A 225,515-nucleotide genomic window follows, 5' to 3' on the forward strand; every position below is an offset into this window, starting at 1 on the left:
ATGCGTCGTCTCCGCGCCATCCTCTGAGCGTCTGCCCATTCCTTATGGCGTCACCCCGGGCTTGACCCGGGGTCCCATTTTCTTTGGCGCATCCACAAAAATGGGATGCCGGGTCAAGCCCGGCATGACGAATGAAAGACTTGGGCCGAGATGCGGCTCAGCCCCGGCTGTCCAGCAGATCGAACGCCCAGCTCAAGTCCGCTTCCAGGGCACGGCGCACAGCCGCTACATCGCCCTTGCGCAGGGCCGCTACGATCTTGGTATGGAAACTGCCGCGCGTGCCGCGCTGGCTCGGCTTGTGACGGTCGGAATGGCGCTCCACGGCGGTGCGGATATACGGACCGGACTGCAGCCACAGCGAGCGGATGATCGCCAGCAGGCTGGGCGAGCCGCAGGCGTCATACAGGGTGAAATGGAAACGCTGGTTGCACAGCAGTTCGGCATCGGCATCGCCGGTTTCGGCAGCAGTGGTATAGGCGGCATCGGCCGCCGTGAGCGCCGCCAGCAAAGCAGGGGTGACATGCGCGGCCGCCAGTTCGGCCGCATGGCCTTCGATCAGAAGCCGGGTGCGGCGCAGATCGGCCAGACGTTCCGGCGTCATTGCCGGCACGCGCACCGAGCGTTGCGCCTGGCCTTCCAGCGCCTTCTCGGCGATCAGGCGGCGCAGCGCCTCGCGCACCGGCATCACGCTGGTATCGAAAGCGGCGGCAAGATCGCGAATGGTCAAAGGCTGACCGGGCTGCAGCCGGCCGCAGATCAGCGCATCGCCCAGTTCGGCATAGACCCGGTCCTGTACGGTGTCGCGGGCGACCGGCGCGACGGCGCGGCGTACAGCGGAGGCGCGGTCGCTCAAAACACGATCCGGTTGCCCGCGTATTGGGCGGGAAACGACAGGTTTGTGCTTTGCGCGTCCAGGCAGGCGTTTGCTCGGCATGGACTCAGCTTGACAGAATTTCCCTCGCCTCTCTACTGTGATCACATATCAAATCCGGGGGTGGCGAAGCCGCCAGATGTCAGACCGCCAGAGTGCCAGTCCTTCTTCGGCCAGATCGCTGGTCGGCCGCCTCGACATGGCTTTCGCCATCGCCGCGGGCCTGGCGTTGCTGGCGATGGCCATCGTCGCCTTCCTCGATGTGGTGTTCCGCAGCTTCAACCGCCCGGTCACCGGCGCCTATGAACTCACCGCCATCCTGGTGGCGCTGACCGTCTTCGCCGCCTTGCCGGGCGTCACCCGCCGCGACGAACATGTGCGCGCCGGCATGCTGAGCATGCTGGCCCGGCGCAAGCCCGTGCTGGACTCAGGCATGCGCTGGCTGCGCCGCCTGTTGCTCGTCGCGTTATTCGCCTATCTCGCCGTCACGCTGGTCCGCATGGGGCAGACCTTTCATCGCGCCGGCGATCTGGCGCCCTTCATTGATTTGCCGCTGAGCTGGGTGGCCTGGTTCGGCGCCGCCAGCAGTGTGGCCAGCGCGATCTGCGCCTGCTTCAGCCAGCGCGGCGCGGGAGCCGAACTCGGATGACGGCTGCCATCGTCGCACTCGTCGCCATGCTGGCGCTGATCGTGGTCGAAGTGCCGATCGCGGTGGCGATGGCGCTGCCCGGCATCGCCGGCTTCCTGTGGATGCTGGGCTGGGACCCGACTGCCTATATGGTGGCGGAAACCACCTTCAGCACCGTGAACTCCTACGCCCTGTCGGTGATTCCGCTGTTCATCCTGATGGGCAACCTGATCAACGAGGCCGATGTCTCGCGCGAGCTGTATGACGCCGCCTACAAGTTTGTCGGTCATCTGAAAGGCGGCCTGGCGATTGCCACCGTCATTGCCTGCGCGGCTTTCGCCGCCGTCTGCGGTTCCAGCCTGGCCACGGCGGCGGCGATGTCGAAAGTCGCCTATCCCTCCATGAAGCGCTACGGCTATGCCGATGGCCTCGCCGCCGGCAGCATCGCCTCGGCGGGAACGCTGGGCATCATGATCCCGCCCAGCGTCGCCTTCATGGTCTACGGCATCATGACGCAGACCGATATCGGCAAGCTGTTCATGGCCGGCGTGCTGCCTGGCCTGCTCGGCGCGCTGCTCTATATCGGCGCCGTGCTGGTCGCCGTCACGCTGCGGCCGCAGGATGGTCCGGCGGGCGAACGCAGCAGCTGGCGCGAGCGTTTTCTGGCCTTGCGCGGCACCGCCACGGTGCTGGGCCTGTTCCTGCTGGTGATCGGCGGCATGTATGGCGGCGTGTTCACGCCCACCGAAGCCGCCGGTATCGGCGCGGTCGGCGCCTTCGTCATCGCGCTGGCGCGCCGCAAGCTCAGCTGGCGCCGGCTGTTCGCCATCCTGGCCGATACCGCGGCCACCACCACGATGCTGTTCTTCGTGCTGGTCGGCGCGCTGATCTTCTCCAAGTTCATCACCATCGCCGGTTTCACCCAGGCGCTGACCGGCTGGTTCACCGGGCTGGAGATCGGCCCGCTCGGCCTGATCCTGATCATCTGCGCGCTGTATCTGGTGCTCGGCTGCTTCCTTGAAAGCATGTCGATGATCCTGCTCACCCTGCCGATCATCTTCCCCATCGTGAGCGCCGCCGGCTTCGACCCGGTCTGGTTCGGCGTCATCATGATCACGTTGATCGAGGTCGCGCTGATCACGCCGCCGGTCGGCATGAATGTCTACATGATGCACACGCTGCTGCCGCATATCCCGATGAAGACCATCTTCGCCGGCGTCGGCACCTTCGTTGCCGCCGATGTCGTCCGCATTATCCTGCTGATTGCGTTTCCTGCCATTGCCACCTTCCTGCCATCACTCATGTAAGAGGCCCATCATGACCGCATGCCGTACCCTCATCCTCGCCGCCGTGGCGGCCACGACCGTCTCTGCTTCAGCACAGGCTCAGACCGTGCTGCGATTCTCCAACTGGCTGCCGCCGACGCATCATGTCGTCACCGAGATGGTCACGCCCTGGGCCGCGGATGTCGAAAAGGCCACCGAAGGCCGCGTCAAGCTGCAGATCCTGCCGGCACTGGGCGCACCGCCGGCGCATTTCGATCTGGTCAAGAACGGCGTGGCCGATGTCGCCTTCGGCGTGCATGCCTATACGCCGAACCGCTTCAAGCTGACCGAGATGGGCGAACTGCCGTTCACTGCCGATCATTCGGTGGTGAATTCGCTGGCCTACTGGCGCACCTACTCGAAGCATTTCGCCAAGCATAACGAGCATGAAGGCACGCATCTGCTCGGCCTGTGGACCAACGGCCCGTACCAGCTGTTCACCAAGGCCAATGCGCTGACCAGCCTGGATGCCGTCAACGGCATCAAGATCCGCATCCCGGGCGTCACCGTCGAGCGCATCACCAAGGCGCTCGGCATGACGCCGATTTCCTCGCCGCTCAGCGAAGCCTATGAGCAGATTTCGCGCGGCGTGATCCAGGGCATGTTCCAGCAGAAGGAAACCGTGATCGCCTTCAACATGACCCAGCATATGCCGGTCGCCAGCTTCGTGCCCGGCGGCTTCGCCCATTCGAGCCAGTTCATGGTGATCAACGAGGCCAAGTGGAAGGGGCTGGACGCCAAGGACCGCGACGCGATCACCAAACTGTCGGGTGAGGCGATGGCGAAGCGTTTCGCCACGGTGTGGGAAGCCAAGGAAGCCGCCGCGCTGGCCAAGTTCGCCGAAACCGGCGTGAAGGTGACCAACGTGGACGGCAAGCTGCTCGAGGAACTGCGCGGCAAGCTGCAGTTCGTCACCGACGAATGGCTGGCCGAAGCCGGCAAGAAGGCGCCGGAAGCCAAGGCCGCGCTGGCCGAATACAGGGCGGCGATCCCGGCGGTCGCCAAAGAGCTGAACGTCAAGCCGTAATGGCCGACGACAGTTTCAGTCTCTACGACCTGCGCATCGAGTGGGTGCCGGGCGACGGCGGGCGCTGCTTCTGCGCCGCCAAACCCGGCGACCATTTCGAACTGCATGGCGAGCAGCTGCATCTCCCGCCCGGCCAGTCCTGGTCGATCTACACGCTGGCGGCGTTGCTGCCGCTGCTGCCGGCCAAGCAGCGCGAGACGCATCCGAATGACTGGATGAGCACCGACGCGCTGGTCGCCTGCCCGGACCCGAACTGCACGGCACGGTTCCGCATCCGGCGGGTGGCCAAGCGCGACTTCCGCCATTCCGAAACCACCGCAGTCCCTTTGAGCGGCAACGACGACAGCAAGGCGTAAGGATCATGGTCGAGCGGTATGAACTGGTGCCGGGCTATACGATGTCGCGGCTGCTGAAGGGCGGCTGGCATCTGGCCGGCGGCCATGGCGAAGTCGATCGCCAACAGGCCATCGACGACATGGCCGCGTTTGTCGAGGCCGGGATTACCAGCTTCGACTGCGCCGACCATTACACCGGCGTCGAGGAACTGATCGGCGATTTCAGCGCCGCCTATCCCGAACTCGGGAAACGCATCGAGATCCATACCAAGTTCGTCCCGGACTATGACCGCCTGACCAGTTGCGACCGTGCCTATGTCGAAAGCATCATCGACCGCTCATTGCAGCGCCTGCGCGTCGGACGGCTCGATCTGGTGCAGTTCCACTGGTGGAATTATGCCGTGCCCGGCTATGTCGAGGCGATGCAGGTGCTGGACGAACTGCGCAGGGCCGGCAAGATCCGCCTGCTGGGTTTGACCAATTTCAACACCGCCACCACGCGTGAGATCGTCAATGCCGGTGTGCCGGTGGCGGCGACACAGGTGCAGTATTCCGTGCTGGACTCGCGGCCCGAGCGCGGCCTGGCCGAATTCTGCCGGCAGCATAAAATCGGGCTGCTCTGCTACGGGACACTGGCTGGCGGATTCCTGAGTGAGGCCTGGCTCGGTGTGCCTGAGCCGCAGGAACCGCTCGAAAATCGGTCTCTCACCAAATACAAGCTGATCATCGAGGATTTCGGCGGCTGGGCGCTGTTCCAGGAATTGCTCGCCACCCTGCAGGAGATCGGTCGCGCGCATGAGGCCGGCATCGGCCAGGTGGCGACGCGCTATGTGCTCGACCGCCCGGGTGTGGCCGGCGCCATCGTCGGCGCGACCTCGACGAAGCATCTCGCCGGCAACCTGCGCATCAATGCGATGCGGCTCAGCGACGCCGAACGCGCGCGCCTGGACGCCGTGCTGGCGAAACGCTCAGGACCGCCGGGCGACTGCTACGATATCGAGCGCGACAAGACCGGCCGCCACGGCCGCATCATGCGCTACAACCAGAATGACGGCCGGCACTGACGCTGAGAAGCGGGGGCTTACGCCGCCTCGATCAGCACATGCTGCTTCTTGCCGAAGCTGAGACGCAGGCGGCCGTCGCTGCCGAGATCGGCCGCTGAAATCCGCTGCGTCTCTTCGGTCACCACCGCGTCGTTGAGCTTGATCGCATTGCCGCGGATGTGACGCCGTGCCTCGCCGCCGGATTTGGCGAGACCCGCTTCCAGCACCAGCGCGAAGGCTTCGATGCCGGCCTCAAGCCGGACGCGCTCGACTTTCACCACCGGGAGCGCACCGCCGAAGCTGCCCTGCTCGAAGGCCTTCTTCGCGGTGTCGGCGGCGATCTCGGCAGCCTCGCGGCCACGGCACAGCGCGGTCGCCTCGGTGGCGAGCACCTTCTTGGCGTCGTTCAGCCCGGCGCCCTGCAGGTTTTCGAGCTTTGAAATCTCGTCCAGCGGCAGGTCGGTGAACAGCCGCAGGAAGCGGCCGACATCGGCGTCTTCGCAGTTGCGCCAGTACTGCCAGTAGTCATAGGTCGGCAGCAGGTCCTCGTTGAGCCACACCGCGCCTGACGCCGTCTTGCCCATCTTCTGGCCCGAAGCGGTCATCAGCAGCGGGCAGGTCAGGCCGTACAGGCTCATGTCGGCCGAGCGGCGGCCGAGTTCGACGCCGTTGACGATGTTGCCCCACTGGTCCGAACCGCCCATCTGCAGATTGCACTTGTAGCGGCGGCCGAGTTCTACGAAGTCGTAGGCCTGCAGGATCATGTAGTTGAATTCGAGGAAGCTGAGTGGCTGCTCGCGCTCCAGCCGCAGCTTCACGCTGTCGAATGACAGCATGCGGTTGACCGAGAAGTGCCGGCCGTAGTCACGCAGGAAATCGATATACTGCAGCTGATCCAGCCATTCGGCATTGTTGGCCATGATGGCATCCGACGGCCCGTCACCGAAGGTCACAAAACGCGAGAACGCCGTCTTGATGCTCGCCATGTTGGCGGCGATGTCATCATTGGTCAGCAGTTTGCGCGCCTCGTCCTTGCCCGACGGGTCGCCGACTTTCGTGGTGCCGCCGCCCATCAGCACGATCGGCTTGTGGCCGGCCTGCTGCAGGCGGCGCAGCATCATGATCGAGAGCAGATGGCCGACATGCAGGCTCGGCCCGGTGCAGTCATAGCCGACATAGCAGGTGATGCCGGCCGGCCGGCTCGCCAGGGCATCCAGAGCTTCCGGATCGGTGCACTGGTGCAGATAGCCGCGCTGCGAGATGGTGCGCAGGAAATCGGATTTGAACTCGGTCATCTGGGCTGCTCGGTATGATGGGCTTTAATGGCCCGATGGTCTAACATATGGCCCCAGACTCGCCTAGTTCCGGAAAGCCCCGGTTTGCCACAGAATCCCTGGTTTATCGGCCTGATGAGCGGCACCTCGATGGACGGCATCGACGCCGCCCTGCTGCGCACGGATGGCGTCGGGATTTCCGGCTTCGGCCCGGCGCTGACGCTGCCCTATGAGCCTGCCTTGCGCGCCCGTATCCGCGCCTGCCTCAACGACGGCCCCGGCCATCCTTTAAGCTTAAGCCGCGACCTGGCGGTGGCGCATGCTGCTGCCGTGCAGGCGTTGCTGGACAAGGCGGGCATGACGGCGCGTGACATCGCCTGGCTCGGCTTCCATGGCCATACCCTGCTGCACAGGCCGGGCGAGAGACGGACATGGCAGGCCGGTGACGGCGCGCTGCTGGCCCGACTCACCGGCATCGGCACGGTGAGCGACTTCCGCAGCATGGATGTGGCGATGGGCGGGCAGGGCGCGCCGCTGGTGCCATTGTATCATCTGGCGCTCGCCCGGCATGCGCAGCTCGCGCCGCCCTTGCTGGTGCTCAATCTCGGCGGCGTCGGCAATGTCACCTATATCGGCAGTGAGAGCGAGAGCGACCTGATCGCCTTCGACACCGGCCCGGGCAATGCCCTCATTGATGACTGGATGCTGCGGCATGCCAATGTCGCGCATGATGAAAGCGGAACAACGGCGGCAGCGGGTGCAGCGAATGCAGATCGCCTCGCGCGCCTGCTCGACCATCCGTATTTCAATACACGCCCGCCGAAATCGCTCGACCGCAACGACTTCACGTCAGCCGCCGTGGAAGGACTTTCGGTGGAAGACGGCGCGGCGACGCTCGCGGCCTTCACGGCAGCATCGGTGGCGCGCGGCTTAAGCCATCTGCCGCAGCGGCCGCTGCGCTGCCTCGTCTGTGGCGGCGGACGCCACAATGCGACGCTGATGAAGCTGCTGACCCAGCATCTCAACATGCCGGTCGAAGCCGTCGAGGCGGTCGGCTGGAATGGCGATCATCTCGAAGCCGAAGCCTTCGCCTTCCTCGCCGCGCGCGCCGTGCGTGGGTTGCCGCTCAGTCTGCCGGGCACCACGGGGGTGAGTGTGCCCGTGAGTGGTGGAAGAGTGTACAAGCTTTAGCTCTTATTTAAATCTTGCATACATGTGCATTGCGGCTCACTAAAATCACATACGTCCGTATGTATTTCTGAAGTTTTTTCAAAATTAAATTCGCATCGATTATTGCTGGGCCTATTGTCACCCAGTCTGAACACTGGACAAAAGGGGGCGTTCATGAAAATGCGAGTGCTACTCTTATTCGCGATGCTCTTTTGCTTTGCGTTTGGAACGACGTCGTATGCCTCTAATGAGGTTGCGAGTATCACCATCCTCGATGATTCCGCTGCGGTGCAAAAACTAAAGCAGCTCGGTAAGTCTCAACTTTCTCAGGGGGCATGTACTCCATCGGGTCCTGCTCCAGGGCACTCCTGTAGTTGTAGCAACGGAACGACCAGAATGGCTTCCTGCTCTCAAAAAACAGATAGTTTTGGAAAGCCATGTGGCGTTGTCTGCGCGCCATGCTGTAGCGCATGTGGACAGTGTTAATGATTGACCGCCACTCGCTCTGTTGCGAGTGGCGGTTTCCTTCGTGAGTATAGGGTGCCCTACAGCCCCTTCACCATAGCATAGGTCGTGCCGGTCCGATGCGGGGGCCTTCCAGTCCCTAAGCCACCACCATCCGCTGCGGGATATGGTCGGCGCGCAAAGCCTGGCGGTGGCCCGGCGTGGCGATCTGCGGCGCAACCGCATCGCCGCACAGGAAGCCGAAGCCGGCATTGACGCCGAGTTCCAGCCCGGTGGCATCATTCACATTCCACAGGATCGATTCCATCTTGTGCCAGGCGGCCCGCTTGGTGAAAGCCGACAGCGCCTGGAACCGCGCCGCCGGATCGGCGATCTCGGTCGGCAGGCCGGTCGAGAAGGCATGGCAGCCGGTCTGGGCATAGAGGTCGATCAGGCGCGGGTCGGGTGCGAGATTCAGCGTGCGCACGGCGCAGTAACGCTGGACGTAATTGAAGGCATCGGCGATGCGGCTGCCCGGCGTGCCGTTCGGGATGTTGGTCATCACGATCGACAGGCTGCGGAACAGGCCGGCCGGCAGGTCCTTGAAACGTTCGAGATAGATATTGCGTGTGCGCGAGGTCGCCAGCGTGGCGAACGTCACCGGAATGGTGATGAAGCCCTTGTGGCCGCCAGTCACCATGCGGTGCAGGCCGAGCAAAGCGGTGGTCAGCCGGTAGCGGTCGAGCAGGAATTCCAGCTCCTCGGGGTCTTCCAGCATCGGGTCACTGGCATCGGCGGTGCGGCCGGTCGGCATATGCGTGACATGCACGGTGTAGAAGGAGAAGGCGCGGCGCTTGACGCTGAAATTCGGATAGAAGGACGCTTGGCATTCCTTCAGGAAGGATGCGCTCTTCTTTTTCTGGAACAGCATGTCGAGCGACTGGTCGAGATCGGTCAGGTCCGGTCCGGCGCCCATCATCGGCGCGGGCCGCTGCTGCGCGGTCTCGGCAAAACCGTCATGCACCGGCTCGTCGCCGAACATCAGCACGTCGCCGCTGGCAGTCGTCGCACCGTTCGTTTCGACGCCGCCGGCCTTCACATGCTGCAGCAGTTCGTCCATCGAGTTCACCTTGCTGGCCAGGAAGCTGCTGTCGACTTCGGCAACGGTGGAGGCGATGTGGATGTGGTGTTCCGGCAGCTCGCCCAGGATCAGGCGCTCGGCCTCCTGCGCGATGGCGGCGGCCTTGGCCTTCGCCTGCGCATGATTCAGTTGCAGGAACAGCACCAGATAGTCGTCGTTTTCAAGATGGTAATGGGTGTCGCCGGCATCGAGCCGCTCGCGGATCACGCCTTCGACGATGCTGTGGATGGTCTCGCGACGTTTGGCCCAGTCATCGCCGAGCGCGTCGCGCACGGCCTGCAGGCCGATCATCTGAAGATTGCCGGCCTGGATTTTGCGCGGCAGCGGGGCGGCGCCGGCAACTACCCGCAGATGCGGTGCGCCGGCAGTGCGACGGGGCGCGGGGGCGTCCGCTGCATCATCGCTGAACAGGAAAGCTTTCATCCGATTGAAGACAGACATGGCCTATTTCCTCCGTGATCCCAGTATGGAGCGGCCATATCGAAACGCGAGTTACTTGCCGGTTACGCTGCAACCGGAGGACATTACTTTTTGGAAAGGCCGGGATTTGAAATTGCCTGTTTTCCGTGGGCGGCCACGGATGCAGTCAGTCCAGCGCCTTCACCATTGCATAGGTCGCGCCGCTACGATGCGTCAGCGCGCGGATGCGGTGATAGCCGAGCCGTTCATAGAATTCGACGCCGGTGAGCGAGGCTGACAGCGCCAGTTGCGCATCGCCGCGCTGGCGTGCATGCGCCTCGATATGCGCGACCAGCATGCTGCCCAGTCCCAGCCGCTGTCGCTCGGGCACGACGAACAGCGCCCAGAGTTCTCCGCCGGCATAGCCCACCGTGGCGACGATCTCGCCGTCGATCTCGGCGACGAACACATCCTGGCGCTGGATGCGCTCCAGCATGCCGCCGGCCGAAAAGCTGGCGAACAGGCGGCTGATCTCGGCCACGGAATAGTCGGCCGCATTGCTGACCCGCAGCGTGCGCTGGATCAGGGCGGCGATAACCTTGGCATCGCTGTCGATGGCGGGGCGGATCGGAATGGCGAACATGCATCCATCAGATAAGGCGGAGAAGGCGAAACCCCAATCGTCGTTCCCGCGAAAGCGGGAACCCAGTCGTGCGGTCGCGTGGATGCCCGCCCGTCGCGCTTTGCGTGACAGCATATATAAGGCGGCAAAGCCGCCGGGCGCGGGCATGACAAAAAGAAGCGGTATAAGAATAATATCCTATCAATGTTCTTTTTTTGTTTACATAGAGCCAGTGCCGCGTTATCCTGATCCGCCTCTACAGTTTCATGCTCTGGAGGCCACCATGGCTCTGAACGACACTCATCCCGCGCGCCCTGTTGGCAGTGCGGGCCGCAAACGCGTGCGGATCGACTGGAAACGCGGCGCAGCGCTGCTGATCGATGGCGAAACGCCGACGGCGGTCTGTGCCGCGCTCGGCATCGACGAAGACCGGCTCTGGCGTCATCTGCGCGGCAGCCTGCGTTTCCAGTATCTGCTGCGGCAGGCGCGCGAACGGCGCCGGCTGCTCGGCCAGCTCAAACTCGAAACCGTCAGCCGTGAAGCCGTGGTGCGTCTCGCGCGCAGCGCCGACAGGCCTGACGCCATGCTGATCGCGCAGCTTGTGCAAACCGCCCAGGGCCAGGATTGGGGCGAGGGCATCACGGAAAACAGCGACGTGATCGCGCGGCTGGCCGACAGCGGTCGCCGGCCGCCGAACCAGGCCTTTCGCAAACGGCTTGCCGTCGAACGCAAACAGATGGATGCCGAATTCGAGTCCTACTGCCGCGCGGATGCTGCGCGTGCAGCGGCGCAGGCGGTAACGCAAGCTGCTGATGCGGCAGCGAAACCGGAGAATAAGACTCAGTTAAGCGAAAATAAGCCCGTGCTAAGCGCGGTGGAGAGTGCCGCGAGTGCGGAGACGCCCGCAGAACCGCCGCGGCTGCCGCCGCGTCGCGTGCCCCTGCCGCTATCAGCGCGGAGTGAGAGCACCATCGTCGATCTCACCGATATCTACGGCAATCCGCTGCCGGTAAATGGGACCCCGGCTTGCGCTGACGCTTGGCCTGGGTGACGGGAATACATAAGAGCGTCACCCCGGGCTTGACCCGGGGTCCCATTTTTTTTGCGATGTCGCGGAGAAGACGCTTACGACTGCGGCGTGTTGTTGCTGGCTGCCTGCGCGCCCTTCCCGGCGCGGGCCGAGGTCGGCGTGAAGCTGGTCTTCACATACTTGTCGGCCGCCGCCGTCAGTTCGTCGAGCTTGCCCTCGAAGAAATGGTCGGCGCCCTGCACCTTCTTGTAGTCGATCTTGATGCCCTTCTGCAGCGCGAGGCGCTGCGCCAGCTTGGCGACTTCGGGCTCGGCCACGATCTTGTCCTCGGTGCCCTGGATGATCAGCCCCGAGGAGGGGCAGGGCGCGAGGAAGCCGAAATCGAACATGCCGGCCGGCGGCGCCACCGAGATGAAGCCGTCGATTTCCGGGCGGCGCATCAGCAGCTGCATCGAGATCCAGGCGCCGAACGAGAAGCCGGCGATCCAGACGGCCGAGGCATTGGCATTCACGCCCTGCAGCCAGTCAAGCGCCGAGGCGGCATCCGAAAGCTCGCCCTGGCCGTTATCAAAGGTGCCCTGGCTGCGGCCCACGCCACGGAAGTTGAAGCGCAGCACGGAAAAACCGCGCTTGGCGAAAACGTGGAACAGGTTATAGGTGACCTTGTTATTCATCGTCCCGCCATACAGCGGGTGGGGATGCAGGATCAGCGCGATCGGCGCATTGACCTCCGGCCCGTGGGTATAACGGCCTTCGAGCCGTCCGTCAGGGCCGGGGAATATGATGTCAGGCATCTCGGTTCGTCACTTTGGCGCCTCTGGGGAGGGGCGGCGCTGAAAATCAGTTGAAGCAGGATCACTTTTACCATACTCGGCAGAGCGAAATTCAAGCTTAAAAGCAGGAAATGAACTCCAGCTACCTTGACTATAACGCAACCGCGCCGCTGCGGCCGGAGGCCCGGACCGCCCTGCTGGCGGCGCTGGAGGCACCCGCCAACCCGTCGTCGGTGCACCGTTTTGGCCGCAACGCGCGCGGAATCGCCGATATCGCGCGCGGCCAGGTCGCCGATCTGGTCCGTGCCGAGGCCCGCCGTGTGGTCTTCACCTCGGGCGGGACGGAGGCAAATAATCTGGCGCTGCGGCTGGCCCTTGAGGGCGCCGGGGTCAAAAGCCTGGTCATTACCGGGATTGAGCACGACTCGGTGCTGCGTCCGGCACGCCATGCCGGCCTGCCGACCTATGAGGTGGTGGCGGGAGCCGATGGCGTGGTTTCCCTGGGGGCACTCGAGGCGACGCTCGGCGCGGCGCAGGCGGCCCATCCTGGTCCGGCGCTGGTCGCGCTCATGCTCGCCAACAACGAGACCGGTGCGATCCAGCCGGTGGCCGAGGCCGCCCGGCTGGCCCATGCGCACCAGTCGCTGCTGCTCTGCGACGCCGTGCAGGCGGCGGGCAAGATCCAGGTCAACCTCAGCCAGCTCGATGCCGACTTCCTCACCCTGTCCGCCCACAAGCTGGGCGGGCCCACCGGGGTCGGCGCGCTGATCACCCGCGACGACTGGACCCCGGCCCCCCTCCTGCGCGGCGGCGGGCAGGAGAAGGGCATGCGGGCCGGCACCGAGAATCTCGGCGGCATCGCCGGCTTCGGGGCGGCGGCGGCGGCGGCCCAGCAGGGTATGTACGGCATGAAGACCGTGGCCGCTTTGCGCGACCGGCTGCAGGCCGGATTGCTGGCGGTCTGCCCGGAAGCCCCGGTTTACGGGACTGGTCTTCGGTTGCCCAATACGCTGTGCATCGGCATGCCCGGGGTGCCGGCCGAGACCCAGGTGATGGCGCTCGACCTGGCCGGTGTCGCCGTGTCGGCCGGCTCGGCCTGTTCGTCGGGCAAGGTGACGCCGAGCCATGTGCTGACCGCCATGGGCCTGCCCGAGGCGGCGGCGCGCGAGGCGATCCGCTTCAGCCTGGGCTGGGCCAGCCGGCCTGAGGACGTCGACCGGGCGATCGAGGCCTGGTGCAAGCTCTGGCAGCGCAAGCGAAAGTGATGTTTCGGATTATATATAAATCATAAGTATGTGAAAAATATTGATTATTATATAAAACTTAAAGTGAAATCCTGTCGGTTGCTGAGCGGCGCTGCAGGCGATATATCCACCCCGTCCGCGCCGTGCGGGCTGAAGCCCCGGAGCCCCTGAGCGATGCCGAAAATGACCTTCATCCAGCCGGACGGGAAGCGCGTCGAGGTCGATGCGTCCAACGGCCTCTCGGTGCTGGAGATCGCCCACAAGCACGGCATCGACATCGAGGGCGCCTGCGAGGGCTCGCTGGCCTGCTCGACCTGCCATGTCATCATCGACCCCGACTGGTACGGCAAACTGACGGCTGCCAAGCCCGACGAGGAAGACATGCTCGACCTCGCCTTCGGCCTGACCAAGACCTCGCGGCTCGGCTGCCAGCTCATCATGTCCGACGCGCTGGACGGCCTGGTGGTCAGTCTGCCGACCGCCACCCGGAACATGATGTAAGTCCGACCCAGGCAGTCCGGTGGATCCGCTGTTTCTCGTCGTCGCCCTCGGGGCGGCGCTGGCCGGTTTCGTCCAGGGCCTGTCCGGTTTCGCCTTCGCCATGGTGGCGTCGGCGGTCTGGGCCTGGTGGATCGACCCGCAGCTGGTCGCCGCCATGGCGGTGTTCGGCGGCTTCAGCGGCCAGCTGCTGGCGGCGCTCACGGTGCGGCGCGGTTTCGATCTCGGGCTGCTGCTGCCCTTCGTGGCCGGCGGCCTGGCCGGCATTCCGGTCGGCGTCGGCATCCTGCCGCTGCTGAACGTCGACCTGTTCAAGCTGGCGCTGGGCGGTCTGCTGGTGGTGATCTGCCCGGTCATGCTGCTGGCCCACCGGCTGCCCCGGGTGCGTGGGGGCGGACGCCTTGCCGATGCTGCGGCGGGCTTCGCCGGCGGCGTGCTGGGCGGGATCGGCGGCGTCTCGGGCGCCATCCCCACCCTGTGGTGCACCCTGCGCGGCATGCCCAAGGATACCCAGCGCGCGGTGATCCAGAATTTCAATCTCGGCATGCTGGGCGTCACGCTCGCCAGCTATATCGGCACCGGCGTGATCACCACCGCCACCCTGCCGATGCTGGCCATCGTGCTGCCGGCCATGCTGATCCCCACGCTGCTGGGGGCGCGGCTCTATATCGGCATCAGCGAGGCGGCTTTCCGCCGCATCGTGCTCGGGCTGCTGACGGCCTCGGGCGTTGCGATGCTGGCGGCGGCGGTGCCGAAGCTGGTCTGATCAGTCGCGGAAGTAGCCAGCCGGGTATTGCGCCCGGATGCCGGACACGAAGGCGAGCGACCGCGAAAGATGGTCGCGCACCTCCTGCGCGGCCCGGACCGGATCGCCAGCCGCGATGGCATCCACGATGGCGCTGTGGTCGCGCATGATCTGATGCACCTTGCCGGTCATCGGCAGATGCAGACGGCGCAGGCGGTCGATATGGCCGCTATGCCGGCGGGCCAGGATCCACAGGTCGGGAACGCCGGCGGCGTCATACATCTGTCTGTGGAACAGCCGGTCCTGCGCATCGAACTGCGTCAGGTCGCCGCTCTCGCCAAAGGCCTGCTGCAGGCGCAGCGTCTGGCGCAGCTGCTCGATCAGCCTGGGATCGGACTGGCTGGCCAGGGTATGCACCATCTCGATCTCGATCGAGCGGCGCAGGAAGGCGGCCTGCTGTGCATGGTCCAGGTCGATCGGGCTGACCCTGGTGGCATGCTGCGGAAAGATCTCGACCAGGGCTTCCTCGGCCAGCTTCATCAGCGCGTCGCGGATCGGGGTGGAGCTCAGTCCGAACTGCAGCTGCAACTCGGTGCGCGACAGCACCGTGCCCGGCACCAGCTCCAGATTGATGATCGCATCGCGCAGATGGTCGAATACCTGCGGCGCCGCCAGCCGCGAACGGTCGCGCAGCGGGGTCAGGGCGAGGCGGGTCAGGGTCACAGTCATGGACCCGTCTATAGCATGGCATCCGGTTTGACGCACTAATGCATTAGTGCTTTAATCCCGGCCATAAGAATCAAGGAGGAGGAAACCTGATGACGCAATCCCACACGCGGCGCTTTGTCGGCGCTGCCGCGCTCGGCCTGCTGGCCAGCGCAGCCCTGTTCGGCTCCGCCCAAGTGAATCAAGCCCAGGCCCAGACCTATCCCGACCGCAATGTCACGATGATCGTGCCGTTCCCGGCCGGCGGCGCCTCGGATATCACGGCGCGCAACGTCGCCGCCAAGCTGACCGACAGCCTCGGCAAGACCGTGGTGATCGACAACCGCGCCGGCGCCAATGGCTCGCTGGGCGCCACGCTGCTGAAGCAGGCTGCGCCCGACGGCTACACCATCCTGGTCGGCTCGATCGGTGTGTTTGCCATCAATCCGGCGCTGTTCCCCGACCTGAAATACGATCCGATGAAGGATTTCGATCTCCTCACGGTCGCCGTGCGCACGCCGAACGTGCTGGTGGCGCATCCGGGCTTCCCGGCGAATAACGTGAAGGAACTGATCGAGTATCTGAAGAAGAACCCGGACAAGGTGTCGTTCGCCTCGTCGGGCACCGGCTCGTCGGACCATCTGACGGCCGCGCTGTTCATGCAGAAGACCGGCACGGTGGGCGTGCATGTTCCCTATAAGGGCGGCGGGCCGGCCATCGGCGACCTGATCGGCGGCCATGCCAACGTGTCCTTCCAGAATCTCGGCGCCATCGCCAACCATGTGCGCGGCGGCAAGCTGAAGGCGCTCGCCGTCACCGCCGACAAGCGCAATGCGGCGCTGCCGGACGTGCCGACGCTCGCCGAAGCCGGCGTCAAGGACGTGGAAGTGTATTCCTGGCAGGCCGCCGCTGCGCCCAAGGGCCTGCCGCCGGCTGTTCGCGCCCGGCTGGAAAAGGACATGATCGCCGGCCTGAAATCGGCTGATATGACGGCAAAGTTCAACGATATCGGCTTCGATGTCGTGGCCAATAGCAGCAAGGAATTCGAAACCTTCCTGGCTGCCGAGATTGCCCGCTGGAAAACCGTGATCGAGGTCGGCAAGATCAAGCCGGAATAACTGTTCGCATGACGGGGCGGGCAGCGATGCCCGCCCCATTCATTTTCAAGAGTCCCCCCGATGACCAGCAAAAAGAAAACCCCAGACCAGCTCCGCAGCGCCCGCTGGTTCGCGCCAGATGATCTGCGCAGCTTCGGCCACCGGTCGCGCATCATGCAGATGGGCTATGCCGCCACCGAATGGACCGGCAAGCCGCTGATCGCCATCGTCAACACCTGGTCCGACATCAATCCCTGCCACGCGCATTTCAAGCATCGCGTGGAAGACGTGAAGCGCGGCGTGCTGCAGGCCGGCGGCCTGCCGATCGAACTGCCAGCAATCTCCGTGTCCGAAAGTTTCGTCAAGCCCACCACCATGCTTTATCGCAACATGCTGGCGATGGAGACCGAGGAGCTGATCCGCAGCCATCCGGTCGACGGCGTGGTGCTGATGGGCGGCTGCGACAAGTCCACGCCCGGCCTGATGATGGGCGCCACCAGCGCCGGCCTGCCGATGATCTACCTGCCGGCCGGCCCGATGCTGCGCGGCAACTGGAAAGGCAAGATCCTCGGCTCGGGCTCGGATGCCTGGAAATTCTGGGACGAGCGCCGCGCCGGCAATATCTCGAACCAGGAATGGAACGACATCGAAGCCGGCATCGCGCGCTCTTACGGCACCTGCATGACCATGGGCACGGCCGCCACGATGATGGCGATCACTGAATCCATCGGCATGACCCTGCCGGGCGCATCCTCCATTCCCGCCGCGGATGCCGGTCATATCCGCATGAGCAGCGAATGCGGCCGTCGCATCGTGGACATGGTGTGGGAAGACCTGACGCCGCAGAAGATCCAGACCCGCAAGGCCTATGAGAATTCCATTGCCGTCGCCATGGCGATGGGCTGCTCGACGAATGCCATTATTCACCTCATTGCAATGGCACGCCGCGCCGGGCAGGACATCTCGCTGGAGGATTTCGAGATCGCCAGCCGCAAGGTGCCGGTGATCGCCAATATCCGTCCGTCAGGCGAAGAGTATCTGATGGAAGACTTCTTCTATGCCGGCGGTCTGCCGGCGCTGATGACCCGCATCAGGGATCACCTGCATCTCGATGTCGTCACCGTCAGCGGCCAGACGCTGGGCGAGAATATCGCCCATGCCCAGGTGCATAACGACGATGTCATCCGCAGCACCGAGACGGCCATCTATGCCGAGGGCGCGCTGGCCGTGCTGAAGGGCAACCTCGCGCCGGATGGCTGCGTGATCAAGCCGAGCGCCTGCGAACCGCGCTTCCTCAAGCATTCCGGCCCGGCGCTGGTGTTCGACGATTATCCTTCGATGAAGAAGGCGACGGATGACGAAAACCTGGATGTCACTGCCGACCACGTGCTGATCCTGCGCAATGCCGGTCCTCTCGGTGGGCCCGGCATGCCGGAATGGGGCATGCTGCCGATTCCGAAGAAACTGGTGAAGCAGGGCGTGCGCGACATGGTGCGTCTGTCGGATGCGCGCATGAGCGGCACCTCCTACGGCGCCTGCATCCTGCATGTGGCGCCGGAATCCTATATCGGCGGGCCGCTGGCGCTGGTGCAGAATGGCGACATCATCTCGCTCGATGTCGACAAGCGCACCATCACGCTGGATGTGTCGGACGCCGAACTGGCCAAACGCAAGGCGGCCTGGAAGCAGCCCGAGGTGCGCTACGAGCGCGGCTATGGCTGGATGTTCTCCAAGCATATCAAGCAGGCCGACCAGGGCTGCGACTTCGACTTCCTCGAAACCGATTTTGGCGCCCCCGTGCGCGAACCGGATATCTTCTGATGTGGACCGGCTCGTCTCGCTACCCCGATCCGGCCGTGCAGGTGCTGGACGACAGTTTCGCCAAACTGCGGCTGCGCACGGCTGCCGTGGAAAAGCTCGCCACCGGCTTCCGCTGGGCCGAAGGACCGGTCTGGTTCGGCGACCAGCGCTGCCTGATCTGGAGCGACATCCCGAACAACCGGATGCTGCGCTGGGACGAGCAGACCAATGCTGTCACCACCTTCCGCCAGCCGTCCAATCATGCCAACGGCAATACGCGCGACCGGCAGGGACGGCTGGTGACCTGCGAGCATGAGACGCGGCGCATCACCCGCACCGAATACGACGGCAGCATCACCGTGCTGGCTGACCGGTTCGAGGGTAAGCGTTTCAATTCGCCGAACGACATCGTGGTGAAATCCGATGACAGCGTCTGGTTCACCGACCCGGTCTTCGGCGTGAACAGCAATTACGAAAGCCGCAAGGGCACGTCGGAACTGCCGCAGTATGTCTATCGCCTCGACCCCGAGAGCGGCGAGCTCAGCGTCGCGGCCGAAGGCCTGAACGGCCCGAATGGTCTCGCGTTTTCGCCGGACGAGAGCAAACTCTATGTCGTGGAGTCGCTCGCGGCACCCAACCGCCTGATCCATGTCTATGACGTCATCAACGGCGGCAAGACGCTCAGCAACAAAAAGCTGTTCATCGATTGCGGCGCCGGGACATCCGATGGTTTCCGCGTCGATACTGCCGGCAATCTGTGGTGCGGCTGGGGCATGGGCAGCGACGATCTGGATGGCGTGATGGTGTTCAACGCCGATGGCCGCGCGATTGGGCGCATCGCCCTGCCGGAACGTTGCGCCAATCTGTGTTTCGGCGGGGCGATGCGCAACCGCCTGTTCATGGCCTCAAGCCAGTCGCTCTATGCCCTCTATGTCGACGCGCAAGGCGCGACACTTTCATAAGTCAGGAAGGACTTCCCTGTGGCTGTCAAACCCGAAACCATCGCCAAGCTCAAGACCGTCAGCACGCCGACGCTGGCCACGGCGCTGTACAAGCGCGGCCTGCGCAACCAGTTCATCCAGGATGTGATGCCGCTCAATCCCTCGCTGCCGACCATGGTGGGCGAGGCTTTCACCCTGCGCTACATGCCGGCGCGCGAAGACCGCAATCCGATCACCGTGTTCCAGAACCCCGAGCACCCGCAGCGCAAGGCGGTGGAAATCTGCCCGCCCGGCGCGGTGCTGGTGATGGACAGCCGCAAGGATGCGCGCGCGGCCTCGGCCGGCTCGATCCTGATCTCGCGGCTGATGGTGCGCGGCGTGGCCGGCGTGGTCACCGATGGCGGCTTCCGTGACTCAGGCGAGATCGCAGCGCTGAAGATTCCGGCGTTCCACAGCCGTCCGTCTGCGCCGACCAACCTGACCTTGCATGAAGCGATCGACATCAATGTGCCGATCGGCTGCGGCGATGCGGCTGTTTTTCCGGGCGACGTGATCGTGGGCGATGCCGATGGTGTGATGGTGATCCCGCATGAGATCGCCGACGACATCGCCACCGAGGCGGTCGAGATGACGGCGTTCGAGGATTTCGTCACCGAACAGGTGCTGGGCGGCCGTTCGATCAAGGGGCTGTATCCGGCCACCGATCCGCAGACCAAGGTGGATTTCGATGCCTGGCGCAAGCAGAAGGGCCGCTAAGCGGCCGCCGGCCTGACACCGTCATGGCCGGACTTGACCCGGCCATCTCAACAGGATGGCGTGAGGGGTGTCTCACAACCCGCTTGCGCGCGCAAAAAAGTATTTTATACTTAAAATAATTCCGGCGCCGCTGGCTGCGGCGTAGCGGAGTCATTTAAACACCGCTTTCTTGTGTATTCCGTCTAAACCTTGATTTCGTCCGTGGAATGCGAAATATGCGCTGTTCAAAGGGCCGGAATCATATTATATGTGTACATATGATTTAGGCCGTGAGTTCCGGTCAGCCCCATCTTCGTCCCGTGCTGTCCCTAAACGGATTCAAGCCCATGTCCTCCCAAGCCGCCGCCGCCACTGTCGCTCCCACGCCGTCGCATCCGCTGCTGAAACCCGGCGGCAATCTGCGCGAGGAAGAAGTGACCTTCGTCCATCACTGGACCGACAGCCTCTTCACCTTCCGCACCACGCGCGATCCGAGCTTCCGCTTCATCAATGGCCAGTTCGCCATGATCGGCTTGATCGTCGACAACAAGCCGCTGCTGCGCGCCTATTCGATGGCGAGCGCCAATTACGAAGAGCATCTCGAATTCTTCTCGATCAAGGTGCAGGACGGCCCGCTCACCTCAAAGCTGCAGCACCTGAAAGTGGGCGACAAGATCATCGTCGGGCGCAAGGCGACCGGCACGCTGCTGCAGGACAACCTGCATCCGGGCAAGACGCTCTACCTGCTCGGCACCGGCACCGGCCTGGCGCCCTTCATGTCGATCATCAAGGACCATGAGGCCTACGAGCGCTACGACCGCGTCGTGCTGGTGCATGGCGTGCGCACCGTGGGCGAGCTGGCCTACCAGGATTACATCACCCGCGAGCTGCCGGAGAACGAGTTCTTCGGCGAGGATGTGAAGCAGAAGCTGCTCTATTATCCGACGGTGACGCGCGAGGATTTCCGCAACCAGGGTCGCATCACCGACCTGATCCGCTCGGGCAAGCTGTTCGCCGATCTCGGCCTGCCGCCGCTCAACATCGAGACCGACCGCCTGATGCTCTGCGGCAGCCCGCAGATGCTGGGCGAGATGCGCGAAATGCTGGATGCCATGCACTGGGTGGAAGGTTCCACCACCGGCGCCGGCCATTACGTCATCGAAAAGGCGTTTGTGGAGCAGTAAACACTAGATGGGATCCCGGCTCGCGCTGCGCTTGGCCGGGATGACGATAGGTCTTGCAACATCATAAGCCATCGCCCCGGCCTTGAGCCGGGGTCCCATTTTTGCCTCATCACCGGAAATTTTGCCGCAGGGTGCAAAGCCCACTTGGCCGGCCCCACCGGCTTGGCTATCTTTTCCGCGCCATGACCGCGAGTCGCGATTTCACCGCCTTTGTGCAGGAACTCTTCGCCCCCCTGGGCGGGGTGAGCGTGCGCCCGATGTTCGGCGGGGCCGGAGTCTATTCGCGCGGCGTGATGTTCGCCCTGATCGATGACGACACGCTCTATCTCAAGGCCGATGCCGAAAGCAAAAAGGCCTTCGAGGCGCGCGGCTGCGAGGCCTTCGTCTATGACAGCAAGGGCAAGCCGGTGCAGATGAGCTACTGGAAGCTGCCGGCCGAACTGATCGACGATGCCGACGAAGCGGTGAAATGGGCGCAGACCGCGTTGGCGATTGCCAAGGCCCAGAAGGCCGCGACCCCGCCGCCCTCGCGCCGCATTACGCTGGGTGCCGCACGGCGGCACCGCTGATCAAGCAGCCTTCCCCCGCGCGATCTTCATCGCCTCAATGAGCACGTCCTGGTCGCCGATATGGTTGGCGAGCAGCAGCACCAGCTTCGCCATCGCCTTCTGCGCGGTCGCGTCATCCAGCCCTTCGGTCATCTTCACCAGCGCGGCATAGGTGGCATCGCCATCGGCGAGATTCATCTCGGTGTTGAGCTTGCCCATAGCTATGTCCCCAGACCCGGAATGATCTCGCCGCCAATTTCCCGCGACAGGCCGCGAAACAGCGCCACAGTCTCACCGGTCGCTTCATTGCGTATCGTCATATCGTAGACGCTGCTGCGCCCCGCCGTTTCGCGCAGTTCGGCTGTGGCCGTGAGAACCGTGCCGACCGCGACCGGTTTCAGATAGGTGATGTCGCATTGCTGCGCCACGGCAGCACGGTTGAAGCTGTTGCAGGCATAGCCAAACGCAGAGTCGGCCAGGGTGAAAATCACGCCGCCATGGCAGGTGCCGCCGCTGTTGACCATATCGGGCTGCACCGTCATGCGTAGCACGCAGCCGCCCGGCATCACCGAGGCAAGCTGCACACCGAGCCTGCGTCCAGCCATATCGCGTTCGGCGACCAGCTTGCCGACGGTTTCTGCGATCTGCTGTGGCGTCATTACTTGCCGCTGAACTTCGCCGCGCGCTTCTGCAGGAAGGCCGTCACGCCCTCGATGAAATCGCGGGTGCGGCCGGCGATCACCTGGCTTTCACGCTCGGCTTCCAGCTGCGCATCCAGGCCGTTGGTGGCCGACTGGCGGATCAGCTTGCGGATTTGCGCAAGGCCTACCGTGGGCCCGCTGGCAAACTTGGTCGCAACTTTCATAGCGGCCGGCATCAGCTCGGCATCGTCCACGCATTGCCAGATCAGGCCCCATTCAGCGGCGGTTTCGGCCGGCAGTTTTTCGGCCAGCATGGTAAGGCCGAGCGCGCGCGCCGTGCCGGCCAGGCGCGGCAGGAAGAAGGTGCTGCCGGCATCGGGCACCAGGCCGAGATTGCCAAAGGCCTGCAGGAAGGTGGCGGACTTCGCCGCGATCACGATATCGCCGCACAGCGCGAGGCTCATGCCGGCACCGGCGGCCGGACCGTTCACGGCGCAGACCACCGGCATGCGGAAGGCGGCCAGCTTGCGGATCACCGGATGGTAGCGATCGTGCAGAGCCTTGCCGAGATCGGGCATGCCGCCATCGGCGCTCAGATCGCCCGAGGCGAGGTCGGCGCCGGAGCAGAAGCCACGACCGGCGCCCGTGATCAGCAGGCAGCGGATCGACGCGTCCTGGTCGATATCCTCCAGCGCCTTGAGCAGTTCGCTCATCAGTTCGAGGCTGAGCGCATTGAGTCGCTCGGGGCGGTTCAGGGTGACAGTGGCGATGCCATCCGTCTTGTCGACGATCAGGGTCTTCCAGGCCATGCGTTTCTCTCCCGTTATGGGAGGAACGCTAGCTGATTTGTCAGGAGCGGAGAACCGTTTCCGTGAGCGTCGAAGTGCCTTCCGTTGCGGCAACCACGCGGTTGCGGCCTTCGCGTTTGGCGCCATAGAGCGCGGCATCGGCGCGCTGCACGAAACTGCTGAGCGCTTCGCCGACCCGGTATTCGGCGACGCCGGCGGAAATGGTGATGCGGCCGAGCGTCTCGCCCGACTGGCGTTTGACCAGCTTGCGGGTGGCAATGAGCGCGCGGATGTTGTCGCCCAGCTTCACGGCCTGGTCGGCGCGGGTGCGCGGCAGCAGCAGGGCGAATTCCTCGCCGCCATAGCGCGCAGCCAGATCCTGGCCCTTCACATTGTCGCTGAGCGTGCGGGCGACCAGCTGCAGCACGGTGTCGCCGGTCTGATGGCCGTGGCGGTCGTTGAACAGCTTGAAATGGTCGATGTCGAGCAGCATCAGTGTCAACGGCTCGGCGCTGTCCTGTGCGGCCTTGGTCAGCAGCGACAGCGTCTGTTCGAAGTTCTTGCGGTTGGCCAGGCCGGTGAGGGAGTCGGACAGCGACTCACGGCGAGCCTGCTCGAAATGCTCGCGCAGCTGCTGCACTTCCGCCGTGGTCTCGGCCAGGCGATCTTCCAGCGACTGGTTGCGCTCCTGCATGCTGCGGGTTTCCTGCAGCATCGCGCCGACCAGCGAGCCGAAGGCGGGGGCATGGCCCTGCTTGTCGAGGCTGTCGGAGAAATCCTCCAGCTTGTCGCCGTAGGTGCGCGTTTCCTGTTCGGCGGCGCCGACGAAGTTGCGCAACTCGTCCATCGCTTCCTGCAGCTTCTCGGTGGTCTCGCGCGAGGCCCGCAGCATGCGCGCGGGATTGAGGTATTCCTCGTAGAGCTGCAGTGTGGTGTCGGGCGTGAACGATGTGCCGGCGGCCAGCAGCGCATCGATGGCGCGGCTGAGCGCCGGATCGCGGCCGGCATGGTATTCGTACCAGATGGTGAAATTGATCGGGGTTGGCGGGATCGAAAACCGCGTCATGCTGGCCACCGCCGCGTGGGCGTATTCAGCCGCCTGATGCAGGTCGTCGTGGTACATAACCGGGCTCCCCCTCGGCGCAGAGCGGTCTCCCCCGATCCCAAGCCTTGCGCGCGCCTACTTTGCGGCGGCGCCGGGTCGTCTGTCCACGATTTTACTGATGAAATTTCAGATGCCGAGGTAACGGTGCTGGATGTCGGGCGCGGCCTGCAGATCGGCCGAACTGCCCTGCCAGACGACGCGGCCTTTCTCGATCACGAAATGCCGGTTGGCCAGCTTGGTCAGCGCGCCGATATTCTTATCCACAACCAGGATCGACTGCCCGGCCTGCTTGAGTTGCTCCAGGCAATGCCAGATTTCCAAGCGAATCAAGGGGGCAAGCCCTTCGGTCGCCTCGTCCAGGATCAGCAGATGCGGATTGGTCATCAAGGCGCGGCCGACCGCGAGCATCTGCTGCTCGCCGCCAGACAGCTGGCTGCCCATATTGCCGGCCCGCTCGGCCAGGCGCGGGAACAGCGCGATCACCCGTTCATAGGTCCAGGGTTGCGCCGACCCGTTACGATTGGCGGCGGTGGCAATCAGGTTTTCTTTCACCGAGAGGTTGGGGAAAATCTGACGGCCTTCAGGCACCAGGCCGACGCCGACCTTGGCGACCCGGTAGGAGGGCAGGCCGCGGATCTCGGCATCGCGGAAGCGGATATGGCCGCGCGCCGCCGGGGTCAGGCCCATGATCGAGCGGATCGTGGTGGTCTTGCCCATGCCGTTGCGGCCCATGAGCGTGACGACTTCGCCGGCTTTGATGTTCAGCGACATGCCGAACAGCACCTGGCTACGGCCGTAGAAGGTGTCGATGGCGTCGACGGTCAGAAGATCAGTCATATCATTCACTCCGCCGCCGCCTCGTCGCCGAGATAGGCCTGGCGGACCTGCGCGTTGCGGCGAATGTCGTCGGGCAGGCCGGTGGCGATGGCATGGCCGTAGACCAGCACGGTGATGCGGTCGGCCAGCGCGAAAACGGCATCCATGTCGTGTTCGATCAAAAGAATAGTGACGCTGCCCTTGATGCCGCGCAGCATGGTGACCATGCGGGCGGAATCTTCCGGACCCATGCCGGCCATCGGCTCATCGAGCAGCAGCAGCTTGGGTTTGGTGGCAAGTGCCATGGCGATCTCGAGCTGGCGATGTTCGCCATGGCTCAGCGCGCTGGCGATGACGTCGGCGCGATGGGCGAGGCCGACCTGTTCCAGCGCCTGCATGGCCGGATCGCGTAAAGACCGATCCTTGCGGGCGGGCGCCCAGAAGCGGAAGGAATGGCCGTCATGCGCCTGCACGGCGAAGGCGACATTGTCCAGCGCGGTGAAGTTCTGGAAGATCGAAGTGATCTGGAACGAGCGCGCAATGCCGCTGGCCGACCGCAGATGCACCGGCATCGCGGTGATGTCCTGGCCCATGAAATGGATGCTGCCGGCATCGGGACGCAGTTCGCCGATCAGCTGGCCGATCATCGTGGTCTTGCCGGCGCCGTTCGGGCCGATCACGGCATGGATCTCGCCCGCGCGCAGATCGAGCGACAGATTGTCGGTGGCGGTGAGACCGCCGAACCGCTTCACCAGATTGGAAACCTTGAGCACTTCAGTCATGGCGGGCCCCCTTGCGGTCGATGGCCCACTTCGCCACCCAGGCCAGGGCGCAGGCGGCAACCAGAATCAAAGTCGGGATCAGCCATTCGTCCTCATAGGCTGAGTGAACGCCATAAAGCAGGAAGAAGGCGGCGAGGCCGGCCAGCAGCGCGCCGGCCTGACCGCGCACCATCGCGCCATCGATACCGCCGCGCGCGAACAGCACCACCAGCACCAGGATCGGGCCGAACACGATCTTCCAGTATTCGGTCCAGCTGGACAGCACCTCTTCCAGCAGCAGGAAAGCGACGGTGCCGAAGACCGGTCCGAACAGGCTGCCCATGCCGCCCAGCACGACCATGACGATGAGGTCGCCGGAGCGCGACCAGTGCATCATCGCCGGGCTGATGAAGCCGGTGAAGGTGGCGGTCAGCACGCCGGCCAGGCCGCAGATCATGCCGGCCAGAACGAAAGCCGTGAGCTGATAGCGATGAACCGGGAAGCCGATCGTGGCCATGCGGCGGTCGTTCGACTTCGCGCCCTGCAGCACCATGCCGAAACGCGAATTCACCGTGCGATGGACGAAGTAGACCGTCGCCAGCAGGATCACCCAGCACAGGTAATAGAAGGTCGGGCGGTTATCGAGATTGAGCAGGCCGCCGAAATCCGAGCGCTTCATGATGTTGAGGCCGTCGTCGCCGCCGTAAGCGAAGGCACCGTTGCCGAGATAGTAGACCAGCTGTGACAGCGCCAGCGTGATCATGATGAAGAAGATGCCCTTGGTGCGCAGCGACAGCAGGCCGATCAGCGCCGCGACAATGCCGGAGATGATCACCGCCAGCGGCCACTGGATCCAGGCGGCATGCACGCCATGGAAGGCGAGGATGCCGACGGTATAGCCGCCGACGCCGATATAGGCCGCATGGCCGAAGCTGACCATGCCGCCATAGCCGAGGATCAGATTCAGGCTGACTGCGGCAATCGCCATGATGACGATGCGGGTGAACAGCGTGAGCAGGAACGGGTCCTCGAAGGCAACCGACAGAACCGGGATCAGGCCGAGGAAGCCGAGCAGCACGAGGCCGACAATGAAGCTGAGACGCCCAGAAATACCATTCTGGGAGTCAGCAGTGGACGCGGCGGCGGAGGTGGAAGCTGACGACACGAAACAGACTCCTCAGCGGCCGGGTGCGGGGAACAGGCCCGCGGGACGAAGCACCAGCACGGCGGCCATCAGGATATAGATCAGCATCGACGACAGCGCGGTGGCCAGCGTGCTGGCTTCCGACGGCGACAGGAAGCTGCCGAGGATGTTGGGCAGGAACGCGCGCCCCATGGTGTCGATGATGCCGATGGCCAGCGCGGCGATGAAGGCGCCGGGCAGCGAGCCGATGCCGCCGATCACGATCACGACGAGCGCCAGGATCAGGATGTTGTCGCCCATGCCGATTTGTACGGTGGTGACCGGTCCGGCCATCAGGCCGGCCAGGGCCGCCAGCGCCGAGCCGAGGCCGAAGACCAGCGTGAACAGCTGCTTGATGTTGATGCCGAGCGCGCCGACCATTTCGCGGTTCGACGCACCGGCGCGGATCAGCATGCCGAGCCGCGTGCGCTGCACCAGCACATAGAGGAAGGCGGCACACAGAAGCCCGACAAGGATGATCAGGAAGCGATACGACGGATAGGGCAGGCCGGGCAGGATCAGGATCTGGCCCTGCAGCCAGTCCGGCGTCTGGATGGTCATGCCGCCGGCGCCGAACATCAGGCGCGCGAGTTCATTGAAGAACAGGATCAGGCCGAAGGTGGCCAGCACCTGGTCGAGATGGTCGCGGGTATAGAGCGTGCGCAGCGCGATCATTTCCACGGCGATGCCGAGCAGTGCGCCGGCCGGCAGCGCCAGTGCCGCACCGAGGAAGAAGCTGCCGGTCCATTCGGTGAAAACGGCGGCGAAATAGGCGCCCATCATATAGAGCGAGCCATGCGCCAGATTGACCATGTCCATGATGCCGAAGACCAGCGTCAGGCCGGCTGCCAGCAGGAACAGCAACAGGCCGATCTGCAGGCCGTTCAGGAATTGCTCGAAAATCAGCAGCATGGTGTTAAGGGGCGCTCATTGGTCGAAGGGTGCGCCCCGCTGTAATAAGCGGGACGCACCGGTTTACATCACATCTTGCACTTGGCGGCATGCGGATCCGTATGCGCCGTCAGCACGGTGCTGACCGTGCGCAGGTCGTATTCGGTATCCGACACCTTGTAGGCTTCCTGCTGGTAGACGTTCTGGATCGGGAAGTTGTTGTTGCCGAATTTGAACGGGCCACGCACGCTATCGAACTTCGCCGCCTTCAGCGCCGCGCCGACCGCCTTCTTGTCCTTCAGGTTGCCCTTGGTGGCGGCAACGGCCGAAGCAATCAGGTTGGCGGCGTCGTAGCTCTGCGCGCCATAGAAGGCCGGCGTCTCGTTATACTTCTTCTTGTAGTCGGTGACGAACTTGGTGTTCGCGGCATAGGGCAGGTCGGTGCCCCAGGTCGAGGTCAGATAGGTGTCGAGCACCAGGTCCTTCTGCAGCTTCAGGGTCACCGCGTCGATGGTGAAAGCCGAATAGACCGGGATGTCCTTCTTCAGGCCGGCCTGGCTGTACTGCTGGAAGAACTGCACGCCGGCGCGGCCGGGGAAGAAGACATAGACCGCTTCGGGCTTGGCCGCGCGGATCTTGGAAATCTCGCCCGAGAAGTCGAGCTGGTCGGGCCACTTGGTCATGTCCTGGCCGATCACCTGGCCCTTGAACAGCGACTTCACGCCATTGGTGCCGTCCACGCCGGCGGCATAGTTCGGCGCCACCATGTAGAGCTTCTTGATGCCCTTCTGGTTCAGCAGCTCGCCGACCGCCATGTGGTTCTGGTCGTTCTGCCACGAGGCAGCAAAGAAATACGGGCTGCAGCCTTCACCAGCCAGTTGCGATGGGCCGGCATTGGTGCTGATCAGGAACGTATCCGCGTCCAGCACCGGCTTGTAGGAGGCCAGCAGCACGTTCGACCAGATATAGCCGGCGACGAAATCGACCTTGTCGCGCTGCAGCAGCTTTTCGGTTTTCTGCTTGCCCACTTCGGGCTTCTGTTCGTCGTCTTCGTAGATCACCTCGACCGGCACGCCGCCCATCTTCTTGCCGAGATGGTCGAGCGCCAAGTTGAAGGCGTTCTGCATGTCGCGCCCGTAGGCCGCATTGGGCCCGGACAGCGTGGTGACAAAGCCGATCTTGATCTTCTTCGCGGCCTGGGCTGCGGCATCGCCGGCCATGAACGGCACGGCCATAAGCGCGGTAGAGAGCAGGGCGAAAGTTTTGAAAGCGGAACGCATCGTTCGTGTCTCCTTCAGTGACATGCCATCTGCACGGCGCATCGGATGATGCCCCGCAATACGCAGTTTCTTATGCAAGCCCTTGGGAGTCCCCCGTTGAGATATTTTAAGCATGAAATACTTAGCGAGGCAATCGAAGTGTGACGCGTTCAGCCCAGATATGGATGGGGCGCCAGCCGCAGCCGGCGCCCCGCCATTTGATCGGTCAAATGCCGATTATTTCATCGCGCACTTGGACGCATACGGGTCAACCAGGTCCTTGTAGACCGTGCTGACCGTGCGGATGTCGTACTCGGTGTCCGACACCTTGTAGACTTCCTGCTGATACACGTTGTGGATCGGGAAGTGGTTGTTGCCGAACTTCATCGGGCCGCGCACCGAGTCGAACTTGGCGGCCTTCAGAGCGGTACGCACCGCGTCCTTGTCCTTCATGTTGCCCTTGGTGGCGATCACGGCCGAGTTGATCAGGTTGATCGTGTCGTACGACTGCGCGCCATAGAAAGACGGCGTGTCCTTATGCTTCTTCTTGAACTCGCCGACGAACTTCTGGTTGGCGGCATACGGCAGATCCGGCGCCCACCACAGCGTCTGGTAGGTGTCCAGCGTCAGGTCTTTCTGCAGCTTCAGCGTGATCGCGTCGACGGTGAAGGTCGTGTAGAGCGGGACGTCCTTCTTCAGGCCAGCCTGGCTGTACTGCTGGAAGAACTGCACGCCGGCGCGGCCCGGGAAGAACACGAAGACGGCGCCCGGCTTGGCGGCGCGGATCTTCGAGATTTCCGCCGAGAAGTCGAGCTGGTCAGGCCACTTGGTCATGTCCTGGCCGACGACCTGGCCCTTGAAGGTGGACTTCACGCCGTTGGCCATGTCCTGGCCGGCAGCGTAATTCGGCGCCACGATGTAGAGCGACTTGATGCCCTTCTGGTTCAGCAGTTCGCCGGCGGCCATGGTGTTCTGGTCGTTCTGCCACGACGCCGCGAAGAAGTAGGGATTGCACTGTTCGCCAGCGAGCGGCGAGGGACCGGCATTGGCGCTGATCAGGAAGGTCTTGTCGTCGGTGACCGTCTTGTAGGAGGCGAGCAACACGTTCGACCAGATGTAGCCGGCAACGAAGTCGACCTTGTCGCGCTGCATCAGCTTTTCGGTCTTCTGCTTGCCGACTTCAGGCTTCTGCTCGTCGTCTTCGTAGATCACCTCGATCGGGATGCCACCCATCTTCTTGCCGAGATGCTCGACCGCCAGTTCGACGGAATTCTTCATGTCCACGCCGATCGCGGCATTCGGGCCCGACAGGGTGGTGACGAAGCCGATCTTGATCTTCTTGTTCGCCTGGGCGGCGGCATCGCCGGCCACGAAGGGCACAGACGCGAGCGCCAGTGCGCTGGTCAGGCTGAGCAACGTCGAAAATTTCATGGATGGTCTCCTCTCCCTGCACGGTGCCGGACTGCTCCGGCCCACTGCTTCTCCTGTTATGGCCCCTGCCGCCGCCCTGAAGGAGACGGCGCATGCCCCGGTACGCAACTGTACTCTACGCCTGCACGATACGTCCAAACCGACCTTCGCCTGATTGCAGCGGCGAGCGGTGTGACGGCGGATTTATGCTGCTGGTCAAAGGCCTTGCGGCCTGGCCCGGTCGCTGAAAAAGCGACTCTGCGGCATTTCCTCCGTTTCGTATCGAGTAGGTACTATAGTGCCGGTTCCGGACCCCGCAAGCATTATTATGCATGTCGGAGCTCGCTCTGGCGCAAGTTCCTGCCTCGCAACACCTTAGCCCTTCCCTCACGGCAGCCAATGGACGCAGGGGAGGGAAACTTGCACTTTTGCGCGCCTGGCTGATCAGCCCCGTTGCTCGTTCTCGGCCGCCTTCTTGCGCAACACGAAACGCTGCACCTTGCCGCTCTCGGTGCGCGGCAGCGCATCGATGAATTCGACCTGGCGCGGATATTTGTAAGGCGCGATCTCGGCTTTGACGAAGTCCTGCAGCGCCTTCACGGTGGCTGGCGTGTTCAGCGCCTTGTCGCGCAGCACCACATAGGCCTTCACCACCTGGCCGCGTTCGGAGCAGGGGGCGCTGACCACGGCGCAGTCCTGCACCTGCGGATGCAGCAGCAGCACGGATTCCACTTCGGGGCCGGAAATGTTGTAGCCGGCGGAGACGATCATGTCGTCGGCGCGCGCCTGGTACCAGTAGTAGCCGTCCTCGTCGCACATGTAGGCGTCGCCGGTGAAGTTCCAGCCGTTCTGCACATAGGCCTTCTGGCGTTCCGGGTTGTCGAGATAGCGGCAGCCGACCGGCCCGCGGATGGCGAGGCGGCCGACGGTGCCGGGCGGCACCGGCTTGCCGTCGGCATCGAAGATCGCGGCCTCGTAGCCGGGGATCGGCTTGCCGGTGGCGCCGGGGCGGATACCGTCGCCTTCAGACGTGATGAAGATATGCAGGATCTCGGTGCCGCCCAGGCCGTCGATCAGTTTCACGCCCGAGACCTTGTGCCAGCCCTCATAGGTCGCGAGCGGCAGGGTCTCGCCGGCCGAGACGCCTTTCTTCAGCGAGGAGATGTCGTAGTCCTTCGCCATGTCGATCATCGCGCGATACGCGGTCGGCGCGGTGAACAGCACCGTCACCTTCTTGGCCTGGATCGTCTCCAGCATCTTCTGCGGATTGTACTGTTCGACCAGCACCGTGCTCGCGCCGACATGCATCGGGAATGTGACCAGCGCGCCGAGACCGAAGGTGAAGGCGAGCGGCGGCGAACCGGTGAAGACATCGTCCTTGGTCGGCCGCAGCACATAGCGGTTGAAGGTGTCGCAGATCGCCAGCACGTCGCGATGGAAATGCATGCAGCCCTTGGCCGGGCCGGTGGTGCCTGACGTAAAGGCGATCAGGCAGACATCGTCCCAGGCCGTATCCAGGGTATCGAATGTCGCCGGCTTGGTGGCCATGCGGGCTTCGAGCGAGTCCTCGATGCCTTCGCCATAGAAGTAACTGACGCGCTGAAGGTGCTTCGACTCTTTCAGGGTCGTTTCCATCTCGTCGCGCAGGCGCCAGTCGCAGATCGCCAGTTCGATCTCGGCCTTCTCGGTCATGAAGGTGAGTTCGCGCCAGCGGTACAGCGGCATGGTGGCAACTGCGATGGCGCCGACCTTCATCACCGCGAACCAGCAGGCGACATACATCGGATTGTTGGGTGAGCGCAGCATCACGCGGTTGCCCGGTTTGATGCCGTAATCCTGCACCAGGACATGCGCGATGCGGTTGGCGGTCTCCAGCAGCTTGCTGTAAGTCCAGACCTCGTCGTTGTAATGGATCACCGGCCGGTCGCCGTGAATGGCAGCCTGCTTGTCGAGCAGTTCGCGGGCGCAGTTCATGCGCTTCGGATAGGCTTTCAGCTCGGGCAGCGTGTCCCAGAGCATGACCGGCCACTGCTCCTGTGGCGGCAGATGGTCGCGGGCGAAAGTGTCGGTGTGGGCGGACGGCTCGAAAACGTGATCAGTGCGGGACATGACGAACCTCAGAGGACGACGACGCAGGTTCGGCGAACGGCAAGGGCATTTCGATACGCACCGCATCTGACGGCGGTGTTGCACGGCCGGCGGCATCATGGCCGCGGACGTAATAGGTGTAGCGCAGGCCGCCCAGCACCACCTTGTCGGCATGCTTGGTCGACTTCACCGCTTCGGTGACATGGGCATCGCCGTCATCCTCTGCGCGGTAAACATTGTAGCCGGCGATCTCGGTGCTGCCGGCCACGGCCTTGTTCCAGGCCAGTTTGACCTGGCCCTTTTCGACAGTGGCGGTGAGCCCGGCGCCGGCCTCGGGCCAGCGCGGCGCATCGCCGTCGGTGACATCGGCGGGTGCCTGGCTGAGGCCCTTGGGCCAGAGGAAGCAGGTCACTTCCTTGAACTTCTCATCCAGCTGCTTGCAGACGTTGCAGTAGATGCAGCGCACGATCTGGCCGCTGCGCTGGTCTTCCACCTTCTTGACCCAGTCGGGATCGGCCAGCAGCTGGCGCGCCATGCCGATCATGTCGGCCTGACCGCTCTGCAGCAGCTGCTCGGCATCCAGCGGATCGCTGATCTTGCCGACCGAGATCACCGGCACGGTATAGCCCTTGGTATTGATATACTGCTTGATGGCCGCCGCCATATGGGCGTGCGGCAGGGGCGGATACCAGTCGCCCGGCATGCAGCGGTCGCCGGAATAGCCCGTGTAAGGGTAGAGCGGCTGGCCCTCGCGATGCACGGCATCCTCAAACTTGCCGCCGACCGAGAGCGAGATGTAGTCCACGCCGAGCTGCGCCATGCGCAGCGCGATCAGCTTGGCGTCCTCGACCGTATAGCCTTCCTTGATCGCCTCTTCGGCGAGGAAACGCACGCCGACGGTCCAGTCATGGCCGACATGCTTGCGCACGCTCTGCATGACGCGGCCGAACATGGTGAGGCGGCCTTCCAGCGTGCGGCCATCGTAGCCGTCGCGGCGCGGATTGCGGCGCGACAGGAAGGACGACAGCGTATAGGCATGCGCCGAGTGCAACTCGACGCCATCATAGCCGGCCGCGCGGACACGCGCCGCGGCCTGGCCGAATTCCTCGATGATGCGTTCGATATCTTCTTCCGACAGGCTGTCGATGGTCTGCCGCCAGCCCGAGCGCGCCACTTTCAGGAAATGGATGATCTGCGGCACGACCTTGCTGTCGGAGGTGTCATGCACCTGGCGGGTCAGTTCGCGATGGCCGGGAATGAATTCGTCGTCTGAGATGCGCAGCAGCGGCCCGGACTTGTTGGAATGGACGGCGGTGGCCTCGACCACGATCAGCCCGACATGGCCTTGCGCATAGCGCACATAGCGGTCGATGATCGGCTGATTGACGAAGCCGTCCTCGCCTGACAGCCGCGTCACCATCGCCGGCACCGCGATGCGGTTCGGCAGGATCACGCCATTGAGCTTGAGCGGTTCGAGGATTTTCATACCTGCCCCTTTTGCTCCGCTGCATAAGCTGCATAGGTCTGGCCGGCGATCACCAGTTTGTTGACCTCGGTGGTGCCTTCATAGATTCGCAGCGCACGCACTTCGCGATAGAGGCTCTCCACCATCACGCCACGGGTGACGCCAAGGCCGCCCCAGAGCTGCACGGCGGCATCGATCACACGCTGGGCCGCTTCGGTGGCATACATCTTGGCCATCGAGGCTTCGCGTGTCACACGCGCCGCGCCCTGGTCCTTGGTCCAGGCGGCGCGATAGATCAGCAGGGCCGAGGCGTCGATCTCGGTCGCCATGTCGGCGATCTTGGCCTGGGTCAGCTGGTAATCGGCGAGCTTCTGGTCGAACACCTTTCGCTCATGCACGCGCTTCAGCGCTTCATCCAGCGCGCGCCTTGCAAAGCCGAGCGCGGCAGCACCAACGGTGGAGCGGAAGACATCGAGATTGCTCATGGCGATCTTGAAGCCTTCGCCGGGCTGGCCGATCAGGTTGCCGGCCGGAATGAGGCAATCCCTGAATTCCAGTTTGCCCAGCGGATGCGGCGCGATCACATCGATGCGTTCGGCCACGCGGAAGCCCGGCGTACCGGCTTCGACCACGAAGATCGCAAGCCCCTTCGCGCCCGGTGCATCGCCGAGGCGGGCGACAACGGTATACTGGTCGGCGATGCCGCCATTCGAGATCCAGGTCTTCACGCCATTCAGGCGATAGCCCTGACCGTCCGGGACAGCCACGGTGCTGACGGCGCCGACATCGGACCCGGCATCGGGCTCGGACATGGCAAGAGCCGCAATCCGCGTGCCTTCGGCCACGCCGGGCAGCCAGCGCTTTTTCTGCTCCGGAGTACCGAACAGGCTGATCGGGCCGGAGCCGAGCCCCTGCATCACGAAGGAGAAGTCGGCCAAACCATGGTGGTAGGCAAGGATTTCTCGGGCGAGCGCGAGTGAGCGCACGTCCAGCCTGTCATACTTACCGCCGCCATCCTTCGGCACGGTGAGGCCAAGGAAGCCGGCCGCGCCCAGCCGCGCGACGAAGCCGCGGCAGACCGCGTCGACATCTTCGCTCTCGTCATGGTGGCTGGCGTATTTCTTCGCCCAGATTTCCAGTTCAGCGGCGAGCGCGCGATGGCGTTCCTCGAAAAACGGCCAGCCGAGATAGCTTTTGTCCGCCATCTCAGTTGCCCTCGAAGACGGGTTTCTGCTTGGCGACAAAGGCGTGGTAGGCGCGGGCGAAATCCTGCGTCTGCATGCAGATCGCCTGCGCCTGCGCCTCGGCCTCGATGGCGGCATCCAGATCCATAGACCACTCCTGGTGCAGGCAGGTCTTGGTGATGCCATGCGCAAACGTCGGCCCGTCGGAGAGTTCCTTGGCGAGTGCCTGCGCATCGCCGAGCACCTGCTCAGGCGCAACAAGCCGGTTGTAGAAGCCCCAGCGTTCGCCTTCCTCGGCGCTCATGCTGCGGCCGGTATAAAGCAGTTCGGCGGCCCGACCCGAGCCAATGATGCGCGGCAGGATGTTGCAGGCGCCCATATCGGCGCCGGCGAGGCCGACGCGCACGAACAGGAAAGCCGTCCTGGTGCGCGGCGTGCCGATACGCAGATCAGACGCCATGGCGAGGATCGCGCCAGCACCGGCGCAGATGCCGTCGACGGCGGCAATCACCGGCTGCGGGCAATGCTGGATCGCTTTCACCAGATCGCCGGTCATGCGGGTGAAAGCGAGCAACCCGGCCATATCGCCGGCCTCTTTCATCTTCACCAGCGGCCCGATGATCTCATGCACATCGCCGCCGGAGCAGAAATTGCCGCCTTCGCCGGTGATCACGACGGTTTTCACGTCCTCGACATAATTCAGCGCGCGGAAGGTATCGCGCAGCTCGGCGTAGGATTCGAAGGTAAGGGGATTCTTGCGCTCGGGGCGATTGAGCGTGACGGTCGCGACCTTGCCCTCGACCGACCAGCCGAAATGCTTCGGTTTGAAATCCTTCGCGAACTTGCTCACTTCGTCTCTCCCTGGTCCGCGTCGACGGCGTTCTGGTGCACCGACTGCTTCAGTTTTCCCAGCAGCTGAAACAGCTGCTGCATGTCCTGGCGGCTCAAGCCTGCCATCATCCGGTCGACCCAGCCTTCATGCACCGGCGTCATGGCGTCGAAGGCCTTCTTGCCGGCCGGGGTCAGGCTGATATGGCTGGAGCGGCGGTCGCGCTGCGACGGCGTGCGCTTGACCAGGCCTTCCTCGACCAGACGGTCGGCCAGACCGGTGATATTGCCGTTCGACACCATCATGCGCGCCGAAAGTTCGCTCATCGTCAGCCCATCGGGCGCGCGGTCGAGTTGTGCCATCAGGTCAAAGCGCGGCAGCGTCGTATCGAACTGCAGGCGCAGCGCGCCGCGCACATTCTGTTCGATCAGGCTGGAACAGGTGAGCAGCCGCAGCCACAGCCGCAGTTCCAGCTTGTCGTCGCGGTGCGTCGAGGTTTCGCGGTCATTCGCCGGTGCAGGCTGGCGCACTTCACTCATGACATTACTTCTCCCCCGGCAATAGCGATGGCCTGGCCGGTGATCGAGGCCGCGTTGGCGCCGGCGAGCCACAGCACGGCATCGGCCACTTCCTCGGGCTGGATCAGGCGCCCCTGCGGGTTGCCCTTGGCCAGTTCGGCGCGGGCGTCTTCGGCCGAGCGTCCGGTTTTCTTCACGATGGTCTCGATGGTGCCAGCCGTCATGTCGGTATCGACATAGCCGGGGCAAACCGCATTCACGGTGATACCGGCCGTGGCGTATTCGCGCGCCAGCGCCCTGGTCAGGCCGACCACGCCATGCTTGGCCGCGACATAGGCGGCGACATAGGCATAGCCGGTCAGGCCGGCGGTGGAGGCGACATTGATGATGCGCCCCTGTTTGCGCGGCAGCATGTCGTCGATGGCGGCGCGGGTGACGTGGAACACGCTGGAGAGATTGACGGCCAGCATCTGGTTCCAGTGCTCGGCGGTCATCTTCGCAAAGGGCTGGCTGACGCCGGTACCCGCATTGTTGACCAGGATATCGACCGGACCATGCGCGGCGACGGCGTGGCGCACCATGGCGGTGGCGGCGTCTGCATCACTGAGGTCGGCGGAAAAGGCGGTGTGGTCCGGTCCGCCCAGCGAGTTCAGCGTTGCGCGCCGCTGTTCCAGCAGGGCGGCATCGCGGCCGGCGAGGCTGAGGCGCGCGCCGCGCGCGGCGAAAGCCTGCGCAATCGCCCAGCCGATACCGCGGCTGGCGCCGGTCACCAGCACATGCCGGTTGGCGAAATCGCCTGTGGAGGCCCGGCTGGCTGTCATGGATCCCCTGGACTGCTGGTTCACGAACGCTCCTTTGCCCTGGAAGCGTGGCCCACGATAATTGTTTTAAGTATAAAATAAATTCCGGGTCGCGACAAGATGGAGTCTCGTCATTCGATCATGACGGGCACGGCGCACGAGTGCGGGACAACGCAAAGGCGACTTGCCCGGGCATTTATGGTAAACAAAAGACTTACCGATTCGCCGGGGGGATGACGCGCGCTGATGACCTTTGTAAGCCAAGGATATGGCCCGTTTACGAGGGTTCTCGTGCTCGCGGTGGCGTTGATGGGCCTGGCGGGGTGCTCCTCCGTTTGGAACAGCAGCGCCAACCAGACGTCAGACCAGAACAAGGCCGGCAGCGGCCCGCCGACGCAGATCGCCGGTGTGGCGCTTCCCGAAGGCTATTCGCTCGATGCCAACCGCACCATCGTGCTGGGCGAGGGCGATCGCTGGATCGGCCGCCTGTCCTACAGCGTCAATTCGTCATCGGATGCGATGTTCGATTTCGTGCGCCGGGAAATGGCCAATTACGGCTGGACCGAAGTGGCTGTCGTGCGCGCTGAAACCAGCCAGCTGACCTTTTTGTCGTCTGGTGGCGACCGTGTCGCCTCGGTGCTGATCACCCGTTCGACGCTGTATGGCTCGAAGGTCGATATGACCGTGGCGCCCTCGACCGGCAGCACCATCGGTTCGGCACCGCGCCAGGTCGCGCCGCGGCCCGCGCGCTGAAGACTGGCCGCGCCGATCAGTCGTTTATTAGTTGAAGGCCTTGAAGGTGATCATCGTGAAGGTGTCCTTCACGCCGGTGATGGTCTGCAGCTTGTTGACCACGAAATGGCCGATGTCCTGCCCGTCGGGCAGGTAGCATTTCATCATCAGGTCATACTGGCCGGAAATGGAATGCACTTCAGAGACCTGCTCGACCTCTTCCACGGCCTTCACCGCCACGTCATAGGCGTGGCCGAGTTCGCATTTCATCATCACGAAAATCGTCTGCATCGCCGGCTCCGTTGGCATTCCTTTGGCGGACTGTAAACGACGTGGCCGGGCGCAGCCAAGGCTTCAGCAGACTTAACGAGCCTTTAGGAGGCGCGGCGGCTCGGACGCAGCATGAACTCGGGGACGTGATCGCCCATGCCGATCACCGGCGGCTCGCGATCCTCGCGATGGTCGCGACGACCCCCACGATCATTGCGGTCCCGATCACTGCGGTCGCGGGTTTCATTGCGCTCGCGACGGGCTTCGCGCGGCTGCTCAGACTGTTCGGGGCGGTCCTGACGCGGGCGATCCTGAGCCGGACGATCCTGCGACGGGCGATCGCGGCGTGACCGGTCGCGGCGCGGCTTGCGCTCTTCGCGGCTGACGGCTTCAACCACCGGCTGCTCGGCCGGGCTCTGCTCGGCGACAACCGGAGCAATTGTCGTGGCATCCGCCAGGACGGCCGCCGTCGGCTCCATCGATGCATCGCTGGCGCGCGGTTCACGGCTGCGATTCTGCGCACGGGTACGATCGCCATCGCGATCTCGACCACGGCCGCCTCGGCCACGACCGCGGCCTTCCTTGCGATCACCGCGTTCGGCACGCTCATCGGCGGCGGTCGCGGCGGCATCGCCCTCTTCATGGGCAAAGCCCTGCAGTTCCATCACCGGGATGTCGCGCTGGATCAGGCGGGTGATCTGCGAGAGATACTTGCCATCCTCGCCGGCCACCAGCGTGAAGGCGCGGCCGGTCATGCCGGCGCGGCCGGTGCGGCCGATGCGATGCACGTAATCTTCCGGATGGGTCGGCACGTCGAAATTGAACACATGCGTCAGGCCCTGAACGTCCAGGCCGCGCGCGGCGACGTCGGAGGCGACCAGGATGCCGATCTCGTTCCGCTTGAACTTCTCCAGCGTCGCCGTGCGCGCCGACTGGTCCATGTCGCCATGCAGGGCGGCGGCATCGAAGCCGTGGCGGATCAGCGATTTCGCCAGGATATCCACGTCGCGCTTACGATTGCAGAAGATGATGGCGTTCTTGACGTCTTCATTGCGGATCAGGGTGCGCAGCGCTTCACGCTTCAGGCGCTGCGAGACCTGGATCTGGAACTGGGCGATGGATTCCGCCGTCGTCGCCTGGCGGGCAACCTCGATTTCCTTCGGGTTGCTGAGGAACTTGTCGGCCAGCTTGCGCATGTCGGCCGCCATGGTGGCCGAGAAGAACAGTGTCTGGCGCAGCGGCGGCAGCATTTTGCCGATCCGCTCAATATCGGGCATGAAGCCCATGTCCAGCATGCGGTCGGCTTCGTCGATGACGAAGATCTGCACACCGGTCAGCATGACCTTGCCGCGCTCGAAATGGTCGATCAGGCGGCCAGGAGTGGCGATCAGCACGTCAACGCCGCGATCCAGCAGCTTTTCCTGTTCCGTGTAGTTCACGCCACCAATCAGCAGCGCCATCGAAAGCGGGGAATTCTTGCCGTATTTGTCGAAGCTCTGTGCGACCTGGTCGGCCAGTTCGCGGGTGGGCTCCAGGATCAGGGCGCGCGGCATGCGGGCGCGGGCGCGGCCACCAGCCAGGATGTCGATCAGCGGCAGGGTGAAGCCAGCGGTCTTGCCGGTGCCGGTCTGAGCCGTGCCGAGCACGTCTCGGCCCATCAGCACGATGGGGATGGCCTGTGCCTGGATCGGGGTAGGCGTGGTATAACCGGCATCGGAGACGGCCTTGAGGACCGGCTCGCTCAAGCCCAAACTTTCAAAATCCATGGATTTCCGCGTTCTTAGAACAGCCGGCGCAATATGCCCGGCGTCCGCGGCCGGACAAGACCACATGCATTCCCTTGAGTCAATGCCCCCTTCTGCAGGTGGTAAGAGCAAAATCAATCGGTTATCGTCGCATTTCTGCCTTTTTACCCTGCTGTATCCGTAGTCGGAGCGCCCCAGATGAAACTGATCCCGGAGATCGTCGCCAATAAGTCCCTGCTGACCGAGTGGCGGCATGATCTGCATATGCATCCCGAAACCGCGTTCGAGGAGCATCGCACTTCCGAGTTCGTCGCCAAGACGCTCGAATCCTTCGGCATGCCGGTGCATCGCGGCCTGGCCAAGACCGGCGTCGTCGGCACGCTGAAGGCAGGCAAGGGCAACCGCGCCATCGGCCTGCGCGCCGACATGGATGCGCTCGACCTGATCGAGATGAACGAGTTCGGCCACAAGTCGAAGCACGAAGGCAAGATGCATGGCTGCGGCCATGACGGCCACACCATCATGCTGCTAGGCGCGGCGCAGTATCTGGCCAAGTCGAAGAATTTCGACGGCACCGTGCATTTCATCTTCCAGCCGGCCGAGGAGAATGTCGCCGGCGGCAAGGTGATGGTGGATGAAGGCCTCTTCACCAAATTCCCCTGCGAGTCCGTCTTCGGCATGCACAACATGCCCGGCATCGATGTCGGCAAGTTCGCCGTGCGCACCGGCCCGATGATGGCTTCGGCCGACATGTTCTGGATCAAGATCAAGGGCGTGGGCGCGCATGGCGCCTATCCGCATCGCGGCGTCGATCCGGTGGTGATCGCCGCCGAGATGGTGCTGGCGCTGCAGAATATCGTCGCGCGCAACGTCGATCCGCTGCAATGCGCGGTGGTCAGCTGCTGCCAGATCCAGGGCGGCCATACCACCAACGTGATTCCGGAAGAGGTGATGATCGCCGGCACCACGCGCGCCTTCCTGCCGGAAGTGCAGGACCTGATCGAGGCGCGCATGAACCAGATCGTCACCGGCATCGCCGCCAGCCATGGCGCGACCGCGAAGCTGGACTACCAGCGCCGTTATCCGCCGACCATCAATACCGCCGATGAAACCGAAATGGCCGCCGCGGCTGCTGCTGCCGTGGTGGGCGGCACCAACGTGCTGCGCAATGTCAATCCCAGCATGGGTGCTGAGGACTTCGCCTGGATGCTGCGCGAGAAGCCGGGCAGCTATGTCTGGATCGGCAACGGCGCCGGCGAGGAAAGCTGCATGGTCCATAACCCGCGTTATGACTTCAACGACGACGTCCTGCCGATCGGCGCTTCCTACTGGTCGCGTCTGGTCGAGCAGACCCTGCCGGCCGGCTGACGCGAAAGGCGGATGCAGCATGAGCTTCAAGGTGAAGTTCTGGGGTGTCCGCGGCAGCATTGCCACGCCATCGCCACGTCATATCGGCTTTGGCGGCAATACGTCCTGCGTCGAGCTGAAGATCGGCAATCGCGTGGTGATTCTGGATGCTGGCACCGGCATCCGGAATCTCGGCCACTGGCTGCTGCGCCGTAACGCGATGAAGGGGGACCTGTTCCTCTCGCATACGCATTGGGATCACATCAACGGCTTCCCGTTCTTCTCGCCGGCGTTCAAGAAGGACCGGCATTTCACCATCCATGCCGGCCATCTCGCCGACAAGGGCGGCATCGCCAAGGTGCTGGCCTCGCAGATGGCGCAGCCTTTCTTCCCGGTACCGCTGGAAAAGATGGGCGCGCAGATGGATTCGGTGGATTTCCGTGCCGGCGACAGCTTCAGCCTGGGCGACAAGATCCGTGTGCGAACAGCGCCGCTCAATCATCCCGACGGCGCCACCGGCTATCGCTTCGAATACGGCGGCAAGGCCCTGTGCTATGTCACCGATACCGAGCATACGCCGGGCAAACCGGACCAGAATATCCTCGGCCTGATCGAGGGCGCCGACCTGGTGATCTACGACAGCACCTATACCGACAAGGAATTCGAGGCGCATGTCGGTTGGGGGCATTCCACCTGGCAGGAGGGCGTGCGCCTTTGTCAGGCGGCCGGCGCCAAGGCGCTTGCGATTTTCCACCATGATCCCGATCATGAGGACCAGTTCATGGAGGAGCTGGAAGCCGAAGCGCGCCAGCTCTGGTCCGGAGCCATGGTGGCGCGGGAAAACATGCGCGTGAATCTGCTCTAGGGGAGGGCGCGGGAAATGTCCCGGATATATCTGGTGCGCCATGCCAAGGCCGCGGCGCGGTTCGACGAGGATCCCGATCCGGGCCTGTCGGACGATGGCAAGGAAGCCGCTGTCGATCTGGCACTGGAGATCGAGAAGCTCGGCCCCATGCCGATCTACACCTCGCCGATGGAACGCGCGCGCGAAACCGCATTGCCGCTGGCCAACCGCTGGGGCCTTGTGCCGGAAGTGAGCGCCGCGTTTTCGGAAATCCCGACGCCACCCGAAATCGCCGAACAGGGCATCAAGGCGCGCGGCCCCTGGCTGCAGCAGGTTGCCGGCCAGCGTTACGGCACGCAGCCGCCGATCATCCGCGCTTGGCGCGAAGGCCTGATCGGCATGCTGAAATCCTGCCGCAGCGATACGGTGATCTTCACCCATTTCATGGTGATCAACGCGGCGATGAGCGCAGCGATGAACGATGACCGCATGGTAGTGATCCAGCCTGACTACTGTTCCTGCACCGTGGTCGAGACCACAATGCGCGGCCTGGCAGTGGTTTCGCGCGGCAAGGAAGCCTCCACCAAGGTTTTGTAGGTTCGGGTGTTTCGGGGGCAGCAGCGTATGCATTGTCGTCGCATAACCTCTGTATGCCTTCTTGCGGGAACCGCTTGGCCGGAGCCGGGCGGCCCGGTAGATTGGGCAAGCCTGACGGCCTGAGCAGCAAAAGAGCGGCGAATGAATGTGAAACCGGAGATCAAGGCTGAACCCAGCACCATGCCGGATGGCTATGTGCTGGAAGACCAGGTCGGCCATCTGATCCGCCGCGCGCATCAGCGCCACACAGCTTTGTTCGTCGCCATGATCGGCGACGAGCAGATCACCACCACGCAATACGCGGCACTGGTGAAGCTGTATCAGATGGGTGAGCTGTCGCAGAATCATCTCGGCCGCCTCACCGCGATGGATCCGGCCACCATCCAGGGCGTGATCCGTCGCCTCACGCTGCGCAAGTTGATCTCGCATCGCCCCGACAAGAATGACAAGCGCCGCCGCTGCCTCAGCCTCACCTCTGGCGGTCGCGATCTGGTCGGACGCCTGCTGGGCAATGGCCCAAAAGTGAGCAAGGCCACGCTCGACCCGCTCAGCCCGGCGGAACAGCAGCAGTTCGTCGCGCTGCTCAAGCGCCTGACCTGAGCCTTTTCGCGCACTGACACCACTCATATTGCGCTGCCGCATTCCTGCGCAGCGGATGCCTACATTTTGACGTTGACTCTTTTGGGTCAGCGACGCAGCATCATATGCGTACAAACGATATCGGCCTGCGGGGGTGGGCGTGGCGTTTGTGCCGACCGGAGGCCCCAATCCGATGGCGTCGTATCTGCGTCCCAGCAGTCTGGCCGAAGCGCTCGCGTCCCTGAGCGCCGCCAATCAGAACGCACCCGGCCCGGTCATCCTGGCCGGCGGTACCGATTTCTTTCCCGCCCGCGTCGGCCGTGCGGTCGACGACGACATCCTCGACCTCACCGGCATCGCCGATCTGCGCGGAATCACTGAGTCCGGCGATGGCTGGCGCATCGGCGCCACTACCACCTGGAGCGACGTGGCCAATGCCGATCTGCCGCCGTTTTTCGATGCGCTGCGCGCGGCAGCGCGCGTCGTCGGCGGCATGCAGATCCAGAATTCCGGCACGGTTGCCGGCAATCTCTGCAACGCCTCGCCGGCTGCCGACAGCGTGCCGCCGCTGCTGGCGATGCGCGCGCGAGTCGAACTCGCCTCCATCAAGGGCAAACGCGAACTCGGCTTGGGCGATTTCATCACCGGCAATCGCCGCACCACGCTCAAAGCCGGTGAACTGGTATCCGCCATTCTGATTCCGAAGCCGCGCAAAGAGGCGCACAGCGTCTTCCTGAAACTCGGCGCGCGCGAATACCTGGTGATCTCGATTGCCATGGTCGCCATCGTGCTGGAAGTCGAAAACAACGTGATTTCCGCCGCCAGCGTGGCAGTCGGCGCCTGTTCGGCGGTGGCGCAGCGCCTGCCATATCTGGAGGCCGAACTGATCGGCCGCCGGCTCAATTCCGCCCTGGCCAATCGCGTGGAAGCTGCGCAATTCGAGACCTTGCAGCCGATCGACGACATCCGCGCCAGTGCCACGTATCGCCGTGAGGCCGCCGTCGTTCTGGTGCGCCGGGCATTGACCCAACTCGGCAAGAAGGGAGCCTGAAGGATGCGGCTGATCGTCAACGGCAAACCGCACACGTATCAGGGCTCGCCGGCCAAACGCCTGAGCGACGTGTTGCGCGACGATCTCGGCCTGACCGGCACCAAGGTCGGCTGCAATGCCGGCGATTGCGGCGCCTGTACGGTGATGATCGATGGTCATCAGGTCTGCGCCTGTCTCACCGCCGTCGGCCAGGCCGCCGGCCGGCCGGTGGTCACGGTCGAAGGCCTGCAGGCGCATGGTACGCTCAGCCGCCTGCAGACGGCGTTCCTCAAGCATGGCGCGGCGCAATGCGGCATCTGCACGCCCGGCATGCTGATGGCCGCCACCGACCTGCTGGCCGAGGTCTCAAAACCCGACGAGCAGCAGGTGATGGATGCCATCGGCGGCGTGCTCTGTCGCTGCACCGGCTATCGCAAGATCGTCGAAGCCGTGCTGGATGCCACCCGTACGCCCGATCTGCCTGAAGTGCCCGAGGTTGGCGCAGCGGTCGGCGCGCGCAGCCTGAAGGTGGACGGCCTGCCGAAGGTGGAAGGTACCGAGAAATACGGCGCCGATTATATTCCGGCCGATGCGCTGTGGCTGCGCGTGGTCCGAAGCCCGCATGCCCGCGCCAGCTTCACGCTGGGCGATTTCTCCGAGGTGATGCGCAAATACGGCCTTGAGCGCGTGTTCACCGCCGCCGATGTGCCGCGCAACGGCTTTGCGATTTTCGACATGAAGGACCAGCCGGTGCTGGCCGACGGCATCGTGCGCTATCGCGGCGAGGCGGTGGTGGCGCTGCTCGGTCCGCGCGAGGCGGTTGAAGCCGTGAAGCCGGATGAGTTGCCGATCCAGTATGCGGCGGAAGAGGCCGTCAGCGGCGTGATCATGGCGGCAGCACCGGGCGCGAAGCTGGTGCAGGCCGACAAACCGGAAAACGTGCTGATCCGTGGCAATGTCGCCAAGGGCGATATCGCGACAGGTTTCGCGCAGGCCGCCGTCACCGCCGAAGGCCTGTTCCAGACCAGTTTTGTCGAACATGCCTATATCGAGCCCGAAGCTGGCTGGGGCGTGCGCATCGGTGACCGCATCGAAATCCATGCCTCGACCCAGGCGCCCTATATGGACCGCGACGAAGTGGCTGGCGTGATGCAGTTGCCGCCGGATCGCGTGCGCATCGTGCCGACCGCCTGCGGCGGCGGCTTTGGCGGCAAGCTGGATGTTTCCGTCCAGCCGCTGATCGCGCTGGCGGCCTGGCACAGCGACCGCCCGGTGGCGCTGGTCTATACGCGGCCCGAAAGCATGGCTTCCAGCACCAAGCGGCATCCGGCGCGCATCAAGGCGAAATTCGGCGCGGCCAATGACGGCAGGCTGGTGGCGGTCGAAACCGATGCCGATTTCGACACCGGCGCCTATGCCAGCTGGGGGCCGACCGTGGCCAACCGCGTGCCGGTGCATGCGAGTGGTCCCTATCATGTGCCGCATGTGCGCAATCGCAGCCGCGCGCTGTTCACCAACGCGCCGCCGTCCGGCGCGTTTCGCGGCTTCGGCGTGCCGCAGGCGGCGATCGCGCATGAAACCCTGATGGACGACCTGGCTGGCAAGCTGGGCATCGACCGGCTGGAGATGCGCTACATCAACGCTATCCGCGCCGGCGACCTCACCGCCACCAGCCAGAAGCTGGAACATTCCGCCGGTCTGGCCGAGTGCATCGCCGCGCTGCGACCGCAATGGCAGGCGCTGAATGCTGAAGTCGAAGCCTTCAATGCGCGGCGCAAGAGCCTGCGGCGCGGCATCGGCATCGGCTGCATGTGGTATGGGCTGGGTAATACCTCGATCTCCAATCCCTCCACCATGCGGATCGGCCTGCGCGGCGATGGCCGGGTGTTTTTCTACAACGGCGCCGTCGATATCGGGCAGGGCTCGAACACCATCTTCGTGCAGATCGTCGCGGATGCGCTCGGCGTGTCGATGGATCGCATCGACTATGTGATGGGCGATACCGACCGCACGGAGGATGCTGGCAAGACCTCGGCTTCGCGCCAGACCTTCGTCTCGGGCAAGGCGACGCAGCTTGCGGCGCAGGACCTGCGCGCGCAAATTCTGCGGCTGGCCAATGCGGGTGAGGACGCGAAACTCAATTTTGATGGCGCGATGCTCACTGTTGAAGATGGTGGCTCGGTGCGCCGTCTCGATCTCGCCACGCTGTCGCGACTGAATGACGATGGTGACGTTTTGCTCGGCTCGGGCCGCTTCGATCCGCCCACCACCATGCTGGACGCCAACGGCCAGGGCGTGCCTTACGCCACCTATGGTTTCGCCGCGCAGATGGCATTGGTTGAAGTCGATACGGAGCTTGGGACGGTCAAGGTGAAGAAGATCATCGCCGCGCATGACGTGGGCAAGGCGGTGAATCCGACCCAGGTGGAAGGCCAGATTCATGGCGGCATCGCGCAGGGCCTCGGCCTCGCGCTAATGGAGGAATACCTGCCGGGCCGCACCGAAAATCTACACGACTACCTGATCCCGACCGTAGGCGATGTACCCGAGATCGACGTGATCATGATCGAGGATGCCGAGCCGCTCGGTCCCTTCGGCGCCAAGGGCGTCGGCGAGCCGGGCCTGGTGCCGACTGCGCCGGCCATCCTCGGCGCGATCCGCCATGCCACCGGCGTGCGCGTCGCCGAAGTGCCGGTCTTGCCGCATCGCCTGCACGCTGCACTCAAGCAGCTGCCGCAGGCAGCCGAGTAGGGAGGAAGGCCAGCATGAGCCACGCCGTCGCCCCCGTTTCGCAAAATCCGGCCTCAAAAGACGATGTCGTCCGCTGCGATGCCTGCCCGGTGCTCTGTCGCATCCGGCCCGGCAAGGCCGGCGCCTGCGACCGCTATGCCAATGTCGAGGGCGTGCTGACCCGCGTCGATCCACTGGTGATCACCGAGCGCGCCGCCAGCGAAGGCAGTGTCGTGCCGTTTCTCTCTGGGAGTGAAGGCTGGAACGGCAGTGTGGCTGCGCCGCCGCCTGCAGCCAGCTTCGTCACCGGCATCGGCGCCGGCACAACCTATCCTGACTACAAGCCGGCGCCTTTCATCGTGTCGTCGCAGCATGACGGCGTCGATATGGTCACCGTCGTGACCGAGGGCATCTTCAGCTATTGCGGCGTGAAGGTGAAAATTGACACCGACCGCTATCTCGGCCCCGAACAGGCCGCCGTGCGCGTCAATGGCGAAGCCGTGGGTCATGTCACCACGGCCGAATACGGCTCGCAGATGCTGTCGCTCGGCGGCGTGCATCATCTCACCGGCGGCAGCAAGAAGGAAGGCAACGTCACCTGCGATACGCTGCTGGCGCTCTGTAACAAGCAGGCTGTCACCCTGCAGATCGATGGCGGTTCCGAACTGATCGTGCAGGCTGGCAAGCCACCGGTCGTCAACGGCACGCCAGAAGCGCGCATGCGTGTCGGCTGCGGTTCGGCCACCATCGGCATTTTTGCCAAGCAGTGGCTCGGCCATGCCGACGAGGTGATCGTGGTCGACGACCACATCACCGGCGTGCTGACCGAACACCAGGCCGGCCGTTTCCTCGATATGCCGCTCTCTGGAATCAGAGTGCGCGGCCGCAAGTCTACGCCGGGCCGCTATTTCCAGGTTGCTGATCCCGGCCTGGGCTGGGGCGGCACCAACATTTCCGATCCGCTTGAGATCGTCGAAAGCATCGATGCCAAGGCCGCCTGGCCCGGCATGAAGCTGCTGATGGTCTCGACCACCGGCGAGCATAGCGCCTGGTATGTGCTGGACGACCAGCTGAAGCCGCAGCCGGCCGAGATGCCGGCCCCGATCAGGGTGGTGGTGGATCGCATCGCCGAGAATTGCGAACCTTCGCTTTGCACCGTGCTGTTCATGGCTGGCGCGGGTGGCAGCCTGCGCGCTGGTGTCACGGAGAATCCCGTACGGCTGACCCTGTCGGTGAAAGATCGCCTGACCCGTGTCACCTCGGGCGGCGCACCGGTCTATGTCTGGCCCGGCGGCGGCATCACCTACATGGTGGATGTGGCCCGCATGCCGGATAACTCTTTCGGCTACGTGCCGACACCGGCGCTGGTCGCGCCCATCGAGTTCACCTTGCAGCGCGACGACTATGCCGCGCTCGGCGGTCATATGGATTATGTCGTGCAGCTGGAGGACGTGCTGCAGGCCGGCCGTCTGAGCAAGCTGGCGCAGCGTGCCGACAATCCCTGGCCGATCTCGCGGCCCACGGCGGAGGAGCAGCCATGACCGCAGCTTCCGCCAACTGGCTGCTTGGCCGCGACGGCATCTCGCGCCGCCTGCATCTGCAGCATGGCCCGATCGATCTGGTGATCGAGGCCTTCGGAGTCGATGCCGCGCGGGCCTATGAGCAGGCCGTGGCGCGTTTCCAGGATATTCTGTCCGTGCTGGTCGCCGAACTGGTCGAGTTGCGCCAGCCGCTCGGCGCGGCGCATCCGCTGTTCCGTGGCCCGGTGGCGCGACGCATGGCAGTGGCCTGCTGGCCGTATCGCGATGTGTTCATCACGCCGATGGCAGCCGTCGCCGGTTCGGTGGCCGATGAAATCCTCGCCGCCATGCTGGAGGACACGCAGCTGACCAGGGCTTACGTCAACAATGGTGGCGATATCGCCTTCCATGTCGCCCCGGGTGAATCCTTGCGTGCGGCTGTCGTCTGTAATCCGGATCTGCCGCATCTGGATGCCATCGCCATGCTGACCGCAGCGCAGCCGTCGCGTGGCATCGCGACATCGGGCTGGCGCGGACGGTCTTTCTCGCTTGGCATCGCCGATGCAGTCACCGTGCTGGCGGAAACTGCCGCGCAGGCCGATGCGGCTGCCACCATCATCGCCAATGCGGTGACTGTGGACCATGACGCGGTGGAGCGGCGCCCGGCACACGCATTGCGCGACGACAGCGACCTTGGTGCGATTCCCGTCACGGTTTCCGTAGGTACACTGCCGATTTTTGCGATCAACGAAGCCTTGTCGGCCGGTGTGGCGCGCGCGCAAGATTTGCGCCGCAGCGGCCTGATTCAGGCCGCGTTTTTGTCACTGCAGACCGAGAACAGGGTCGTCGGCGGCGAAATGCTGCTCGGCCATGACATGAAAGCGTTAGGGTAGGAACCATGAGCCTGGTGGAAGTGCGCAAGATCGTCTGCATCACCGAGGATACGTTCCACGATGGCGGCCCCGTCGCGACGAAACGCCCGGTGAAAGGCGTGATCGGTGCCTTCGTGAAGAATCCCTATGCCGGCAAGTATGTGCAGGACATCACGCCGATGATGGATGCGCTCAAGCCGCTTGGCCTTGAACTGACCAAACGCCTGGTCGCCGCGCTCGGCAACGATCCGAAGGCGATCGAGGCCTATGGCAAGGGCGCCCTGATCGGCGCCGGGGGCGAACTGGAGCATGGCGCGCTGTGGCATGTGCCGGGCGGTTATTCGATGCGCGAGATCCTTGGCAATGCCAAAGCGATCGTGCCATCGGCGACCAAGGTCGGCGGCCCGGGTGCGCGGATCGACATTCCGCTGCATCATGTGAACGCCGCCTATGTGCGCAGCCATTTCGACGCCATCGAATTCGGCGTGGCCGATGGGCCGCGCGACAACGAGATCGCCTTCATCCTGGCGATGAGCACCGGTGGGCGCGTACATGCCCGCGTCGGCGGCCTGCAGGTCCACGAGATCAAGGGCGAGGATGGGCAGCGGTAAAGCGTAAAACAAGAAAACGAGAGTTTGCGTTCGCGTTCACGGGAATCATGGGATCAACAGGAGGCAGACTAAAATGAATCGCAGAAGCTGGTTGAAACTGAGTGCCGCGTTCGGTGCGGCGATGTTCGCGATGTCGGGCGCCCAGGCGCAGGACACGATCAAGATCGGCGAAATGAATTCCTACAAGAATTTCGCCGCTTTCCTCGAGCCCTACAAGAAGGGCTGGGAACTGGCTGTCGAGCAGGTGAATGCCAGCGGCGGCCTACTGGGCAAGAAGCTGGAAATCGTCAGCCGCGACGACAACGGTAATCCGGGCGACGCCGTGCGCATCGCCGAGGAACTGGTGACGCGCGAGAAGGTCTCCTTCCTGATCGGCACCTTCCCGTCCAACGTGGGGCTGGCGGTCGCCAGCTTCGCCAAGGAGAAGAAGGTCCTCTTCATCGCTGCCGAACCGCTGACCGACAAGATCGTCTGGGACCAGGGCAACAAATACACCTTCCGTCTGCGCGCCTCGACCTATATGCAGACCGCCATGCTGGTGCCGGAAGCGGCCAAGCTGAAGAAGAAGCGCTGGGCCATCGTCTATCCGAACTATGAATACGGCCAGTCGGCCACCGCCGCCTTCAAGCAGCTGATCAAGGCGGCGCAGCCGGATGTCGAATTCGTCATCGAGCAGGCGCCGCCGCTCGGCAAGATCGAGGCCGGCGCCGTTGCCGACGCGATCGCTGCCGCCAAGCCGGATGCGATCTTCTCGTCGCTGTTCGGTGCCGATCTCGCCAAGTTCGTGCGTGAAGGCCAGACCCGTGACCTGTTCAAGGGCGTGGAGGTGTTCAACCTGCTCGCCGGCGAGCCGGAATATCTCGACCCGCTGAAGGATGAATCGCCGGTTGGCTGGTGGGTGACGGGCTATCCCTGGTACGCCATCACCACGCCGGAGCATAAGGCTTTCGCCGAAGCCTATCAGAAGCGGTTCAACGACTATCCGCGTCTGGGCTCGATTGTCGGCTATGCCACTGTGCAGTCTGCTGCGGCCGTGATCAAGAAGGCCGGTACGCTCGACACCGAGAAGCTGGTGACGGCGATGAAGGGCCTGACCCACTCCACGCCACTCGGCAACATCACCTATCGTCCGCAGGACAACCAGTCCACGATGGGTGCCTATGTCGGCAAGATCGGCCTGAAGGATGGCAAGGGCGTGATGACCGACTGGTACTACGCCGATGGCGCGAAGTTCCTGCCGTCGGATGCCGATGTCGCCAAGATGCGCCCTGCTGAGTAAGGCGACCGAGTAAAGCCTGACGCCATGATCTCCCGCCCTGCCGCGCAAGCGGGGCGGGAGTCTTCTTCCCACTTCCCTCCAGCCTGACCGGAACCGGCCTTGCTCGCGAATATCGTTATCCAATTCATGAACGGCCTTGCCGGCGCCTCGTCGCTGTTCCTGGTTGCCGCCGGCCTCTCGATCATTTTCGGTGTCAGCCGCATCGTGAATTTCGCCCATGGCTCGCTCTACATGCTGGGTGTCTATCTGGCCTATACACTGGTCGAGCTCTTCGGCCGCAGCAGCATCTTCGGTTTCTGGGGTGGCGTGCTGATGGCGGCGCTTTGCGTTGGCCTGATTGGCGTGGTGATCGAAATCGTCGTACTGCGCCGCATCTATCGCGCACCCGAACTGTTCCAGCTGCTCGCCACCTTCGCGCTCGTCCTCGTGATCAAGGATGCCGCCCTGTATATCTGGGGCGCGGAAGACCTGGTCGGCCCGCGTGCCGCCGGCCTGCGTGGCGCCGTGGAAATTCTCGGCAAACGCTTCCCGCAATATGACCTGGTGCTGATCGCCATCGGCCCGGTCGTGCTCGGCCTGCTCTGGCTGCTCATGAACCGCACGCGCTGGGGCACGCTGGTGCGCGCCGCCACGCAGGACCGCGAGATGGTCGGCGCGCTTGGCGTCAACCAGAGCGGTTTGTTCACCGGCGTGTTTTTTCTCGGTGCTTTCCTTGCCGGCCTCGGCGGTGCCGTCCAGCTGCCACGCGAACCCGCCCAGCTGATGCTTGATATTACCGTGATCTCCGACGCCTTTGTTGTCGTCGTGGTCGGCGGCATGGGCTCGATTGGCGGCGCTTTCCTGGCGGCGCTTCTCATTGCGCAGGCCAAGGCCTTCTGCATCGGCATCGGCGATGTCAGCATCTTCGGTACGGTCTTTTCTTTCAGCAAATTCACCCTGGTGGTCGAATTCGTCATTATGGCCGTCGTGCTGGTGGTGCGGCCCTGGGGCCTGCTCGGCAAGCAGCAGGGCGTGCAGCGCGGCGCCTTCATGGTCGAACCGCCGCTTTATCCGCTCAACCAGACCTTCTGGATCGTCGTGCTCGCCATCGTCGTGCTGCTCGGCCTGATCCCGTTCGGCGGCGACAACTATCTTCTGGTGCTGCTGATCGACATCGCGGTGTTCGCGCTGTTTGCTGTCACGCTGCATTTCTTGATGGGCCCGTCGGGCATGGTCAGCTTCGGCCATGCGGCTTACTTCGGCCTCGGCTGCTACGGCGCGGCGCTGGCTTTGCTCAAGCTCAAGCTCCCGATGGAACTGGCGCTGTTCGCGGCGCCGCTCGCCGGTGGTCTCGGCGCGCTGGTGTTCGGCTGGTTCTGCGTGCGGCTCAGTGGCGTCTATCTCGCCATGCTGACCCTGGCCTTCGCACAAATCGCCTGGTCTGTGATTTACCAGTGGGATGCCTTCACCGGCGGCTCGAATGGCCTGATCGGCCTGTGGCCCAGCGAATGGCTGAAGAGCCGCGCGGTCTTCTATGCCTTCGCTCTGGTACTCTGTGTCGGCAGCATCCTGTTCCTCTGGCGCGTGGTGCATGCACCCTTTGGCTATGCGTTGCGGGCGGGACGTGACTCTGCACTGCGGGCCGACGCGATCGGTATTAATGTCCGCCGCTTCCAGTGGTTCGGCTTCACGCTGTCTGGCGCCTTCGCGGGCCTGGCCGGTGGTCTGTTCGCCTTCTCCAAGGGCAGTATCTCGCCCGAGACACTCGCCGTGCCGCGCTCGGTCGACGGCCTCGTCATGGTGCTGCTCGGGGGTGTGCAGACGCTGACCGGGCCTGTAGCAGGCGCGGCGCTGTTCACCTGGCTTCAGGATTCGATTGCGCGCAACACCGAATACTGGCGCGCCATCCTCGGCCTCACCATTCTCGTCATCGTGCTCGCCTTCCCGCAGGGCATTGCCGGCTTCCTGAAGCAGATGTCGGCACGCACAGGCCTGATGCGCAGGGAGGCCGTGTGATGACCGTTCTCTCTGTCAGCAATCTCTCGAAAGCCTTCGGCGGTGTGAAAGCCGTACAGGATGTGGCCTTCAGCGTCGCTGCCGGCGAACTGCTCGCCCTGATCGGCCCGAATGGTGCCGGCAAAAGCACCTGCTTCAACATGCTGAACGGCCAGCTCAAACCCGACAGTGGCATCGTCAATCTGCTGGGCCGCAGCCTGGTCGGCATGAAGCCGCGCGATATCTGGCGGCTTGGCGTCGGCCGCACCTTCCAGATCACGGCCACCTTCAACTCGATGACCGTGCGCGAGAATATCCAGATGGCGCTGCTGTCGCACCACAATGCGCTGATGTCCTTGTGGAAGCCGGCCAACGGGATGTATCGCGACGAAGCGATGGTCCTGCTCGACCGCGTCAGCATGGCCGACCAGAGCGAGCGGCCCTGCGGTATTCTGGCTTATGGCGATATCAAGCGGGTGGAACTGGCGATTGCGCTGGCCAATCAGCCGAAACTGCTGCTGATGGACGAGCCGACGGCGGGCATGGCGCCGAACGAGCGTATCGCACTGATGGCGCTGACGGCGAAGCTGGCGCGGCAGGACAATATCGCCGTGCTGTTCACCGAGCATGACATGGACGTGGTCTTTGCCCAGGCGGATCGCATCATCGTGCTCAACCGCGGCAAACTGATCGCGGAGGGTAACCCTGTGGAAGTGCGCGCCAATCCGGAGGTGCAGGCAGTCTATCTCGGCAGTGGCGCCACCTATGCAGGGGAGGGCCACTGACATGCTGACCGTCGAGGGCCTCAACACCTATTACGGCCGTGCGCATATCCTGTCTGATCTGGCGCTCAAGGCGCAGGCTGGCGAAGTGGTCGTGCTGCTGGGCCGCAATGGCGCCGGCAAGTCCACCACGATGAAGTCGGTGATCGGCCTGGTGCCAGCCGAAAGCGGTACGATCAGCTTCGATGGTGCGCGCATCGACCATCTGTCGCCACATCGCATCGCACGGCTGGGCCTGGGCTATGTGCCGGAAGATCGCCGCATCTTCACGGATCTTAACGTGATGGAGAATCTGGAAGTCGGCCGGCAGAAGCCGCGCGACGGTGCGCCAACCTGGACGCCGGAACGCCTGTTCGAGCTGTTTCCCAATCTCGGCAGGATGAAGGATCGTCCCGGCGGCAGGATGTCCGGCGGCGAGCAGCAGATGCTGACCATTGCCCGCAGCCTGATGGGCAATCCGCGCCTGATCCTGCTGGACGAACCCTCGGAAGGCCTGGCCCCGGTGATCGTCGAGCAAATGGCGCGCACGATCCTCCAGTTGAAGGCCGAAGGGCTTTGCGTGCTGCTGTCGGAGCAGAACCTGCATTTCGCCCAGATGGTGGCCGATCGCGCTTACATCATTGAGAAGGGCCGTATCCGCTATTCGGGCACGATGGCCGAACTCGCCGCCGATGCAGCGGTGCGCGAACAGTATCTGTCGGTTTGAGGAGTCTCGCAGTATGGGCTGGATTGTCGGAATCGACGTCGGCGGCACGTTCACCGACCTGATCGGCATCGAACCGCAGTTGGGCAAGGTGGCACTGGCGAAGGTGCCGACCACGCTGGACAACCAGGCCTTCGGCGTGCTCGCCGCGCTGGAGAAGGGCGGCATCGCCCTGGCCGAGACCGATACCATCGTGCATGGCACGACGACGACGACCAACGCCCTGCTCGAGCGCAAGGTGGCCAAGATTGGTCTGATCACCACGAAAGGCTTCCGCGACAGCCTGGAACTCGGCCGCCGCACCCGGCCGACACCTTATGGCCTGACCGGGCGGTTCGAGCCGCTGGTGCCGCGCCAGTGGCGGCTGGAAGTGCCCGAGCGCATGGATGCCGATGGCGATGTGGTCATCGCGCTGGACGAGGCCGCCGTGCGCGCCGCTGCCGAGCAGCTGAAGGCCGCCGGCTGCGAAGCACTGGTGATCCATTTCCTGCACAGCTACATCAATCCGAGTCACGAAAAGCGCGCGCTGGAAATCGCCGCCGAAGTCTGGCCGAACCGCTATATCACTGCCGGACATCAGCTGCTGTCGGAATACCGAGAATACGAACGCGGTACGACCGCCTGCGTGAATGCCAGCGTGCAGCCGGTGCTGCATCGCTATATCGAACGGCTGAACGGCGAGCTGAAGAGCAAGGGCTTTGGACGGGATCTTCTCGTCATGCAGGGCAATGGCGGAACCATCGCTGCCGGAATCGTTGCCGAGACTGCCGTGAATACCGTGATGTCGGGTCCGGCTTCGGGCGTGATGGCGGCGGCCTATACCGCGCGCGCCGCCGGGCTGCCCAACGTAATCACCTACGACATGGGCGGCACGTCCTCGGATGTCGGGCTGATCCAGGATGGTGTGCCGCAGGTCTCGTCGGAACTGGAACTCGAATATGCCATGCCGATCCATGTGCCGATGGTGGATGTGCATACCATCGGTGCGGGCGGTGGTTCGATCGCCTTCATCAACGAGGCCGGCATGCTGCAGGTCGGCCCGGAAAGCGCCGGCGCGCGGCCGGGCCCGATCTGCTACGGCCGTGGCGGCACGCGCCCCACGATCACCGATGCCAATCTGGTGCTCGGCCGGCTCAATCCTGATGGCTTGCTCGCGGTCGACAGCAAAGTGTCGCTGCAGGATGTGAAGGACGCGATTGATCGCGACGTCGGCAAGCCGCTCGGCCTCAAGACCGACGAGGCCGCTGCCGCCATCCTGCGCATCGCCAATGACAAGATGGCCGGTGCGATCCGCATGGTGAGCTTAAGCCGTGGCCATGATCCGCGCGATTTCGCATTGTTCGCCTTCGGCGGCGCTGGGCCACTGCACTCTGCCGCTCTGGCGCGTGAGTTGGGCATTCCCAAGCTGCTGATCCCGGCACGGCCCGGTATCACCAATGCGCTCGGCTGCGTGGTTGCCGATCTGCGGCATGACTATGTGAAGACCGTCAACAAGCCGCTGTCGGTGCTGGAAGACGGCCTGGTAGAAACAGTGCTGGCCGAGCAGGTGGCCGAGGGCCGGGCGACGGTGGAGCGCGACGGTGTCGCGGTCGAGGAAATCCAGGTGCTGCACACCGCCGACATGCAGTTCCAGGGCCAGAGCCATCTGCTGACCGTGGCAGTGAGTGATCCGAAGATTTCCCGCGACGCGCTGCAGAAGGCCTTTGAGGAGGCCTACTGGCAACGCTTCGAGGTTGAACTGCCCGAGATCCGCGCCGTGCTGGTCAATCTTCATACTGCCGTGATCGGCCGCCGGCCGCGTCTGTCGCTGGACCGTCTGCTCTCTGCCGAACCGGCCAGGGATGTCGCTGACGCAAAGAAGGGCAGCCGGCAGGTCTGGTATGAAGCCGGCGGCTGGCAGGAGACGCCGGTCTATGACCGCGAACGGCTGCCGCGCGATGTCAGCTTTGCCGGCCCTGCCATCCTCGAACAGCTCGACACCACGGTTGTTATCGACCCGGGCAATAGCGTGACTGTGGACAAGCTCGGCAACCTGATCGTATCCGTGAGCGCGGAGTAGGGACCATGGCGAAAAAACCGATCGATCCCGTCACACTTGTTGTGATCCAGAACGGCCTGCAGCAGGTCTGCAACGAGATGGATCTGGCATTTTGCCGCGCGGCGTTTTCGCCGGTGATCTCGGAAGCACTCGACCGCTCTGATGGCATCTATCATGGCGAGACCGGAGAACTGATCGCGCAGGGCGAACTCGGCCTGCCGGTTTTCGTAGGCACCATGCAGTTTTCCACCCAGGCCGTGATCGAGCGCGCGCGCAAGACACCGGTGCTCGCGCCCAAGCCGGGCGATGTCTATATCGTCAACGATCCCTATCTGGGCGGCACGCATCTGATGGATGTGCGTTTCGTGAAACCCTTCTTCTACAAGGGCAGGCTGTTTTCCTGGCTCTCCAATACCGGGCACTGGCCTGATATCGGCGGCATGGTGCCGGGCGGTTTCTCGGCCAATGCCACCGAAGTGGAGCAGGAAGGCCTGCGCCTGCCGCCGGTCAAGCTCTACAAGGAAGGCAAGCTGGACGAGGAAATCCTCTCCATCATCCTCAGCAACATCCGCATCGCCGACCAGCGGATCGGCGACATCAAGGCGCAGGCGGCAGCGCTCACCATCGGCGAGAAGCGCCTGACCGCCTTGCTGGATCGCTACGGCGCCGAGGTTGTCGAGCAGGCCATCGAGGAACTGAAGCAGCGCGCCAGCCAGCAGATGCGCGCCCGCATTCGCACCATTCCCGACGGCGTCTATCATGGCGAAGCCATGGTCGATTCCGACGGCGTGGTCGACGAGCCGCTGGTGATCAAGATGAAGGTCACCAAAGCGGACGAGGAAATGCATTTCGACATGACAGGCTCCAGTCCGCCCTGTCGTGGCCCGATGAACAGCGTGATCGCGACGACCTATTCGTCGATCTATCTCGCCGTAAAGCACATCTTCCCCGATGTGCCGATCAATGCGGGTACCTTCGAGCCGCTGAAAGTGCTCGATCCGCATGACACGTTCCTTTATGCCAAATATCCGCGCTCGGTTTCGGGCTGCGCGGCCGAAGTGAGCCAGCGCATCGCCGAAGCGGTGTTCAACGCGCTGGTGCAGGCGATGCCCGACCGGCTGTTCGCCGCGCCCGCCGGCACCTCGGGCAATCTGGCGCTCGGCGGCTACGACCCCAAGCGCGATCGCTCCTATGTGATGTATGTGATCTCAGGTGGCGGTTATGGCGGCTGGCATGGCGGCGACGGCATCAGCAACGGCTGCTCGACCATCGGCATTTCCAAGACCACGCCGATCGAGGTGATGGAGCAGTATTATCCTGTGCTGTTCGAGGAATATTCGCTGCATGAAGGCTCCGGCGGCGCTGGCGAGCACCGCGGCGGCTTCGGCGTCAACTACACCATTCGTTTGCGCCGTGGCGAGGCCCGCGCCTCCATGGTGATGGACCATGGCCGCAGCGGGCCGCGCGGCGTGCTAGGCGGTGAAGACGGCGGCCTCAACACCGTACGGGTCGAGACCGCGAAGGGCTCTTACGTGCCGCCGCATCTGTCCAAGGACCAGGATATCGAGATCGCAGTGGGCGACCGCCTGCATGTCTCCACCCCGGGCGGCGGCGGCTACGGTAATCCGGCCAAACGCGATCCGGCCGATCTGGCCCGCGACCTTGAGCGCGGTTACTACACGGCGGATCAGATCAAGGCGCGCTTCGGCCAGGCAGTGAAATCCGCCGCCGAATAGCGCTACACTCCGTCCATGTTGGCCGAGATGCTGGTGTGGACGGGAACGCAGGCGACCAAGCCGGCACGGCAGCTGGGCTATGCCCGCGCCGCCGTCAGCCTGTGGTCGCGCCGCCGCCGCTGGACCCGCGACTGGGCCGAGCATGAAAGCAACACCCGCGACTTTGCGCTGAAGACGGTCGCGGCCTGCCGCCGTCGCGACACCGTCTGGCTGCTCGGCGGCGGCACGCTGTCCGACCTGCCGCTGACTGAGCTGAGCGCTCTGTTCAAACGCGTGGTGGTTTACGATATCGCCTGGCTGCCGCAGGCGCGTGTCGCCGCCCGGCGCTGGCCCAATGTGGAACTGAAGCTGGCCGATGTCACCGGCGTGGTGCGGCCGCTCTCAGAATGGCGGCTCGGCATGCCGCTGCCGATTCCGCAGGCTGATGCCATGGCCGATCTCGATCCGGTGCCGCCCGATTGCGTGCTGTCGCTCAACCTGTTGTCGCAGCTGCCGCTGCTGCCGATGGAATATGTGCAGCGCCAGGGCATGACGCTGCAGTCGGCCGAAACATTTGGCCGCGCCATCCTGCAGGCGCATCTGCGCGGGCTTGAGGCCTTTACCTGTCCAGTCGGGCTGATCGCCGATGCGCGCCGCATCTGGCGCAGCCGGGCAGGCGAGGTGGTGTTGAGCGAAAGTGCGGTGCTGGGCGTGAAGTTGCCGGCACCGGAGAAAAGCTGGCACTGGCCGGTGGCGCCACGCGGCGAGATCGACAATGAAACCGGTCTGGAGATTCTGGTGGAAGCGTCGCGGCTGAATACAGAGAGTCCGGACTAGCCGGTCTTCTTCACCATCTGCACGGATTCAATCACGAAGCCGCGCTCGGGCGGGAATTTGCGCATGATGACGCGCCGCACTTCATCTTCGCTGGTGCCGTTCAGTTCGACGTAATTGATATCGCCCCATTTGTCGTCGAGCTGGCGATGCTTCTCGCCCATCATATGGGCGCGGCGGACTTCCGAATTGAAGATGCCGATGCTGAAGGTCTTGGTATTGGTTTCCTGCGCCACAGCTTCGCTGGCCAGCTTCTCCAGCTTGGCAATCTGGGCTTCCAGTTCGAACTTCTGCTTGGTCAGTTCGGTGATTTTGCTCTGCGCCGTCTTGCTCAGCTTTTCCAGCTCGTCCATGCGCTGGCCGCGGCGCACGACTTCCGCCGAGCTCCACTCATAGGCCATGACCTGCTTTTTGTGCTGCGCGATGAGATGCAGCACAATAAACGTCGCGCCGGGCACGCCAATCAGCAATGCCGCCATGATCAGCCAGAAGCTACTCATAAGCTTGTCTTAGCGAACCCCCGATTTTCCCGCAAGATACTGAAATGGCGGCCAAAGTCTGAGGCCTGGGAAACCCTGACGGGTGTCGCGGCGGCGTTACAATGGCTTGACCCCGCCGGGCAGGGCGGTTAAGAAGCGGCTTCCTGTGGCGGGGGTAGCTCAGTTGGTTAGAGCACCAGATTGTGGCTCTGGGGGTCGCGGGTTCAAGTCCCGTTCCTCGCCCCAAATTCTGAAGGCCGGTCAATAGCTTAGCTGTTGGCCGGCCTTTTTCTTTTCCGGGCCGCGTTTAAGCGGCCGGCAGCCGCTCGCGCAGCACCCGTTTCAGCAGCTTGCCGTTGGCATTCCGGGGCAGCGGCTCGTCCAGCAGGGTGAAGGTCTCCGGTACCTTGTAGTCGGCCAGCCGGCTGGCGCAGAAGCTCTTGAGATCCGACTCGCTCAGCGTACCCTCCTTGCGGGTGACAAAGGCATGCACGCGCTCGCCCAGCACCGGACAGGGTTTGGCGATGATGGCGCTTTCCAGCACGCCCGCGTGGTGGCTCAGCACATTTTCCACCTCGACGGAGAAGATCTTGTAGCCGCCACGGTTGATCATGTCCTTCACGCGGTCGAAGACGCGCACGAAGCCCTCGGCATCGATCGAGCCGATATCGCCCGAATGCCAGAACCCGTCGGTGAATTCGCGCGCCGTGGCAGCGGCATTGTCCCAGTAGCCTGGCACCACCATCGGGCCGCGAATCCAGATCTCACCGGTTTCGCCGCGCGGCATTTCGCGGCCTTCCGGATCCACCACGATCACCTCGGCGCAGGGCGCTTCCAGTCCCACGCTGTCGGAATGCGTGGCGCTTTTTTCCGGCTGCATCATCGTGGTGGGTGAGGTGGTCTCGGTGGCGCCATAGGCATTCATCAGGCCGAGCTGCGGCAGCTTCTGCGCCAGGGCCGCAATCGTGGCCTGCGGCATCGGTGCACCGCCATAGCCGCCGACGCGCCAGCTGGAGAGATCATGCTGGTCGAAATCCGGCTGCAGCAGGCAAAGGTTGTACATCGCCGGCACCATGATGGTGTGCGTCAGCTTCTCTTTTGCCGCCAGCGGCAGAAACTCGCGCGCCTTGAAGTCCGGCACCATGATCACTGCGCCGCCGCCCTGCCAGGCGGTGACGATGATCGCGATCAGCCCGGTGACATGGCTGGCCGGCACCGCCAGCAGCGAGCGATCGGCCGGCGTCAGCCCCATGCAATACTGAAAATGCAGGGCGGAATGCACGATGTTGACATGCGCGAGCATCGCGCCTTTCGGCCGGCCGGTGGTGCCGGAGGTATAGAGAATCACGGCGATGTCCTCTTCGGCCGGATCAGTGGCCGCAGGGACCGCATCCTGCTTCGGCAAACCGGAAAAAGGCTCCGAGCCGGCGCAGTCGCCGCCGGCCGAGAAACGACGCCGCAGTTTGGGCAGCTCGGTTGGCGGCGGCAGGCGCTCGGCGAGGTCGGCTTCATGTACCAGCAGGGCCGCGCCGGCATGGTCGAGGATATAGGCGATCTCGGGTGTCTGCAGCCGGGTGCCAAGCGGCACGCAGATCGCGCCGATGCGCAGGCAGGCCAGTAGCGTGGTGACGAACTCGACACGGTTGCCAAGCAGCATGCCGACGCGGTCGCCAGCTTTAATGCCGGCAGCCACCAGCCCTGCGGCAACGCGATCAGACTCGGCGGCCAGCTGGCGATAGGTCAGGCGGGTGTCGCCGGCGACCAGGGCTTCGTTGTCGGGATGGCGCGAGAGCGTCGCGGTGAAGATCGCATAGGTGTGTGGCGCGCGCTCGGTGAAACAGCGCACCACCCGGTCGCCGAAATGCGCCTCGTTGCGGATCGCAATCGATGGGCCAAGATCCCAGGCCATGTCCGGCTTTTCCTCCCTGTCTGCTGCCAATACTCAAGTCGTTCTCTATGAATATCAAGGCTTTAATATTGGTTGCGCCTCACCTGTTGACTGGGTTGCGCCTTTTGGGAATGCTGGCTGTCAGCCGGTTGCGCCTTTGCGCCGGAGTCGCAGGAGTCCCTGGCATGGCCGTTACCACCATCGGCGTGAAGATCGACGAAGACCTGAAGGCGCGGCTGAAACGCGCCGCCGATGGCATCGGCCGCTCGCCGCACTGGCTGATCAAGCAGGGCATCTTCTCGGTACTCGACCGCGTCGAGCGGGGCGAGGCACTGAACGAATTGCTGGCCCCGGCCGTCGATATCACGGATACGCCGGTGGCGGCCGAGACTGCGCTGCCGCCATTCCTCGAGTTTGCCCAGACGGTGCAGCCGCAGAGCGTGCTGCGCGCCAGGATCACTGCCGCCTATCGCCGGCCCGAAACCGAATGCCTGCCGCTGCTGATCGCCGATGCCACGCTGCCCAAGCCGGTCACGACTGCGGCCCGTGATCTCGCGCGGAAACTCGTGGAAGCATTGCGTGAGAAAAGCCAGTCCGGCGGCGTCGAGGGCCTGATCCACGAATATTCGCTGTCCAGCCAGGAAGGCGTGGCGCTGATGTGCCTGGCCGAGGCGCTGCTGCGTATCCCGGATCGCGCCACGCGCGATGCGCTGATCCGCGACAAGATCGGCCATGGCGACTGGGAGGCGCATCTCGGCCACAGCCCGTCGCTATTTGTGAATGCCGCCACCTGGGGACTTCTCATCACCGGACGGCTGACTGGCACCAGCAGCGGCAGGTCGCTGTCGACCGCGCTGACCAAACTGATTGCCAAAGGCGGTGAGCCGCTGATCCGCAAGGGCGTCGATATCGCCATGCGGATGATGGGCGAACAGTTCGTCACCGGCCAGACCATTGCCGAGGCGCTGGCCAACAGCCGGCCATGGGAAGCGCAGGGCTTCCGCTATTCCTACGACATGCTCGGCGAGGCGGCGGCGACCGCGGCCGATGCGCGGCGTTACTTTGCCGATTACGAACAGGCGATCCACGCCATCGGCAAGGCGGCGGCGAAGCGCGGCATCTATGATGGGCCGGGAATTTCCGTGAAGCTGTCGGCGCTGCATCCGCGTTACAACCGCGCCAATCTCGAACGTGTGAAGGCCGAACTGCTGCCGCGGTTGAAGGCACTCACCCTGCTGGCGCGGCGCTACGATATCGGGCTGAACATCGACGCCGAGGAAGCCGACCGCCTCGACATCTCGCTCGACCTGCTGGAAAGCCTCTGTTTCGACAGCGAACTCGTGGGATGGAACGGCATCGGCTTCGTGGTGCAGGCCTATCAGAAGCGTGCGCCTTTCGTGATCGAATGGCTGATCGACCTGGCGCGGCGCAGCGGGCATCGCGTGATGGTGCGGCTGGTGAAGGGCGCTTACTGGGACAGCGAGATCAAGCGCGCACAGGTCGATGGCCTCGAAGGCTTCCCGGTCTATACGCGCAAGATCCACACCGACGTGTCGTATCTCGCCTGCGCTCGCAAACTGCTGGCCGCACCCGATGCGGTCTTTCCGCAATTCGCCACGCATAACGCGCAGACGCTGGCCACCATCCATGCCATGGCCGGCGCGAACTATTATCCCGGCCAGTATGAATTCCAGTGCCTGCATGGCATGGGCGAGCCGCTGTATGAAGAGGTGGTCGGCCGCGAGAAACTCAATCGACCGTGTCGCATCTATGCCCCGGTCGGCACGCATGAAACCCTGCTGGCCTATCTGGTGCGCCGCCTGCTGGAAAACGGCGCCAATACCTCCTTCGTCAACCAGATTGCCGACAAGGAGATTTCGCTCGACCGCCTGATCGCCGATCCCATCGAGGCCGCCAAGGCAATCCAGCCGCTTGGTGCGTCGCATTCCAAGATCGCCCAGCCGCAGGACATCCTCGGCGCGCGCCGCAACTCGGCCGGACTTGATCTGTCCAACGAGCAGCAGTTGGCCTCGTTGTCAGCCGCCCTGCTGTCCAGCGCCGACCGCTCGTGGCGCGCCGTGCCGCTGCTGGCCGACGGCCCGGCCGACAGCGGCGAGGGCGTGGCGTTGCGCAATCCAGCCAACCGCGCCGACATCGTCGGACAGGTGATCGAGGCGACACCGGCACAGGCTGTGCGCGCCGTCGATCACGCCACGGCCGCTGCGCCGATCTGGCAGTCGACACCACCGGCCGAACGCGCGCAGTGCCTGCTGCGTGCCGCCGACCTGCTGGAAAGCCGCATGCCGCTGCTGCTCGGCCTGATCGTGCGCGAGGCTGGTAAATCGCTGCCCAATGCCATCGGCGAGGTGCGCGAGGCGGTCGATTTCCTGCGTTACTATGCGGCTCAGGTTGCGGAAACTTTCTCCGCCGATACGCATCGCCCGCTCGGGCCGGTGGTCTGTATCAGTCCGTGGAATTTCCCGCTGGCGATTTTCACTGGTCAGGTCGCGGCGGCTCTCGCGGCCGGAAATGTCGCGCTGGCCAAGCCGGCGGAAGAAACCCCGTTGATCGCCGCGCAGGCCGTGCAGATCCTGCACGAGGCCGGCGTGCCGATGGGTGCCGTGCAGTTGCTGCCCGGCGATAGCCGCATCGGCGCTGCGCTGGTGGGAGACGCGCGCATTCGCGGCGTGATGTTCACCGGCTCAACCGAGGTGGCGCGCCTGATCCAGAAACAGCTCGCCAATCGTTTGCTGCCCGATGGCCATCCGGTGCCGCTGATCGCGGAGACCGGCGGGCTGAATGCGATGATCGTCGATTCATCCGCACTGCCCGAACAGGTCGTCGCAGATGTGCTGGCCTCGGCGTTTGACTCGGCTGGGCAGCGCTGCTCGGCCTTGCGCGTGCTCTGTCTCCAGGAAGATGTCGCCGACCGCATGCTCACCATGCTCAAGGGCGGACTGGCCGAACTCTCAATGGGCTCACCGGATCGCCTGTCGGTTGATGTCGGGCCTGTCATCACGCCGGCGGCACAGCAGAACATTCTCACGCATATCGAGGCGATGCGCGCCATGAAATGCCGCATCGAACAGCTGCCGCTGCCCGCCTCGGCGCGGCATGGTACGTTCGTGCCGCCGACCATCATCGAACTGGCCAGGCTGTCCGACCTTAAGGCGGAAGTCTTCGGTCCGGTCCTGCATGTGGTGCGTTACCAGCGGCAGGACCTCGACAAGCTGGTTGATGCGATCAATGCTTCCGGTTATGGGCTCACCTTCGGCCTGCACAGCCGCATCGACGAGACCATCGCCCATGTCGCGCAGCGTATCGAGGCCGGCAATCTCTACATTAATCGCAACATCATCGGTGCGGTGGTGGGCGTGCAGCCCTTCGGCGGCCATGGCCTGTCCGGCACCGGGCCCAAGGCCGGCGGGCCGCTCTATCTGCGTCGCCTGCTCTCGGCTTTACCCGCGGTGGACCTGAAGGGCAGCAGCAATAAAGTGGCGGAGGCATACGTGGCCTGGCTGGAGAGCCGGGGCTTTACCGGCGAGGCCGAGCGCTGCCGCAGCTATACCGCACGAAGCCCGCTCGGTTTCAGCCGCGAGCTGCCGGGTCCCGTGGGTGAGCGCAATGCCTATGCCCTGTTGCCGCGCGGCACACTGCGCTGCATGGCGCGGAGTGTCTCCGGTCTGCTGCTGCAGGTCGGTGCAGCCTTCGCCACCGGCAATCCTGTGGTTCTGCCGACCGGTGCGGCCCATGCCGATGTGTTCGATACACTGCCGGCCGATCTGCGTGCGCTGATCGGCCACGAGGCGCCCGGCAAGCGTATCTCTGCCGTGCTGTATGAGGGTGATGGCGATGCGCTGGCGGGTATTGCCACCGCGCTGGCTGAGAGCCAGCCGCAGGTGGTGCCGGTCTACGCCGTGATGTCCCCGGCAGAAGACTATCCGCTCGAATGGCTGGTGATCGAGCGGTCGGTCAGCACCAATACCGCTGCCGCTGGCGGCAATGCCAGCCTGATGAGCATAGGTTAGGCATTGCCTTCGCCGCGTCTTGCGCCACAATGGTGTGAGTAGGCGGAGGCAGCGCAATGACCAGAGACCTCGGACAAGTGCCGGTACACGGCCTGGACCAGCTTGCGGCGCAGATTCCCAATGGCGCCAAGATCGCCGTGCCGCCGGATTACTCCGGCGTCGCCATGGCGCTGACCCGCGCGATGATCCGCTGCGGTTTGCGCGACCTGCACGTGGTCTGCGTGCCGGTCTCCGGTCTGCAGGTCGAGATGCTGGCCGGTGCGGGCTGCCTCGGCGCGGTGGAAACTTCGGCGATCACGCTGGGCGAATACGGCACGGCCTATCGTTTCCAGGCTGCACTCAAGGCTGGCGCGTTCCGTATGATGGACGCCACCTGTCCGGCAGTGCATGCCGCGATCCAGGCCGGCGGCAAGGGCATTCCCTTCATGCCGCTGCGTGGTCTGCTCGGCACCGACCTGCTGAAGAACCGCCCCGACTGGACGGTGATCGACAATCCCTTCTCGAAAGATGAAGACCCGGTCGTGCTGCTGCCGGCGATACGCCCCGATTTTGCGATCTTCCATGCGCCGTTTGCCGACCGCAACGGCAATATCTTCATCGGTCGCCGCCGCGAACTGGTGGCGATGGCGCATGCCGCGACGCAGTCGCTGGTGACGGTCGAGGAAATTCGCGACGTCGATCTTCTGGCCAGCGAGGAATCTGCGGCCGGCACGCTGACCGCGGCCTATATAGGCGGCATTGCCGAAGCGCCGCGCGGGGCCTGGCCGATCAAGCTGTGGGATATCTACGAGTATGACGAAGACCATCTGAAGCTCTATGGCGAGATGGCGCGCACCGCCGAAGGTTTCGCCGGCTACTGCGACCGTTTCGTGCAGGACCAGAAAGCCGCCGAATGACCAGCTTCAGCCGCCAGGAACTGCTGATCACCACGATTGCCCGCCTGCTGCAGGGCTGCCGTCTGGTCGCCACCGGCGCCTCCTCGCCGATTCCCGGCGCTGGCGCGCTGCTGGCCCGCGCGCAATCGAACGGCCGCATGCGCGTCAATGTGCTCGGCAGCGTGCGCAACGATTTCCTCTGCGATGGCGGTGTCGAGTTGTTCGATCTCGCCGGGCAGGGACGCCTCGACGCCTTTTTCCTCGGTGGCGGCCAGATCGACGGCGAGGCCAATATCAATCTGGTCGGTGCCGGTGGTGAATATCCGCAGACTGCCGTACGCTGGCCCGGCTCGTTCGGTTCAGGCTACCTCTATTATCTGGTGCCGCGCGTGATCCTGTTCCGCGAGGAACATACGCGCCGCGTACTGGTGCAGACGGTGGATTTCATTTCCTCGGCCGGGCCGAAGAATGACGGCACCTATCGTCCCGGCGGGCCGATCGGACTGCTCACCAATCTCTGCTGGTTTGCCTTCGACCGCGACAAGCGCCGCTTCCGGCTCGACAGCGTGCATCCCGGCCATACCGTGGAAGAAGTGCGCGACAATACCGGCTTCGAGTTTGACTGTGCGGATGAGGTCCCGAGCACGGCAGTTCCCGATGCGGCCACGCTCACACTGCTCCGTACGCGCATTGCGGCGGAGATCGCGGAAACCTATCCGCGTTTCGTCGCGCAGGTCTTTCCTGATCTGGCTGCTGCCGGCGAATAGGCCAACCGCCGCTTTCCCAAGCAGGCAAGTCAATTCCGCCCAAATCTTGATCACAGTCCGGCCCGACCGCCGCAGCTGGAGACAATTCTGCACGGTTAATGCCAGTTATGGCCGCAACCGGCGGCTGGCATCTGCCTTGCATCGACAACCCGCAACCAGCGGGAAGTCGAAAGGGAGCGATGGCGGAGAAGGGCGATATCGAACTTGCGGCCGTGCTCAAACGCTATGGCGGCGCGGTTGCGGTCGACTCGATCAGCCTGAAAATCCCTGCCGGCACCTATTGCTGCCTGCTCGGTCCCAGCGGCTGCGGCAAGAGCAGCACGCTACGCATGATTGCCGGCCACGAGGATGTCAGCGACGGCGACATCCTGCTGGGCAATACCGTGGTCAACGACCTGCCGCCGGCCAGGCGCGGCACGGCGATGATGTTCCAGAATTATGCATTGTTCCCGCATCTTGATTGTGTCGACAATGTTGCCTTCAGCCTGAAAATGAAGGGCGTGGCAAAGCCGGAGCGTCGCAGCCGTGCGATGGAAATGCTCCGGCTGGTTGACATGCAGGACTATGCGGCCCGCCTGCCGGCGCAACTGTCCGGTGGCCAGCAGCAGCGCATCGCGCTGGCGCGCGCGCTGATCACCGGTCCCAGCGTGCTGCTGCTCGACGAACCGCTGTCGGCGCTCGATCCCTTCCTGCGCGCGAAAATGCGCGAGGAGCTCAAGCGCCTGCAGAAGGAGCTTGGCATCAGCTTCATCCATGTCACGCACAGCCAGGAAGAGGCCATGGCGCTGGCCGATCTGGTGGTGGTGATGAACAAGGGACGCATCGAGCAGGCGGATTCGGCCCGTGCGGTCTTCAACCACCCGCGCACGGCCTTTGTCGCCCGCTTCATCGGCGGCCACAACATCGTCAGCGAGGGTGCGCGGAAGATTTCGGTGCGTGCCGACCGTGCAGTGCTGGCGCCGGCAGCGGCCGGCGAGACCGGTTTCAGCGGCACTGTCCGCGCCGTGGAATATCTCGGCAGCGTCGTGCATGTCGGCATCAGCCCGGCCGGCGCCACCGATTACGCCGTCGATCAGAATGAATTCCTCGTCGCTGTCGGCGAGAACAGGTTCTTTGCCGCACCGGTCGCGCTCGGCGACACGGTCGCGGTGTCTTGGAAACTCGGGGACATCCACGTCCTTGAGGGGTAACGAGCGGCGTTAGCCGCATCAACCAGAGCGGAGGCTGACATGGGTAAGGACAAGATGGCGGGCAAGACGCGCGGCGTGAATCGTCGCACCGTGCTGAAGGGTGCCGCGGCAGGTTTCGGTCTTGCCGCCGGCAGTGGCGCGATCACCGGTTTCCCTACGATCTGGGCGCAGAACATCAAGAATGTCACTTTGCGCCAGTTCGGCACCGGCGTGTCAAACCTCAATGCCATTGCCGAGAAGTGCAAGGCCGACACCGGTATCACCCTGCAGATGACCGCGCTGGACTCGGATGCGGTGGCGCAGCGCGCGGTCACGCAGCCGAAATCCTTCGATATCGCCGATATCGAATACTGGATCTGCAAGAAGGTGTTCCCGGCCGGCGTGATGCAGCCGATGGACACCAAGAAGATCAAGAATGTCGACAAGATCGTGCCGCTGTTCCTGAGCGGCAAGCTCAAACCCGACAGCGTGATCGCGCAAGGAACAGCGCCGCACAGCGTCGGCTTCGTCGAGGGCAAGGATTCCACCAAGTTCGCCAAGTCGCAGACCCAGTGGATGACCATGATCCCGACCATCTACAACGCCGATACGCTCGGCATCCGTCCGGATCTGGTTGGCCGGCCGATCGCCAACTGGAAGGACATCATGGACCCCAAGTTCAAGGGCAAGGCATCCATCCTGAACATTCCGTCGATTGGCATCATGGACGCGGCGATGATCTGCGAGTCGATGGGCGAGATCAAATACGGCGACAAGGGCAACATGACCAAGGCCGAGATCGACAAGACGATCGCGATCATGACGGCCGCCAAGAAGAGCGGCCAGTTCCGCGCCTTCTGGAAGACCTTCGACGAGTCCGTCAACCTGATGGCCTCGGGCGAGGTGATCATCCAGTCGATGTGGTCGCCTGCTGTCACCGCCGTGAAGTCGAAAGGCATCCCCTGCGTCTACCAGCCGCTGGCCGAAGGCTACCGCGCCTGGGGTGGTGGCCTTGGCATCGCCAAGCATCTGAGCGGCCTCGAACTCGATGCGGCGTATGAATACATCAACTGGTATCTCTCGGGCTGGGTCGGCGCTTATCTCAATCGTCAGGGCTATTATTCGGCCGTGCTGGACACCGCCAAGCAGCATATGAGCGCCGAGGAATGGGGCTTCTGGATGGAAGGCAAACCGGCCGCCGCCGACATCATGAGCCCGGATGGCAAGCTGCTGGAAAAGGCCGGCGCCGTGCGCGACGGCGGTTCCTTCGAGAACCGCATGGGCAAGGTGGCCTGCTGGAATGCCGTGATGGACGAGGACCGCTACATGGTCCAGAAGTGGAACGAGTTCATCGCCGCGTAAAATGGAGCCTGGCCGCGCAGGTTCGCTGCGCGGCCACCTTCCGATGCAGGCCAAGAGCTACATACCCTATCTGCAGGTCGCGCCGCTGGCCTTCGTCTTTGGCGCCTTCCTGGTGATTCCGATCCTGACCATCGTGGTGGTCAGTTTCTGGGACTATGACTTTGCCCGCATCATCCCTGATTTCGTGCTGACCAATTATCGGGAACTGCTCGGCAGCCCGGTCACGCTGCGCACCTATCTGAATACATTACGCTACGCCGCCATCGTTTGGGTGGCGACCCTGGCAATCGGCTTCACGGTCGCATACTTCCTGGCCTTCCATGTACGCAGTGATACTTGGCAGACCGCCTGCTTCCTGATCTGCACCGTGCCGTTCCTGACCTCCAACATCATCCGGATGATTTCCTGGATTCCTTTCCTCGGGCGCAACGGCCTGCTCAATTCCGCCCTGGTCGGCGCAGGCATCGTCGACCACCCGCTGGAATTCCTGCTGTTCTCCGATTTCGCCGTGGTGCTGGCCTTCGTGCATCTCTACACGCTGTTCATGATCGTACCGATCTTCAACTCGATGATGCGCATCGACCGCTCGCTGATCGAGGCCGCCTATGACGGCGGTGCTAACGGACTGCAGGTGCTGACCAATGTCATCATCCCGCTGTGCAAGCCGGGCATCGCCATCGGGTCGATCTTCGTCGTAACCCTGGTAATGGGCGATTTCGTCACCGTGCGCTTCATGAGTGGCGGGCAGAGCGCCTCCGTCGGCCTGATGATGGCCAATGCCATTTCGCTGCTGCAGTATCCGGCGGCGGCGGCCAATGCGGTGATCCTGCTGATCGTCGTGCTGCTGATGGTGGGCGCGATGATGCGGATCGTCGATATCCGCAAGGAGCTCTGAGCGATGCACGGTCGCTCGCGTCCGAAAAGCTTCTATGTGCTGGGGGCCTTTTTCATCCTGTTCGTGCTGTTTCTCTACGGCCCGATGTCGACCATCTTCATCCTGTCCTTCCAGGGGCCGGAAGGCGGATTGACGTTTCCGATGCGGGGCGTGTCGCTCAACTGGTTCCGCAATCTGACCGAGAAGCAGATGGTCGGCGACTTCGCCGGCAGCTTCGCGCGCAGCTTCGCGCTCGGCGTCATCGTCATGCTGTGCACCGTGGCGATCTCGCTGGCTGGCGGACTGGCCTTCCGCCACCGTTTCCGCGGCTCTGGCGTGATCTTCTACCTGGCCATCGCCAGCCTGATCGTGCCCTCGATCCTGGTCAGTCTCGGCATCGGACTGCAGTTCCGCATCATCGGCTGGGACACCACCTGGTATGGGTCAGGTCTCGGCGCGCATCTGACCTGGACGCTGCCATTCGGCCTGCTGATCATGTTCGCCATTTTCAACCGCTTCAACAAATCATACGAGGAAGCAGCGCGTGATCTTGGCGCCTCGCCATGGCAGGTGATCCAGCATGTGGTGATCCCGATCATCCTGCCCAGCCTGATCGGCATCGCGCTGTTCGGTCTCACGCTGTCGTATGACGAGTTCGCCCGCACGCTGATGACGGCCGGCACCGACAATACCCTGCCGCTGGAAATCTATGCCATGACCACCAATGTGACGACGCCGGTGCTCTACGCGCTCGGCTCCGTCACCAGCGCCTTTTCCTTCGTCATCATCGTGCTGGCGCTCGGCGCCGTCACCTTTGTGCGCTGGCGCCGGGCGCGGCATGGCTCCGATGCCGGCCGGGGCGTATAATCGCTTCCATGACCGACGGTTTCACGATTCAGGTGATGAACCGCGCCCAGCTCGACATCGCCGTCGACTGGGCCGCTGCCGAGGGCTGGAATCCCGGACTGCAGGATGCCGGGCTGTTCCATGCCGCCGACCCGCAGGGCTTTCTCGTCGGACTGCAGGGTGGCGAGCCCGTCGCCTGCATCTCGGTGGTGCGCTACGGCCATCGTTACGGCTTTCTCGGTTTTTACATCGTGGCGCCGGGCTGGCGCGGCAAGGGCAGGGGCTTTGCCGTCTGGGAAGCCGGGCTGCAGCATTTGAGAGGACGTACCGTCGGCCTCGATGGCGTGCTGGCGCAGCAGGACAATTACCGCAAATCGGGTTTCAAACTGGCGCATCGCAACATCCGGTATGGCGGCGCGGCGGATTTCGGCGCGCCGGCTGCCGGCCTTGTCGATGCACGCGAGATCGCTTTCGACAGGCTGCTGGAGTATGACCGCCGTTTCTTTCCGGCACCTCGCGACGGCTTCGTGTCCGGCTGGCTCACCGCTCCGGGCCATCGCGCGCTGGCGGCGCTCGCCGATGGTGAACTGGCCGGGCTCGGCGTGATCCGGCCTTGCCGCCAGGGGCACAAGATCGGCCCGCTCTATGCCGCGACATCGACGCAGGCGCGGGCGCTGCTGGCCGGATTATGCGCCAGTATCACCGGGCCGGTCTGGCTCGATGTGCCTGAAACCAACGCGGCTGCCGTGACACTGGCCGAAAGCCTTGGCATGAAACCCGATTTCGAAACTGCCCGCATGTACAAGGGCGTCGCGCCTCAGGTCGAGATGGCGCGGCTCTACGGTATCACCACATTCGAGCTCGGTTGATGAAGCTGTTGCTGATCAATCCCAACACGACGGTTGCGGTGACCGAGAAGGTACTCGGCGTCGCCCGCCAGATGGTTGAACCCGACACCGAAATTGTTGGCGCGACCGGCCGTTTCGGCGCGGCCTATGTCGCCACGCGCAGCGCCTATGCGATTGCCGCCCATGCGGCGCTGGATGCCTGGGCCCAGGCAATCGACCAGCACGGCGATTTCGATGCCGTGCTGCTGGCATGCTTCGGGGATCCCGGCCTCGATGGCCTGCGTGAACTTTGCGATGTGCCAGTGGTTGGCATGGCCGATGCCTCGATCCAGCTTGCGGCCAGCCTGGGGAAGCACTTCGGCATCGTCACCGGCGGCGAACGCTGGGGCCCGATGCTGCGTGAATTCGTCGCCAGCCGCGGTCTGCTGGATCGCCTTGCTTCGATACAGACCGTGGCGCCGACCGGCGGCGACATCGCGCGCGATCCAGAAGGCTCTCTGGCGCTGCTGGCCCAGGCCTGTCGCGCGGCAGCGGACGCGGGCGCCGATACAGTGATCCTGGGTGGCGCGGGACTGGCAGGACTGGGCGCCGCGATTCGCGACCAGGTGCCGGTGCCGCTGATCGACAGCACCGAGGCCAGCGTGCGCATGACCGAAGCCGTCGCACGGACGAAGCCTGCGGCGCCGGCACATGACGCGCCGCCGGCTGTTTCCTGCATCGGACTCTCGCCTGCGCTGGCGAGAAAAATCTCAGGCCTTTAGGGCTCGCGCAGCCAGATCTGCGTGCGGCCCAGGATCGGCGTGCCGATGAAGCCGCGCAGGCGCAGTTTCTGCCCCGCTTCGGTCAGCGTAGCCTTGGCGTTGTAGATTTTGCCGTTCTTCGGATCGAGCACGCTGCCGCTGGCCCATTCATTGCTGCCGTCGGGTTTCAGGCCCCAGAGGAAGGTCATGCCGATCACCGGCCTGTCCTTGCGTTCGCCCTCGCAGGCCTCGCAGACCGGATCGGGTTTTTCATCGGGCCGATAGAAAATCTGCAGGATGCGGCCCTGCAACTCGCCGTTCGCTTCGGTGATCTCGACAATACTGCGCGGTGCGTTGGTTTCGTCGTCAATGGTCTTCCACTTGCCGACGAGGCTGTCGGCCGTCTGGGCCATCGCTGCGATCGGGCCAAGCGTGAGGATCAGAAACGCAATAATAATATTGCGCAGTTTGCGGGTCATGGGCGTCTCCCGGAAGAATCTCCTTGGGCGGAACAATGGCATAATTTCATGGTTTGGCGAATTCTCAGGCCATGGCGAAGTGTTATAGAGTGACGGGAAGCACAGGAGGTGCGGCATGAGTGAACAAACGACCGGCTCCCGCTTCCGTCTCGGCGTTGGCGCCGCGGAAGACTGGCGCATGGCTGTCGATGGCAGCCTGCTGCAGCTCATGCCGCTGGCCGACAGCGCCAATGTCGGCTTCGTGTATGTCAGCGACCGCATGGCCGACCGCATGCCGCAGATCATGAAGCGGCTGAGCGAGGCCACTGGCATTTCCAACATGATTGGCGCCTGCGGCTACAGCATCGCCGCCGGTGACAAGGAATATTGTGACGAGCCTGTGGTGGCCTGTCTGGTTGGCACCGTGCCCGAAGGCAGCGCCACCGTCTTCACGCGACCCACGGAACGTCCGCAGGGCTGGCTCGGCGTGGTGCATGCCGATCCGCAGGTGCCGGCCTTGCCCGAACTGATCGAGGATTTCGCCGAGGCGGCCGGGGCCTATCTGGTCGGCGGCCTGTTGGCGGCGCGCGGGCCGCGTCCGCAATGGGCGCGCGGCAGCATCGAAGGCGGCATGTCGGGCATCATGTTCAGCGAAGCGCAGCCGATGATGACCAGCCTGACGCAGGGCTGCAGCCAGGTCGGCGGCGTGCATGAGATCACGGCGGCAGATGGCAACGTGATCCTCGAACTCGACACCAAGCCGGCCTATGACGTGCTGCGCGACAGCTTCGCCGTGCAGTCGCTCACCGACCTGCGCAAGCTCAGCAGCGGTCTGATGGTGGGGCTGCCGATCAGCGGCACGGATCGCCCGGACTATCTGGTGCGCAACATCATCGGCATCGATCCGCAGGCGGGCGGCATTGCCATTGGCGCGATGGTGGAAGAGGGCGACCAGATATTCTTCTGCCGCCGCGACATTGAATCCGCCGGCCGCGACATGGACCGCATGCTGGCCGAACTGAAACGCCGCTGCGGCGACCGCGTGCCGCGCGGCGCCCTTTGGTATTCCTGCATGGCACGCTGCCAGGACCAGTTCGTGCAGTCGCCCAGCGAACTTGCGCGCATCCAGGCCGTGTTCCCTGACCTGCCGGTGGTCGGCATGTATTGCGGCGGCGAGATCGCCCAGTCGCGGCTCTACGGCTATACCGGCGTGCTGTCGCTGTTTCTGTAGGTCATGCCGGCGGATAGGGTTTGGGCGGCGTCGCCAGCGTGAACAGGTTGCCGTCAGGATCGCGCAGTTGCGCCAGCGTCGAATAGTCACCCTGAAAGTCTGGTCCCAGCGCGATCCCCAGAGTCTGCAGCCGGTTCCGCTCGGCGGCGATATCCTCGACGACAACGAACATCACGCCGGTACCGGAAATCTCCTCGTCGGTGGAGAGCGCCAGTCCGCCCCGATCGGAGAGTTCCCATTGCACCCATGTGTCCATCGGCCGGAAATCCGGGCCGCGGCCAAGCAGCTTGGTGTACCAGTCTTCGGCCGCGGCAAGGTCGGCGACAAGCAAGGCAGTGTAAGTTTTCTGCAGCTTCATGGTTTCCTCCGGGCCAGGTCCCGGAAGGAACACCTGCGCGGCCGGAGGGTTCCCGGTCAGGCCTCCAGCACGATCCGTCCCACTACCTGGCCGGCCTTCAGCTTCACCAGCGACTCATAAGCCGCGCCCAGCGGTGCCGCCGTGATCGGCAATGGCGGCAGCGCGGTCTGCTGCGCCAGCGCCAGCAGTTCCTTCAGCTCGACCAGGCTGCCGACATAACTGCCACTGACCCGCACGCTTTTCATCACATGCAGGCCGATGGGCAAGGTCGCCGTGCCGCCCAGCAGCCCGACCGTCACCAGATGCCCCGCCTTGCGTAAGGCCCCATAGGCGAAGTCGAAGCTGGAATTCGAGCCGGCGAAGTCGATGGCCGCCATCACGCCATCGGTGGCTTTCAGCAATGTCTTGAGCGCACCATCGGCGCGCGGATCGATGGCCTCCTTCGCGCCGAGCTGCAGCGCCATCTCGCGCTTGGCCGGATCGAGATCGGCCACGATGGGTGCGATGCCGGTCATGGCTTTGGCCAGCGCCACGCCATTCAGCCCGACGCCGCCGGCGCCGACGATGAGCAGGCTGTGGTCGGGTTTGAGCGGGCCGATTTTCCTGAGCGCCGAGTAGGCGGTCAGGCCGGAACAGGCATAGGTGGCCGCCAGCGCCGGGTCGAGACTGCCGATATCGAGCAGGTAACTCTCATCCGGTACCAGCACATGGCTGGCATAGCCGCCGTCGATGAAGATGCCGAGCGATTTCTGCGCACCGCCGCACAGATGCTCGTTGCCGTCGCGGCAGGGCGGGCAGGTGCCGCAGCCGATCCAGGGAAATACCAGCTTGCGCTGCCCGGCTTTCACGGTGGTCGCGTCAGGGCCGGTGGCCGCCACCGTGCCGGTGATCTCATGGCCCAGCGTCAGCGGCAGCGCGGCGCCGCCATTGGCTGCCACCACGCGCTTGCCGCCCCCTAAGTCGAAGAAGCCCTCCCAGATATGCAGGTCGCTGTGGCAAACGCCACATTTCTCGACGCGAACCAGAACCTCGCGGCCTTTCGGCTGCGGCAGCGGCTTTTCGCTCAAGGCGAGCGGCTTGCCGAACTCGGCCACCTGATAGCAGCGCAGCATGGGTGTCCTCCCTTAAGTCGAACCAAATGGTAGGAAGCGCGGCGGGCTGGTGTCCAGCCCTCAAACCGGTAAACTCTTCGGCGAGAGACAGAGAATCGCCGGGAGGACCAATGCTCAAGCAGATGTTCGATTTGACTGGCCGGGTGGCGCTGATCACCGGTGCCTCGCGCGGCTTCGGTGTGGAATTCGCCAAGCTGTTCGCCGAGGCCGGCGCGCTGGTGATCCTGAACGGCCGTCATATGGAAACGCTGCAGGCCGCCGCCGATGTGGTGCGCAGGCACGGCCTGGTCGATGTCGCGGCGTTTGATGTGGCTGACATTCCGGCCGGCCTTGCCGCCATCGAGGCGATCCAGAAGACTCATGGCAGCCTGGATATCCTGGTCAACAATGCCGGTATGAATATCCGCAAACCGCTGACCGAGTATCAGCTGGAAGAATGGCGTCAGGTGCTGGAAGTCGATCTCACCGCGCCCTTCGCGCTGGCGCAGGCCGCCGGCCTTGGGATGGCCAAGCGCGGTTATGGCCGGATCATCAATATCGGCTCGGTGATGTCGGTCTGGGGTCGCGCCAATATTCCGGCTTACTCCGCCGCCAAGCACGGCATCCTCGGCCTCACCAAGTCGCTGGCTGCTGAACTGGGCGCCAAGGGTGTCACCTGCAACGCCATTGCGCCCGGCTATTTCGAGACCGAGCTGAATGCCGAGCTGATGAAGAACGCCGAGTTCGTGAAATACGTCAACGACCGCACACCGCTGCGCCGTTGGGGCAAGCCGGACGAGCTGGCCGGTGCGGCCCTGTTCCTCGCCTCGCCGGCAGCAAGCTATGTGAATGGCCATCTGCTCACCGTCGATGGCGGCATGACCACGACGATGTAAACGCATGACGGCAGCAGCCAGCGACAATCTCGGTTTTATCCCGGCCTTTCCGGCGCGGCACGAACGCCGCCTGCCGCTGCTGCAACTGCTGAAGACGCTGCGCGAGAATGCCATCGGCACCTATACGCAGGATGCCTTCGAGCGCGACATCATTATCTATCGCCTCGGCTTCAAGCCGATGATCCTGGCCAACCACCCGGATCTGATCCGCCATGTCATGCTCGACAACGCGGCCAACTACGAACGCGATCCGGTCGGCAAGCGGTTGCTGGAGCCCGGACTGGGCAAAGGGCTGCTCACCAGCGAGGGCGCCGAGTGGAAGCGTCAGCGCCGCATGATGGCGCCGATCTTCCAGCCGCGCCGGCTTGCCGGCTTCGCCGCGATCATGACGGATTATTCCGAACGGTTGGCGAGGAAGCTGGCCGCGCTGCCGCCGACCTGCCATGTCGACATGGCCGAGCAGATGATGCTGCTGACCCTGGATGTCATCGCGCGCACCATGTTCGGTTCCGATGATGGCACGGATGTCTCGGCGGTGGGTGAGGCGATGGATCGCTATCAGGCCACGGTGCGGCCCAATATCCCCGACCTGATCGGTCTACCGCGCTGGGTGCCGCGTCCGGCTGCTGCCGAAGGCCAGCGCGCGCTGGCCGAGATGGATGCGATCATCAACGGCCTGATCCAGCGCAGGCGCGAGCGCGCAGAACTCGGCAATGACCTGCTTGGCCTGCTGCTGGCGGCCCGTGATGATGAGACCGGTGCTGCACTGGACGACCGCGAAGTGCGCGACCAGATGGCGACCTTCTTCCTCGCTGGCCATGAAACCACCGCCACCACGTTGGCCTGGACCTGGTATCTGCTCAGCCATGCGCCGCAAGTCGAGGCGAAGCTGCATGCCGAACTCGATACTGTGTTGGGCGGTCGCGCGGCCACCAACGCCGATTACGACAAGCTGATCTATACACGCATGGTGCTGGAAGAGGCGATGCGGCTGTATCCGCCGGCGCATACCACGGCGCGGCAGGCGATGGCCGAGGATCGTTTCGGCGACATCGCCATCCCGCCCGGCACCATGGTGATCATCTCGCCCTATATCATGCATCGCCATCGGCTCTACTGGCAGAATCCTGATGCCTTCGATCCGGAGAATTTCGCGCCCGAGAAGGCTGCGCAGCGCCGGCGCTATACCTATCTGCCGTTCGGCGCCGGCCCGCGCATCTGCATCGGGCAGGGCTTTGCCATGATCGAGGCGGTACTGATCCTCGCCACGCTGGCGCAGAAGCTGCGCGCCCGTCTGGTGCCCGGCGCGAAGGTGGCGCCGGTGGCCAAGATCACGCTGCGGCCATCGCCCGGCCTGCCAATGACCATCCAGCCGCGCTGAATAAGGACACAGGATGAGCGAAGACCTTTGCTACATGCCGGCGGCTGATCTGGTGGCCGCCTATCGCGCCGGCAAGCTGTCGCCGGTCGATGTCACGCAGGCCTTGCTCCAGCGCATCGCGACGATCAACCCGAAGGTCAACGCCTATAACCTGGTCGATGAAGCTTCCGCCCTGCGCGACGCGAAAGCCTCCGAGGCGCGCTGGAAAGCCGGCAAGCCGTTCGGGCCGATCGATGGCGTGCCGGCCTCGATCAAGGACATCATCCTGACCAAAGGCTGGCCGACCTTGCGCGGATCGAAGACTGTCGATCCCAACCAGGACTGGAATGAAGATGCGCCGGTGACGGCGCGGCTGCGCGAGGCCGGCTGTGTCATTCTCGGCAAGACCACCTCGCCGGAATTTGGCTGGAAGGGCGTCACCGACTCACCACTCACCGGCATCACGCGCAATCCGTGGAACACCGATCTCACGCCGGGCGGCTCGTCGGGCGGTGCCTCGGCGCAGGTGGCGGCGGGACTGGGCCAACTCGCGGTCGGCACCGATGGCGGCGGCTCGATCCGCATTCCGGCCGGCTTCACCGGTATCGCCGGCCTGAAACCCAGCTTCGGCCGCGTGCCGGCAGCACCCTTGAGCCCATTCGGCACGGTGGCGCATCTTGGGCCCATGACCAGGACCGTGCGCGATGCGGCGCTGATGCTGCGCGAGATGGCAAAGCCGGACGCGCGCGACTGGTTTTCGCTGCCGTATCAGGATGTCGATTACACGGCCAACCTGAACGATGGCGTGAAGGGACTGAAGATCGCCTACAGCCCGACACTCGGCTTCGCCAAAGTCGATCCGGAGATTCTCGCCGCCGTCGATGTCGCGGCGAAGCAGTTCGCCGCATTGGGTGCGACGGTTGAGCAGGTCGATCCGGGTTTTTCCGACCCGCTTGAGGTCTTTCACGCCCACTGGTTCATGGGCGCCTTCAATGCGCTGATGGCGCTGCCGAAAGAAAAATTCGCGCTGATCGACCCGGGCCTGCAGCGCACATTTGAGCGCGGCGCGGCGATCACCACCCGGCAGTATATGGAAGCGGTGAATGCGCGCGGCAAGCTCGGCGTACAGATGCGGCAGTTCCACGAAACATATGACCTGCTGCTGACACCCAGCCTCGCCGTGCTGCCCTTCACCGCCGGCCGTGTCGCGCCTGAATCGATGGGCGATGCGTATTGGACCGAATGGACGCCGTTCACCTATCCCTTCAACCTGACGCAGCAACCGGGGCTTTCGATTCCCTGCGGTTTCTCGAAATCCGGCCTGCCGATCAGCTTACAACTGGTCGGCCCGATGCATGGCGATGCGCTGGTGCTGCGCGCCGGCGCGGCTTACGAGGCCGCCACCGAATGGCACAAGGCGAGACCAAACCTGTGACACGCAACGCCGCACTCCTGACCGTTGGCGAGATGGCCGCCGCTGATCGCGCGGCGATCAGGTGCGGCGTGCCCGGTCTCGACCTGATGGAAGCGGCGGGCGCGGCGGTCGCGCGCATGGTGCAGCGGCATCATGCCAAAGGCGCTGTGCTGGTGCTCTGCGGTCCAGGCAACAATGGCGGCGACGGTTTCGTGGCGGCACGGCTTCTGAAGGCGGCCGGCCGTGAGGTCACGCTGGCCTTGTATGGCGCGCGTGACGCCGTGAAGGGAGATGCCGCCGCGATGGCGCAACGCTGGGATGGCGCGATACTGCCGGCCACGCCGCTGCTGGTGATGCAGGCCGATGTGATTGTCGATGCGCTGTTTGGTGCAGGGCTCAGCCGGGCACTGGAAGGCGCGGCGCTGGCGCTGGTCGATGCGGTGAACGAGTCCGGTGCCGCTGTGGTCGCAGTCGATCTGCCCAGCGGGCTGCATGGCGACGACGGCCAGCCGCGCGGCGCGGCCGCCATCCGCGCCACGCGCACGGTGACTTTCTTTAGGCCCAAGCCGGGCCATCTGCTGCTGCCCGGTCGTCTGCATTGCGGCGAGCTGCATGTCGCCAATATCGGTATTGCCGATGCGGTGCTGGCCGAGATCAATCCGCAGCAATGGCGCAACGATCCCGCCCTGTGGAAAGCCGAGCTGCCGCGCCTGCGTATTGATGGCCATAAATACCAGCGCGGCCATGCGCTGCTGCGCGGCGGCGACCGGCCCGGTGCTGCCATGCTCGCCGGTCATGCCGCTTTGCGCATCGGTGCCGGCCTCGCGACACTGGCGCTGCCGAATGACGCGATGACCCTGCCCGGCGGACCCGATGCGCTGATGCGGCAGCGTTGCGATGGCGCGCCGGATTGGCGCACGGCGCTGAAAGACGCGCGCCGCAATGCACTGCTGCTCGGCCCGGGCAACGGGATGGGCGCAGCGACACGCCAGATGGTGCTGGAGGCGCTGGCGACCAAGCGACCGACCGTGCTGGATGCCGATGCGCTCACCGCCTTTACCGACAATCCCAAGGCATTGTTCGCGGCGATCAAAGGCCCGGTGGTACTGACGCCGCATGACGGTGAATTCGCCCGGCTGTTTCCCGATCTCGGCCTGCTGCCCAAGCTCGCGCGCACGCGTGCCGCGGCGAAGATGAGTAACGCGGTGATCCTGTTGAAGGGCGCCGATACGGTGATCGCGGACGCAGATGGCCGCGCCGCGATCAACACGAATGCTCCTCCAGATCTGGCAACTGCAGGGGCAGGCGATGTGCTGGCGGGATTTGTGGTCGGTCTTCTTGCTCAGGGCATGCCGGCCTTCGAGGGGACCTGTGCCGCCGTGTGGTTGCATGGTGAAGCGGCCAGAGCAGGCGGGGCAGGGCTGATCGCCGACGATCTACCGCTGCTGGTCAGAGCGCCTCTCGCCGCCTTGCGCGGCTAGCCCGCGCTTTCAGCAACAGCGCCAGCGCCATGCCGGCGATCAGCGCCGTGGTGATGTCGGCCAGCACCGTCAATCCAAACGTCAGCGCCAGCACCGCCTGATCGCCGCGCGACGCATGGCGGAAGTCTTTCAGCTTGTCGGCCTCGCTCATGCCCCAGGCGACCACCACCAGCATGCCGGCCAGCGCGGCCAGCGGCACCATGCCGGCCAGCGGCGCGAGCAGCCACATGAACAGCAGCAGGAAGGCGGCATGCAGGATGCCCGACATCGGCGTCAGCGCGCCGGCGCGGATGTTGGTGGCGGTACGCGCCAGCGCGCCGGTGGCGGGCAGGCCGCCGAACAAGGCCGAGGCGATATTGGCGATGCCCTGACCGATCAGTTCGATATTCGAGCGATGCTGCCGCCCGGTCATGCGGTCGGCGATCACGCAGCTGAGCAGGCTTTCGATTCCGGCCAGCAAAGCAATGGCGATCGCGCTGGGCAGCAGTTCATACAGGCGCGCGATGGTGATCCCGCGCGGCAGTTCGGGCATCGGCAGCATATGCGGAATCTCGCCGAAGCGGCTGCGGATGGTTTCGACCGGCAGGGTGAAGACCTGCACCAGCGCGGTGGCGATCACGATGGCGATCAGCATCGCCGGCCAGGTCGGTTTCCAGCGGCGCAGCAGCAGGATGATGCCCAGTGTGATGAGCGCAATGGAGGTCGTCAGCAGGTCGAGGCTGGGCCAGGCATGCGCATACTCCGACCAGCGGTCGATGAAGTCGGCCGGCACATGCTGCATCTGCAGGCCGAAGAAATCCTTCACCTGGGTCGAGAAGATGGTGAGCGCGATACCCGCCGTGAAGCCGATCACCACGGGATGCGGGATATGCCGGATCAGCGTGCCGAGTTTGAAGGCGCCCAGCAGCACCAGCATCGCGCCGGCCATCAGCGTGGCGATCACCAGCCCATCATAGCCATGCTGCTGGATCACGCCATAGACGACGATGACGAAGGCGGCGGTCGGCCCGCCGATCTGGTGCCGGCTGCCGCTGAGTGCAGAGATGACGAAGCCGGCGACGATGGCCGTGAAGAGGCCTTTGTCCGGCGTGGTACCCGAGGCAATTGCGATCGCCATGGCCAATGGCAGCGCAACGATGGCGACGGTAAGTCCGGCGAGCGCATCGCGGCGCAGGCTGCCGATGCTGTAGCCCTCGCGCAGGCAGGTGATCAATTTGGGTACGAACATCGCGGCCACTCCGCCACCACGGCTCTGGTATTATAATACCGCGAAACCGTCTTGGCTATGGCCTGTTTGCCGGGCCGGTGCTGCGCTGGCTCTATGTCAGCGGTTCGGCGCTCCGCTGAACACGCAACTGCATGCCTGTGTTGCAAAGCGGGTACAGGCCTTGAATTTCATTATGTTCAGCATATGTTCTGATATCGCATGAGTAACTTTACGCGCTGGACAGGCGGAAGGCGGGATGGACGCGGTTAGACCCCTCAGCACCAACTGAACCTTGAACCAGCTCTAAATAGACCTGACTTGGCTTGCGCTGGATCAGGGCCGCGTTAACCATTGGAGTGTAAGCAGAGTCTGCCCCTATCGTGTCCGGGCCAGGAGTTTTTCGATGATTCGCGTTTTCATCGGCTACAGCCGCTCGGCCCCGGTGGCCTCCAGCGTCGCCGCCCTCAGCATCAACCGCCGCGCCTCGCGGCCGGTGGCGATCACGCATCTGGCGCTGAACCAGCTGGCCGACATCTACACCCGCCCGCATCACGAGCTGCAGTCGACCGACTTTTCCTTCTCGCGCTTCCTGACGCCGTATCTGGCCGGTTTCGATGGCTGGGCGATCTTCATGGACGACGACATGCTCGTTCTGGACGACATCGCGAAGCTGTGGGAGCTGCGCGACGAGCGCTATGCCGTGCAGGTGGTCAAGCACAACCATGTGCCCAAGGAAGACGTGAAATTCCTCGGCAAGGCGCAGACAAGGTACGAGAAGAAGAACTGGTCCAGCGTCATGCTGTTCAACTGCGCCAGATGCACTGCGCTGACCCCGGATTACGTCAATTCCGCCACCGGGCTGGAGTTGCACCAGTTCAAATGGCTCGGAAACGACGAGCTGATCGGCGAAATACCGCATCGCTGGAACCACCTGGCCGACTACGACCCTCACCAGACCGACGTCGCCATCGTGCATTACACGATCGGCGGGCCTTTCTATGACGACTTCAAGGATTGCAGCTACAGCGCAGAGTGGCTGGCCGAGCGCGCCGAGATGCTGCATTGCGACCAGAGTAAGGCGAAAAGGCCCGCTAAGACGGGCACTTAAGTATCGCTGGGAGGCGGGCTGGAAAACCGGCCAAAAGCCTCGCGCGGCCCAAATCTCCGTGCTATAGACTGCGCCTTCGCGCCGGCCCCGGTGCGGGCAAGCGGGCGTGGTGGAACTGGTAGACACGCAGGATTTAGGTTCCTGTGCCGCAAGGCGTGTGGGTTCAAGTCCCTCCGCCCGCACCAGTCCTCCCGGCGGCGAATTGCGATAGCAGATTCTTAGAAGAGACAGGTAATTCGGTCATGCAGATCACGGAAATCAGCGCCTCGGGCCTGAAGCGCGAATACAAGGTCGTCATCAACGCCGCCGCGCTGGAAAGCACCGTCAACGAGAAGCTTGAAGCGGTCCGCGGTCAGGTGAACATGCCGGGCTTCCGCCCGGGTAAGGCGCCGGCGGCCCTGATCAAGAAGCAGTATGGTCGCGCGCTGCTCGGCGAGGCGATGGAAGAGTCGGTGAACTCGGCCCTGCAGAAGACGCTGGAAGATAACAAGCTGCGTCCCGCGATGCAGCCCAAGGTCGATATCCAGACCTTCGAGGAGGGCAAGGATTTCGAATGCACCATCGCGGTCGAAGTGCTGCCGGAAATCGTTCCGGGCGACTTCAAGCAGATCAAGCTGGAGCGTCTGGTCGTTGAGCCGAATGACACCGAGGTCGAAGAGTTCATGACCCGTCTGTCGGACCAGCAGAAGACCTACGAGAAGGCCGACAAGGTTGCCGAAAAGGGCGACCAGGTCGTGATCGACTTCTCGGGCAGCGTCGATGGCGTGAAGTTCGATGGCGGCACCGCCACCGATTATCCGCTGGTGCTGGGCTCGAACAGCTTCATCCCCGGTTTCGAGGACCAGCTGGTCGGCATGAAGGTCGGTGAACAGAAAATCGTCAAGGTCACCTTCCCGGAGGCCTACGGCAACAGCGATCTGGCCGGCAAGCCTGCTGACTTCGACTGCACCCTCAAGGAAGTGCGCGCCGCTGCCGCCGTCACCATCGATGACGAATTCGCCAAGCGTTTCGGCCTGCAGTCGCTGCAGGAGCTGAAAGACAACGTCAAGCGCGACCTCGGCTCGGAGTACAAGAGCCTCGCCCGCATGAAGATGAAGCGCGGCCTGCTCGACCAGTTGGCCGACCAGCACAGCTTCGACGTGCCGCCAGGCATGGTCGAAATGGAGTTCGGCCAGATCTGGAACGAGATTTCGAGCGACAAGTCGCGTCTCGAAGCCGAGATGGCCGAAGAGAAGAAGTCTGAGGACGAGCTCAAGGCGGAATACCAGAAGATCGCCGAACGTCGCATCCGCCTCGGCCTGCTGCTGTCGGAAATCGGTCGCATCAACAACATCGAAGTGAAGTCGGAAGAAATCACCCGCGCCATGATCGAGCAGGCGCGCCGCTTCCCCGGTCAGGAGCGTCAGGTGATGGAATACTTCCAGAAGAACCCGGAAGCCGCGCAGAGCCTGCGCGCGCCGATCTTCGAGGACAAGGTGATCGACTTCATCGTCGAGATGGCCACCGTCACCGACAAGACCGTGACCAAGGAAGAGCTGCAGAAGGAAGTCGAAGCAGTTTCGTAATCGTGCGCTTTTTTCTCGACTGAATCGACGCCGGGGTTCACGCCCCGGCGTTTTTTCATTTTTAAGCTCAGGCCGCCATGCGCCACAGTTCAGGATACAGGCTGGCGAAGCCGTTCGGCGCGATCTCCAGCACGGCTTCATAGGGGCCCTGCGGCGAGGCATAGCGGTAGGCCTCGCCATCCAGGCAGGCATAATGCTGCGGCAGTTCGATCAGGCTGGTCTGCTTGAGGTCGAACCATACCACCGGGATATCGGCGGCCTGGCCCGGCTGGAGCGCCACGCGGCGCAGTTGCTGCATATTGGTGGCCGGCGTGAAGCCGAAGTCGAGATCGACCAGATGGGCGAGGCCGTGGGTGTGTCCGTCGAGGTACCAGCCATCGTCGCGCCGCTCGATCACATGATCGAACCGCTGCCCGGCCAGCCAGCCCCGCACGCTGCCGCGCCGGCTCTGCCAGCCGGCATCGATCTCCACGGCGTAGTTCACGCAGGCGGGCCCGTCATCGTGACGGAAAACCGCCGTACCGTGCAGCAGCCAGCCACTATCCTGTCGCTGGAGGGCGGCGGCGTCGTGGCCTGCGGTGTACAGACATTCCCAGAAGGCGAGCTCCGTCATGGGGCATGCTCCGTGCTCATATCTGACGGTAAACCCGCCACTGTCCGGACAGGTTCCAGTCCCCCGCCCATTGAAGGAACCACAGGTCTGCGCCACATTAGGACAACAACATTCCTCGTATTTCAGGGCGCCCCATGGAAAAGATGGTCGATACATACATGAACATGCTGGTTCCGATGGTGGTCGAGCAGACCAACCGGGGCGAGCGCTCGTATGACATCTATTCGAGGCTGCTGAAGGAGCGGATCATCTTCATGGTCGGCCCGGTGAACGACACCATGGCCAGCCTGGTGACCGCCCAGTTGCTGTTTCTCGAAGCCGAAAACCCGAACAAGGAAATCTCATTCTATATCAACAGCCCCGGCGGGCTGGTGACGGCCGGCATGGCGATCTACGACACCATGCAGTACATCCGTCCCAAGATTTCCACGCTGTGCATCGGCCAGGCCGCCTCGATGGGGTCGCTGCTGCTCGCCGCCGGCGAGAAGGGCATGCGTTACGTGCTGCCGAATGCGCGAATCATGGTCCATCAGCCGTCCGGCGGCTTCCAGGGCCAAGCCGCCGATATCGAGATCCATGCCAAGGAAATCCTCGATATGCGCGCCCGGCTGAACGCCCTTTATGCCAAGCATACCGGCCAGGATGTCGACCGGATCGAACTGGCCATGGAGCGCGACCGCTTCCTGACTCCCACCGAGGCCAAGGAATTCGGCCTGGTCGACGAGGTGGTCGACCGCCGCCCGGAACCGGTGGCCAAGAAGTAAGTTCGGTAAATAAAGCCGGAATGCCGGCTCCAAACGCGGGGCCGGCGCCGGCCTCTCCCAGTCGCCGGGGTGGGCCGGCCGGCGCACTTGTCAGACCACCCTTAAGCGTTAAATCATGGTTATGTGACCTGATTCCGGGGCCTTAGGTGAAATCGGCGGGGGGTATCTCCGTTGTGCAGGCCGTCATGGTTCCTTATTATGATGATTCGATGGATTAGGGCCCCGCGTCGCCCGGCGCCGGCCCGCTCAGCGGAGTAGGCATGACCAAATTGAGCGGCAGTGACTCCAAGAATACGCTGTACTGCTCGTTCTGCGGTAAGAGCCAGCACGAGGTGCGTAAGCTGATCGCCGGTCCGACGGTGTTCATCTGCGACGAGTGCGTCGAGCTCTGCATGGATATCATCCGCGAGGAGCACAAGTCGGCCCTGGTGAAGACCCGGGACGGTGTGCCGACCCCGCAGGAGATCTGCCGCGTACTGGACGACTATGTGATTGGGCAGTACCACGCCAAGAAGGTGCTGTCGGTCGCGGTACACAATCACTACAAGCGCATCGGCCAGGGCGGCAAGAACAACGAAGTCGAACTCGCCAAGTCGAACATCCTGCTGATCGGCCCGACCGGCTGCGGCAAGACTCTTCTGGCGCAGACGCTGGCCCGCATCCTCGAAGTGCCCTTCACGATGGCTGACGCCACCACACTGACCGAAGCCGGTTACGTGGGCGAGGATGTCGAGAACATCATCCTCAAGCTGTTGCAGTCGGCAGATTACAATGTCGAGCGCGCGCAGCGCGGCATCGTTTATATCGACGAAGTCGACAAGATCAGCCGCAAGTCCGACAACCCGTCCATCACCCGCGACGTGTCGGGCGAGGGCGTGCAGCAGGCCTTGCTGAAGATCATGGAAGGCACGGTTGCCAGCGTTCCGCCACAGGGCGGCCGCAAGCATCCGCAGCAGGAATTCCTGCAGGTCGACACCACCAATATCCTGTTTATCTGCGGCGGCGCCTTTGCCGGCCTCGAGAAGATCATTGCCGGTCGTGGCAAGGGCAGCTCGATGGGCTTCGGCGCCGAAGTGCGTGGTCCCGATGAGCGTCGTGCGGGCGAAATCCTGTCGGAAGTCGAACCGGACGACCTGCTGAAATTCGGCCTGATCCCGGAGTTCATCGGCCGCCTGCCGGTGATCGCGACGCTGAACGATCTGGACGAACCGGCCCTGGTCGACATTCTGACCAAGCCGAAGAATGCGCTGATCAAGCAGTATCAGCGCCTGTTCGAGATGGAAGACGTCAAGCTGACCTTCGCCGACGAGGCGGTGGCTGGCGTCGCCCGCAAGGCGATCGCACGCAAGACCGGTGCGCGTGGCCTGCGCTCGATCCTGGAAGCCATCCTGCTCGATCCGATGTTCGATCTGCCGAACATGAACGGTGTCGAGGAAGTGGTGATCTCGACCGACGTGGTCGAAGGACGCGCCAAGCCGCTGCTGATCTACGCCGATCGCAAGCAGGAAGACGTCAGCGCCTGATCACACCACAGGCCTCATGGCAGTGCGACTTTCGCGGGCCGCCCTTTCAAAGGGGCGGCCCGTAGTGTTCTACCAGCGGAAAAGGCTCGTAAAATCCGTGCAGTAGGGCGCGCCAGCGGCGGTAATCGTCGGAGCGGCGAAAACCTTCCTCATGGGCGGCCACGTCGGCCCAGTTAACCACCAGCAGATACCGCTGCGGATTTTCCAGGCAGGGCCGGACCTCGGCGCTATGGCAGCCCGGCTGGCGTCGGATCAACGGCATCGCTTCGCTGAGCGCGGCCTCGAATGCCGGTGCATGCCTGCCGCGAAGGTCAAGCACCGCCACCTCCAGTATGCCATGCCGCGCCGGACCCTGAGCGTAGCCTGTGGACGACTCGGTCCCTGTCATCGTGATGTTCCTTCAGGGTGTGGAAAAACCGCCCATCCCTTGACGGACGTTGTTGGAATTCCCATCTTAATCGCAGTCAGGCGGCGCAAAAAGGATGCCTTCATGGCCCCTTGGGCCGGCCGCCCTCCAGGAAGAAACCTCGCATGTTCACATCGCCCCGCGCCCAAGTTTTCCCGGTCCTGCCGCTGCGGGACATCGTCGTATTCCCGCACATGATCGTGCCGCTGTTTGTCGGTCGCGAGAAATCGGTGCGGGCGCTCGAAGATGTCATGAAGGACGATAAGCAGATTCTGCTGGTCGCCCAGAAAAATGCCGGTCAGGACAACCCGAATCCGGAAGATATCCATGCCGTAGGCACCATCGCCTCGGTGCTGCAGCTGCTGCGTCTGCCGGACGGCACCGTGAAGGTGCTGGTCGAGGGCAGCCAGCGCGCCAAGATCGTCAAGTTCAACGAAAACGCCGAGTTCTTCCAGGTTCAGGCTGAAGTCATTTCGGATGACTCCGGTGAAGGCCGCGAGACCGAGGCGCTGTCGCGTTCGGTGATCAACCAGTTCGAACAGTATGTGAAGCTGAATCGCAAGATTCCGCCCGAGGTGCTGGTTTCGCTCAACCAGATCGACGATGCGTCCAAGCTGGCCGATACGGTCGCGTCGCATCTGACCATCAAGATCAGCGACAAGCAGGAACTGCTGGAGATTGCCAGCGTGGTGGAACGCCTCGAGCGCGTTTATGCCATGATGGAAGGCGAGATCGGCGTGCTGCAGGTCGAGAAGAAAATCCGCTCGCGCGTGAAGCGCCAGATGGAGAAGACCCAGCGCGAGTATTACCTCAACGAACAGCTCAAGGCGATTCAGAAGGAGCTGGGTGAGGGCGAGGACGGCCGCGACGAAGTGGCCGAGATCGAGCTGCGCATCAAGAAGACCCGCCTCAGCAAGGAAGCCCGTGAAAAGGCGATGGCCGAGGTGAAGAAGCTGCGCTCGATGAGCCCGATGTCGGCCGAAGCGACCGTCATCCGCAACTACCTCGACTGGATGCTGTCGATCCCGTGGGGCAAGCGCAGCAAGATCAAGAAGGACATCAAGAATTCCGAAAAGGTGCTGAACGACGACCATTATGGTCTGGAGAAGGTCAAGGAGCGTATCCTTGAGTATCTCGCCGTGCAGCAGCGCTCGGGCAAGCTGAAGGGGCCGATCCTCTGCCTCGTCGGTCCGCCCGGCGTGGGCAAGACCTCGCTCGGCAAGTCGATCGCCAAGTCGACCGGTCGCAACTTCGTGCGCGTGTCGCTTGGCGGCGTGCGCGACGAAGCCGAAATCCGCGGTCACCGCCGCACTTACATCGGCTCCATGCCCGGCAAGGTCGTGCAGTCGATGAAGAAGGCGAAGACCAACAATCCGCTCTTCCTGTTCGACGAAATCGACAAGATGGGTCAGGACTTCCGCGGCGATCCGTCTTCGGCGCTGCTCGAAGTGCTCGACCCCGAGCAGAACAGCACCTTCAGCGATCACTATCTCGAGGTCGATTACGATCTCTCGGACGTGATGTTCATCTGCACCGCCAACAGCCTGCGCATGCCGCAGCCGCTGCTGGACCGCATGGAGATCATCCGTATCCCCGGCTACACCGAGGATGAGAAGATCGAAATCTGCAAGCGTCACCTGATCGAAAAGCAGATCGAAGCTGCCGGCCTGAAGAAGGGCGAGTGGTCGATCACCGACGAAGCTTTGCGCGACCTGGTTCGCTACTACACCCGCGAAGCCGGCGTGCGTTCGCTGGAGCGCGAACTGGCCAACCTGACCCGCAAGGCGGTGAAGGAAATCCTGTCGAAGGGCGTGAAGTCGATCAAGGTCACGCCGAAGAACCTCGACAAGTATGCCGGCGTGCGCCGCCATCGCTACGGCGAGGCCGAACTGGAAGATCTGGTCGGCACCGTCACCGGCCTGGCCTGGACCGAGGTGGGCGGCGAGTTGCTGACCATCGAGTCCGTCATGCTGCCCGGCAAGGGCCGCATGACCATCACCGGCAAGCTGGGTGAGGTGATGCAGGAATCGGTGCAGGCCGCCCGCTCGTTCGTCCGTGCCCGCGCGGTTGCCTTTGGGGTGAAGCCGCCGATCTTCGACAAGCGCGACATCCACGTCCACGTGCCCGAGGGCGCCACCCCGAAGGACGGCCCCTCGGCCGGCATCGCGATGGTCACCTCGATCGTCTCGGTACTGACGGGCATTCCGGTCCGCAAGGACGTGGCGATGACCGGCGAGGTCACCCTGCGTGGCCGCGTGCTGCCGATCGGCGGCCTGAAGGAGAAGCTGCTGGCCGCCCACCGGGGTGGTATCAAGACGGTGCTGATCCCGAAGGAGAACGAGAAGGACCTGGTCGAGATCCCGGATAACGTGAAGAAGGGGCTCGAAATCATCCCGGTTTCTACCTGCGAGGAGGTGCTGAAGCATGCTCTGGTCGCGGAATTGAAACCAATTGAGTGGAGCGACGTTGACGATCTGAGTAAACCCGCCGTGGTCGAGCCTGAAAAGGAAGGCGACCGCGAGGGTGTGGTCAAACACTGACCGTGATTAGAGCAGTGCGGAGGGCTCCAGCGTGAACAAGCAGGACCTGATGGCCCAGGTGCGCGACACCTCGGGTCTCAGCAAGGAACAGGCAGAGCGGGCCGTAGAGTCGGTCTTCGAACTCATCACCGAGGCGTTGCGCCGCGGTGAGGAGGTCAGGATCGTCGGCTTCGGCAGCTTCTTCGTCGGTACCCGGGCCGCCAGCCCGGGCCGCAATCCCCGTACGGGTGAGCGGATCGACCTGCCGCCGACCAAACAGCCGAAATTCCGCGCCGGCAAGACGCTGAAGGAAGCGGTCGGCTGACGCAGGTATTTTCCTGCAGCAAATTTCAGCGGCCGGCAGTCTCTGCCGGCCGTTTGCTGTTTGTGGCGCATGTGGGCGCCGCCTGCCATGATGACAGCGTTAGCAGCAGGGCGGGTGATGACTGAGAAGACCGGAACGATCGGTGAGCGCGCCATGCTTGACCCGGCCGAGGGTGACCTGCTGGTCGAGATCGATGGCCCGCGCCATCCGGGCGCGGTGGCGCTGTACCGGCTGTGGCAGGAGTTAAGGCCGGCGGGCAATGGTGTGCCCCAGCGCGACGATCTCAGCTTCGAGCGGCTGACCGAACTCGGCATCGTCAGCAACTGCTTCGTGATCGAGCCGCTGGAGGGCGGCCGCGACTGGCGCTACCGGCTACTGGGTACGGCGATAACCTGGCTGTTCGGCGGCGATGCCACCAACATTCCCTTTTCGAAGCATTTCATGCCCGAAGAGGCCGAGCTGTGCATCCGGCTGTCGAACCGCGTGGCGCAGTCGCGCCAGCCGGTTTTCCTGTTCGGCCGTTTCCAGCCCGGCGATTTCAGTGGCACGCTGGAAACCATGTCGTTGCCGGTGCTGGCGCGCGATGGCGAAACGGTCTGGCTGATCGGGGCGAGCTTCCCGGTTGAAACCAAGGACTAAGGTCGCTGGGCCGCCTTGCCGGGCGATGGCGGCATCTGGTATGAAGGCCGCCTTCGCTGCCCGGTTCCGGGAGCAGAGCGGGCGATTAGCTCAGCGGTAGAGCGCCTCGTTTACACCGAGGATGTCGGCGGTTCAATCCCGTCATCGCCCACCATTTTTCCCCGATCACGGCATGAACTGCCCGCCATTGACGTCGATGATCTGTCCGGTGACGTAACCCGACAGCATCGGCGAGGCGAGGAAGACGATCGGCCAGCAGCAGTCTTCCGCGCGCCCGAGCCGGCCCATCGGGATCGTGCGACAGACAGAGTCCAGGAACTCGGCGGATGTCGTCGCGTGGAATGGCGTTTCGATCACGCCGGGCGCGATGGCATTGACGCGAATGCCGGCCGGTGCAAATTCCTTGGCCATCGAGCGCGTCAGGCTGTGCACCGCAGCCTTGGTCGCGGCGTACACCCCGGAGCCCGGTGCGCCACCATTCCGGCCTGCAATAGATCCGGTGTTGATGATCGAAGCCATGGCGGACTTCGCCAGGTATGGATGCGCGGCACGCGCAAGCTCGGCCACTGCCCGTACATTCAGTGCCATGACCTCGTCGTAGATCGCGTCGTCAAAGTCATGCAGCGGCGTGCGTCCGACAATAGCGCCGGCATTGCTGACCAGCGTATCGAGCCCGCCAAGTTTTTCAGCCGCGGCTGCGACGATGTCGGCGGCCGAGCCGCGCTGTCTCAGGTCGCCGGAGACCACATCAGTAGCGCCGATCTCGGCGGCCAGTGCGGAGGCCGCCTCGGCGCTGCTGCCGGAATGGATCGCGACCCTGGCGCCACAGCTGGCAAAAACGCGAGCGGTGGCGGCGCCGATGCCGGTGCTGGCGCCAGTGATCAGCACGCGCAGGCCTGTCACGCCCAGATCCAGTTTCATGGCACTCTCCCTCAACGCACGCTCACCATGGCAGCGGACGACAGCGCCAGGCGCACCGCCTCGCCAGTCTCGAACAGGTCCTCGGGCGGGCGGGAGACGCGCAGTGGCGCGGCCAGGCCGGGTACGGCGACCTCATATTCCCAGGTCTCGCCCAGGAAGACGCGGCTGCGCAGCGTGCCATCGATCTCGAAAGCCTGTTTCGCTGCGGAGTGCGACCGGCCCATGCCGATGCGATGCGGCCGCACGGACAAAGCCGTGGCCTGCTCGACCGGCGCGGGGAAGGGCAGGCTTATGCTGCCGGCGCTGAAACTGCCATTGGTGAAGCTGCCGTCGATCAGGTTGGTGCGGCCGATGAAGCCGGCGACGAAGCGCGTCTGCGGATTGTCGTAGACCTGCTTCGGGCTATCGACCTGTTCGATGCGACCACGATTCATCACCACGATGCGGTCGGCCGTCACCATCGCCTCGGTCTGGTCATGCGTGACATAGACGCTGGTGATGCCGAATTCATCATGCAGGCGGCGGATCTCAAAGCGCATCTCCTCGCGCAGGTTGGCATCGAGATTCGACAGCGGCTCATCCAGAAGCAGAACTTTTGGCTCGACCACGATGGCGCGCGCCAGGGCGACGCGCTGCTGCTGGCCGCCGGACAACTCGGCCGGCAGGCGTTCGGCCAGCTGATCCAGATGCACGACTTCCAGGATGCGGCGGGTGCGGCGTTCGATCTCGTCGCGGCCGAGCTTACGCAAACGGAGCCCGAAGGCGACGTTCTCGAACACCGTCATATGCGGCCAGATCGCATAGCTCTGGAAGATCATCGACATCTGCCGTTGCTCTGGCGGCAGGTTTTCATGCGGGCCGAACAGCGTACGGCCGCCCAGCCGGATGCTGCCCGACGAGGGCGTGACGAAGCCGGCAATCGCCCGCAAGGTGGTGGTCTTGCCGCAACCGGACGGACCGAGCAGGGCAATGAACTCGCCCTCGGCAAAATCCAGCGACAGGTTCTCGACCGCAGTGAATTCACCGAAGCGGCATTCGAGGTTGGCAAGGCTGAGATAGGGCATCACGGTCTCCGCAGCATGAAGTCGCGGCCAGCGACACGCTGGCCAACCCAGACAACGATCCAGGCCGTTGCCAGCAGCAGCACGCCAAGTGCCGACAGGACTTCGAAATTGCCTTCTTCACTCAGATCGAGCATCACGATGGACATCACTTTGGTTTTTGGCCCGGTGAGAAAGATCGCCGTGCTGAGTTCGCGCGTGGCGGCGATAAAGACCAGCAGCCAGGAGCCGATCAGGCCGCCCTTGGTGAGCGGCACCACGACTTTGCGCATGACCGTGGCACGCGACCCGCCAAGGATGCGCACGGCATCCTCCATCTCCGGGTTGAGGGATTTCACCGTGGCAGCCGCATTGATAAACGCGACCGGCAGGCTGCGGATCATGAAAGCCAGGATCAGCATGGCCGCGGTGCCATAGAGCGCAAATGGCGGCGGCGCAAAAGTGGCGTAGAAGGCGACCGCCAGCACGATGCCGGGAATGGCGATCGGTACCATGCAGAGGAACTGCAGCAGACCGGTGCCGGGCAGCAGCCGACGCGCCTGCGCATAAGCCACGATCAGCGCAATCGCCACGGCAGCAGTGGCGGCCACGGCGGAGAACCAGAAGGTGTTCCAGATCGAGCCGATGGCCGAACTGTTCTTGAACAGAAGGTAGTCGAAATTCGCCAAGGTAAGATTACTGAACGAGAAACCACGGCTCCACGCTTTGGCGAAGGCGGCCTGCAGCAGCACGATCAGCGGCAGAAACACCGCCATGGCAGCCACCGTCATACAGGCCGCGAAGGCGGGCCAGCGCCAGCGGCCGAGATCGACAGGCCGCCGCTCGCCGCCCTTGCCGGTCATGGCGGTGAAGGATTTGCGGCGCAGGAACCAGCGCTGCATCCACAGCAGCAGCACGGTGACAGCGATCAGTGCCATGGAATAGGCGGCCGCAGCATCGAGCCGTGGCGGAAACTCGAAGAACTGCCAGAGTTGCGTGGTGGCGACGGTGATCCCGGCCGGGATGCCGAGCAAGGCGGGCGTGCCGAACAGTGTGATCGATTCCAGCAGGGCGATAATCGCGCCACCCAGGATGGCCGGCCAGATCATCGGCAGGGTGATTTTGATCGTGGTAACGAAACGGCTGGCGCCGAGGATCGAGGCAGCGTCTTCCAGTTCACTGGAGACGACGTCGAGTGCAGAGCGCGCGAAAATGAAGTTGAACGGAATGGAGTAGAGCGCGATCAGGAAGATGATGCCTTCCATCGAATAGATGTTCAGAAGCTTGGTTTCGGCGCCGAGAAATTCCCAGGCCCGGTTGATCCAGCCGGCATTCGGCCCGCCCAGCAGCATCCAGGCCACGGCGCCGAGATAGGGCGGCATGACGAAAGTGGCGACAACGGTGAGCGTGACGAAGTTGCGTCCCGGCATGTTGCTGCGCGAGACCAGCCAGGCCATCGGCACGCCCACCATTGTGCTGATGATCGCCACCGCCACGCCGATATACAGCGACCGTCCCAGCGCCTCGAGATGGCGCAGGCGGCCGAAGGCGGTCATCAGGGGATCATGCGTGAGGCCGTTCGGCCCCAGCACGGACAGGCTCAGCAGCTTGAACAACGGCAGGCCGACCAGCAGGATCAGCGCCGAGGCCAGTACCAGCAGCACCAGTGTGCTGGGGTCCAGCAGCCGGCGCCAGCGTCGCAGCCCGGCCAGGCTGTTCGTTTGCGTCATGCTCAGCCGCCGAAGGTGGAGCGCCAGCGCTCGTTCAGCGCGGGCAGGCCCTTCAGGTCGTCGTCGGTGACCGGAATGGTGTTTACCTCATTGGGCATCTTGCCGCCCCGCACATTCTTCACCTCGGGTCGCAATGGCATGCCCATATCCATGTCGACGCGGATCTGCTGCGGCTCGACATCGAGCAGGAAGTCCATGAACAGCTTGGCGGCATTCGGACGCTTGGACGTCTTCAGGATGCCAGAGCCGGCCAGGATGACGACGGATCCGTCTTCCGGGAAAACCGTGCGATAGGGTGCGCCTTCGATTTCTTTCTTGCGGAAGGGACCGTCGCCTGCATGGCCGACCGAACGCTCGCCGGCGTCCAGCATGGTGATCACATCGTTGATCGAACGGCCGACCTGGGGATTGTTGGCGCGCAGCTTCTCGAAATAGCTCCAGCCGTATTTCTTCTCCAGCGCGATGGCCCAGGCCCCGACGAAGCCGGAATAAGCGGGATGGCCGAAGGAGAGCTTGCCCTTGAAACGCGGATCGAGCAGGTCGGTCCAGCTTTTCGGCGCATCGGCCGCACTGATCTTGTCGGAGCGGTAGGCGATCACGATGATGGCGCCCGAGGTGGCGTGATACTGGTTGTCCGGATCCATGTTCTGGAAAATCGGCAGCACCTTGTCGGCATTTTCGGGCCGGTAGGACAGCAGGCGGCCATCGGCCTTCAGGCGCACGAAGTGCGCGTTGTCGGTCGAGGAATAGACATCGGCGACCTGCGTGTTGGCCAGGATATCCTGATTGAGGCGCTGGTAGATCACCTGCGCAGTAGCGCGCACGACATTGACCTTGATGCCGGGATATTTCTTGTAGAAGGCCTGTTCGACCGCTGTGGCATTGTCGAGGCCAAAATGGCTGACATACCAGGTCAACTCGCCGTCCTTCTTCGCAGCCTGATACAGCGCCTTTGTGGTATCCGACATGGTCTGGGCAAAGACCGCGACGGTGCCGCCAAGCCACAGAACTGCTGCCAGCGGGGTCAGGGTTTTCCATTTTGTCATATCATCCTCCCGTTTGTCGTTTGTGCCGTTGCCGGATTCGCTCTTATGGCGGTGGCAGGCCTGCTGCGATGGCGCGGTTCCACGCCGCGTAGCCCACGTCATTCAGGTGTCGCAGGTCCTCGGCGTAGAAGCGTGGATCGGCTTGGTCGGTGGTATTCACGAAGGCGGCATAGATGTCGATCAGTGTCACGGCGCTGCAGGCCGGCAGATGTTCTGCCAGCAGGGCATTCGCGGCGCGGATGGCCGGCATCCGCTCGCCATGAAAGGGAGCGGGCTTCAGCGTAAGTACGACAACCGGCAGGGCTGGCTGCTTGCGTCGAGCCTTTCCGATCAGTGTCTCGACCAGTGCCAGGATTTCTGCAGGACCTGCATTCCGCTTCTCGATGTCGTTGGTGCCTGCGGCGACCACCAGTAGCCGTGGCGCAAGAGGCCTCACAAGCAGGTCGTAGAACTCGATGCAATCCTGCAGCGTTGCGCCGCCGAAGCCGACCGGGATGACATCCTGCCGGCCCAGGCTAGCCGGGACATCGGGCCAGAGTCGCACAGTGGACGAGCCATAGACGACGATCGGGTTTTTCGGCAGCGTGGCGCGGCCAAGGCGCGCGGCCAGTGCCGCAGCCTGCTCCGCGATGCCGATCGTCGGCGCGGCGCTCACGCGCGTACCTTTGCCTGTCGCAGCAGATCGAGCAGCGCCATCGTGCTGGCGGCTTCCGCGAGGCCAAGCACTTCTTTGGCGATACGGTCGGTCAGCACGGGATCGATCTTGCTGACGCAGCCGTCGTATTTTTCGCGCAGGTCGGCATCGGTCAGTGGCCAGGAGGGGCCGCCGCGATAGCGTGTATCGGCCTCTGCTTTCAGCACCTTGCCGTCTTTCAGCGTGATTTCGACGCGCGAGCGGATCAGGTCGAAGCCCAGCGCATTGATCGCCGGGTCGGCGTGGGTATGCACGCGTTCCTGCATGTCCTGGAAGGCCGGAGCGGCGATCACGTCATCCTCGAATTGGCTGAGGCCGGCATCGCGATGCAGCACCAGCATGGAGATCAGCGCCGCCATCGAGAATTTCGCCTGCAGTTCGTTCTTCGCCACACGATAACGGATCGGGCGCAGGATGTTGTCGCCGGCGAAGAAATCGATGCGCTCGACCGTCATGGGATCGATATTCTCGCGCAGCACCAGGTTCTTCACCATGTCCATCGACTGGTGGGTCAGGATGCCGCTCGGATAGGGCTTAATGCTGACGCCGGGATCGACGATGCTCCAGGTTTTGCCAAAGCCCTCTGTGACCTTCTCGGGCGAGAAGCCGCCGCCCAGCACGGCCGGGAAGCCCCAGGATCCGTCCAGCACGGTGGGGTCTGCAGTGTAGCCGCGCACCGCCAGCATCGCGGCCAGCACGCCGTTCTCGGCGGCACGTCCGACATGCAGAGGTTTGGTCATGGTGCCGAAATTGCAGCGGATGCCAGCGGCGAAGCTGCCGGCGATGCCGAGCGCGCGTGCCGTTGCTGTCGCGTCGAGATCGAGCAGCAGGCAGGCCGCCGCGCAGGCGCTGAAGGTGCCGACAGTGCCAGAGGTGTGGTGGCCGCGCAGATAATGGTCGGGCTGCATCCATTCCGAAATCTTGCAGCCCAGTTCAAAACCATAATTGAAAGCCGTGACGAATTTCTGGCCGCTGACGCCGCCCAGCATGTCGGACACCGCCAGCGCTGCGCTGAAGGGCGGGATTGAGGGGTGGGTGAGGAGCCCATAGACATGCGCGGGGTCGTGGCTGACCTGCGTGTCGTCGAAATCATGCACATGTCCGGCAGTGCCCAGCACGCGGGCGGCCACCTGCACCGGCACGCGCAAAGCGCCTTCACCGAGCAGCAGCGCCTGGCCCGCACCGCCCTGTTCGCGGGCAAAGCCGGCCAGGATGCCGATTGCCGGCACACCGAGCCCGGACAGGATCAGTCCGGCGGAATCGAGCAGGCAGCGGCGTGAAATCTCCAGTACTTCGGGCGACAGCGCCTCGAAGCGGGCCTGGGTCAGGAAGGTGACGGCGGCCCCGGTGATGTCGGAGACCGCTTGGGTTTTGGGGGCTAGCAGGGTCATGGACTCGTCCAAAAATTACTAAGTGTTGACAGTGTGCGGTTGACATTTGAGAGGAGTCAAGCCGATAATAGCGGCATGGACCCGCTGGTGCTTCGGCGTGAAACCACGCTTTCCAGTCTTGCCGCCGAGCGGCTGGAGAAAATGATCGTCACCCGGCATCTGGTGCCGGGGCAGCGCATCAATGAGGCGGTGCTGGCACGCGACCTCGGCATCAGCCGTGGGCCGGTACGTGAGGGCTTGCGTCATCTGGCCTCGCGCGGCCTGGTCGAGTTCATCGCCAACAAGGGCGCCTATGTGCGGGATGTCGATGCCCGCGAGATGCTGGAAATCTACGACCTGCGCTCGGTTCTGACCGGCCATGCCTGCCGCCGCGCTGCCGAACAGCGCTCGCTGGAGGAACTGGAAGAACTCGAACGGCGTGTCCAAGAGATGGATGACTGCGTGAAGGCGGGCGATGCCGCGCGCTATTACGACCTCAACCTCGCTTTCCATGACTGCCTGCTGAATGTGGCCGGTGGCACGCGGCTTGCGACCTTCAGCGACTCTCTCGCCAAGGAGGCGGCCCTGTTCCGTCGCGTCTCGCTGGCGAATGCGCGGGAGATGGCGCAGTCGAATGCCGAACATGCGGAAATCGTTGCCGCCATCCGTCAATCCGACGGCGCGCGGGCGCGCGAACTGGGCGAGGCGCATGTTCTGGCCGGCAAAAGCCGGTTCGAGAAGAAATTCGGCAATGATGACGTTGCCGAATTTGAGGCTGTGCCGAACTAGGCGCCTAGTCGGGCCAGTTCATAACGGTACCAGCTGGCGCTTGCGCCGTTCCGCCAGCGATGACGGCTCGAGCCGGTTGCGCTTGAGCGCCTCGTCCAGGATCTGCACCAGTCGGTCGCCGACGCGTCGATACCTGTGAATACAGGAAGCGAGTCAGCGGAGTGCGCTGAACGGAAGCAGTGGATGGCGTCGGCGGACGCGGGCGAGTTCCGCGGCCAGCAGCGCTACATTGTCGCGCCGATTTGCCAGGGCACGAATTCGGCATCGCCGAAGCCGAGCTCTTCACTCTTCGACGGATTGCCTGAGGCGACATCAATGATCTTGTCGAAGATGCGCTGGCCCATCTCGGGCACGCTCACGCCTTCATCCAGCACGGCGCCGCAGTTGATGTCCATATCCTCTTCCATGCGACGATACATGGCCGAGTTGGTCGCCAGCTTGATCGAGGGTACCGGCTTGGCGCCGAAGACCGAGCCGCGCCCGGTGGTGAAGCAGATGATGTTGCCGCCGCCGGCGATCTGGCCGGTGGCCGAGCAGGGGTCGTAGCCGGGCGTGTCCATGAAGACGAAGCCCTTGGTGTCGACCGGCTCGGCGTATTTGTAAACGCCGCGCAGGTTGGTGGTGCCTCCTTTGGCAGCCGCACCCAGTGACTTTTCCAGAATGGTGGTCAGGCCACCCTTCTTGTTGCCGGGCGAGGGGTTATTGTCCATCGAGCCGCCGTTGCGCTCGCAATAGCCTTCCCACCAGCGGATGCGCTCGATCAGCTTCTCGCCGATGGCGCGGTTTTCCGCCCGCCGCGTCAGCAGATGTTCGGCGCCATAGATTTCCGGCGTCTCACTCAGAATCGCCGTGCCGCCATGGCGCACCAGCAGATCGGCGGCCGCGCCCAAAGCCGGATTGGCGGTGATGCCGGAATACCCATCCGAGCCGCCGCATTGCAGGCAGAGCGTCAGATGCGAGGCCGGCACGGTGGTGCGCCGCATCGCATTGGCGGCTGGCAGCATTTCCTTCAGCTGTGCGATCCCGCGCTCGACTGTTTTGCGGGTGCCGCCGGTATCCTGGATAGTCATGCTCTGCAGGCGCGGGTTGTGCTTCAGGCCCTGCGCCTCCATCATGAAATCGATCTGCGCCACTTCGCAGCCGAGCCCCAGCATCATCACGCCGGCAAAATTCACATGCTGGGCGTAGCCCCACAGCGTGCGCTGGAGGTTGCCGAAGCCTTCGCCGGTATCAGCCATGCCGCAGCCGGTGCCATGCACGATGGCAACCACACCATCCACATTGGGATAATCCTTCAGCGCATCGCCCTTGAAAGCATCGGCGATATAGCGTGCCACCGTGGCCGAGCAGTTCACGCTGGTGATCACACCGAGATAGTTGCGCGTGCCGGCCTTGCCATTTTCGCGCATGTAGCCCTGGAACGTCGCGCGTTCGGCTTCAGGGATGAACAGCGTTGGCCGCATGTCGGCACCGAAGGCGTAGTCGCGCTCGAAGTCGCCGATGGCCAGGTTATGGCTGTGCACGTGCTGGCCCGGTTCGATGGACTGCGACGCGAAGCCGATGATCTGGTTATATTTTCGCACCGGCTCGCCCTGTGCGATCGGCGCGGTTGCCACCTTGTGGCCGGCTGGAATGGCCGAGCGGGCGGTGACATTGCCGCCCTCGATGCTGGCGCCGGGCAACAGCTCGGCACGTGCCACCACCACGTTGTCATTTTCATTCAGGCGGATCACCGCCGAAACCCGGTCGAGCATTGGGGCCTCCCTCGATTGGCTCAGTCTAGCTCAGCAGGCCGCCTAGCGCAGCAGTCCACGCTGGGCGAGGTTGCGCATCAGCGCAGCCGTGCCGAACTGCCAGGGCGGCAGCTTATGGCAGAACTCCACCCGGTTGATCAGAGCGCCCAGTTTCGGTGAGCGGATGGTAACCACGTCGCCGGGCTTGTGGGTAAAGCCCATGCCCGGTGCGTCGCGGTCCTGGATCGGCGCGAACATCGTGCCGGTATAAAGCATGGCACCATCGGGATACTGGTGCGACGAACCAAACGTCTGCGCGGCGAGTTCGAGCGGATCGCGGCTGATCTTTGACAGATGCGACGCGGCTTCGAGGCGGAAATTGTCGGTGCCGGCAATGGTCAGGCTGACCTCGGTTTTGCGCAGGTCGTCGAGGCTGAAATGCGCGTCGAACAGCCGGATGAACGGCCCGATAGCGCTGGAGGCGTTGTTGTCTTTGGCGCGCCCGAGCAGCAGCGCGCTGCGGCCTTCCACGTCGCGCAGGTTGACGTCGTTGCCCAACGCCGCCCCCACGATCTGGCCGCGGCTGTCGAGCGCCAGCACCACCTCGGGCTCGGGGTTGTTCCAAGTCGAGTCAGAATGGATGCCGACGCCCATACCGGTGCCGACCGAAGCCATCGGCTGGCATTTGGTGAAAACCTCGGCATCCGGGCCGATGCCGACTTCCAGGTACTGCGACCAGGCGCCGCGCTTCATCAGCGTCTCGCGCAGGCGCATCGCTTCGGGCGAGCCGGGTTTGATACGGGAAATCTCGCCGCCCAGCGCTGCCGCGATCTCGGCACGCACGGCCTCGGCGCGGCTGGCATCGCCACGGATCTGCTCCTCGATCACGCGCTCGATCAGGCTGTCGGCAAAGGTGACACCAGCGGCTTTCACCGCCTGCAGATCGCAGGGCGCCAGCAGATACGGGGCCTGCAGCTTGAGCGTATTGGCCAGCACATCCTGCAGGCTGCCGACCACCGGTGCCTTGCCCAGCGCTGCCTGAACGGCCGCGGCCGCATCGGGCCGATCCAGCAGTTCGCTCATCGTGGCAGCCAACGCGCTGAGATCGACCAGATTTTCCCCGTGCATGGCCACAATGACGGGGCCTGCCGGGCTGCCGGCGACCCAGGCGCGGCCGACCAGCGTGGCGCGGTCGTGATCTTGCGGCAGGGTCTGAGCAATCAGGCTCTCAAGCATAGTGCGGGCTCCAGGCGGGTGCAGGGCGGGTGGGGTCGTCAACATACAATATCGCCAGCAGAAAGCGGCTGTGTACTGACGGGATGGCAGCGGGTTGGCCCATTTAAAGAAAAATGACTATCTAAGGTTACATTGATGGCGCACACGCACAAAGGAGGTTGCCGATGCGCCGTAAAATGTCTGTCGACAAGTATATCAACCTGATTCTGGCTTCGCTGGATGCCAGGGGCTTTTTTATCGAACAGGATCCGGATCTTAACCGCTGGCGCCGCTGCCTTGAAGGCATGCCCGGCATTGTCGGGATCAATCCGAGCTTCGACCCGGCACACCATGACTTCGAGATGGGCGGGCCGCAATACTGGCTGCGGCTGTCGACCATTCCGAATCACCCGGCGCACCAGATGCGCAAAACGAGCGAGGTAGCGGCGGTGATTGCCTTCCGGCTGATTGATGCCGGCAAGGAGGGATGGACCGAGCTGCTGCGCAGCGGAAGGCTGTTCTCGTCGCGCTTCCAGCCGCTTGGCACGCCGAAAATCCTGCAGCCGCGCGACTGCAACTGGACCGGAAAGATCGGCCATCATGGCGGTCTGGTCGTCGGCGAAGCCTATCGTCGCCAGCGGCTTGCCTATCTGCTGACGCATCTGATCCGCGCGATCAGCATCAAGCGCTACGACGTCGATCATCACTGCGGGCTGGTCTACGAGAATCTCTATCGCAGCGGCATTCCGCTGCGGGCAGATGGCTACGGCTATGCGCGGGCCGATCTGGCGATGGATGGTTTCATCGGCGCGGTCGGCCGCTCGGCCCGCATGTACACGACACAAATCGATCGTGCCGGCATGCTGGCGCAGATTGAAGAGGGTCCGCTGATGGAACTGCTCGAACCTGAAGTCGAGATGGCCGCCTAAGCAGCCATCAGTGCGAAACGGCCGCGAGCGCCACACCCGGCGTGAGCGGCCGTATCAGCGTCACCACGCGCGAGACATGGCCATCCTCATCGAAGAAGGGGAACATGGCGCGCTGATAGACACGGATGCTCATCGCCACCTGGAAACAGGCCGGCATCCGTTCGGCGACCACAGCGGCATAGGTCTGTTCCGCCGCGATACGCGCCGGCGCCTGGCGGATGGCACCAAGGCAGAGATTGCTCACATCCTCGCCGTCCAGCACAAAGGGATGGTTGTCAAAATCGATGATGCGCCAGGCCAGCACATGCTTGGCTGTCGTGTCGATCACATGGGCGGGATCGGGATCGAACAGGCGGCGCATGGCGGTAACGAAGGGCAGGGTTGCGGGTTCGCCGTTATCGCGGCCCCAGACCGCTTCGGCCAGGCTGAACTTGCCGTCACGGGCATGCACTTGAGTGAGCGGGATGCGGTCGATCCGCACCAGGGCGTGCTCGCTGGGAATGAACAGAGGTTCAGCAGACATGCAGCCAGTTTGCGAGTGATTTTTCTAAAAGACAACCCGCAATATGTTGCACTGCGGGTCAGCTAGCGCTTCCGGCGCATCCGTTCGGCCAGAATCCGGGCCCGTGCCAGGGCGGCCTCGCTGCTCGATCCCCCTGTCGGCGCTGCCGCCTCGTCGGAGGGCTGACGCTCCACATAATACTGTATGAGCGTGTTGCGCTGGCGTGCCGTCAGTTTGATGCCCAGTCGTTCGGCTTCGTTCAGCGCAAAAAGATCGGCTTCGGCAAAACGGACGGCCTGCTCGTCGCGCTGCTGCAGGCCGCGTGCGATCAGCGCGAGATAGCGGTTTTCATCGAGCGACAGCGGCGCTGCCGCATCTTCGGGTTTTGTCAGGGCATCAAGACAGGCGCTGCGATCTTCGGGCACCACCGCCAGGAAGAGTTCAAGCAGCTGAACCGCCTGTTCCAGCAACAGGGCGTCCTGCGGCAGGCTCAGCACCAGCTGGCCATCCTGAACCTGCGCTTTCACCGGCGGCATACGTTTCATCCTGGATCCAGATCAACCCGATGTCGCAAGGTGCGGGACGCGAGCATGGCCAGTCAACGTATTTTGACAACGCATTTGATAATGCGCTTGGGACTTAGTCGCGCAGATCGACCCGCTTGAGGAAACGATGAATGCGGATTTCCGCCCAAATCCCGGCCTGTCGGAACGGATCGGCGGCATTGAAAGAGTCTACCGCCGCCCTGGTCTCGGCGTCGATCAGGAACAGGCTGCCGATCATCGTCTCACCGTCATCCGACATCAGCGGGCCGGAAACAAGGATGCGCACCGGCGCCGTGCCCAGATAGGCCTTATGCGCGTCGTAATGCTCCAGACGGCGCGGCAGCGCGTCCGGAGCATCGAGGCAGTGGACGATGAAATGCGGCATTACAGAAGCGTGCAGGCGCGCTCGAAGGCGTGGCGCGGCTGGCGGCCCATCAGCTTGGACGTATCGCCATAGCCGATATTGCACAGGAAATCGGTCTGGCAGCGGCCATCGGGGAAGAACTCGGCATTCACCTTGGCGATATCGAAACCACTCATCGGGCCGCAATCCAGCCCGATGGCGCGGGCGGCGATCATCAGATAAGCCCCCTGAAGAGTCGCATTGCGTACGGCGGTGGCCTGCGCCATCGGCGCATTATTGGCGAAGGTGTCGCGGGCTGTCGGGTTATGCCAGATCTCGGGCATGTATTCGTAGAACTGCATGTCGCGCGCCACGATGGCGGTGACCGGCGCGGCCATGGTCTTGTCCAGATTGCCCGGCGACAGGGCAGGGGCCAGGCGCTGCTTGGCTTCCTTGGTGCGCAGGAACAGCACGCGCATCGGCTGCGTGTTCATCGAGGTCGCGCCCATCTTGGCGATGTCGTAAAGCTCGCGCAGCTGTTCGTCGGAGACGGGCCTATCCAGAAAGCCGTTCTGTGTGCGGGCATCGAGGAAGAGTTGCTTGAGTGCGTCAGCGGAAATCTTGGTCATGTTTTGGCTTTTTGCTCGAGAGGGACGTTAGAGGGCCACGGAAGTGCGCACGATGGTGGCTGTCTTGCGCAGATGGTTTTCAAGGGCAGCGACGGCGCGTTCGACATCGCGCTCCATTACAGCGTCGAAGATCGCCTTGTGTTCGGCCGGAACGTCGCGCGTCGCGTTCGGTTGCGGCACCGAAACCGACATGCGGCGATAGCGTTCGCTCTGTTCATACAACATGGCGCGCATACGCAGCAGCCAGTCGTTGCCGCAGGCGCCGACCAGTTCGGCGTGGAAATCGGCATGGGCGTGTGACCAGGTCTCGCTCAGATGCAGGTCCTTGCCGGCCTCGGTCTGGCTGAGCCGCGACAGCCTGTGCCAGCTCGCCACCAGCCGGCTTTCCCAGGCGAGGTCGCCGCGCTCGATCGAGGTGCGCAGGCACATCGCCTCAATGGCGATGCGGGCTTCGGTGATATCCGCCAGTTCCTTCGGTGAAACCGGGCTTACCGTGTAACCGCGTTGCGGTTCGGAAACCACCAGCGCTTCGGACTGTAGCATCGACAGCGCCTCGCGCACCGCGCCCAGACTCACATCGAGATCGGCCGCCAGTGCCGCAATATTCAGTTTCATCCCAGGCAGATGGGTGCAGGACAGGATGTCGGCGCGAATCTGGGTGTAGGCACGATGCGACTTCGTCCCCGGGCTCTCAGCCAGGGCGGGGGGGATGGTATCGGTGGGGCTGTGGATTATTTTCATCCGAAAAATATATTGCGGTGACAGAAATCTATGTGTAAGACGAAAATATAGAAAAAAACGGACCCTTACAAGGGCGGTTTTGGAGGAAACAAGATGGCAGATCCCCGGCGTCCCGGCGTGACCGCAATTCATTCCCTGGATCGCTTTGTCTTCAGCGTGCCAGATCTCGGCGTCGCGAAGCAGTATTTCACCGACTTCGGCCTTGATGTGCGCGCAGTCGGTAATCGCCTCGATCTCTACACCTTCGGCCATCCGCATCGCTGGGGTTCGATTTTCGAAAGCGGCAAGCCGAAGAAGCTCGAATACCTTGCGCTTGGCGTCTATGCCGAGGATTACGAGCCGCTGCGCAAGCATCTGGAAAAGACCGGCGTGAAGCTGATCGACCCGCATCCGCTGGTGGACGAGCAGGGCTTCTGGCTGCGGGATCCCGATGGCATCACGCTGCAGGTCGTGGTGGCCGAGAAGTCGTCGCCCAACCAGAAGGGCGAGACCTTCGGTCCGATGAACATGAAGAACCCCGCCGGCACCGAGATCGGCTTCAACCGCCGCTCGATGCAGCCGGTGAAGCCCGTGCGCCTGACCCATGCGCTGCTGTTCTGCTCGGATGTGCCGCGTTCGCTGAAATTCTACCGCGAAGCCATGGGCATGAACCTGTCGGACCAGTCCGGCGACGGCATCGCCTTCATGCATGGCGTGCATTCCAGCGATCATCATCTGCTGGCGTTTGCCAAGTCCGACGGGCCGGGCCTGCATCACACCAGCTGGGTCGTGCGCGGCATCGACGAAGTCGGCCTCGGCATGGAGCAGATGCTGAACAAGGGTCACAAATACGGCTGGGGTCTGGGTCGCCATGTGCTGGGCTCGAACTACTTCTATTACCAGCGCGATCCCTGGGGCAGCTTCACCGAATATTCCTACGACATCGACTTCGTCGGCCTCGATGGCTGGCCGGCCCAGGATCATCCACCGGAGGATTCGTTCTACCTCTGGGGCCCGGCCGTGCCGGAAGACTTCATCACCAATCACGAAACCCAGGCCCATAAGGCCTGAACAGAAAAATCTGTTGTAAAAGAGGACTGTCTCTCCATGCGTCTGCTCAATTATCTGAACAACGGCAAGCGTTCGCTCGGTGCACGCAACGGCGACAACATCATCGACCTTACCTCCGCCGGCCTGCCTGACAACGTCGATGCGCTGCTCGCCCAGGGCGCCAGCGGTCTCGCCAAGGCCAAGGAGGCCGCCGCGAAGGGCGGTGCCACCACGCCGTTCAAGGGCGCCAAGCTGTTGCCGCCAGTGCTCAACCCGTCCAAGGCAATCGCGGTCGGCCTGAACTACATCGACCATGCTGCCGAAAGCCCCTACAAGGACGCGCCGAAATATCCGGTGCTGTTCCATCGCTTCCCGTCGTCCTGGGTCGCCCACGACGAAGCCCTGATCAAGCCGAAGGTGTCGGACCAGTTCGACTACGAGGCCGAGCTTGCCGTGATCATCGGCAAGGCCGGCCGCTACATCTCCAAGGACAAGGCGCTGGAGCATGTCGCCGGCTATTCGCTGTTCAATGACGGCTCGATCCGCGACTACCAGTTCAAGTCGCACCAGTGGATGATCGGCAAGAATTTCGACAAGACCGCATCCTTCGGCCCGGAACTCGTCACCGCTGACGAACTGCCGGCCGGCGCGGTTGGCCTGCGTATCCAGTGCCGCCTGAACGGCGAAGTGCTGCAGGATTCCAACACCGAGCACATGATTTTCGATGTGGCCACGCTGGTCAGCACCTGCTCCGAGATTTTCGAGCTGGTGCCGGGCGACGTGATCATCTCGGGCACGCCGGCCGGCGTCGGCTTCGCGCGCAAGCCGCAGCTCTTCATGAAGCAGGGCGACGTGGTTGAAGTGGAAGTCGAGAAGGTGGGCATTCTGCGCAACGGCATTAAGAACGAGTAAGGCGTCGATAAGACACACACCAGGGAGGAAACAATGAAAAGCTTGAAACGGATTGTCGCCATGGCGGCAGTCGCGGCGGGCTGTTTAAGCCTTGCCGCTTCACCGGTACTGGCGCAGGGCGCGCCGGTCCGCGTCGGCAGCACGCTGGCGCTGACCGGTCCGCTCTCGGCCACCGCACTGGTCCATAAGCTGGTCGGCGAGATCTATGTAGAGGACCTCAACAGCCGCGGCGGCCTGCTGGGCCGCAAGGTAGAGTGGATCGTCAAGGACGACCAGTCCAAACCGGACGTGGCGCGCACGCTCTATGAGCAGCTCGTCACCTCCGACAAGGTCGACCTGCTGATGGGTCCGTATGCCACCGGCGCGATCCTGTCGGCCATCGGCGTGGCGCAGCGTTACAACAAGATGCTGATCCATCACACCATGGGCGTGCCGTCGCTGGCGAAGTACGACATGCACTTCCCGGCCTGGTCGCTCGGCCCGGATCCGGGCACCACGGTTCCCAACACGCTGTTCGATGCTCTGGCTGCTTCGCCGAAGCCGCCGAAGACCATCGCCATCGTCACCTCGAAGTTCCCCTCGCTGCATTTCCTCAGCCTGGGTGCGCGTGAAGTGGCCAAGAAGCGTGGCCTGCAGGAAGTGCTGTTCCTCGAGTGGGAATTCGGCAACCGTGACTTCGGGCCGATTGCTGCCCGCGTGAAGGATGCCAAGCCCGATCTCGTCTTCGTCGGCGATATCGGCCTGGAAGGCAACATGCTGCTCGAAGCGATGAAGAAACTCGACTACGAGCCGCCGCTGCATTTCCATCTCTACCCGGCCCCGGGTCCGATGGCGACTTCGCCGGAAACCAAGAATGCGCTCTCGGTTACCATCTTCGAAGAGCATGCACCGTTCACCAACGATCCGGTGGCCGCGAAGTTCGTGAAGACTTACAACGAGCGGGCGAAGGCAGCCGGCTTCCCCTACACCAAGGTGGAAGTGCAGGCGGCGGCGAGCTTCACGGCCTGGCAGTTGCTGGAAGCCTCGGTGGTTGCCACCAAGAGCCTGGATGACAAGAAGATGGCTGACTGGCTCAAGGCCAATCAGGTCAAGACCATCCAGGGCACGCTGCGCTTCGACAAGGGTAATAACTTCGGTGATGACCTGATGCGTATCAAGCAGGTGCAAAACGGCAACTGGGTTACGGTCTGGCCCAAGGAATGGGCCGCTCCGGGTGCCACGCTCAAGCAGTAATGTAAAAGAGTAGAATCCTGATGACCTTCCCAAGCCTGAACCTTCTGCTGCAATCCATCCTGTCTGGCGTCTTCATCGGCGGGATGTACAGTATGATCGGTCTGGGCTTGGGATTGTCCTGGGGCCTGCTTCGCCAGATCAACCTGGCGCATTTCGGCTTCGTCTTTCTTTCCGCCTATCTCAGCTATCACATGGTGTCGGTCTGGGGCATTGATCCGCTGCTCACGCTGTTGATCCTGCCGCCATTCTTCTTCGCCATCGGCGTGGCGCAGCAATGGCTGCTGTCGCGTTTCAGGATTTCGCCCTTCAACTCGCTGCTCGTCACCTTCGGCTTCACGGTGATGATCGAAAGCCTGATCCAGTATGTCTGGACCGCCGACTTCCGCAAATTGCAGTCGGCCTATGGCGAGGAGAAGTTCAAGGTCGGCGGCCTGTTCATTCCGGTGCCCGAGCTGCTGACATTAGTGCTCGCCATCCTGTTCGCCTTCGGCGTCTGGGCTGCGATGCGTTTCACCGACATTGGCAAGGCGATGCGCGCCATGGCCGAAGACGGACCCATTGCGGCCGCCTTCGGCATCAACCAGCGCTGGCTGTCGCTGATGCTGTCGGGCACCTGCGTCGCGCTGGCCTCGATTGCCGGCGTCTGTTTCGCGCTGACCTTCACTCTGACACCCACGCAGATTTTCTCCTGGGTTGGCGTTGTCTTTGCCGTGGTGATGCTGGGTGGCCTGGGCAGCGCACTGGGCCCGCTGGTTGCCGGCATCATTATCGGGGTCAGCGAAGCCATCGCCATGGCGATCTTCGCGCCATCCTGGGCGCCTATCGTGTCATTCTCGCTGCTGATCCTCATGCTGCTGTTCCGTCCGGGTAGGGCCTGATCATGAACAAGGCCATTGTCTCCGGCATCCTGGCGGCCGGCATCGCTTTAGCGACACTGCCCTGGCTCGGCGCGCCGGCCTTCTGGGAATCCTTCCTCTATCTGCTGTTCCACTGGATCATCCTCGCGGTGTCGTGGAACATCCTGTCCGGCTATACCGGCTACTTCTCCTTTGGCCATGGCGCGTTCTTCGGCGCCGGTATCTACGGCACGGCCTATCTGGCCGGCACCATCGGCTGGCCTTTCCTCGCGACGCTGCCCGCCGCGGTGCTGGTGGCTGCAGCACTTGGCGTGGCGCTGGGCGCTGTCGTGTTCCGTGTCGCCAGCGTGCGCGGCGAGCTGTTCGCGTTGCTGACGCTCGCCGTCACCTTCGTGCTGGCCACCATCATCCTCAACACCAAGATCGATGGCGGCCCCGGTATCTACCTGCTTGGCGTCGATATCCCCAGGCTCGGCCCGTCGCCGTCAGCCTCGCTCTACATGCTGGGACTGGTGGCCGCGATGGTCACGCTGCTGATCTCCTACTGGATCTATGCCTCCAAATTCGGCTCGGGACTCTTCGCGATCCATGACGACGAGGACGTCGCCGAGGTGATGGGCGTACCGACCTATCGCTTCAAGCTCTACGCGCTGGCGATTTCCTGCGGTCTGGCCGGTCTGGCCGGCGGTATCCATGCGGTGTTCATCTCTTATGTCACCGTCTCGGAAACCTTCTCGATCACGGTGCCGCTGTCGGTGGTGCTGATGAGCATCCTGGGCGGCAGCCGGCACTGGATCGGCCCTGCCGTTGGCGCGGTCTTCATCACCTGCCTGCTGTATTTCTTCACCTCGGGTGATTATGCCGTCTTCGGCCGCGCCATGGTCGGTCTGATCCTGGTGGTGGTGATCCTGTTCATGCCGACCGGCGTGCTGGGCGTGTTCACCAACTGGCGCCATGCCCGGCGCAAGCAGCAGGTTACGGTCGAACCGCCTCAGGAGCATCACTCGGCGCATGACGGCGTGGGGGGGCAGGCGGCACCAGTGGTGCGGCTGGCCTCCAGGCCGGTGATCTCGTCCGAGCCACTGCTGCAGGTACGCGGCCTGACCAAGGCCTTCGGTGGCATGAAAGCGCTCAACGATGTGACGCTGGAGGTCCGCAAGGGCGAGATCCTCGGCCTGATCGGGCCGAACGGTTCGGGCAAGTCCACCTTCATCAATGTGGTCAGCGGGCATTTCAAATCGACTGCCGGCGAGATCGTCTTCGATGGCAGGACGCTGACCGGGATGGATGCGCATCGCTTCGCCCAGGCTGGCATCGCGCGCACGTACCAGATTCCGCGCCCCTTTGGCCAGATGACCGTGCTGGAGAATGTTGCGATGGTCGGCATGTTCGGCGGTGAAGGCCTGAGCCGCGCCGAGGCGACGAAGCAGGCCGAGGAATTCATCGCCTTTGCCGGGCTGTCGCATCGGGCGCATGTCTTGCCCGAAGACCTCAACCTGCACCAGCGCAAGTTCCTCGAACTGGCGCGTGCGCTGGCGGCGCGGCCCAAGCTGCTGATGCTGGACGAGGTGCTGTCGGGCCTGACGCCCAGCGAGATCAACGAAGCCATCGAGATGATCCAGCGTATCCGTGATCGCGGCACCACCATCATCTTCGTCGAGCATGTGATGCGCGCGGTGATGGCCTTGACCGACCGGATCGTGGTGCTGAATTACGGCAGCATGATCGCGCAAGGCAACGCGGTGGATGTGATGAACGACGACCAGGTCAAGGCGGCCTATCTGGGGAAAGCCCATGCTTGAGGTCAACAACCTGAAAGTCGCCTATGGCGCGGCCCCCGCGCTGTGGGATGTCAGCATCAAGGTGCAGACCGGTGAGCTGGTCTGCGTCGTCGGCCCCAATGGCGCCGGCAAGACCACGCTGATCAACACGCTGGCCGGTCTGAACCGGGCCTCGCAGGGCAGCATCGTATTCCACGGCAACGATGTGACGCGGATTGCCCCGCATAAATTCTGCCAGGCCGGCATCGCCATCGTGCCGGAAAGCCGCCGGCTGTTTGCCGGTATGACGGTGCTGGAGAATCTGGAGCTCGGCAGCTACCTGCCTGAAGCGAAGGCGCGCCGGAAGGACACGCTGGAGCAGGTCTGCGAGTTGTTTCCCGCCGTGCGCCAGAAACTGCCGATGCCGGCAGGGTCGTTGTCGGGCGGCCAGCAGCAGATGGTCGCCATCGGGCGCGCGCTGATGGCGCGACCGAAGCTGCTATTGCTCGATGAACCCTCGCTTGGTCTGGCACCGTCTATCGTCATGGACATGTTCGATGCGATCCGCCGCATCAATGCCGACGGCCTGTCGGTGCTGCTGGTCGAGCAGAATGTCAGCATGGCGATGGAAATCGCCAAACGCGTCTATGTGCTGGAAGAGGGGCGCATCGTGATGGAAGGCCCGGCTGACGACCTGATGCGCCGGCCTGAAATCCGCAAGGCCTATCTCGGCCTCGACTAGCGCTGACCGAGCCCAGCCTTTTCGATAGTCCCTGCGAGTTCCCCTGCCGCAGCCCGCAGGCGCTGGCGGATCGCGGCGGCACTCGACTTGGTGAAGCGCACGCTGGGTACCGCCAGGTTTATGCTGCCGATCAACTCGCCCTGTACCAGTACGCCCGCGGCAACGCCGGTGATGCCAACGGTGAATTCCTCGCGCGCATAGGCGAAGCCTTCCTCGCGCGCCTGCCGGATCTGATCCCAGACCTGTTTGGCGCTGGTCAGCGTCTGCGGCGTAAAGCGCTCGAACTGCACATTCGCCAGATAGGCTTTGATGTCGCGGTCGCTCATATGGCTCAGCGCTATCTTGCCTGAGGAAATCGCATAGAGTGGGGCCATCTCGCCGACGCGCATGGTATAGGCCAGCGCCTGTCCGCCGGTTTGCGTGGCAATCGCCGTCACATGCTCGCCGTCGCGGATGTAGAAGCCGGTGGTTTCGTTGGTCTCCTGGCTCAGCTTCTGCAGCATCGGCAGCACCAGTGTCTGCAGCGGCGGGGCAGGGCGGCCGCGCGCCAGTTCGGCGATCCTGTCGCCCAGCCGATAGCGTGCGGTGGCGTCGTCCTGCTGCAGATAGCCGCGCGCCACCAGATTGCCCAGCAACTGGAACAGGCTGCTGCGCGGAATGCCCAGCACGGTCATCAGCGTAGAGAAGGATGCATGGCCCTTCGCGACCGCCTCGAGGATGTCGAGAACGCGGTCGGCGGACTTGACAGTCGTGCCGGCAGGCTGTTTCATAATATGAACCAGTTTATATATGTGAACCTGCGAAATCAAGCAGGATGGAGGAAAAGAATGACCACCGAGCGCGAAGACCGTCTCGCCATTGCCGACCTGCTGCAGAACTGGGCGATGTGGCGCGATGCCGGCGACTGGGAGCGCTTCCGCACGGTCTGGCATGACGATGGCTGGATGATGGCCACCTGGTTCCAGGGCCCGGCCGCCGATTTCATCCGCGTCAGCCAGGAAGGCTGGGCCAAGGGCGTCAGCATCCTGCATTTCCTCGGCGGCATTTCCGTCGACCTCGCCGGCAACCGCGCCATCAGCCAGACCAAAATGACCATCTCGCAGCGCGCCAATGTGCATGGCGTGATCTGCGACGTGGTCTGCACCGGCCGCTTTTACGATTTCCTCGAGAAGCGCGACGGCCGCTGGGGCGTGGTGCTGCGCCAGCCGATCTACGAGAAGGACCGCATCGATCCGGTCGATACCGCCATCGTGCCGAAGATCAACGCCGGCAAGCTCGCGGCGCTGCCGGGAGGCTATCGCCATCTCGCCTATATCCAGGAAGAGATTGGCTACAAGGTGAAGCGCGACATGCCGGGCCTGAAAGGGCCGGAGGTGGAGGCGCTGTATCGCCGCGGCGCCACCTGGCTGCGTGGTGAAGTCGTCACCCCGCAGATGCTGATGCAGCCACTCGCGGCCTGAACAAAGGCATAAACGCCACGGATATAAATCCGGGCATCGGAGGAGGAAACCATGAAGAAGATTGCGTCCACGTCGTTTGCCCTGGCCATCACGGCCACGGCTCTGTTGGCTGGCTCGGCCTTCGCACAAGCCTGGCCCGACAAACCGGTCCGTATGGTGGTCGGCTTCGGCGCCGGCGGTGGTACCGACATCATCGCGCGCATCGTCGCCCAGCCGCTGGCCGAAATCCTTGGCCAGCCGGTGGTGGTTGATAACAAGCCGGGTGCTGGCGGCACCATCGGTGCCGATTTCGTCGCCAAGGCGCCGAAGGACGGCTCGACCATCTTCATGATGAATAACGGCCATGCCGTGTCGGCTACGCTGTACAAGACGCTGCCGTATGACTCCGAGAAGTCGTTCGCGCCGGTCTCGATGGTGGCGACCATGCCGCTGCTGATCGTCGCCAACAAGGATATTGCCGCCAATGACGGCAAGGGCCTGATCGACCTGATCAAGGCGCAGCCAGGCAAGGTTCGTTTCGCCAGTGTAGGTGTCGGCAGCACGCAGCATTTCGCCGGTCTGGTCTTCCGCAGCATGAGCGGTGGCGAAATCCGCCATATTCCCTATCGTGGCACGCCCGCCGCCATCGCCGCGGTACGCGGCGGCGAAGTCGAGCTGCTGTTCGAAGTGGCGGCACCCGTCGTCGGCCAGATCAAGGGCGGCGAACTCAAGGCGCTGGCGGTCACCTCGGCCAAGCGCTTTCCCGGTCTGCCCAACGTGCCCACCGTCGCCGAGGCTGGCCTGAAGGGATATGACGTCACCACCTGGTACGGCCTGGCTTTCCCGGCCGGTACGCCGGACGCCATCATCTCCAAGATGAATGCTGCTGTGAAGACCGCACTCGACAGGCCCGAAGTGCGCAAGCAGGTCGAGGAAGCCAGCTTCCTGCCCGAGACCAGCACGGTGCAGGCTTTCAGCACGCATCTCGGCGCCGAGATCAAGCGCTGGGGCAAGGTGATGCAGGACGATGGCATCCAGCAGCAGTAATCTGGCGGCATGGCGCAGCAGCAGCTTTCAACGGATGTGATCACGGGCGGCCTCCTGCTCTTGGCAGGAGGCGGCCTGCTCGCCCTGACCTGGCAGTATCCCAGCGGCACGCTGTCGGATATCGGGCCGGGCATGATCCTGCAGCTGGCTGGCACCAGTCTCGCTGTGCTGGGTGTCCTCATGCTGCTGCGCGGATGGCGGCAGATCACACCTCAGAGAGTAGAGACAATACCGCGCCGCCTCGTGCTGCGGCCCTTCGTGGTGCCTGCGGCGATGGCGGCCTTCGGCCTGCTGCTGCCTTGGCTCGGGCTGGCGCTGACGGCGGCGTTCACGGCTTTCGCTGCCAGCTTCGGCTCAGCCGGTCTGCGCCTGCGTGAACGGCTCATTACGGCATTTGCGCTGGCGGCCTTCGTTACGCTGCTGTTCGGCTATGGCCTGCGCCTGCCGGTCTCGGTTTGGCCAGGATTTGCCGCATGATGCAGTCGCTGCAGCATTTCGTATCCGGCCTGGGTATCGCCTTGCAGCCGGAAAACCTGCTGTTCTGTTTTCTCGGCGCGCTCTGCGGCACGCTGATCGGCGTGCTCCCCGGTATCGGCCCGGTCGCCACCATTGCCATGCTGCTGCCGGTTACCTTCTACCTGTCGCCGGTGGCCGCCCTGATCATGCTGGCCGGCATCTACTATGGCTCGCAGTATGGCGGCTCGACCACATCGATCCTGATGAAGGTGCCCGGCGAGTCCGCGTCGGTGGTCACCTGCCTCGACGGTTACCAGATGGCGCTGCGCGGTCGTGCCGGCTCGGCACTGGCGATCGCAGCACTGGGTTCGTTCTTTGCCGGCATCGTCGGTACCATGCTGAATGTGCTTTTCGGACCGGAATTCGCCCGTATCGCGCTGGCCTTCGGTTCGGCGGAATATTTCGGCCTGATGCTGCTCGGGCTGTCGATCTCGATCGCCATGTCGTCGGGCGGCATGCTCGGCTCGATTGCCATGGTCATCGTCGGCCTCGTGCTGGGCAGCATCGGGCGCGACATCAACACCGGCTATGGCCGGCTCACCTTCGATATTCCCGAACTGTCCGACGGCGTCGGCTTCGTGCCGCTTGCGGTCGGCTTGTTCGGCATCGCCGAAGTGATGCGCAATCTGGCCGGCGGCGAAGGCAGCGGCAACATGGTCAAGGCGGTTGGCCGCCTGTGGCCGTCGCGCGAAGAAGCGCGCCGTGCCGTGCCTGCCGTGCTGCGTGGCACGCTGCTCGGCACCATCCTCGGCATCCTGCCGGGTGGTGGTTCGATCCTCGCGGCCTTCACGTCTTACGGACTGGAACGTCGCCTGTCGCGCCGGCCGGAGGAATTCGGCCACGGTGCCGTTGAAGGCCTGGCCGGACCTGAATCGGCCAACAATGCCGCCGCACAGGCCTCGTTCATTCCGCTGCTCACGCTCGGCATTCCGCCCAATGCGGTGCTGGCCCTGCTGGTCGGCGGCATGATGATCCACGGCATCACGCCGGGCCCCACCGTGATGACCGAACGGCCCGACCTGTTCTGGGGCCTGATCGCCAGCATGCTGCTGGGCAATATCATGCTGGTGATCATCAACCTGCCGCTGGTCGGCATCTGGGTGCAGTTCCTGAAGGTGCCATATCGTCTCATGTTCCCGGCGATTTTCCTGTTCTGCTGCATCGGCGTCTATGGCGTGAACGGAAGCGTCTTCGAGGTCTATCTCGCGGTCGGCTTCGGCCTGCTTGGCTATGCGATGTCAAAACTCGACCTCGAACCAGCGCCGCTGGTGCTCGGCTTCGTGCTTGGTCCGCTGATCGAGGAACACCTGCGCCGTGCGCTCAGCCTGTCGGATGGCGACCTCACGGTATTTGCCACCCGTCCGCTGGCTGCCACGCTGATCGTGCTGGCGCTGCTGGTGCCCTGCCTGGTGCTGTTGCCGCAGTTGGGCTCGCGCCGGCGCGAGATTTTCCAGGAAAACTGAAGCCGCGTGTCAGCCGTGGGCGGGCCGTCAGTCCCGTCGGCCGTGACGGATCATGCGCTTGTCACCGGACGCCTGCCGGGCAGGCTTTATCCTCCCCGGTTGAGCGAGGAGACACACATGCTGACAGAAAATCCCACCACTGTATCGTCCAAGGCTGGTTTTCCCGGCGCAGCCCTGCTGCGCGACGGCAAACGCACCCTGCGGTCGCTCTGCCCGCAATCCGTGCTGAACTGGCGCGAGGAACAGTTCTACCTGCGCTATGGCGAAGTCGAACTGCACCTGTTGGGCCTGCTGTGCGATCCTCAGCGCGACGCCATTGATGTCGGCGCCAATGACGGCTGCTACGTCCACTTCATGCGCAAATATTCCCGCATGGTGCATGCCTTCGAGCCGATACCGTCGCTCGCCGACGCACTGCGCGAGAAATTCGAGAGCAAGGTGACCGTACATCCGGTGGCGCTGTCGCACGAAGCCGGCGAAACCGAGTTGCGCATTCCGGTGGTGGACGGCGTGGCGGTGACCGGCTGTTCCACCATTTCGGACGGGGCCTCCGCCACCTATCCCGGCTTCACCACGATCCGCGTACCGCTGGATCGCCTTGATGCGGTCTATCAGGGCGATGTCGGCTTCATCAAGATCGACGTCGAAGGACATGAGCAGGCCGTGCTGGATGGCGCTGTCGGCACCATCCGCCGCTGCCAGCCGCGCATGCTGGTCGAGGTGGATGAACGGCTGGCGCCGGGCGGGCTGGCGCGGGCGCGCGGTTATTTCGATGAATTGGGCTATCGCGGCTATTTCATCGCCGATGGCGGGTTGCATCTGGCCAAGACCTTCTCGCCGGCGAAATACCAGCGGCCGGAAAACCTGCCGGATCTCACCGCGCCGCTGACCGAGCGCCAGCGTTTCGGGCGCTATGTCTACAACTTCATTTTTCTGCCGGAGAATGAAGCACCGGACCTGCCGCACCGGATCGCGGAAAAGCTCAAGCGCCTCTAGTTGGCGCCTGTAGTCGACAGCGGTAAGGGCGGCGGCCCGGCCAGTATGCCGGCATCTCTCCGGCTCCCGCGTCGGCGCTGTGCATCGCGCAGCACATGCAGCAGGAAACTGCCGATCTCGCTCCAGTCGAATACGCGATCGCAGGCTGCATAGGCGGCTGCCTGCTGTGCATTCAGGGCAGGGATGTCGTCGACTGCATCGGCAACGCCCTGCGCCAGCGCGGTATGGCTGGCGTAGTCCTGGATTGAAACACCGTTTACCAGCGGCGTGCCGGGCACCGCGCCCTGCATGGCGAAGATCGGCACGCGATGGAAGACGTAGTCCAGCGTCTTGAGCTTGAAGCCACCGAGCAGATCCGGCACCAGCGCGATGCGTGCTCCGGCCAGATAAGGCCGGATATCTGACACGCCGCCGGTGAAATCGACAGCGGGATACTGCGCGGCGAGGCGGGCGAGATAACCTGCTTCCGTCTGTCCCACGATCTGCAGGTCGATCTTCTCCTGCTCGAAGATCGGCACGGCAGCGGCAAGGAAAGCTTCCAGGCTGATCCGCTTTGGCAGCCAGTCGAAGCTGCCGACGATGACGGCGCGGCGCGGCAGGGATGCGTCGATCTCGCGCTGGCTACGGCTGCCACCATAACCCGGCCGCAGCAGCGCCACGGAGGGCGCACGCGGGTCGGAGGCGAATTTCTCCACGTCCTCTGGGGTATTCGCCGTGGCGAGATCGGCATGGCGCAGCAGGCGGCGTTCCAGCCGGTTGACCTTCACGGCATCCAGTCCGCGCAGCAGGCGGCGCGGCAGGCTGCTGTCCTCATGGGCAGCGATATGCCGGGCGACGCTCTGTTCGTGGTTATGCGATAGATAGACGAGTGCAGTTTCCGGATTGCGCTGCTGGTAGCGCAACACGTCATCAAGCGCCCAGCCGATAGCGATGCTGTCGAACACGATGGCATCCCAGCTTTCCGCAAGGCATGCGGCCAGCGTCCGGCGCAGACCCGGGCTGCGGCTGCGCGAGGATACCTGCGGCCAGGGCGACAGCAGCATGCCGACGGAAGCTCGCGGCGTCTGTTGAGCCAACCGCCACACGATCTGCGGTGTCGTCGGGCGCGTGGCCGTCTCGCGCGCCAGTGCAGCGACAGTGAGTGTCGCGCCGGCTGCTGCCAGTGCGGCAATGAGGCCGCCTGAATAGATGTATTGCCCGTTGGTGCGGGGCTCAGGGTCGGCAAGGGTGAGCCACAGGCATTTCATATGGCCTCCTGACGATTCGGTGTGGTCGGGGGATGACCACGGCCAGAAGATTGGCCCCGAGACGTAATGGCGGCCAGTGATCAAAAAGGGTCGGCGGCAGCCCGGGCGCTATTAAATTTCCTAGGAGGACGAGCCTGCTTTGCATCGCAATACGCATAACGCCTGCGCTGACACCGGCTAGTCACTGGTTGCAATAGGGATTCCGGCGGATCGTCGGTGGGCAAGAGCAGTGAAACCGTCGAAACGCTTCTCGGGAGGATAACGCCGGTGCTGGCTACGGAAGAAGAGCAGGATTTCTTGTCCTACACGTGCGAGCGGTCGGACAGCGTGCTCGCCGCCATCGAGAAATGCCTCGACAATGGCGTCGGGGCCTGCGTGGTGGTTGACGAGGGCAAGCCGGTAGGAAATGTCTCGCTGGATGATATCAGGCGCGCCATCCTGGATGGCAGCGCAATCCGCGAGCCGCGGCTGGAACCGCTGGTCAGTCGCATGGCAGATCCGCTGGCCAATGGCCAGCTGCGTAACGATGTGAATGTCGATAACAGGATTCTCAGTCCGATCGTTACCGAAAACGGCTATCTCAGCGGCATCAAACTGGATCGCGGCGAGCAGTATGTCCAGATCGCGCATCCCGACCTGACGCGGCATGAATTCCGCGCCGTGCTGGACGCTTTCATCTCTTCATGGGTGTCGAGCAAGGGTACCTATATCGGGAAATTCGAGGAAGAGTTTTCCGCCTTTGTCGGACTTCCGCATGGTGTGGCGGTGTCGAACGGCACCACCGCGCTGCATCTGGCGCTGGTCGCGCTTGGCGTCGGCCCGGGCGACGAGGTGATCGTGCCAGACCTGACCTTTGCCGCGACCATCAACGCGGTGCTCTATTGCGGCGCCACGCCGGTGATCGTGGATATCGATCCGCAGAGCTGGACCATGACCGCGGCGGGCTTCGCGGCTGCCTGCACGCCAAATACCAAAGCGGTGATCCCGGTGCATCTGCATGGCCGCCCGGCCGAGATCGGTCCTATTGCCGAACTGGCGCACAGTCGCGGCATCTTCGTCATTGAAGATTGTGCCGAGGCTCATGGTGCCACCTATGAAGGTACCAAGGTCGGCAGCTTCAGCGACATCGCCTGCTTCTCGTTCTTTGCCAACAAGATTGTCACCACCGGCGAAGGCGGCATGTGCCTGACCGCCTCCGACAGCCATGCGCGAATGCTGCGTGAGCTGCGCGACCATGGCATGATGCCGGGCAAGTCCTACTGGCACGAGCGGGTCGGTTACAACTACCGCATGACCAACCTGCAGGCGGCGATCGGCCAGTCACAGATCTGGCGCATCGACCGTATTCTCGACCGCAATCGCAGCATCGCCGAACGCTATCGCCGTGCACTCGACGGCATTCCAGGTATTGCCTTCCCGCCGACGCTGCCCGACGCCTGTGGCAGCGTGGTCTGGCTGACCTGCCTGCAGGTGCCGGCGCATCTGCGCAGCCATCTGATCGCTGCGGCCCATATGGCGGAAATTGAAATGCGGCCGTTCTTCCATTCACTGTCGGCCATGCCGCTTTACGAGAAATACGCCGGCGATTGCCCGCATAGCCGCGCCTTGTCGGAAACCGGTATCAACCTGCCGACCTCGCGCTCAGTGGACGAGCAGGTAATCGAGCGCGTTGCCACCCTGATCCGGAAAGTGATGGAGGCTGTGTGACTCTGCCATCGACCATCATCCTGGGCGGCGGGCCCGGCGGTACCGGCCCGCTGGTCTGGGCCGCGCAAACAGGTCTTCTCGATGCCTGGCTCGATCAGGGCATCGTGCTGGTGGACAGTCAGCCGAAACTCGGCGGCATGCTGGGCCGCTACGCGATCAATTCCGATACCCTGGGCGCTGCCTATCTCGAATGCCTGGAGGCCGGCGGCGCGCATGCTGTCCTGCGCGAGATGCGCGCCGATCCGGTGGTGCAGGAGATGCAGGCCTACCGCAAGGGCTTTCCGCCGCTGTCGCTGGTCGGGCGTTTCATGGCCCGCCTTGGTGCCGGGCTGCATGACGTGCTGGCGCGGCATCCGCGTTGCGCGGTACTGAGCAGCACCACGGCGCGATCGGTGACCATGCTGCCGGATGGCAGCGTGAAAGTGAAGGCGACCGGTAAGGTCGCGCGCGGGCACAGGCTGCAGGGCCGTTCGGTGGTTGTGGCGCTGGGCGGCACGCATCCCGTGCCGTTTCCAACCTACAGAGGTGCCCTGCCTGCATTGCCATCCGACACCATCCTGACGCCGGCCGGTCTGTACCGGGCCGCCGAAATACTGCGGCAGGCAAAGCAGCCGCGCGTGGTGGTTCTGGGCGGATCGCACAGTGCCTATTCGGTGGCCTGGGCGCTGACGCATCTCCTGGGCGAGGAAGCAGTGCCCGGTCTTGAGATCGTGCTGCTGTCGCGCCGCGAGCCGCCGGTTTTCTATGCCAGCGCGGCCGCAGCCGCAGCCGATGGTTACGTCTTTGTTGACGGTGATATCTGTCCGCGCACCGGCCGGGTCAACCGTCTCGGCGGCTTGCGTGGCAACGGCCGGGAAATCTGGCGACAGATGCGGCATCACCCGGGCAGCCTGCGGGTCCGCAGCCAGAATGAAATGGAATTGTCGGCCACGGAGCTGCGCGCGCTGCTGACTGAAGCCGCCCTGCTGGTGCCGGCTTTCGGCTACCGCTCGCGGCAATTGCCGGTTCTCGATCATGCCGGTGCTCGTGTTGCGCTGCAGACCGATCCGACGCTGCCGGTGGTGGACACCGAGTGCCGGCTCTGTTGCGCCGACGGCAGTGTGCTGCCGAATCTGTTCGGCATCGGCCTGGGCACGGGCTTCCGTCCAACCGAGGCGATGGGCGGCGAGCCGAATTTCACCGGACAGGCCAACAGCCTCTGGCTTTACCAGAATGACATCGGCGCTACGGTGTTCAGGGGTGTACAGCAGGCCATGCTGGAGCGGCGGCCAGCGCCAACGCGTTCGACAGCCGCGACGGCCCTGGGCGAGGCGCTGGCCTTCGGCTAGATCATCTCCCTAGATCATCTCGAGGGGCTGCGCGCGGTTCGGCGGCGGAAACATGCGATCGAGCGCGACAAGGTCCTCGGTGCTGAGCTTCAGCCTGAGCGCGGCATGGTTGTCGCGTACATGCTGCTCGGCGGTGGCCTTGGGGATCGAAATCACGTTGTCCTGCCGCAGCAGCCAGGCCAGCGCCACCTGCGCCGGCGTGGCATTCAGTCGCCCGGCAATCTCCTTCAACTCCTTGTGCCTAGCCAGCCGGCCCTGCTCGATAGGTGAATAGGCCATGATGGGCTGTTGCTGTTTACGCTGCCAGGGCAGCAGGTCGAATTCGATGCCGCGTCGGGTCAGATTGTAGAGCACCTGATTGGTCGCGCAGGCGTTGCCGCGTGGGTCGCGTGTCAGTTCCTGCATGTCGTTGATATCGAGATTGCTGACACCCCAGTGGCGGATCTTGCCGGCCTGCTGCAGTTCCTCGAAGGCATCCAGCGTTTCCGACAGTGGCGGGCTGCCGCGCCAGTGCAGCAGATAGAGATCGATGCGGTCGGTGCGCAGGCGCTTCAGGCTGCGCTCGCAGGATGCCAGCGTCCCCTTGCGGCTGGAATTGCTCGGCAGCACCTTGCTGACCAGGAAGAGGCCGTCGCGCCGGCCGGCAATCGCTTCGCCGGTCAGCTCCTCGGCGCCGCCGCTGGCATACATCTCGGCCGTGTCGATCAGTGTCATGCCGAGTTCGATGCCCAGCCGCAGCGCGGCGATCTCGGCCTTGCGCAGGGCAGGTGTCTCGGCCATCTGCCATGTGCCCTGGCCCAGCCGCGGTACGACCTCGCCATTCGGTAAGCGAACGGTAATTATCGCGGTCATGGAGCCTCCGGTGCAGAGGCCGTCAGACTAGCGCCATTGCGGTCGCGTGGCTATTGCGCACCCGACGCTTCGGTTGCCACCGCCTGTGTCACGCTCAGGTGATGTACCAGGCCAATGCCATCGACGGTGAGCTGGCGCACATCCTGGAACAGCACGGCGAGCTGAAGGCTGGCGACAAAGGCCGCGCAGTAGAATGACATCGCATGCGCCTTCTCCCAGCGCAGCAGTGGCTGGGCCAGCAGGCGCGGCCGCAACACCAGGAAGGACGCCTGCATGATGACGATACCGACCACCGCGCCAACCAGGATGTCGGTGGCATAGTGATAGCCGAGGAAGATGCGCGGCAGACAGATGCCGATGCTGGCCCACAGGAAGGCGAAGACGCCCAGCGCGCGATGCAGACGCCACACTGCCAGAGCCAATGCAAAGAACAGCACCGCATGGTCGCTCGGGAAGGAGCTCCAGCCGTCCAGCGTATCGGGATTGACCACGGTTGGCGGAGTCAGGCTCAGCGCATCGTTATGCAATGGCCGTTCGCGGAATGGCAGCATGAGCTGCAGCACGCGGGCGACGCCGATGGCGATGATCGCGCCGGCCAGTGCGGTCAGGATGGTCTGACGACGCGGTGTGGTTTCCTCGTCGCGCTTGAACCACAGCCACCAGAAAAAGGCCATGAACAGGCCGCCCTTCAGCATGGCAGAATCGGCGAGATTGTAGATGAAACGGTCGAGCGCCGGTGTGTGGCCTGCATAGCTGTTGAGCCACAGGCTGACGGCATGATCCCAGCTGATGACCGGGGCGAGGGTGGCGGCAAAGTCGTGTAGCATGGCGGACACCGTACTGTAATTTTTCTGACATTAATGTTTCACGATTTCTCGTGCCGCGCCTCCGACAAGCAGCCGCGCTGCGATGACCAAATGGTGACCGCAACTGCGCCGCAATATGGCTAACGGGAATTAATGCTTGTTTTGTAATTTGTTACGTAGCGTTGCACGGCGCAGATTGCTGCATCGCAGTCGCTTGGCTCGCGCTAGACCATGGCCGCACTTCAAAGGAGAAGCAGCCATGGTCACCGGTGTCAGCAACGTCAATACGAATCAGGCTTCAGCCGCGAATAACTCTGCCAGCGCACTGGCCGGCAATTTCGAGATGTTCCTGCATCTGCTGACCACGCAGCTGAAGAACCAGGATCCGACCTCGCCGATGGATCCGAGCGAATTCACCCAGCAGCTGGTGCAGTTCAGCCAGGTCGAGCAGCAGATCAACATCAACAAGAATCTCGAATCGATGATGGCGATGCTGAAGACCCAGCAGTCCAGCGCCAATCTGAACTACATCGGCAAGGTGATCGATTTCGAAAGTCCAGACGTCGAGCTGGCCGAAGGGGGTTCGGCCTTCTGGACCTACAACCTGCCGCCCGGCACCGAGATGGTGGAATTCAAGATCGTCGATGAGGACGGCAAAGTGGTACGCAGCGGCAGCATGCCGGCCAAGGATGTGGTGATGGGTCCCAATGGTCGCACCGAAGTGGCCTGGGATGGCACGGATGCCGAGGGCGACGAATGTGATCCCGGAACCTATACGCTGGAGATCAAGGCAAAGGATTCCGCCGGCAAGGTCATCGATGGTGCCAACGTCAACGGGCGCGGCTATGTGCAGTCGGTCGAGGTGATCGATGGCGTGCAGTATCTGATCGCCTCAGGCACCAAGGTTCCGCCCGATGAAGTCGTCGGTGCTTTTGATCCCGGTCAGATTCCTGAGCCTGAAGATCCGGAAGAAGAGGAGGCATGAGTGCGCATTTCTTGCACTCTTGGTAAACGCGCGTTAATAGCGCTGCGTTACAAACTCTTGCTTTCACAAGACAATTGCGGCTGGCATCATGCGCCTGCATGAAACTTTGATTCCCCCAGTGCAGAGTCCGATGTCCCGTACGCCTCATATCCTGATCGTCGATGGTGATCGCGAGATTCGTAATCGCGTCATGCGATTTCTCGTTGAACACGGTTTCCGCGTCACCCCGGCCGCCGACAGCCGTGGCATGTCGCTTGCGCTCAAGACCGGGCGCTTCGACCTGATCGTACTCGACCTGATGCTGCCTGGTGAAGATGGCGTGCAGCTGTTCCGCCGGCTGCGCCAGCAGGTGACGATGCCGATCCTGCTGCTGACGGCGCTGTCGGGCGAGGCCGACCGGGTTCTGGGCCTGGAAAGCGGCGCCGACGACTATCTGACCAAGCCGTTCAGCCCGCGTGAGCTGGTCGCCCGTATCAAGGCGGTCCTGCGGCGCAGCGTGGCCACCGTGTCTGACGATAGCGATCGGCCGCAGGCCTATGCATTCGAAGGCTGGGTTCTGGAAACCGCCAAGCGCCATCTGCGCGCGCCCGGTGGCGGCATCCTGCCGCTGACATCCGGGGAATTCGACCTGCTGCTGGCCTTCTGCGAACATCCGCAGCGCGTGCTGAGCCGGGAACAGCTGCTGGATCTGACCCGCGGCCGCTCCACCGTGCTGTTCGACCGCAGCATCGATGTGCAGGTCAGCCGCCTGCGCCGCAAGATCGAAGCCGATCCCAATATGCCCGAGCTGATCAAGACGGTGCGCGGTGGCGGCTATATCTTCACGCCGCCGGTGCAGGCGCTCCAGGCCGCCTAAGCATCAAGCCCTAAGCATGGAGCTTGGGGGCGGCCTGGTTTTTTACCTCAGCCTTTCAGGTTCACCGCAGTGGTCATCATCTCGTTGGCCATCTGGATCACCTGCGAGTTCATCGAATAGGCCTGCTGCGCGACGATCAGCCTGGTCATCTGGCTGGCGGTATCCACGGTGGAACTCTCCAGCGCGCTGCCCTTGATCGTGCCGATGCCGGCGCGATTGGTACCGGCCATCGGGTTGCCGTAAACAGCATCGCCTGACTCGGCCGTGACGCGATAGGCCGTACCGTCGGTGCGATCAAGCTCGTCGGGCTCGCGGAAGTTGGCCAGCACCACCTGGCCCTGCTGGGTCGTGGTCTTGTCGGCATAATGCGCGGTGATCACGCCGCCATCGTCGATACTGACGCCGGTAAAGCCGCTGCCGGCGGCATTGTCGCGGGTGTCGATGGTCAGCACCGAGGGACTGGTGCCGGTGGGGCTGGCTGATGCCATCAGGTAGAAGCCGGCGGAGTTCACCAGCCGGCCGCTGCTGTCGAGGTGAAAGTCGCCCTGGCGCGTGTAATAGGTCTCGTTTTCGAAGCTGGTGGCGGTGCCGGTGGCCGGATCGATGCTGGCCGGTTTGGCCACGGCAAAGAAACCATTGCCGTCGATCGCCGCCGAGGCCGGGGTGTCCAGGTCGCTGGCGATCTGCCCCTGTTTGCGATTGTTGAAGTCGGCATAGCCGATCACGCCGGCCTGCCTGGTGCTGCCCAGCACCGGGCTGACGGCCGACTGCATGCCCTGCACCAGATCGCGGAACTGCGTCTCCACCGCCTTGTAGCCGGCGGTGCCGGCATTGGCGACATTGTCGGCGATGTTGCTGATCGCCATCGACTGCGCATTCAGCGCCTGCACCGCCATACCCATCACGCCGCTCATCGTCATCGTTCTGCTCCTTTGTGTTGTCGCTGCAGGAGCAAGGTGCGTGCCGCGCGCAGGCAGTACCGCGCATTGTCGCGCAGACGCGCGTGACACGATCCGCAACATGGTAACGACGCCGTTCATGATGAACGCGCGAGGACAGCGGACAGGGCGTGTCGTGGGAGATAAACCGTTCTCAGACAATCGAAAAACTGTTCCTGAAATAGTCTTTCAGACTTGCCTTAACGGGTTTTAAGTATGCGCGGTAATGTTAACTTTTGTTACCTGTAACAGGCCGTCGCAAAGTGACAGTTTATCGTTAAAATCATTGAAACTACGCAGTTTTTACCTAGTCCGGCAGAATATGCCCGGTGGCCCGGCAAGGCGTGATCGTTAACCACCGTTAATCTTTTGGCAAGAAATGGCGCTTTGCCAAGGATATAGGATAAGAGTCACAAAACGGCATGGTCCTTGCTCCAGACGGTCCCGACATCGCCATCCAACCAGGGAGCAACCCATGTCGATTACCGGTGCAATGCAGACCGCGATTTCCGGAATGAACGGCCAGTCCGCGGCCATCGGCTTCATCTCCGACAACGTCGCGAACGCCAGTACGGTCGGTTACAAGAAAGTGGAATCGCGATTCCAGACGCTGGTCACGCAATCGAGCGCGCAGGCCAATACGCATTCCTCGGGCGGCGTGCTGAACCAGCCCTTCTTCGCCAACAATGCGCCGGGCCCGATCTCGCGGGTGTCGTCCACCACCTCGATCGCCATCTCCGGCAACGGCTTCATCCCGGTGTCGAAGCAGGTCGGAACCGATCCCTCCACCGGTCTGCCGACTTTTGAAGCCACCAACTATTACACCCGCGTCGGCGACTTCAATCAGAACTCGGAAGGCTTCCTGATCAATTCGTCAGGCTACTACCTGCAGGGCTGGGCGGTCGATCCGGTCACCGGCGAGGTCGACACCTCCAGCACATCTGAAGTGCGCGTCTCCAACCTGCTCGATGCGCCTGTCGCGACCAACCTGGTCGAATACGCAGCCAACCTGCCCAACAACGTCAGGGACGCCAGCGGCAATCTGCCGGCAACCCTGCCGGCCAGCTCGATCCAGATCTTTGATGCGCTGGGCAATGCCCGCTCGGTCAATCTGACCTGGACGCGGATTGGCGAAAGCGATTGGACGCTGCAGGTCAATTCACCGGACAGCACGCCCGCCACTTTCGGCCCCGCCACGGTCAGTTTCGGCGGCACTCTGGTTGACGGCACGACAGTCCCGGCCGGCACACTCTCCTCGATGACGACTGGCGGCGGCTTGACCGCCACCGCGGCCAGCGCCACGGGCGCCAATGCCGCCTTCAGCTTCGATCTCGATTTCGGCAGCGGTCCACAGGCGATCAGCCTCGACCTCGGCTCTTACGGCAACAATACCGGCACCACGCAATATGCCGGCGACAAGCTGACACTGAACAGCTTCGAGCAGAATGGTGTACCCCAGGGAAATTTCAAAAGCCTGTCGATCGATGAACAGGGCTATGTGTCGGTCACCTTCGACAACGGCAACGTGAAGACCTTTTACCAGATACCCATCGCGCGGTTTAACGACCCAACAGAGCTTGATCGCGTGAACGGCAACGCCTTCGTCGCCACACCCAGATCGGGGTCGCCGATCCTGGCCGAAGCGGGATCCAGCGGTGTCGGCGATTTCGTGTCGTCGGCGGTGGAGGGCTCGAATGTCGATATCGCCGAGGAATTCTCCAAGCTGATCGTCGCGCAGCGGGCTTACTCAGCCAATGCACGCATCATCACGACGACAGACGAACTGTTGCAGGAAACCATCAACATCCGGCGCTAAGGCGCCGGATCTGGGAAACTATGCCATGTCGCTGACGGCCGCACTCAACACTGCCCTGATGGGCCTGTCGACCATACAGGCCCAGACGGGTGTGACTTCGGGGAATATCGCGAATGCGCAAAACCCGAACTACACCCGCAAGATGGTGCAGCTTACCACGCCGGCCGTCGGCGGCGATCCCATGGCGGCGGTGGTGGCGGCTATCGTGCGCGCCGCCGCGCCCAATCTGCTGCAGGACTATTACGGCGCCACGGCTGATTACAGTCGGCTCAGCGCCACGACTGATCAAGCCCGTCAGCTGGCCGAGGCGCTGGGCATTGACGATACCGGCGGCGGACAGACCCCGCTGCAATCGCGACTGACCAGTTTCGAAGATGCCGTGAAGCGGCTGGAGGCGACGCCGGAAGATACGACGCTCAAGGCGCTGGTGGTGCAGCGCGGGCAGGAGCTTGCCAAGGAGGTCAATCGCCTTGCAAGTCAGCGCACCACGCTGCAAAGCCAGACGCAGGACGATATCCGGACCGGCCTCGATACGCTGGGCGATGCCACCAAGGCCATCGCCGGCCTGAATGCCAAGATCATCGGCCAGAAAGCGGCGGGCATGCCGACCGGCGATTTGGAAGACCTTCGCGATGCCGAAGTGGCGAAGATCGCCGGCCTGGTGGGCGTGCGCACCATCACGGCCGAGAATGGCGCGATGTCGATCTACACCGATGCCGGCGTCCAGCTGGTCGGTACGACGGCGCAAAGCTTCAGTTACGATTCTACCACGGGAACCATCAGGAACACTAACGGCGACAATGTCACGGCCGGTTTCAGCGAAGGATCGCTGCGCGCCAGCCTGGATTACCTGGACGGCAGTGCCGGCGCGTTGACCAGTTCGGACGGCAATGTCGGTGCGATGGAGAAATTCTTCAACCAGCTCAATTCGATGGCGCGCAACATCGCCGATGTGGTGAATGCCGCCTATGGCTCCAATCTGTTCAACTATACCGCCGGCGATGCCGCCGCCACCTTGGCAATCGACGGCGCCTTCACTGCGGATCCGAATACGCTGGATGCTACCCGCATGGGTGCTGTCCAGCAGGCCATGCGCAACACCACGCTAACTGCGACACAGATCAATCCGGCCGGCGAGCCGAACGGGCTCAGCACCGCCAATGTGAATATCTTCGGCCTTGTCAGCGGCGTGATGGCCTATCACGCCCGGCAGGTCAGCGACAACGAGGCGGCACGCGACTCTGCCGAAAACCTGCAGGCGAATGTGGAGCAGAAATTCCGCAATCTCACCGGCGTCAATGTCGATGACGAGCTGGCGCAGCTGACGGTGCTGCAGAACAACTACGCGGCGCTCGCCCAGGTGATGAACGCGATCCGCGAAATGTTCGATGAAGTGATTTCGATCGGGAGATAGATCATGGTTGCCGTGACCGGAACGACCCAGCTGGCCATGCAGCAGGCGATGAGCCGCAATATCAGCCTGCTCACCACCATGCTGAACCGACAGAACCAGCAGCTGTCCTCCGGCCTGAAGCTGGACGGCCTGATCGGCGTCTCGCATCAGGCGCAGGAACTCGGTGCGCTGAAGTCGAAGCTCGGCACGGCGGAGAACTACACAGATGCCGTAAAGACTGCACAGAACCGCACGACCCTCTACGCGCTGTCACTGGAAAAGATCATCGACCTGGCAACCGATGCCAAGGATATGATGATCAAGAACCGCGACCCGTTTTTCGCCAAGACGGCGGCTCCGGCGGCACAGGCCGGTACCTTGCTCGACCAGATCGGCAGTATCCTGCAAACAAAAGACGGCGACCGTTACATCTTCTCCGGCACCAACTACAACACCAACCCGCTGAATGGCACGCTGTCCGGCCTGCCGGCGGTCTATGGCGCGGGCGCCGTGCCGGGCGTGACGCCGGGCTATGACGTTCCGTTCCAGCCGGTGCCGGATTCCGTGCCTCTGAACCAGCCGCCGTATCTCAATCTTGGCGGAAACATCGATAACTATTACGACATCAATTCGGTCGGGCTATATGTCGACGACAACGAACGCCTGTCCTATGGCGTGTCGGCCGCCGAGCCGGGTTTCCAGCGCGTGATCGATGCCGTGCTGCGCTTCCGCGATGCCACTGCTGATCTTGGCGTCGATGATCCGAACTATCAGGCCCGGGTCGATGACGCGACAAAGCAGCTCGATCTGGCGCTCTCCGACCTGAAGTCTACGGCGTCGCGCAACGGCTATAAGCAGCAACATCTGGGCGAGGTGCAGGATCGCCACGCGCGCGGCATCGACCTGCTGAAAATCCGTATCGGCGGTATCCAGGACGCTGATCCGGCCGAAGTGGCGACCAACATTGCCGGGCTCCAGGCTGCGCTGGAAGCCTCCTATATGGTGACCAGCAAGACGCTGCAGCTCTCGCTGGTCAATTACCTGAGATAGCCGGGCCGATCCCGCGCCGCGATTGCAGCGCGGTTTCCTCCACGCGGATGCGATGCCAGAGCAGCAGCGCATTCAGCAGGCTCCAGGCCAGCGCGATCTGCCACGCGCCGAAGACCAGCGGCAGCACGGCGATCTCGCCGACCACCACGGCATAGTTCGGGTGCTTCAGCCAACGAAATGGGCCATGCCGCACCAGCGGCGCATCTGTCAGCGTGATGATGCGCGTGGTCCAGTACGGCCCCAGTGTCGCCACCACCCAGATGCGCAGCACCTGCAGCAGCGCGAAGATGCCGAGCAGCGGCCAATGCGGCGGCGTGTCGGCCGGAACCATCAGCGCGAGCGCCACCAGCCACGAGCCATGCAGCAGCACGAAAAGCGGATAATGCCGTGCACCGACTTCCTGCGCGCCGCGCGCCAGCAGGCGACGGGTGTTGCGCGCCGACCAGATCAGTTCGGCCAGGCGCTGCAGGACGACGAAGGCCAGAACGGCATGGAAGACGGTCATCACAGGTCGATCACCTGCAGCGCGGCCGTGAAGCCGGGCCCGAGCGCCGTCAGCAGGTGGCGACCGCGCGCATCGTCGGCTATTGCGGCGGCCAGCACGAACAGCACGGTGACCGACGACATGTTGCCATGCTCGCGCAGCACGTCGCGTGCGTGACGCATGGTGCCGCGCTGCAGGCCGAAGCATTCCTCGAGCGCATCCAGAACTTTCGCGCCGCCGGGATGGCAGATATAGCCGGCGATCTCTTCGGGCAGCAGGCCGTGATCGGCATAGAATCGGTCGACCACCGGGCGCAGGTCATGACGCACCAGGTCGGGGATGTTGCCCGAGAAGATCACCTTCAGGCCGTCATCGCCGACATCCCAGCCCATCACATCCAGGCTGCCGGGCCAGGTGTGTTCGCCGCCAGCCCCCAGCATCGGCTTATCGGCATGGCGGCTGCGGCTGCTGATCACGGCGGCGGCCGCGCCATCGCCGAACAGTGCCGTGGCGACGATATTGCTTTTCGAACGGTCCTGCGCGCGAAAGGTCAGCCCGCAGAGTTCAACGGCCAGCAGCAGCACAGTCGATTGCGGACGCGCTTTCGCCATCGCTGCCGCGCGTGACAGGCCCAGTACGCCCCCCGCGCAGCCGAGACCGAAGATCGGCAGACGCTGCACGTCGTTGCGCAGTCCGAGCCGGCCGATCAGCCGCGCATCCAGGCTGGGCGTGGCAATACCGGTCGAGCAGATGGTCACCACCGTGTCGATCTCGCGCGCGGCGATGCCTGCGGCTGAGAGCGCCTTTTCGCCGGCTTCGGCCAGCAGGTCGGTGGCATTGCTGAGGAACAGATCATTGCGATCGCCGAAGGAATGCGGTTCGCTGTACCAGTCGATCGGTACGCAGGAATGGCGCTGCTCGATCTCGGCGTTGCGATAGATGGGCGTCAGGCGGTTGAAGTCAGTCACCATGGGCGCGAACAGTTCGCCGGCGCGGCGTGCCACGTCGTCCTGCGCCAGGCCGAAAGTCGGCACGGCAGTGGCCAGCGACACCAGATGTGCGGTCGGCTGGCGGAAGACGGTGCTGTTCATAAAAAAACTCCCGGGTCAGGGCATCAGCCTAACCCGGGTGCGTGCATCCAGTTCCTCACGCCTTGGTGAGGCAATTGACGTCTGAGGTTATGCCAGCGTTATTCCGCTGCGGCGGACAGCGCCGGATAATCGGTATAACCCTCGGCGCCGCCGCCATAGAGCGTGGCGCGGTTGAGTTGTGCCAGCGGAGAATCGGCGCGCAGGCGTTCCACCAGATCGGGATTGCTGATGAAGGGCCGGCCGAAGGCGATCAGGTCGGCGCGGCCGTTGGCAACGGCATTTTCCGCCATGGCGCGGTCATAGCCGTTGTTGACGATCCATGCACCGCGATAGCGGCTGCGCAGCGCGCCGTAATCAAAGGGCAGGTTATCGCGCGGGCCGCCGGTCGAACCTTCGATGACATGGATATAGACCAGGCCGAGCCGGTCGAGCTGCTCCACCACGTAATTGAACAGCGGCTGCGGATTGCTGTCGACGGCATCGTTGGCCGGCGTCACCGGCGAGAGGCGGATGCCGGTGCGTTCCGCGCCGATTTCCTTCACGATGGCGGCGGTCGCTTCCAGCAGCAGGCGGGCGCGGTTCTCGATGCTGCCACCGTAAGAATCCGCGCGCTGGTTGATGCCGTCGCGCAGGAACTGGTCGAGCAGGTAGCCATTGGCGCCATGGATTTCGACGCCATCGAAACCGGCGGCGATCGCATTGGCCGCGCCCTTGCGATAGCCCTCGACGATGGCGGGGAGTTCATCCAGCCGCAGGGCGCGTGGTTCGGACACGTCGACGAAAGTGCCGCCGACGAAGGTCTTGGTCTTGGCGCGGATGGCAGACGGCGCCACCGGGGCCTGGCCGCCGGGCTGCAGGTCGACATGGCTGACGCGTCCGACATGCCACAGCTGGAGAAAGATATTGCCGCCTTTGGCATGAACAGCATCCGTCACGCGCTTCCAGCCGGCGATCTGTTCGGTCGAGTGAATACCGGGCGTGTCCTGATAGCCCTGGCCTTCGGGCACCACCTGGGTGGCCTCGGCCACGATCAGGCCGGCCGCGGCGCGCTGCGCATAATATTCCGCCATCAGTGCGGTCGGTACATTGCCGGCAGCGGCGCGGTTGCGGGTCAGCGGCGCCATCACGATGCGATTGGTCAGCGTGAGGTTGCCGAGGCGATAGCTGTCGAACAGTCCGGTCATGGCAGGAATCCGTCAAAGGGAGGAGGCGGGCAGTGGTCGATGTCCGATACAGAGTGTGCGGTGCGGCATAAAAGGCAAGTGCGAGGCCGGCGACAGCAGGAAGGATTTTGCAGACGGCGTGCGCGGCATCACGCCGCCGGGGCGCCGGGGCCGGTGGAGACTCGCAACGCACGACCGCAGCGGGCGAAACCGCCATATGAGATCGTCCGGAATCTGGCCACAGGAGGTTACCGGAAATCTACCCGCGGCCGGCCCCGGTGGTTATGGTTAAAATGCTGTTATCCATAGAATTTTTGGATTCTTTGGAATTCTTGTGAGAATAACCGTTGCCAAGAATTAACGACTGGGCAATGAACAACTGGTACTAGAATTCTCCAGTTTCACGCGACCCCCGTTTTCCGCATGGATATCGTCGACATCGCGATTGCGACTATCCCGGGCATGGCCCTGCTGCTGGCGATTGGCATCGGCGGCGATGCGCTGTCGCGTGTGATCAAGACCATGGCGACCAATCACCATGACCTTGGCCGGCTGAAGCTGTCGACGGAATCGGCGCGGCAGGTTTTCCAGGAAAAGGCCGGCCGGCTGGCGGACCGCAACAAGCGGCTGCAGGCCCTCGAGTCACAGTATCTGGGCGTGTTCCGCGAAGTGCAGGCGCTGCGCAATGCGGAAGAGGCGCTGCAGGATCCGCAGAACAACACGGTGTTCGAAATCGGCGTGCCGGCCACGGATGCGCCGGGCTGGTATGCCCGCGTCCTGCTGCGCCGCAAGCACGACATGTTCCATGGTCTGGGCACCACCTCGACCAACAGCGAGGGCTATCGCATGGCCCGACTGGTGATCTGGGGCGTCGACGGCGACACGGCGAGACAGCTCTGTCACCAGCGGTTCAACAAGGAAGCCTCGATCCTGTCGGTCCAGTCGTTCCGCGGAAAGCTGAAGCGCGCCGATGTTTAGCTTTTTCAACTTCGACATGATCTCGCTGACCTATGTGCTGGTGCTGTCCGCCAACCTGGCGCTCATCCTGCTGATCGGCAACCTGACCTATGAGCGCGCCCGCGATGCCTGGAATTCGGTGAGCGGCCGCGCCAACACCCTGCAGTCCAGCCTGACCGACCTGCAGACCTCTGCCGACGTGGCTGACCGTCAGTCCGTCGAGGCCGACCAGAATATCGATGCGGCGCTGAAGAAGCTGGCCGCCATCGAGGACGAACTCGAGCAGTTGAAAAAGCGCCACGAAGACGAGCCGCTGCCTTTCGTCTACCGCGTGACGCCGACCGAGAATTTCGATCCCGGCGGCACGATCTGGGAATTCCTCGTGCAGCATGACGAAGGCCTGCAGGAAACTGATGCCCATCATCCGGCGCGGCAGTGGACCGGTGGCCGCTATTACCTGATCCAGGGTGCGACGCAGAAGGCGGCGCAGCGCCAGCTCGAGCGGCATGTGCCCGAATCCGCGGGCTTCCGCATCACACTGCTGCGCAATCACGAGACCGGTTTCGCCAAGGCTGGTTGAATCAATATCTGATCGCTGGGTTGTATGACGCACCAGGTATGACGCGCGGGTGACAGTTTTTGTCAGCCGGGTTTGTCACCCTGGCTTCGCAGTCCTGCCTGTGACCGCGATCACAGCGCCGGGCCGGGCGGTCGTGGAATAACATTCAGGTCAGCGTCGAGGGATGACCCTCGTGTTCCCCAACTGAACAACCCCGGGGTTTTCATGCCCCGGGGTTTTCTTTGTCTGACAGCGATCAGCCAGTTTTAGCCAAAGGTGTCGGCGATGATGCCGGCATACCAGCCCATCGTGTAATTGGCTTCGGCCTTGCGCTGTGCCGCCTCGGCGCGCGCCGGCGACACGCCACCGGAATTCGGCACCACCGCCACGCCCTGCGGGCCGGGGCGATATGTGTCGCTGACCGAGATGCCATAGTCCGGCGTCACCAGGCTGTAGCAGGTGTTGTGATACACGGCGGTCGGTGCAGTCACGCCACGCAGGCTTGCGGCGATATTGGCTGCCACCACCTTGGCCTGGCTGTTTGCGGCCGTACCGGATTTCGGCATCGCGCCGGCAATCGAGGCATCGCCCAGCACATAGACATTCTGCGCCTTGCGCGAGGCGAAGCTGGCCGGATCGACGGCGCACCAGCCGTTGGCTTCCGCAAGCCCGGCATCCAGCGCGATCCTGCCCGCCGTCTGCGGCGGGATCACGTTGATCACGGCGCCCTTTTCCTTGCCGAAGCCGGCGGTGACCGTCATGCCTTTCGGATCGACGCTCTCCACCTTTCCGCCGTCTTTTCCTGCGATCCAGGTGATCATACCGGGATACTGGCTTTCCCAGCCTGCCATGAACAGGCCTTGCTTGGAGAAGGCGTCCTTGGCATCCAGCACCAGGATCTTCGATTTCGGCTTATGGTTTTTCAGATACCAGGCGATCATGCTGACGCGCTCATACGGACCGGGCGGGCAGCGGAACGGATTGGCTGGCGGCGCGATGATCACGGTGCCGCCGTCGGCCATGGCTTCCAGCTGTTTGCGCAGCAGCACAGTCTGGGGGCCGGCTTTCCAGGCATGCGGCATCACGGTGTTGGCGGCCTGCTCGCTCCAGCCGGGCACGCCGGCATAGTTCAGCTCGATGCCGGGCGCGACGACCAGGCGATCATAGGGCAGGCTGGCGCCATCCTTCAGCTTTACGCTGCGCGCGTTGGTATCGACGGCGGTGGCCTCGCCACGCACCAGGCGCACGCCAAAGCGCTGGCGCAGCGGATCGCGGCGATGCGTGATGCTGTTGAGATCACGGATGCCGGCCAGCACGTAGTTCGAGAAGGGGCAGGTGATGTAGGTCGCGTCGCGCTCCACCAGCACCACATCGGTGTCGGGCGAGAACAGCTTCACATAGCGCGCAGCAGTCGCGCCACCGAAGCCGCCGCCGATCACGACGACGCGTCCGGCCGAAGCCTGCGCGCTGGCGATATGCGGTGCCGCAAGCAGCCCGGCGGTGGCGCCGAGACCGGCGAGGACATTGCGGCGAGAGAATGAGGTCTTGGTCATGGCTGGTCTCCCGCTCAGTTCTTCGACAGGTAGTCGGCGAGCGCCTTGAGCTGCTCGTCCGAATAGCCGCGCGAGATGCGGCCCATGATGGTGCTGGGGCGCTTGTCGGTCTTGAGCTCGATGAGCGCCGTGTAGAGCGTGGTGGCATCGACGCCGCGGATCGGCGGCATGGTCGGCGAGAGATATGACTGGCTGCCGTGGCAGACATTGCAGGCCTGCGCGGCCAGGGCCGTGTCATCGAGCGTGGCGATGCGCTGCTGGGCAACAGCGCTGCCGGCTGTCAGCACGAGTGCGACGGCCAGGATATGAATCCGGAATGGCATGAGTAGCATCCTCCCCTCTGCTGGTGGCGGGCATGCTAGGCCGTTGGTTTTATTTTATCAATTCTGAATGTTGATAATAATTTTATACATTAAACTTAGTGTTATTTGACATCCACCAACTGCCGCTCGCCACGGGCGGCCAGCAGGATCGCGCCTATGATCATCGCGGCACCGGCCAGGGTGGTCGGGGCGAGGGCCTCGTCGTACGCCAACGCCCCGACGATCAGCGCCGTGACCAGCTCGCTGGCGCCGGCCACTGCGGTGCGCTCGGCGCCGGCGATCGGTGCGCCATAGAGCAGCAGGCCGAGCGCGAAGACCGTGCTGAGCAGCGCGAGTGCAATCGCCGCGCCCCAGCCGGCGACCGTGGCGGGGGCGGCGATGCGGCCTTCCATGATCAGGCCGAGCACGACCATGGCGATCAGCCCGCCGAGGAAGACACCGCCTAGCCGCACCGGAATGGCCATGGAGCTCAGACGCTTTGCCGCGATATGCACGAACAGCGCGTAGGTGGCCGGCGGCACGAAGGCCATGCCGAGGCCGACCGGATCGACGCTGTCGCCGAAGCCGGTAGGCGCAAGGATCAGAATGGCGGCCAGCAGCACGATGACTGCGGCGGCGGCATTCTGCCAGGTCAGTCTCTCACGGAAGCCGAGCCAGCCGATCAGGATGGTGAAGAGCGGATAGGTGAACAGGATCAGCACCGTCAGTGCGACGGTGAGGCGCTCCAGCGCCAGGAAGTAAAACAGGTTGATGCCCATATAGCCGGCGCCCGTCAGCACGGCGACCAGCGTGTCGCGTTTCGCGACCCGCAACTGCTTCAGGAACGGCAGCAGGCAGGCAAAGGCGATGGCAAAGCGCCAGCTCAGCAGTGAGAGCGCCGACAGGCCGTCTGCGTAGGCCGTGCGGGCGAACAGCGGCATCAGGCCGAAACCGATGGCACCGAGGGCGACCAGCGCCATGCCGGTGGCGGGAGAGCGGGAGGACATGCGTGTATCGTTTCTGGTTCGGCATCGCCGCGTCAAGCGCGGGAATGTACCGCTACATTCAGGCTGCGAAACTGACGCTCACCGGCGGCAGGTTGGCGATGCATCCGGTCAGTTGCGTGCCCTTGGCGAAGAAACGCAACCCGGTGAAGGAACCAGTAGTGACGATCTGGCCCGGCTGCACGCCGCCGCAATGAGCGCCGCAACTGCGGACCAGATCGGCCAGCATGCCGAAAGGTGTGCTGGTATTCAGCATTGCTGGCCCGGCGACGACATCCGCCCCATCTGCGGTCAGTTGCACCTGCGGATGACTGAAATCCTCAGGCTGCCATGACATTTCGAGCGGTGTGCCACAGACCAGCCCGGCATTGAGCTGTACGTCGGCGAGATTCCAAAGCTTGCTGGCGCTCTTCGGGTCGGCCAGCCGGCTATCCACGATCTCGAAGACCGCCATTGGCGTGACGCAGGCGGCGAGCGCCGGCAGGAAATCATGCGAGCCGGGTGAGGGCAGCTTGGCGTCGATGCGGAATGCCACTTCGAGTTCCGCGCCGCGCAGGCGGCATTCTTCCGGCTGGCGTGTATCGGGTGCCGGGCGGATCAGGTCGGCGCTGATCGGCGCATAAAAGAGCGGCGAGCCGGCATCCCACCGACCGACCTTCCAGCCACCAACCTCGCCGAGTTTCGCCATGACGCCGGACTGGATTGCGTAAACGGCATCGAAGCCGGACAGGTCTTCAGTCGGCTGCAGCAGCAGCCCCCCGCGTCGCGCCGCCAGCAGTTGATCGATGATGGCGGCGATCTGTGTCATGCTTCGGGGATTTCAGCTCTTGATGCCGCAGAATTCGCGGGCGTTGACCCACTCGCCATTGCGGGTCGAACTCGCTTCAGCGAGCGCCACGAAAACCTCGGTGATGTCTTCCGGTTTGGGCAGCGTGTTCGGATCTTCACCCGGGAAGGCTTCGGCGCGCATCTTCGACTGCGTGCCGCCCGGATTGACCAGGTTCACGCGGATATTGCTCTGCGCCACTTCCCTGGCGTAGCCCATCACCATGTTGTCGAGTGCGGCTTTCGAGGCCGCGTAAGCGCCCCAATAGGCGCGAATCTCGCGGCTGACCGTGGAGGTGACGAAGATGGCGCGGCCGGCGTCAGATGCGAACAGCAGCGGATGCACGGCACGGATCAGGCGCTGGTTGGCATGCACATTCAGCCTGAACACCTCTTCCCACAGATTGGGCGGGTACTGATGCAACGGCGTCATGCGGCCGAAGATGCCGGCATTGCCGACCAGGATATCGATCTTGCCGAAACGCTCCAGCAGCGGTGCCGCCAGACCGTCAATCATCTCGGTCTTGCCGAGATCGAGCGGGATCAGTGTGGCAGAGCCACCCAATGCGCGGATCTCGTCGTCGAGTTCTTCCAGCCCGCCGGTGGTGCGGGCGACGCAGATGACATGCGCGCCTTCGGCGGCATAGCGTTTGGCAATCGCGGCGCCGATGCCGCGGCTGGCGCCGGTGATCAGCGCGATCCGGTCCTTGAGACGCATTCTTTCAGTCTTCTGTTGACGGTTAGGCAGTTTCTGCGAGCAGGGTGAGCTGGCGCGGTCCGCGGGTGCCGCGATTGACCTCATCGGTCAGGCCGATCGGATAATCGCCCGAGAAGCAGGCATCGCAGAAGGCAGGCTTCAGCGGATCGCGTGCCGGCTTGCCCATGGCGCGGTAGAGACCGGCCATGTCGAGGAAGGCAAGGCTGTCGGCCTTGATGAACTTGGTCATCTCTTCGATCGTGTGGGTCGCCGCCAGCAGCTTGCCGCGTTCCGGCGTGTCCACGCCGTAGAAGCAGCTATGCGTGGTCGGCGGCGATGCGATGCGCATATGCACTTCCTTGGCGCCGGCATCGCGCACCATCTCGACGATCTTGGTCGAGGTGGTGCCGCGCACGATGGAGTCGTCCACCAGGATCACCCGCTTGCCCTCGATATAGGCGCGGTTGGCATTGTGCTTCAGCTTCACGCCCAGATGGCGGATCTGGTCGGTCGGCTCGATGAAGGTACGGCCAACGTAATGGTTGCGGATGATGCCGAGTTCGAAGGGAATCTTGCTTTCGGCGGCATAGCCGATCGCAGCCGGCACGCCGCTGTCCGGCACCGGGATCACCACATCGGCGTCGACCGGGTTCAGGCGCGCCAGTTCGGCGCCGATACGCTTGCGCGACTCATAGACGCTCAGGCCCTCGACCTGCGAGTCGGGCCGCGCGAAATAAATGTATTCGAAGATGCAGAAGCGGCGCTGCACCGGCGGGAAGGGGTGATGGCTGTGAATGCCCTCGGCGTCGATCACGATCAGCTCGCCGGGCTCCACGTCGCGCACGAAATCGGCGCCCATGATGTCGAGTGCGCAGGTTTCCGAGGCGAGGATCGGCGCGCCCTTCAGGTTGCCCAGCACCAGCGGGCGCACGCCCCAGGGATCGCGCACGCCGATCAGCTTCTTCGGTGTCAGCGCCACGAGCGCATAGGCGCCCTCGACCTGCTTCAGGGCATCGACGACGCGGTCGACCACGGTGGTCTTGCGGCTGAGCGCGACCAGATGCGTGATCACTTCGGTGTCCATGGTGGACTGGAAGATGCTGCCCTTGGCCACCAGCTCGTCGCGGATATGGCGGGCATTGGTCAGGTTGCCGTTATGTGCCAGCGCGATGCCGCCCAGTTCCAGATCGGCATAGATCGGCTGCACGTTGCGCAGCAGCGTGCCGCCCGAGGTGGAATAGCGCACATGGCCGATGGCGCTGTCGCCCGGCAGTTCGCGGATCACCTTTTCGGAGGAGAAGTTAGGTGCCACATGGCCGAGCGCGCGGTGGCTGTTGAAGCGGCCTTCGTTGTAGGCAACGATGCCGGCCGCCTCCTGGCCGCGATGCTGGAGCGCATGCAGGCCCAGCACCGTGTTGGCGGCAGCGTCGGACGTGCCGAAGATGCCGAAGATGCCGCATTCTTCATGCAGCTTGTCGTCGTCGAAGGGGTTCGTTTGCATTTCTCAACGGCTCCATCGTCCGACGAGCGAACTCGGCTCGTGGCGGCTCAAGGTTTGTCCTGCTTCTGGATCAGACTCTCGATGCCCTGGCGTTCCTCGGTCTTATAGCCGGTTTGGCCGCGCGAGTCAGCGCCGCCGCCCGGACTTGTATGGGCTGGGACCGGGGTAGTTTGCGGCCCAGTTGTTCTTTTTGGGGGTGCCCGAGTCGGGTCAATTTGCCGCAGGATCATCTCGGCACCCCATTCATAGCCCATGACGGCCAGCGGACGGGTCCGGGCCTCGGCCAGCCAGGTGGGCTGGGTCTGCACCGGAATCAGCCTGTCCACGATCCACCATGCCACCACCACAATCAGCGCACCCCGGGCCAGACCGAACAGGAAGCCCAAGGAGCGGTCGACGGCGGAAATTGCCGACGCCCGTCGGACCTGTTCGGAGATCCAGTGGGTGAGGATCGAACACAGGATCAGGGTCGGCAGGAAGAGGGCGATGCCGGCCACGATATCCGCGAATATCCGGGACTCGATATAGGAGCGGGCAATGTCGCGGGCAAGCGGGAAGAAGAAATAAGTCACCGCCAGCGCCGCCACCCAGCCGACGATGGACAGCACTTCCTTGACGAAACCGCGGAACAGAGCCAGCAGCGCCGACAGCAGCAGGACGACGATAACGATCAGGTCGACAATGTTGATCGGCAGGGATGACATGGCTCAGTCCTCCTCGCCCGGAGTCTGGCCGGTCCAGTTCGCGCCGCCACGGCCGGCATTGGCGCGCTTGGCGGCAGCCCGGGCGGCAGGGAAGAGCTCAACCAGTTCGTTCAGCCGCATCAACTCGCTCGTCCCGATGTCTTTCACCTTGGTCTTGGCGCCTGCCGGCATGACGGCATGCGAGAATCCAAGCTTGGCCGCTTCCTTCAGCCGCGACTCCGACTGGCTGACGGGGCGAACCTCGCCGGCCAGGCTGACCTCGCCGAAGAAGACCGTGCGTTCCGGTGCCGGCGTATCGGCCAGGGCAGACAGCAGCGCGGCGGCCACGGCCAGGTCGGCGGCCGGCTCCACGACCCGCAACCCGCCCGCGACGTTGAGATAGACGTCGCAGCCCGAGTAACGCAAGCCGCATCTTGCATCCAGCACGGCCAGCACCATGGAGAGACGGCCGGAATCCCAGCCGACGACGGTGCGGCGAGGTGTCGCAAGCGGCGAGGGCGCCACCAGGGCCTGGATTTCCACCAGCAAGGGCCGCGTGCCTTCCATGCCCGCGAAGATGGCGGAGCCGGCGACCGGCTCGCCCTTGCCGGCTTCCGAGCGGCCGAGGAACAGCGCCGAGGGGTTGGCCACTTCGGCCAGGCCGCCGTCGGTCATGCTGAACACGCCGATCTCGTCGGTGGCGCCAAAGCGGTTTTTCACGGCACGCAGGATGCGGAACTGGTGGCCGCGCTCGCCTTCGAAATACAGCACGGTATCGACCATATGCTCGACCACGCGCGGGCCGGCGATCTGGCCGTCCTTGGTGACATGGCCGACCAGGAACACGGCCGCATTCGACTGTTTGGCGACGCGGACCAGTTCGTGGGCGCATGCGCGCACCTGGTTCACCGTGCCGGGTGCGCTTTCGATATTGTCGGCGAAGATGGTCTGGATCGAGTCAATCACGATCACCGCCGGGCCGCCCTTGGCCTCAGCCATGGCGCTGTCGATGCCGGCGAGGATGTCGCGCAGGGAATTGGCCGCCGACAGCAGCACCGGCGCATCGGCCAGCCCCAGACGCTGCGCCCGCAGGCCGATCTGCGCCACGGCTTCTTCGCCCGACACATACAGCGCCGTGGTGCCGCGACGTGCAAGCTGGGCGACAGCCTGCAGAAGTATGGTGGATTTGCCGATGCCGGGATCGCCGCCGATCAGGATGGCCGAGCCAGGCACCAGACCGCCGCCCAGCACGCGGTCGAATTCATTGATGCCGCTGATGGTGCGCACCACCTTGTCGGGCTGGCTGCTCAGGGATGCGAAGCCGATCGCCTTGCCCTTGCCCGCGGAAAGTCCCTTGGGCACCGCCACCTTGGGCGCTTCCTCGAGGATGGTGTTCCAGCCGCCGCAGGCATCGCATCGTCCCTGCCATTTGCGGTAGGCGGCACCGCAGCTCTGGCAGACGAAGGATTCCGACGCCTTTGCCATCAGGGCTTCAGCACTTCCATCTTGATCGGGCCGTCCGCCCGACCATGGATGAACTGGTCGACATAGTCGTTGCCGGAATTGTCGACCTCGGCGGCGGTGCCATGCCAGATGATCTTGCCCTTGTAGATCATCGCGACATAGTCAGCGATCTTGCGCGCGCTGGCCATGTCGTGGGTGATGCTGAGCGTGGTAGCACCGAGCTGCCGCACGCAGGATTTGATCAGGTCGTTGATCACGTCGGCCATGATCGGGTCGAGGCCGGTGGTCGGCTCATCGAAGAAGATGATCTCCGGCTCGGCGGCAATGGCGCGGGCCAGCGCCACGCGCTTCTGCATGCCGCCGGAAAGTTCGGACGGCGAAAGCTCGGCCACTTCGGGGCCGAGGCCAACCTGGCCAAGCTTTTCCAGCGCGATCTCTTTCGCTTCGTCGCGCGGCATGTTGCGGCCCTGGATCAGTCCGAAGGCGACGTTCTCCCAGACTTTCAGGCTGTCAAACAGCGCCGAGCCCTGGAACAGCATGCCGAACTTGCGCAGCGCCTGCTCGCGCTCGCTACTGTCGAATTTCATCGAATCCTGGCCGTCGATCAGGATTTGGCCGCTATCGGGCCGGATCAGGCCGAGCACACATTTCAGCATCACCGACTTGCCGGTGCCCGAACCGCCGATCACCACCAGCGACTTGCCGCGCGGCACTTCAAGCGTGAGGCCATCCAGTACGACCTTCTTGCCGAAGCGCTTGTGTACGTCCTTGAGGACTATCTTGTTCGGGGTATCGGTCATTTGCCGGCGAAGAAGATTTCGGTGACGAAATAATTGGCGACCAGGATCAGGATCGAGGCCGACACCACCGCATCGGTGGTCGCCTTGCCGACGCCCTGCGCGCCGCCCTTGGAATGGAAGCCGTGATAGCAGCCCATCAGCGCGATGATGAAGCCGAACACTCCCGCCTTCACCAGGCCCGAGACAACGTCCAGCGTCTGAAGGAAGTCGATGGTGGTCTTCAGATAGACACCGGCATTGAAGCCCAGCTTGTGTGTCGCGATCAGGTAGCCGCCCATCACGCCGATGACATCGGCCACCAGCACCAGCACAGGCAGCGACAGCGTGGCGGCCAGCAGACGCGGCGCCACCAGATATTTGAATGGGTTGGTGGACAGCGTGGTCAACGCGTCGATCTGCTCGGTCACGCGCATGGTGCCGATTTCGGCGGCCATGGCAGAGGCAACGCGGCCGGCGACCATCAGACCGCCCAGCACCGGGCCGAGTTCACGCGTGATGCCCAGCACCACGATGCTGGCGACAGCGCTTTCGGCATTGAAGCGGCCGGCGCCGATGAAGATCTGCAGCGCCAGCACCATGCCGGTGAACATGGCGGTGAGACCGACGACGGGCAGCGAGAAGTAGCCGATGGTCATCATCTGCTTGACCAGAAGGCGCAGGTAGAAGGGCGGGACGAAGATGTGCCGCACGCCATGGAAGGTGAAGACCGCGACACGGCCGATGGCGCCGAGGAAATCGAGGAAGACGCGGCCGATGATGGCAAGCGGGTTCATGCGGCAGAACTTTTATAAACACGCCGGTAGCGTCGGCCGAGCTGCGTGAGGAGTTCGTAGCCGATGGTACCGGCGGCTGCGGCCTGGTCGTCGAGGTCGATGCCGCCGCCGAGCAGGCTGACGGGTGTGCCGGGCCGGCAGTCGCTCGCGTCGAGCGCAGAGACATCCAGCGTGATCAGATCCATAGAGACCCGTCCCGCGATCGGCACTCGCACATGGCCCTGACGACCTTTGATGATGGCGCTGCCCCGGCCGGACAGCGCACGAGAAAATCCATCGGCGTAACCGACCGCCACGGTGGCAATTTGAGTCGGTTTTTCAACGATATAGCCGGCACCGTAGCCAACGGTCATGCCCCTGTCAACGGAACGGACCTGCAGGATTTTCCCTTGCAGGTGAACCACTTCCGCCATCCGGCTGGCCGCGCGCCGGGGTCCTGCGGACGGGTCGAGCGGGTTGGCTCCGTAGAGTGCGATTCCCGGTCTCAGGATGTCGTGGTGGAAGTCCGCGCCTAAGAAAATCCCGGCCGAGTTGGCCAGGCTGCCCTTCAGGTTGGGAAAGCGCTGCCGCAGCGCCGCGAAGGCGTCGGCCTGCTGGCGGTTCAGCGGATGGTCCGGTTCGTCGGAACAGGCGAGGTGGCTCATCACGAAGGCCAGTTCGATGCCGTCCAGCCGGGTCGGGTCGGTGGCCACCGCATAGGCCTCGGTCTCCGACAGGCCAAGGCGGTTCATGCCGGTATCAACATGCAAGGCGGCGGGCAGGCGGCGGCCGAGCTGTTTCGCCAGCGCCGACCAGGCCGCGATCTGCCCCGGCGTGGACAGCACCGGGGTCAGGTTGGCGGCGGCCAGTTCGGCTTCGCCACCGGCGGTCGGGCCGTGCAGGATATGGATCGTAACGTCAGGGAGTGCCTGGCGGAGTGCCAGCGCCTCTTCGGAATGCGCCACGAAAAAGCGGCGGCATCCGGCCTTTTGCAGGGCTTTGCCGACCTCTGCAGCACCAGTGCCATAGGCATCGGCTTTCACCACGGCGGCGCATTCAGCCTGCGGCGCCATGCCGCCCAGCCGCCGCCAGTTGGCGACCAGCGCATCGAGATCGATATGGAGAATCGCCTGGTCGCCGGAGCTGAAAGTCATGGCCGGTGTTTAGCCCAGCCGCCCCGAAAGAAACAGGCTTAAATCGAGCTCCACCCTTGCCGTTGCCAGTGATGGAGGCGAAACTCCGCTCATAAGGGGGACTGGCCACGGAAGAGGGCGGTCATGGACGGTTCAGGTCTGCCGTCCCGTGTATGTCCGTGTCATCCGAGGAAGCATGTCCGTTCCGCCCATTGCCGACAAAATACCGGCCGAAAAACCGCTTTTATCCCGGCTGTTCGCCAATCCCTATCTGCTGCTGGTGCTCACCGTGGCGATGTGGGGCGGCCATTCGGTGGTCAGCCGCATGGCCGTGGGCGAGATTTCGCCGGCCTCGCTCACGCTGATGCGCTGGCTGATCGTTGCCAGCATCATGTTTGCCCTGGCGGGCCGTGGCGTGCGCGAACACTGGTCGGTGCTGAAGCCGCGTATTCCCTATCTCGCCATGATGGGCGCGCTGGGCTACACCAGCTACAATATCCTGCTCTACTGGTCGGCTTATACGACGACGGCGATCAACATCAACATCATCAATGCGGCGATGCCGGCGATGATCCTGATCGGCGCGCTGGTCTTCTATCGCCAGCGGATCACGGCGCTGCAATGGGTTGGCATGACGGTCTCGATGGCCGGCGTGGTCTGGACCGCGGCCAAGGGCGACCTGCAGCACCTGCTGGAACTGACCATCAATCGCGGCGACATCCTGATCCTGATCGCGGTGATCTTCTATTCCGGTTATTCGCTGCTGCTGCGCCACCGCCCGCTGGTGCCCAGCCTGGTGTTCTTTGCGGCGCTGACGCCAGCCGCGCTGATCACGTCATTCCTGCCGCTGGCTTATGAGATTGCCGTCGGTGAATTCTTCTGGCCGACTGCGAAGGGCTGGGGGCTGCTGCTCTATGTGGCGATCTTTCCGTCGCTCTTGTCACAGATCTTTTACATGCGCGGCGTCGAACTGATCGGCGCCGGCCGGGCCGGGCTGTTCACCAACCTGATGCCGCTGTTCGGCGCCAGCTTCGCCATGCTGATCCTCGGTGAGCAGCTGGCGGTCTATCATGTGGTCGCGCTGGTGCTGGTGCTCGGCGGCATCCTGCTCGCCGAACTCAAACGTCCCGCTTAAGCCACACGCCCATCTAGCTTACGCGGAAGAAGGCGACGAGGCGGGTCAGCTCCTTGGCCTGACCGGCCAGAGCCTGCGCCGAGGCTGAAGTCTCTTCGACAAGCGCGCCGTTGCGCTGGGTCATCTCGTCCATGCTGCCCACAGCCGTGTTGATCTGATCCAGTCCAGTGGCTTGTTCGCGCGAGGCCGCCGCGATCTCGGCCACGATATCCGACACTTTCTTGATCGCCGTGACGATCTCAGTCAGCGACGAACCGGTCTGGTTCACCAGACTGGCGCCAGTCTTCACCTGTGCATTCGATTCCGTGATCAGCGACTTGATCTCGCGGCTGGCATCGGCCGAACGCTGCGCCAGCGCACGCACTTCCTGCGCCACCACCGCAAAGCCCTTGCCGGCCTCGCCGGCGCGCGCGGCTTCGACAGACGCATTCAGCGCCAGCAGGTTGGTCTGGAAAGCAATCTCGTCGATCAGGCCGACGATGTCGGAAATCTTTTTCGCACTTTCCTCGATCCGCGTCACCGCGCCGACCGCGTCGTTCACCACGCCGCCACCCTTTTCGGCGGTGTCGCGCGCAGCGACGGCCAGCTGGTTCGCCGCCTGCGCATTGTCCGCATTCTGCTTCACCGTGGTGGTGATTTCGTGCATCGAGGCGGCGGTTTCTTCAATGGAGGCCGCCTGAGATTCCGTGCGCTGGGCCAGATCCTGGCTGCCGGTGGAGATTTCCGAGCTAGCCTCGTTCACGGCCGCGGCCGCGTCGGCGATGCCCTTCACGGTGCCGGCCAGCTTCGCGCTGCTGGCATTCACATTGTCCTTCAGTTCGGCGAACACGCCCTGATACTGGCCATCGACACGGCGGGTCAGGTCGCCGCCGGCCATCGCGGCCAGCACGTGGCCGACCTCGTCGATGGCGGTGCTGACGCTGCTGACCAGGCTGTTGATGCCGTCGCCCAGCTTGCGCATCACACCCTCCAGACTTGCCGTCTCGATGCGCTTGCCCAGATCGCCGGCCACGGCGGCCTGTACCACCATGCCGACCGAGCGGTCGAGTTCGGCCTCTTGGGCAGCACGGTCGCGTTCGCGCTGTTCGCGTTCGGTCTCCACCTGCTGGCGCAGGCGCTCATTCTCCTGGCCGTTCTCCTTGAATACCTGCACGGCCTTGGCCATGCGGCCGATCTCGTCGCCGCGTTCAAGTCCGGGCACGGCGGCGGCATAATCGCCGGTGGAAATCACGCCCATGCTGTCGGTCAGGGCCAGCACCGGACGACGGATCGAGCGGCCGATCAGCATGGCGGCCAGCAGCGCGGCGACCAGCGCAATCGGCGCGATCACGCCAATCGTGGTCAGCGTCACGCCCAGATTGGTGTGCATCGCGGTTTCGTCCTGGTCAAGTTCGCGGCTGCGCGTCTCCGCCAGTGCATTGGCGCGCTCAATGCCGCCGACGGCGGCCTGGCTCATGCGCCCGGCCATGTCGGTGCTGATGCGGCCAATGGTGCTCATCACCTTGACCAGGCCTTCGGCATAGGCCGCGGTGGCTTCCTTCATCTCTTCGCCGGCCGACATCTGGCCTTTGGTGATCAGGCGGTCCGCAAATGCGGCGCTGGCGGTGCTGAGATCGGCGGTCAACTGCTGCGTACGCTGGAGCAGTTCAGGGCGCGGCCGATAGAGATACTGGTAGGCAGCCCCGCCGATGGAATTCAGCAGGTCTGAAACGCGCGAGGCTTCGTAGGCGGTCTGATAGTCGTTGGTGGCGACGGCCTGCGATATCATCTGCGGCAGAATCTGGCGGATGATGGTGCTGGCCGGCACCACATCCTTCTGGAATACGCCGTTATACTCGGCCTTGGCGGCCACGGTTTCCTCGATCACCGCGCTGAACTGGCGCATCAGGCCGACGATTTCGCCCAGGATGCGGCGCTCGTTGGCATCGGCGTCCTTTTCGGCTTCGGCAATGGTCTGCGGAATCGACTGCAGCAACTTGCGCGCATTTTCCAGCGCTGGCTGGCTGTCGCGGTCGGTGTAGAGCAGCACATTGCGGCTCAGGTCGATGATGTCGCGCTCGGCCTGCAGTACGGCGCGGGTGGCATCGGAGGTCTCGTCAAAACTGTTGAACAGCACACGCGCATTGTTGCTGCCATAGAGACCGGCGCCGGCCACAACCAGCAGCAGCACGATCACGATGCCGAAACCGAGATTGATGCGGCCGCCAATGGAGAGGGTTGCGGTCGAGTTCTGCGACGCCATGGTTTCCTCCTTTGACGCATGGCTCATCGGCCGCGCCTTATTGTTCGTACCCAGACGAGGGTATGTTAGCCCGTTGGGGCGAGGCAGGAAACCGTCAGTTGGTGACGATAAGTCCGGAAGGTTCAGCCGAGCGCTACATCCAGATACAGCATCACCACGAAACCACCGAACAGTGCCGTGGTGGCACCGCGCTCGACACCATGGCGATGGGTTTCCGGGATCACCTCGGACGAGATGATGAACAGCATCGCACCGGCGGCAAAGGCGAGCGCCCAGGGCAGCAGGCCGCCCGAGATCGCCAGCGCACCGGCACCGACGATGCCGCCGAGCGGCTCGAGAGCGCCGGTCAGCGCCGCGACCAGGAAGGCGGCCTTGCGGGTATAGCCTTCGCCGCGCAGCGCGACGGCCACTGCCAGACCTTCGGGCAGGTTCTGCAACCCGATGCCAAAGGTGACACCGAGGCCACTGCTGAGATCGCCGCTGGCGGCGCCAATGCCGACCGCGAGGCCCTCGGGGAAATTATGCAGCGCGATGGCGATGACAAAGAGCCAGACGCGAGCGAGCCGCGCGGCATTGGCGCCTTCGCGGCCCTTCATGCCGAAATGTTCGTGCGGCGCTATGGCGTGCGCCAGATGCATCGTCAGCGCGCCGACCAGCAGCGCGACGATCACGCCAAGCGCCGCGCCGCTCTGGCTTTGCATGATGGTCTCGGCCTGCTCCAGCGCGGGCAGCAGCAGTGAAAAGAAGGTGGCGGCCAGCATGATGCCGGCGGCAAAGGCCAGCATCAGGTTGCGCGTGCTGTCTTTCATGTTGCCGAGGAACAGCACCGGGGCCGCGCCCAGCGTGGTGGCGCCGAAGCCGGCAACCACGCTGGCGAGCACGCCCAGCATGAAGGGCGAAAACGGGGGGATGGCGGCGGCGATGTCCATGCCAGTGATGTAGCATGGACGCCGCTGCCGTTGACAGGGCCCGATGAACAGGAGCTAGGCCGGCGCGCCCTTGCGCATGCTGATCGCCAGCCGGTTCCAGGCATTCATCGCCACGATGGCGATGGTCAGGTCGGTCAGCGTGCGCTCATCGAACCGGGTCCTGGCGGCCTCGTAAACGTCGTCGGCGACACGCTGATGTTCCAGCCGGGTGACGGCTTCGGCATAGGCCAGTGCCGCCTGTTCCTGCGCGTCGAACAGCGGCGACTCCCACCAGATGGCGACATGATGCAGCTTGCGCTCACTGGCGCCGTGCTGCAGGGCGTCCTTGACATGCTGGTCGACGCAGTAGGCGCAGCCGTTGATCTGCGAGATGCGGATCCAGATGATGTCGAGGAAGGGGCGGGGCAGGGCCTTGATCAGATAAGGCTGGACGGCAAACAGGCCCTTCACCCCGTCAGGGCTGAGGGCGCGGTAATCGAGACGCTGGGTCATGGCTTTTCTCCTGTCTGACATCTCTCAGACGGAGCAACCCGGCGACTTGTGACAGGTTCTACCCAATAAAAAGCGGGGCCCCCGCGAAAGGAGGGCCCCGGTCCATAAAGTTAGTGGGACTTGTGCATCCGATGCTTGCCACCCGGATGACCGCCCAGATGATCCCCTCGGGCGAACAGCAGGTCGGCGGTCTTCTTCTGGTCGTCCGACAGCGACTGGTAGAGCGGACGGAAGGCGGCGAGATAGCGATCCTGCACGGTCGTCATTTCCTTCATCGCCGTGCTGCGGCGTTCCAGCTTCTCGAGCGCCGACTGGGAAGCCGGCGCCGTACCCTGCGCGCTGGCCTGCTGGCGCTGGGCATGACGCTCCTGCATGGCCTTGGCACCGGTGCGCATCTCGTCTGCCAGCTTGTCGAACAGCGGCGTCTGCTGCGCGGTCAGTTTCAGTTCGGCCTTCAGGAAGGCGATGCGGCCTTCGATGAACTGGCCGGGCGCGGGCCGGACATGGTCGGCGCGCTGAACTTGCGTGGTGGGCGCGCCGGGCTGCGACACGGGCTGGGCGAGGGCGATGCCGCCGGCAAAACCGGTGGCGATCACACTGGCGGCAATGAGCAGATTGCGAGCGGACATGAGGCGGCTCCTGTGTTGAAAAAGAAAGGGGACGGTGCGTTTTTGTCACCATCCCCAATCAACACGGCACATGTCAGCAAATCCTGCGGCAGGATTTTTTTGGCGGTTAAGCAGTCCTGTTCAGCAGCCGGGTTACGCTGCCTGGGCTATCGCCGGCAGGCGGTTGCCGGTCAGCTTCTGCAGGGCCAGAACCGGCACCAGTTGTTCGCCCACCGTGGCGATGCCCTCGACCAGGCCGGACGACCAGGTCTCGCCCTGATCGGCGCGGCTGATATTGCCGGCAGCGATCTCGACGATATCCGACACGCTGTCGACCAGCAGGCCGAGCGGCTTGCCATCCAGCATGGCAACCACGATCACATCCTGCGGCTTCGGCTCCGCCGCCGGTTTGCCCAGGATCATGCGGGCATCGAAGACCGGCAGGACATGGCCGCGCAGGTTGAGCACGCCAAGGCAGGCCGCGTCGGTGTCGGGCAGCGGATTGACGGGCGACCAGCCGCGGATCTCCTGGATCTGCAGCAGTGGCAGGGCATAGGCCTGATCGCTGACGTTGACGAGCAAGACATCATAGGTGCTCATGATCAGAAATCCTGCCAGTCGTGATTGGCGGCCTGCGGCTGCGCCGTCGACCGTGCGGCAGGCTTTGCCTGTGCCGTGGTTCGCATGGCCGGCTTTTGCGCAGCGGCCGTTTTCAGGGGAACCACCTGGGCGGGCTTGCTGTGACGGGTCGTCGCGGTGTCCCCGATCTTGAAGAAACTGACCAGGCGGGCGAGGTCGGAGGCCTGCTGCGACAGCGATTGCGCCGAGGCCGAGGTCTCTTCCACCAGAGCACCGTTGCGCTGGGTCATTTCGTCCATGCTGCCGACGGCGGTGTTGACCTGCTCCAGGCCGGTGGCCTGTTCACGGCTGGCGGCGGCGATTTCCGAGACGATGTCGGTGACCTTCTTAACCGCCGAGACGATCTCGGTCAGGCTCTCGCCGGCCTGGCCGACCAGCTTGCCGCCTTCGCGGACCTGGCCGTTCGAGGCACTGATCAGGGTCTTGATCTCGCGGCTGGCATCGGCTGAACGCTGCGCCAGTGCACGCACTTCCTGGGCGACGACGGCAAAACCTTTGCCGGCTTCGCCGGCGCGGGCCGCTTCCACCGAAGCGTTGAGCGCCAGCAGGTTGGTCTGGAAGGCGATCTCGTCGATCAGACCGACGATGTCGCTGATCTTCGCGGCCGAGCCCTCGATCTGACCCATTGCCGTCACCACATTGCCCATTACCGCGCCGCCCTTGTCGGCCGCATCGCGGGCGACGGCAGCCAGTTGGCTGGCAGCCTGGGCATTGTCGGCATTCTGCTTCACGGTGGCGGTGATCTCATGCATCGAGGCGGCGGTTTCCTCGATGGAGGCGGCCTGGCTTTCCGTGCGGCTGGCGAGATCCTGGCTGCCGGTCGAGATTTCGGCGGCGGCTTCCTTCACCGCAGCTGCACTCTGGTTCAGGTCGCCAGCGATGTCGCGCAGCTTCTCGGCCATCGTGTTGACGCCAGACTTCACCTTGCCGAACACGCCATGGTAGTCGCCACGGATGTCTTTGGTCAGGTCGCCTTCCGCCATGCTGGCGGTGATAGTGGCCAGTTCGCCGGTCACCTGCTGCAGCATTCCGGTCAGACCGTTCAGCTGCTTGCTGATGTCGAGCAGGAAGCCCTCCTTGTCGGTTTCGTTGAGCCGGATATCCAGCTCGCCGCCCGACACCTTGGTGCAGAGCTGGCCGATCTCCGCGATGGCATTGCGCTCGCGCGCCGCTGTGGCGTTGCGCTGTTCCTCAGCCACACGACGCTGCTCGGCGATATCTGCTTCGGCCTGCTGGCGGGCAATCATGTTGTCCTTGAAAACCTGCACGGTCTTGGCCATCACGCCGATCTCGTCGCCGCGACCGGTACCGAATACCTCGGCTTGCGTATTGCCGTCTGCCAGGATTTTCATGCCTGCTGCGAGGCGATTGATCGGACGCGAGATCGTCAGCATGGAAATGCCAAATCCAAGCAGCAAGGTGCCGACAATGATAGCGGCAGAGAAGCCGATCAACAGGTAAGTCTCGGTGATAATGTAGCCGTCGAGTTTGTGCCCGATCTCATTGATACCCTTGTCGTTGCGTGCGATAGCCTCGTCGAAGGATTTCTCAAGGTCGGTGCGCAGCTTGACATACTGCGCCTGATTGCCGAATTCGCGAGCGGCGCTGCCGCCCTTGTCGAGTGCGATGCGGGCGACCTCGCGGCGATAATTGGCGAAATCCAGCATCAGCTGCTTGCGCGCGGCAAAAGCGGACCGCCGGTCCGCTGGCTGGGCCGCTTCATAGGGCAAGATCACCTTCTCGAAACGCTCGGTCGCAGCGATCAAACTGGCGGCCATGGTCTTGATTTCGGTGGCATCAGTCGATGCGTAGATGGCGCGCGCCTCGGCCGCAGTCTCGTTCATGGCATTGGCAGCCTTCAGCGCATACAGCGCCCGATCCGACATGCTCTGCATGTCGTTGACGTTTTCGTCGAAGGTGCGTAGGCCGTTCAGGCCGATCAGCGTGACGCCGACCAGACCGCCGGTGAACAGTAGCAGGATCGCGATGATCCGTGTGCCGATCTTGAGATTGTTGAAGAACTGCATGATTTTCCCCTTGCCGGCCGTGGCAGTGCGGCCTGTTCTGAGTGACGAAAACTCAGGGGGGAATTTCGCGTAAGGCGTGTTTATGCGGAAGTTACTATCTGTTTCGCTGTGGTATCAGGTTCCGCAGGTGGGCTAATTTTTCAGTTAGTACGCGTCCGGAAGATGGTCGGACTGGATATGGTCGCTGAATTTGGTGAAGGCACTCTCGAAATGCAGCACCACGCGACCGATGGGTCCGTGACGCTGCTTGCCGATGATCACTTCCGCCAGGTTGGCGATCTTGTCCATCCGTTCCTGCCATTGCAGGTGCTCGGGCGTGCCCTCGTTCGGCTGCTTGCGCATTTCATAATATTCATCGCGATACACGAACATCACGACGTCGGCGTCCTGCTCGATGGCGCCTGATTCACGAAGATCCGACAGCTGCGGCCGCTTGTCGTCGCGGCTTTCCACCGCGCGGCTCAGCTGGGACAGCGCGATCACAGGCACGTTCAGGTCCTTGGCCAGCGCCTTCAGCGCCTGCGTCACTTCCGAGATTTCCTGCACTCGGTTGTCGTTGCGGCGAGAATTGCTGCCGCGCACCAGCTGCAGGTAGTCGACGATGATCATGCCGATATTGTTGGTGCGCTTCAGGCGGCGCGCGCGGCTGCGCAGCAGCGAGATCGAGATCGCGCCGGTATCGTCGACGAAGAAGGGCAACTGTGCCAGTTCCTTGGAGACCGGCACGATCTGACGGGTGAATTCCTCGTCCGTGATGTCGCCGCGGCGCAGCTTTTCCGAGGCGATGCGGGTTTCTTCCGCCAGGATACGCGTGGCCAGCTGGTCGGACGACATTTCGAGACTGAAGAAGGCCACCGGCACGCCGGCCTTGGCCGCGTTGAACGCCATATTGGTGGCCAGCGAGGTTTTGCCCATCGAGGGACGGCCGGCGAGGATGATCAGATCGGACGGGTGCATGCCGCCCAGCATCTTGTCCATGTCGCGCAGGCCGGTGGTCACGCCGCTGAGGCCGCCCTTCTTCCAGGCCGCGTCGATATTCTTGATCGATTCCGCGATCGACTCCTTGAAGGAGACGAAGCCGCCTTCCGAGCTGCCTTCATCGGCGAGCTTGAACAGGCGCTGTTCGGTTTCCTCGATCTGGTGGTTGGCGCCTTCTTCCACCTTGGGATCGTAGGCGCGGTTGACCATTTCCTCGCCGATCGAGATCAGCTGGCGGCGCAAGCTGAGGTCGTGGACCACATGGGCGTAGTCTTCGGCGTTGATCACGGTGGTGGCGGCGGCGGCGAGGCGGGCGAGATAGGCAGTGCCGCCAGCCTTGGCGATCACCTCGTCGCGCTCGAAATAGGCCTTCAGCGTCACCGGATTGGCGATCTCGCCGCGCTCGATCAGCGTCAGCGCGGCCAGGTAGATGCGACGATGCGCCTCGTGGAAGAAATGCTCCGGCTGCAGGAAGCCGGACACCTTCATCGCGGCTTCGTTGTTCACCAGGATGGCGCCCAGCAGTTCCTGCTCGGCATCCAGATTGTGCGGCTGTGTACGGAAGGTCGGCTCAGAGGCGGCTGGATCGGCGGCGGTCAGGGGATTGAACGGGGTGACAACGGCCATGTTGGATTTCTTCCCAGCCTGATTCTGACAGTCAGTTGCGTGACGCGGCGGTTACGGTTCTGTTGCGCCGTTCCGCCGCGGGCCGCATTAACAGCCAGTCGGGTCCACACTTCCAGTTCTCAATTCGATTGACAGCTTATTATCCACCTAAATCTGGCTGGGGATAAGTCGCTTTTGTAAGTCAGTGAGTTAGCAGAAGAAATCCACAGGCTACGCCTTTCGATCCCGGAGCTTGGCAGCCCATCTCCGAGTCGTGGCCAGGCTGGATTACAGTACCGCGCCGAGGAACTGCCGCAGTTCGGGCGTCTGCGGCGCATCGAACAGCTCGGCCGGCGGCCCGACTTCATGCACGCGGCCCTGATGCATGAACACCAGCAGGTCGGCGACCTCGCGGGCGAAGGCCATCTCATGGGTCACCATGATCAGCGTCATGCCCTGGTCGGCCAGCGTTTTCACCACCTTCAGCACCTCGGCCACCAGCTCCGGATCGAGCGCGGAGGTGATCTCATCGCACAGGATGATCTTGGGTTGCATGGCCAGTGTGCGGGCAATTGCCACGCGCTGCTGCTGGCCGCCCGACAGCTTGTCGGGATAGGTGTCGAATTTCTCCGCCAGGCCGACCTTGGCCAGGCAGTCGCGCGCCAGCGCCTCGGAGGCCTGGCCCTGCGACTTGAGCACCACCATCGGCGCCAGCATGACGTTGCGGCCGGCGCTCAGATGCGGAAACAGGTTGAACTGCTGGAACACCATGCCGACGGTCTGGCGCAGCTCGCGCAAGGACCGCGCGTCCTCGCTCACCACCTTGCCGTCCACGGTGATCCGGCCGTCATTGTGGGTTTCGAGCCCGTTGATGCAGCGGAGCAGCGTGGACTTGCCCGAGCCGCTCTTGCCGATGATCGCGACCACCTGGCCGGCTTCGACCTTAAGATCGACGCCTTTCAGCACATGCAGGTCACCGAAGCGCTTCTCCACGCCATCAAGACGCACGAGCGACATTCAGCCTCCTTTCCAGCCGGCGGCTGAGCAGCGACAGGGGGAAACACAGGGCGAAATACAGCAGCGCGACCAGGCCATAGACCAGGAAAGACTGGAAGGTGGCGTTGTTGATCATGGTGCCGGCCTTGGTCAGCTCGACGAAGCCGATGATCGAGGCCAGCGCCGTGCCCTTCACCACCTGCACGGCGAACCCCACCGTAGGCGCGACGCCGATGCGCATGGCCTGCGGCAGGATCACATAGCGCATCTGCTCGGGATAGGTGAGTGCGAGGCTGGCACTGGCCTCCCACTGGCCTTTCGGGATCGCCTCGACGCAGCCGCGCCAGATCTCGCCCAGGAATGCGGACGTGTAGAGCGTCAAGGCAATGGCGGCGGCGGCCAGTGGCGGCACATTCAGCCCGATCAGCGACAGACCGAAGAAACACAGGAACAGCTGCATCAGCAGCGGCGTGCCCTGCAGCACCTCGATATAGATGCGCGCCCCCCAGCGCGGGCCGGGTGATTTCGAAATCCGCGCGACGCAAACCAGAAGCCCGACAATGGCGCCGCCGATGAAGGCGATCAGCGACAGCAGCACGGTCCATTGCGCCGCCAGCAGCAGGTTGCGCAGGATGTCCCAGAAGGTGAACTGCACCATGGCCTCAGGCCTTCCGGAAGACGCGCTGGCCGATCAGGCGGAACACCTGGCGGAAACCGAGCGCGAGCAGGAGGTAGAGGCCGGTGATGACGAAATAGACCTCGAAGCTGCGGAAGTTGCGCGACTGGATGAAATTGCCGGCAAAGGTCAGTTCCTCGGCCGAGATCTGCGACACCACCGACGAGCCGAGCATGACGATGATGAATTGCGAGGTCAGCGCCGGATAGATTTTCTCCAGCGCCGGCAGCAGCACGACATGGCGGAACACCTGCCAGCGCGTCATGGCAAGACTCAGTCCGGCTTCCCACTGGCCCTTGGAAATCGCGTCGATGCCGGCGCGCACGATCTCGGTGGCGTAGGCGCCGAGATTGACCACCATGGTCAGCAGCGCGGCCTGGCCGGCGGTCATCTTGATGCCCATCTGCGCCAGTCCGAAGTAGAGGAAGAACAGCTGCACGATGAAGGGCGTATTTCGGATCAGTTCGACATAGGCCGTCGCCAGCCAGCGCACAGGCGTGATCTGCGAATTGCGGCCCAGCGCACCGGCGATGCCGACGATCAGCCCCAGCATGGTGGAGATCGCGCTGAGCTGCACCGTCAGCCAGGCGCCGCGCAGCAGCAGGTCGGCATAGGCGAAGACATCGGCGAAGTGGAAGGTGTAGTTCATGCCGGGTTCAGCAAAAGAAAACGGGACCCCGGCTCAAGGCCGGGGTGACGGTTTAAACCAGGGATCGTCACCCCCGCGAAAGCGGGGGCCCCATTTAGTTTTCGAGTGAGCCTGTTCAAGCCACTCAGCTCGGCAGGTCGCCGGTCAGCGGCTGGCCCAGCCATTTCTGGCTGATCTTGCTCAGGCTGCCATCGGTCTTGGCGGCGGCGATGATCTTGTTCACCTCGGCCAGCAGCTTGGGCTCGTCCTTGTTCAGGCCGATAAAGCAGGGCGACTCCTTGATGATGAACTTGGTCTCCGGCTTGTTCGGCGGGTTGCGCGCGATGATCGCGGCCGCGACCACATTGCCGGTGGCGATCAATTCGGTCTGGCCCGACAGGAACGCCGTCATCGTGGTGTTGTTGTCCTCGAAGCGTTTGATGTCGGCGCCTTCGGGCGCGATCTTGGTCAGCTCCAGGTCTTCCAGCGCGCCGCGCGTGACGCCGATGGTCTTGCCCTTCAGGTCGGCGGCGGATTTCACCGCGGTCTTGGCCGGAGCGAACACGCCAGAGAAGAACGGCGCGTAAGCGGCCGTGAAGTCGATCGCTTTCTCACGCTCCGGGTTCTTGCCCAGGCTGGAAATTACCAGATCGACCTTCTTGGTCTGCAGATAGGGCAGGCGGTTGGCCGAGGTCACCGGCACCAGTTCCAGCTTCACCTTCATCTTGTCGGCGATCAGTTGCGCCATGTCGATGTCATACCCCTGCGGCTTCAGGTCGGTGCCGACGCTGCCGAATGGCGGGAAGTCCTGCGGCACGGCAATGCGGATCACCTTGGCCTTCATGATGTCGTCCAGCGCATCGGCATGGGCCGGCGTGGACAGCGAGGCCAGGGGCGCGGCGGCAATGGCGGCGGCCAGCAGGACAGAACGGCGGGAGAATGGGCGGAGGGAGAACGGCATGATCTTGTCCCTTGGTGGAAGCGCCGGGCAGTCCGGCTTCACACTCCGTGTCGCAAGAAGCATGCCGGGGCATTTTCTGGGCAAATGCGGGCGGTTGCCGGTCGCTGACCGGATTGCAGTCAGGCCGGGGCTAAAAATTGAGCAGCAGGTGGGGAGGTGTAGAGAAGCCTTACCCCCACCGCTTCGCGACGGGGCCCTCCCTCTGCCGCTTGCGGGAGAGGGCTGGGGTGAGGGCCTTCGCCCAGCACAAAGAAAAAGGCCCGCGCAGTGCGCGGGCCTCTTCCAGAGTTGATAAGGCGGAAAGGCGATCAGGCCTTCTCGTCCTCGCCTTCGTCGCCTTTCTCGGCGTCTTCAGCGTCTTCGGCATCTTCATCGCCGTCCAGCGTGACGCCTTCGTCGAGCAGGCTCTCGGCCGCGACCTGCTTTTCGGCCTCGGACTCGGAGCGGGCAACGTTGACCTTCACTTCGACGGTCACTTCCGGATGCAGGGCAGCCGACACGCTGTACACGCCGATCGTCTTGATCGGAGCGGTGAGCGCGATCTGCTGGCGGCTGGTCGTGAAGCCGGCGGCCGTGACGCCATCGGCGATGTCGCGGGCGCTGACCGAACCGAACAGCTGGCCGCTGTCGCCGGCCTGGCGCAGCAGGGTGATGGTCAGGCCGGCCATCTTGACGGCAACCTTTTCGGCTTCGCCCTTCTTGGCCAGGTTCTGGGTTTCGAGCTGCGCCTTCTGCTTCTCGTAAACCGCCTTGTTGGCTGCGGTGGCCCGCAGCGCCTTCTTGCGCGGCAGCAGGAAGTTACGGGCATAGCCGTCCTTCACGCGCACCACTTCGCCCATCTGACCGAGCTTTTCCACACGTTCAAGCAGGATGACTTCCATTAGTTCTTCTCCTGGCTGGTTCCGGCCCCGGCGAAACGCCGGCGGAAACCCGCCCATTCTTCGATGAAACCCAGGATGACCACCAGTACACCGACCAGTGCGCCAGCCACGACCAACGCCGCGTAGAAAGCGGCAAGAACCAGACCAGGCAGGGAAGCTCGCGCCGCCAGCCCATGAACCACCGCCAGCCCCTGCAGGAAGAAGGGGAAGGCGAGAATGGCAGCGACCGTGCCGCCGATGAAAGCAACGTCGCCCGGCAGCACCGCCGCCGCGACCAGCGCCGCCACCAGAGCCACGGCCAGAGACCGCGACAGGGTGAACGAGCGATAGAGCGGGGTCGGCCGGCGGTTCTGCTTGAGCAGCACCGCCATACCCTGCGCGAGCGTACCGTTGATCGTCATCATCACCAGCCAGCTGACGCCGAACACGGCCGGCATCAGCAGGGCAAGGCGCTTGGCCATCACCTCAAGATCCGCACCCTGGCCAGCACCCTGCTGCATCGCAGACAGGAACTGGGTCAGCAGCGGTTGCAGCATCGACGGCAGACCGCCTTCGCGGTCCGCAGTGAGCAGCAGGGCGATGCCAAACAGGCCGAGCGACCAGCCGGCGAGCCACAGCACCACACGACCGACCGGATACCATTCCAGTCCGTCGCTGACGTCTGCACCCGTCGAAGCCTCTGTGGCAGGACGGGCAAGCAGGGCCTGACGCACCACCACCGCGACCGGGGCCGCGAAGGTGACGAGATAGACGCCGCCGGCCAGCAGGCCATTGACTGCACTGACCAGCGTGCCCACCACGCCGGCAATCCCCACGGCGGTCACGCCATGGGTCAGGCCGGCGAAGAACAACGGCAGCGGTGCGAGATAGCCGAGCATGATGCCGAGCGGACCGCTTGCGGCGGTCAGAACGAGCACTGCACTGGCTATGCCTGCGAGGCTGCCGAAGATCAGGCTGCGGGTCATGATTGCGAGGTCCGGTTCAATCCCCTTGCGGGGATCGTGGCCTTACTTGATGACGAACGGCAGCAGGGCCAGATTGCGCGCGCGCTTGATGGCCTGGGCCAGTTCGCGCTGCTTCTTGGCCGACACTGCGGTGATCCGCGACGGAACGATCTTGCCGCGCTCGGAAATGAAGCGCGACAGCAGCTTCACGTCCTTGTAGTCGATCTTCGGCGCGTTGGCGCCGGAGAACGGACAGGTCTTGCGACGGCGGAAGAACGGACGACGGGCGCCACCGGCGCCACCTGCGCCGCCGCGACCAGCGGGCTTGCCGCCACGATCAGAAGACGTACCAGTGCTCGACATTAGGCGTTCTCCCCAGCAGGAGCGGCGGCCGGAGCCGACTCTTCACGTTCAAAACGGGGACGACGCTCGCCGCGATCGCCACCGCGGTCGCCACGATCACCACCGCGATCGCCACGGTCGCCGCCGAAGCCGCGTCCGCCACCACCGAAGCCGCCACGATCACCGAAGCCACCGCGCTCCGGACGATCACCGCGATCCTTGTTCACCAGGATGGCCGACTGGCCTTCGTCCAGCTTTTCCACGCGCACGGTCAGGTAACGCAGGATGTCTTCATGGATGCGCATGTTGCGCTCCATTTCGGCAATCGCAGCACCCGACGCAGTGATGTTCAGAAGGACGTAGTGGCCCTTCTTATTCTTCTTGATGCGATAGGTGAGATTGCGCAGGCCCCACTGCTCGGTCTTGGAGACCTCGCCGCCCTGGGCCTTGATGATATCGGTGAATTGCGCGGCCATCGCCTCGACCTGGGCGGTCGAGATGTCCTGACGCGCGATGAAAACGTTCTCGTAGAACGCCATCGGCAGCTCTCCTTCTGGCTTTAGCGGCCCGGCGGCGACGCACCATGCGGCGACGGATCGGACCTAGCCGGGACTCCATAAGAGACCCAGCAAGGAGCTATGTGAGGGCGCGGACTATAGCGATTTTCCACAGGCTGGCAACATGGGCTGGCAACATGGGCTGGCAACACGGGTTGCGCGACAGGGAATGGCCGGAGACGGGCAGTCTCCCGATGCGGGCCTTCCCGCCGGGCATTTGCCCCACCATCGAAGGCGGAAATGAGCAATTTCAATAACTTGGATTGACTGGCCAGCCTGTCACAGCGGCTTATCCGATGCTTATTCCGGCTTATTTGGCCCTTATAACGTCCTTATTTTCGCTTATACGACCCTTTATTCCATCCCTCGCGGCACCTCTCAGGAGCGGAAGTAAGCATGCACTGCCTCCAGGCGGCGGCGCGGCTGCATATATTCGTATTCACGATGTCACCAGGATTTGGGCGCCAAGTTCAGGAACATTTAGTGTACACGAAGACGAGAGCAATATCAATTCAGGGCGTCCGCCGACGATCCTCGATTTTGCCGTCGCGATGCGGCATTGAGGGCGGCCATGACGACCACCGCCTATCTCGCCGCCGATGGATTTGAAGACCAGCTCCGTATCGAACTGGCCGCGCGGCTGCGCGCCGAGCATGGCCGGCTGCTGATTGCGGACGGCGAAGAGCCGGCAGCCTGGGCCGCCAACACCTGGTTTGATGTGCAGGAGACGCAGATCGGCTCGATCGGCGATGCGGCCACGAAGCTGAAGGCGATCCAGCGTAACTGGGTGCCCTATGCGCCGCAGCATCATGGCCGCGCCAAGCTGATCACCGAGAAGCTGCCGCATGTCTCAGGCAAGGCGCTGACTTTCGGCGTGCCGCTGCCGGCAGCTCCCTTGGGCAGTTTCACCTTGCTGGCGCCGGATCGTCTGCTCTATGCGGCGCGCTGTTCAAGCCCGATGCCGAATGGCGAATTTGCCTTCAACGAGGATCGCGAGGGTCCGCCGAGCCGCGCCTATCTCAAACTCTGGGAAGGACTGACGCGGCATCGCCTGGAATTAGGCACTGATCTTCCGAAACCGGGCGATATCTGCCTCGATCTCGGCTCATCGCCCGGCGGCTGGACCTGGGTGCTCGGCTCGCTCGGCGCGACGGTGACGGCGATCGACAAGGCGCCGCTGGCGCCGAATGTCGCCGCGATGAAGACAGTGCAGTGGAAGCAGGGCAGCGCCTTTGCGCTGGAACCGAAGGAATTCCCGCGCGTCGACTGGCTCTGCTCGGATGTGATCTGCTATCCGGCGCGGCTGCTCAAGCTGGTGGAGCGTTGGCTCGCGGTATCCGATGTACGCAACGCCGTCTGCACGCTGAAATTCCAGGGCGAGACGGATTTCGAGACGGCGCAGGGCTTCGCGGCCATCCCCGGCAGCCGCCTGCTGCACCTGCATCACAACAAGCATGAACTGACGTGGTTGTGGCGGCGGCCTGCGTAAACAACACAAGCCGTCATCCCGGGCGTAGCGCAGCGAAGACCCGGGATCCCATTTGTTTTGGGCAATGGAAAAAATGGGACCCCGGGGCAAGCCCGGGGTGACGATGGAGTTAGAAGTTACGGCCGCGGCGTCTGGCTGATCACGCCATACCAGCCCAGGCCATCGTAGGTTTCGTAGCCGATGGTATGAGCATAGGCGACCAGCGTGCCGTCGGGCTGGTAATAGTAACCGCGTTCCTTGTTTTCGTTTTGCAGCGGGAAGGGCTGGTATAGCCCGGCGCCATCCGACGACGCGATGATGCGGCGTTTGGCATCCAGCAGCAGCACGCGGCTGCGCTGCCATTCTTCGGCCGACAGCGAGGGCTCATCCTTGACGATACTCAGCCCCTGCTTGTCCCAGTCGAAGATCACGCCCAGCACGCCGAGCGGCTCGCCATGGATCTGGCCGCCCTTGCGCACGGCGGCGGCGTAGACAGCGACGGCCTTGCCTTCATGGCTGCCGCTCTGGGTGACGTCGTCGACGATATAGTCGTCGCCGCTGCGGCTCTGCATCGCCGCCTGGAACCAGTGGGTGCGCGAGACATTGGCGCGTGCAGCGCGTGGAAATGTGCGTGGATTGGAGGTGGCGATGACCTGGCCCTTCGCGTCGGCCAGCACGAGATTGAGATAGACGGTGTAGAAGCGGTTGATCATTTCCAGCCGCTCGCCGGCGCGGGCATATAACTCGTCGGACGGTGTTTCCAGCGCCTGCCACATGGCATCGTCGGTGGCCCACCAGCGGCAGTCGCAGGTGCGCTCATACAGGTTGCGCACGATCAGCTGCACCATGGTCTGCGCCATGTCGGTCAGGCGCGGGCCTTCCAGGTCCTTCACGATCTGGTCGACGATCTCTTCGGCGGCGCGTTTGGATTCGTTGATGCGGGTCAGCACCACGTCGCGGAAGCGTTTGGAATTTTCGGACGCCTGATTGGCCAGCGCCTTCACTTCCTGCGCCACCACGGCGAAACTGCGGCCGACCTCGCCGGCGCGCGCGGCTTCAATCGACGCGTTCAGCGCCAGCAGTGTGGTCTGGAAGGCGATGTCCTCGTTGTTGGCGCCGAACTCCTGGACGTCGCGTTCGATGCCGTCGATAAGCTGATGCACCTGCAGATGGTGAGTCTGTGCAGACATTGTTTTTATGGCTCTGTTTGGTAGTGGCGAGACGCCTGAACCAATGCAGGATGTATGCCGCCCCACAGGGTTATGCGGCCTCGTTCCAAGGAAGTACCGACTCGCCCGGCGAGCGACCCTGCCGGCGTGTGGAACCGAAGGGCTGCCGGAATATTGTGCACTCTGCCTGTCGTAATTGGATAATACCTAGGCATAGCTATCGCCTGTCCCGAACTGCCCTATTTTGATTGCAGAGCCATAAAGGAGTGTTCGAGATGTCTACCCGCCAGGAACGCGATGCCTTCGGAACCGTCGAGGTCGCCGCCGACCGCTACTGGGGCGCGCAGACCCAGCGGGCATTGATGCTGTTCCGGATCGGCAGCGAACGGCTGCCGCCGGCGCTGGTGCACGCCATCGGGCTGCAGAAGCTGGCCTCCGCCCAGGCCAATGCAGGACTTGGCGAATTGCCGGCCGAGATCGTCGATGCGCTGCAGCAGGCGGCGCGCGAAGTGGCCGATGGCAAGTTCGACGATCATTTCCCGCTGCCGGTCTGGCAGATCGGCTCGGGCACGGCCACCAACATGAATGCCAACGAGGTGATCGCCAACCGCGCCAACGAACTGTTGGGCCAGCCGCGCGGCACCAAGAAGCCGGTGCATCCGAACGACCATGTCAATCGCGGCCAGTCGTCGAACGACAGCTTTCCCACCGTGATGCATATCGTCACCGTGCTGCAGATCCATCAGCGCCTGATCCCGGCATTGCAGGGCTTGCATCAGGAACTGGCGAAAAAGGCCGAGGCCTGGAAGGACGTCGCCAAGATCGCGCGCACGCATCTGCAGGATGCCACGCCGATGACGCTGGGCCAGGGCTTCGGTGCGATGGCGCGCCAAGTCGAACTCGGCGTCGACCGCGCGACGGAATCCCTGAAACGACTTTATCCGCTGGCGCAGGGTGGCACGGCGGTCGGCACCGGCCTGAATGCCAAAGTCGGTTTTGATACCGCCTTTGCTGCCGCACTCGCCAAACTCACCGGCCTGCCGTTCACCGCCAACCCGAACAAGTTCGAGGGCATGGGCGCGCATGATGCGATGGTGGAGGCGAGCGGCATGCTCAACACCGTGGCGGTGTCGCTGGCCAAGATCGCCAACGACATCCGCTTCCTCGGTGCGGGGCCGCGCGCGGGTCTGGCCGAGCTGGTGCTGCCGCATGACGGCCTGACCTCATCGATCATGCCGGGCAAGCGCAATCCCACGCTGGCCGAGGCGCTGTTGCAGGTCTGTTACCAGGTCATGGGCAACCACGTGACAGTGACGCATGCGGCCGCCGCCGGCCATTTCGAGCTCAACGTCGCCAAGCCTGTGATCGTGCAGAATGTGCTCAAATCCATCGAGCTGCTGTCGGATGCCGCCAGCGTCTTCGGCAGCGGCATGGTGGCCGGGATCGAGCCCAATACGGCTACGCTGCAGCGCAACGTGGAGCATTCCATCATGCTCGCCACCGCGCTCAATCCGCATCTGGGCTATGACAAGGTGGCGCAGATCGTCAACAAGGCCTTTGCCGAGGGCACCAGCCCGAAGCAGGCCGCCATCGATCTCGGTTTCCTGACGGCTGAGGAGTACGACCGGCTGGCTGATCCGCGCAGTATGCTGGGCCCGCGGCCGTAAGGGATTTGGCCGTTATCGAATGTTAATCCCGGCTCGCTATCACTGATTGTGCTAGGCTGGCGCGTCCGGCTGTCTCGCCGGTGCGGATAGGGTGGGAGACCTGTCATGGTGGTGTTGGGCTATGTCCTGGCCGCCGTCGTGTTGCTCGGTTTGGGCACGATGAGCTGGTATTACGTCTATGACCGCTGGATCCAGCGCGATCATGCGATCCGCCGCAATTTTCCGATCTACGGACGCTTCCGTTATGTCATGGAGAATCTCGGCGAATATTTTCGCCAGTACTGGTTCACCGCCGACTGGGAAGAGCGTCCGTTCAACCGCCTGACGCGCGCCTGGGTCTACCGCTCGGCCAAGGGCGTGTCGAACTACGTCGCCTTCGGTTCCGAAGTCGACAGCCAGCAGCCCGGCCACATCTATTTCCTGCACTCCGCCTTCCCGATCAATGACGACGAAGCCGAAATCTATACCGGCAAGTGGATCGGCAAGGGCATCGTCGGCCAGCCCTACAAACCGAAAAGCTTTTTCAACATTTCCGGCATGAGCTACGGCGCGCTGTCGTCCGCCGCCGTGCAGGCGCTGTCGGAAGGTGCGGCCATGGCCGGTATCTGGATGGATACCGGCGAGGGTGGTCTGTCGTCGCATCACCTCAAGGGTGGCTGCGACATCTGCTTCCAGATCGGCACGGCGAAATACGGCGTGCGTGATGCGAATGGCAATCTGGATGAAGAGCGCCTGCGCAAGATCGCGGCGCTGCCGCAAGTGAAGATGTTCTGCATCAAGCTCAGCCAGGGCGCCAAGCCCGGGCGCGGGGGCATCTTGCCGGGATCGAAAGTGACCGAAGAGATCGCCGGCATCCGTGGTATCGAGGAGGGCAAGGCCTCGATCTCTCCCAGCCGCCATCGCGACGTCACTGATATTCCGTCGCTGGTGGCGCTGATCAACCGCGTGCGCAAGGTGGTCGACAAGCCGGTCGGCATCAAGATGGCGGTTGGCAGCTACGAATTTCTCGACGAGTTCTTCGACTACCTGTCGCAGCATCAGGACGAAGCGCCCGATTTCATGCAGATCGATGGCGGCGAGGGCGGCACCGGCGCCGCGCCGGCACCGCTGGCGGATTATGTCGGCCAGTCGATCACCCAGGCCCTGCCGCTGGTGGCGCAGAAGCTGCGCGGCTACGAGCTGCGCAATCGCATCCGCCTGATCGCCTCAGGCAAGCTGCTGACGCCTGACAAGGTGGCCTGGGCAATCTGCATGGGCGCCGACTATGTCGTGTCGGCGCGCGGCTACATGTTCGCGCTCGGCTGCATCCAGGCGATGAAGTGCAACACCGGCCATTGCCCGACTGGGGTGACTTCGAACGATCCTCGTTTCATGCGCGGCCTCGATCCGACCCGCAAGGCCGTGCGGGTCGCCAACTACGCCAAGGCCGTGCAGCATGACGTGGAAGCCATCGCGCATGCCTGTGGCTGCATGTCGGTGCGCGACCTGAAATCCCAGCATGTCCGCGTCAATGGCGGCGATGTCATGATGTAGGCGGCGGCAGGGCGGCAGCCGGGTCTACCTTGAGGTTAATGCCCGACAGCTGCCGCCGTTTCGCCTCGCGCAGCAGCCAGACCAGCAGGTCGCTGGCGGCCGTATGGCTCATCCCCGCAGCGTGAATGTTCGAGATGCAGTTGCGGCAGCGCGTTCCGTTCAGTGTGGCGGCAAAACCGGACTTCAGGGCACCATGGGGCCGCGCCAATATCAGCAGAAGCATACCAGACACGGCCGCGACTTGCAGCGCTGTCTTCGTTGGGCAAAGCTTCCGTCACACAACGGGAGCGAACCGATGGACCTCAATCTCAAGACCAGGCGCGTGGTGGTGGCAGGCGGCAGCCGTGGTATCGGCCGGGCGATCGCCCTGGCCTTTGCTCAGGAAGGTGCAGCGGTCTCGATCTGCGCGCGTGGCGCCGATGGCGTGAAGGATGCCGAGACCGCACTGAAGCAGACCGGTGCGAAGGTTCATGCCGCGACCTGCGATCTGGGCGACGGCGATGCCGTACGCGGCTATGTCGAAGCGGCGGCGCAGGCGCTCGGCGGCATTGATATCCTGGTCAACAATGCCTCCGGCTTTGGCCGCACCGACGACGAGGCCGGCTGGGCCGCCTCGATCAATGTCGACCTGATGGGCACGGTCCGCGCGACGCAGACGGCGGTTCCGCATCTGCAGAAGGCGGGTGGCGGCGCGATCCTGCATATCTCCTCGATCTCAGGTCTGGCGCCCAGCGTGCGCACGCCGCCCTACGGCGCGGTGAAGGCCGCGCTGATCCAGCTGACCCTGACGCAGGCGGCGGCACTGGCGAAGGACAATATCCGCGTCAACTGCATCGCGCCGGGCTCGATCGAATTCCCCGGCGGCGTCTGGGACCAGGCGAAGACCGGCAATCCGAAACTCTACAACGGCATTCTCGCCGGCATTCCCTTCGGCCGCATGGGCACCGCCGAGGAAGTGGCGAATGCTGCCATTTTCCTGTGCTCGGCTGGGGCAAGCTGGATCACCGGCCAGACCGTGGCTGTCGATGGCGGGCAGATGCTGGGGTGATCAGGCGACCTTGAGCGCGGGATTCAGCGGCGCGAAACATTCCGGCCCGTCCACCTTCACGCCATTCACCACCGGCGTCACGCGATAGCGCGCCATGGCCTCGGCCGGATAGCCCTGCATCAGGCGCTGCAGGATCGGGCGCGGCGTGGCCGGATCGAGCCAGAGTCCGAACTGCTCGCGCGGCAGGATCACGGGCATGCGTTCATGCAGGGGGCTGAGGTAGTCGTTCGCGGCAGTCGTCAGGATGGTGAAGCAGTCCTCGTTACCGAAGGCAGCTTCAGGCTGCCACAGGCCGGCAAAGGCCATCATCGCGCCGCCCTTGAGGCCGATCCGCCAGGGCTGCTTGGTTTTCTGGCCTTCGATGACCTGCCATTCATAGAAGCTGTCGGCCGGGATCAGGCAGCGGCGCTGCGCGAAGGCTTCCGCGAAGGTTGGCTTTTGCGTGGCGGTTTCCGAACGCGCATTGATCAGCGGTGCATTGTTCGGCCCGGCAAAACCCCAGCGCAGCAGGGCAATGTCGCGCTTGCCGGCTGTATTGCGCACGACGGCGGATTTCTGCGTCGGCGCGATGTTCCAGCGCGGCTGCAGGTTAGGCTTCTGCAACAGCTCATACAGCTCGAAGAAAGCCGCGAGGCTATCGAGGGGCTGGGTCAGGCTGAAGCGTCCGCACATGCCCCCTGCATAGCGGATCGCGTCCGAGTCGGGCCAGCGCCTTAAGCCAGATGTGGTTTGGCTTCCGCCCGGCTTTTCAGCGCTGCGCCTTCGCGGGCGAGGATTTTCGCCACCCGCTCGGGCGGGAAGCCGAGGTCGAGCAGGGCCGGGCCGGTATTCGCCACCTCGCGGTAATCGGCGATCAGACCGTCGCGCAAGGTATAGATTGCCACACCCTCGAACATCACGCGCTTGCCGTTGGCCTCGGGCAGCAGCGATTTGTAGGAGAAGGTGTAGCGCGCATAGAGCGTCGTGCCGTTGCTGACCGGATCATGCAGGTGCCAGCGAAACTCTTCCGCCGTGCGAAAAAACCAGTCGTCCACCAGTTCGGCGATCTTCTGCCTTCCATGGAAGGCGCCGTAGAAAACGTCGTGATAGACCGCATCCTCGGTGAAGAGTGCGGCAAAAGCCTTGCCGTCGCGGTTCTGTACGGCCGCGCTGAAAGCCTGCAGCAATGCCTGCGTCTCCATGTTTCCTCCGTTTTTTCTGCGCGATGCTAGCGCGAGCCGGCCGGCAGCGGCAAGCAGACCCGGCGCCGCCGGCCGCCGGGCAGCGGCAATTCGGCAATTTCCACGGTCACGCCATAGAGGGCGTGCAGCGCGGCAGGCGTGATCACTTCCTCAGGTGTGCCGGTCACCAGCGCACCGCTGCGCTGCAACAGCGCGACGCGATGTGCGCAGAGGAAAGCCTGGTCGGGATCATGGGTGGATAGCAGCACGCCCATGCCGTCCCAGGCTAGTCGCGCGATCTCGTCCAGCACGCGGATCTGGTTGCCGAAATCGAGACTCGCCGTCGGTTCGTCGAGCACCAGCAGTTTGGTCTCGGCGGCCAGCGCGCGGGCGATCAGGACAAGTTGCCGTTCGCCGCCCGATATCCGGGTGTAAATACTGTCGGACAGGTGCCCGATACCGAGCCGCTGGAGCGCGGCATTGGCGGCCGTGCGATCCTTCGCGGTCGGTGCCGAGAAGGGCTTGAGATGCGCGTTACGGCCCATCAGCACGACATCGAAAACCGTGAAGGGGAAATAGCCGGTCTGCGCCTGCGGCACATAGGCGATGCGGCGCGCGATGTCGGCTGGTGTCAGCGTCGCCATGTCGGTGCCCTCGACCAGCACCTGTCCGTCCAGCGGTTTGTGCAGGCCGAGCAGGCTGCGGAACAATGTGGTCTTGCCGACGCCGTTGGGGCCGAGCAGGCAGAGGATTTCCCCCGCCGGCAGCGTAAGCGACAGGCCGCTGGCCAGCACGCGGCTGCCGAAGCCGATGGAAAGGTCGCGCGCTTCGAGCGTCATTGCCAGCCCATTATTGCCAACTCCGGCGCGTGCGGATCAGGATCCACAGGAAGACCGGCGTGCCGATCACAGCCGTCAGAATGCCGAGCGGAATTTCGATCCGTGCCGCCATGCGGGCCAACGTGTCGATGGCGAGCATGTAGCCGGCGCCCAGCAATAGCGAGGCGGGCAGCAGCAGAACGAAGCGCGGCCCGACCAGCAGGCGCGCCAGATGCGGGATCAGCAGCCCGACCCAGCCGATCACACCGCTGATTGCCACCACGGCCGAGGTGATCAGCGTGGCGCCGGCGATCACCGCCAGCCGCACGCGGGTGGGGTTGACGCCGAGGCTGCGCGCCTCTTCGTCACCGAGCGACAGCACATCGAGCTGCCAGCGCAGCAGCCAGAGCGGCAGCAGGCCGGCCAGCACCACCGGGATCGTCGTGTAGACATCGCCGGCGGCCGTGGCGGCGAGGCTGCCGAGTAGCCAGAAGGTGATGGCGGGCAGCTGGTTGTAGGGATCGGCGATGTATTTCATCAGGCCGACGCCGGCACCGGCCAAAGCGCCGATCAGCACGCCGGCCAGCACCAGCGTCAGCACCGGATCATGGCCGCGCACGGCTGAAGCGACGGCATAGACGACGGCCACTGCGGCGAGGCCGATGACAAAGGCCAGCATCTGGATGCCGAGGATGTCGAGCGAGAGGAAAATGCCGAGCACCGCCCCCAGCGCCGCGCCCGACGACACGCCGAGGATATCGGGCGAGACCAGCGGATTGCGGAACAGCTGCTGATAGGCGGCACCGGCTGCTGCGAGGGCTGCACCGACCGTGATCGCGGCGGCGACACGCGGCAGGCGGATGCGGAACAGCACGCCATCCGCGCCGGGCTCCAGCCCGCTCGGCTGGCCGAACACCGCGCGGAGCAAACCGAACAAGGCGTCGCTGACCGGCAGCGGGAAACGTCCGGCGGTCAGTGCGATAATGGCGCAGAGGATCAGCAGGGCCGCAGTGGCGGCGAAAGCCAGCAGAGTCCGCGTCACAACTGGAACCCCTTCATCGAGGCGAGCAGGCTGTCGAGCTGCGCGTCACTCGGCCGCTGGTGATAGAGGCGGGTGTAAGCATCGGCGACAAAGTCGCGCAGGTCTTCCGGGAACTGCACCGGATGGAGCAGGGCGCAGAGCCAGCGCAGGCCCAGCATGCGGTTGAGCCCGGGCGGGAAATCGACCCAGCCGAAAGGCGCGTTCGGCGCCAGATAGACGCGGCCGTCTTTCACTGCCGGCACGCCGCGCCACAGCGGATCGCTGCGTAAGCTGGCATGGAAATTCGGATCGATGGTGATGATCACCTCGGGCGCCCAGGCCAGAATCTGTTCAAGCGAGACCTGCGCCAGACCGCCGCGCCCGAGCGAGGCTGCGACATTCACCGCACCGGCACGTTCGATGATCTCGGTGTTGATCGAGCCGGCGAGGCCAGTATCCAGCCCGCGCGGACCGCGTCCGTAATAGACGCGCGGCCGCTGCGTGGCCGGAATTGTCGCCAGCCGTTCATCCACCAGCATCAGTTGTCCGCGGACCCAGTTGGCGAGGTCGGCGGCGCGCGGCTGCTCGTCCAGTGCCGCGCCCAGCTTCTCGATGCTGGCCGGCATGGCATCGAAGCTGCCATCCAGCAGCAGATATGGAATGCCGGTCTGCTGCTGCACGCGGTCGGCCAGCGAGGCGAAGGTGGCATTCACGCTGCCATAGTCGAAGATCAGCTCGGGCTTCGTTGCCAGCACGGTTTCGACATTGGCGGTGTTGCCGCGACCGGTCAGGCGGCCGAGCGTCGGCAGGTCGGCATAGCGTTGCGCCACATAGGGTCGCTCATGCTCGCGCCAGTGCGTGGTCCAGCCGAGCAGCTTGTCGGGGCTGATGGCGAAGACGAGTTGCGAAGCCGGCGGCCCGGCGGCATAGACGCGCGCCGGATTTGCAGGCAACGCAACGCTGCGGCCGGCATCGTCTGTGATGCGGCGTTCAGCCTGCCCATAAGCGGCGAACGGCGCCAACAGCACCGAGCCGAGCAGGGCACGTCGGCTGAGACGCATCACTTGCCGACGATGACGTCCGAAGCCTTGATGATGGCGTAGGCCGTCTCGCCCTTCTTGAGTTTCAGTTCCTTCAGGGCGTCCATCGTGATGGAGGCGGTGACAAGGCTGTCGCCGACAGCGATCTTCACCGTCGCCGTAGTCTTGCCCTTGGTGATGTCCTTGACCTTGCCCTTGAGGATATTGCGCGCACTCAGCTTCATGGAGCGGTTCCTTCTAGCGGATGGGTGAAAAGCCCTGTGCCGTCAGGATAGCCTGCCCCTTGGGCGAAAGCACGAAATCCGCGAAGCGTTTGGCTTCGGCTCGCGCAGTCGTGGCCACACCGAGCCCGTAATCAGCGCCGACGCGGAGGTTTTCGGGCAATGCGAGTTGCCGCAGCGCCGGGGTTTCCTTCCGCGCCAGCACGGCATTGGTGCAATAGGTCAGGAAGATGTCGGCCTGGCCCTGGTCGACCAGCATGCCATAGACATTGCGTCCGACAGGTGGGGGCGGCGATTGCGGCCCGCCGGTCAGTTGCATCGCCTTAGTCTCCAGTGTCGCGAAGCTGCCGGCGCGCACGGCGTCAGCCCTGCGGAACACCTCCCAGGCATAATCGCCTGAGGGATCGGCTTTCGGTGTAGACGTGCCGAGCCGCACGGAAGCGTCCAGCATGCGGGTCAGCAGCGTGTCGGGCGTAACATCGATCACGGGGTTGATCAGCGCGCACATCTCGTTGCGGGTGAACAGCGCGACAGGGCCTAGCCTGCCGCTGCGCGCCAGCATCTGCGGATGTTCCATATTGGCCGAGGCGAAAATCTCGGCCGGTTCGCCTTTCTCGATCCGCTCGCGCAGCAGACCGGAGGCGCCATAGGTGCCCGCCACGCTGAGGCCGGTTTCCGTCCTGAAGGCGTTGGCGACTTCGGTGAGCGCCGCGCGCAGCGAACCGGCGGCATAAAGCCGGACCGGTTCCTGCGACGCGGCAGACCCGCTGCCCAGACCCAGCATGGTGGCGAAGGCCAGAGCCAGCCGGCGCATTTAGCTGTTCGCGCCGGGCTTGTAGTTCGGGAAGAACAGCTGCTCGCCCTCAATCTTGTAGGCGGCGACGGCATCCTGGCCTTCCTTCGAGGTGATCCAGTCCATGAAGGCCTTGCCTTCAGCAACCTTCACATGGGCATGCTTGGCCGGGTTGACCAGCATCACGCCATACTGGTTGAACAGCCTGACGTCGCCCTGCACCGCGATGACCAGATCGCCACGGTTCTTGAAGCTGAGCCAGGTGCCGCGATCGGTGAAGGCATAGGCGTTCATGCCGCTGGCGGTGTTCAGCGTCGGGCCCATGCCCGAACCGGTCTCACGATACCAACCGGCGCCGGCGGTCTTCACGTCGATAGCGGCTTCCTTCCACAGGCGCAGCTCGGCCGCATGCGTGCCGGAACTGTCGCCGCGCGAAGCGAACGGCGCCTTGGCGGCGGCGATCTTCTTGTAGGCGGCGACTACATCCTTGGTATTGGCGATCTTGGCCGGATCGCTCTTCGGGCCGACGATAACGAAGTCGTTGTACATCACCAGGCGGCGGTCGACGCCGAAGCCGGCATCGACGAATTTCTGTTCGGCGACTGGATCATGCACGAAGACGACGTCGGCATTGCCCTGTTCGCCGGTCTTCAGCGCCTGACCGGTGCCCTGCGCCACGACACGCACCTGGATGCCGGTCTTCTTGGTGAAGGCGGGCAGGATATGGCCGAACAGGCCGGACTGCTCAGTCGAGGTCGTGCTGGCCACGACGATGAATTTGTCCTGGGCAAGGGCGGCCGTGCTGCTGAGGGCGAGGGCGAAGCCGGCGGCAAGGCTGAAAAGATGTCTGCGGTTCATTGGTGTTTCCTCCGTTGGGTCGTTACCAGGTTAAATCGCCTTGCAGGAAGGCGCGCGCCACGTCGCTTTGCGGTGCGTTGAAAAACTCGGTTGCCGGTGTGCGTTCGGTCACGCCGCCGCGATGCAGGAAGATGATGTCGCCGGCCAGCCGTTTCGCCTGGCCGAGATCATGCGTGGTCATAACAATCTTGGTGCCGCCGGCGGCGATGCTTTCGATGATGCCTTCCACCTGACGTGTCGCGCCGGGATCGAGCGCGGCCGACGGCTCGTCGAGAAACAGGATCTGCGGCTCCAGTGCCCAGGCGCGCGCCAGCGCCAGCCGCTGCTGTTCGCCACCCGACAGCACGCGGGCCGGCCGCTGCGCCAGTGCGGCGAGGCCGACGCGCTCCAGCATCGCCATCGCCTTATCGCGTCGCGCCGCCGAATTGAGGCCGCGCAGCTTGAGCGGAAATTCCGCATTGCCGAGCACCGAACGGCGCAGCAGCACTGGCTTCTGGAACACCATGGCCTGGTCGAAGCGCCGGCTCTGCGGATTGCGGCCGGCGGGACCGAGCCATGACACCTTGCCGGTGCTGGGCTGGATCAGGCCATGACAGAGCCGCAGCAGCAGGCTCTTGCCGGCACCATTGGGGCCGAGCACCAGCGTTGGCCGGCCAGGATCGAACCGCAGGGTGATGTCGCCGATCAGGCGCTGGCCATCCACGTTATAGCCGACATCCTCAAGCTGGAGCGGCAGAAGGGAGAGGCGCGCATGCATCTCTGCAGCTCCCACTTCAGGCGCCCTGCCGCCGGCGCGCGGCATTGCCGAGCGCGGAGGCGGCCGCGTTGATGCTGATGGCGATGGCGAGCAGCACGATGCCGAGCGCCATGGCGAGCGCGAGATCGCCACGGCTGGTTTCCAGCGAGATCGCGGTGGTCATCGTGCGGGTGAAGCCGTTGATGTTGCCGCCGACAATGATGATGGCGCCAACCTCGGCGATCGCGCGGCCGAAGCCGGCGAAGACGGCGGTGCTGAGTGAAAAGCGGCCGTCCCAAAGTAGCGTGGCGATGGCCTTGAGTGGTGTCAGGCCGAGCGAGCGGAGTTGTTCTTCGTATTCGATCCAGAGATCGGCCACGGTCTGGCGCGACAGCGCGGCCACGATGGGCGTGATCAGCACCACCTGCGCCATCACCATACCGGCCGGCGTGAACAGCCAGCCGAAGGTGCCGAGCGGGCCGGAGCGCGACAGGATCAGATACACGATGAGTCCGACCACGACGGGCGGCAGACCCATGCAGGCATTGAGCACGACGACACAGGCGTCACGGCCGGGAAAGCGGGTGAGGGCGAGGAGCGCGCCGAGCGGCAGGCCGAGGATGCTGCCGATCACCACCGCCGTCAGGCTGACGCGCAGCGACAGGCCGATGATGCGCAGCAACTCGGGATCGAGCTGCGCCATCATCTGCAGCGATAGCAGAAAGGCGTCTGAAATCGTGTTCACCGGATCGGCTTAGCCGAAATACCGGGGCATAGGAAAGAGGTTATAACTCTGTATTTATTTGGCTTTTTGGCAACAAAAAAGTTTGTGGCAAAAAAGACCGTTCAGGCCCGCACGCCACAGGCTTCCTCGATCATGGCCGTCAGGCGGGCCTCGCTATACTGCTTGCCGAGATTGGGCCAGCGCCGCCAGCGCGGATCGAACGCCTCCTTGCTGTAACCGCTGCAAAAGAAAAAGGGAATGTTGCGCTGGTGAAGCAGGGCGGCCAGATCGAAGCTGAGATCGCCATGGATATTGACGTCCAGGATGGCGACGTCGATTTCGGCGGCATGGTCGCGCACGAAATCGGTGGCGTCATCCAGTTCCATGAAGGGGCCCAGCGTGATGAAGCCCAGATCGACCAGCATGTCATCCAGCGCCATGGCAGCCAGCGGTTCGTCCTCCAGCACCATCACGCGCAGCCGCGTATGACCTTTCGGCGCGACAGGGCCCTTATCAGGGGCCATGTCGCGTCCGATCTCGTCCTCCGGGTCTTCGCCCGGGCGGGGCCTGCCGACCCGCTGCCCACAGGCGCTGTTTTCTGCCATTCGAGCCACTTTTCCTCCTGACGTTTATGAGAAACAGATTTGGCTCATAGGGCTGCCAGGTCCAGTGACCAGACTGTGGCGGCAATATGGCAGGGCAGCTTGGCCGCCAGATTTCAGCCGATGGTGGCAAGCCAGGGGAACAGATCGAGCAGGAAATAGCTGAACTGCCCGAGGCTGTTGGTGAAGATCAGGATACCGGTCAGCACCAGCAGGGCGCCGGCGCCGAACTCGACCTTGCGCAGATGACGGCGGAAGCGCTGCATGAAGCGCATGAACGGCCTTACGGCCAAAGCTGCGAGCAGGAAGGGAATCCCTAAGCCCAGTGCATAGGTCGCCAGCAGCGAGATACCATAGCCAAGCTCGTCGCGGCTGGCGGCCACGGTCAGGATGGTGGCCAGGATCGGCCCGACGCAGGGCGTCCAGCCGAAAGCGAAGGCCAGCCCGAGCAGATAGGCGCCAACCAGGCCGCCAGAATTCTCTTTGGTGTGAAAGCGCGCCTCGCGATACAGCAGCGGAATTTTCAGCAGGCCCATGTAATGCAGGCCGAACAGCACGATCACCGCGCCGGCGATTTTGCCGATGATGTCGATATTCTCGAGGATCAGGCGGTTGAGCGCCGAGGCGCTGGCGCCCATGGCGATGAAGACCGTCGAAAAGCCGATCACGAAGGCCAGTGCCGAGACGAAGACGCGGCGCGTCGTTGCGGACCGTGCCGCGCCGGCATCGTCGAGCATGCTCTCGAGCGTCGTACCGGCCATAAAGCTGAGGTAAGCCGGCACCAGCGGCAGCACGCAGGGACTGAGGAAACTGATCAGCCCGGCGCCGGCCGCGCCGGCATAGGAAATATCAAGGCCGCCCATAACTCGGATATCGCTCCTGCGAGGGGAGTGTCAGCCGCGCGCGAACAGTGCGCGGATGGCATCAGGCAGACTGCCTTCCTCAAGATAGCGGACCCCCAGGATACCGCCAATCACGATGCCGCCGACTGCGACAAAGCTGCCCAGCGCCAGGGTGGCGATCCCGGTCAGGCCCTGGCCGACGGTGCAGCCCAGGGCCAGCACGCCGCCGACGCCCATCAGCACGCCGCCGAGGAGATGCGACAGCAGATCCTGTGCGCTGGTGAAGCCTTCGATGCGGAAGCTGCCATTCGCCTTCGCCATCACGAAAGCGCCGAGGATGACGCCGAACACGGTGCAGATGCCGAAATCGAGCCGCGCGCCGGTGAAGGTCATCAGGTATTGCAGCGTGCTGCCCACAGGCGCCACGAAGGTCATCGAGGCGAGCGGGACAGGTTCGAAATCATCGGCGCCGAGTATGCCGGTCACGACCCAGCCGCCGGCAATGATAAGCCCGACGACAAAGCCGCCGACGATCAGCACGGGCTTTGAGCGGAACCGCGCATCGCGGAACACCCAGACCAGCAGCAGCGCGGGCAGTGCCAACGCCAGCAGCCAGCGCAAGGATGTCGCATCGATGCCGGAGGCGCGCGCCAGCAGGTCGGGCAGGGCCTGGCTGGCGACGCCGAAGGCTTTGAGATCAATTGCCGTGCCGGTCTCGAGCCAGAGCCGCGCCGGGCCGAACAGGCCGCGCAGCGTGGCATAGCCGGCAATGGCAATCATCAGCACGACGACCAGGGATTTCAGGTTGCCGGCGCCGAAACGCACCAGGGTGCGGTTGCCGCAGCCCCCGGCCTGGACCATGCCGAAGCCGAACAGCAGGCCGCCGAGGATCGCGCCGAGCCAGTTCAGGCTGGCGCTGGCGTAGATCGAGGCCTTCAGGTCGATCAGCCCGGCCAGATGCAGCAGCTGGCTGCCCAGCATGGCGACCGCGATGGCCAGCACCCAGCTGCGCAGGCGGCTTTTGTCGCCCATCAGCACCATGTCGCTGATCGCACCCATGGTGCAGAAGTTGCTGCGCTGGACCACGGCGCCGAAGACCAGACCGAGCAGCAGGCCACCGAGATTGGCGAGATGGGCAGGGGTATCGAGAAGGGACATGATGGAGGCAGGATACCGGATTTACATTGGCGAGGTGAAGTATTATATTAATCAACAACTTGTCATGTTAAATGCGTGCGAACGATGAGCGATATTCTCGACCTGAAAGGCCTCAACTGCCCTTTGCCGGTGCTGCGCACCAAGAAGGCGATGAAGGCGGTTCCCGCCGGCCAGACCCTGACCGTGGAGGCGACCGACCCCGCCGCCATGCGGGATATCACCGCCCTGTGCGAGACTGCCGGCTTCACGCTGCTGTCGGCCGAGGAGCGGAGCGGGGTGTTCGTGTTCGAAATCCGTCAGGTCGCCTGACGGCCGCGACTCGCTCCCGAGGAGCGGGCACCCGTCCAAATTATGTGACTGCTGTGGTCATCTCCGGGCCAGTTGGCGGCGCAAGTTGAAATGCGCTAGCTTAACGGCAGCAATTCAAGGTGTTTAAAGATGGCAAAGTTTACCGCCCAGGACATCGTCCCGGGCCAGCGTTTCGAGCAGCGTCAGGGCTTTTTCTGGCGCGTGGCGCGGTTGATCCAGTTTCCCGGCGAGGACGCACTGCACGTCCAGCTGATCAACGAGCGCGACTCCAGCAACACCAAGACGGTGTCGGTCAGCGCCCTGCTGGACCGGAATCTATTCAAGCTGGTCGAGAAGAAATGAGCCTGCGGCCGGCCGGACTGATTCTGGTTCTGCTGGCTGTCCCGGTTCTGCTCGCCGGTTGCGCCGATACGCCCGACGTCGAGCCCATGGTCCTGGTCGAGCCGCCGATGGTGGTCGAGGCGCCCAGGCCCGTTGTGCCGGAAGCGAAGATGGAAGTGGCGGCCATCCCGCCGCCGCCGGCACCTGCGCGCTTTGCCGGCCATGTCGCCAGCTACAAGACTCTGGCCGAAGCCGAAGCGGCCTGGCCGCGACTGGCCGAGCGAGTCCCGCAACTGAGGACCGCCGACCGGCGCTATGTCGAGATCGACCTCGGCGGCCAGCGCGGCAAGGTGGTGCGTCTTCTGGTCGGCGGTTTTGCTGATCGTGCCGCGGCGCTGCACTATTGCCGCAGCCTGCGATCCGCGAATCTCTACTGTGCACCGCATGATTTGCCTGCGAGTTGAGCACGTTAACTAAATCTTCTCAGAAGTGATAAAGTTGTGACAAGCGACCTGCACGCGCAGGTTTTGTTGTTGCAGGCGCAGTTCTCTGCCAAAATTAGGACAGATTCAGTGCCCTAAGATGCAGACGAACCTCAACAGCAAGGCAGCGCGAGAAACGCGGTGAAACAGGCAGCCCTCAAACCGGTGATTCAGGAAACCCTGAAACTGGTCGGCGTGGTGGAAAACCAGAGCCGGGAGCTGCTCGCGTTTTGCGGTAACGAGCAGAATCTTTCCGCCAATTTCTCGGACTACAAACGCTTCGTCGAAAAGATGGAGCATTTCTATGTCTTCGTGGACCTGGTCGATGGGCGCATCCCGGAATTCGACGAGAGCAAGCAGAAGCCGCTGCGCAAGCATCTCTCGAAGATCCGCTGGAAAATCACCATCCTCGAACTCGACACCACGCGCATCTACCTGATCAACATCACGCGCTCGGGCCGTCGCCTGCCGCTGGGCAGTCGTGAATTCCTGATGCGCCGGCTGGATCGCCTGAGCGAGATCGCGCAGTACTACGACCGCTTCGGCGAAGAATATGAACTGGCGCCGCCGATCAGCGAGGAACTGATCGAGTCCGTGCGGCAGCTGCTGAAAGAGGGCATCGAGAAGGCGCCGCGCCTGGAGGAATTCCAGCCCGCCCCGCCGCCGCCGCGCCTGTCGGCCACGCCGAGCATGTCGTCGCCGAGCAACAATCCGGTCACGCCGGCCGCCGGCGCCCTGCTGCCGCCTGATATGGTCGCCGCCCGTCATGCGTCGTCGGCCCATGCGTCATCCATGCCCAGCCTGCCGGCCAAGTTGAATGTGAAGGAACAGTGGGGCCGCTTCTTCGTCGAGAAGGGCTCGATCGTCGCCGTGTCGCAGGCTTGCAAGATGGCGGCGCTGTCGCTCGATCAGCTGGCCCAGCGGATCGGCGTCAGCCGCGTCGCGCTCACGCTGATGCTGAGCGGTCAGGATCCGATGCCGCGTCCGGCGATGGAAAAGCTGCAGCAGTTCATGATGGATCAGGCGCGGCTGTCGCAGCAGACCGAATTGCGCCGCCGTCTGTAGGCAGCCCTAGTTAGCCGCCGCCATCAATTCTTCCAGCAGAGCATAACCGAACGGCCAGTCGCCCAGACCGGACGCGGAATTGATATGGCCGAGCGGTCCGGCATCAACAAAGCGTGCATGCCAGCGCGAGGCAAAGAACTGCGCGCGGGCGAAATCCACATAGGGATCATTGGTGCTGGCCACCACGATGGCCGGGCAGGTAAAGCGCGCCAGCGGCATCGGACGGAAGCCGCGTGTCTCGGGCGGTGTATGACTTTCGGAATCGACATCGGCAGGCGCGACCAACAATGCGCCGTGCAGAAGGCCCTCGTGGCGTTCCACCCAGCGAGCGACCAGCGAGCAAGACAGGCTATGCGTGACCAGCAGCGGCGGTGATGGGCAGGCGGCAATCGCCGCATCCACTCGCGCCAGCCAGTCCGCGAAGACGGGCGTGTCCCAGTCGGCCTGCTCGACACGGGTGAAGTCTGGGTGTTTGCGCTGCCAGTGGCTCTGCCAGTGTTCCGGGCCTGAATTGCCCAGGCCCGGCACGATCAGAACCGGCGGCCGCGCGCGCGTCATCTGGCAGCGTCTGCCAGGCGCGCCAGCGTTTCCTCGCGGCCCAGCACGGCGAGCACGTCGAAGATCGGCGGCGAAACGGTGCGGCCGGTGAGGGCCGCGCGCAGCGGCTGCGCCAGCTGGCCCAGCTTGACCTGCTGCGTCTCACTCAAGGCCCGGACCGCAGCTTCGGTACTGGCGGCCGTCCAGTCGCTCACGCCGTTCAGTGTTTCGATCATGGTCCTGATCCGCGCCTTGGCGGCATCGTCGAGATGCTTCTGGGCCGCGGCATCGGCCTGAATGGGCCGGGCGACGAACAGGAAGCCGAGCGCCTCGGTGATTTCGTTCAGGTCCTTGGCGCGTTCCTTCACAGTGGGCAGGATCGCCTTGATCTGCGCCACTTCGGCCTGATTGCAGGCGCGACCGAGCTTCTTCTCGACAAACGGCAGTGCCGCAGCCAGCAGGTCATCGTCGCTGCTGTGACGGATGTAATGGCCGTTCAGGTTGTTCAGCTTGGCGAAATCGAAACGCGCCGGCGAACGGCCGACATGATCGAGGCCGAACCATTCGATGGCCTGCTGCGTCGAGATGATTTCCTCGTCGCCATGGCTCCAGCCCAGACGCAGCAGGTAGTTGCGCATCGCCGCCGGCAGGTAGCCCATATCGGCATAGGCTTCGGTGCCCAGCGCGCCATGGCGCTTGGACAGCTTGGCGCCATCCGGCCCGTGAATGAGAGGGATATGCGCGAAGTCCGGCACGACGAAACCGGCCGCGAGATACAGCTGCGTCTGCCGTGCCGCATTGGTCAGGTGATCGTCGCCGCGGATGATATGCGTCACACCCATGTCGTGATCATCGACCACGACCGACAGATTGTAGGTCGGCGTGCCGTCCGAGCGCAGGATGATCAGGTCATCGAGCTGCTCGTTCTGGAAGGTGACGTCGCCCTGCACATGATCCTTGATCACCGTGCTGCCGGCCTGCGGTGCCTTGAAGCGCACGACCGGCTTCACGCCTGCCGGGGCATCCTTCGGGTCGCGGTCGCGCCAGCGGCCGTCATAGCGCATCGGCCGGCCCTCGGCCTTGGCCTTGTTGCGCATCTCTTCCAGTTCTTCCTGCGAGCAATAGCAGTGATAGGCCTTGCCCTCGGCGAGCATCTTGTGCGCCACCTCGGCATGGCGGTTCATGCGCGAGAACTGCATCACCGGTTCGCCATCCCAGTCGAGCCCGAGCCACTTCAGGCCCTGGAAGATTTTCTGCACGGCATCGTCGGTCGAACGCTCGCGGTCGGTATCCTCGATGCGCAGCAGAAAGGTGCCGCCGTGATGGCGCGAGAACAGCCAGTTGAACAGCGCCGTGCGGGCGCCGCCGATATGCAGGTAGCCGGTCGGCGAAGGGGCGAAGCGGGTAACGACTTTGGTCATCGGATGATCCAGGAAACTTGGGAAGCAGGGTTTTAGCATACAGGGGCAGGCGGGCAAGCCGCCGTTCCCGTTTTGCACGGATTGGCGCGGGAATGGCTGCCATGCAGAGATTTCGCCATGGCAAGGCTGGAGCACGGACTCTACTGGCAGATCCTGCGGCAGCGGGCGGTGTCCGGCATGTCCGCCGGCTGGCGCGACCTGCGGCAGTTCGATGCCGTCGCCACGCTGCTGGCCGAGCGCGACCGCTGGTTCCTCTGGCTGCCGGCTTTGCTGGGCGGCGGCGTGGCCATCTATTTCCTGCTGCCGGTCGAACCGAGGCTGCTGCCGCTCAGGCTGGGCATGGCGGCGGCCGTGTTGACGCTGCTGCTGTTCTGGCGGCGGGCCTATCTGCGCTGGCCATTGATCATGCTGCTGGCACTGGTCTCCGGACTCTGGCTCGGCGCGGAACGCACCGCTTCGGTCGCCGCGCCGGTGCTGACGCGGCCTAGCGGCGCGGTCTGGATTCATGCGCGCGTGCTGGAGGTCGAGCCGCGCGATGCCGGTCATCGCTTGCTGCTGGATGATCTGCAGTTCGGCGGATTGCAGGAGGCAGAGACGTCGAAGCGAATCCGCATCACGCTGCCGCGCGATGGCGAGATGCTGTGGCCGGGCGAGCGCATTCGTGTGCGGGCCATGCTGCTGCCGCCACCTGAGCCTGCCATGCCGGGCGCGTTCGACTTCGCGCGCTATGCCTGGTTCCGGCAGATCGGTGCGGTGGGCTATGCGATCAGCACGGCGGAGATCATGCCCGCCGAGGAAACCCGCAGCTGGCGCGAGGCGGCAATGCTGTCGCTCAGCGCGCTGCGGCAGGACTGGACGCGACGCATCGCGGCGCAGACCGAAGGCGCCGGCGGCGCGATTGCCGCCGCCCTGATGACCGGTGTGCGCGGACCCATTCCGGATCATGTCGATGCCGCATTCCGCGATTCAGGGCTTGCACATATCCTGTCGATCTCAGGACTGCATCTGACGCTGGTGGCCGGCCTGCTGTTCTTTCTGGTGCGTGCAGTGCTGGCGCTGTCGCCGCGTCTGGCACTGCAGTATCCGATCAAGAAATGGGCGGCCTTCGCCGCCTTGCTCGGCGCGGTCGCCTATACACTGGTATCCGGTGCGGCGCTGCCAACTTTACGCGCGCTGGCGATGATCGCGCTGGCGCTGCTCGCCGTCATGCTGGACCGTCGCGCCATCACTTTGCGCGCCGTGGCCTGGGCCGCCTTGCTGCTGCTCGTGCTGTGGCCGGACAGTCTGCTCGATCCGGGTTTTCAGATGTCGTTCGCCGCGGTGACGGCGCTGGTGGCGGCCTTCGAGCATCTGGCGCCGAAGCTGACCCGCTGGCGCAGTCATGCCGGACCGCTGCGGATCGCGCTGCTCTGGCTCGGCGGGGTGATGGCGGCGAGTTTCGTCGCCGGGCTCGGGTCGTCGCTGTTCGCTGCCTATCACTTCAACCGCGTGGCGGATTACGCGCTGATCGCCAATCTGCTGGCGGCGCCGCTGGTCGATTTCATCATCATGCCGCTCACGGTGCTGGCCTTCCTGCTGATGCCGCTCGGGCTGGAGGCCCTGGCGCTCACTCCGATGGTCTGGGCGGTGGATGCGCTGATCGCGCTGGCCATCTGGGTGGCCGGATGGCCCGACGCGGTCGGCACCGTTCCGGCGATGCCGCTCTGGGGTCTGGCCGCGATTGCCGGCGGCGGTCTGTGGCTCTGCCTGTGGCGACAGCGCTGGCGCTGGCTCGGCGTGATCGGGCTGCTCGTCGGCACGGCATCGCCCTGGCTGATCGCGCAGCCCGATTTTCTCGTGAGTGCCGATGGCCGCCTGCTGGCGGCACGTGCCGCCGAGCCGGACCGCTATTACTTCTCATCTGCTCCGCCGCGCGGCTTTGCGGCCGAGACCTGGTATGAGCGCCTCGGCGCGCCGCCGCTTTATCCATGGCCAAGCTTGTCGCGTGCCCAGCAGCGGTCGGGCGAGGGGCGCAGCGGCGCCGATGGCAGTCTGCGCTGCGATCCCGCCGGCTGCAGCTGGAGATACCAGGGGTTTCTCGTCGCCCTGCCGCAGCAGCCCAAGGCGATCACCGAGGATTGCCGCCACGCCGATGTGGTGATCTCGGCCCGGATGGCAGTGCGATATCGTTGCCCTTCCGCCAGAATCGTGATCGACCGCAATGACCTGTGGCGCAGCGGCGCGCATGCGCTCTATCTCGATCCGGCACAGGGGATCCGCACAGTCAGTATGGCGCAGACCCGGGGCCGCCGGCCCTGGGTGAATGCGAAAGGGCATGAGGACAGCCGCAGCCGCGACGACAGGTCGCAGGTCGACTGAAAAATTTTGCAGCATACGGAACGCAGGCAAAGCGCACCCGTTGGACTCGCGCCATTGCCATGCAGCCCTGTCGAGCGGAGCCCACCCGATGCTGCCCATCCTCGCGATCATGCTGATCCTTCTGTTGCTCGTGCTGCCGGTCTGGCCCTACAGCCGTTACTGGAGCATCGTCCCGGGCTGCATGATCGCCTTCGTCATGATGCTGTTCGTGATGTTCATGCTGGCCGGCAACGTGACCGCCTGAACGGAACAAAGGCCCCTGCTGGCGGGTTGGTTTCTCTCCCGGAGTAAGAGTCAGGAGAGTAGCCCATGACGGATATCAAAAAATCCCGCATCCTCATCATCGCCACCGATGGTTTCGAACAGTCGGAACTGATCGTCCCGCGCGACAAGCTGAGAAAGACCGGTGCCGAGGTGCATATCGCATCGCCGACCGGCCGCGCCATTCGCGGCTGGAAGGGCGCCGACTGGGGCGAGTCGGTGGATGTCGATCTCAAGATCAGCGAAGCCAGGCCCGATCAATATGATGCGCTGGTCATACCCGGCGGCCAGATCAATCCGGACAAGCTGCGCGTCGACACCGACGCCATGGGCGTGGTGAAGACCTTCCTGAAGGACGGCAAGGTGGTGGCGGCGATCTGCCACGGGCCGTGGCTGCTGGTCGAGGCAGATGCGGTGCGCGGCCGTGCGGTCACATCCTACAAGTCGATCAGGACCGATCTGGTCAATGCCGGTGGCAAATGGGTCGACAAGGAGGTGGTAGCCGACAAGGGGATCGTCACCAGCCGTTCGCCCGACGACCTCGATGCTTTTTGCAGCAAGATCGTGGAAGAACTGGAAGAGGGGCGGCACAAGCGCGCTGCCTGATCCGGTTTCACAGACAAAAAAACGGGGCGCTTTCCAGCGCCCCGTTTTGAGTCTATCCGCTGAAACTCAGTAGCGGCGCAGCAGGCCGACCAGGCGGCCCTGCACCTTCACCCGGTCGGGGCCGAAGATGCGGGTCTCGTAAGCCGGGTTGGCGGCTTCGAGCGCCACCGAGTTGCCTTTGCGGCGCAGGCGCTTCAGCGTCACTTCCAGATCATCGACCAGCGCGACCACGATAGTGCCGTTTTCGGCATTCTCGCTGCGCTGTATGATCACGGTATCGCCGTCCATGATACCGGCATCCATCATCGAATCGCCGGCGACTTCGAGCGCATAGTGTTCGCCATTGCCGAGCAGGCCGATCGGCACATCGATCTGCGTGCTCATGTCGCGCAGCGCCTCGATCGGCGTACCGGCGGCGATGCGGCCATAGAGCGGCAGCGTGACGATGTCGCGTGCGTTATAGGGATTGACGCTCACCGGGGTGCCCGGCATCGGCGCGTTCGGGTTGCCCTCGACCACGCGCGGCATCAGGCGATTGCGCGGTGCGGCCGTCGGGCGGGTGGCGGTGGCGCCGATGCCGCCGCGGGTCGGCACGGCCGAATCGGGCAAGCGCAGCACTTCGAGCGCGCGGGCGCGATGGGCGAGGCGGCGGATGAAGCCACGCTCCTCCAGGCCGGTCACCAGCCGGTGGATACCGGACTTGGATTTCAGCTTCATCGCTTCCTTCATTTCCTCGAAGGAGGGAGAGACGCCGGAATTCTCCAGCTTCTCGTGGATGAAAATCAGCAGGTCGTGCTGCTTGCGGGTCAGCATGGCAAGCCTCCTCGGGTCGGGTTTCGCCAGCCTTGACACCGCAGGGGCGGTGCCGAGTGGGCTGGACGGGGAACGAACAAGAAACCTGCAAATGTTCTAATGAGGTTCCTGATACGGGTCAAGTATTTTTCCACAGGCTAAGTCATATATCTTGTAGGAGGAACGAAGGAGGCCTCCCAGATATTGGGAATTGCCCCAAAGCCTCGCTTCGCCGCTGAAAAATCGTGCCCTGCCATCGCCCTTTACGGTGCTAGCCGTGCCGGTAAATATATGAGTTACAAGAATAAGCCCCTCCGGCTCGGGAGAAGGCTTGGCAGACGGCCGAGAACGGCCGTGCAGGGGGGAAGATCATGGGCATCCGGCAGAAGCTGAATCTGGCCATTGGCGTACTGGCCGCACTCACATTGATCTCGAATGCGGTCGGCGGCCTGTTCTTTGGCCGGGTACAGGACAGCTACGCCGGCATCACCAGCACCAACCTGCCTGCCGTCATCACCGCGCTGAACCTCGCCTCGACCAGCGCCGAGCTCGCCGCCGCCGCCCCGGTGCTGGCCAATGCCACCAGCGATGCCGAGCGCGACAAGGCACTGAACGATCTCAAGACCAAACAGCAGAAGCTGGTCCAGTCGGTGGAGACCGTGAAGGTCGCGGCCGGCGCTGAAAATGCCGAAGCGATTGCCGAGATCGAGAAGTCGGTGCAGCTGCTCAACACGATGGTGGCGCAGATCAATCGGTCGGTGAATGCGCGCCTGGGCTATCACCATGATCGCGAAGAGATGCTGACCAGGCTCGGCACCGACTACATCGCCTTCCAGGATGTGATGCGGCCGGCGCTGGAGCGCGGCCTTGCCGAACTGCGCAAGCCCGATGCCAAGCCGGAAACGGCGACAGCTGCAAATGCGCTGATCTCGGCCGGCAATGCGGTGAGCCAGCTGGTGGCGACCCTGTCGGTGGCGTCGCAGGCACCAAACAATGCAGAGGTCGACAAGCAGTTTGCCGAATTCGTCAAACTGAACAGCACGGCGCTTGAGCAGATCGAAATCGCCGGCCGGCAGTTCGATGTGTCCGAGTTGAAGAACAGCATCAATGTCGTGCTCGCGCATGGCCAGGGCACCGACAGCCTGTTCGGCAGCCGTCGCAACGAGATCCGCACCATCACCACGGCCGCCTTCGCACTCGGCAAGGCGCGCGATGCCGCCACCGAACTGTCGGGCAAGGTGGATGCGCTGGTGTCTGCTGCCACCGCAGCGGCCGACAGCGCCGCCGAGAATGCCAGCGGCCAGTCCAGGACCGCGCAGATCATGCTGGTGGTCATCACCGTGCTCTGCCTCGGCATCGCCGCCCTGATCGGCGTGCTGTTCACCGGGCCGCAGATTGCCGCGCCCATCGTGCGGCTGACCACGGCGACACGCCGGCTGGCCGAGCGCGACTGGGCAGTGGACCTGACCGAAACCGGCCGCAGCGACGAGATCGGCGAGATGGCGCGCGCCGTCGAAGTGCTGAAAACCAGCGGCCAGCAGAATGAAGCGCTGCAGCGCCAGGTCGAAAGCGACCGGGAGACTTTCGAAAACGAGCGCAAGGCGCAGGAAGCGTTGCTGGAGCAGGCGATCGGCCAGATCGTGTCGGCGGCCACGGCGGGTGATCTCACGCGCCGCATCGATGCCGATGCGCTGCAGGGCGTGATGCAGCGGCTGGGCGGCGGCGTGAACGACCTGCTCGGCACCGTCGAGCGCGCCCTGAACGATCTTGGCAGCATGCTGGGTGCGCTGGCGCAGGGTGACCTGACCCATCGCATCGGCGGCGGCCATCGCGGACTGTTCGAACAACTGGCACGCGATGCCAATACGCTGGCCGAAAAGCTGGCTGATATCGTCGGCCGGCTCAGCCAGACGGCGGGCAACGTGCGCGATGCCTCGGCGGAGATCTCGGTCGGCAGCAACGATCTGGCGCAGCGCACTGAACAGCAGGCGGCCAGCCTGCAGCGCACGGCGGCGTCGATGGAAGAGATCACCGCCACCGTGCGCCACAATGCAGACAATGCGCGGCAGGCCAGCCAGCTGGCCGTCAGCGCGCGCGACACCGCCGACAAGGGCGGCACCGTGGTCGGTCGCGCCGTGACGGCGATGGGTCAGATCGAGGACAGCGCGCGTAAGATCGTCGATATCGTCGGCCTGATTGACGAGATCGCCTTCCAGACCAACCTGCTGGCGCTGAATGCCAGCGTCGAGGCGGCAAGGGCAGGCGAGGCGGGCAAGGGCTTCGCCGTCGTGGCGCAGGAAGTGCGCGGCCTGGCGCAGCGTTCGGCCGATGCCTCGAAGGAGATCAAGGCACTGATCTCGGCCTCCAACAGCCAGGTGCGCGATGGCGCCAAGCTGGTCAACGAGGCGGGCGTCAGCCTGACCGAGATCGTGGATTCAGTGAAACGCGTCGCCGGCATCATCGAGGAAATCTCGATTGCCAGCCAGGAACAGGCCTCGGGTCTCGACGAGATCAACGATTCCGTGACGCAGATGGACGAGATGACCCAGCGCAACGGCGCGCTGGTGGAAGAGACCACGGCGTCGGCGCAGTCGCTCGCCGATCAGGCCAAGGATCTCGCCGCGTCAATCACCTTCTTCCGGCTCGATCAGGCCGCTGAAGCCAGGGCGGCGGAGTAAACCGCCGCCACCTCGGCCGAGAAGCAGCAGAAGGTGACGCTGCGCGGCTGTGGCGCGCGCGCCAGCCAGTTGTGCACCTCGCGGATCGCAATCGCCGTCGCCTGTTGGAGCGGATAGCCGTAGACGCCGGTCGAGATTGCCGGGAAGGCGATGCTTTGCAGGTCATGGTCGCGTGCCAGCGTCAGACTGTTGCGATAGCAGTCCGCCAGCAGCTCCGCTTCGCTGGCGTGGCCGCCGCGCCAGACCGGCCCCACCGTGTGGATCACATGGCGGGCGGGCAGACGATAGCCTTTGGTGATACGCGCCTGGCCGGTGGGGCAGCCGCCGAGAGCACGGCATTCCGCCAGTAATTCCGGTCCGGCGGCGCGATGGATGGCGCCATCCACGCCGCCACCGCTCAGCAGGCTTTCATTCGCCGCGTTGACGATGGCGTCGAGACCTAAGCGGGTGATGTCATCGGTGACGATACTGACGAGCTGCATGACCGGAATTTAACATACCCGCAGGGCCTTCGGGGCAGCTGTTTTTACCCTTCGCTAACCATGCGAAACCGACAATGCCGCAACGCAAAAGCGAGTCGGTCTTGCCGCCTCTGCGGATATCCTTTAACCGGGTCAGATGAGCGATCTTAAGCTGAAGCCGCGACGTCCTGCGACCGCCCAGTCCGCTGCCGGTGCCTATGGCGCCATGCAGTCGCGCGCCGTACCGGGTGCTCAGATCCCGCAAACCACCACCGTTGCTGCGGCCGCGCCGAAAAAGCAGCGCAGCTTCTTCGCCGTCAACTGGCCGCTGATGACGGCCGCCGCTGCCCTGCTGGGCGGTGGCGTCGTGATGGGCATGGCGGTAGGCAATGCGCCGCGTCCGCAGCCGACCGCCACCGTTGCGCTCGCCGCGCCGTCGCCTGCCGTGCCGGTCGTAGCGCCCGTGCAGCAGCAGGCTGCCAGGACTGGTGAAGCGCCCACCGCCTCTTCGCAGGGCTGGCGTCCGATTTCCGACCTGGCCAAGGTTGCGGCTGTCGCACCTGCGCCGCAGATCGAAACGTCTGCTCCGCTGCCGACCGTCGATGTTGGGACGGTGCCGGTGAATGACGTGCCGGAAGGTCAGCCCGTCGCGGCAGTTGCCACCAGGTCCGAACCTGCCGCGAAAGCGGAACTGCCGAAGGCTGCCACGTCTGTTCCTGGGCCGATGCCTGCTGTGCCTGCGTCGCGCGGCACGGCCGCCAACAAGCCAGTGCTTGCCGCCGCGCCGATGGTGCCGCCGTCTTTCACGCGGCCTGCTGCTTCGGGTGAAACCAATGGCCATGCCTGGCGCGCCCGCGCCGTGCCGCCGCCGGCCAATGCCAGGCCGCCTTATGTGGCGCTGCTGATCGACGATGCCGGTCTCGACCGCAAGGGCACGCAGCGCGTCATCGCCATGCCGGGCCCGGTTACGCTGTCGTTCATGAGTTATGCCAACGAGCTCTCCGAGCAGAGCGCCGCTGCGCGCGCCGCCGGCCATGAAGTGATGCTGCATCTGCCGATGGAGCCGCTGGACGCCAAGCGCAACAATCCCGGTCCGAATGCGCTGTTCGTCAATCTGGATGCCGATGAACTGCAGCGCCGGCTCACCTGGCATCTGGATCGCTTCAGCGATTATGTCGGCGTGAACAACCATATGGGCAGCCGTTTCACCGCCGATGCCGCACGCATGGGGCAGGTGCTGGACGAGATCAACCGCCGCCAGGTCTTCTGGCTCGACAGCCTGTCCGGCCCGAACTCGGCCGGTCCCGCGCTCGCCCGCAAGCGTGGCGTGGATGCGGCCGAACGCGACATCTTCCTCGATGACGACCGTTCGCCCGGCATCGCGCATGAACTCGCCACCATGGAGCGCATGGCGCGCAGCCGGGGTGATGTGATCGCCATCGGCCATCCGCATGGCGCGACGCTGACGGCGCTCGAGAAGTGGATCGCGACGGCGCAGGAGCGTGGCTTCACGCTGGTGCCGGTCAGCACCGTGCTGCTGCGGCGCCAGCAGCAGGAGCGCTAGGCACTCGCCCTCGCGTACTACAGTAATTGACTGTTTATCCTCGTGACAATCCTCCGGACTTCTTGCAGTCTGTCTGTCGGCGCGGCGACAGACCGCGGCTCGGCAATGGAGGATCGCCATGGGTATGCGCAGCAAGGAACGCGGCCTTTTCGAACTGTATCGCGATGACCCGGAGCGCGCCGATGCGCTGGTCTTCAACCGGCGCGGTCTGCTGAAAGGCAGCGCACTGGCCGCAATGGGCGCAGCCGTGGGCGGCGCCATTCCATTCAGCGGCAATATGCCGAGCGGCTATGTTCCCGCCGCGCTCGCCCAGGGCGCACCTGCGGGGGCCGCACCGAAGGTGCTGAAAATGGATGGCAAGGCCGATCTGGTCATCCTCGGCGACAAGCCGCTTGTGGCGGAGACGCCGGAGCATCTGCTCAACGACGACGTCACGCCGAACGACAAGATATTCATCCGCAACAACGGCGTCGCGCCGGACCCGGTCAGCAGTCCCGACAGCTGGGAATTCACCGTCGACGGCGAAGTGAACAACGCGCTTAAGCTGACGCTGGGCGAGATGAAGAAGAAGTTCCAGCCGGTCACTCTTGCGCTGCAGATGGAATGCGGCGGCAATGGCCGCAGCGCTTTCGAGCCCAAGGCGAGCGGCAATCAGTGGACCAATGGCGCCATCTCGAATGCACGCTGGACCGGCATCCGGCTGAAGGATGTGCTGCAGGCTGCGGGGCTGAAGCCCGGCGCGGTCTATACCGGGCATTACGGCAGCGACACGCATCTCTCGGGCGATGCCACCAAGCCGGCGATCAGCCGCGGCGTGCCGATTGCCAAGGCGATGGAGGAGCACACCATCATCGCCTATGCGGTGAATGGCGGGCCGATCCCCCAGATCAACGGTGCTCCGCTGCGGCTGATCGTGCCGGGCTGGCCGGGCTCGACGTCGCAGAAATGGGTCAATCGAATCTGGATCCGCGACCGCGAACATGACGGGCAGGGTATGGGCGGCACCAGCTATCGCGTGCCGATCAAGCCGATGGTGCCGGGCGACAAGGCCGATCCGAAAAACTTCCGCATCCTGGAATCGATGCCGGTGCGCTCGATCATCACCAACATTGCCAACGGCACCGAGCTGAAGGCCGGTACGCGGCAGGTCGGCCTGCGCGGCCATGCCTGGGCCGGCGATCATTCGGTGAGGGACGTGCATGTCTCGGCCGATTTCGGCCAGACTTGGACCACGGCGAAAGTCGGCAAGGCGGCCAACAAATACGCATGGCAGACCTGGACTGCCGATCTCAAACTGCCGGATGCCGGTTATTACGAACTCTGGGTCAAGGCGACCGACAGCAACGGCCGTAGCCAGGGGCATGCACCTGGCCACTGGAATCCGCAGGGCTATAACGGCAATGCGATGCATCGCGTCGCCGTGCTGGTGCCGGCCTGATCGCGACGGAGAATGGATGTCGATGAAGTTCGTTTACGCCGCCGTTGCGGCTGCGGCGCTGCTGGCCTTTGCGGCCGGCAGCGTCGCGCAGGATGAGCGTGAGCCCGAGGAACCGACAGTGTTTCCCGAGGGCGAATACCGCGATGAAGCTTTCTATCTCTGCACAGCCTGCCATGGTTCGGACCTTGTCCGCGCGCAGGGACATACCCGGGAGCGCTGGGCCGAGGTGCTGAAGATCATGGTGGATCGGCACAACATGGCCGAGTTGGAAGGCGAGGACCTCGACAAGACGCTGGACTACCTCGCCAAGGCCTTTCCTCCGAAGGGGCGCGTTTACAGCAATCCCTTCCTGAACCGCAGACAGCAGTAGATAAGCCTCAGCGGCGCGTGAAGCGGTAGGCGCGGGCCGGCATCAGGCGGCCGGCCTCGACGCGGATGGTGCCTTCGATGCGGTCGGCGAAATCGAACAGACCATCCGCGCAGGCCTGCAGATAGTCATCCGCATGCTGGTAGCGCCCGCTTGGCGCCAGCGTGAAGCTCTGCTCGCCGGTTTCCACCGTGAACAGGAAGCTGCCGCCCGGCTTCAGGTGCCCGGCGACCAGGCGGAACAGTTCGGCCACATCGCCGATATAGATCAGCGTATCGGCCGCGATCATCATGTCGCGGCTGCCAGCCGGCAAACCACGCAGCACGGCATGGACCTCGCCATGATGCAGATCAGCGTAGATGCCGCGCCGCCGGGCCTGCTCCAGCATGCCGGTCGAGAGATCGACGCCATCCAGCCGCGCGGCATAGGAGAGGAAAGGCAGGCCGCTCAGGCCGGTGCCGCAACCAAGATCGAGGATGCTGTGGCTGCCATCGGCGACCCAGCCGGCGCGGATGGCCAGACGGTGCAGCATGGCCGGGCCCTGATAGCCGAGCCGGGCCAGATGCATGTCGAAACCCTCGGCATAGGTATTGAACAGCCACGACACATAGGTTTCTGGTGCGCGGGCTGAGGTATGGCCACTGAGGGAGTCGAGCAGGTGGGTCACCACGCCGCTCTGCGGCGAGAGTTGCTGGGCGCGGTGCAAGCTTTCCAGTGCATCCTGCGGACGCTTGAGATCGATCTGGCTCAGCGCCAGGCCAAGCCAGGACAGCGACCGGCCGGGATCAAGCGCCACGGCCCGGGCGAAATCCGCCGCCGCTTCGGCATGAAGGCCGGCGTCGCGGGCGTGAATGCCGTGTTGCTCAAAGCGGATGGCATCGAAGGTACGCTCGTGTTTCATACCCGGAGGCTATAAAGCCCGCCGCATACAGACCATCCGGAAAATTTCAGTTTTTTTGCTGCGCGGTTTACCGCCCGGTAACCATGAAAGCGCGGAGGACGGGTGGTTTAGTCCTTGTCGCCCGTGGCGCGCTTCAGCCGTGCGGCATCGTAATTCTCGCCGACCGACATGGCGCAGATGCGCGAGAGATGCACCAGCGACAGGCCGCTTTCCGCCTGCCAGGCGTTGAATTGTGCCTGCGCCTTTTTCAGGTCGCCCTTCGACGTGCCTTTTTCGGTGAGATCGACGCCGGCATCGCGCAGGCACAGGATCACGTCGCGCGACAGGATGAAGCTGTCCTTGCCGAGGAAGCGGATCAGATACTGGCCGCTGTTGCCGCCCAGCCGCGCGCCGCGTTTGGCCAGCAGGTCCAGCAGGCCGATCTGGTCGGTGCCGGGCCATGCCGCCAGCATCTTGCCAAAGCTGCCATGCTCGGCGGCGATGTCGAGAACGAACTGGGCGTTGTCGCGCACGCTGCGGATTTTCTGTGGGTTGCGCACGATCCGTTTATCGGAGGCCAGTTTCTCCCAGAACTCGTCGGGCTTATGCACCAGCTTGCGCGGTTCGAAGCCGAGGAAGGCAGCCTCAAACCCGTCCCATTTATTCTCGATCACGCTCCAGACGAAGCCGGCGGAAAACACCCGCCTGGCCATTTCGGCCAGAACGCGGTCGTCCTTCAGTTTCGCCAGCGCCTTCTGGTCGGGCACCTTGGGCAGCAGTTTCTTCAGCGTAGCGGCGCCTTTGCGTTTCTCGGCGCGGGCACGGATGGATTTGAAGGATGTCGGCATGGTTGAAGGTCGATTGTCAGCGGGTTGTGATGCAGGCGGATAAATTATTCTGTTGGCGCAGCCTGTTATTCGCGACCATACTTTGCGCCTGACGCACTGTCACCAGTCATCGGATAGCTCAAGCTTGCCCGCCGAACTGATATCGAAAACTGCACGCGCCGACCGGGCTTTCCTGTCGCCGCGCCGGCTGGTCATTCTGCTGGTGGCTGCGGTGCTGGCGGTGGCCTGGACTGTCACCGCGGTATGGGTGACCGACGACCGCAAGCGTATTTACCGGACCGCCTCGGCCGAACTGATCGGCGCGATACCGGTTCTGAAGACCCATGCCCGTCGCAGCTTCGATACGGCGCACACGATCCTGATCGCCCTGGACGAATCCCTGCAGACCAGCGGCTGGGCCGTCGATCTTTCGTATCTCGGCGGGCTGGCGCTGCGGATGCAGAGCAGCGATGACGACCCGATCGGCATCGCCGTGATCGACGCAACCGACCATCTGATGCGGATCGAGCGCAGCGGGCCGGAGGTGTATGTCGGCGATCGCGATTATATGATCGCCATGCGCAATGCCAAATCCGGCCAGATGTATATCGGCGAACCACTGGCCAGCCGTGTCACTGGTCGCCCGGTGATTCCCCTGGTCATGAAGCCGCAGCCAAATATATCGGGTGTTGCCATGTTGCTGGCTGCCATTCCGGTGGCCAGTTTTGATGAAGCTTACCGCGACCTGCTGGTATCTGCGCCGTCCGCCATCGGCCTGATACGGGATGACGGCGTGGTGCTGCATCTGACGCCGGATCCACGCGAACGGATCGGCAGGTATTTGCCGGGCTTCGACCTTGCGTCACTGAAGGGCGAGCATCCGCCGATGACGGTATTCGACCGCGACCGTATCGGCGAACTCAAGATGCCGATCAAGGTCAGTTATGCGACGGTCGATCCCTATCCCCTGATCGTCGGTGGTGCCCTGCGGGCCGAAGCCCTTCAGGCTGCCTGGCTGCGGCAGGCCTGGCCCAAGGTCGCCGGCGTTTTTATCGGCAGCATCGTCGTGATCCTGCTGACCGGCTGGCTGCTGGTGCTGATGGCGCGCCGCGATGCGGCGATGCGAAAAGTGACCCAAGCGCTGATGGAACTCGAGGCGGCCAACCGCGCCAAGCGCGACTTCATGGCGCGCATGAGCCACGAACTCCGCACGCCGCTGAATGCGATCCTTGGTTTTTCCGAACTGATCGCCGGCGCCGTACTCGGCCCGGTCTCGAAGACTTATCAGGATTACGGCCGCGATATCCATCGCAGCGGCGCGCATCTGCTCGACATGATCAACCAGGTGCTCGATATCACGCGGATCGAGAGCGGCAGCCTGCATCCCAGGCTCGAGTCGGTGGAGATCGATACGGTTGCCGCTGAGGTCGCGATGATCCTGCGCCCGCTGGCCGAGGGCCGTCAGGTCAAGATGACGTTCGAATTCGAGGCCGATGCACGCAGGCTGCTGGCCGATCCGATGATGCTGCGACAGATGCTGCTCAACCTGGTCTCCAACGCCGTCAAGTTCAGCCCTTCGGGCAGCGCGGTCACTGTGGAGTCAAGCACGGACGAGACTGGCGTGCAGGTGAAAGTGTCGGATCATGGTCCCGGGATCGACAAGGACAAGCTGAAGCATGTCTTCGAGCCCTTCGGCAGCGGCCAGTCGCTGCTGGCGCAGCAGGCGGCAGGCATCGGCCTCGGTCTGCCGATTGCGAAAAAGCTGGTCGAGTTGCATGGCGGCCGGCTGACCATCACCACAAGCCGGCAGAAGGGCACCGTCGTGACACTGGTCTTCCCGGCGGAGTGCCGGATCGCGGCGTAAACCTACTGCCCGCGACCGGACTGCGCGGCGAAGCGTTCGGCCTCTTCGGCGGCGCGGATCAGCGCCTTGGCCTTGTTCACGCATTCGACATGCTCTGACATCGGGTCGCTGTCGGCGACGATGCCGGCGCCGGCCTGCACATACATGGTGCCGTCCTTCACCAGCGCGGTGCGCAGTGTGATGCAGGTATCCATCGTACCGTTGGCCGAGAAATAGCCGACGCCGCCGGCATAGAAGCTGCGGCGCACGGATTCCAGTTCGTCGATGATTTCCATTGCGCGCACTTTCGGCGCACCCGACACCGTGCCGGCGGGGAAGCCGGCAAACAGTGCATCCAGCGCGTCGAATTCCGGGCGGATCCTGCCCTCGACATTGGAGACGATGTGCATCACGTGGCTGTATCGCTCGACCTGGTTGCGCTCGGTCACCTTCACGGTGCCGATCTGCGCCACGCGGCCCACATCGTTGCGGCCGAGATCGAGCAGCATCAGGTGCTCGGCCAGTTCCTTCGGATCGCTCAGCAGGTCGTCGGCCAGCGCCTGGTCCTCCGCCGGCGTCGCGCCGCGCTTGCGCGTGCCGGCAATTGGCCGGACGGTAACGACCTCATCGCGCAGGCGCACGAGAATCTCGGGGCTTGAGCCCACGAGGCACGGCCCGCCGAGGTTGAGATAGAACATGAAGGGCGAGGGGTTGGTCCGCCGCAAGGCGCGATAGAGCGCGAACGGCGGCAGACGGAACGGCAGGCTGAAACGCTGACCGACCACGACCTGGAAGATATCGCCGGCGGCGATGTATTCCTTCGCCTTGCGCACCATCGCCATGTAGTCGTCGGGTGACATGTTCGACTGCGGCTCGGGCAGGGCGTCGAGATCGGCGATCTGGTCGCGCACTGCGCCCAGCGGGCGATCAAGGTCAGCGACAATGTCGGAGAGCCGCTCGCTCGCCATCGCGTAAGCCGCGCGGGCATCCATGCCGCTCTGGGGGCGCACCGGCGTCACCACCGTGATGATGTCGAGCACGGAATCGAAGATCGCCATGACCGTGGGCCGCATCAGCAGGCCGTCGGGCAGGCCGAGCGTGTCGGGGTTGCTATCCGGCACCCTGGGTTCGATCAGCCGCACCATGTCGTAGCCCATGAAGCCGACAATGCCGGCCGCCATCGGCGGCAGATGCGCGGGCAGGTCGATATGGCTTTCGGCCAGCAGCTTGCGCAAGCTTTCCAGCGTCGGTTCCGGGCAGGGCTCGAAGGTCGTCTGGTCGAAGCGTGCCTTGCGGTTGATCTCGGCCTTCTGGCCGAGGCTGCGCCACAGCAGGTCCGGCTTGAGTCCGATGATCGAATAGCGGCCGCGCACGGCGCCGCCCTCGATCGATTCCAGCAGACACGACCACGGCCGCGTATCGGCCAGCTTCAGGAAGGCCGAGACCGGCGTTTCCAGATCGGCCACCAGCTGCGTCGAGAGCACCTGGGCTTCGCCCGCCATGTATCGCTGGGCGAAGCTGGCATAGTCGGGCGTGATCTTCATGATGTGATCAACGGCCTTTAGAAGTTGGCGGCGCGGGCGCGCGCTTCCGGGTTGATGCTGACGCCGATTTCCTTCTGCAGCACCAGTTTGTATTGCGTCACCAGATCCTGGGTCATGCCGCCGGCAAGCTGCTGCGCCGCCTGCTCCTGCTGGCGGGCCATCAGGGCCGGGTCGGGCTGTTCGATGCCTGACAGTTTCGCCACGATGGCGCCGCCGGCGGGGCTTGCGGCCGGGCCGCTCACCACATCGCCGACCTTGGGCGAGGCGAACAGTGCGCTGATGACCGCAGGCGAGAAGCTGCGTTCAGCCGGCTGGCCGCCGCGGCTGAGCGGTGCGCTCAGCTGCACGGCCGCGCCGATGCCGGCGGCTTCGCGGGCAAGGTCGCCACCGCTGCGGACGCGCTCGGCGATCTGCCTGGCGCGGTCGTTGGCGGCATCGGCGCGGGCGCGTTCGACCAGCGCGGCCACCACGTCCGGCTTCACCTGTTCCAGCGGCTTGAGCGTCGCCGGCTGGATCGCCAGCACCTTGAGCACGATCAGGCCGCCATCGGTGCTGTCGACGATCTGCGGTTCGGCCTCGGTGCCGAGCTGGAAGGCTTCGCTCAGGAAGGCCGGCAGCTTGGGCAGCGCCTCGACCGGCTTGCCGGCCGTGTCGGCGCCCTGCGCGTCGATGCCCTCGACCTGCTTGGTCGGCAGGTTCTGCGTCTTGGCGATTTCATCCAGCGTGGCGCCGCCGGCGATCTGGTCGTCGATCTGCTGGCGCAGTTTCACCATGCCGTCGGCCGCCTTGCGGAGGCCGATCTGGTTGCGCAGCTCGGTCTGCACGGATTCAAAGCTGCGCGTGGTGCCGGCCTGGATGTCGGTGACGCGCAGCAGATGAAAGCCGAAGGGCGAGATCACCGGGTCGCTGACCTTGTCCTTCTCCAGCGCGAAGGCGGCATTGGCGATCGCGGCCGGCAGATCGTTCCGCGTCACCAGCCCCAGCGACAGGTCTTCCGGCTTCAGCTTCTGGAGGCGGGCCGCCATGGCGGCGAAGCTCTCGCCCTTGGCGATGGCTTCGGCGGCAGCCTTGGCTTCGGCTTCGGTGGTGAACACCACCTGTTCGACGCTGCGCTTCTCCGGCGTGATGTAGGCCTGCTGGTGCGAGTCATATTCCTCGCGCAGTTCCTCAGGCGTCACATTCATCACAGTGGCGCGCTGCGCGGCGGAAATGTCGAACCAGGCCACATTGCGGCGCTCAGGCGCGGTGAAGCTGACGGGATGCGCCTTGTAGAACTCTTCGATCTGCGCGTCGGTCGGCGCGGCCGGAGCCGGCAGCCTGGCCGGATCGATCACGATGAATTCGGCCATGCGGCGCTGCAGGCGATACTGCAGCACGGCATTCACCATCGCATCGGGCGCATGCACCACGCTGCCGAAAAGGCTGCCGAGCAACTGGCTGCGCAGCACGTCGTCGCGCAGCAGCGCCACCAGCATGCCCTCGCTGTAGCCTTCGTTGCGCAGATAGTTTTCAAACGCGAGGCGGTCGAACTGGCCGCCCATGCCCTTGAAGGCCGAGGCATTCATGATCAGCTCGCGCACCTGCGCGTCGCTGGCACCGATGCCGAGCTTGCGCGCGGCCTGCACATAGAGCTTGTCCTCGATCATGCGGTTCAGCGCGGTCTCGTCGATGCCGAGCTGCTTGGCCTGCTCAAGGCTGAAGCCGGGGCCGAACTGGCGGCGCAGCTGGTTCACCTCGCGGCGCAGCGCATCGGAATATTCCTGCTGGCCGATGCTGGTCGAACCGACCTTGGCGACGTCGCCGCTGCTGCCGAAACCGGACACGTAATCGCCGATGCCCCAGATGGCGAAGCTGAACACGAGAAGGATCATCAGACCCTTGGCAATCCAGGACGCGGCGCCGGAGCGCATCTGCTGAAGCATAGACCCACCTAAAAAAGCAAAGCGAAAACAAAGGCTCAGCCCGGTAAATGACCGGGCCGGAACGGGCCGGCAGTGTAAAGGCGGGGGCTGGGGGCGGCAAGGCGCCGGCTTTGCCTTTCCGGCCGGAACTTGCTAGGGAAGACGCGGTTTTTTGCCCATTCAATCATCACGTCTGTGAGGTCCCATGGCGGCGCGTCGCCCCCTGATCGTCGGCAACTGGAAAATGAACGGCCTGACCGCGAGTCTGGCCGAGGCTTCGGCCCTGGCCGGCAAGGTGAAGGCCCAGGCCCCGGCAGCCGAACTCGGCCTCTGCCCGCCGGCCACGCTGGTCGCCGCCATGGCCGCCGCGCTCAAGGGCACTGGCATTGGCGTCGGCGGGCAGGACTGTCATGCCAAGGCCAGCGGCGCCCATACCGGCGACATCAGCGCCGAGGCCCTGAAGGATGCCGGCGCGATCTATGTGCTGGCCGGCCATTCCGAGCGCCGCACCGACCATGCCGAAACCGATGCCACCGTGCGCGCCAAGGCGCAGGCCGCCCATCGCGCCGGGCTGATCGCCATCGTCTGTCTGGGCGAAACGCTGGCGCAGCGCGACGCCAACGAGACGCTGAAGGTGGTCTCGGCCCAGCTGCGCGGCTCGCTGCCCGACGATGCGACGGCGGCGAATACCGTGGTCGCCTACGAACCGGTCTGGGCCATCGGCACCGGCCGCACGCCCACAGAGGCCCAGGTGGCCGAAGTGCATGCCGCCATGCGCCAGGAACTGAAGGCGCGGTTCGACGATGGCGAGGGTTTCCGCCTGCTCTATGGCGGCTCGGTGAAGCCCGACAACGCCAAGGCCCTCATGGCGGTGGCCGATGTGGATGGCGCGCTGGTCGGCGGTGCCAGCCTGAAGGCGAATGACTTCTGGCCCATCATCGAGGCCAAGGGTTTCAAATAAGCCATGGGCAAGGTCGAGCGGGACGAAGACGGCGCAATCGCGGCCCTGAAACAGGTTGCCGCGCAGTTTGCCGTTGCTGTCACGCCGCATCTTCAGGCGCAGATCGACCCGAGCGATCCGAAAGATCCGATCGCGCGCCAGTTCCTGCCCGATGCGGCCGAACTGGTGACGCATGAGCACGAGCGCGGCGATCCCATCGGAGACGACGCGCACAGCCCGGTGCCGGGCATCGTGCATCGCTATCCCGACCGCGTGCTGCTGAAACTCGTCAACGTCTGCCCGGTCTACTGCCGCTTCTGCTTCCGCCGCGAGATGGTGGGGCCGGGCTCGAAAGGCCTGAGCGCCGAGCAGCTCGATGCGGCGATCGACTATATCGCGCAGCATCCGGCGATCTGGGAAGTGATCCTCACCGGCGGCGATCCGCTGATCGTGTCGCCGCGCCGCCTGAAACAGGTGATCGCGCGGCTGAACGCGATCCCGCATCTGGGCGTGATCCGGCTGCATTCCCGCGTGCCGGTGGTCGATCCAGCAAAGATCAACGACGTGATGATCGACGCGCTGAAATCGAGCGAGAAAGCCGTGTGGCTGCTGCTGCATGCCAACCATGCGCGCGAGTTCGTGCCTGAAGCGACGGCGGCGATCCGCAGACTGGTGGAGGCCGGCGTGCCGATGCTGGGTCAGTCGGTGCTGCTCAAGGGCATCAACGACAGCCCGGCGGCGCTCACCGACCTGTTCCGCGCCATGGTCGCCAACCGCATCAAGCCGCATTACCTGCATCACGGCGACCTGGCGCGCGGCACCAGCCATTTCCGCCTGTCGCTGGCCGAGGGCCAGAACCTGATGCGCCGCCTGCGCGGGCATACCTCGGGCCTGCTGCAGCCGACCTACATCCTCGATATCCCCGGCGGCCACGGGAAGGTGCCGGTCGGGCCGGGCTATGCCGAGCCGAACGAAGACGGCAGCTGGACCGTCACCGATCCCTGGGGCTGTTCGCATCCCTACGACGATCCGGCGGTACGTTAGTCGAAGGCTTATCCGGTCTGGGCCGGGGCTTATTCCGGCTGGGGCGATGCTTATTTATGCTTATTCCGCTTATCCGAGCGTATCGGCACTTATCCCGGCTTATCTGTGGCTATCTCGGCGTATCTGCGCCTATTTCAGCTTAATTTCTGATTATCCTTTTAAGTCAGTTATTTAGAAAGTCGTCATGCTCGGCCTTGTGCCGAGCATCCCTTTCCTTTTCGCTGGTCATGACCTGGCAGAACGGACAGGTGGATCCCCGGGACAAGCCCGAGGAGACGGTGGTGTGAGGGCTGTGGGCACGGGCAGGGCGGCGCCTGATCTGGCGCAATCCCATATTCATCGCGCCAGGCGGTCGGGCGCTGTCCAGCGGGCAGAAATCTACCAAAGAACAATAATAGAACATTCCCCAAAAGTCAAGTCCGGCCCGCAGCCTGCAAGCTTCGCGGCGGCAGGCCCTTTCCCTCTCCGCCGTCACGGTGTAAAAGCCCCCGGACTTTGGAGATTCAGAACCCATGATGACCTTCCTTCTGGTGGTGCATATCCTGCTGGCGCTGGCGCTGATCGGCGTCATCCTGGTGCAGCGTTCGGAAGGCGGCGCGCTCGGTATGGGCGGCGGTGGCGGCGGCGGTTTCATGACCGCGCGTGGCTCGGCCAACCTGCTGACCCGCACCACGGCGGTTCTGGCGACCCTGTTCATCATCTCGAGCATCGTGCTGGCGATTCTCGCCGGCGGTCACTCGCGGCCGACCTCGATTCTCGATTCGGCTCCGGCCGCGACTCCGGGCGCACCCGCCGAACCGGCCAAGCCTGCCGTCCCGCTGTCGCAGTAACGCTGCCCTAATCGCCTGATTTAAAACCAAAGTTTTCGAGTTTGTGAATTCGCGCGGTTCAGCGCGGGCGAACCCTTTTGTGTGTCGGATGGATCGGTTAAACAGGGCTCCCATGACGCGGTATATTTTCATCACCGGCGGCGTGGTCTCCTCGCTTGGAAAAGGTCTGGCTTCGGCGGCGCTCGGCGCGCTGCTGCAGGCGCGCGGCCACACGGTCCGCCTGCGCAAGCTCGACCCCTATATCAACGTCGATCCGGGCACCATGAGCCCGTATCAGCATGGCGAGGTCTTCGTCACCGATGACGGCGCCGAGACCGATCTCGACCTCGGCCATTACGAGCGCTTCACCGGCGTGCCCGGCCGCAAGACCGACAACATCACCACCGGCCGCATCTACCAGACCGTGATCGCCAAGGAGCGTCGCGGCGACTATCTGGGCGGCACCGTGCAGGTGATTCCGCATATCACCGACGCCATCAAGGACTTCATCGCCGACGACCGCGACGGCGTCGATTTCATGCTGGTCGAAGTCGGCGGCACGGTGGGCGATATCGAAAGCCTGCCCTTCCTCGAAGCGATCCGCCAGTTCGGGCTTGAAGCGGGCCGCGGCCAGGCCATCTACATCCATTGCACGCTGGTGCCCTTCATCGCAGCCAGCGGCGAGCTGAAGACCAAGCCGACGCAGCATTCGGTGAAGGAGCTGCGCTCCATCGGTATCCAGCCCGATATCCTGCTCTGCCGCTCGGATCGCGAAATCCCGCAGGGCGACCGTCGCAAGATGGCGCTGTTCTGCAATGTGCGCGAAGAGGACGTGATCCCCGCGCTCGACGTCAGCACGATCTATGCCGCGCCGCTGGCCTATCACGAGGCCGGTCTGGATGTGCAGGTGCTGAAGAGCTTCGGCCTTGATGCCAGCACGGAACCGGACCTGTCGCGCTGGAAGAACGTGGTGCAGCGCGTGGTGGCGCCCGAAAATCGCGTCAAGATCGCCATCGTCGGCAAGTATACCGGCCTGAAGGATGCGTATAAGTCGCTGGCCGAGGCGCTGGCGCATGGCGGCATCGCGAATAACGCGCGCGTCGATATCGAATGGATCGAGTCCGAGATATTCGAGAAGGACGAGACGGCGCTGGCGGCGCTGGAGGGCGTGCATGCCATCCTGGTGCCGGGCGGCTTCGGCGAGCGCGGCTCGGAAGGCAAGATCCGCGCCGTCACCTTTGCGCGCGAACGCAACGTGCCGTATTTCGGTATCTGCTTCGGCATGCAGATGGCAGTGATCGAATATGCCCGCAGCAAGGGCGGTTTCCCGAAAGCCAGCAGCACCGAATTCGGCCCGGCCGAAGAACCTGTCGTCGGCATGATGACCGAGTGGATGCGTGGCAACGAGCTGGAGCAGCGCTCGGCTGCCGGCGACCTGGGCGGCACCATGCGTCTGGGTGCCTATGACGCGGCGCTGAAGCCCGGCAGCCATGTGGCTGAATGCTACGGCAGCACCAAGATTTCCGAACGCCACCGCCATCGCTACGAGGTCAACACCAAGTATCGCGAAAAGCTGGAAAGCTGCGGTCTGGTCTTCTCGGGCATGTCGCCCGACGGGTTGCTGCCCGAGATCGTGGAACTGCCGAACCATCCCTGGTTCATCGGCGTGCAGTATCACCCGGAACTGAAGTCGAAGCCGTTCGAGCCGCATCCGCTGTTCGCCAGCTTCATCGAGGCCGCGCTGAAGCAGTCGCGGCTGGTGTAGGCCACTTCGCATCGTCAGTCAGACGTGGATGGCCGGGTCAAGCCCGGCCATGACGTTTATGGGGTGGCTGATCCAACTACAAAAACCGTCACCCTCGGGCTTGACCCGAGGGTCTCCCGCCGTTCTGCATGAGATGGTCGGGTCAAGCCCGACCATGACGTCGAAGAGGTGAAAGGGCCTGAATAGCCGCCATTTATCCCCATCTTGCCACTGCCCGGACACCCATCGCCCCTTGCCCGAAAGCCCTCGCCGGGCTATCCCTTTGGCCCATCTTTTCTGCCTGTTTCCAGCTTAAAGAGGACCCCCTGACATGAGCGGCATTTCCGATATCGTGGCGCGCGAAATTCTCGACAGCCGTGGCAATCCCACCGTGGAAGTGGATGTCGTGCTGGAGAGCGGCGCCATGGGCCGGGCCGCCGTGCCCTCGGGCGCCTCGACCGGCGCGCATGAGGCCGTCGAACTACGCGACGGCGACAAGAAACGCTATCTCGGCAAGGGCGTGCTCAAGGCGGTCGATGCCGCCAATGTCGAAATCTTCGATGCCATCGCAGGCTTCGAGGCGAGCGACCAGCTCAAGATCGACCGCACCATGATCGACCTCGACGGCACGCCGAACAAGGCGCGTCTCGGCGCCAACGCGATCCTCGGCGTGAGCATGGCCGTCGCCAAGGCCGCCGCGCAGGAAGCCGACCTGCCGCTGTATCGTTACGTGGGTGGCGCAGCGGCGCATGTGCTGCCGGTGCCGATGATGAACATCATCAACGGCGGCGCCCATGCCGACAATCCCATCGACGTGCAGGAATTCATGATCATGCCGGTGGCGGCGCCGAGCCTCGCCGATGCCGTGCGCGTCGGCGCCGAGGTCTTCCATACGCTGAAGAAGAAGCTGAAGGATGCCGGCCACAACACCAATGTGGGCGACGAGGGCGGCTTCGCGCCGAACCTGCCGAGCACCCGGGGCGCGCTCGACTTCATCATGCAGGCCATCGAGGCGGCCGGTTACAAGGCCGGCAAGGACGTGATGATCGCGCTGGATGCCGCCAGCACCGAGTTCTTCAAGGACGGCCAGTATCATCTCGATGGCGAGAGTCTGAAGCTGTCGCCCAGCGACATGGTGAAATACTGGGCTAAGCTGGTCGGCGACTATCCGATCGTGTCCATCGAAGACGGCATGGCCGAAGACGACTGGAAGGGCTGGAAGGAACTGACCGACGTGATCGGCGCGAAGTGCCAGCTGGTCGGCGACGATCTGTTCGTGACCAACCCCAAGCGTCTGGCCGATGGCATCAGGCAGGGCGTCGGCAATGCCATCCTGGTCAAGGTCAACCAGATCGGCACGCTGTCGGAGACGCTCGAAGCCGTGGAGCTCGCGCACAAGAACGGCTATCGCGCCGTGATGTCGCATCGCTCGGGCGAGACCGAAGACAACACGATTGCCGATCTTGCCGTGGCCACCAACTGCGGCCAGATCAAGACCGGCTCGCTGGCGCGTTCGGATCGCATGGCCAAGTACAACCAGCTGATCCGCATCGAGCAGCAGCTCGACGTTGCCGCCAAATATCCGGGCCTCAGCGCCCTGAAGGGCCGCTAAGCAGACAGACGATGATGAGCCGGGGGGTAATCATCATCGCACTCGCCGTCGCGCTGGCTCACGCCGGCGCGGCGGCGCAGTCTGTTTCCGTCGTGGGAAAATGGGCCGTCAGCCAGAGCCGTTGCGACAGCGAGACCATCGCCTTCGAGGCAGATGGCGCTTTCACCTCGACACTGGACGACAACCAGCCGCGCGCCGGCAAATACCGCACCGGCCGCGACCGCATCATCCTGCTGGACGAGCAGGAGCCCGACCGTGAGCTGGCGCTGATCATCATCGACTTCTCGCCGACGCGCCTTGTCGCGTTCGATGAGACGATTGAGTCCGATCGCCGCCTGGTGAAGTGCCGGTAAGCCGGCAACCGCCAGGCCATCAGCCCTGTAGTCCCGCGGGGTTATAGAATTGTCCCGATTGTTATGATGCATTGATTGCAGGCGCGGTTGCCCGTCGTGGCACTGTCTGCCGAAGGGGGCGTGCGTAATCCATCGATTGCATTTTTTCGTTTGCTGCTGCCGCAGCAAGCCAGGGTGACCTGTGGCCTGCGGTACAACCTGAGGGAAAATCATGACGCTATTCAAAACAGCCATCGCGTTCTGCGGCCTGGTTCTGGCAACTGTCGCACAGCCGGCCGCCGCGCAGGATGCGCCGATGTCGATCACCGGCACCACCACGGTGAATGCCGAACAGGTGGTCGATCTGGTCACCAAGAAGAGCAACCTGGTCATTCTCGACAATCGGAAGCCGGAGGATTTCGCCGCCGGCCATATCGAAGGCGCGATCCGCCTGATCGATACCGACGTCACGCCCGAAAGCCTGGCGAAAGCCGTCAAGACCAAGGACACGCCGGTGCTGTTCTACTGCAATGGCCTGAAATGCGGCCGCGCCGCCAAGGCCGCCAGCGTCGCCGTGCAGCAGGGCTACAAGGAAGTTTACTACTACGCACTCGGCCTCGACGAATGGAACAAGAAGGGCCTGCCGCTGGTCAAGTGATCGCTGAACGTCGCGCCTGATCCGGTTGATCCTGCCATGAAGCTGTCGCTCACGGTCGTTGTCGGCCTCACGCTGGCAACGGTTCTCGCCGCCAGTGGCGGCGTCGGCACCTATATGTCGCAGCGCTACGAGCAGCAGATGGACGAGGGCACGCTGCAGGGCGATGCCCGCATGGCACGCGCCCTCGCGGTCAGCCGGATCTGGAGCGAGCATTACAAGACCATCGCACCGGTGGCACAGGCGATCGCGCAGAGTGCCGCACTGCGCAGCGCGGTCGCCGCCAGGGATGCGGCGGCGGCTTCGGCGGCGTTGCGCGAGGAATTCGGCCGCGGCGCGATTTCCAGCGGCAGCATCGACCTGCGCGGCGCCACCATGCTCGATCCCGGGATGAAAACCATCGGTGGCGAATGGCGCGGCGCGGAACTGGCGGTTCCCATTGCACTGCTGGAGCCGCTGAGCAAACGCGAAGGCTCGGCCCGCATGCAGCTGGTGCAACTCGGCTGGGTCAGCGGGCAGGGGCCGGTGCAGACCGTGATCGCGCCGGTCGGCGGGTTGCGGCTCAGCGGTTATATCGCACTGCACGTCGACCCACTGCCCGAACTGAAGGGCATGGAGCAGCAGCTCGGCCTCAATATCGCCGTCTATCCGGTCGGCGGCACCACTCCGGCGCTGCAGCTTTCCGGCATCGCCGCGGCCGGCCAGACCGATATCGTCGAGACCCGCATCGATCTGCCCGGGCCCGATGGCGCGCGTGTGGCCGATCTGGTGGTCGGGCGCGATCTGGCCGGCTTGCATGCCGATCTGCTGCGCACGCGGCTGAGTTCGCTGGCGATCTTCATTGTCATTGCCGGCGGTGTCGCCACCGTCGCGCTGATCCTGGTGGCCCGCTATCTGGCAGCGATCCGCCGGCGCGAGGCGCAGCAGGAGGCGGCCGAAGCGCGACTGCGTGCCGAGCGCGAAGAGTCGGACCGGCAGGCGACAGACCGCGAAGCTGCCCAGCGCGAAGCTTTCGAGAAAGAGCGTCAGGTCCAGGAAAGCCGGCTCGAAGAGTCGGTGGGCGCCATTGTCGAGGCCGCCAGCGTCGGCGATCTGAGCCGCCGCATCGAGACCGCCATGCTGGAAGGCGTGAACCGCCGTCTGGCCGAAGGCGTGAACCGTCTGCTCGCCACCACCGAATCCGCCATCAGGGAGGTCGGCACGGTGCTGACGCCGCTGGCGGATGGCGATCTCACCCGTCGCGTGCAGGCCGAGTATCAGGGCCTGTTCGGCATTCTGCGTGACGACACCAACCGGTTGGCCGACCAGCTGGGCGAGATGGCCGGCCGGCTCACCCAATCGGCGGGACTGGTGCATGATGCGGCCGCCGAAATTTCCAATGGCAGCCAGGACCTGTCGAGCCGTACGGAATCCCAGGCCGCCAGCATCGAAGAGACCGCGGCGTCGATGCATGAGATCACCGAAACGGTGAAGCACAATGCCGAGAATGCGCAGGCGGCCAACCAGCTGGCAGTCGCGGCGCGCGATACGGCGGAAAAGGGCGGCGCGGTGGTGGCGGAGGCCGTCTCTGCCGTGACCCGGATCGAGGACAGCGCGCGCAAGATTGCCGACATCGTCGGCCTGATCGACGAGATCGCCTTCCAGACCAACCTGCTCGCCCTCAACGCGAGCGTCGAAGCCGCGCGCGCGGGCGAGGCGGGCAAGGGGTTTGCCGTCGTGGCACAGGAAGTGCGCGCGCTGGCGCAGCGCTCGGCGAATGCCTCGAAGGACATCAAGGCGCTGATCCAGGCGTCGAACAGCCAGGTCAAAAGCGGCGCGGCGCTGGTCAATCAGACGGGACAGTCGCTGGCCGACATCGTTATCGCGATCAAGAAGGTGTCGGATATCGTGGCGGAGATTGCTGCCGCGAGTCATGAACAGGCCATCGGCCTCGATCAGGTCAATACGGCGGTGACCGCGATGGACGAGATGACCCAGCGGAATGCGGCTCTGGTGGAAGAGACCTCGGCTTCAGCCCGTACGCTGTCGGATCAGGCCGTGCAGCTGAAGGACCTGCTGCGCTTCTTCAGGCGTTGACCGCGCGCGCTAGTCCGAAACCGCCATCACCCTGGCGGGGTCTTCGCCGCCCGGCAGATAGGCCGGTGCGCGGAACTGCGGCTTTACGCGGATGCCCGGATACTGCTGGAGCATGGTGAAGGCGAGGCGGTCGCTGCGGGTCAGTTTGTCGCAGCGCGCCGGCTGGCTGATCACATCGCAGTGCATGTCGCCGATGTAGCGCACCTCGCCGGCTTTCACCGTGAAGAAGGGCGTGCCAGGACCGCTGACTGGCTGCAGCCTGTAAAAGGATTCCGCGATTTCCGACTTGATGCCGTGCAGGTAATAGGTTCCGGGCGGAACGCGCACGACATGGATGCTGATCTCGCCGGCGTGGCGGTCGCCGAAGGTTTCGTTGTGCTCGTCCGTGCCGATAATCACCTTGTGGGGCGTGCCGGCGCGCATGCCCGGCTCCGGCAGGCTGTTCCACCACATGCGGAAATCGGGGTAGTAGCGTTCGGTCGGCTTGAGGATCGGCATGGTCGACCGCATGCCGATGACCACAATGGAATCGGCCGAGCCGCCGACGAACTGCGTGTCGGTCGAGGCCATCGACGTCGGGTCCATGCAGCCGCCGAGCGGGAGGACGAGCAGGGCGGCGGCAGCGAGGGAGCGGAGCGTGAACATGTCCGACTCCTAACCGCAGTCGCAAACGGCGGCAACCGCTTTTCATGGTTAATGGCAAATGGCAGCGACACGCCTACTCAAACATATGCGGCACGAAACGCGTGCCGTCGCGACCGCTTTCGCTGACGCCCAGCCCGCAGGCGCGCGAGGCGACGATCCACACGCCAAGCACCGGCGCATGGCCGTCGGCGGTGGGCAGTGCGGTCACCGGCCGCAGATGCGCGTCATCCGGAAAGGCAGCGCGCAAGCCGGGCAGGGTTGCCTCCTGCGTCAGCAGCAGCTTCCACGCCGGCTCGATCAGCCGCATGCCGGCGCTGCGCAGGTGCTCATTCAGCGGATGCCGCAGCAGGTCACTCCACGGGCTGAGCTTGCACAGCACGGTGATCGGCTTTGCCGTCTGGTCGGTGAAGCGTTTGCCGTTCCAGCGCAGGTCTTCCAGATGCAGCAGGCTGGCATCCAGCCCGGCCACCTGCGCGGTGTCGCGCAAATAGTCGGCGCAGCTGCGACCCTCCGCATCCTCGCGGCCGGCACCGATATGCACGCGATGGCCCCAGAGGCCGAAATGCTTCCAGGCCTCGACCAGCATCTCGTGAATGCCGTTGAACTGGTCGCAGTGATTGCAGTGGCAGTCGAGCCATTCGGCCTGCATCTGCGCCGCATCGCACAGGCCGGCCGGCGCATCGGCGGCATAGCGCAGCAGCTGCGGCGCATCGCGGCCGTTCCAGACGAGGTCGAGGCGGCCGAGCAGGTTCTTGTCCTGCCGCCGCCACGAGTCCTCGATCAGGGCGCAGGCCTCGTCCGGCAGGCCGAAGGCGGCGTAGTCGCCCCGGCTGACGACATCCTCCACCCAGTCGAGGCAGAGGTCCTCCAGCCTTTGCGCCGCATCGCCCAGCACTTCGATATCGCCCGGCGAGAAGCGCCAGGCGGCGTCCTGGCACCAGGCCGTCACGCCGGCAGCCGGGAAGCCGGCGGCTGCGGCGCGGTCATGCCAGTCGGGACAGGGGGCCACCGTCAGACGCTGCATGACGACAAAGATAGTTCGCGCCCCCGCGTCGGGGAAGCATGGATCGCGGGGCATTGCTGCTCCGCGATCCCGGCCTGCGACGGCAACGCTAGGGACGTCTGGCGGCCTGCAGTTTGCGGTATTCGGTAACCGGAAGCCCGCCGACACCCCAGTTGTCGAGTTCGACCTCGTCGATCACCACGAAGGTGGAGTCGAGCGGCTTGTTCAGCACATCGAGCAGCAGCTGGCTGACGCCCCGGATCAGGTCGGCTTTCTGTTCGGGCGTGGTATGCGGGGCTTTGGCATTGCCTTCGCGGGTGATCTGGATATTCACGTATGGCATGTCTCTGTCTCCCTTGATGACCGGTTACCAGCGGCCGGCCTGCACGCCGCCATCGACATGCAGGATTTCGCCGGTGACGAAGTCCGCGCCTTCAAGATACAGCACGGCGTCGACGATCTCATCGACGCGGCCCAGACGGCGGATCGGATGCATGCTGGCCAGGAAATCGTGGCTGTCCGGCGTGTGCATCGGCGTGTCGATGATGCCCGGCGACACCGCATTCACGCGCAGGCCGCGGCCGGCATATTCGATGGCCAGAGCCTTGGTCACGGCATTCAAGCCGCCCTTGGTCAGCGCCGTCAGCGCGGCCGGCACGCCAGCCACCGGCATATCGATCAGGCTGGTGGTGATGGTGACGATATGGCCGCTGCCCTGGCGCAGCATCTGCGCGGCGGCGCGCTGCGAGATATGCCAGAAGCCGGCAACGTTAACCGACTGCATCGTCTCGTAGTCCTGCAGCGAGAAATCGGTGAAAGGCTTTGAGAAGAAGATGCCGGCATTGTTGACCAGCGTGTCGACGCGGCCGAACTGCGCCACCGCAACCTGCAGGATGCGGTCGGCGGTGCGCGGATCACCGATATCGCCGGCCACGGTGACGATGCCGTCATCACCGTTGGCGGCAGCCTGGGTGATGCTGCGCGAGTTGGCCACCACGCGGTAGCCCCGGGCGCGGTAACCCTGCACCAGGCCGGCGCCAATGCCCTGGGATGCGCCGGTAATGATGGCGACCCTGTTCTCAGTGTTTCTGCCGGTAGTCATGATCCTGTCTCTCCGTTTGCTGTGTGACGGCCCGTCGGGCTCGGTGGAAGACAGGTAGCTCTTTGCTCAATACGGGAGAATTATGGATTTACGAAAGATACTTTTGCATGTTATGCAAAGATATGGATCAGCTCTCTGCCATGCGCACCTTTATCGCCACTCTGGATGCCGGCAGCCTCAGTGCCGCTGCCCGCCTGCTGGGACGCTCGCCCGCGGCGGTGTCGCGCGCCATCGACGATCTTGAAGCCCATGTCGGCGTGCAGCTGCTGCACCGGACCACGCGCACCATCCGGCTGAGCGACGCGGGCGAACGCTATGCGACCGCCTGTCGCCGGCTGCTGAGCGATCTGGAAGAGGCCGACCTGGCTGCGGCGGGCGAGGGCGCCGCGCCGCGCGGCCTGTTGACGCTCACCGGCCCGCTCGTCAGCGGTGCGCGCGTGCTGCGGCCCATCCTTGACGCGTTTCTCGATGCCTTTCCGGCGGTGAAGGCGAAGCTGCTGTTGCTGGACCGTCAGGTGAATCTGGTGGATGAGGGCGTCGATGTCGGCCTGCGCATCGCGCACCTTCCGGATTCAAGTCTCATTGCACTCAGGGTGGGCGAGGTGCGCCGCCTGATCTGCGCCGCGCCAGCCTATCTCGCGGCCCGGCCGCCGATCCGTGGACTGGACGATCTTGCCGAGCAGGACTGCATCTGCATGACGGCCTTTGGCCAGGAGGTCTGGAGCTTTGCCACGCCAGATGGCCAGCAGCGGCAGATCCGCATGCAGCCGCGCCTGATCGTCAATACGGTGGAGGCGGCCGTGACCTCAGCCGCCGAAGGGCGCGGCCTGACGCGCGTGTTTTCCTACCAGGTGGCCGACGAGATCACTGCCGGCCGGCTGGTGCCGGTTTTGCCAGAGGCGGATGCCTCGGCCTGGCCAGTGCATCTGATCGTTCCGGAGGGCCGGCTGGCCGTGCCGAAAGTGCGCGCCTTCGTCGACTTCGCCCTGCCGCGGCTGAAGGCTGAATTCGGCCGGATCAGCGGGCGCTGACCTCAGCCTGGCTGCCGGTTCGTGGAGCGGGTTGGGTATGCGGGCTACCGCTTTGACTCTGTTGTGAGAATCTTGCGACCGACTCGGAAAAGGTTTGACCCGGCGACTCGGGTATGATTCTTTACGAATCACCATGAGTGCTATCCGCGAAATCCGCCGTCATTCGCTTGCCGCCGTTGTTCCGGTGATCTGCTTCGCCGCCATCGGCTACTTCGCCTACCATGCGATGGAAGGCGAGCACGGCATCAACGCCTATACCCGTCTGACTCTGCAGATCCAGGACACCAAGGCCGCGCTGGGTGAGGTGACCGCCGAGCGCAAGACCATGGAGCGCCGGGTCGGCCTGCTGCGGGCCAGCGGCCTGGATGCGGACATGCTGGAAGAGCAGGGCAAAAAGGTCCTTGGCCTGATCAAGCCGGGCGAGCGGGTAATACTCGGGCGCTAAAACCCGGCCTCCAAGCAACGGAATTTCGTCGATTAACCGAAATTCAGTTAATCATCCAAAAACCCTTGTTTTAACTAACGTTAGCAATACTCTTCCGCTCGCCATTTGACGCCTGACGGTGTTAGCTGGTGGAAATGACGTAAGGTCAGTGGGAGAGAAACGATGGCGAAACCGGGCAAAGCCGCGGAGAACGCGGCCAAGGGCGGCAAACTGCCGCCGGCCAAGGAACTGCTCCAGTATTACCGCGACATGCTGCTGATCCGCCGCTTCGAGGAGAAGGCCGGCCAGCTTTACGGCATGGGCCTGATTGGCGGCTTCTGCCATCTCTATATCGGCCAGGAGGCGGTGGTGGTCGGCCTGCAGGCCTGCGCCAAGCTCGGCGACGCCGTCATCACCTCCTACCGCGACCACGGCCACATGCTGGCGACCGGCATGGACTCTAAGGGCGTGATGGCCGAACTGACCGGCCGCGCCGGCGGCTATTCCAAGGGCAAGGGCGGCTCGATGCATATGTTCAGCCGCGAGAAGCATTTCTACGGCGGCCACGGCATCGTCGGCGCGCAGGTACCGCTCGGCACCGGCCTCGCTTTCGCCCAGCGCTACAACAAGACCGACAACGTCACCTTCTGCTATTTCGGCGATGGCTCGTCCAACCAGGGCCAGGTCTACGAGAGTTTCAATATGGCCGAGCTGTGGAAGCTGCCGGTCATCTATGTGATCGAGAACAACCAGTATGCCATGGGCACTTCGGTGGCCCGCGCCTCGGCGCAGCCGGCGTTGTACAAGCGCGGCGAGAGCTTCGGCATCCAGGGCCGCCAGGTCGACGGCATGAGTGTCGTCGCGGTGAAGGAAGCCGGCGAAGAGGCGGTCGCGCATTGCCGCGCCGGCAAGGGGCCAGTCATTCTCGAAATGATGACCTATCGCTATCGCGGCCATTCGATGTCCGATCCGGCGAAATACCGCAGCAAGGACGAAGTGACCAAGATGCGCGCCGAGCACGATCCGATCGATCAGGTGCGCGCGCTGCTGCTGGGCAACAAGATGGTGGATGAAGACGCGCTGAAAGCCATCGACAAGGAGGTCAAGGACATCGTCCAGCAGGCCGCCGACTTCGCGCAGGAAAGCCCCGAGCCCGATCCGTCGGAGCTCTGGACTGACGTCTACGTCGAAGCTTAAGGCCGGGAGAGAAAACGATGTCGATTGAAATCCTGATGCCGGCCCTGTCGCCCACGATGACCGAGGGCAAGCTGGCCAAATGGCACAAGCGCGAAGGCGAAGAGGTCAAGGCCGGCGATATCATCGCCGAGATCGAGACTGACAAGGCGACGATGGAATTCGAAGCCGTCGATGAAGGCGTGCTGGAGAAGATACTGGTCGCCGAAGGCACCGAGGGTGTCGCCGTGAACACGCCGATTGCGTCCTTGCGTGGCGAAGACGAAAAGCCGGGCGCGGCGCCTGCCAGGAAGGAAGAGAAGAAGGCGGAAGCTCCCGTCAAGGTCGATGACGGCAAGAAGCAGCCGGAGGAGACCAGGGCCGGTGAGTCCGCCGTGACGACTGCCAAGACGCCGGCGCCGGAACTGAAGGACCCTGCGATCCCTGAGGGCACGCAGTTCGTCTCCATGACGGTGCGCGAGGCGATCCGCGAGGGCATGTCGGAAGAGATGCGCCGCGATCCCAAGGTTTTCCTGATGGGCGAGGAAGTGGCGCAGTATCAGGGCGCCTACAAGATCAGCCAGGGCATGCTGGACGAATTCGGCCCCGACCGCGTGATCGATACGCCGATCACCGAACAGGGCTTTGCCGGCCTTGGTGTCGGCGCGGCCTTTGGCGGCCTGCGCCCGATTGTCGAATTCATGACGTTCAATTTCTCGATGCAGGCCATCGACCAGATCGTCAATTCGGCGGCCAAGACGCTGTATATGTCGGGTGGCCAGATGGGTAGCCCCATCGTGTTCCGTGGCCCGAACGGCGCTGCGGCCCGCGTCGGCGCGCAGCATTCACAATGTTATGCCGCCTGGTATTCGCATATCCCGGGCCTGAAGGTGGTCGCGCCGTACAGCGCTGCCGACTTCAAGGGCCTGATCAAGGCCGCGATCCGCGACCCCAATCCGGTCATCTTCCTCGAGAACGAAATCCTCTACGGCCGCAGCTTCGATGTGCCGAAGCTGGACGATTATGTCGTGCCGATCGGCAAGGCGCGCGTCGCCCGTGAAGGCAAGGATGTCACGCTCGTGGGTTACTCGATTGCGGTCGGCCATGCGCTGGCCGCTGCCGAGAAGCTGGCGGCAGAGGGCATCGAGGCCGAGGTGATCGACCTGCGCACCATCCGTCCGATGGACCACGAGACCATCATCAAGTCGGTGCAGAAGACCAACCGCATCGTCACGGTGGAAGAGGGCTTCCCGCAGTCGGGCATCGGCGCCGAAATTGCCGCCGTCATGATGGAAAAGGCCTTCGACTATCTCGATGCGCCGGTGGTGCGCGTGCATGGCAAGGATGTGCCGATGCCCTACGCCGCCAATCTGGAAAAGCTGGCGCTGGTGACGGTGCCGGAAATCGTCGCGGCGGCGAAAGCCGTCTGCTACCGCAAGTAAGGGAGGACCGAAGGATGCCGATCGATATCCTGATGCCGGCCCTCTCGCCCACGATGACCGAGGGCAAGCTGGCGAAGTGGCACAAGCGCGAAGGCGACGAGGTCAAGGCCGGCGATATCATCGCCGAGATCGAGACCGACAAGGCGACGATGGAATTCGAAGCCGTCGATGAAGGCAAGATCGGCAAGATCCTGGTCGCCGAGGGCGCCGAGGGCGTCGCCGTGAACACGCCGATTGCCGTGCTGCTGGAGGAAGGCGAAAGCGCCTCTGACGCGAAAGCTGCGCCCCAAAAGGCAGAGGCCAGGAAGGAAGAGAAGAAGACTGAGGCCGCGCCTGCGCCCAGGGCTGAAGAGAAGACGGCCGAAGCTCCCAAGCCGGCTGCGGCTCCGGCGCCTGCCGCCAAGAGCGGTGATCGCGTCTTTGCCTCGCCGCTGGCCCGCCGTATGGCCGAACAGGCCGGCATCGACCTGAAGGCAGTGAAGGGCAGCGGTCCGCATGGCCGCATCGTCAAGGCCGACGTCGAGAAAGCACCGAAAGGCGCGGCGGCTCCGGCGGCTGCTGCCGGGAAGGCTGCGGCTCCGGTGGCGTCGGGTCCCGGCGCGCGTCAGCTCGCCGACCTGCTCAAGATGCCCTACAAGCTCGAGCCGCTCTCAGGCATGCGCAAGACCATCGCGCGCCGCCTGACCGAGTCCAAGCAGACGGTGCCGCATTTCTATCTCACCATCGACACCGAGATCGACGAGCTGCTGTCCCTGCGCAAGCGGCTCAACGACAAGACCGACGCCAAGATCAGCGTGAATGATTTCGTCATTCGCGCCGTGGCGCTGGCGCTCAAGAAAGTGCCCACCGCCAATGCGAGCTTCGACGACAGCGGCATGATGTATTACGAACATGCCGATATCTCGGTCGCGGTGGCGACGCCGAACGGCCTGATCACGCCGATCATCAAGGCGGCGGAAGGCAAGGGACTGACGCAGATCGCGGGCGAGATGAAAGATCTCGCGGCGCGGGCGCGGGATGGCAAGCTGAAGCCTGAGGAATACCAGGGCGGCACCTTCTCGATCTCGAATCTCGGCATGTTCGGCATCAAGCAGTTCGAGGCGGTGATCAATCCGCCGCAGGGCTGCATTCTCGCCATCGGTGCCGGCGAACAGCGTCCCATCGTGAAGAACGGCCAGATCGTGCCGGCCACGATCATGACCTGCACGCTGTCGGTCGATCATCGCGCCGTCGATGGTGCTGTCGGCGCGCAGTTCCTGCAGGCCTTCAAGGGCTTCATCGACGACCCGCTCACCATGCTGCTGTGAGTCCGTGACAATGGCTGACAAGGTTGCAATCGTCACCGGCGCCGGCAAGGGCATGGGCGCCGGGATCCTCAAGAAACTCGCCGCCGATGGCTACAGGGTGGCGGCGATGTCGCCCTCGGGTGCCGCCAAGACTCTCGCCGAAAGTCTCGGCGGTGTCGGCACGGCCGGTTCCAATGCCAAGGCGGACGACGTCAAGGCGCTGGTCGATCTCACGCTGCAGACGTATGGCCGCATCGATGCCGTGGTGAACAACACCGGCCATCCGCCCAAGGGCAAGCTGCTCGACCTCGATGATGCCGCCTGGACCACCGGTTTCGAGCTGGTGCATCTGGCGGTGATCCGCATGGTGCGGCTGGTCACGCCGGTGATGCTCAAACAAGGCGGCGGGGCGTTTGTGAATCTGCTGACCTATGCCACCTTCGAGCCGGAAGCCGATTTCCCGATTTCCGGCCCGGTGCGCGCGGCGGTGGCGGCGTTTTCCAAGGTCTATGCCGACCAGTATGCGGCGCAGGGCATCCGCATGAACAATGTGCTGCCCGGCTTCATCGACAGCCTGCCGGCCAAGGATGAGCGCGTGGCGCGTATCCCGATGAAACGCTATGGCACGGTGCGCGAGATCAGCGACACCGTCGCTTTCCTGCTGTCGGAGCAGGCGAGCTACATCACCGGTCAGAATATCCGCGTCGACGGCGGCATTACCCGCTCCGTGTAAAGAGGCACACCATGGCTGATACCAGTTTCGATCTGATCGTCATCGGCAGCGGCCCGGGCGGCTACACCACGGCGATCCGCGCCAGCCAGCTCGGCATGAAGACCGCGATCATCGAGCGCGAACATCTGGGCGGCATCTGCCTGAACTGGGGCTGCATCCCGACCAAGGCTTTGCTGCGCTCGGCCGAGATCTATTCCAACATCAAGCATGCCGAGGCCTTCGGTTTCACTGTTGAAGGCAAGGTGACGATCGACACCAAGAAGGTGGTCGAGCGTTCGCGTAAGGTGGCGGCGCAGCTGTCGGGCGGCGTGAAGCACCTGATGAAAAAGAACAAGGTCACGGTCTTCGACGGCCATGGCGTGCTGAATGGCGCCGGCAAGGTGAAAGTCACCAAGGACGACAAGCCGGTCGCCGACCTGACCGCCAAGCATATCATCCTCGCCACCGGCGCACGGGCGCGCTCGCTGCCCGGCCTGGAGCCGGATGGCAAGCTGGTCTGGACCTACAAGGAAGCCATGGTCCCGTCGACGCTGCCGAAGAGCCTTCTGGTGATCGGCTCGGGCGCCATCGGCATCGAATTCGCCAGCTTCTATCGCCAGCTCGGTTCGGACGTCACGGTCGTTGAAGTGATGGACCGCGTGCTGCCGGTGGAAGACGAGGAAATCTCAGGGCTGGCCAAGAAGGCCTTCGAGAAGCAGGGCATGAAAATCCATCTCGGCACCACCGTGACGGCGCTGAAGAAGGGCATCGACACCGTCACCGCCGTGCTGAAGGACAAGGCCGGCAAGGAAAGCGAAATCACCGTCGAACGCGTGATCCTCGCCGTCGGCATCGTCGGCAATGTCGAGAATATCGGGCTCGAGACCACCAAGGTGAAGGTCGAGAAGACCCATGTGGTGACGGACGAATACAGCCGCACCGCCGAGCCCGGCATCTATGCCATCGGCGATCTGACCGGTCCGCCCTGGCTGGCGCACAAGGCCGGCCATGAAGGCGTGATCTGCGTCGAGAAGATCGCCGGCGAGAAGGATGTCCATCCGCTCAATATCTCCAACATCCCGGGCTGCACCTACTGCACCCCGCAGGTGGCCAGCGTCGGCCTGACCGAGGCCGCCGCGAAGGCCAAGGGCCACGAGGTGCGCATCGGCCGCTATCCCTTCCTCGCCAATGGCAAGGCGATTGCGCTGGGCGAGCCGGAAGGCCTGGTCAAGACGGTGTTCGACAAGAAGACCGGCGAGCTGCTCGGCGCCCATATGATCGGCGCGGAAGTGACCGAGCTGATCCAGGGTTTTGGTATTGCCAAGACCCTGGAGACCACCGAGGCCGAGCTGATGCATGCCATCTTCCCGCATCCGACGCTCTCGGAAATGATGCATGAATCGGTGCTGGACGCTTACGGCAAGGCGCTGAATTTCTAGGATTCCGGGGCTGGTGCCAGGGCAGGGGCTTTTCTGTATACTGCTCCCGCGCTACCTCAGCCCTAGAGGTCGCCAAAGGATTTAAAAGTCGTGGCCATCAACGTTCATCCCCTGCCGGTCCGCCATCCCGAGAAGGCCCACAAGCCTGACACGCCGATGCTGCGCAAACCGGACTGGATCCGGGTGAAGGCCCCGACCTCGCCGGAAGTGGCCGAGACGCGCCGGCTGATGCGCGAACTCAATCTCAATACCGTCTGCGAGGAAGCGGCCTGCCCGAATCTGGGCGAATGCTGGAAGCAGAAGCATGCCACCGTGATGATCCTCGGTGCGGTCTGCACCCGGGCCTGCGCCTTCTGCAATGTCGCCACCGGCAAGCCGGACGGTGTCGATGCGCATGAACCCGAGCATGTCGCGGAAGCCGTCGGCAAGCTGGGCCTGCATCATGTGGTGATCACCTCAGTTGATCGCGATGACCTGCCCGATGGCGGTGCGTCGCAGTTCGTCAAGACCATCGAGGCGATCCGCAAATCCTCGCCGACCACCACAATCGAGATCCTGACGCCTGACTTCATCCGCAAGCCCGGCGCCATCGAGGCGGTCGTGGCCGCACGGCCCGATGTCTACAACCACAATCTCGAGACCGTACCGCGCCTCTATCCGACCATCCGGCCCGGCGCGCGTTACTTTGCTTCGCTGCAGCTGCTGGCGAAGGTGAAGGAACTCGATCCGATGATGTTCACCAAGTCTGGCCTCATGGTCGGTCTGGGTGAGGAAAAGATCGAGATCATGCAGGTGATGGACGACATGCGCGCCGCCGATGTCGACTTCATCACCATCGGCCAGTATCTGCAGCCGACCCGCAAGCATGCCGAGGTGAAGCATTTCGTCACGCCCGATGAATTCGCGGCCTATACCACGATTGCGACCTCGAAGGGGTTCCTGACGGTGTCGGCCTCGCCGCTGACGCGCTCGTCGCATCATGCCGGCGACGATTTCGCCCGCCTGCGTGCGGCCCGCGAAGCCAAGTTCGCGGCCAGGACGGCCTGAGTTTTCGGTGTCGACCCACGCCGAAAAACGCATCCTGCCCTATCGGCCTGACCAGATGTACGCGCTGGTCGCCGGCATCGAGCATTACCCGAAATTCCTGCCCTGGTGCGTTGGTGCCCGCATCCGCGAGCGCACCGCCAATGTGGTGGTGGCCGACCTGATCATCGGCTTCAAGGTGTTCCGCGAGCGCTTCACCAGCCGCGTGACCTTGGACCCCGACGGCAACCGGATCGACGTGGAATACACCGAGGGGCCGTTCAAATACCTGAAGAACCACTGGATATTCCTGCCCCACGCGGAAGGCTGCGAGATCGACTTTTATGTCGATTTTGAATTCCGCTCAAAATTGCTGCAGAAAACCATCGAGCTGCTGTTTAACGAAGCCGTCAAACGCATGGTCGGCGCCTTCGAGACGCGGGCGAAGCAGCTTTACGGCGAGAATGGATTATCCCTGCCGCCCGGTGCTACGATCACGGCACTCTGACCCGGCTCGCACGTTATTGCTGAGCCCAACACGGAGTTCAGTATGGTGGCCCTGCCTACGCTTCCCAATATCTCGATTTCCGGCACCCTGCTGGAGCGCGGCCTGCGCAGCCTGGTCGGCGCCTGGCGCGGCATTGCCGGCGGCGATGAAACCGCCCAGCTGGCCCGCGACGGCCTGACCGATGCGAAAGACGCCGAGCGGTTGCGTGCGTTGTTCATCGAATGCCTGGAAGCCCGCGGCGGCGAGGTCTCGGCCCGCGCCCGGGCGGCGGCGCTCGGCCGGCTCTATCTCGGCTTCGACGATGCCGGCAAGAAGGCTTTCCTGCAGGTGCTGGCCAACGGCTTCGCCGCTGACGAGGTGGCGCTGGATAAGGCCATTGCCGATGTGCAGCGCGCTGCCGAGCCGGCGACGCGGCACAAGGCGCAGCGCGCGCTCCGGGCGGCGCTGACGCCGCCGCGTCAAAGATTGCTGACCCAGTTCACGGCCTTGCCGCAGGGCGTGAAATTCCTGGTCGACATGCGCGCCGATGCGCTGCGCTTCCGCAAGGAAGCGCCAGAGCTTGGCATCGTCGAGGCCGATCTGGAAGACCTGCTCGTCGGCTGGTTCGACGTCGGTTTCCTTGAGCTGCAGCGCATCTCGTGGAACAGCCCGGCGGCCCTGCTGGAAAAGCTGATCGCCTACGAAGCCGTGCATGCGATCGAAAGCTGGGACGACCTGCGCAATCGCCTCGATGCCGACCGGCGCTGCTATGCCTTCTTCCATCCGCGCATGCCGCTCGAGCCGCTGATCTTCGTCGAGGTCGCGCTGGTCAAGGGCATTGCCGGCAATGTGCAGGCGCTGCTCGATCAGGCGCAACCGGTGATGGACCCGAAGGACGCCGATACGGCGATCTTCTACTCGATCTCCAACACGCAGACCGGCCTGCGCGGCATTTCATTTGGCAACTTCCTGATCAAGCGCGTGGTCGATGACCTGTCACGCGACCTGCCGAACCTGAAGCAGTTCTCGACGCTGTCGCCGATCCCGGGCTTCCGCAAATGGCTGGAAGAGACAGTGGCCGATGGCGCGCCAGATCTGGTCGACGGGCGCAGCCGTGATGAGCTGAGCCATGCGCTGGGCCAGCGCTTCGCCAAGGGCATGCTGCCGGCGCTGCTGAAGGATCACGCCTGGACGGACAATGCCGCGCTGACCGAGGCGCTGAAGCCCGTGCTGCTGCGGCTGGGCGCGCGCTATCTGCTCAGCACAGATGTGAAGAACAAGCCGCTCGATCCGGTGGCGCGTTTCCATCTCAGCAACGGCTCGCAGGTGCATCGCCTGAACTGGATGGGCGACCGTTCGCGCAACGGCCTGAAGCAGTCAGCCGGCCTGATGGTGAACTATCTCTACCGGCTGGACGATATCGACCAGAACCACGAGCGTTTCGTGCGTGATGGCACGATTGCGGCCTCGGGCGAAGTCAGGCGGCAGGCTGACCTTTAGTCCTTGCTGGCGATCATCTGCGCCAGCATTTCCCCGGCCAGGTTCAGCGCGTCTTCCACCGTGGCCAGACGTACGGCCGAACGGCCGATCTCGCCATAGGTCATGCGCAGATGCATGGTTTCCTGGCCATGGCCGGCCACCGCGATATGCACCAGCCCGACCGGCTTGGTCGGCGTGCCGCCGCCGGGGCCGGCGATGCCGGTGCAGGCAATCGCGATATCAGCGTTGCTCTTGCGCAGGCAGCCTTCCGCCATTGCGCGCGCGACCGGCTCCGACACCGCGCCATGGCCGGCGACGATCTCGGCGGGCACACCCAGGGAATAGATTTTCGCGTCGTTCGAGTAAGTGACGTAGCCGCGCTCCACCACATCCGACGAGCCGGCGATCTCGGTCAGTGTCGCCGCGATCAGCCCGCCGGTGCAGGATTCCGCCGTGGCCAGCATGACTTTTGCCTCGCGGCAGCGCTGCAGCAGGGTTTCAGCCAGGCGGAGCAGGGTGTCGTCCATGATGTCTCTTACCAGAAATACACAAGGGCCAGCATGACCAGCATGCCATAAACGCCGGCGAAGAGATCGTCGATCAGCACGCCGGGTGCACCGCTCAGCGTGTTGTCGGCCCAGGAGGCCGGCCAGATCTTGGTGGTGTCGAAAAAGCGGAAGACGGCAAACGCGGCGAGATAGAAGACCGGATCGCAGGGCACGAAGATCAGCGTCAGCCACTGGCCCGCCACTTCATCGATGACCACTTCGCCGGGATCCTCGCCGGGCCAGCGCACCAGGAACAGGCGTATCGCCCAGAGCGCCACAAACGATATGAGTGCCGCTGCAATCGCCAGCGCCCATGGTCCGCCATACATCTGCAGGAACCACGCGAACGGCAGCGCGCCGGCCGAGCCCCAGGTGCCGGGCGCCGGCTTCATCTTGCCGAGGCCGAACCAGGTGCAGAGTACGAAGGGCAGGGCATACATATTGAGTCTCGGCATATTCATGCCGGCAACCGCACGGTCGCGATGGCCTGCGCGGCAATGCCTTCGCGCCGGCCGGTGAAGCCGAGTTTCTCGGTTGTTGTCGCCTTCACGCTGACGCGGTCGAGCGCGATACCGGCGATCCCGGCGATGCGTGCGCGCATTGCTTCGCGATGCGGGCCGATCTTCGGTGCCTCGCAGATGATGGTGATGTCGCAATGCGCCAGCATGCCGCCGCGCGCAACGACCCGTTCGACGGCATGCTTCAGGAAGGCGGCAGAATCAGCATTCTTCCAGCGCGCATCAGACGGCGGGAAATGCTGGCCGATATCGCCTTCGCCCAGCGCACCGAGGATGGCGTCGGTCAGCGCATGCAGCGCCACATCGGCATCGGAATGGCCGGCGAGGCCCTTGTCATGCGGAATGACAAGTCCGCCGATGGTCAGCTTGCGGCCGGCCTCGTCGCTGAAGGCATGTACGTCGAACCCCTGGCCGGTGCGAATGTCGCCCAGCTGCTGCATCAGCTGGCGTTCGGCGCGGGCAAAGTCGTCCGGTTCTGTCACTTTGAAATTCTCCTCGGTCCCTGGCACCAGCTTCACGGCCAGCCCGGCCCGTTCGGCCACGGCGGCATCATCGGTCAGCGAGAGGCCGGCCGACTGGCGATGCGCGGTCAGGATATCGGCGAAGCGGAAAGCCTGCGGAGTCTGAACCCGCCACAGGCCCTGACGCTCCACGCCGCTGCGGGCATAGCCGCCATCGTCGCGCTTCAGGGTATCCACCACCGGAATGGCCAGCACGGCTCCGGCGGCCTGGGCCAGTGTTTCGATGAGGCGATCCACCTGAATTTGCCCAAGAAATGGGCGGGCAGCATCATGAATGAGCACATGAGAGGGCTGTTCTGGTGCCAGAGCCTCCAAACCGAGCCGGACACTGTCCTGCCGGGCCGTGCCACCTAGGCAGGGCGGAGCAAGGCGGGGATGGCCAGCCAGATCGCCGAGCGCGTCGGCATAGGCCGTTGAATCATCGGGGTGGATCACGACAGCCACCCGTGCTACAGCCGCGTGGCCGAGCAGGGTTTCGAGGCTGTATCGCAGCAAGGGTTTTCCACCAAGCATCTGGTACTGCTTGGGTTTTTCTCCGCCGGCGCGGCTGCCGCGACCGGCCGCAACGATCAGCGCGGCGGTTGTCATGTTCGGCAACCTAGCCGAGCCGCCCCGGCGAGGCAAAGGCCGCCCGCCAGGCGCAGTTTGTCTGCATCCGGAAGGATGTTGCAGCGCAGTAAAAAACTCACTATTCTGACCAACAACTGGGCATTCCAGAGAATTGTGTAAAAAATGAGCATTACCGTCGGTCCCGTCACCATCGCAGATCCGGTCATCCTGGCACCCATGTCAGGCG

The 225,515-nt window shown here is 63.9% G+C and carries 220 protein-coding genes, 3 tRNA genes and 1 pseudogene (1 of these 224 running past the window's edge); 115 read left to right on the forward strand and 109 right to left on the reverse strand.

Annotation, left to right across the window (positions count from 1 at the left end; genetic code table 11):
- Positions 1–157 precede the first annotated feature (157 nt).
- Positions 158–853, reverse strand: a complete 696-nt coding sequence (locus FNB15_RS13880; protein WP_221932654.1) for a GntR family transcriptional regulator — start codon at positions 851–853, stop codon at positions 158–160.
- Between the two features lie 157 nt (positions 854–1,010).
- Here FNB15_RS13880 and FNB15_RS13885 point away from each other — a divergent pair, with 157 nt between their 5' ends.
- Genes FNB15_RS13885 through FNB15_RS13905 form a run of 5 tightly spaced genes read left to right on the forward strand, consistent with a single transcriptional unit; the run spans position 1,011 to position 5,250 of the window.
- A complete protein-coding gene (locus FNB15_RS13885; protein WP_144069275.1) occupies positions 1,011–1,520 on the forward strand; it encodes a TRAP transporter small permease in 510 nt (169 codons plus the stop codon).
- Entirely contained in the window at positions 1,517–2,806 is a 1,290-nt protein-coding gene (locus FNB15_RS13890; protein WP_144069276.1) for a TRAP transporter large permease, read from the forward strand. The genes FNB15_RS13885 and FNB15_RS13890 overlap by 4 nt, the downstream gene beginning before the upstream one ends.
- Positions 2,807–2,816: 10 nt before the next feature.
- On the forward strand, positions 2,817–3,851 hold the full coding sequence (locus FNB15_RS13895; RefSeq protein ID WP_144069277.1) for a TRAP transporter substrate-binding protein: 1,035 nt from the start codon (positions 2,817–2,819) through the stop codon (positions 3,849–3,851).
- Positions 3,851–4,207 (forward strand): TIGR04076 family protein, encoded by a 357-nt coding sequence (locus tag FNB15_RS13900; RefSeq protein WP_144069278.1) that lies wholly within the window; start codon positions 3,851–3,853, stop codon positions 4,205–4,207. The genes FNB15_RS13895 and FNB15_RS13900 overlap by 1 nt, the downstream gene beginning before the upstream one ends.
- A 5-nt stretch (positions 4,208–4,212) precedes the next feature.
- Positions 4,213–5,250, forward strand: a complete 1,038-nt coding sequence (locus tag FNB15_RS13905) for an aldo/keto reductase (protein ID WP_246068690.1) — start codon at positions 4,213–4,215, stop codon at positions 5,248–5,250.
- 17 nt (positions 5,251–5,267) lie between these two features.
- Here the strand turns inward: FNB15_RS13905 and tyrS are convergent, their stop codons facing one another.
- Positions 5,268–6,524: a tyrosine--tRNA ligase gene (gene tyrS, locus FNB15_RS13910; protein ID WP_144069280.1), complete on the reverse strand. Its 1,257-nt coding sequence runs from the start codon at positions 6,522–6,524 to the stop codon at positions 5,268–5,270.
- 114 nt (positions 6,525–6,638) lie between these two features.
- Here tyrS and FNB15_RS13915 point away from each other — a divergent pair, with 114 nt between their 5' ends.
- Positions 6,639–7,694, forward strand: coding sequence for an anhydro-N-acetylmuramic acid kinase (locus FNB15_RS13915; protein WP_144258766.1), 1,056 nt, complete (start codon positions 6,639–6,641; stop codon positions 7,692–7,694).
- Positions 7,695–8,277: 583 nt separating this feature from the next.
- On the opposite strand, the gene FNB15_RS13920 is transcribed toward FNB15_RS13915, so the two are convergent.
- Both FNB15_RS13920 and FNB15_RS13925 read right to left on the reverse strand, forming a co-directional pair.
- Entirely contained in the window at positions 8,278–9,699 is a 1,422-nt protein-coding gene (locus FNB15_RS13920; RefSeq protein WP_144069281.1) for a hypothetical protein, read from the reverse strand.
- Positions 9,700–9,844: 145 nt separating this feature from the next.
- Positions 9,845–10,300 (reverse strand): GNAT family N-acetyltransferase, encoded by a 456-nt coding sequence (locus FNB15_RS13925; RefSeq protein WP_185973557.1) that lies wholly within the window; start codon positions 10,298–10,300, stop codon positions 9,845–9,847.
- Between the two features lie 262 nt (positions 10,301–10,562).
- Between FNB15_RS13925 and FNB15_RS13930 the strand changes: the two genes are divergently transcribed.
- Positions 10,563–11,330, forward strand: a complete 768-nt coding sequence (locus FNB15_RS13930; RefSeq protein WP_144069283.1) for a hypothetical protein — start codon at positions 10,563–10,565, stop codon at positions 11,328–11,330.
- Between the two features lie 74 nt (positions 11,331–11,404).
- Here FNB15_RS13930 and FNB15_RS13935 read toward each other — a convergent pair whose 3' ends face one another.
- On the reverse strand, positions 11,405–12,103 hold the full coding sequence (locus tag FNB15_RS13935; protein WP_144069284.1) for an alpha/beta hydrolase: 699 nt from the start codon (positions 12,101–12,103) through the stop codon (positions 11,405–11,407).
- 110 nt (positions 12,104–12,213) lie between these two features.
- On the opposite strand from FNB15_RS13935, the gene FNB15_RS13940 reads away from it, so the two are divergent.
- The 3 genes from FNB15_RS13940 (at position 12,214) to FNB15_RS13950 (ending at position 14,590) form a co-directional block, all read left to right on the forward strand.
- Positions 12,214–13,347, forward strand: coding sequence for a cysteine desulfurase family protein (locus FNB15_RS13940; protein ID WP_144069285.1), 1,134 nt, complete (start codon positions 12,214–12,216; stop codon positions 13,345–13,347).
- 153 nt (positions 13,348–13,500) lie between these two features.
- Entirely contained in the window at positions 13,501–13,827 is a 327-nt protein-coding gene (locus FNB15_RS13945; protein ID WP_144069286.1) for a ferredoxin family 2Fe-2S iron-sulfur cluster binding protein, read from the forward strand.
- Positions 13,828–13,846: 19 nt separating this feature from the next.
- On the forward strand, positions 13,847–14,590 hold the full coding sequence (locus FNB15_RS13950) for a sulfite exporter TauE/SafE family protein (RefSeq protein WP_144069287.1): 744 nt from the start codon (positions 13,847–13,849) through the stop codon (positions 14,588–14,590).
- On the opposite strand, the gene FNB15_RS13955 is transcribed toward FNB15_RS13950, so the two are convergent.
- Complete coding sequence (locus FNB15_RS13955) at positions 14,591–15,298, reverse strand: GntR family transcriptional regulator (RefSeq protein ID WP_144069288.1); 708 nt, start codon at positions 15,296–15,298, stop codon at positions 14,591–14,593.
- 89 nt (positions 15,299–15,387) lie between these two features.
- Between FNB15_RS13955 and FNB15_RS13960 the strand changes: the two genes are divergently transcribed.
- The 6 genes from FNB15_RS13960 (at position 15,388) to FNB15_RS13985 (ending at position 21,600) form a co-directional block, all read left to right on the forward strand.
- Positions 15,388–16,392, forward strand: a complete 1,005-nt coding sequence (locus FNB15_RS13960; RefSeq protein WP_144069289.1) for a Bug family tripartite tricarboxylate transporter substrate binding protein — start codon at positions 15,388–15,390, stop codon at positions 16,390–16,392.
- 60 nt (positions 16,393–16,452) lie between these two features.
- Positions 16,453–18,192: an L-arabinonate dehydratase gene (araD, locus tag FNB15_RS13965; protein WP_144069290.1), complete on the forward strand. Its 1,740-nt coding sequence runs from the start codon at positions 16,453–16,455 to the stop codon at positions 18,190–18,192.
- Entirely contained in the window at positions 18,192–19,133 is a 942-nt protein-coding gene (locus tag FNB15_RS13970; protein WP_144069291.1) for an SMP-30/gluconolactonase/LRE family protein, read from the forward strand. The genes araD and FNB15_RS13970 overlap by 1 nt, the downstream gene beginning before the upstream one ends.
- A gap of 18 nt (positions 19,134–19,151) precedes the next feature.
- Entirely contained in the window at positions 19,152–19,868 is a 717-nt protein-coding gene (locus tag FNB15_RS13975) for a ribonuclease activity regulator RraA (RefSeq protein ID WP_144069292.1), read from the forward strand.
- Positions 19,869–20,194: 326 nt separating this feature from the next.
- Positions 20,195–21,031 carry a ferredoxin--NADP reductase gene (locus FNB15_RS13980; RefSeq protein ID WP_144069293.1) on the forward strand — a complete coding sequence of 279 codons (837 nt, stop codon included), beginning with the start codon at positions 20,195–20,197 and terminating at the stop codon, positions 21,029–21,031.
- Positions 21,032–21,213: 182 nt separating this feature from the next.
- Entirely contained in the window at positions 21,214–21,600 is a 387-nt protein-coding gene (locus tag FNB15_RS13985; protein WP_144069294.1) for a TfoX/Sxy family protein, read from the forward strand.
- Here the strand turns inward: FNB15_RS13985 and FNB15_RS13990 are convergent, their stop codons facing one another.
- From FNB15_RS13990 to FNB15_RS14065, 16 genes are all read right to left on the reverse strand, one after another.
- The gene (locus tag FNB15_RS13990) at positions 21,601–21,798 is read right to left on the reverse strand and encodes a DUF2783 domain-containing protein (RefSeq protein ID WP_144069295.1); all 198 of its coding nucleotides are present in this window, start codon (positions 21,796–21,798) and stop codon (positions 21,601–21,603) included.
- A gap of 2 nt (positions 21,799–21,800) precedes the next feature.
- Positions 21,801–22,238, reverse strand: coding sequence for a hydroxyphenylacetyl-CoA thioesterase PaaI (gene paaI, locus FNB15_RS13995; protein ID WP_144069296.1), 438 nt, complete (start codon positions 22,236–22,238; stop codon positions 21,801–21,803).
- A complete protein-coding gene (locus tag FNB15_RS14000; RefSeq protein WP_144069297.1) occupies positions 22,238–23,029 on the reverse strand; it encodes an enoyl-CoA hydratase-related protein in 792 nt (263 codons plus the stop codon). Before FNB15_RS14000 ends, paaI begins: the two co-directional genes overlap by 1 nt.
- A gap of 40 nt (positions 23,030–23,069) precedes the next feature.
- A complete protein-coding gene (locus tag FNB15_RS14005) occupies positions 23,070–24,131 on the reverse strand; it encodes a GGDEF domain-containing protein (protein WP_144069298.1) in 1,062 nt (353 codons plus the stop codon).
- A 108-nt stretch (positions 24,132–24,239) separates the two neighbouring features.
- Positions 24,240–24,950: an ABC transporter ATP-binding protein gene (locus FNB15_RS14010; RefSeq protein ID WP_144069299.1), complete on the reverse strand. Its 711-nt coding sequence runs from the start codon at positions 24,948–24,950 to the stop codon at positions 24,240–24,242.
- Between the two features lie 5 nt (positions 24,951–24,955).
- Positions 24,956–25,711 carry an ABC transporter ATP-binding protein gene (locus FNB15_RS14015; protein WP_144069300.1) on the reverse strand — a complete coding sequence of 252 codons (756 nt, stop codon included), beginning with the start codon at positions 25,709–25,711 and terminating at the stop codon, positions 24,956–24,958.
- Positions 25,704–26,855, reverse strand: coding sequence for a branched-chain amino acid ABC transporter permease (locus FNB15_RS14020; protein WP_246068691.1), 1,152 nt, complete (start codon positions 26,853–26,855; stop codon positions 25,704–25,706). The genes FNB15_RS14015 and FNB15_RS14020 overlap by 8 nt, the downstream gene beginning before the upstream one ends.
- A gap of 12 nt (positions 26,856–26,867) precedes the next feature.
- On the reverse strand, positions 26,868–27,785 hold the full coding sequence (locus FNB15_RS14025; RefSeq protein WP_144069301.1) for a branched-chain amino acid ABC transporter permease: 918 nt from the start codon (positions 27,783–27,785) through the stop codon (positions 26,868–26,870).
- Positions 27,786–27,853: 68 nt separating this feature from the next.
- On the reverse strand, positions 27,854–29,044 hold the full coding sequence (locus FNB15_RS14030; RefSeq protein ID WP_246068692.1) for an ABC transporter substrate-binding protein: 1,191 nt from the start codon (positions 29,042–29,044) through the stop codon (positions 27,854–27,856).
- 216 nt (positions 29,045–29,260) lie between these two features.
- Positions 29,261–30,454: an ABC transporter substrate-binding protein gene (locus tag FNB15_RS14035; RefSeq protein ID WP_144069302.1), complete on the reverse strand. Its 1,194-nt coding sequence runs from the start codon at positions 30,452–30,454 to the stop codon at positions 29,261–29,263.
- Positions 30,455–30,877: 423 nt separating this feature from the next.
- A complete protein-coding gene (locus FNB15_RS14040) occupies positions 30,878–32,542 on the reverse strand; it encodes an AMP-binding protein (RefSeq protein WP_144069303.1) in 1,665 nt (554 codons plus the stop codon).
- Complete coding sequence (locus FNB15_RS14045; protein ID WP_144069304.1) at positions 32,529–34,007, reverse strand: NADH:flavin oxidoreductase; 1,479 nt, start codon at positions 34,005–34,007, stop codon at positions 32,529–32,531. Before FNB15_RS14045 ends, FNB15_RS14040 begins: the two co-directional genes overlap by 14 nt.
- Positions 34,004–35,191, reverse strand: coding sequence for an acyl-CoA dehydrogenase family protein (locus FNB15_RS14050; protein ID WP_144069305.1), 1,188 nt, complete (start codon positions 35,189–35,191; stop codon positions 34,004–34,006). The genes FNB15_RS14045 and FNB15_RS14050 overlap by 4 nt, the downstream gene beginning before the upstream one ends.
- A 1-nt stretch (position 35,192) precedes the next feature.
- The gene (locus FNB15_RS14055) at positions 35,193–36,020 is read right to left on the reverse strand and encodes an enoyl-CoA hydratase family protein (RefSeq protein WP_144069306.1); all 828 of its coding nucleotides are present in this window, start codon (positions 36,018–36,020) and stop codon (positions 35,193–35,195) included.
- The gene (locus FNB15_RS14060) at positions 36,017–36,538 is read right to left on the reverse strand and encodes a MarR family winged helix-turn-helix transcriptional regulator (protein WP_144069307.1); all 522 of its coding nucleotides are present in this window, start codon (positions 36,536–36,538) and stop codon (positions 36,017–36,019) included. Before FNB15_RS14060 ends, FNB15_RS14055 begins: the two co-directional genes overlap by 4 nt.
- Positions 36,535–37,338: an SDR family NAD(P)-dependent oxidoreductase gene (locus FNB15_RS14065; RefSeq protein ID WP_144069308.1), complete on the reverse strand. Its 804-nt coding sequence runs from the start codon at positions 37,336–37,338 to the stop codon at positions 36,535–36,537. Before FNB15_RS14065 ends, FNB15_RS14060 begins: the two co-directional genes overlap by 4 nt.
- A gap of 225 nt (positions 37,339–37,563) precedes the next feature.
- On the opposite strand from FNB15_RS14065, the gene FNB15_RS14070 reads away from it, so the two are divergent.
- Positions 37,564–38,070, forward strand: coding sequence for a hypothetical protein (locus tag FNB15_RS14070; protein ID WP_144069309.1), 507 nt, complete (start codon positions 37,564–37,566; stop codon positions 38,068–38,070).
- A gap of 27 nt (positions 38,071–38,097) precedes the next feature.
- On the opposite strand, the gene FNB15_RS14075 is transcribed toward FNB15_RS14070, so the two are convergent.
- Both FNB15_RS14075 and FNB15_RS14080 read right to left on the reverse strand, forming a co-directional pair.
- Positions 38,098–38,340, reverse strand: coding sequence for an Lrp/AsnC ligand binding domain-containing protein (locus FNB15_RS14075; protein WP_144069310.1), 243 nt, complete (start codon positions 38,338–38,340; stop codon positions 38,098–38,100).
- 83 nt (positions 38,341–38,423) lie between these two features.
- Complete coding sequence (locus FNB15_RS14080; protein ID WP_342777559.1) at positions 38,424–40,064, reverse strand: DEAD/DEAH box helicase; 1,641 nt, start codon at positions 40,062–40,064, stop codon at positions 38,424–38,426.
- 198 nt (positions 40,065–40,262) lie between these two features.
- Between FNB15_RS14080 and FNB15_RS14085 the strand changes: the two genes are divergently transcribed.
- The 16 genes from FNB15_RS14085 (at position 40,263) to FNB15_RS14160 (ending at position 59,522) form a co-directional block, all read left to right on the forward strand.
- Positions 40,263–41,432, forward strand: a complete 1,170-nt coding sequence (locus tag FNB15_RS14085; RefSeq protein ID WP_144069312.1) for a M20 aminoacylase family protein — start codon at positions 40,263–40,265, stop codon at positions 41,430–41,432.
- A gap of 19 nt (positions 41,433–41,451) precedes the next feature.
- Positions 41,452–42,276 carry an MBL fold metallo-hydrolase gene (locus FNB15_RS14090; protein ID WP_144069313.1) on the forward strand — a complete coding sequence of 275 codons (825 nt, stop codon included), beginning with the start codon at positions 41,452–41,454 and terminating at the stop codon, positions 42,274–42,276.
- Between the two features lie 15 nt (positions 42,277–42,291).
- The gene (locus FNB15_RS14095; protein ID WP_144069314.1) at positions 42,292–42,852 is read left to right on the forward strand and encodes a histidine phosphatase family protein; all 561 of its coding nucleotides are present in this window, start codon (positions 42,292–42,294) and stop codon (positions 42,850–42,852) included.
- A 141-nt stretch (positions 42,853–42,993) separates the two neighbouring features.
- Complete coding sequence (locus FNB15_RS14100; RefSeq protein WP_246068693.1) at positions 42,994–43,452, forward strand: MarR family winged helix-turn-helix transcriptional regulator; 459 nt, start codon at positions 42,994–42,996, stop codon at positions 43,450–43,452.
- 172 nt (positions 43,453–43,624) lie between these two features.
- Positions 43,625–44,482 carry an FAD binding domain-containing protein gene (locus tag FNB15_RS14105; RefSeq protein WP_144069315.1) on the forward strand — a complete coding sequence of 286 codons (858 nt, stop codon included), beginning with the start codon at positions 43,625–43,627 and terminating at the stop codon, positions 44,480–44,482.
- 3 nt (positions 44,483–44,485) lie between these two features.
- Positions 44,486–47,212, forward strand: a complete 2,727-nt coding sequence (locus tag FNB15_RS14110; protein WP_144069316.1) for a molybdopterin-dependent oxidoreductase — start codon at positions 44,486–44,488, stop codon at positions 47,210–47,212.
- Positions 47,213–47,226: 14 nt separating this feature from the next.
- Entirely contained in the window at positions 47,227–48,732 is a 1,506-nt protein-coding gene (locus FNB15_RS14115) for a 6-hydroxynicotinate reductase (RefSeq protein WP_144069317.1), read from the forward strand.
- Complete coding sequence (locus FNB15_RS14120; RefSeq protein WP_144069318.1) at positions 48,729–49,604, forward strand: UPF0280 family protein; 876 nt, start codon at positions 48,729–48,731, stop codon at positions 49,602–49,604. The genes FNB15_RS14115 and FNB15_RS14120 overlap by 4 nt, the downstream gene beginning before the upstream one ends.
- Positions 49,605–49,609: 5 nt before the next feature.
- Positions 49,610–50,194, forward strand: a complete 585-nt coding sequence (locus tag FNB15_RS14125) for an amino acid synthesis family protein (protein ID WP_144069319.1) — start codon at positions 49,610–49,612, stop codon at positions 50,192–50,194.
- Positions 50,195–50,267: 73 nt separating this feature from the next.
- The gene (locus tag FNB15_RS14130) at positions 50,268–51,473 is read left to right on the forward strand and encodes an ABC transporter substrate-binding protein (protein WP_144069320.1); all 1,206 of its coding nucleotides are present in this window, start codon (positions 50,268–50,270) and stop codon (positions 51,471–51,473) included.
- 126 nt (positions 51,474–51,599) lie between these two features.
- Positions 51,600–53,468, forward strand: coding sequence for an ABC transporter permease (locus FNB15_RS14135; protein WP_144069321.1), 1,869 nt, complete (start codon positions 51,600–51,602; stop codon positions 53,466–53,468).
- Positions 53,468–54,232, forward strand: coding sequence for an ABC transporter ATP-binding protein (locus FNB15_RS14140; RefSeq protein ID WP_144069322.1), 765 nt, complete (start codon positions 53,468–53,470; stop codon positions 54,230–54,232). The genes FNB15_RS14135 and FNB15_RS14140 overlap by 1 nt, the downstream gene beginning before the upstream one ends.
- A gap of 1 nt (position 54,233) precedes the next feature.
- Positions 54,234–54,935, forward strand: coding sequence for an ABC transporter ATP-binding protein (locus tag FNB15_RS14145; RefSeq protein ID WP_144069323.1), 702 nt, complete (start codon positions 54,234–54,236; stop codon positions 54,933–54,935).
- Between the two features lie 13 nt (positions 54,936–54,948).
- Entirely contained in the window at positions 54,949–56,991 is a 2,043-nt protein-coding gene (locus FNB15_RS14150; RefSeq protein WP_144069324.1) for a hydantoinase/oxoprolinase family protein, read from the forward strand.
- A gap of 5 nt (positions 56,992–56,996) precedes the next feature.
- Positions 56,997–58,706 carry a hydantoinase B/oxoprolinase family protein gene (locus tag FNB15_RS14155; RefSeq protein ID WP_144069325.1) on the forward strand — a complete coding sequence of 570 codons (1,710 nt, stop codon included), beginning with the start codon at positions 56,997–56,999 and terminating at the stop codon, positions 58,704–58,706.
- A gap of 15 nt (positions 58,707–58,721) precedes the next feature.
- On the forward strand, positions 58,722–59,522 hold the full coding sequence (locus tag FNB15_RS14160) for a hypothetical protein (RefSeq protein ID WP_144069326.1): 801 nt from the start codon (positions 58,722–58,724) through the stop codon (positions 59,520–59,522).
- Here FNB15_RS14160 and FNB15_RS14165 read toward each other — a convergent pair.
- A complete protein-coding gene (locus FNB15_RS14165) occupies positions 59,519–60,019 on the reverse strand; it encodes a hypothetical protein (RefSeq protein ID WP_144069327.1) in 501 nt (166 codons plus the stop codon). The genes FNB15_RS14160 and FNB15_RS14165 overlap by 4 nt on opposite strands.
- Before the next feature lie 148 nt (positions 60,020–60,167).
- Here FNB15_RS14165 and FNB15_RS14170 point away from each other — a divergent pair.
- Positions 60,168–60,244 (forward strand) — tRNA-His (locus FNB15_RS14170).
- A gap of 61 nt (positions 60,245–60,305) precedes the next feature.
- On the opposite strand, the gene FNB15_RS14175 is transcribed toward FNB15_RS14170, so the two are convergent.
- Positions 60,306–61,907 (reverse strand): class I adenylate-forming enzyme family protein, encoded by a 1,602-nt coding sequence (locus FNB15_RS14175; RefSeq protein ID WP_144069328.1) that lies wholly within the window; start codon positions 61,905–61,907, stop codon positions 60,306–60,308.
- A gap of 164 nt (positions 61,908–62,071) precedes the next feature.
- Between FNB15_RS14175 and putA the strand changes: the two genes are divergently transcribed.
- The 9 genes from putA to FNB15_RS14220 all read left to right on the forward strand — a co-directional run bounded on the left by putA (position 62,072) and on the right by FNB15_RS14220 (position 73,416).
- Positions 62,072–65,914 (forward strand): trifunctional transcriptional regulator/proline dehydrogenase/L-glutamate gamma-semialdehyde dehydrogenase, encoded by a 3,843-nt coding sequence (putA, locus tag FNB15_RS14180; protein WP_144069329.1) that lies wholly within the window; start codon positions 62,072–62,074, stop codon positions 65,912–65,914.
- Between the two features lie 56 nt (positions 65,915–65,970).
- Positions 65,971–66,810, forward strand: coding sequence for a CoA transferase subunit A (locus tag FNB15_RS14185; protein WP_144069330.1), 840 nt, complete (start codon positions 65,971–65,973; stop codon positions 66,808–66,810).
- The gene (locus FNB15_RS14190; RefSeq protein WP_144069331.1) at positions 66,807–67,556 is read left to right on the forward strand and encodes a CoA-transferase; all 750 of its coding nucleotides are present in this window, start codon (positions 66,807–66,809) and stop codon (positions 67,554–67,556) included. Before FNB15_RS14185 ends, FNB15_RS14190 begins: the two co-directional genes overlap by 4 nt.
- Before the next feature lie 179 nt (positions 67,557–67,735).
- Entirely contained in the window at positions 67,736–68,746 is a 1,011-nt protein-coding gene (locus FNB15_RS14195) for an ABC transporter ATP-binding protein (RefSeq protein ID WP_144069332.1), read from the forward strand.
- Positions 68,747–68,785: 39 nt separating this feature from the next.
- Entirely contained in the window at positions 68,786–70,087 is a 1,302-nt protein-coding gene (locus FNB15_RS14200; protein WP_144069333.1) for an ABC transporter substrate-binding protein, read from the forward strand.
- A gap of 1 nt (position 70,088) precedes the next feature.
- Complete coding sequence (locus FNB15_RS14205) at positions 70,089–70,982, forward strand: ABC transporter permease (RefSeq protein WP_144069334.1); 894 nt, start codon at positions 70,089–70,091, stop codon at positions 70,980–70,982.
- 3 nt (positions 70,983–70,985) lie between these two features.
- Positions 70,986–71,828 carry an ABC transporter permease gene (locus FNB15_RS14210; RefSeq protein WP_144069335.1) on the forward strand — a complete coding sequence of 281 codons (843 nt, stop codon included), beginning with the start codon at positions 70,986–70,988 and terminating at the stop codon, positions 71,826–71,828.
- Positions 71,829–71,836: 8 nt separating this feature from the next.
- The gene (locus tag FNB15_RS14215) at positions 71,837–72,676 is read left to right on the forward strand and encodes a GNAT family N-acetyltransferase (RefSeq protein WP_144069336.1); all 840 of its coding nucleotides are present in this window, start codon (positions 71,837–71,839) and stop codon (positions 72,674–72,676) included.
- Positions 72,676–73,416: an aspartate/glutamate racemase family protein gene (locus FNB15_RS14220; RefSeq protein ID WP_144069337.1), complete on the forward strand. Its 741-nt coding sequence runs from the start codon at positions 72,676–72,678 to the stop codon at positions 73,414–73,416. Before FNB15_RS14215 ends, FNB15_RS14220 begins: the two co-directional genes overlap by 1 nt.
- Here the strand turns inward: FNB15_RS14220 and FNB15_RS14225 are convergent.
- Entirely contained in the window at positions 73,413–73,874 is a 462-nt protein-coding gene (locus tag FNB15_RS14225; RefSeq protein WP_144069338.1) for a DUF2147 domain-containing protein, read from the reverse strand. The genes FNB15_RS14220 and FNB15_RS14225 overlap by 4 nt on opposite strands.
- A 115-nt stretch (positions 73,875–73,989) precedes the next feature.
- Here FNB15_RS14225 and FNB15_RS14230 point away from each other — a divergent pair, with 115 nt between their 5' ends.
- Positions 73,990–75,084 (forward strand): FIST signal transduction protein, encoded by a 1,095-nt coding sequence (locus FNB15_RS14230; RefSeq protein WP_144069339.1) that lies wholly within the window; start codon positions 73,990–73,992, stop codon positions 75,082–75,084.
- Position 75,085: 1 nt separating this feature from the next.
- Here FNB15_RS14230 and FNB15_RS14235 read toward each other — a convergent pair whose 3' ends face one another.
- Positions 75,086–75,442, reverse strand: a complete 357-nt coding sequence (locus FNB15_RS14235; RefSeq protein ID WP_144069340.1) for a VOC family protein — start codon at positions 75,440–75,442, stop codon at positions 75,086–75,088.
- Between the two features lie 56 nt (positions 75,443–75,498).
- Positions 75,499–76,554 carry an alcohol dehydrogenase gene (locus FNB15_RS14240; protein ID WP_144069341.1) on the reverse strand — a complete coding sequence of 352 codons (1,056 nt, stop codon included), beginning with the start codon at positions 76,552–76,554 and terminating at the stop codon, positions 75,499–75,501.
- A 110-nt stretch (positions 76,555–76,664) separates the two neighbouring features.
- Between FNB15_RS14240 and FNB15_RS14245 the strand changes: the two genes are divergently transcribed.
- The 4 genes from FNB15_RS14245 to FNB15_RS14260 are packed head-to-tail and all read left to right on the forward strand — an operon-like array spanning position 76,665 to position 81,684.
- Positions 76,665–77,429 (forward strand): SDR family oxidoreductase, encoded by a 765-nt coding sequence (locus tag FNB15_RS14245; RefSeq protein ID WP_144069342.1) that lies wholly within the window; start codon positions 76,665–76,667, stop codon positions 77,427–77,429.
- 4 nt (positions 77,430–77,433) lie between these two features.
- Positions 77,434–78,810 carry a cytochrome P450 gene (locus tag FNB15_RS14250; RefSeq protein ID WP_144069343.1) on the forward strand — a complete coding sequence of 459 codons (1,377 nt, stop codon included), beginning with the start codon at positions 77,434–77,436 and terminating at the stop codon, positions 78,808–78,810.
- 13 nt (positions 78,811–78,823) lie between these two features.
- Positions 78,824–80,224: an amidase gene (locus FNB15_RS14255; protein WP_144069344.1), complete on the forward strand. Its 1,401-nt coding sequence runs from the start codon at positions 78,824–78,826 to the stop codon at positions 80,222–80,224.
- Entirely contained in the window at positions 80,221–81,684 is a 1,464-nt protein-coding gene (locus FNB15_RS14260; RefSeq protein WP_246068694.1) for an NAD(P)H-hydrate dehydratase, read from the forward strand. Before FNB15_RS14255 ends, FNB15_RS14260 begins: the two co-directional genes overlap by 4 nt.
- Here the strand turns inward: FNB15_RS14260 and FNB15_RS14265 are convergent.
- Positions 81,653–82,912 carry a SulP family inorganic anion transporter gene (locus FNB15_RS14265; RefSeq protein WP_144069346.1) on the reverse strand — a complete coding sequence of 420 codons (1,260 nt, stop codon included), beginning with the start codon at positions 82,910–82,912 and terminating at the stop codon, positions 81,653–81,655. The genes FNB15_RS14260 and FNB15_RS14265 overlap by 32 nt on opposite strands.
- Before the next feature lie 382 nt (positions 82,913–83,294).
- On the opposite strand from FNB15_RS14265, the gene FNB15_RS14270 reads away from it, so the two are divergent.
- The 3 genes from FNB15_RS14270 to tig all read left to right on the forward strand — a co-directional run bounded on the left by FNB15_RS14270 (position 83,295) and on the right by tig (position 85,564).
- Complete coding sequence (locus FNB15_RS14270) at positions 83,295–83,999, forward strand: glycosyltransferase (RefSeq protein ID WP_144069347.1); 705 nt, start codon at positions 83,295–83,297, stop codon at positions 83,997–83,999.
- Between the two features lie 100 nt (positions 84,000–84,099).
- Positions 84,100–84,184 (forward strand) — tRNA-Leu (locus FNB15_RS14275).
- 57 nt (positions 84,185–84,241) lie between these two features.
- Positions 84,242–85,564, forward strand: coding sequence for a trigger factor (tig, locus tag FNB15_RS14280; protein ID WP_144069348.1), 1,323 nt, complete (start codon positions 84,242–84,244; stop codon positions 85,562–85,564).
- 67 nt (positions 85,565–85,631) lie between these two features.
- Here tig and FNB15_RS14285 read toward each other — a convergent pair whose 3' ends face one another.
- The gene (locus FNB15_RS14285; RefSeq protein ID WP_185973558.1) at positions 85,632–86,177 is read right to left on the reverse strand and encodes a putative glycolipid-binding domain-containing protein; all 546 of its coding nucleotides are present in this window, start codon (positions 86,175–86,177) and stop codon (positions 85,632–85,634) included.
- 143 nt (positions 86,178–86,320) lie between these two features.
- Here FNB15_RS14285 and clpP point away from each other — a divergent pair, with 143 nt between their 5' ends.
- On the forward strand, positions 86,321–86,941 hold the full coding sequence (clpP, locus tag FNB15_RS14290) for an ATP-dependent Clp endopeptidase proteolytic subunit ClpP (protein ID WP_342777582.1): 621 nt from the start codon (positions 86,321–86,323) through the stop codon (positions 86,939–86,941).
- A gap of 260 nt (positions 86,942–87,201) precedes the next feature.
- Positions 87,202–88,464, forward strand: a complete 1,263-nt coding sequence (clpX, locus tag FNB15_RS14295; RefSeq protein WP_144069351.1) for an ATP-dependent Clp protease ATP-binding subunit ClpX — start codon at positions 87,202–87,204, stop codon at positions 88,462–88,464.
- Positions 88,465–88,510: 46 nt separating this feature from the next.
- On the opposite strand, the gene FNB15_RS14300 is transcribed toward clpX, so the two are convergent.
- On the reverse strand, positions 88,511–88,852 hold the full coding sequence (locus FNB15_RS14300) for an antibiotic biosynthesis monooxygenase family protein (RefSeq protein ID WP_144069352.1): 342 nt from the start codon (positions 88,850–88,852) through the stop codon (positions 88,511–88,513).
- 143 nt (positions 88,853–88,995) lie between these two features.
- Here FNB15_RS14300 and lon point away from each other — a divergent pair, with 143 nt between their 5' ends.
- The 4 genes from lon to FNB15_RS14320 all read left to right on the forward strand — a co-directional run bounded on the left by lon (position 88,996) and on the right by FNB15_RS14320 (position 92,507).
- A complete protein-coding gene (lon, locus tag FNB15_RS14305) occupies positions 88,996–91,410 on the forward strand; it encodes an endopeptidase La (RefSeq protein ID WP_144069353.1) in 2,415 nt (804 codons plus the stop codon).
- A gap of 31 nt (positions 91,411–91,441) precedes the next feature.
- Positions 91,442–91,714, forward strand: a complete 273-nt coding sequence (locus tag FNB15_RS14310) for an HU family DNA-binding protein (RefSeq protein ID WP_144069354.1) — start codon at positions 91,442–91,444, stop codon at positions 91,712–91,714.
- Positions 91,715–91,831: 117 nt separating this feature from the next.
- Positions 91,832–92,353 carry a PAS domain-containing protein gene (locus FNB15_RS14315; RefSeq protein WP_185973559.1) on the forward strand — a complete coding sequence of 174 codons (522 nt, stop codon included), beginning with the start codon at positions 91,832–91,834 and terminating at the stop codon, positions 92,351–92,353.
- Between the two features lie 79 nt (positions 92,354–92,432).
- Positions 92,433–92,507: transfer RNA gene (locus tag FNB15_RS14320), tRNA-Val, on the forward strand.
- 11 nt (positions 92,508–92,518) lie between these two features.
- Here FNB15_RS14320 and FNB15_RS14325 read toward each other — a convergent pair.
- Genes FNB15_RS14325 through FNB15_RS14350 form a run of 6 tightly spaced genes read right to left on the reverse strand, consistent with a single transcriptional unit; the run spans position 92,519 to position 99,175 of the window.
- On the reverse strand, positions 92,519–93,274 hold the full coding sequence (locus FNB15_RS14325; protein WP_144069356.1) for an SDR family NAD(P)-dependent oxidoreductase: 756 nt from the start codon (positions 93,272–93,274) through the stop codon (positions 92,519–92,521).
- Positions 93,275–93,285: 11 nt separating this feature from the next.
- Positions 93,286–94,338 carry an ABC transporter ATP-binding protein gene (locus tag FNB15_RS14330; RefSeq protein WP_144069357.1) on the reverse strand — a complete coding sequence of 351 codons (1,053 nt, stop codon included), beginning with the start codon at positions 94,336–94,338 and terminating at the stop codon, positions 93,286–93,288.
- Positions 94,338–96,044 (reverse strand): ABC transporter permease, encoded by a 1,707-nt coding sequence (locus FNB15_RS14335; protein WP_144069358.1) that lies wholly within the window; start codon positions 96,042–96,044, stop codon positions 94,338–94,340. Before FNB15_RS14335 ends, FNB15_RS14330 begins: the two co-directional genes overlap by 1 nt.
- A 2-nt stretch (positions 96,045–96,046) precedes the next feature.
- Positions 96,047–97,090, reverse strand: a complete 1,044-nt coding sequence (locus FNB15_RS14340) for an ABC transporter substrate-binding protein (protein ID WP_185973560.1) — start codon at positions 97,088–97,090, stop codon at positions 96,047–96,049.
- Positions 97,091–97,133: 43 nt separating this feature from the next.
- On the reverse strand, positions 97,134–97,745 hold the full coding sequence (locus tag FNB15_RS14345) for a GDSL-type esterase/lipase family protein (RefSeq protein WP_185973561.1): 612 nt from the start codon (positions 97,743–97,745) through the stop codon (positions 97,134–97,136).
- The gene (locus tag FNB15_RS14350; RefSeq protein WP_144069361.1) at positions 97,742–99,175 is read right to left on the reverse strand and encodes an MmgE/PrpD family protein; all 1,434 of its coding nucleotides are present in this window, start codon (positions 99,173–99,175) and stop codon (positions 97,742–97,744) included. Before FNB15_RS14350 ends, FNB15_RS14345 begins: the two co-directional genes overlap by 4 nt.
- A 75-nt stretch (positions 99,176–99,250) precedes the next feature.
- On the opposite strand from FNB15_RS14350, the gene FNB15_RS14355 reads away from it, so the two are divergent.
- Positions 99,251–99,943, forward strand: a complete 693-nt coding sequence (locus FNB15_RS14355) for a GntR family transcriptional regulator (RefSeq protein ID WP_144069362.1) — start codon at positions 99,251–99,253, stop codon at positions 99,941–99,943.
- Positions 99,944–100,167: 224 nt separating this feature from the next.
- Here FNB15_RS14355 and FNB15_RS14360 read toward each other — a convergent pair whose 3' ends face one another.
- Positions 100,168–101,697, reverse strand: coding sequence for a UxaA family hydrolase (locus FNB15_RS14360; RefSeq protein WP_144069363.1), 1,530 nt, complete (start codon positions 101,695–101,697; stop codon positions 100,168–100,170).
- A gap of 42 nt (positions 101,698–101,739) precedes the next feature.
- Positions 101,740–102,912 (reverse strand): fumarylacetoacetate hydrolase family protein, encoded by a 1,173-nt coding sequence (locus tag FNB15_RS14365; protein WP_144069364.1) that lies wholly within the window; start codon positions 102,910–102,912, stop codon positions 101,740–101,742.
- A gap of 164 nt (positions 102,913–103,076) precedes the next feature.
- Between FNB15_RS14365 and FNB15_RS14370 the strand changes: the two genes are divergently transcribed.
- The gene (locus FNB15_RS14370; RefSeq protein WP_144069365.1) at positions 103,077–103,820 is read left to right on the forward strand and encodes a hypothetical protein; all 744 of its coding nucleotides are present in this window, start codon (positions 103,077–103,079) and stop codon (positions 103,818–103,820) included.
- 7 nt (positions 103,821–103,827) lie between these two features.
- Here the strand turns inward: FNB15_RS14370 and FNB15_RS14375 are convergent, their stop codons facing one another.
- The 5 genes from FNB15_RS14375 to FNB15_RS14395 form a co-directional block, all read right to left on the reverse strand.
- Positions 103,828–104,343, reverse strand: coding sequence for a hypothetical protein (locus tag FNB15_RS14375; protein ID WP_144069366.1), 516 nt, complete (start codon positions 104,341–104,343; stop codon positions 103,828–103,830).
- A 62-nt stretch (positions 104,344–104,405) separates the two neighbouring features.
- Positions 104,406–104,867 (reverse strand): hypothetical protein, encoded by a 462-nt coding sequence (locus FNB15_RS14380; RefSeq protein WP_144069367.1) that lies wholly within the window; start codon positions 104,865–104,867, stop codon positions 104,406–104,408.
- Between the two features lie 94 nt (positions 104,868–104,961).
- Positions 104,962–105,252, reverse strand: a complete 291-nt coding sequence (locus tag FNB15_RS14385) for a YciI family protein (protein ID WP_144069368.1) — start codon at positions 105,250–105,252, stop codon at positions 104,962–104,964.
- Positions 105,252–105,839 (reverse strand): malonic semialdehyde reductase, encoded by a 588-nt coding sequence (locus tag FNB15_RS14390; protein WP_144069369.1) that lies wholly within the window; start codon positions 105,837–105,839, stop codon positions 105,252–105,254. The genes FNB15_RS14385 and FNB15_RS14390 overlap by 1 nt, the downstream gene beginning before the upstream one ends.
- A gap of 27 nt (positions 105,840–105,866) precedes the next feature.
- Entirely contained in the window at positions 105,867–106,454 is a 588-nt protein-coding gene (locus FNB15_RS14395; RefSeq protein ID WP_246068695.1) for a GntR family transcriptional regulator, read from the reverse strand.
- 219 nt (positions 106,455–106,673) lie between these two features.
- On the opposite strand from FNB15_RS14395, the gene FNB15_RS14400 reads away from it, so the two are divergent.
- The 6 genes from FNB15_RS14400 to FNB15_RS14425 are packed head-to-tail and all read left to right on the forward strand — an operon-like array spanning position 106,674 to position 113,113.
- On the forward strand, positions 106,674–107,630 hold the full coding sequence (locus FNB15_RS14400) for a VOC family protein (RefSeq protein ID WP_144069371.1): 957 nt from the start codon (positions 106,674–106,676) through the stop codon (positions 107,628–107,630).
- 36 nt (positions 107,631–107,666) lie between these two features.
- The gene (locus FNB15_RS14405) at positions 107,667–108,521 is read left to right on the forward strand and encodes a fumarylacetoacetate hydrolase family protein (protein ID WP_144069372.1); all 855 of its coding nucleotides are present in this window, start codon (positions 107,667–107,669) and stop codon (positions 108,519–108,521) included.
- 33 nt (positions 108,522–108,554) lie between these two features.
- Positions 108,555–109,754 (forward strand): amino acid ABC transporter substrate-binding protein, encoded by a 1,200-nt coding sequence (locus FNB15_RS14410; protein ID WP_144069373.1) that lies wholly within the window; start codon positions 108,555–108,557, stop codon positions 109,752–109,754.
- Positions 109,755–109,774: 20 nt separating this feature from the next.
- A complete protein-coding gene (locus FNB15_RS14415) occupies positions 109,775–110,632 on the forward strand; it encodes a branched-chain amino acid ABC transporter permease (protein ID WP_144069374.1) in 858 nt (285 codons plus the stop codon).
- 2 nt (positions 110,633–110,634) lie between these two features.
- Positions 110,635–112,413, forward strand: a complete 1,779-nt coding sequence (locus tag FNB15_RS14420; RefSeq protein WP_144069375.1) for a branched-chain amino acid ABC transporter ATP-binding protein/permease — start codon at positions 110,635–110,637, stop codon at positions 112,411–112,413.
- The gene (locus FNB15_RS14425) at positions 112,406–113,113 is read left to right on the forward strand and encodes an ABC transporter ATP-binding protein (RefSeq protein WP_144069376.1); all 708 of its coding nucleotides are present in this window, start codon (positions 112,406–112,408) and stop codon (positions 113,111–113,113) included. Before FNB15_RS14420 ends, FNB15_RS14425 begins: the two co-directional genes overlap by 8 nt.
- Here the strand turns inward: FNB15_RS14425 and FNB15_RS14430 are convergent.
- Complete coding sequence (locus FNB15_RS14430; RefSeq protein ID WP_185973562.1) at positions 113,110–113,883, reverse strand: IclR family transcriptional regulator; 774 nt, start codon at positions 113,881–113,883, stop codon at positions 113,110–113,112. The two genes, FNB15_RS14425 and FNB15_RS14430, sit on opposite strands and share 4 nt — an antisense overlap.
- Before the next feature lie 57 nt (positions 113,884–113,940).
- Here FNB15_RS14430 and FNB15_RS14435 point away from each other — a divergent pair, with 57 nt between their 5' ends.
- The 5 genes from FNB15_RS14435 to FNB15_RS14455 all read left to right on the forward strand — a co-directional run bounded on the left by FNB15_RS14435 (position 113,941) and on the right by FNB15_RS14455 (position 118,574).
- Entirely contained in the window at positions 113,941–114,573 is a 633-nt protein-coding gene (locus tag FNB15_RS14435) for a nuclear transport factor 2 family protein (protein WP_144069378.1), read from the forward strand.
- Between the two features lie 51 nt (positions 114,574–114,624).
- The gene (locus FNB15_RS14440) at positions 114,625–115,599 is read left to right on the forward strand and encodes a Bug family tripartite tricarboxylate transporter substrate binding protein (RefSeq protein ID WP_144069379.1); all 975 of its coding nucleotides are present in this window, start codon (positions 114,625–114,627) and stop codon (positions 115,597–115,599) included.
- Positions 115,600–115,608: 9 nt separating this feature from the next.
- Positions 115,609–116,076 (forward strand): tripartite tricarboxylate transporter TctB family protein, encoded by a 468-nt coding sequence (locus FNB15_RS14445; RefSeq protein WP_144069380.1) that lies wholly within the window; start codon positions 115,609–115,611, stop codon positions 116,074–116,076.
- Positions 116,073–117,578, forward strand: a complete 1,506-nt coding sequence (locus FNB15_RS14450; RefSeq protein ID WP_221932657.1) for a tripartite tricarboxylate transporter permease — start codon at positions 116,073–116,075, stop codon at positions 117,576–117,578. Before FNB15_RS14445 ends, FNB15_RS14450 begins: the two co-directional genes overlap by 4 nt.
- Before the next feature lie 117 nt (positions 117,579–117,695).
- On the forward strand, positions 117,696–118,574 hold the full coding sequence (locus tag FNB15_RS14455; protein WP_144069381.1) for an FkbM family methyltransferase: 879 nt from the start codon (positions 117,696–117,698) through the stop codon (positions 118,572–118,574).
- Here the strand turns inward: FNB15_RS14455 and FNB15_RS14460 are convergent.
- Positions 118,571–119,821 (reverse strand): glycosyltransferase, encoded by a 1,251-nt coding sequence (locus FNB15_RS14460; RefSeq protein ID WP_144069382.1) that lies wholly within the window; start codon positions 119,819–119,821, stop codon positions 118,571–118,573. The two genes, FNB15_RS14455 and FNB15_RS14460, sit on opposite strands and share 4 nt — an antisense overlap.
- A gap of 267 nt (positions 119,822–120,088) precedes the next feature.
- On the opposite strand from FNB15_RS14460, the gene FNB15_RS14465 reads away from it, so the two are divergent.
- Positions 120,089–121,528, forward strand: a complete 1,440-nt coding sequence (locus FNB15_RS14465) for an aminotransferase class I/II-fold pyridoxal phosphate-dependent enzyme (RefSeq protein WP_185973563.1) — start codon at positions 120,089–120,091, stop codon at positions 121,526–121,528.
- Positions 121,525–122,856 (forward strand): hypothetical protein, encoded by a 1,332-nt coding sequence (locus FNB15_RS14470; protein WP_144069384.1) that lies wholly within the window; start codon positions 121,525–121,527, stop codon positions 122,854–122,856. Before FNB15_RS14465 ends, FNB15_RS14470 begins: the two co-directional genes overlap by 4 nt.
- 9 nt (positions 122,857–122,865) lie before the next feature.
- On the opposite strand, the gene FNB15_RS14475 is transcribed toward FNB15_RS14470, so the two are convergent.
- A complete protein-coding gene (locus FNB15_RS14475; protein WP_144069385.1) occupies positions 122,866–123,708 on the reverse strand; it encodes an aldo/keto reductase in 843 nt (280 codons plus the stop codon).
- A gap of 50 nt (positions 123,709–123,758) precedes the next feature.
- Positions 123,759–124,535, reverse strand: coding sequence for a phosphatase PAP2 family protein (locus FNB15_RS14480; RefSeq protein ID WP_144069386.1), 777 nt, complete (start codon positions 124,533–124,535; stop codon positions 123,759–123,761).
- 238 nt (positions 124,536–124,773) lie between these two features.
- Here FNB15_RS14480 and FNB15_RS14485 point away from each other — a divergent pair, with 238 nt between their 5' ends.
- Positions 124,774–125,499 carry a flagellar hook assembly protein FlgD gene (locus tag FNB15_RS14485; RefSeq protein WP_144069387.1) on the forward strand — a complete coding sequence of 242 codons (726 nt, stop codon included), beginning with the start codon at positions 124,774–124,776 and terminating at the stop codon, positions 125,497–125,499.
- A 130-nt stretch (positions 125,500–125,629) separates the two neighbouring features.
- Complete coding sequence (locus FNB15_RS14490) at positions 125,630–126,355, forward strand: response regulator (RefSeq protein WP_144069388.1); 726 nt, start codon at positions 125,630–125,632, stop codon at positions 126,353–126,355.
- A 47-nt stretch (positions 126,356–126,402) separates the two neighbouring features.
- Here FNB15_RS14490 and FNB15_RS14495 read toward each other — a convergent pair whose 3' ends face one another.
- A complete protein-coding gene (locus FNB15_RS14495) occupies positions 126,403–127,275 on the reverse strand; it encodes a flagellar hook basal-body protein (RefSeq protein WP_185973564.1) in 873 nt (290 codons plus the stop codon).
- A 493-nt stretch (positions 127,276–127,768) separates the two neighbouring features.
- On the opposite strand from FNB15_RS14495, the gene FNB15_RS14500 reads away from it, so the two are divergent.
- Genes FNB15_RS14500 through FNB15_RS14510 form a run of 3 tightly spaced genes read left to right on the forward strand, consistent with a single transcriptional unit; the run spans position 127,769 to position 131,552 of the window.
- A complete protein-coding gene (locus tag FNB15_RS14500) occupies positions 127,769–129,109 on the forward strand; it encodes a flagellar hook protein FlgE (protein ID WP_185973565.1) in 1,341 nt (446 codons plus the stop codon).
- A 25-nt stretch (positions 129,110–129,134) separates the two neighbouring features.
- Complete coding sequence (gene flgK / locus FNB15_RS14505) at positions 129,135–130,523, forward strand: flagellar hook-associated protein FlgK (RefSeq protein ID WP_185973566.1); 1,389 nt, start codon at positions 129,135–129,137, stop codon at positions 130,521–130,523.
- Positions 130,524–130,526: 3 nt separating this feature from the next.
- Positions 130,527–131,552: a flagellin gene (locus FNB15_RS14510; protein WP_144069392.1), complete on the forward strand. Its 1,026-nt coding sequence runs from the start codon at positions 130,527–130,529 to the stop codon at positions 131,550–131,552.
- Here the strand turns inward: FNB15_RS14510 and FNB15_RS14515 are convergent.
- The 3 genes from FNB15_RS14515 to FNB15_RS14525 all read right to left on the reverse strand — a co-directional run bounded on the left by FNB15_RS14515 (position 131,536) and on the right by FNB15_RS14525 (position 134,311).
- Complete coding sequence (locus tag FNB15_RS14515) at positions 131,536–132,057, reverse strand: isoprenylcysteine carboxyl methyltransferase family protein (RefSeq protein WP_144069393.1); 522 nt, start codon at positions 132,055–132,057, stop codon at positions 131,536–131,538. The genes FNB15_RS14510 and FNB15_RS14515 overlap by 17 nt on opposite strands.
- The gene (locus FNB15_RS14520; protein ID WP_144069394.1) at positions 132,057–133,127 is read right to left on the reverse strand and encodes a type III polyketide synthase; all 1,071 of its coding nucleotides are present in this window, start codon (positions 133,125–133,127) and stop codon (positions 132,057–132,059) included. The genes FNB15_RS14515 and FNB15_RS14520 overlap by 1 nt, the downstream gene beginning before the upstream one ends.
- Positions 133,128–133,225: 98 nt before the next feature.
- Positions 133,226–134,311 carry an alkene reductase gene (locus FNB15_RS14525; protein ID WP_144069395.1) on the reverse strand — a complete coding sequence of 362 codons (1,086 nt, stop codon included), beginning with the start codon at positions 134,309–134,311 and terminating at the stop codon, positions 133,226–133,228.
- 402 nt (positions 134,312–134,713) lie between these two features.
- On the opposite strand from FNB15_RS14525, the gene FNB15_RS14530 reads away from it, so the two are divergent.
- Together FNB15_RS14530 and FNB15_RS14535 are read left to right on the forward strand one after the other, a co-directional pair.
- Positions 134,714–135,268: a hypothetical protein gene (locus FNB15_RS14530; RefSeq protein ID WP_144069396.1), complete on the forward strand. Its 555-nt coding sequence runs from the start codon at positions 134,714–134,716 to the stop codon at positions 135,266–135,268.
- On the forward strand, positions 135,261–135,827 hold the full coding sequence (locus tag FNB15_RS14535; RefSeq protein WP_144069397.1) for a hypothetical protein: 567 nt from the start codon (positions 135,261–135,263) through the stop codon (positions 135,825–135,827). The genes FNB15_RS14530 and FNB15_RS14535 overlap by 8 nt, the downstream gene beginning before the upstream one ends.
- 245 nt (positions 135,828–136,072) lie before the next feature.
- Here FNB15_RS14535 and FNB15_RS14540 read toward each other — a convergent pair whose 3' ends face one another.
- From FNB15_RS14540 to alr, 11 genes are all read right to left on the reverse strand, one after another.
- On the reverse strand, positions 136,073–137,359 hold the full coding sequence (locus FNB15_RS14540) for an FCSD flavin-binding domain-containing protein (protein ID WP_144069398.1): 1,287 nt from the start codon (positions 137,357–137,359) through the stop codon (positions 136,073–136,075).
- A 14-nt stretch (positions 137,360–137,373) separates the two neighbouring features.
- On the reverse strand, positions 137,374–137,682 hold the full coding sequence (locus FNB15_RS14545) for a c-type cytochrome (RefSeq protein WP_144069399.1): 309 nt from the start codon (positions 137,680–137,682) through the stop codon (positions 137,374–137,376).
- Positions 137,683–137,783: 101 nt separating this feature from the next.
- The gene (locus tag FNB15_RS14550) at positions 137,784–138,668 is read right to left on the reverse strand and encodes a DMT family transporter (RefSeq protein ID WP_144069400.1); all 885 of its coding nucleotides are present in this window, start codon (positions 138,666–138,668) and stop codon (positions 137,784–137,786) included.
- A 58-nt stretch (positions 138,669–138,726) separates the two neighbouring features.
- On the reverse strand, positions 138,727–139,473 hold the full coding sequence (locus FNB15_RS14555; RefSeq protein ID WP_144069401.1) for a hypothetical protein: 747 nt from the start codon (positions 139,471–139,473) through the stop codon (positions 138,727–138,729).
- A 12-nt stretch (positions 139,474–139,485) separates the two neighbouring features.
- On the reverse strand, positions 139,486–140,208 hold the full coding sequence (locus FNB15_RS14560) for an SDR family NAD(P)-dependent oxidoreductase (protein ID WP_144069402.1): 723 nt from the start codon (positions 140,206–140,208) through the stop codon (positions 139,486–139,488).
- 22 nt (positions 140,209–140,230) lie between these two features.
- Positions 140,231–141,688, reverse strand: coding sequence for an amidophosphoribosyltransferase (gene purF / locus FNB15_RS14565; protein ID WP_144069403.1), 1,458 nt, complete (start codon positions 141,686–141,688; stop codon positions 140,231–140,233).
- Between the two features lie 47 nt (positions 141,689–141,735).
- Positions 141,736–142,392 carry a CvpA family protein gene (locus tag FNB15_RS14570; protein ID WP_144069404.1) on the reverse strand — a complete coding sequence of 219 codons (657 nt, stop codon included), beginning with the start codon at positions 142,390–142,392 and terminating at the stop codon, positions 141,736–141,738.
- A 3-nt stretch (positions 142,393–142,395) separates the two neighbouring features.
- The gene (radA, locus tag FNB15_RS14575; RefSeq protein ID WP_144069405.1) at positions 142,396–143,856 is read right to left on the reverse strand and encodes a DNA repair protein RadA; all 1,461 of its coding nucleotides are present in this window, start codon (positions 143,854–143,856) and stop codon (positions 142,396–142,398) included.
- Entirely contained in the window at positions 143,856–144,635 is a 780-nt protein-coding gene (locus FNB15_RS14580; protein WP_144069406.1) for an ABC transporter ATP-binding protein, read from the reverse strand. Before FNB15_RS14580 ends, radA begins: the two co-directional genes overlap by 1 nt.
- Positions 144,632–145,408 (reverse strand): MlaE family ABC transporter permease, encoded by a 777-nt coding sequence (locus tag FNB15_RS14585; protein ID WP_144069407.1) that lies wholly within the window; start codon positions 145,406–145,408, stop codon positions 144,632–144,634. Before FNB15_RS14585 ends, FNB15_RS14580 begins: the two co-directional genes overlap by 4 nt.
- Positions 145,405–146,541, reverse strand: coding sequence for an alanine racemase (gene alr, locus FNB15_RS14590; protein ID WP_144069408.1), 1,137 nt, complete (start codon positions 146,539–146,541; stop codon positions 145,405–145,407). The genes FNB15_RS14585 and alr overlap by 4 nt, the downstream gene beginning before the upstream one ends.
- A gap of 175 nt (positions 146,542–146,716) precedes the next feature.
- Here alr and FNB15_RS14595 point away from each other — a divergent pair, with 175 nt between their 5' ends.
- Positions 146,717–147,655, forward strand: a complete 939-nt coding sequence (locus FNB15_RS14595; RefSeq protein ID WP_144069409.1) for a DMT family transporter — start codon at positions 146,717–146,719, stop codon at positions 147,653–147,655.
- A gap of 13 nt (positions 147,656–147,668) precedes the next feature.
- Here the strand turns inward: FNB15_RS14595 and FNB15_RS14600 are convergent, their stop codons facing one another.
- The 15 genes from FNB15_RS14600 to rpsF form a co-directional block, all read right to left on the reverse strand.
- The gene (locus FNB15_RS14600; RefSeq protein ID WP_185973567.1) at positions 147,669–149,897 is read right to left on the reverse strand and encodes a methyl-accepting chemotaxis protein; all 2,229 of its coding nucleotides are present in this window, start codon (positions 149,895–149,897) and stop codon (positions 147,669–147,671) included.
- A gap of 122 nt (positions 149,898–150,019) precedes the next feature.
- Positions 150,020–150,826, reverse strand: a complete 807-nt coding sequence (locus FNB15_RS14605; RefSeq protein WP_221932658.1) for a ZIP family metal transporter — start codon at positions 150,824–150,826, stop codon at positions 150,020–150,022.
- A gap of 54 nt (positions 150,827–150,880) precedes the next feature.
- Entirely contained in the window at positions 150,881–151,318 is a 438-nt protein-coding gene (locus FNB15_RS14610; protein ID WP_144069411.1) for a carboxymuconolactone decarboxylase family protein, read from the reverse strand.
- A gap of 110 nt (positions 151,319–151,428) precedes the next feature.
- Complete coding sequence (locus tag FNB15_RS14615; RefSeq protein WP_144069412.1) at positions 151,429–151,947, reverse strand: Spy/CpxP family protein refolding chaperone; 519 nt, start codon at positions 151,945–151,947, stop codon at positions 151,429–151,431.
- A 132-nt stretch (positions 151,948–152,079) separates the two neighbouring features.
- Positions 152,080–152,526: a chemotaxis protein CheW gene (locus FNB15_RS14620; RefSeq protein WP_144069413.1), complete on the reverse strand. Its 447-nt coding sequence runs from the start codon at positions 152,524–152,526 to the stop codon at positions 152,080–152,082.
- A 2-nt stretch (positions 152,527–152,528) separates the two neighbouring features.
- Positions 152,529–154,592 carry a methyl-accepting chemotaxis protein gene (locus tag FNB15_RS14625; RefSeq protein WP_144069414.1) on the reverse strand — a complete coding sequence of 688 codons (2,064 nt, stop codon included), beginning with the start codon at positions 154,590–154,592 and terminating at the stop codon, positions 152,529–152,531.
- 144 nt (positions 154,593–154,736) lie between these two features.
- A complete protein-coding gene (locus tag FNB15_RS14630) occupies positions 154,737–156,197 on the reverse strand; it encodes a replicative DNA helicase (RefSeq protein WP_144069415.1) in 1,461 nt (486 codons plus the stop codon).
- Positions 156,198–156,464: 267 nt separating this feature from the next.
- The gene (locus FNB15_RS14635) at positions 156,465–157,193 is read right to left on the reverse strand and encodes an amino acid ABC transporter ATP-binding protein (protein WP_144069416.1); all 729 of its coding nucleotides are present in this window, start codon (positions 157,191–157,193) and stop codon (positions 156,465–156,467) included.
- Positions 157,174–157,830, reverse strand: coding sequence for an amino acid ABC transporter permease (locus FNB15_RS14640; RefSeq protein ID WP_144069417.1), 657 nt, complete (start codon positions 157,828–157,830; stop codon positions 157,174–157,176). The genes FNB15_RS14635 and FNB15_RS14640 overlap by 20 nt, the downstream gene beginning before the upstream one ends.
- 4 nt (positions 157,831–157,834) lie before the next feature.
- On the reverse strand, positions 157,835–158,497 hold the full coding sequence (locus FNB15_RS14645) for an amino acid ABC transporter permease (protein ID WP_144069418.1): 663 nt from the start codon (positions 158,495–158,497) through the stop codon (positions 157,835–157,837).
- 124 nt (positions 158,498–158,621) lie between these two features.
- Positions 158,622–159,437 (reverse strand): transporter substrate-binding domain-containing protein, encoded by an 816-nt coding sequence (locus FNB15_RS14650; RefSeq protein ID WP_144069419.1) that lies wholly within the window; start codon positions 159,435–159,437, stop codon positions 158,622–158,624.
- A 308-nt stretch (positions 159,438–159,745) separates the two neighbouring features.
- Positions 159,746–160,318, reverse strand: a complete 573-nt coding sequence (gene rplI / locus FNB15_RS14655) for a 50S ribosomal protein L9 (RefSeq protein WP_144069420.1) — start codon at positions 160,316–160,318, stop codon at positions 159,746–159,748.
- Positions 160,318–161,283, reverse strand: a complete 966-nt coding sequence (locus tag FNB15_RS14660) for a DUF2232 domain-containing protein (RefSeq protein ID WP_144069421.1) — start codon at positions 161,281–161,283, stop codon at positions 160,318–160,320. The genes rplI and FNB15_RS14660 overlap by 1 nt, the downstream gene beginning before the upstream one ends.
- Before the next feature lie 42 nt (positions 161,284–161,325).
- Entirely contained in the window at positions 161,326–161,625 is a 300-nt protein-coding gene (rpsR, locus tag FNB15_RS14665) for a 30S ribosomal protein S18 (protein WP_144069422.1), read from the reverse strand.
- Positions 161,625–162,143, reverse strand: a complete 519-nt coding sequence (gene rpsF / locus FNB15_RS14670) for a 30S ribosomal protein S6 (RefSeq protein ID WP_144069423.1) — start codon at positions 162,141–162,143, stop codon at positions 161,625–161,627. The genes rpsR and rpsF overlap by 1 nt, the downstream gene beginning before the upstream one ends.
- A gap of 589 nt (positions 162,144–162,732) precedes the next feature.
- On the opposite strand from rpsF, the gene FNB15_RS14675 reads away from it, so the two are divergent.
- Positions 162,733–163,650, forward strand: coding sequence for an SAM-dependent methyltransferase (locus FNB15_RS14675; RefSeq protein ID WP_144069424.1), 918 nt, complete (start codon positions 162,733–162,735; stop codon positions 163,648–163,650).
- A gap of 116 nt (positions 163,651–163,766) precedes the next feature.
- On the opposite strand, the pseudogene FNB15_RS14680 reads toward FNB15_RS14675, so the two are convergent.
- Positions 163,767–164,735: pseudogene (locus FNB15_RS14680) on the reverse strand (methyl-accepting chemotaxis protein); the annotation flags it as partial.
- A gap of 338 nt (positions 164,736–165,073) precedes the next feature.
- Between FNB15_RS14680 and FNB15_RS14685 the strand changes: the two are divergent.
- Together FNB15_RS14685 and FNB15_RS14690 are read left to right on the forward strand one after the other, a co-directional pair.
- Complete coding sequence (locus FNB15_RS14685; RefSeq protein ID WP_144069426.1) at positions 165,074–166,465, forward strand: class II fumarate hydratase; 1,392 nt, start codon at positions 165,074–165,076, stop codon at positions 166,463–166,465.
- Positions 166,466–166,570: 105 nt separating this feature from the next.
- Positions 166,571–167,998 (forward strand): FMN-binding glutamate synthase family protein, encoded by a 1,428-nt coding sequence (locus tag FNB15_RS14690; protein ID WP_144069427.1) that lies wholly within the window; start codon positions 166,571–166,573, stop codon positions 167,996–167,998.
- Here FNB15_RS14690 and FNB15_RS14695 read toward each other — a convergent pair.
- Positions 167,988–168,221, reverse strand: coding sequence for an ethanolamine ammonia-lyase light chain EutC (locus FNB15_RS14695; RefSeq protein WP_144069428.1), 234 nt, complete (start codon positions 168,219–168,221; stop codon positions 167,988–167,990). The two genes, FNB15_RS14690 and FNB15_RS14695, sit on opposite strands and share 11 nt — an antisense overlap.
- 72 nt (positions 168,222–168,293) lie before the next feature.
- Here FNB15_RS14695 and FNB15_RS14700 point away from each other — a divergent pair, with 72 nt between their 5' ends.
- On the forward strand, positions 168,294–169,046 hold the full coding sequence (locus tag FNB15_RS14700; protein ID WP_144069429.1) for an SDR family NAD(P)-dependent oxidoreductase: 753 nt from the start codon (positions 168,294–168,296) through the stop codon (positions 169,044–169,046).
- Here the strand turns inward: FNB15_RS14700 and FNB15_RS14705 are convergent, their stop codons facing one another.
- The 13 genes from FNB15_RS14705 to FNB15_RS14765 all read right to left on the reverse strand — a co-directional run bounded on the left by FNB15_RS14705 (position 169,047) and on the right by FNB15_RS14765 (position 179,019).
- Positions 169,047–169,718 carry an SOS response-associated peptidase gene (locus FNB15_RS14705; RefSeq protein WP_144069430.1) on the reverse strand — a complete coding sequence of 224 codons (672 nt, stop codon included), beginning with the start codon at positions 169,716–169,718 and terminating at the stop codon, positions 169,047–169,049.
- 41 nt (positions 169,719–169,759) lie between these two features.
- Complete coding sequence (locus FNB15_RS14710) at positions 169,760–170,227, reverse strand: nuclear transport factor 2 family protein (protein WP_144069431.1); 468 nt, start codon at positions 170,225–170,227, stop codon at positions 169,760–169,762.
- Positions 170,228–170,253: 26 nt separating this feature from the next.
- Positions 170,254–171,045 (reverse strand): ABC transporter ATP-binding protein, encoded by a 792-nt coding sequence (locus tag FNB15_RS14715; protein ID WP_144069432.1) that lies wholly within the window; start codon positions 171,043–171,045, stop codon positions 170,254–170,256.
- 10 nt (positions 171,046–171,055) lie between these two features.
- Entirely contained in the window at positions 171,056–172,066 is a 1,011-nt protein-coding gene (locus FNB15_RS14720; RefSeq protein ID WP_144069433.1) for a FecCD family ABC transporter permease, read from the reverse strand.
- The gene (locus FNB15_RS14725) at positions 172,063–173,106 is read right to left on the reverse strand and encodes an iron ABC transporter substrate-binding protein (protein WP_144069434.1); all 1,044 of its coding nucleotides are present in this window, start codon (positions 173,104–173,106) and stop codon (positions 172,063–172,065) included. Before FNB15_RS14725 ends, FNB15_RS14720 begins: the two co-directional genes overlap by 4 nt.
- Positions 173,106–173,309, reverse strand: coding sequence for a TOBE domain-containing protein (locus FNB15_RS14730; protein ID WP_144069435.1), 204 nt, complete (start codon positions 173,307–173,309; stop codon positions 173,106–173,108). Before FNB15_RS14730 ends, FNB15_RS14725 begins: the two co-directional genes overlap by 1 nt.
- A gap of 13 nt (positions 173,310–173,322) precedes the next feature.
- Positions 173,323–174,120, reverse strand: coding sequence for a molybdate ABC transporter substrate-binding protein (locus FNB15_RS14735; protein ID WP_144069436.1), 798 nt, complete (start codon positions 174,118–174,120; stop codon positions 173,323–173,325).
- On the reverse strand, positions 174,121–174,957 hold the full coding sequence (locus FNB15_RS14740; RefSeq protein ID WP_144069437.1) for an ABC transporter substrate-binding protein: 837 nt from the start codon (positions 174,955–174,957) through the stop codon (positions 174,121–174,123).
- Positions 174,958–174,979: 22 nt separating this feature from the next.
- The gene (locus FNB15_RS14745) at positions 174,980–175,714 is read right to left on the reverse strand and encodes an ATP-binding cassette domain-containing protein (protein WP_144069438.1); all 735 of its coding nucleotides are present in this window, start codon (positions 175,712–175,714) and stop codon (positions 174,980–174,982) included.
- Positions 175,715–175,730: 16 nt separating this feature from the next.
- Positions 175,731–176,438, reverse strand: coding sequence for an ABC transporter permease (locus FNB15_RS14750; RefSeq protein WP_144069439.1), 708 nt, complete (start codon positions 176,436–176,438; stop codon positions 175,731–175,733).
- A gap of 101 nt (positions 176,439–176,539) precedes the next feature.
- Positions 176,540–176,941: a response regulator gene (locus FNB15_RS14755; protein ID WP_185973568.1), complete on the reverse strand. Its 402-nt coding sequence runs from the start codon at positions 176,939–176,941 to the stop codon at positions 176,540–176,542.
- Between the two features lie 194 nt (positions 176,942–177,135).
- On the reverse strand, positions 177,136–177,882 hold the full coding sequence (locus FNB15_RS14760; protein ID WP_144069441.1) for a cytochrome c biogenesis CcdA family protein: 747 nt from the start codon (positions 177,880–177,882) through the stop codon (positions 177,136–177,138).
- A gap of 30 nt (positions 177,883–177,912) precedes the next feature.
- The gene (locus FNB15_RS14765; protein ID WP_144069442.1) at positions 177,913–179,019 is read right to left on the reverse strand and encodes a YeeE/YedE family protein; all 1,107 of its coding nucleotides are present in this window, start codon (positions 179,017–179,019) and stop codon (positions 177,913–177,915) included.
- A gap of 84 nt (positions 179,020–179,103) precedes the next feature.
- Here FNB15_RS14765 and FNB15_RS14770 point away from each other — a divergent pair, with 84 nt between their 5' ends.
- From FNB15_RS14770 to FNB15_RS14785, 4 genes are all read left to right on the forward strand, one after another.
- A complete protein-coding gene (locus FNB15_RS14770; protein ID WP_144069443.1) occupies positions 179,104–179,328 on the forward strand; it encodes a sulfurtransferase TusA family protein in 225 nt (74 codons plus the stop codon).
- A 129-nt stretch (positions 179,329–179,457) separates the two neighbouring features.
- Entirely contained in the window at positions 179,458–179,670 is a 213-nt protein-coding gene (locus FNB15_RS14775) for a hypothetical protein (RefSeq protein ID WP_144069444.1), read from the forward strand.
- A complete protein-coding gene (locus FNB15_RS14780; RefSeq protein WP_144069445.1) occupies positions 179,667–180,113 on the forward strand; it encodes an SPOR domain-containing protein in 447 nt (148 codons plus the stop codon). The genes FNB15_RS14775 and FNB15_RS14780 overlap by 4 nt, the downstream gene beginning before the upstream one ends.
- Before the next feature lie 159 nt (positions 180,114–180,272).
- A complete protein-coding gene (locus FNB15_RS14785) occupies positions 180,273–181,196 on the forward strand; it encodes a hypothetical protein (protein ID WP_144069446.1) in 924 nt (307 codons plus the stop codon).
- 6 nt (positions 181,197–181,202) lie between these two features.
- Here the strand turns inward: FNB15_RS14785 and FNB15_RS14790 are convergent, their stop codons facing one another.
- Both FNB15_RS14790 and gltX read right to left on the reverse strand, forming a co-directional pair.
- Positions 181,203–181,754 (reverse strand): RBBP9/YdeN family alpha/beta hydrolase, encoded by a 552-nt coding sequence (locus FNB15_RS14790; protein ID WP_144069447.1) that lies wholly within the window; start codon positions 181,752–181,754, stop codon positions 181,203–181,205.
- Entirely contained in the window at positions 181,751–183,154 is a 1,404-nt protein-coding gene (gene gltX / locus FNB15_RS14795; protein ID WP_144069448.1) for a glutamate--tRNA ligase, read from the reverse strand. The genes FNB15_RS14790 and gltX overlap by 4 nt, the downstream gene beginning before the upstream one ends.
- A gap of 117 nt (positions 183,155–183,271) precedes the next feature.
- Between gltX and FNB15_RS14800 the strand changes: the two genes are divergently transcribed.
- The 3 genes from FNB15_RS14800 to FNB15_RS14810 all read left to right on the forward strand — a co-directional run bounded on the left by FNB15_RS14800 (position 183,272) and on the right by FNB15_RS14810 (position 186,379).
- Positions 183,272–185,512 carry a ComEC/Rec2 family competence protein gene (locus FNB15_RS14800; protein WP_144069449.1) on the forward strand — a complete coding sequence of 747 codons (2,241 nt, stop codon included), beginning with the start codon at positions 183,272–183,274 and terminating at the stop codon, positions 185,510–185,512.
- Positions 185,513–185,600: 88 nt separating this feature from the next.
- Positions 185,601–185,756, forward strand: coding sequence for a DUF3309 family protein (locus FNB15_RS20965; RefSeq protein WP_185973569.1), 156 nt, complete (start codon positions 185,601–185,603; stop codon positions 185,754–185,756).
- A 65-nt stretch (positions 185,757–185,821) separates the two neighbouring features.
- Positions 185,822–186,379, forward strand: coding sequence for a type 1 glutamine amidotransferase domain-containing protein (locus FNB15_RS14810; protein ID WP_144069451.1), 558 nt, complete (start codon positions 185,822–185,824; stop codon positions 186,377–186,379).
- A gap of 66 nt (positions 186,380–186,445) precedes the next feature.
- Here the strand turns inward: FNB15_RS14810 and lexA are convergent, their stop codons facing one another.
- A complete protein-coding gene (gene lexA, locus FNB15_RS14815) occupies positions 186,446–187,192 on the reverse strand; it encodes a transcriptional repressor LexA (protein ID WP_144069452.1) in 747 nt (248 codons plus the stop codon).
- A gap of 350 nt (positions 187,193–187,542) precedes the next feature.
- Here lexA and FNB15_RS14820 point away from each other — a divergent pair, with 350 nt between their 5' ends.
- Positions 187,543–189,849, forward strand: coding sequence for a methyl-accepting chemotaxis protein (locus FNB15_RS14820; RefSeq protein ID WP_144069453.1), 2,307 nt, complete (start codon positions 187,543–187,545; stop codon positions 189,847–189,849).
- Here the strand turns inward: FNB15_RS14820 and FNB15_RS14825 are convergent.
- Positions 189,819–190,331, reverse strand: coding sequence for an O-acetyl-ADP-ribose deacetylase (locus FNB15_RS14825; protein WP_144069454.1), 513 nt, complete (start codon positions 190,329–190,331; stop codon positions 189,819–189,821). The genes FNB15_RS14820 and FNB15_RS14825 overlap by 31 nt on opposite strands.
- A gap of 136 nt (positions 190,332–190,467) precedes the next feature.
- On the opposite strand from FNB15_RS14825, the gene FNB15_RS14830 reads away from it, so the two are divergent.
- The 3 genes from FNB15_RS14830 (at position 190,468) to FNB15_RS14840 (ending at position 193,682) form a co-directional block, all read left to right on the forward strand.
- Complete coding sequence (locus FNB15_RS14830) at positions 190,468–191,874, forward strand: divergent polysaccharide deacetylase family protein (protein ID WP_144069455.1); 1,407 nt, start codon at positions 190,468–190,470, stop codon at positions 191,872–191,874.
- A 118-nt stretch (positions 191,875–191,992) separates the two neighbouring features.
- Positions 191,993–193,312, forward strand: a complete 1,320-nt coding sequence (locus FNB15_RS14835; protein WP_246068696.1) for a sulfite oxidase — start codon at positions 191,993–191,995, stop codon at positions 193,310–193,312.
- 16 nt (positions 193,313–193,328) lie between these two features.
- On the forward strand, positions 193,329–193,682 hold the full coding sequence (locus tag FNB15_RS14840; protein WP_144069456.1) for a hypothetical protein: 354 nt from the start codon (positions 193,329–193,331) through the stop codon (positions 193,680–193,682).
- A gap of 7 nt (positions 193,683–193,689) precedes the next feature.
- Here the strand turns inward: FNB15_RS14840 and FNB15_RS14845 are convergent, their stop codons facing one another.
- Positions 193,690–194,580, reverse strand: coding sequence for a class I SAM-dependent DNA methyltransferase (locus FNB15_RS14845; protein WP_144069457.1), 891 nt, complete (start codon positions 194,578–194,580; stop codon positions 193,690–193,692).
- 107 nt (positions 194,581–194,687) lie between these two features.
- A complete protein-coding gene (locus tag FNB15_RS14850) occupies positions 194,688–195,407 on the reverse strand; it encodes a DNA-3-methyladenine glycosylase I (RefSeq protein ID WP_144069458.1) in 720 nt (239 codons plus the stop codon).
- A 124-nt stretch (positions 195,408–195,531) separates the two neighbouring features.
- Between FNB15_RS14850 and FNB15_RS14855 the strand changes: the two genes are divergently transcribed.
- Positions 195,532–197,250 carry a sensor histidine kinase gene (locus tag FNB15_RS14855; protein WP_144069459.1) on the forward strand — a complete coding sequence of 573 codons (1,719 nt, stop codon included), beginning with the start codon at positions 195,532–195,534 and terminating at the stop codon, positions 197,248–197,250.
- A gap of 2 nt (positions 197,251–197,252) precedes the next feature.
- Here the strand turns inward: FNB15_RS14855 and trpE are convergent, their stop codons facing one another.
- Together trpE and FNB15_RS14865 are read right to left on the reverse strand one after the other, a co-directional pair.
- On the reverse strand, positions 197,253–198,773 hold the full coding sequence (gene trpE, locus FNB15_RS14860) for an anthranilate synthase component I (protein ID WP_144069460.1): 1,521 nt from the start codon (positions 198,771–198,773) through the stop codon (positions 197,253–197,255).
- 17 nt (positions 198,774–198,790) lie between these two features.
- Entirely contained in the window at positions 198,791–200,695 is a 1,905-nt protein-coding gene (locus tag FNB15_RS14865) for a peptidylprolyl isomerase (protein WP_144069461.1), read from the reverse strand.
- A 184-nt stretch (positions 200,696–200,879) separates the two neighbouring features.
- Here FNB15_RS14865 and tpiA point away from each other — a divergent pair, with 184 nt between their 5' ends.
- From tpiA to FNB15_RS14905, 8 genes are all read left to right on the forward strand, one after another.
- Entirely contained in the window at positions 200,880–201,635 is a 756-nt protein-coding gene (gene tpiA, locus FNB15_RS14870) for a triose-phosphate isomerase (RefSeq protein ID WP_144069462.1), read from the forward strand.
- 3 nt (positions 201,636–201,638) lie between these two features.
- Positions 201,639–202,658, forward strand: coding sequence for a lysine-2,3-aminomutase-like protein (locus FNB15_RS14875; RefSeq protein ID WP_144069463.1), 1,020 nt, complete (start codon positions 201,639–201,641; stop codon positions 202,656–202,658).
- 512 nt (positions 202,659–203,170) lie between these two features.
- Complete coding sequence (secG, locus tag FNB15_RS14880; RefSeq protein WP_144069464.1) at positions 203,171–203,488, forward strand: preprotein translocase subunit SecG; 318 nt, start codon at positions 203,171–203,173, stop codon at positions 203,486–203,488.
- 112 nt (positions 203,489–203,600) lie between these two features.
- Entirely contained in the window at positions 203,601–205,232 is a 1,632-nt protein-coding gene (locus FNB15_RS14885) for a CTP synthase (RefSeq protein WP_144069465.1), read from the forward strand.
- A 310-nt stretch (positions 205,233–205,542) separates the two neighbouring features.
- A complete protein-coding gene (gene eno, locus FNB15_RS14890) occupies positions 205,543–206,823 on the forward strand; it encodes a phosphopyruvate hydratase (protein ID WP_144069466.1) in 1,281 nt (426 codons plus the stop codon).
- 11 nt (positions 206,824–206,834) lie between these two features.
- Positions 206,835–207,176 carry a hypothetical protein gene (locus FNB15_RS14895; RefSeq protein WP_144069467.1) on the forward strand — a complete coding sequence of 114 codons (342 nt, stop codon included), beginning with the start codon at positions 206,835–206,837 and terminating at the stop codon, positions 207,174–207,176.
- A gap of 211 nt (positions 207,177–207,387) precedes the next feature.
- Positions 207,388–207,813 (forward strand): rhodanese-like domain-containing protein, encoded by a 426-nt coding sequence (locus FNB15_RS14900; RefSeq protein ID WP_144069468.1) that lies wholly within the window; start codon positions 207,388–207,390, stop codon positions 207,811–207,813.
- A gap of 36 nt (positions 207,814–207,849) precedes the next feature.
- Positions 207,850–209,886, forward strand: coding sequence for a methyl-accepting chemotaxis protein (locus tag FNB15_RS14905; RefSeq protein ID WP_144069469.1), 2,037 nt, complete (start codon positions 207,850–207,852; stop codon positions 209,884–209,886).
- Positions 209,887–209,895: 9 nt separating this feature from the next.
- On the opposite strand, the gene FNB15_RS14910 is transcribed toward FNB15_RS14905, so the two are convergent.
- From FNB15_RS14910 to FNB15_RS14925, 4 genes are all read right to left on the reverse strand, one after another.
- Positions 209,896–210,531: a hypothetical protein gene (locus tag FNB15_RS14910; protein WP_144069470.1), complete on the reverse strand. Its 636-nt coding sequence runs from the start codon at positions 210,529–210,531 to the stop codon at positions 209,896–209,898.
- Positions 210,532–210,604: 73 nt separating this feature from the next.
- Entirely contained in the window at positions 210,605–211,609 is a 1,005-nt protein-coding gene (locus FNB15_RS14915; protein ID WP_144069471.1) for a glutathionylspermidine synthase family protein, read from the reverse strand.
- 34 nt (positions 211,610–211,643) lie between these two features.
- On the reverse strand, positions 211,644–211,877 hold the full coding sequence (locus FNB15_RS14920; RefSeq protein WP_144069472.1) for a tautomerase family protein: 234 nt from the start codon (positions 211,875–211,877) through the stop codon (positions 211,644–211,646).
- Positions 211,878–211,901: 24 nt separating this feature from the next.
- Positions 211,902–212,636 carry an SDR family NAD(P)-dependent oxidoreductase gene (locus FNB15_RS14925; protein WP_144069473.1) on the reverse strand — a complete coding sequence of 245 codons (735 nt, stop codon included), beginning with the start codon at positions 212,634–212,636 and terminating at the stop codon, positions 211,902–211,904.
- A 122-nt stretch (positions 212,637–212,758) separates the two neighbouring features.
- On the opposite strand from FNB15_RS14925, the gene FNB15_RS14930 reads away from it, so the two are divergent.
- From FNB15_RS14930 to FNB15_RS14975, 10 genes are all read left to right on the forward strand, one after another.
- The gene (locus tag FNB15_RS14930; protein ID WP_144069474.1) at positions 212,759–213,667 is read left to right on the forward strand and encodes a LysR family transcriptional regulator; all 909 of its coding nucleotides are present in this window, start codon (positions 212,759–212,761) and stop codon (positions 213,665–213,667) included.
- A 133-nt stretch (positions 213,668–213,800) separates the two neighbouring features.
- On the forward strand, positions 213,801–214,112 hold the full coding sequence (locus tag FNB15_RS14935) for an FtsB family cell division protein (RefSeq protein WP_144069475.1): 312 nt from the start codon (positions 213,801–213,803) through the stop codon (positions 214,110–214,112).
- 162 nt (positions 214,113–214,274) lie between these two features.
- On the forward strand, positions 214,275–215,288 hold the full coding sequence (gene pdhA / locus FNB15_RS14940) for a pyruvate dehydrogenase (acetyl-transferring) E1 component subunit alpha (RefSeq protein WP_144069476.1): 1,014 nt from the start codon (positions 214,275–214,277) through the stop codon (positions 215,286–215,288).
- A 17-nt stretch (positions 215,289–215,305) separates the two neighbouring features.
- The gene (locus FNB15_RS14945) at positions 215,306–216,706 is read left to right on the forward strand and encodes a pyruvate dehydrogenase complex E1 component subunit beta (protein WP_144069477.1); all 1,401 of its coding nucleotides are present in this window, start codon (positions 215,306–215,308) and stop codon (positions 216,704–216,706) included.
- Between the two features lie 14 nt (positions 216,707–216,720).
- A complete protein-coding gene (locus tag FNB15_RS14950; RefSeq protein WP_144069478.1) occupies positions 216,721–218,013 on the forward strand; it encodes a pyruvate dehydrogenase complex dihydrolipoamide acetyltransferase in 1,293 nt (430 codons plus the stop codon).
- Between the two features lie 10 nt (positions 218,014–218,023).
- Positions 218,024–218,725 (forward strand): SDR family oxidoreductase, encoded by a 702-nt coding sequence (locus tag FNB15_RS14955; RefSeq protein WP_144069479.1) that lies wholly within the window; start codon positions 218,024–218,026, stop codon positions 218,723–218,725.
- 11 nt (positions 218,726–218,736) lie between these two features.
- Positions 218,737–220,143 (forward strand): dihydrolipoyl dehydrogenase, encoded by a 1,407-nt coding sequence (lpdA, locus tag FNB15_RS14960; RefSeq protein WP_144069480.1) that lies wholly within the window; start codon positions 218,737–218,739, stop codon positions 220,141–220,143.
- Positions 220,144–220,299: 156 nt separating this feature from the next.
- Positions 220,300–221,190 carry a lipoyl synthase gene (gene lipA / locus FNB15_RS14965; RefSeq protein ID WP_246068867.1) on the forward strand — a complete coding sequence of 297 codons (891 nt, stop codon included), beginning with the start codon at positions 220,300–220,302 and terminating at the stop codon, positions 221,188–221,190.
- 7 nt (positions 221,191–221,197) lie between these two features.
- Entirely contained in the window at positions 221,198–221,674 is a 477-nt protein-coding gene (locus FNB15_RS14970) for a type II toxin-antitoxin system RatA family toxin (RefSeq protein WP_144069482.1), read from the forward strand.
- A gap of 42 nt (positions 221,675–221,716) precedes the next feature.
- On the forward strand, positions 221,717–223,153 hold the full coding sequence (locus FNB15_RS14975; protein ID WP_144069483.1) for a malonyl-CoA decarboxylase: 1,437 nt from the start codon (positions 221,717–221,719) through the stop codon (positions 223,151–223,153).
- Here FNB15_RS14975 and FNB15_RS14980 read toward each other — a convergent pair.
- Genes FNB15_RS14980 through FNB15_RS14990 form a run of 3 tightly spaced genes read right to left on the reverse strand, consistent with a single transcriptional unit; the run spans position 223,150 to position 225,307 of the window.
- Positions 223,150–223,659 (reverse strand): CinA family protein, encoded by a 510-nt coding sequence (locus FNB15_RS14980; RefSeq protein WP_144069484.1) that lies wholly within the window; start codon positions 223,657–223,659, stop codon positions 223,150–223,152. The genes FNB15_RS14975 and FNB15_RS14980 overlap by 4 nt on opposite strands.
- Positions 223,660–223,667: 8 nt before the next feature.
- Positions 223,668–224,141 carry a phosphatidylglycerophosphatase A family protein gene (locus tag FNB15_RS14985; RefSeq protein ID WP_144069485.1) on the reverse strand — a complete coding sequence of 158 codons (474 nt, stop codon included), beginning with the start codon at positions 224,139–224,141 and terminating at the stop codon, positions 223,668–223,670.
- Positions 224,138–225,307, reverse strand: a complete 1,170-nt coding sequence (locus FNB15_RS14990; RefSeq protein WP_144069486.1) for a bifunctional 2-C-methyl-D-erythritol 4-phosphate cytidylyltransferase/2-C-methyl-D-erythritol 2,4-cyclodiphosphate synthase — start codon at positions 225,305–225,307, stop codon at positions 224,138–224,140. Before FNB15_RS14990 ends, FNB15_RS14985 begins: the two co-directional genes overlap by 4 nt.
- Before the next feature lie 144 nt (positions 225,308–225,451).
- On the opposite strand from FNB15_RS14990, the gene dusB reads away from it, so the two are divergent.
- On the forward strand, positions 225,452–225,515 hold the 5' portion of the coding sequence (gene dusB, locus FNB15_RS14995; protein ID WP_144069487.1) for a tRNA dihydrouridine synthase DusB. Its footprint extends 923 nt past the window's final position; only the first 64 of its 987 coding nucleotides appear in the window; the start codon lies at positions 225,452–225,454; its stop codon lies beyond the right edge, outside the window.

Source organism: Ferrovibrio terrae (assembly GCF_007197755.1).
Classification (GTDB): Bacteria; Pseudomonadota; Alphaproteobacteria; order Ferrovibrionales; family Ferrovibrionaceae; genus Ferrovibrio; species Ferrovibrio terrae.

Coding starts and splice junctions, on each gene's coding strand:
- FNB15_RS13885 (WP_144069275.1), top strand. CDS start 1,011: ATGTCAGACCGCCAGAGTGCCAGTCCTTCTTCGGCCAGATCGCTGGTC.
- FNB15_RS13890 (WP_144069276.1), top strand. CDS start 1,517: ATGACGGCTGCCATCGTCGCACTCGTCGCCATGCTGGCGCTGATCGTG.
- FNB15_RS13895 (WP_144069277.1), top strand. CDS start 2,817: ATGACCGCATGCCGTACCCTCATCCTCGCCGCCGTGGCGGCCACGACC.
- FNB15_RS13900 (WP_144069278.1), top strand. CDS start 3,851: ATGGCCGACGACAGTTTCAGTCTCTACGACCTGCGCATCGAGTGGGTG.
- FNB15_RS13905 (WP_246068690.1), top strand. CDS start 4,213: ATGGTCGAGCGGTATGAACTGGTGCCGGGCTATACGATGTCGCGGCTG.
- tyrS (WP_144069280.1), bottom strand. CDS start 6,524: ATGACCGAGTTCAAATCCGATTTCCTGCGCACCATCTCGCAGCGCGGC.
- FNB15_RS13915 (WP_144258766.1), top strand. CDS start 6,639: ATGAGCGGCACCTCGATGGACGGCATCGACGCCGCCCTGCTGCGCACG.
- FNB15_RS13920 (WP_144069281.1), bottom strand. CDS start 9,699: ATGTCTGTCTTCAATCGGATGAAAGCTTTCCTGTTCAGCGATGATGCA.
- FNB15_RS13925 (WP_185973557.1), bottom strand. CDS start 10,300: ATGTTCGCCATTCCGATCCGCCCCGCCATCGACAGCGATGCCAAGGTT.
- FNB15_RS13930 (WP_144069283.1), top strand. CDS start 10,563: ATGGCTCTGAACGACACTCATCCCGCGCGCCCTGTTGGCAGTGCGGGC.
- FNB15_RS13935 (WP_144069284.1), bottom strand. CDS start 12,103: ATGCCTGACATCATATTCCCCGGCCCTGACGGACGGCTCGAAGGCCGT.
- FNB15_RS13940 (WP_144069285.1), top strand. CDS start 12,214: ATGAACTCCAGCTACCTTGACTATAACGCAACCGCGCCGCTGCGGCCG.
- FNB15_RS13945 (WP_144069286.1), top strand. CDS start 13,501: ATGCCGAAAATGACCTTCATCCAGCCGGACGGGAAGCGCGTCGAGGTC.
- FNB15_RS13955 (WP_144069288.1), bottom strand. CDS start 15,298: ATGACTGTGACCCTGACCCGCCTCGCCCTGACCCCGCTGCGCGACCGT.
- FNB15_RS13960 (WP_144069289.1), top strand. CDS start 15,388: ATGACGCAATCCCACACGCGGCGCTTTGTCGGCGCTGCCGCGCTCGGC.
- araD (WP_144069290.1), top strand. CDS start 16,453: ATGACCAGCAAAAAGAAAACCCCAGACCAGCTCCGCAGCGCCCGCTGG.
- FNB15_RS13970 (WP_144069291.1), top strand. CDS start 18,192: ATGTGGACCGGCTCGTCTCGCTACCCCGATCCGGCCGTGCAGGTGCTG.
- FNB15_RS13980 (WP_144069293.1), top strand. CDS start 20,195: ATGTCCTCCCAAGCCGCCGCCGCCACTGTCGCTCCCACGCCGTCGCAT.
- FNB15_RS13985 (WP_144069294.1), top strand. CDS start 21,214: ATGACCGCGAGTCGCGATTTCACCGCCTTTGTGCAGGAACTCTTCGCC.
- FNB15_RS13990 (WP_144069295.1), bottom strand. CDS start 21,798: ATGGGCAAGCTCAACACCGAGATGAATCTCGCCGATGGCGATGCCACC.
- paaI (WP_144069296.1), bottom strand. CDS start 22,238: ATGACGCCACAGCAGATCGCAGAAACCGTCGGCAAGCTGGTCGCCGAA.
- FNB15_RS14000 (WP_144069297.1), bottom strand. CDS start 23,029: ATGGCCTGGAAGACCCTGATCGTCGACAAGACGGATGGCATCGCCACT.
- FNB15_RS14005 (WP_144069298.1), bottom strand. CDS start 24,131: ATGTACCACGACGACCTGCATCAGGCGGCTGAATACGCCCACGCGGCG.
- FNB15_RS14010 (WP_144069299.1), bottom strand. CDS start 24,950: ATGACTGATCTTCTGACCGTCGACGCCATCGACACCTTCTACGGCCGT.
- FNB15_RS14015 (WP_144069300.1), bottom strand. CDS start 25,711: ATGACTGAAGTGCTCAAGGTTTCCAATCTGGTGAAGCGGTTCGGCGGT.
- FNB15_RS14025 (WP_144069301.1), bottom strand. CDS start 27,785: ATGCTGCTGATTTTCGAGCAATTCCTGAACGGCCTGCAGATCGGCCTG.
- FNB15_RS14030 (WP_246068692.1), bottom strand. CDS start 29,044: ATGCGTTCCGCTTTCAAAACTTTCGCCCTGCTCTCTACCGCGCTTATG.
- FNB15_RS14035 (WP_144069302.1), bottom strand. CDS start 30,454: ATGAAATTTTCGACGTTGCTCAGCCTGACCAGCGCACTGGCGCTCGCG.
- FNB15_RS14040 (WP_144069303.1), bottom strand. CDS start 32,542: ATGTCCCGCACTGATCACGTTTTCGAGCCGTCCGCCCACACCGACACT.
- FNB15_RS14045 (WP_144069304.1), bottom strand. CDS start 34,007: ATGAAAATCCTCGAACCGCTCAAGCTCAATGGCGTGATCCTGCCGAAC.
- FNB15_RS14050 (WP_144069305.1), bottom strand. CDS start 35,191: ATGGCGGACAAAAGCTATCTCGGCTGGCCGTTTTTCGAGGAACGCCAT.
- FNB15_RS14060 (WP_144069307.1), bottom strand. CDS start 36,538: ATGAGTGAAGTGCGCCAGCCTGCACCGGCGAATGACCGCGAAACCTCG.
- FNB15_RS14065 (WP_144069308.1), bottom strand. CDS start 37,338: ATGACAGCCAGCCGGGCCTCCACAGGCGATTTCGCCAACCGGCATGTG.
- FNB15_RS14070 (WP_144069309.1), top strand. CDS start 37,564: ATGACCTTTGTAAGCCAAGGATATGGCCCGTTTACGAGGGTTCTCGTG.
- FNB15_RS14075 (WP_144069310.1), bottom strand. CDS start 38,340: ATGCAGACGATTTTCGTGATGATGAAATGCGAACTCGGCCACGCCTAT.
- FNB15_RS14085 (WP_144069312.1), top strand. CDS start 40,263: ATGAAACTGATCCCGGAGATCGTCGCCAATAAGTCCCTGCTGACCGAG.
- FNB15_RS14090 (WP_144069313.1), top strand. CDS start 41,452: ATGAGCTTCAAGGTGAAGTTCTGGGGTGTCCGCGGCAGCATTGCCACG.
- FNB15_RS14095 (WP_144069314.1), top strand. CDS start 42,292: ATGTCCCGGATATATCTGGTGCGCCATGCCAAGGCCGCGGCGCGGTTC.
- FNB15_RS14100 (WP_246068693.1), top strand. CDS start 42,994: ATGAATGTGAAACCGGAGATCAAGGCTGAACCCAGCACCATGCCGGAT.
- FNB15_RS14105 (WP_144069315.1), top strand. CDS start 43,625: ATGGCGTCGTATCTGCGTCCCAGCAGTCTGGCCGAAGCGCTCGCGTCC.
- FNB15_RS14110 (WP_144069316.1), top strand. CDS start 44,486: ATGCGGCTGATCGTCAACGGCAAACCGCACACGTATCAGGGCTCGCCG.
- FNB15_RS14115 (WP_144069317.1), top strand. CDS start 47,227: ATGAGCCACGCCGTCGCCCCCGTTTCGCAAAATCCGGCCTCAAAAGAC.
- FNB15_RS14120 (WP_144069318.1), top strand. CDS start 48,729: ATGACCGCAGCTTCCGCCAACTGGCTGCTTGGCCGCGACGGCATCTCG.
- FNB15_RS14125 (WP_144069319.1), top strand. CDS start 49,610: ATGAGCCTGGTGGAAGTGCGCAAGATCGTCTGCATCACCGAGGATACG.
- FNB15_RS14130 (WP_144069320.1), top strand. CDS start 50,268: ATGAATCGCAGAAGCTGGTTGAAACTGAGTGCCGCGTTCGGTGCGGCG.
- FNB15_RS14135 (WP_144069321.1), top strand. CDS start 51,600: ATGAACGGCCTTGCCGGCGCCTCGTCGCTGTTCCTGGTTGCCGCCGGC.
- FNB15_RS14140 (WP_144069322.1), top strand. CDS start 53,468: ATGACCGTTCTCTCTGTCAGCAATCTCTCGAAAGCCTTCGGCGGTGTG.
- FNB15_RS14145 (WP_144069323.1), top strand. CDS start 54,234: ATGCTGACCGTCGAGGGCCTCAACACCTATTACGGCCGTGCGCATATC.
- FNB15_RS14150 (WP_144069324.1), top strand. CDS start 54,949: ATGGGCTGGATTGTCGGAATCGACGTCGGCGGCACGTTCACCGACCTG.
- FNB15_RS14155 (WP_144069325.1), top strand. CDS start 56,997: ATGGCGAAAAAACCGATCGATCCCGTCACACTTGTTGTGATCCAGAAC.
- FNB15_RS14160 (WP_144069326.1), top strand. CDS start 58,722: ATGTTGGCCGAGATGCTGGTGTGGACGGGAACGCAGGCGACCAAGCCG.
- FNB15_RS14165 (WP_144069327.1), bottom strand. CDS start 60,019: ATGAGTAGCTTCTGGCTGATCATGGCGGCATTGCTGATTGGCGTGCCC.
- FNB15_RS14175 (WP_144069328.1), bottom strand. CDS start 61,907: ATGGCCTGGGATCTTGGCCCATCGATTGCGATCCGCAACGAGGCGCAT.
- putA (WP_144069329.1), top strand. CDS start 62,072: ATGGCCGTTACCACCATCGGCGTGAAGATCGACGAAGACCTGAAGGCG.
- FNB15_RS14185 (WP_144069330.1), top strand. CDS start 65,971: ATGACCAGAGACCTCGGACAAGTGCCGGTACACGGCCTGGACCAGCTT.
- FNB15_RS14190 (WP_144069331.1), top strand. CDS start 66,807: ATGACCAGCTTCAGCCGCCAGGAACTGCTGATCACCACGATTGCCCGC.
- FNB15_RS14195 (WP_144069332.1), top strand. CDS start 67,736: ATGGCGGAGAAGGGCGATATCGAACTTGCGGCCGTGCTCAAACGCTAT.
- FNB15_RS14200 (WP_144069333.1), top strand. CDS start 68,786: ATGGGTAAGGACAAGATGGCGGGCAAGACGCGCGGCGTGAATCGTCGC.
- FNB15_RS14205 (WP_144069334.1), top strand. CDS start 70,089: ATGGAGCCTGGCCGCGCAGGTTCGCTGCGCGGCCACCTTCCGATGCAG.
- FNB15_RS14210 (WP_144069335.1), top strand. CDS start 70,986: ATGCACGGTCGCTCGCGTCCGAAAAGCTTCTATGTGCTGGGGGCCTTT.
- FNB15_RS14215 (WP_144069336.1), top strand. CDS start 71,837: ATGACCGACGGTTTCACGATTCAGGTGATGAACCGCGCCCAGCTCGAC.
- FNB15_RS14220 (WP_144069337.1), top strand. CDS start 72,676: ATGAAGCTGTTGCTGATCAATCCCAACACGACGGTTGCGGTGACCGAG.
- FNB15_RS14225 (WP_144069338.1), bottom strand. CDS start 73,874: ATGACCCGCAAACTGCGCAATATTATTATTGCGTTTCTGATCCTCACG.
- FNB15_RS14230 (WP_144069339.1), top strand. CDS start 73,990: ATGAGTGAACAAACGACCGGCTCCCGCTTCCGTCTCGGCGTTGGCGCC.
- FNB15_RS14235 (WP_144069340.1), bottom strand. CDS start 75,442: ATGAAGCTGCAGAAAACTTACACTGCCTTGCTTGTCGCCGACCTTGCC.
- FNB15_RS14240 (WP_144069341.1), bottom strand. CDS start 76,554: ATGCTGCGCTGCTATCAGGTGGCCGAGTTCGGCAAGCCGCTCGCCTTG.
- FNB15_RS14245 (WP_144069342.1), top strand. CDS start 76,665: ATGCTCAAGCAGATGTTCGATTTGACTGGCCGGGTGGCGCTGATCACC.
- FNB15_RS14250 (WP_144069343.1), top strand. CDS start 77,434: ATGACGGCAGCAGCCAGCGACAATCTCGGTTTTATCCCGGCCTTTCCG.
- FNB15_RS14255 (WP_144069344.1), top strand. CDS start 78,824: ATGAGCGAAGACCTTTGCTACATGCCGGCGGCTGATCTGGTGGCCGCC.
- FNB15_RS14265 (WP_144069346.1), bottom strand. CDS start 82,912: ATGTTCGTACCCAAATTGATCACCTGCCTGCGCGAGGGCTACAGCATC.
- FNB15_RS14270 (WP_144069347.1), top strand. CDS start 83,295: ATGATTCGCGTTTTCATCGGCTACAGCCGCTCGGCCCCGGTGGCCTCC.
- tig (WP_144069348.1), top strand. CDS start 84,242: ATGCAGATCACGGAAATCAGCGCCTCGGGCCTGAAGCGCGAATACAAG.
- FNB15_RS14285 (WP_185973558.1), bottom strand. CDS start 86,177: ATGACGGAGCTCGCCTTCTGGGAATGTCTGTACACCGCAGGCCACGAC.
- clpP (WP_342777582.1), top strand. CDS start 86,321: ATGGTCGATACATACATGAACATGCTGGTTCCGATGGTGGTCGAGCAG.
- clpX (WP_144069351.1), top strand. CDS start 87,202: ATGACCAAATTGAGCGGCAGTGACTCCAAGAATACGCTGTACTGCTCG.
- FNB15_RS14300 (WP_144069352.1), bottom strand. CDS start 88,852: ATGACAGGGACCGAGTCGTCCACAGGCTACGCTCAGGGTCCGGCGCGG.
- lon (WP_144069353.1), top strand. CDS start 88,996: ATGTTCACATCGCCCCGCGCCCAAGTTTTCCCGGTCCTGCCGCTGCGG.
- FNB15_RS14315 (WP_185973559.1), top strand. CDS start 91,832: ATGACTGAGAAGACCGGAACGATCGGTGAGCGCGCCATGCTTGACCCG.
- FNB15_RS14325 (WP_144069356.1), bottom strand. CDS start 93,274: ATGAAACTGGATCTGGGCGTGACAGGCCTGCGCGTGCTGATCACTGGC.
- FNB15_RS14330 (WP_144069357.1), bottom strand. CDS start 94,338: ATGCCCTATCTCAGCCTTGCCAACCTCGAATGCCGCTTCGGTGAATTC.
- FNB15_RS14335 (WP_144069358.1), bottom strand. CDS start 96,044: ATGACGCAAACGAACAGCCTGGCCGGGCTGCGACGCTGGCGCCGGCTG.
- FNB15_RS14340 (WP_185973560.1), bottom strand. CDS start 97,090: ATGACAAAATGGAAAACCCTGACCCCGCTGGCAGCAGTTCTGTGGCTT.
- FNB15_RS14350 (WP_144069361.1), bottom strand. CDS start 99,175: ATGACCCTGCTAGCCCCCAAAACCCAAGCGGTCTCCGACATCACCGGG.
- FNB15_RS14355 (WP_144069362.1), top strand. CDS start 99,251: ATGGACCCGCTGGTGCTTCGGCGTGAAACCACGCTTTCCAGTCTTGCC.
- FNB15_RS14360 (WP_144069363.1), bottom strand. CDS start 101,697: ATGCTCGACCGGGTTTCGGCGGTGATCCGCCTGAATGAAAATGACAAC.
- FNB15_RS14365 (WP_144069364.1), bottom strand. CDS start 102,912: ATGCTTGAGAGCCTGATTGCTCAGACCCTGCCGCAAGATCACGACCGC.
- FNB15_RS14370 (WP_144069365.1), top strand. CDS start 103,077: ATGCGCCGTAAAATGTCTGTCGACAAGTATATCAACCTGATTCTGGCT.
- FNB15_RS14375 (WP_144069366.1), bottom strand. CDS start 104,343: ATGTCTGCTGAACCTCTGTTCATTCCCAGCGAGCACGCCCTGGTGCGG.
- FNB15_RS14380 (WP_144069367.1), bottom strand. CDS start 104,867: ATGAAACGTATGCCGCCGGTGAAAGCGCAGGTTCAGGATGGCCAGCTG.
- FNB15_RS14385 (WP_144069368.1), bottom strand. CDS start 105,252: ATGCCGCATTTCATCGTCCACTGCCTCGATGCTCCGGACGCGCTGCCG.
- FNB15_RS14390 (WP_144069369.1), bottom strand. CDS start 105,839: ATGACCAAGATTTCCGCTGACGCACTCAAGCAACTCTTCCTCGATGCC.
- FNB15_RS14395 (WP_246068695.1), bottom strand. CDS start 106,454: ATGAAACTGAATATTGCGGCACTGGCGGCCGATCTCGATGTGAGTCTG.
- FNB15_RS14400 (WP_144069371.1), top strand. CDS start 106,674: ATGGCAGATCCCCGGCGTCCCGGCGTGACCGCAATTCATTCCCTGGAT.
- FNB15_RS14405 (WP_144069372.1), top strand. CDS start 107,667: ATGCGTCTGCTCAATTATCTGAACAACGGCAAGCGTTCGCTCGGTGCA.
- FNB15_RS14410 (WP_144069373.1), top strand. CDS start 108,555: ATGAAAAGCTTGAAACGGATTGTCGCCATGGCGGCAGTCGCGGCGGGC.
- FNB15_RS14415 (WP_144069374.1), top strand. CDS start 109,775: ATGACCTTCCCAAGCCTGAACCTTCTGCTGCAATCCATCCTGTCTGGC.
- FNB15_RS14420 (WP_144069375.1), top strand. CDS start 110,635: ATGAACAAGGCCATTGTCTCCGGCATCCTGGCGGCCGGCATCGCTTTA.
- FNB15_RS14425 (WP_144069376.1), top strand. CDS start 112,406: ATGCTTGAGGTCAACAACCTGAAAGTCGCCTATGGCGCGGCCCCCGCG.
- FNB15_RS14430 (WP_185973562.1), bottom strand. CDS start 113,883: ATGAAACAGCCTGCCGGCACGACTGTCAAGTCCGCCGACCGCGTTCTC.
- FNB15_RS14435 (WP_144069378.1), top strand. CDS start 113,941: ATGACCACCGAGCGCGAAGACCGTCTCGCCATTGCCGACCTGCTGCAG.
- FNB15_RS14440 (WP_144069379.1), top strand. CDS start 114,625: ATGAAGAAGATTGCGTCCACGTCGTTTGCCCTGGCCATCACGGCCACG.
- FNB15_RS14445 (WP_144069380.1), top strand. CDS start 115,609: ATGGCGCAGCAGCAGCTTTCAACGGATGTGATCACGGGCGGCCTCCTG.
- FNB15_RS14450 (WP_221932657.1), top strand. CDS start 116,073: ATGATGCAGTCGCTGCAGCATTTCGTATCCGGCCTGGGTATCGCCTTG.
- FNB15_RS14455 (WP_144069381.1), top strand. CDS start 117,696: ATGCTGACAGAAAATCCCACCACTGTATCGTCCAAGGCTGGTTTTCCC.
- FNB15_RS14460 (WP_144069382.1), bottom strand. CDS start 119,821: ATGAAATGCCTGTGGCTCACCCTTGCCGACCCTGAGCCCCGCACCAAC.
- FNB15_RS14475 (WP_144069385.1), bottom strand. CDS start 123,708: ATGACCGCGATAATTACCGTTCGCTTACCGAATGGCGAGGTCGTACCG.
- FNB15_RS14480 (WP_144069386.1), bottom strand. CDS start 124,535: ATGCTACACGACTTTGCCGCCACCCTCGCCCCGGTCATCAGCTGGGAT.
- FNB15_RS14485 (WP_144069387.1), top strand. CDS start 124,774: ATGGTCACCGGTGTCAGCAACGTCAATACGAATCAGGCTTCAGCCGCG.
- FNB15_RS14490 (WP_144069388.1), top strand. CDS start 125,630: ATGTCCCGTACGCCTCATATCCTGATCGTCGATGGTGATCGCGAGATT.
- FNB15_RS14495 (WP_185973564.1), bottom strand. CDS start 127,275: ATGACGATGAGCGGCGTGATGGGTATGGCGGTGCAGGCGCTGAATGCG.
- FNB15_RS14500 (WP_185973565.1), top strand. CDS start 127,769: ATGTCGATTACCGGTGCAATGCAGACCGCGATTTCCGGAATGAACGGC.
- flgK (WP_185973566.1), top strand. CDS start 129,135: ATGTCGCTGACGGCCGCACTCAACACTGCCCTGATGGGCCTGTCGACC.
- FNB15_RS14510 (WP_144069392.1), top strand. CDS start 130,527: ATGGTTGCCGTGACCGGAACGACCCAGCTGGCCATGCAGCAGGCGATG.
- FNB15_RS14515 (WP_144069393.1), bottom strand. CDS start 132,057: ATGACCGTCTTCCATGCCGTTCTGGCCTTCGTCGTCCTGCAGCGCCTG.
- FNB15_RS14520 (WP_144069394.1), bottom strand. CDS start 133,127: ATGAACAGCACCGTCTTCCGCCAGCCGACCGCACATCTGGTGTCGCTG.
- FNB15_RS14525 (WP_144069395.1), bottom strand. CDS start 134,311: ATGACCGGACTGTTCGACAGCTATCGCCTCGGCAACCTCACGCTGACC.
- FNB15_RS14530 (WP_144069396.1), top strand. CDS start 134,714: ATGGATATCGTCGACATCGCGATTGCGACTATCCCGGGCATGGCCCTG.
- FNB15_RS14535 (WP_144069397.1), top strand. CDS start 135,261: ATGTTTAGCTTTTTCAACTTCGACATGATCTCGCTGACCTATGTGCTG.
- FNB15_RS14540 (WP_144069398.1), bottom strand. CDS start 137,359: ATGACCAAGACCTCATTCTCTCGCCGCAATGTCCTCGCCGGTCTCGGC.
- FNB15_RS14545 (WP_144069399.1), bottom strand. CDS start 137,682: ATGCCATTCCGGATTCATATCCTGGCCGTCGCACTCGTGCTGACAGCC.
- FNB15_RS14550 (WP_144069400.1), bottom strand. CDS start 138,668: ATGTCCTCCCGCTCTCCCGCCACCGGCATGGCGCTGGTCGCCCTCGGT.
- FNB15_RS14555 (WP_144069401.1), bottom strand. CDS start 139,473: ATGACACAGATCGCCGCCATCATCGATCAACTGCTGGCGGCGCGACGC.
- FNB15_RS14560 (WP_144069402.1), bottom strand. CDS start 140,208: ATGCGTCTCAAGGACCGGATCGCGCTGATCACCGGCGCCAGCCGCGGC.
- purF (WP_144069403.1), bottom strand. CDS start 141,688: ATGCAAACGAACCCCTTCGACGACGACAAGCTGCATGAAGAATGCGGC.
- FNB15_RS14570 (WP_144069404.1), bottom strand. CDS start 142,392: ATGTCATCCCTGCCGATCAACATTGTCGACCTGATCGTTATCGTCGTC.
- radA (WP_144069405.1), bottom strand. CDS start 143,856: ATGGCAAAGGCGTCGGAATCCTTCGTCTGCCAGAGCTGCGGTGCCGCC.
- FNB15_RS14580 (WP_144069406.1), bottom strand. CDS start 144,635: ATGACCGATACCCCGAACAAGATAGTCCTCAAGGACGTACACAAGCGC.
- FNB15_RS14585 (WP_144069407.1), bottom strand. CDS start 145,408: ATGAACCCGCTTGCCATCATCGGCCGCGTCTTCCTCGATTTCCTCGGC.
- alr (WP_144069408.1), bottom strand. CDS start 146,541: ATGACTTTCAGCTCCGGCGACCAGGCGATTCTCCATATCGATCTCGAT.
- FNB15_RS14595 (WP_144069409.1), top strand. CDS start 146,717: ATGTCCGTTCCGCCCATTGCCGACAAAATACCGGCCGAAAAACCGCTT.
- FNB15_RS14600 (WP_185973567.1), bottom strand. CDS start 149,897: ATGGCGTCGCAGAACTCGACCGCAACCCTCTCCATTGGCGGCCGCATC.
- FNB15_RS14605 (WP_221932658.1), bottom strand. CDS start 150,826: ATGGACATCGCCGCCGCCATCCCCCCGTTTTCGCCCTTCATGCTGGGC.
- FNB15_RS14610 (WP_144069411.1), bottom strand. CDS start 151,318: ATGACCCAGCGTCTCGATTACCGCGCCCTCAGCCCTGACGGGGTGAAG.
- FNB15_RS14615 (WP_144069412.1), bottom strand. CDS start 151,947: ATGTCCGCTCGCAATCTGCTCATTGCCGCCAGTGTGATCGCCACCGGT.
- FNB15_RS14620 (WP_144069413.1), bottom strand. CDS start 152,526: ATGAGCACCTATGATGTCTTGCTCGTCAACGTCAGCGATCAGGCCTAT.
- FNB15_RS14625 (WP_144069414.1), bottom strand. CDS start 154,592: ATGCAGTTCTTCAACAATCTCAAGATCGGCACACGGATCATCGCGATC.
- FNB15_RS14630 (WP_144069415.1), bottom strand. CDS start 156,197: ATGGCCGTTGTCACCCCGTTCAATCCCCTGACCGCCGCCGATCCAGCC.
- FNB15_RS14635 (WP_144069416.1), bottom strand. CDS start 157,193: ATGTCGCTCGTGCGTCTTGATGGCGTGGAGAAGCGCTTCGGTGACCTG.
- FNB15_RS14640 (WP_144069417.1), bottom strand. CDS start 157,830: ATGGTGCAGTTCACCTTCTGGGACATCCTGCGCAACCTGCTGCTGGCG.
- FNB15_RS14645 (WP_144069418.1), bottom strand. CDS start 158,497: ATGAACTACACCTTCCACTTCGCCGATGTCTTCGCCTATGCCGACCTG.
- FNB15_RS14650 (WP_144069419.1), bottom strand. CDS start 159,437: ATGCCGTTCTCCCTCCGCCCATTCTCCCGCCGTTCTGTCCTGCTGGCC.
- rplI (WP_144069420.1), bottom strand. CDS start 160,318: ATGGAAGTCATCCTGCTTGAACGTGTGGAAAAGCTCGGTCAGATGGGC.
- FNB15_RS14660 (WP_144069421.1), bottom strand. CDS start 161,283: ATGACCCGCAGCCTGATCTTCGGCAGCCTCGCAGGCATAGCCAGTGCA.
- rpsR (WP_144069422.1), bottom strand. CDS start 161,625: ATGTCGAGCACTGGTACGTCTTCTGATCGTGGCGGCAAGCCCGCTGGT.
- rpsF (WP_144069423.1), bottom strand. CDS start 162,143: ATGGCGTTCTACGAGAACGTTTTCATCGCGCGTCAGGACATCTCGACC.
- FNB15_RS14675 (WP_144069424.1), top strand. CDS start 162,733: ATGACGACCACCGCCTATCTCGCCGCCGATGGATTTGAAGACCAGCTC.
- FNB15_RS14685 (WP_144069426.1), top strand. CDS start 165,074: ATGTCTACCCGCCAGGAACGCGATGCCTTCGGAACCGTCGAGGTCGCC.
- FNB15_RS14690 (WP_144069427.1), top strand. CDS start 166,571: ATGGTGGTGTTGGGCTATGTCCTGGCCGCCGTCGTGTTGCTCGGTTTG.
- FNB15_RS14695 (WP_144069428.1), bottom strand. CDS start 168,221: ATGCTTCTGCTGATATTGGCGCGGCCCCATGGTGCCCTGAAGTCCGGT.
- FNB15_RS14700 (WP_144069429.1), top strand. CDS start 168,294: ATGGACCTCAATCTCAAGACCAGGCGCGTGGTGGTGGCAGGCGGCAGC.
- FNB15_RS14705 (WP_144069430.1), bottom strand. CDS start 169,718: ATGTGCGGACGCTTCAGCCTGACCCAGCCCCTCGATAGCCTCGCGGCT.
- FNB15_RS14710 (WP_144069431.1), bottom strand. CDS start 170,227: ATGGAGACGCAGGCATTGCTGCAGGCTTTCAGCGCGGCCGTACAGAAC.
- FNB15_RS14715 (WP_144069432.1), bottom strand. CDS start 171,045: ATGACGCTCGAAGCGCGCGACCTTTCCATCGGCTTCGGCAGCCGCGTG.
- FNB15_RS14725 (WP_144069434.1), bottom strand. CDS start 173,106: ATGCGTCTCAGCCGACGTGCCCTGCTCGGCTCGGTGCTGTTGGCGCCG.
- FNB15_RS14730 (WP_144069435.1), bottom strand. CDS start 173,309: ATGAAGCTGAGTGCGCGCAATATCCTCAAGGGCAAGGTCAAGGACATC.
- FNB15_RS14735 (WP_144069436.1), bottom strand. CDS start 174,120: ATGCGCCGGCTGGCTCTGGCCTTCGCCACCATGCTGGGTCTGGGCAGC.
- FNB15_RS14740 (WP_144069437.1), bottom strand. CDS start 174,957: ATGAACCGCAGACATCTTTTCAGCCTTGCCGCCGGCTTCGCCCTCGCC.
- FNB15_RS14745 (WP_144069438.1), bottom strand. CDS start 175,714: ATGCATGCGCGCCTCTCCCTTCTGCCGCTCCAGCTTGAGGATGTCGGC.
- FNB15_RS14755 (WP_185973568.1), bottom strand. CDS start 176,941: ATGGCCCCTGATAAGGGCCCTGTCGCGCCGAAAGGTCATACGCGGCTG.
- FNB15_RS14760 (WP_144069441.1), bottom strand. CDS start 177,882: ATGGGCGGCCTTGATATTTCCTATGCCGGCGCGGCCGGCGCCGGGCTG.
- FNB15_RS14765 (WP_144069442.1), bottom strand. CDS start 179,019: ATGTCCCTTCTCGATACCCCTGCCCATCTCGCCAATCTCGGTGGCCTG.
- FNB15_RS14770 (WP_144069443.1), top strand. CDS start 179,104: ATGAGCGATATTCTCGACCTGAAAGGCCTCAACTGCCCTTTGCCGGTG.
- FNB15_RS14775 (WP_144069444.1), top strand. CDS start 179,458: ATGGCAAAGTTTACCGCCCAGGACATCGTCCCGGGCCAGCGTTTCGAG.
- FNB15_RS14780 (WP_144069445.1), top strand. CDS start 179,667: ATGAGCCTGCGGCCGGCCGGACTGATTCTGGTTCTGCTGGCTGTCCCG.
- FNB15_RS14790 (WP_144069447.1), bottom strand. CDS start 181,754: ATGACGCGCGCGCGGCCGCCGGTTCTGATCGTGCCGGGCCTGGGCAAT.
- gltX (WP_144069448.1), bottom strand. CDS start 183,154: ATGACCAAAGTCGTTACCCGCTTCGCCCCTTCGCCGACCGGCTACCTG.
- FNB15_RS14800 (WP_144069449.1), top strand. CDS start 183,272: ATGGCAAGGCTGGAGCACGGACTCTACTGGCAGATCCTGCGGCAGCGG.
- FNB15_RS20965 (WP_185973569.1), top strand. CDS start 185,601: ATGCTGCCCATCCTCGCGATCATGCTGATCCTTCTGTTGCTCGTGCTG.
- FNB15_RS14810 (WP_144069451.1), top strand. CDS start 185,822: ATGACGGATATCAAAAAATCCCGCATCCTCATCATCGCCACCGATGGT.
- lexA (WP_144069452.1), bottom strand. CDS start 187,192: ATGCTGACCCGCAAGCAGCACGACCTGCTGATTTTCATCCACGAGAAG.
- FNB15_RS14820 (WP_144069453.1), top strand. CDS start 187,543: ATGGGCATCCGGCAGAAGCTGAATCTGGCCATTGGCGTACTGGCCGCA.
- FNB15_RS14825 (WP_144069454.1), bottom strand. CDS start 190,331: ATGCAGCTCGTCAGTATCGTCACCGATGACATCACCCGCTTAGGTCTC.
- FNB15_RS14830 (WP_144069455.1), top strand. CDS start 190,468: ATGAGCGATCTTAAGCTGAAGCCGCGACGTCCTGCGACCGCCCAGTCC.
- FNB15_RS14835 (WP_246068696.1), top strand. CDS start 191,993: ATGGGTATGCGCAGCAAGGAACGCGGCCTTTTCGAACTGTATCGCGAT.
- FNB15_RS14840 (WP_144069456.1), top strand. CDS start 193,329: ATGTCGATGAAGTTCGTTTACGCCGCCGTTGCGGCTGCGGCGCTGCTG.
- FNB15_RS14845 (WP_144069457.1), bottom strand. CDS start 194,580: ATGAAACACGAGCGTACCTTCGATGCCATCCGCTTTGAGCAACACGGC.
- FNB15_RS14850 (WP_144069458.1), bottom strand. CDS start 195,407: ATGCCGACATCCTTCAAATCCATCCGTGCCCGCGCCGAGAAACGCAAA.
- trpE (WP_144069460.1), bottom strand. CDS start 198,773: ATGAAGATCACGCCCGACTATGCCAGCTTCGCCCAGCGATACATGGCG.
- FNB15_RS14865 (WP_144069461.1), bottom strand. CDS start 200,695: ATGCTTCAGCAGATGCGCTCCGGCGCCGCGTCCTGGATTGCCAAGGGT.
- tpiA (WP_144069462.1), top strand. CDS start 200,880: ATGGCGGCGCGTCGCCCCCTGATCGTCGGCAACTGGAAAATGAACGGC.
- FNB15_RS14875 (WP_144069463.1), top strand. CDS start 201,639: ATGGGCAAGGTCGAGCGGGACGAAGACGGCGCAATCGCGGCCCTGAAA.
- secG (WP_144069464.1), top strand. CDS start 203,171: ATGATGACCTTCCTTCTGGTGGTGCATATCCTGCTGGCGCTGGCGCTG.
- FNB15_RS14885 (WP_144069465.1), top strand. CDS start 203,601: ATGACGCGGTATATTTTCATCACCGGCGGCGTGGTCTCCTCGCTTGGA.
- eno (WP_144069466.1), top strand. CDS start 205,543: ATGAGCGGCATTTCCGATATCGTGGCGCGCGAAATTCTCGACAGCCGT.
- FNB15_RS14895 (WP_144069467.1), top strand. CDS start 206,835: ATGATGAGCCGGGGGGTAATCATCATCGCACTCGCCGTCGCGCTGGCT.
- FNB15_RS14900 (WP_144069468.1), top strand. CDS start 207,388: ATGACGCTATTCAAAACAGCCATCGCGTTCTGCGGCCTGGTTCTGGCA.
- FNB15_RS14905 (WP_144069469.1), top strand. CDS start 207,850: ATGAAGCTGTCGCTCACGGTCGTTGTCGGCCTCACGCTGGCAACGGTT.
- FNB15_RS14910 (WP_144069470.1), bottom strand. CDS start 210,531: ATGTTCACGCTCCGCTCCCTCGCTGCCGCCGCCCTGCTCGTCCTCCCG.
- FNB15_RS14915 (WP_144069471.1), bottom strand. CDS start 211,609: ATGCCCCGCGATCCATGCTTCCCCGACGCGGGGGCGCGAACTATCTTT.
- FNB15_RS14920 (WP_144069472.1), bottom strand. CDS start 211,877: ATGCCATACGTGAATATCCAGATCACCCGCGAAGGCAATGCCAAAGCC.
- FNB15_RS14925 (WP_144069473.1), bottom strand. CDS start 212,636: ATGACTACCGGCAGAAACACTGAGAACAGGGTCGCCATCATTACCGGC.
- FNB15_RS14930 (WP_144069474.1), top strand. CDS start 212,759: ATGGATCAGCTCTCTGCCATGCGCACCTTTATCGCCACTCTGGATGCC.
- FNB15_RS14935 (WP_144069475.1), top strand. CDS start 213,801: ATGAGTGCTATCCGCGAAATCCGCCGTCATTCGCTTGCCGCCGTTGTT.
- pdhA (WP_144069476.1), top strand. CDS start 214,275: ATGGCGAAACCGGGCAAAGCCGCGGAGAACGCGGCCAAGGGCGGCAAA.
- FNB15_RS14945 (WP_144069477.1), top strand. CDS start 215,306: ATGTCGATTGAAATCCTGATGCCGGCCCTGTCGCCCACGATGACCGAG.
- FNB15_RS14950 (WP_144069478.1), top strand. CDS start 216,721: ATGCCGATCGATATCCTGATGCCGGCCCTCTCGCCCACGATGACCGAG.
- FNB15_RS14955 (WP_144069479.1), top strand. CDS start 218,024: ATGGCTGACAAGGTTGCAATCGTCACCGGCGCCGGCAAGGGCATGGGC.
- lpdA (WP_144069480.1), top strand. CDS start 218,737: ATGGCTGATACCAGTTTCGATCTGATCGTCATCGGCAGCGGCCCGGGC.
- lipA (WP_246068867.1), top strand. CDS start 220,300: ATGCTGCGCAAACCGGACTGGATCCGGGTGAAGGCCCCGACCTCGCCG.
- FNB15_RS14975 (WP_144069483.1), top strand. CDS start 221,717: ATGGTGGCCCTGCCTACGCTTCCCAATATCTCGATTTCCGGCACCCTG.
- FNB15_RS14980 (WP_144069484.1), bottom strand. CDS start 223,659: ATGGACGACACCCTGCTCCGCCTGGCTGAAACCCTGCTGCAGCGCTGC.
- FNB15_RS14985 (WP_144069485.1), bottom strand. CDS start 224,141: ATGAATATGCCGAGACTCAATATGTATGCCCTGCCCTTCGTACTCTGC.
- FNB15_RS14990 (WP_144069486.1), bottom strand. CDS start 225,307: ATGACAACCGCCGCGCTGATCGTTGCGGCCGGTCGCGGCAGCCGCGCC.